Annotated in this window: 189 protein-coding genes, 2 tRNA genes and 1 riboswitch (1 of these 192 cut by a window edge); of the genes, 100 read left to right on the top strand and 91 right to left on the bottom strand. The window is 57.3% G+C overall.

Features of this window, described 5'->3' with window-relative positions:
- Positions 1–406 precede the first annotated feature (406 nt).
- The gene (gene katG, locus ACR0MV_RS17155; RefSeq protein ID WP_480702995.1) at positions 407–2,608 is read right to left on the bottom strand and encodes a catalase/peroxidase HPI; all 2,202 of its coding nucleotides are present in this window, start codon (positions 2,606–2,608) and stop codon (positions 407–409) included.
- A gap of 268 nt (positions 2,609–2,876) precedes the next feature.
- The gene (locus ACR0MV_RS17150; protein ID WP_480702994.1) at positions 2,877–3,722 is read right to left on the bottom strand and encodes an SDR family oxidoreductase; all 846 of its coding nucleotides are present in this window, start codon (positions 3,720–3,722) and stop codon (positions 2,877–2,879) included.
- Between the two features lie 91 nt (positions 3,723–3,813).
- On the opposite strand from ACR0MV_RS17150, the gene ACR0MV_RS17145 reads away from it, so the two are divergent.
- Entirely contained in the window at positions 3,814–4,446 is a 633-nt protein-coding gene (locus tag ACR0MV_RS17145) for a class I SAM-dependent DNA methyltransferase (protein WP_480702992.1), read from the top strand.
- A 6-nt stretch (positions 4,447–4,452) separates the two neighbouring features.
- On the opposite strand, the gene ACR0MV_RS17140 is transcribed toward ACR0MV_RS17145, so the two are convergent.
- Genes ACR0MV_RS17140 through ACR0MV_RS17130 form a run of 3 tightly spaced genes read right to left on the bottom strand, consistent with a single transcriptional unit; the run spans position 4,453 to position 8,421 of the window.
- On the bottom strand, positions 4,453–5,232 hold the full coding sequence (locus ACR0MV_RS17140) for a carnitinyl-CoA dehydratase (protein ID WP_480702990.1): 780 nt from the start codon (positions 5,230–5,232) through the stop codon (positions 4,453–4,455).
- Positions 5,229–7,244: an acetate--CoA ligase family protein gene (locus ACR0MV_RS17135; RefSeq protein ID WP_480702989.1), complete on the bottom strand. Its 2,016-nt coding sequence runs from the start codon at positions 7,242–7,244 to the stop codon at positions 5,229–5,231. Before ACR0MV_RS17135 ends, ACR0MV_RS17140 begins: the two co-directional genes overlap by 4 nt.
- A gap of 16 nt (positions 7,245–7,260) precedes the next feature.
- Positions 7,261–8,421 carry an acyl-CoA dehydrogenase family protein gene (locus tag ACR0MV_RS17130; RefSeq protein WP_480702988.1) on the bottom strand — a complete coding sequence of 387 codons (1,161 nt, stop codon included), beginning with the start codon at positions 8,419–8,421 and terminating at the stop codon, positions 7,261–7,263.
- A 77-nt stretch (positions 8,422–8,498) separates the two neighbouring features.
- Here ACR0MV_RS17130 and ACR0MV_RS17125 point away from each other — a divergent pair, with 77 nt between their 5' ends.
- Positions 8,499–9,440, top strand: a complete 942-nt coding sequence (locus ACR0MV_RS17125) for a GlxA family transcriptional regulator (protein ID WP_480702987.1) — start codon at positions 8,499–8,501, stop codon at positions 9,438–9,440.
- Here the strand turns inward: ACR0MV_RS17125 and ACR0MV_RS17120 are convergent.
- Both ACR0MV_RS17120 and ACR0MV_RS17115 read right to left on the bottom strand, forming a co-directional pair.
- Positions 9,437–10,426 (bottom strand): sterol desaturase family protein, encoded by a 990-nt coding sequence (locus ACR0MV_RS17120; RefSeq protein WP_480702986.1) that lies wholly within the window; start codon positions 10,424–10,426, stop codon positions 9,437–9,439. The genes ACR0MV_RS17125 and ACR0MV_RS17120 overlap by 4 nt on opposite strands.
- Positions 10,427–10,448: 22 nt before the next feature.
- A complete protein-coding gene (locus ACR0MV_RS17115; protein ID WP_480702985.1) occupies positions 10,449–11,204 on the bottom strand; it encodes a class II aldolase and adducin N-terminal domain-containing protein in 756 nt (251 codons plus the stop codon).
- 118 nt (positions 11,205–11,322) lie between these two features.
- On the opposite strand from ACR0MV_RS17115, the gene ACR0MV_RS17110 reads away from it, so the two are divergent.
- The 5 genes from ACR0MV_RS17110 (at position 11,323) to ACR0MV_RS17090 (ending at position 16,713) form a co-directional block, all read left to right on the top strand.
- Positions 11,323–12,198, top strand: coding sequence for a LysR family transcriptional regulator (locus ACR0MV_RS17110; RefSeq protein WP_480702983.1), 876 nt, complete (start codon positions 11,323–11,325; stop codon positions 12,196–12,198).
- A 143-nt stretch (positions 12,199–12,341) separates the two neighbouring features.
- Positions 12,342–14,144, top strand: coding sequence for an adenine deaminase (ade, locus tag ACR0MV_RS17105; RefSeq protein WP_170426429.1), 1,803 nt, complete (start codon positions 12,342–12,344; stop codon positions 14,142–14,144).
- Entirely contained in the window at positions 14,141–15,604 is a 1,464-nt protein-coding gene (locus ACR0MV_RS17100; RefSeq protein ID WP_170426428.1) for an AMP nucleosidase, read from the top strand. Before ade ends, ACR0MV_RS17100 begins: the two co-directional genes overlap by 4 nt.
- Before the next feature lie 130 nt (positions 15,605–15,734).
- Positions 15,735–16,022 (top strand): HU family DNA-binding protein, encoded by a 288-nt coding sequence (locus ACR0MV_RS17095; protein ID WP_170349467.1) that lies wholly within the window; start codon positions 15,735–15,737, stop codon positions 16,020–16,022.
- Between the two features lie 169 nt (positions 16,023–16,191).
- Positions 16,192–16,713: a GNAT family N-acetyltransferase gene (locus ACR0MV_RS17090; RefSeq protein ID WP_170426427.1), complete on the top strand. Its 522-nt coding sequence runs from the start codon at positions 16,192–16,194 to the stop codon at positions 16,711–16,713.
- A gap of 48 nt (positions 16,714–16,761) precedes the next feature.
- Here the strand turns inward: ACR0MV_RS17090 and ACR0MV_RS17085 are convergent, their stop codons facing one another.
- On the bottom strand, positions 16,762–17,958 hold the full coding sequence (locus ACR0MV_RS17085) for a BCCT family transporter (protein ID WP_480703003.1): 1,197 nt from the start codon (positions 17,956–17,958) through the stop codon (positions 16,762–16,764).
- Between the two features lie 183 nt (positions 17,959–18,141).
- Between ACR0MV_RS17085 and ACR0MV_RS17080 the strand changes: the two genes are divergently transcribed.
- Positions 18,142–19,029 (top strand): DMT family transporter, encoded by an 888-nt coding sequence (locus tag ACR0MV_RS17080; protein WP_480702981.1) that lies wholly within the window; start codon positions 18,142–18,144, stop codon positions 19,027–19,029.
- Here the strand turns inward: ACR0MV_RS17080 and ACR0MV_RS17075 are convergent.
- Entirely contained in the window at positions 19,005–19,526 is a 522-nt protein-coding gene (locus tag ACR0MV_RS17075; protein WP_480702979.1) for a glutathione peroxidase, read from the bottom strand. The two genes, ACR0MV_RS17080 and ACR0MV_RS17075, sit on opposite strands and share 25 nt — an antisense overlap.
- A 145-nt stretch (positions 19,527–19,671) precedes the next feature.
- On the opposite strand from ACR0MV_RS17075, the gene msrB reads away from it, so the two are divergent.
- The gene (gene msrB / locus ACR0MV_RS17070) at positions 19,672–20,121 is read left to right on the top strand and encodes a peptide-methionine (R)-S-oxide reductase MsrB (protein WP_170426424.1); all 450 of its coding nucleotides are present in this window, start codon (positions 19,672–19,674) and stop codon (positions 20,119–20,121) included.
- Complete coding sequence (gene msrA / locus ACR0MV_RS17065; RefSeq protein WP_170426423.1) at positions 20,118–20,627, top strand: peptide-methionine (S)-S-oxide reductase MsrA; 510 nt, start codon at positions 20,118–20,120, stop codon at positions 20,625–20,627. The genes msrB and msrA (ACR0MV_RS17065) overlap by 4 nt, the downstream gene beginning before the upstream one ends.
- A 30-nt stretch (positions 20,628–20,657) precedes the next feature.
- Here the strand turns inward: msrA (ACR0MV_RS17065) and ACR0MV_RS17060 are convergent, their stop codons facing one another.
- From ACR0MV_RS17060 to ACR0MV_RS17025, 8 genes are all read right to left on the bottom strand, one after another.
- Positions 20,658–22,661, bottom strand: coding sequence for a hydantoinase/oxoprolinase family protein (locus ACR0MV_RS17060; protein WP_480702978.1), 2,004 nt, complete (start codon positions 22,659–22,661; stop codon positions 20,658–20,660).
- 72 nt (positions 22,662–22,733) lie between these two features.
- A complete protein-coding gene (gene queG / locus ACR0MV_RS17055; RefSeq protein WP_480702977.1) occupies positions 22,734–23,771 on the bottom strand; it encodes a tRNA epoxyqueuosine(34) reductase QueG in 1,038 nt (345 codons plus the stop codon).
- Between the two features lie 59 nt (positions 23,772–23,830).
- The gene (fzlA, locus tag ACR0MV_RS17050) at positions 23,831–24,496 is read right to left on the bottom strand and encodes an FtsZ-binding protein FzlA (RefSeq protein ID WP_170426420.1); all 666 of its coding nucleotides are present in this window, start codon (positions 24,494–24,496) and stop codon (positions 23,831–23,833) included.
- 58 nt (positions 24,497–24,554) lie between these two features.
- Positions 24,555–25,289 carry a monofunctional biosynthetic peptidoglycan transglycosylase gene (gene mtgA, locus ACR0MV_RS17045; protein WP_480702975.1) on the bottom strand — a complete coding sequence of 245 codons (735 nt, stop codon included), beginning with the start codon at positions 25,287–25,289 and terminating at the stop codon, positions 24,555–24,557.
- Between the two features lie 39 nt (positions 25,290–25,328).
- Positions 25,329–26,288 (bottom strand): Hint domain-containing protein, encoded by a 960-nt coding sequence (locus tag ACR0MV_RS17040; RefSeq protein ID WP_480702974.1) that lies wholly within the window; start codon positions 26,286–26,288, stop codon positions 25,329–25,331.
- A gap of 187 nt (positions 26,289–26,475) precedes the next feature.
- Entirely contained in the window at positions 26,476–31,008 is a 4,533-nt protein-coding gene (gene gltB, locus ACR0MV_RS17035) for a glutamate synthase large subunit (protein WP_480702973.1), read from the bottom strand.
- On the bottom strand, positions 31,005–31,439 hold the full coding sequence (locus tag ACR0MV_RS17030) for a GFA family protein (RefSeq protein ID WP_480702971.1): 435 nt from the start codon (positions 31,437–31,439) through the stop codon (positions 31,005–31,007). The genes gltB and ACR0MV_RS17030 overlap by 4 nt, the downstream gene beginning before the upstream one ends.
- Positions 31,440–31,466: 27 nt before the next feature.
- Positions 31,467–32,900 carry an NAD(P)-dependent oxidoreductase gene (locus ACR0MV_RS17025; protein WP_480702970.1) on the bottom strand — a complete coding sequence of 478 codons (1,434 nt, stop codon included), beginning with the start codon at positions 32,898–32,900 and terminating at the stop codon, positions 31,467–31,469.
- A gap of 230 nt (positions 32,901–33,130) precedes the next feature.
- On the opposite strand from ACR0MV_RS17025, the gene ACR0MV_RS17020 reads away from it, so the two are divergent.
- Positions 33,131–33,934: an undecaprenyl-diphosphate phosphatase gene (locus tag ACR0MV_RS17020; protein ID WP_480702969.1), complete on the top strand. Its 804-nt coding sequence runs from the start codon at positions 33,131–33,133 to the stop codon at positions 33,932–33,934.
- Here the strand turns inward: ACR0MV_RS17020 and ACR0MV_RS17015 are convergent, their stop codons facing one another.
- Positions 33,935–34,918 carry a complex I NDUFA9 subunit family protein gene (locus tag ACR0MV_RS17015; protein ID WP_480702967.1) on the bottom strand — a complete coding sequence of 328 codons (984 nt, stop codon included), beginning with the start codon at positions 34,916–34,918 and terminating at the stop codon, positions 33,935–33,937. It abuts the gene before it with no gap.
- 197 nt (positions 34,919–35,115) lie between these two features.
- On the opposite strand from ACR0MV_RS17015, the gene ACR0MV_RS17010 reads away from it, so the two are divergent.
- From ACR0MV_RS17010 to ACR0MV_RS17000, 3 genes are all read left to right on the top strand, one after another.
- Positions 35,116–35,202 (top strand) — tRNA-Leu (locus tag ACR0MV_RS17010).
- An 84-nt stretch (positions 35,203–35,286) separates the two neighbouring features.
- Positions 35,287–36,651, top strand: coding sequence for a DUF6538 domain-containing protein (locus ACR0MV_RS17005; protein WP_480702966.1), 1,365 nt, complete (start codon positions 35,287–35,289; stop codon positions 36,649–36,651).
- Between the two features lie 369 nt (positions 36,652–37,020).
- On the top strand, positions 37,021–38,052 hold the full coding sequence (locus tag ACR0MV_RS17000) for a hypothetical protein (protein ID WP_480702964.1): 1,032 nt from the start codon (positions 37,021–37,023) through the stop codon (positions 38,050–38,052).
- 236 nt (positions 38,053–38,288) lie between these two features.
- Here ACR0MV_RS17000 and ACR0MV_RS16995 read toward each other — a convergent pair whose 3' ends face one another.
- From ACR0MV_RS16995 to ACR0MV_RS16970, 6 genes are all read right to left on the bottom strand, one after another.
- Positions 38,289–39,056: a BglII/BstYI family type II restriction endonuclease gene (locus ACR0MV_RS16995; protein ID WP_480702963.1), complete on the bottom strand. Its 768-nt coding sequence runs from the start codon at positions 39,054–39,056 to the stop codon at positions 38,289–38,291.
- Positions 39,057–39,320: 264 nt separating this feature from the next.
- On the bottom strand, positions 39,321–40,949 hold the full coding sequence (locus ACR0MV_RS16990) for a DNA cytosine methyltransferase (RefSeq protein WP_480702962.1): 1,629 nt from the start codon (positions 40,947–40,949) through the stop codon (positions 39,321–39,323).
- 162 nt (positions 40,950–41,111) lie between these two features.
- A complete protein-coding gene (locus ACR0MV_RS16985; protein WP_480702960.1) occupies positions 41,112–41,696 on the bottom strand; it encodes a recombinase family protein in 585 nt (194 codons plus the stop codon).
- Between the two features lie 229 nt (positions 41,697–41,925).
- The gene (locus ACR0MV_RS16980) at positions 41,926–42,867 is read right to left on the bottom strand and encodes a protein NO VEIN domain-containing protein (protein WP_480702959.1); all 942 of its coding nucleotides are present in this window, start codon (positions 42,865–42,867) and stop codon (positions 41,926–41,928) included.
- 10 nt (positions 42,868–42,877) lie between these two features.
- Complete coding sequence (locus ACR0MV_RS16975; RefSeq protein ID WP_480702958.1) at positions 42,878–44,857, bottom strand: DEAD/DEAH box helicase; 1,980 nt, start codon at positions 44,855–44,857, stop codon at positions 42,878–42,880.
- Positions 44,857–46,161 carry a hypothetical protein gene (locus ACR0MV_RS16970; RefSeq protein WP_480702957.1) on the bottom strand — a complete coding sequence of 435 codons (1,305 nt, stop codon included), beginning with the start codon at positions 46,159–46,161 and terminating at the stop codon, positions 44,857–44,859. Before ACR0MV_RS16970 ends, ACR0MV_RS16975 begins: the two co-directional genes overlap by 1 nt.
- A gap of 790 nt (positions 46,162–46,951) precedes the next feature.
- On the opposite strand from ACR0MV_RS16970, the gene ACR0MV_RS16965 reads away from it, so the two are divergent.
- The 3 genes from ACR0MV_RS16965 (at position 46,952) to ACR0MV_RS16955 (ending at position 49,854) form a co-directional block, all read left to right on the top strand.
- Positions 46,952–47,941 (top strand): TRAP transporter substrate-binding protein, encoded by a 990-nt coding sequence (locus ACR0MV_RS16965; protein WP_170426412.1) that lies wholly within the window; start codon positions 46,952–46,954, stop codon positions 47,939–47,941.
- Positions 47,942–48,022: 81 nt separating this feature from the next.
- The gene (locus ACR0MV_RS16960) at positions 48,023–48,535 is read left to right on the top strand and encodes a TRAP transporter small permease subunit (protein WP_480702956.1); all 513 of its coding nucleotides are present in this window, start codon (positions 48,023–48,025) and stop codon (positions 48,533–48,535) included.
- Positions 48,535–49,854, top strand: coding sequence for a TRAP transporter large permease (locus ACR0MV_RS16955; protein WP_480702955.1), 1,320 nt, complete (start codon positions 48,535–48,537; stop codon positions 49,852–49,854). Before ACR0MV_RS16960 ends, ACR0MV_RS16955 begins: the two co-directional genes overlap by 1 nt.
- Before the next feature lie 78 nt (positions 49,855–49,932).
- On the opposite strand, the gene ACR0MV_RS16950 is transcribed toward ACR0MV_RS16955, so the two are convergent.
- From ACR0MV_RS16950 to ACR0MV_RS16900, 11 genes are all read right to left on the bottom strand, one after another.
- The gene (locus ACR0MV_RS16950) at positions 49,933–50,385 is read right to left on the bottom strand and encodes an SRPBCC family protein (protein ID WP_480702954.1); all 453 of its coding nucleotides are present in this window, start codon (positions 50,383–50,385) and stop codon (positions 49,933–49,935) included.
- Positions 50,386–50,491: 106 nt separating this feature from the next.
- On the bottom strand, positions 50,492–51,304 hold the full coding sequence (locus tag ACR0MV_RS16945; protein WP_475200667.1) for an XdhC family protein: 813 nt from the start codon (positions 51,302–51,304) through the stop codon (positions 50,492–50,494).
- 11 nt (positions 51,305–51,315) lie between these two features.
- Positions 51,316–52,503, bottom strand: a complete 1,188-nt coding sequence (locus tag ACR0MV_RS16940; protein WP_480702953.1) for a vWA domain-containing protein — start codon at positions 52,501–52,503, stop codon at positions 51,316–51,318.
- Entirely contained in the window at positions 52,503–53,369 is an 867-nt protein-coding gene (locus tag ACR0MV_RS16935; RefSeq protein WP_480702951.1) for an AAA family ATPase, read from the bottom strand. The genes ACR0MV_RS16940 and ACR0MV_RS16935 overlap by 1 nt, the downstream gene beginning before the upstream one ends.
- Positions 53,370–53,422: 53 nt before the next feature.
- Entirely contained in the window at positions 53,423–55,840 is a 2,418-nt protein-coding gene (locus ACR0MV_RS16930; RefSeq protein ID WP_170426405.1) for an aerobic carbon-monoxide dehydrogenase large subunit, read from the bottom strand.
- The gene (locus ACR0MV_RS16925; protein WP_170426404.1) at positions 55,837–56,331 is read right to left on the bottom strand and encodes a (2Fe-2S)-binding protein; all 495 of its coding nucleotides are present in this window, start codon (positions 56,329–56,331) and stop codon (positions 55,837–55,839) included. Before ACR0MV_RS16925 ends, ACR0MV_RS16930 begins: the two co-directional genes overlap by 4 nt.
- 11 nt (positions 56,332–56,342) lie before the next feature.
- Positions 56,343–57,176, bottom strand: a complete 834-nt coding sequence (locus ACR0MV_RS16920; protein ID WP_170426403.1) for an FAD binding domain-containing protein — start codon at positions 57,174–57,176, stop codon at positions 56,343–56,345.
- A gap of 139 nt (positions 57,177–57,315) precedes the next feature.
- Complete coding sequence (locus tag ACR0MV_RS16915) at positions 57,316–58,401, bottom strand: MHYT domain-containing protein (RefSeq protein WP_480703002.1); 1,086 nt, start codon at positions 58,399–58,401, stop codon at positions 57,316–57,318.
- A gap of 119 nt (positions 58,402–58,520) precedes the next feature.
- Positions 58,521–59,519 carry an ABC transporter substrate-binding protein gene (locus ACR0MV_RS16910; RefSeq protein ID WP_480702950.1) on the bottom strand — a complete coding sequence of 333 codons (999 nt, stop codon included), beginning with the start codon at positions 59,517–59,519 and terminating at the stop codon, positions 58,521–58,523.
- Entirely contained in the window at positions 59,498–60,865 is a 1,368-nt protein-coding gene (locus tag ACR0MV_RS16905; protein WP_480702949.1) for a sensor histidine kinase, read from the bottom strand. The genes ACR0MV_RS16910 and ACR0MV_RS16905 overlap by 22 nt, the downstream gene beginning before the upstream one ends.
- Positions 60,855–61,523 carry a response regulator transcription factor gene (locus tag ACR0MV_RS16900; protein WP_480702948.1) on the bottom strand — a complete coding sequence of 223 codons (669 nt, stop codon included), beginning with the start codon at positions 61,521–61,523 and terminating at the stop codon, positions 60,855–60,857. Before ACR0MV_RS16900 ends, ACR0MV_RS16905 begins: the two co-directional genes overlap by 11 nt.
- A gap of 108 nt (positions 61,524–61,631) precedes the next feature.
- Here ACR0MV_RS16900 and ACR0MV_RS16895 point away from each other — a divergent pair, with 108 nt between their 5' ends.
- The 5 genes from ACR0MV_RS16895 to ACR0MV_RS16875 all read left to right on the top strand — a co-directional run bounded on the left by ACR0MV_RS16895 (position 61,632) and on the right by ACR0MV_RS16875 (position 66,631).
- Complete coding sequence (locus ACR0MV_RS16895) at positions 61,632–62,615, top strand: Bug family tripartite tricarboxylate transporter substrate binding protein (RefSeq protein ID WP_170468149.1); 984 nt, start codon at positions 61,632–61,634, stop codon at positions 62,613–62,615.
- Between the two features lie 67 nt (positions 62,616–62,682).
- Entirely contained in the window at positions 62,683–63,165 is a 483-nt protein-coding gene (locus tag ACR0MV_RS16890) for a tripartite tricarboxylate transporter TctB family protein (protein ID WP_480702946.1), read from the top strand.
- Between the two features lies 1 nt (position 63,166).
- Positions 63,167–64,678 carry a tripartite tricarboxylate transporter permease gene (locus ACR0MV_RS16885; RefSeq protein ID WP_170426396.1) on the top strand — a complete coding sequence of 504 codons (1,512 nt, stop codon included), beginning with the start codon at positions 63,167–63,169 and terminating at the stop codon, positions 64,676–64,678.
- Positions 64,668–65,855, top strand: a complete 1,188-nt coding sequence (locus tag ACR0MV_RS16880) for a CaiB/BaiF CoA transferase family protein (protein ID WP_170426395.1) — start codon at positions 64,668–64,670, stop codon at positions 65,853–65,855. Before ACR0MV_RS16885 ends, ACR0MV_RS16880 begins: the two co-directional genes overlap by 11 nt.
- Positions 65,852–66,631 carry a citryl-CoA lyase gene (locus tag ACR0MV_RS16875; RefSeq protein WP_170426394.1) on the top strand — a complete coding sequence of 260 codons (780 nt, stop codon included), beginning with the start codon at positions 65,852–65,854 and terminating at the stop codon, positions 66,629–66,631. The genes ACR0MV_RS16880 and ACR0MV_RS16875 overlap by 4 nt, the downstream gene beginning before the upstream one ends.
- A gap of 5 nt (positions 66,632–66,636) precedes the next feature.
- On the opposite strand, the gene ACR0MV_RS16870 is transcribed toward ACR0MV_RS16875, so the two are convergent.
- From ACR0MV_RS16870 to ACR0MV_RS16860, 3 genes are read right to left on the bottom strand one after another with little or no spacing between them, the layout of a single operon-like run.
- On the bottom strand, positions 66,637–68,145 hold the full coding sequence (locus ACR0MV_RS16870) for a heme biosynthesis HemY N-terminal domain-containing protein (RefSeq protein WP_480702944.1): 1,509 nt from the start codon (positions 68,143–68,145) through the stop codon (positions 66,637–66,639).
- A gap of 10 nt (positions 68,146–68,155) precedes the next feature.
- Positions 68,156–69,415, bottom strand: a complete 1,260-nt coding sequence (locus ACR0MV_RS16865; protein ID WP_480702943.1) for a COG4223 family protein — start codon at positions 69,413–69,415, stop codon at positions 68,156–68,158.
- A 54-nt stretch (positions 69,416–69,469) separates the two neighbouring features.
- A complete protein-coding gene (locus ACR0MV_RS16860) occupies positions 69,470–70,183 on the bottom strand; it encodes a uroporphyrinogen-III synthase (protein ID WP_480702942.1) in 714 nt (237 codons plus the stop codon).
- A 96-nt stretch (positions 70,184–70,279) separates the two neighbouring features.
- Between ACR0MV_RS16860 and tsaD the strand changes: the two genes are divergently transcribed.
- Genes tsaD through ACR0MV_RS16840 form a run of 4 tightly spaced genes read left to right on the top strand, consistent with a single transcriptional unit; the run spans position 70,280 to position 73,029 of the window.
- Entirely contained in the window at positions 70,280–71,377 is a 1,098-nt protein-coding gene (gene tsaD, locus ACR0MV_RS16855) for a tRNA (adenosine(37)-N6)-threonylcarbamoyltransferase complex transferase subunit TsaD (protein WP_480702940.1), read from the top strand.
- A complete protein-coding gene (locus ACR0MV_RS16850; RefSeq protein WP_480702939.1) occupies positions 71,374–72,336 on the top strand; it encodes an NAD(P)H-dependent glycerol-3-phosphate dehydrogenase in 963 nt (320 codons plus the stop codon). The genes tsaD and ACR0MV_RS16850 overlap by 4 nt, the downstream gene beginning before the upstream one ends.
- A 1-nt stretch (position 72,337) precedes the next feature.
- A complete protein-coding gene (locus tag ACR0MV_RS16845; RefSeq protein WP_480702938.1) occupies positions 72,338–72,607 on the top strand; it encodes a YciI family protein in 270 nt (89 codons plus the stop codon).
- The gene (locus ACR0MV_RS16840; protein ID WP_170426383.1) at positions 72,607–73,029 is read left to right on the top strand and encodes an EVE domain-containing protein; all 423 of its coding nucleotides are present in this window, start codon (positions 72,607–72,609) and stop codon (positions 73,027–73,029) included. The genes ACR0MV_RS16845 and ACR0MV_RS16840 overlap by 1 nt, the downstream gene beginning before the upstream one ends.
- 212 nt (positions 73,030–73,241) lie before the next feature.
- Here the strand turns inward: ACR0MV_RS16840 and ACR0MV_RS16835 are convergent, their stop codons facing one another.
- From ACR0MV_RS16835 to ACR0MV_RS16825, 3 genes are all read right to left on the bottom strand, one after another.
- The gene (locus ACR0MV_RS16835; protein ID WP_170426381.1) at positions 73,242–73,583 is read right to left on the bottom strand and encodes a DUF2853 family protein; all 342 of its coding nucleotides are present in this window, start codon (positions 73,581–73,583) and stop codon (positions 73,242–73,244) included.
- A gap of 170 nt (positions 73,584–73,753) precedes the next feature.
- Positions 73,754–75,142, bottom strand: a complete 1,389-nt coding sequence (gene ahcY, locus ACR0MV_RS16830) for an adenosylhomocysteinase (RefSeq protein ID WP_480702937.1) — start codon at positions 75,140–75,142, stop codon at positions 73,754–73,756.
- A gap of 103 nt (positions 75,143–75,245) precedes the next feature.
- On the bottom strand, positions 75,246–75,560 hold the full coding sequence (locus ACR0MV_RS16825; RefSeq protein WP_170426377.1) for a hypothetical protein: 315 nt from the start codon (positions 75,558–75,560) through the stop codon (positions 75,246–75,248).
- Positions 75,561–75,763: 203 nt separating this feature from the next.
- Here ACR0MV_RS16825 and ACR0MV_RS16820 point away from each other — a divergent pair, with 203 nt between their 5' ends.
- The gene (locus ACR0MV_RS16820; RefSeq protein WP_480702936.1) at positions 75,764–76,357 is read left to right on the top strand and encodes an HD domain-containing protein; all 594 of its coding nucleotides are present in this window, start codon (positions 75,764–75,766) and stop codon (positions 76,355–76,357) included.
- A 20-nt stretch (positions 76,358–76,377) separates the two neighbouring features.
- Here the strand turns inward: ACR0MV_RS16820 and ACR0MV_RS16815 are convergent, their stop codons facing one another.
- From ACR0MV_RS16815 to ACR0MV_RS16805, 3 genes are all read right to left on the bottom strand, one after another.
- Complete coding sequence (locus ACR0MV_RS16815; protein ID WP_480702935.1) at positions 76,378–76,773, bottom strand: DUF805 domain-containing protein; 396 nt, start codon at positions 76,771–76,773, stop codon at positions 76,378–76,380.
- A 108-nt stretch (positions 76,774–76,881) separates the two neighbouring features.
- Entirely contained in the window at positions 76,882–77,436 is a 555-nt protein-coding gene (locus ACR0MV_RS16810) for an ActR/PrrA/RegA family redox response regulator transcription factor (RefSeq protein ID WP_142637470.1), read from the bottom strand.
- Positions 77,437–77,522: 86 nt separating this feature from the next.
- Positions 77,523–78,143 (bottom strand): SCO family protein, encoded by a 621-nt coding sequence (locus ACR0MV_RS16805; RefSeq protein ID WP_170468180.1) that lies wholly within the window; start codon positions 78,141–78,143, stop codon positions 77,523–77,525.
- Between the two features lie 92 nt (positions 78,144–78,235).
- On the opposite strand from ACR0MV_RS16805, the gene regB reads away from it, so the two are divergent.
- The 8 genes from regB (at position 78,236) to trxA (ending at position 90,078) form a co-directional block, all read left to right on the top strand.
- A complete protein-coding gene (gene regB / locus ACR0MV_RS16800; RefSeq protein WP_480702934.1) occupies positions 78,236–79,633 on the top strand; it encodes a sensor histidine kinase RegB in 1,398 nt (465 codons plus the stop codon).
- A gap of 85 nt (positions 79,634–79,718) precedes the next feature.
- On the top strand, positions 79,719–81,227 hold the full coding sequence (locus tag ACR0MV_RS16795; protein ID WP_480702933.1) for a PAS-domain containing protein: 1,509 nt from the start codon (positions 79,719–79,721) through the stop codon (positions 81,225–81,227).
- A gap of 40 nt (positions 81,228–81,267) precedes the next feature.
- On the top strand, positions 81,268–81,741 hold the full coding sequence (gene tsaE, locus ACR0MV_RS16790; protein ID WP_480702932.1) for a tRNA (adenosine(37)-N6)-threonylcarbamoyltransferase complex ATPase subunit type 1 TsaE: 474 nt from the start codon (positions 81,268–81,270) through the stop codon (positions 81,739–81,741).
- Entirely contained in the window at positions 81,738–82,742 is a 1,005-nt protein-coding gene (locus ACR0MV_RS16785; protein ID WP_480702931.1) for an aminoglycoside phosphotransferase family protein, read from the top strand. Before tsaE ends, ACR0MV_RS16785 begins: the two co-directional genes overlap by 4 nt.
- Positions 82,739–83,425, top strand: coding sequence for a nucleotidyltransferase family protein (locus tag ACR0MV_RS16780; RefSeq protein WP_480702930.1), 687 nt, complete (start codon positions 82,739–82,741; stop codon positions 83,423–83,425). The genes ACR0MV_RS16785 and ACR0MV_RS16780 overlap by 4 nt, the downstream gene beginning before the upstream one ends.
- A complete protein-coding gene (gene addB / locus ACR0MV_RS16775) occupies positions 83,418–86,345 on the top strand; it encodes a double-strand break repair protein AddB (protein WP_480702929.1) in 2,928 nt (975 codons plus the stop codon). Before ACR0MV_RS16780 ends, addB begins: the two co-directional genes overlap by 8 nt.
- Entirely contained in the window at positions 86,342–89,698 is a 3,357-nt protein-coding gene (gene addA, locus ACR0MV_RS16770) for a double-strand break repair helicase AddA (protein WP_480702928.1), read from the top strand. The genes addB and addA overlap by 4 nt, the downstream gene beginning before the upstream one ends.
- Before the next feature lie 59 nt (positions 89,699–89,757).
- Positions 89,758–90,078: a thioredoxin gene (gene trxA, locus ACR0MV_RS16765; protein ID WP_170426355.1), complete on the top strand. Its 321-nt coding sequence runs from the start codon at positions 89,758–89,760 to the stop codon at positions 90,076–90,078.
- 91 nt (positions 90,079–90,169) lie between these two features.
- Here the strand turns inward: trxA and ACR0MV_RS16760 are convergent, their stop codons facing one another.
- Positions 90,170–90,526 (bottom strand): hypothetical protein, encoded by a 357-nt coding sequence (locus tag ACR0MV_RS16760; RefSeq protein WP_480702926.1) that lies wholly within the window; start codon positions 90,524–90,526, stop codon positions 90,170–90,172.
- A 172-nt stretch (positions 90,527–90,698) separates the two neighbouring features.
- On the opposite strand from ACR0MV_RS16760, the gene ACR0MV_RS16755 reads away from it, so the two are divergent.
- Together ACR0MV_RS16755 and ACR0MV_RS16750 are read left to right on the top strand one after the other, a co-directional pair.
- The gene (locus tag ACR0MV_RS16755) at positions 90,699–91,049 is read left to right on the top strand and encodes a Lin0512 family protein (protein WP_480702925.1); all 351 of its coding nucleotides are present in this window, start codon (positions 90,699–90,701) and stop codon (positions 91,047–91,049) included.
- Entirely contained in the window at positions 91,046–91,408 is a 363-nt protein-coding gene (locus ACR0MV_RS16750; RefSeq protein ID WP_480702924.1) for a Lin0512 family protein, read from the top strand. The genes ACR0MV_RS16755 and ACR0MV_RS16750 overlap by 4 nt, the downstream gene beginning before the upstream one ends.
- 61 nt (positions 91,409–91,469) lie before the next feature.
- Here the strand turns inward: ACR0MV_RS16750 and ACR0MV_RS16745 are convergent, their stop codons facing one another.
- A complete protein-coding gene (locus tag ACR0MV_RS16745; protein ID WP_170426347.1) occupies positions 91,470–91,664 on the bottom strand; it encodes a DUF1127 domain-containing protein in 195 nt (64 codons plus the stop codon).
- 197 nt (positions 91,665–91,861) lie between these two features.
- On the opposite strand from ACR0MV_RS16745, the gene hslV reads away from it, so the two are divergent.
- A complete protein-coding gene (gene hslV / locus ACR0MV_RS16740; RefSeq protein WP_170426346.1) occupies positions 91,862–92,413 on the top strand; it encodes an ATP-dependent protease subunit HslV in 552 nt (183 codons plus the stop codon).
- On the opposite strand, the gene ACR0MV_RS16735 is transcribed toward hslV, so the two are convergent.
- The gene (locus tag ACR0MV_RS16735; RefSeq protein ID WP_170426344.1) at positions 92,410–93,651 is read right to left on the bottom strand and encodes an MFS transporter; all 1,242 of its coding nucleotides are present in this window, start codon (positions 93,649–93,651) and stop codon (positions 92,410–92,412) included. The two genes, hslV and ACR0MV_RS16735, sit on opposite strands and share 4 nt — an antisense overlap.
- 116 nt (positions 93,652–93,767) lie before the next feature.
- Positions 93,768–94,169 carry a DM13 domain-containing protein gene (locus tag ACR0MV_RS16730; protein WP_170426342.1) on the bottom strand — a complete coding sequence of 134 codons (402 nt, stop codon included), beginning with the start codon at positions 94,167–94,169 and terminating at the stop codon, positions 93,768–93,770.
- Positions 94,170–94,366: 197 nt separating this feature from the next.
- Between ACR0MV_RS16730 and hslU the strand changes: the two genes are divergently transcribed.
- The 3 genes from hslU (at position 94,367) to ACR0MV_RS16715 (ending at position 98,091) form a co-directional block, all read left to right on the top strand.
- A complete protein-coding gene (hslU, locus tag ACR0MV_RS16725) occupies positions 94,367–95,674 on the top strand; it encodes an ATP-dependent protease ATPase subunit HslU (protein ID WP_480702923.1) in 1,308 nt (435 codons plus the stop codon).
- A gap of 99 nt (positions 95,675–95,773) precedes the next feature.
- Positions 95,774–96,874 (top strand): alpha/beta hydrolase, encoded by a 1,101-nt coding sequence (locus ACR0MV_RS16720; RefSeq protein ID WP_480702921.1) that lies wholly within the window; start codon positions 95,774–95,776, stop codon positions 96,872–96,874.
- A complete protein-coding gene (locus ACR0MV_RS16715) occupies positions 96,871–98,091 on the top strand; it encodes an MFS transporter (protein ID WP_480702920.1) in 1,221 nt (406 codons plus the stop codon). Before ACR0MV_RS16720 ends, ACR0MV_RS16715 begins: the two co-directional genes overlap by 4 nt.
- On the opposite strand, the gene ACR0MV_RS16710 is transcribed toward ACR0MV_RS16715, so the two are convergent.
- Genes ACR0MV_RS16710 through ACR0MV_RS16700 form a run of 3 tightly spaced genes read right to left on the bottom strand, consistent with a single transcriptional unit; the run spans position 98,088 to position 100,365 of the window.
- The gene (locus tag ACR0MV_RS16710) at positions 98,088–98,675 is read right to left on the bottom strand and encodes a Smr/MutS family protein (protein WP_480702919.1); all 588 of its coding nucleotides are present in this window, start codon (positions 98,673–98,675) and stop codon (positions 98,088–98,090) included. The genes ACR0MV_RS16715 and ACR0MV_RS16710 overlap by 4 nt on opposite strands.
- Complete coding sequence (gene mltA / locus ACR0MV_RS16705) at positions 98,675–99,709, bottom strand: murein transglycosylase A (protein ID WP_170426332.1); 1,035 nt, start codon at positions 99,707–99,709, stop codon at positions 98,675–98,677. Before mltA ends, ACR0MV_RS16710 begins: the two co-directional genes overlap by 1 nt.
- On the bottom strand, positions 99,706–100,365 hold the full coding sequence (locus ACR0MV_RS16700; RefSeq protein ID WP_170426330.1) for a Tim44/TimA family putative adaptor protein: 660 nt from the start codon (positions 100,363–100,365) through the stop codon (positions 99,706–99,708). Before ACR0MV_RS16700 ends, mltA begins: the two co-directional genes overlap by 4 nt.
- A gap of 107 nt (positions 100,366–100,472) precedes the next feature.
- On the opposite strand from ACR0MV_RS16700, the gene ACR0MV_RS16695 reads away from it, so the two are divergent.
- Together ACR0MV_RS16695 and secB are read left to right on the top strand one after the other, a co-directional pair.
- A complete protein-coding gene (locus tag ACR0MV_RS16695; RefSeq protein ID WP_480702918.1) occupies positions 100,473–100,973 on the top strand; it encodes an FxsA family protein in 501 nt (166 codons plus the stop codon).
- 54 nt (positions 100,974–101,027) lie between these two features.
- Positions 101,028–101,525, top strand: a complete 498-nt coding sequence (gene secB / locus ACR0MV_RS16690; protein WP_475200587.1) for a protein-export chaperone SecB — start codon at positions 101,028–101,030, stop codon at positions 101,523–101,525.
- Positions 101,526–101,552: 27 nt separating this feature from the next.
- On the opposite strand, the gene dnaQ is transcribed toward secB, so the two are convergent.
- From dnaQ to ACR0MV_RS16670, 4 genes are read right to left on the bottom strand one after another with little or no spacing between them, the layout of a single operon-like run.
- On the bottom strand, positions 101,553–102,275 hold the full coding sequence (gene dnaQ / locus ACR0MV_RS16685) for a DNA polymerase III subunit epsilon (protein ID WP_170426324.1): 723 nt from the start codon (positions 102,273–102,275) through the stop codon (positions 101,553–101,555).
- Positions 102,268–102,861: a dephospho-CoA kinase gene (gene coaE, locus ACR0MV_RS16680; RefSeq protein WP_480702916.1), complete on the bottom strand. Its 594-nt coding sequence runs from the start codon at positions 102,859–102,861 to the stop codon at positions 102,268–102,270. The genes dnaQ and coaE overlap by 8 nt, the downstream gene beginning before the upstream one ends.
- Positions 102,858–103,691, bottom strand: coding sequence for a shikimate dehydrogenase (locus tag ACR0MV_RS16675; protein ID WP_480702915.1), 834 nt, complete (start codon positions 103,689–103,691; stop codon positions 102,858–102,860). Before ACR0MV_RS16675 ends, coaE begins: the two co-directional genes overlap by 4 nt.
- Positions 103,688–104,287: a Maf family protein gene (locus tag ACR0MV_RS16670; protein ID WP_480702914.1), complete on the bottom strand. Its 600-nt coding sequence runs from the start codon at positions 104,285–104,287 to the stop codon at positions 103,688–103,690. Before ACR0MV_RS16670 ends, ACR0MV_RS16675 begins: the two co-directional genes overlap by 4 nt.
- Positions 104,288–104,691: 404 nt before the next feature.
- Between ACR0MV_RS16670 and ACR0MV_RS16665 the strand changes: the two genes are divergently transcribed.
- From ACR0MV_RS16665 to ACR0MV_RS16635, 7 genes are all read left to right on the top strand, one after another.
- Entirely contained in the window at positions 104,692–105,141 is a 450-nt protein-coding gene (locus ACR0MV_RS16665) for a CopD family protein (protein ID WP_480702913.1), read from the top strand.
- A gap of 122 nt (positions 105,142–105,263) precedes the next feature.
- Entirely contained in the window at positions 105,264–106,535 is a 1,272-nt protein-coding gene (gene rho, locus ACR0MV_RS16660) for a transcription termination factor Rho (RefSeq protein ID WP_209224474.1), read from the top strand.
- A gap of 30 nt (positions 106,536–106,565) precedes the next feature.
- On the top strand, positions 106,566–107,852 hold the full coding sequence (gene mnmE, locus ACR0MV_RS16655) for a tRNA uridine-5-carboxymethylaminomethyl(34) synthesis GTPase MnmE (protein WP_480702912.1): 1,287 nt from the start codon (positions 106,566–106,568) through the stop codon (positions 107,850–107,852).
- Positions 107,853–107,864: 12 nt separating this feature from the next.
- Positions 107,865–109,733: a tRNA uridine-5-carboxymethylaminomethyl(34) synthesis enzyme MnmG gene (gene mnmG / locus ACR0MV_RS16650; RefSeq protein ID WP_480702911.1), complete on the top strand. Its 1,869-nt coding sequence runs from the start codon at positions 107,865–107,867 to the stop codon at positions 109,731–109,733.
- Positions 109,730–110,344, top strand: coding sequence for a 16S rRNA (guanine(527)-N(7))-methyltransferase RsmG (gene rsmG / locus ACR0MV_RS16645; protein ID WP_480702910.1), 615 nt, complete (start codon positions 109,730–109,732; stop codon positions 110,342–110,344). Before mnmG ends, rsmG begins: the two co-directional genes overlap by 4 nt.
- Entirely contained in the window at positions 110,337–111,137 is an 801-nt protein-coding gene (locus ACR0MV_RS16640) for a ParA family protein (protein ID WP_170426306.1), read from the top strand. Before rsmG ends, ACR0MV_RS16640 begins: the two co-directional genes overlap by 8 nt.
- Positions 111,138–111,157: 20 nt before the next feature.
- Positions 111,158–112,054, top strand: a complete 897-nt coding sequence (locus tag ACR0MV_RS16635; protein WP_480702909.1) for a ParB/RepB/Spo0J family partition protein — start codon at positions 111,158–111,160, stop codon at positions 112,052–112,054.
- Here the strand turns inward: ACR0MV_RS16635 and ACR0MV_RS16630 are convergent.
- Genes ACR0MV_RS16630 through rph form a run of 4 tightly spaced genes read right to left on the bottom strand, consistent with a single transcriptional unit; the run spans position 112,044 to position 114,869 of the window.
- Positions 112,044–112,397, bottom strand: a complete 354-nt coding sequence (locus ACR0MV_RS16630; RefSeq protein WP_480702907.1) for a YbaN family protein — start codon at positions 112,395–112,397, stop codon at positions 112,044–112,046. The two genes, ACR0MV_RS16635 and ACR0MV_RS16630, sit on opposite strands and share 11 nt — an antisense overlap.
- 3 nt (positions 112,398–112,400) lie before the next feature.
- The gene (gene hemW, locus ACR0MV_RS16625; RefSeq protein WP_480702905.1) at positions 112,401–113,555 is read right to left on the bottom strand and encodes a radical SAM family heme chaperone HemW; all 1,155 of its coding nucleotides are present in this window, start codon (positions 113,553–113,555) and stop codon (positions 112,401–112,403) included.
- Positions 113,545–114,159: an RdgB/HAM1 family non-canonical purine NTP pyrophosphatase gene (rdgB, locus tag ACR0MV_RS16620; RefSeq protein WP_170426298.1), complete on the bottom strand. Its 615-nt coding sequence runs from the start codon at positions 114,157–114,159 to the stop codon at positions 113,545–113,547. Before rdgB ends, hemW begins: the two co-directional genes overlap by 11 nt.
- Complete coding sequence (gene rph / locus ACR0MV_RS16615) at positions 114,156–114,869, bottom strand: ribonuclease PH (RefSeq protein WP_170426296.1); 714 nt, start codon at positions 114,867–114,869, stop codon at positions 114,156–114,158. Before rph ends, rdgB begins: the two co-directional genes overlap by 4 nt.
- A 112-nt stretch (positions 114,870–114,981) precedes the next feature.
- On the opposite strand from rph, the gene hrcA reads away from it, so the two are divergent.
- A complete protein-coding gene (gene hrcA / locus ACR0MV_RS16610) occupies positions 114,982–116,046 on the top strand; it encodes a heat-inducible transcriptional repressor HrcA (RefSeq protein ID WP_170426294.1) in 1,065 nt (354 codons plus the stop codon).
- Positions 116,047–116,056: 10 nt separating this feature from the next.
- Entirely contained in the window at positions 116,057–116,620 is a 564-nt protein-coding gene (locus tag ACR0MV_RS16605; RefSeq protein ID WP_155144165.1) for a nucleotide exchange factor GrpE, read from the top strand.
- Between the two features lie 31 nt (positions 116,621–116,651).
- On the opposite strand, the gene mutS is transcribed toward ACR0MV_RS16605, so the two are convergent.
- Positions 116,652–119,267, bottom strand: a complete 2,616-nt coding sequence (gene mutS, locus ACR0MV_RS16600; RefSeq protein WP_480703001.1) for a DNA mismatch repair protein MutS — start codon at positions 119,265–119,267, stop codon at positions 116,652–116,654.
- 163 nt (positions 119,268–119,430) lie between these two features.
- Here mutS and ACR0MV_RS16595 point away from each other — a divergent pair, with 163 nt between their 5' ends.
- Both ACR0MV_RS16595 and ACR0MV_RS16590 read left to right on the top strand, forming a co-directional pair.
- Positions 119,431–121,686 (top strand): NADP-dependent malic enzyme, encoded by a 2,256-nt coding sequence (locus tag ACR0MV_RS16595; protein ID WP_480702904.1) that lies wholly within the window; start codon positions 119,431–119,433, stop codon positions 121,684–121,686.
- A gap of 3 nt (positions 121,687–121,689) precedes the next feature.
- Positions 121,690–122,562 (top strand): ribokinase, encoded by an 873-nt coding sequence (locus ACR0MV_RS16590; RefSeq protein WP_480702902.1) that lies wholly within the window; start codon positions 121,690–121,692, stop codon positions 122,560–122,562.
- Here the strand turns inward: ACR0MV_RS16590 and msrA (ACR0MV_RS16585) are convergent.
- The 3 genes from msrA (ACR0MV_RS16585) to ACR0MV_RS16575 all read right to left on the bottom strand — a co-directional run bounded on the left by msrA (ACR0MV_RS16585) (position 122,559) and on the right by ACR0MV_RS16575 (position 124,986).
- A complete protein-coding gene (msrA, locus tag ACR0MV_RS16585; protein WP_170426288.1) occupies positions 122,559–123,230 on the bottom strand; it encodes a peptide-methionine (S)-S-oxide reductase MsrA in 672 nt (223 codons plus the stop codon). The two genes, ACR0MV_RS16590 and msrA (ACR0MV_RS16585), sit on opposite strands and share 4 nt — an antisense overlap.
- Before the next feature lie 97 nt (positions 123,231–123,327).
- Positions 123,328–123,609 (bottom strand): SCP2 sterol-binding domain-containing protein, encoded by a 282-nt coding sequence (locus tag ACR0MV_RS16580; RefSeq protein ID WP_480702900.1) that lies wholly within the window; start codon positions 123,607–123,609, stop codon positions 123,328–123,330.
- Positions 123,610–123,759: 150 nt separating this feature from the next.
- On the bottom strand, positions 123,760–124,986 hold the full coding sequence (locus ACR0MV_RS16575) for an argininosuccinate synthase (protein ID WP_480702898.1): 1,227 nt from the start codon (positions 124,984–124,986) through the stop codon (positions 123,760–123,762).
- A gap of 142 nt (positions 124,987–125,128) precedes the next feature.
- Here ACR0MV_RS16575 and ACR0MV_RS16570 point away from each other — a divergent pair, with 142 nt between their 5' ends.
- On the top strand, positions 125,129–125,896 hold the full coding sequence (locus ACR0MV_RS16570) for a hypothetical protein (RefSeq protein WP_480702896.1): 768 nt from the start codon (positions 125,129–125,131) through the stop codon (positions 125,894–125,896).
- Between the two features lie 58 nt (positions 125,897–125,954).
- Positions 125,955–127,181, top strand: coding sequence for a threonine ammonia-lyase IlvA (gene ilvA / locus ACR0MV_RS16565; protein ID WP_480702895.1), 1,227 nt, complete (start codon positions 125,955–125,957; stop codon positions 127,179–127,181).
- A 169-nt stretch (positions 127,182–127,350) separates the two neighbouring features.
- Here ilvA and ACR0MV_RS16560 read toward each other — a convergent pair whose 3' ends face one another.
- Positions 127,351–127,674: an Hpt domain-containing protein gene (locus tag ACR0MV_RS16560; protein ID WP_480702893.1), complete on the bottom strand. Its 324-nt coding sequence runs from the start codon at positions 127,672–127,674 to the stop codon at positions 127,351–127,353.
- 151 nt (positions 127,675–127,825) lie between these two features.
- Here ACR0MV_RS16560 and ACR0MV_RS16555 point away from each other — a divergent pair, with 151 nt between their 5' ends.
- Positions 127,826–129,094, top strand: coding sequence for a PP2C family protein-serine/threonine phosphatase (locus ACR0MV_RS16555; RefSeq protein ID WP_480702891.1), 1,269 nt, complete (start codon positions 127,826–127,828; stop codon positions 129,092–129,094).
- On the opposite strand, the gene ACR0MV_RS16550 is transcribed toward ACR0MV_RS16555, so the two are convergent.
- Positions 129,091–129,534 (bottom strand): NUDIX hydrolase, encoded by a 444-nt coding sequence (locus tag ACR0MV_RS16550; RefSeq protein ID WP_170426274.1) that lies wholly within the window; start codon positions 129,532–129,534, stop codon positions 129,091–129,093. The genes ACR0MV_RS16555 and ACR0MV_RS16550 overlap by 4 nt on opposite strands.
- Before the next feature lie 76 nt (positions 129,535–129,610).
- On the opposite strand from ACR0MV_RS16550, the gene hslO reads away from it, so the two are divergent.
- From hslO to ACR0MV_RS16510, 8 genes are all read left to right on the top strand, one after another.
- Complete coding sequence (hslO, locus tag ACR0MV_RS16545; RefSeq protein WP_170426272.1) at positions 129,611–130,588, top strand: Hsp33 family molecular chaperone HslO; 978 nt, start codon at positions 129,611–129,613, stop codon at positions 130,586–130,588.
- Positions 130,572–131,177, top strand: coding sequence for a CoA pyrophosphatase (locus ACR0MV_RS16540; RefSeq protein WP_170426270.1), 606 nt, complete (start codon positions 130,572–130,574; stop codon positions 131,175–131,177). The genes hslO and ACR0MV_RS16540 overlap by 17 nt, the downstream gene beginning before the upstream one ends.
- On the top strand, positions 131,174–132,358 hold the full coding sequence (locus tag ACR0MV_RS16535) for a CCA tRNA nucleotidyltransferase (protein ID WP_170426268.1): 1,185 nt from the start codon (positions 131,174–131,176) through the stop codon (positions 132,356–132,358). The genes ACR0MV_RS16540 and ACR0MV_RS16535 overlap by 4 nt, the downstream gene beginning before the upstream one ends.
- Positions 132,359–132,519: 161 nt before the next feature.
- Positions 132,520–134,358, top strand: a complete 1,839-nt coding sequence (locus ACR0MV_RS16530) for an ABC transporter ATP-binding protein (protein WP_480702889.1) — start codon at positions 132,520–132,522, stop codon at positions 134,356–134,358.
- Entirely contained in the window at positions 134,355–136,187 is a 1,833-nt protein-coding gene (locus ACR0MV_RS16525) for an ABC transporter ATP-binding protein (protein ID WP_480702888.1), read from the top strand. Before ACR0MV_RS16530 ends, ACR0MV_RS16525 begins: the two co-directional genes overlap by 4 nt.
- A gap of 39 nt (positions 136,188–136,226) precedes the next feature.
- The gene (locus tag ACR0MV_RS16520) at positions 136,227–137,456 is read left to right on the top strand and encodes a class I SAM-dependent RNA methyltransferase (protein WP_480702886.1); all 1,230 of its coding nucleotides are present in this window, start codon (positions 136,227–136,229) and stop codon (positions 137,454–137,456) included.
- A gap of 15 nt (positions 137,457–137,471) precedes the next feature.
- Positions 137,472–138,257, top strand: a complete 786-nt coding sequence (locus ACR0MV_RS16515; protein WP_480702884.1) for an ion transporter — start codon at positions 137,472–137,474, stop codon at positions 138,255–138,257.
- A gap of 57 nt (positions 138,258–138,314) precedes the next feature.
- Entirely contained in the window at positions 138,315–138,833 is a 519-nt protein-coding gene (locus tag ACR0MV_RS16510) for a L,D-transpeptidase family protein (protein WP_170468274.1), read from the top strand.
- Here the strand turns inward: ACR0MV_RS16510 and ACR0MV_RS16505 are convergent.
- From ACR0MV_RS16505 to ACR0MV_RS16470, 8 genes are all read right to left on the bottom strand, one after another.
- Entirely contained in the window at positions 138,817–140,262 is a 1,446-nt protein-coding gene (locus ACR0MV_RS16505) for a nodulation protein NodH (RefSeq protein WP_480702883.1), read from the bottom strand. The genes ACR0MV_RS16510 and ACR0MV_RS16505 overlap by 17 nt on opposite strands.
- 6 nt (positions 140,263–140,268) lie before the next feature.
- Positions 140,269–141,969, bottom strand: coding sequence for a DUF5927 domain-containing protein (locus tag ACR0MV_RS16500; RefSeq protein WP_480702882.1), 1,701 nt, complete (start codon positions 141,967–141,969; stop codon positions 140,269–140,271).
- Positions 141,966–142,952 (bottom strand): glycosyltransferase family 2 protein, encoded by a 987-nt coding sequence (locus tag ACR0MV_RS16495; protein ID WP_480702880.1) that lies wholly within the window; start codon positions 142,950–142,952, stop codon positions 141,966–141,968. Before ACR0MV_RS16495 ends, ACR0MV_RS16500 begins: the two co-directional genes overlap by 4 nt.
- Positions 142,953–143,098: 146 nt before the next feature.
- Complete coding sequence (locus ACR0MV_RS16490) at positions 143,099–144,157, bottom strand: glycosyltransferase family 2 protein (RefSeq protein WP_480702878.1); 1,059 nt, start codon at positions 144,155–144,157, stop codon at positions 143,099–143,101.
- A 7-nt stretch (positions 144,158–144,164) separates the two neighbouring features.
- Positions 144,165–145,148: a UDP-glucose 4-epimerase GalE gene (gene galE, locus ACR0MV_RS16485; RefSeq protein ID WP_170426250.1), complete on the bottom strand. Its 984-nt coding sequence runs from the start codon at positions 145,146–145,148 to the stop codon at positions 144,165–144,167.
- A 69-nt stretch (positions 145,149–145,217) separates the two neighbouring features.
- A complete protein-coding gene (locus tag ACR0MV_RS16480; protein WP_170426248.1) occupies positions 145,218–146,018 on the bottom strand; it encodes a 3-deoxy-manno-octulosonate cytidylyltransferase in 801 nt (266 codons plus the stop codon).
- Positions 146,018–146,815 (bottom strand): 3'(2'),5'-bisphosphate nucleotidase CysQ, encoded by a 798-nt coding sequence (cysQ, locus tag ACR0MV_RS16475; RefSeq protein ID WP_170426246.1) that lies wholly within the window; start codon positions 146,813–146,815, stop codon positions 146,018–146,020. Before cysQ ends, ACR0MV_RS16480 begins: the two co-directional genes overlap by 1 nt.
- 101 nt (positions 146,816–146,916) lie before the next feature.
- Positions 146,917–147,201 carry a hypothetical protein gene (locus tag ACR0MV_RS16470; protein ID WP_367647677.1) on the bottom strand — a complete coding sequence of 95 codons (285 nt, stop codon included), beginning with the start codon at positions 147,199–147,201 and terminating at the stop codon, positions 146,917–146,919.
- An 18-nt stretch (positions 147,202–147,219) separates the two neighbouring features.
- On the opposite strand from ACR0MV_RS16470, the gene ACR0MV_RS16465 reads away from it, so the two are divergent.
- Entirely contained in the window at positions 147,220–147,765 is a 546-nt protein-coding gene (locus ACR0MV_RS16465) for an ABC transporter permease (RefSeq protein ID WP_480702877.1), read from the top strand.
- Here the strand turns inward: ACR0MV_RS16465 and ACR0MV_RS16460 are convergent.
- Positions 147,762–148,364 carry an alpha-ketoglutarate-dependent dioxygenase AlkB family protein gene (locus tag ACR0MV_RS16460; RefSeq protein WP_170426242.1) on the bottom strand — a complete coding sequence of 201 codons (603 nt, stop codon included), beginning with the start codon at positions 148,362–148,364 and terminating at the stop codon, positions 147,762–147,764. The two genes, ACR0MV_RS16465 and ACR0MV_RS16460, sit on opposite strands and share 4 nt — an antisense overlap.
- Before the next feature lie 213 nt (positions 148,365–148,577).
- Here ACR0MV_RS16460 and dnaK point away from each other — a divergent pair, with 213 nt between their 5' ends.
- The 13 genes from dnaK (at position 148,578) to radC (ending at position 160,150) form a co-directional block, all read left to right on the top strand.
- Complete coding sequence (dnaK, locus tag ACR0MV_RS16455; protein WP_480702875.1) at positions 148,578–150,488, top strand: molecular chaperone DnaK; 1,911 nt, start codon at positions 148,578–148,580, stop codon at positions 150,486–150,488.
- A 74-nt stretch (positions 150,489–150,562) separates the two neighbouring features.
- Positions 150,563–151,717 carry a molecular chaperone DnaJ gene (dnaJ, locus tag ACR0MV_RS16450; protein ID WP_170426237.1) on the top strand — a complete coding sequence of 385 codons (1,155 nt, stop codon included), beginning with the start codon at positions 150,563–150,565 and terminating at the stop codon, positions 151,715–151,717.
- Positions 151,718–151,848: 131 nt separating this feature from the next.
- Positions 151,849–151,955: riboswitch (TPP riboswitch) on the top strand.
- 46 nt (positions 151,956–152,001) lie between these two features.
- Positions 152,002–152,805, top strand: coding sequence for a bifunctional hydroxymethylpyrimidine kinase/phosphomethylpyrimidine kinase (gene thiD, locus ACR0MV_RS16445; protein WP_480702874.1), 804 nt, complete (start codon positions 152,002–152,004; stop codon positions 152,803–152,805).
- The gene (locus ACR0MV_RS16440) at positions 152,802–153,779 is read left to right on the top strand and encodes an FAD-dependent oxidoreductase (protein WP_480702872.1); all 978 of its coding nucleotides are present in this window, start codon (positions 152,802–152,804) and stop codon (positions 153,777–153,779) included. The genes thiD and ACR0MV_RS16440 overlap by 4 nt, the downstream gene beginning before the upstream one ends.
- Positions 153,763–153,957: a sulfur carrier protein ThiS gene (gene thiS / locus ACR0MV_RS16435; protein WP_480702871.1), complete on the top strand. Its 195-nt coding sequence runs from the start codon at positions 153,763–153,765 to the stop codon at positions 153,955–153,957. Before ACR0MV_RS16440 ends, thiS begins: the two co-directional genes overlap by 17 nt.
- A 3-nt stretch (positions 153,958–153,960) precedes the next feature.
- On the top strand, positions 153,961–154,725 hold the full coding sequence (locus tag ACR0MV_RS16430; protein ID WP_480702870.1) for a thiazole synthase: 765 nt from the start codon (positions 153,961–153,963) through the stop codon (positions 154,723–154,725).
- Positions 154,722–155,318, top strand: a complete 597-nt coding sequence (locus ACR0MV_RS16425) for a thiamine phosphate synthase (protein ID WP_480702868.1) — start codon at positions 154,722–154,724, stop codon at positions 155,316–155,318. The genes ACR0MV_RS16430 and ACR0MV_RS16425 overlap by 4 nt, the downstream gene beginning before the upstream one ends.
- Complete coding sequence (locus ACR0MV_RS16420) at positions 155,315–156,277, top strand: HesA/MoeB/ThiF family protein (RefSeq protein WP_480702866.1); 963 nt, start codon at positions 155,315–155,317, stop codon at positions 156,275–156,277. The genes ACR0MV_RS16425 and ACR0MV_RS16420 overlap by 4 nt, the downstream gene beginning before the upstream one ends.
- 19 nt (positions 156,278–156,296) lie before the next feature.
- A complete protein-coding gene (locus ACR0MV_RS16415; RefSeq protein ID WP_170468307.1) occupies positions 156,297–157,232 on the top strand; it encodes an ABC transporter substrate-binding protein in 936 nt (311 codons plus the stop codon).
- On the top strand, positions 157,229–157,903 hold the full coding sequence (tenA, locus tag ACR0MV_RS16410; protein WP_480702864.1) for a thiaminase II: 675 nt from the start codon (positions 157,229–157,231) through the stop codon (positions 157,901–157,903). The genes ACR0MV_RS16415 and tenA overlap by 4 nt, the downstream gene beginning before the upstream one ends.
- Complete coding sequence (locus ACR0MV_RS16405; RefSeq protein WP_480702863.1) at positions 157,900–158,628, top strand: ABC transporter ATP-binding protein; 729 nt, start codon at positions 157,900–157,902, stop codon at positions 158,626–158,628. The genes tenA and ACR0MV_RS16405 overlap by 4 nt, the downstream gene beginning before the upstream one ends.
- A complete protein-coding gene (locus tag ACR0MV_RS16400) occupies positions 158,625–159,359 on the top strand; it encodes an ABC transporter permease (RefSeq protein ID WP_480702861.1) in 735 nt (244 codons plus the stop codon). The genes ACR0MV_RS16405 and ACR0MV_RS16400 overlap by 4 nt, the downstream gene beginning before the upstream one ends.
- Before the next feature lie 35 nt (positions 159,360–159,394).
- The gene (gene radC / locus ACR0MV_RS16395; RefSeq protein WP_170426215.1) at positions 159,395–160,150 is read left to right on the top strand and encodes a RadC family protein; all 756 of its coding nucleotides are present in this window, start codon (positions 159,395–159,397) and stop codon (positions 160,148–160,150) included.
- Positions 160,151–160,153: 3 nt separating this feature from the next.
- Here the strand turns inward: radC and ACR0MV_RS16390 are convergent, their stop codons facing one another.
- The 3 genes from ACR0MV_RS16390 to secA form a co-directional block, all read right to left on the bottom strand.
- Entirely contained in the window at positions 160,154–161,710 is a 1,557-nt protein-coding gene (locus ACR0MV_RS16390) for a phosphate ABC transporter substrate-binding/OmpA family protein (protein ID WP_480702859.1), read from the bottom strand.
- Between the two features lie 24 nt (positions 161,711–161,734).
- Positions 161,735–162,658: a hypothetical protein gene (locus ACR0MV_RS16385; RefSeq protein WP_480702858.1), complete on the bottom strand. Its 924-nt coding sequence runs from the start codon at positions 162,656–162,658 to the stop codon at positions 161,735–161,737.
- A gap of 99 nt (positions 162,659–162,757) precedes the next feature.
- Positions 162,758–165,475, bottom strand: coding sequence for a preprotein translocase subunit SecA (secA, locus tag ACR0MV_RS16380; protein WP_480702857.1), 2,718 nt, complete (start codon positions 165,473–165,475; stop codon positions 162,758–162,760).
- Between the two features lie 176 nt (positions 165,476–165,651).
- On the opposite strand from secA, the gene ACR0MV_RS16375 reads away from it, so the two are divergent.
- The 13 genes from ACR0MV_RS16375 (at position 165,652) to ACR0MV_RS16315 (ending at position 179,887) form a co-directional block, all read left to right on the top strand.
- Positions 165,652–166,500, top strand: a complete 849-nt coding sequence (locus ACR0MV_RS16375; protein ID WP_480702856.1) for a peptidylprolyl isomerase — start codon at positions 165,652–165,654, stop codon at positions 166,498–166,500.
- A gap of 5 nt (positions 166,501–166,505) precedes the next feature.
- Positions 166,506–167,732, top strand: coding sequence for a bifunctional glutamate N-acetyltransferase/amino-acid acetyltransferase ArgJ (argJ, locus tag ACR0MV_RS16370; protein WP_480702855.1), 1,227 nt, complete (start codon positions 166,506–166,508; stop codon positions 167,730–167,732).
- Positions 167,729–168,127, top strand: a complete 399-nt coding sequence (mutT, locus tag ACR0MV_RS16365) for an 8-oxo-dGTP diphosphatase MutT (RefSeq protein ID WP_170412541.1) — start codon at positions 167,729–167,731, stop codon at positions 168,125–168,127. Before argJ ends, mutT begins: the two co-directional genes overlap by 4 nt.
- Positions 168,128–168,948: 821 nt before the next feature.
- Positions 168,949–170,922 carry an AMP-binding protein gene (locus ACR0MV_RS16360; RefSeq protein WP_480702854.1) on the top strand — a complete coding sequence of 658 codons (1,974 nt, stop codon included), beginning with the start codon at positions 168,949–168,951 and terminating at the stop codon, positions 170,920–170,922.
- Between the two features lie 78 nt (positions 170,923–171,000).
- Positions 171,001–171,819, top strand: a complete 819-nt coding sequence (locus ACR0MV_RS16355) for an ABC transporter ATP-binding protein (RefSeq protein ID WP_170426199.1) — start codon at positions 171,001–171,003, stop codon at positions 171,817–171,819.
- Positions 171,820–171,848: 29 nt separating this feature from the next.
- A complete protein-coding gene (locus ACR0MV_RS16350; protein ID WP_480702852.1) occupies positions 171,849–172,835 on the top strand; it encodes a branched-chain amino acid ABC transporter permease in 987 nt (328 codons plus the stop codon).
- A gap of 2 nt (positions 172,836–172,837) precedes the next feature.
- Positions 172,838–173,095, top strand: coding sequence for a hypothetical protein (locus ACR0MV_RS16345; RefSeq protein ID WP_170426195.1), 258 nt, complete (start codon positions 172,838–172,840; stop codon positions 173,093–173,095).
- A 3-nt stretch (positions 173,096–173,098) separates the two neighbouring features.
- Positions 173,099–174,175 (top strand): branched-chain amino acid ABC transporter permease, encoded by a 1,077-nt coding sequence (locus tag ACR0MV_RS16340; protein WP_170426193.1) that lies wholly within the window; start codon positions 173,099–173,101, stop codon positions 174,173–174,175.
- A 74-nt stretch (positions 174,176–174,249) separates the two neighbouring features.
- Entirely contained in the window at positions 174,250–175,533 is a 1,284-nt protein-coding gene (locus ACR0MV_RS16335) for an ABC transporter substrate-binding protein (RefSeq protein ID WP_480702850.1), read from the top strand.
- A 70-nt stretch (positions 175,534–175,603) separates the two neighbouring features.
- Entirely contained in the window at positions 175,604–176,437 is an 834-nt protein-coding gene (locus ACR0MV_RS16330) for an ABC transporter ATP-binding protein (protein WP_170426189.1), read from the top strand.
- Between the two features lie 19 nt (positions 176,438–176,456).
- Positions 176,457–177,674 (top strand): phenylacetate--CoA ligase family protein, encoded by a 1,218-nt coding sequence (locus tag ACR0MV_RS16325; protein ID WP_170426187.1) that lies wholly within the window; start codon positions 176,457–176,459, stop codon positions 177,672–177,674.
- Positions 177,675–177,794: 120 nt separating this feature from the next.
- Entirely contained in the window at positions 177,795–179,459 is a 1,665-nt protein-coding gene (locus ACR0MV_RS16320; RefSeq protein ID WP_170426186.1) for an ABC transporter permease, read from the top strand.
- Between the two features lie 77 nt (positions 179,460–179,536).
- Positions 179,537–179,887 carry a DUF2794 domain-containing protein gene (locus ACR0MV_RS16315; RefSeq protein WP_170426184.1) on the top strand — a complete coding sequence of 117 codons (351 nt, stop codon included), beginning with the start codon at positions 179,537–179,539 and terminating at the stop codon, positions 179,885–179,887.
- Here ACR0MV_RS16315 and ACR0MV_RS16310 read toward each other — a convergent pair.
- The 3 genes from ACR0MV_RS16310 to ACR0MV_RS16300 all read right to left on the bottom strand — a co-directional run bounded on the left by ACR0MV_RS16310 (position 179,884) and on the right by ACR0MV_RS16300 (position 182,453).
- The gene (locus tag ACR0MV_RS16310; protein ID WP_170426182.1) at positions 179,884–180,621 is read right to left on the bottom strand and encodes a C40 family peptidase; all 738 of its coding nucleotides are present in this window, start codon (positions 180,619–180,621) and stop codon (positions 179,884–179,886) included. The genes ACR0MV_RS16315 and ACR0MV_RS16310 overlap by 4 nt on opposite strands.
- Entirely contained in the window at positions 180,618–182,000 is a 1,383-nt protein-coding gene (locus tag ACR0MV_RS16305; RefSeq protein WP_170426180.1) for a leucyl aminopeptidase family protein, read from the bottom strand. Before ACR0MV_RS16305 ends, ACR0MV_RS16310 begins: the two co-directional genes overlap by 4 nt.
- A 63-nt stretch (positions 182,001–182,063) precedes the next feature.
- Positions 182,064–182,453, bottom strand: a complete 390-nt coding sequence (locus tag ACR0MV_RS16300; RefSeq protein ID WP_170426178.1) for a hypothetical protein — start codon at positions 182,451–182,453, stop codon at positions 182,064–182,066.
- Positions 182,454–182,597: 144 nt separating this feature from the next.
- On the opposite strand from ACR0MV_RS16300, the gene ACR0MV_RS16295 reads away from it, so the two are divergent.
- Together ACR0MV_RS16295 and ACR0MV_RS16290 are read left to right on the top strand one after the other, a co-directional pair.
- On the top strand, positions 182,598–183,248 hold the full coding sequence (locus ACR0MV_RS16295) for a carbonic anhydrase (protein ID WP_170426176.1): 651 nt from the start codon (positions 182,598–182,600) through the stop codon (positions 183,246–183,248).
- A gap of 103 nt (positions 183,249–183,351) precedes the next feature.
- Positions 183,352–183,888 (top strand): SRPBCC family protein, encoded by a 537-nt coding sequence (locus ACR0MV_RS16290; RefSeq protein WP_170426174.1) that lies wholly within the window; start codon positions 183,352–183,354, stop codon positions 183,886–183,888.
- 35 nt (positions 183,889–183,923) lie between these two features.
- Here the strand turns inward: ACR0MV_RS16290 and ACR0MV_RS16285 are convergent, their stop codons facing one another.
- The 4 genes from ACR0MV_RS16285 to ACR0MV_RS16270 all read right to left on the bottom strand — a co-directional run bounded on the left by ACR0MV_RS16285 (position 183,924) and on the right by ACR0MV_RS16270 (position 189,623).
- The gene (locus ACR0MV_RS16285; protein ID WP_170426172.1) at positions 183,924–185,885 is read right to left on the bottom strand and encodes a sterol desaturase family protein; all 1,962 of its coding nucleotides are present in this window, start codon (positions 185,883–185,885) and stop codon (positions 183,924–183,926) included.
- A 371-nt stretch (positions 185,886–186,256) separates the two neighbouring features.
- Positions 186,257–187,279, bottom strand: a complete 1,023-nt coding sequence (locus ACR0MV_RS16280) for an aspartate-semialdehyde dehydrogenase (RefSeq protein WP_170426170.1) — start codon at positions 187,277–187,279, stop codon at positions 186,257–186,259.
- Between the two features lie 111 nt (positions 187,280–187,390).
- The gene (locus ACR0MV_RS16275; RefSeq protein ID WP_480703000.1) at positions 187,391–188,431 is read right to left on the bottom strand and encodes a glycosyltransferase family 4 protein; all 1,041 of its coding nucleotides are present in this window, start codon (positions 188,429–188,431) and stop codon (positions 187,391–187,393) included.
- A 19-nt stretch (positions 188,432–188,450) separates the two neighbouring features.
- The gene (locus tag ACR0MV_RS16270) at positions 188,451–189,623 is read right to left on the bottom strand and encodes an MFS transporter (protein WP_480702849.1); all 1,173 of its coding nucleotides are present in this window, start codon (positions 189,621–189,623) and stop codon (positions 188,451–188,453) included.
- A 141-nt stretch (positions 189,624–189,764) separates the two neighbouring features.
- Here ACR0MV_RS16270 and ACR0MV_RS16265 point away from each other — a divergent pair, with 141 nt between their 5' ends.
- The gene (locus ACR0MV_RS16265; RefSeq protein ID WP_480702848.1) at positions 189,765–190,907 is read left to right on the top strand and encodes a DUF3095 domain-containing protein; all 1,143 of its coding nucleotides are present in this window, start codon (positions 189,765–189,767) and stop codon (positions 190,905–190,907) included.
- A 4-nt stretch (positions 190,908–190,911) separates the two neighbouring features.
- Here the strand turns inward: ACR0MV_RS16265 and ACR0MV_RS16260 are convergent, their stop codons facing one another.
- Complete coding sequence (locus ACR0MV_RS16260; protein WP_480702847.1) at positions 190,912–191,682, bottom strand: HpcH/HpaI aldolase family protein; 771 nt, start codon at positions 191,680–191,682, stop codon at positions 190,912–190,914.
- Between the two features lie 196 nt (positions 191,683–191,878).
- Here ACR0MV_RS16260 and hpaR point away from each other — a divergent pair, with 196 nt between their 5' ends.
- Positions 191,879–192,313 (top strand): homoprotocatechuate degradation operon regulator HpaR, encoded by a 435-nt coding sequence (gene hpaR / locus ACR0MV_RS16255; protein WP_480702846.1) that lies wholly within the window; start codon positions 191,879–191,881, stop codon positions 192,311–192,313.
- A gap of 431 nt (positions 192,314–192,744) precedes the next feature.
- Positions 192,745–193,437, top strand: coding sequence for a fumarylacetoacetate hydrolase family protein (locus ACR0MV_RS16250; RefSeq protein WP_480702844.1), 693 nt, complete (start codon positions 192,745–192,747; stop codon positions 193,435–193,437).
- Between the two features lie 7 nt (positions 193,438–193,444).
- Here the strand turns inward: ACR0MV_RS16250 and ACR0MV_RS16245 are convergent, their stop codons facing one another.
- Together ACR0MV_RS16245 and ACR0MV_RS16240 are read right to left on the bottom strand one after the other, a co-directional pair.
- Entirely contained in the window at positions 193,445–194,659 is a 1,215-nt protein-coding gene (locus ACR0MV_RS16245; protein WP_480702842.1) for a winged helix-turn-helix domain-containing protein, read from the bottom strand.
- Between the two features lie 4 nt (positions 194,660–194,663).
- A complete protein-coding gene (locus ACR0MV_RS16240) occupies positions 194,664–195,689 on the bottom strand; it encodes a LacI family DNA-binding transcriptional regulator (protein ID WP_170468362.1) in 1,026 nt (341 codons plus the stop codon).
- Between the two features lie 520 nt (positions 195,690–196,209).
- Here ACR0MV_RS16240 and ACR0MV_RS16235 point away from each other — a divergent pair.
- The 3 genes from ACR0MV_RS16235 (at position 196,210) to ACR0MV_RS16225 (ending at position 201,769) form a co-directional block, all read left to right on the top strand.
- Positions 196,210–199,461 carry a M10 family metallopeptidase C-terminal domain-containing protein gene (locus tag ACR0MV_RS16235; RefSeq protein ID WP_480702841.1) on the top strand — a complete coding sequence of 1,084 codons (3,252 nt, stop codon included), beginning with the start codon at positions 196,210–196,212 and terminating at the stop codon, positions 199,459–199,461.
- Positions 199,462–200,576: 1,115 nt separating this feature from the next.
- Positions 200,577–200,653: transfer RNA gene (locus ACR0MV_RS16230), tRNA-Arg, on the top strand.
- Positions 200,654–200,758: 105 nt separating this feature from the next.
- Positions 200,759–201,769: a glycosyltransferase family 8 protein gene (locus ACR0MV_RS16225; protein WP_480702839.1), complete on the top strand. Its 1,011-nt coding sequence runs from the start codon at positions 200,759–200,761 to the stop codon at positions 201,767–201,769.
- Positions 201,770–201,844: 75 nt separating this feature from the next.
- Here the strand turns inward: ACR0MV_RS16225 and rfbA are convergent, their stop codons facing one another.
- The 4 genes from rfbA to ACR0MV_RS16205 all read right to left on the bottom strand — a co-directional run.
- A complete protein-coding gene (gene rfbA / locus ACR0MV_RS16220) occupies positions 201,845–202,738 on the bottom strand; it encodes a glucose-1-phosphate thymidylyltransferase RfbA (protein ID WP_480702837.1) in 894 nt (297 codons plus the stop codon).
- A 61-nt stretch (positions 202,739–202,799) separates the two neighbouring features.
- Entirely contained in the window at positions 202,800–203,840 is a 1,041-nt protein-coding gene (rfbB, locus tag ACR0MV_RS16215; RefSeq protein WP_480702835.1) for a dTDP-glucose 4,6-dehydratase, read from the bottom strand.
- A 467-nt stretch (positions 203,841–204,307) separates the two neighbouring features.
- Entirely contained in the window at positions 204,308–205,717 is a 1,410-nt protein-coding gene (locus ACR0MV_RS16210) for a glycosyltransferase family protein (protein ID WP_480702834.1), read from the bottom strand.
- Positions 205,701–206,196, bottom strand: the end of a protein-coding gene (locus tag ACR0MV_RS16205) for a DegT/DnrJ/EryC1/StrS family aminotransferase (RefSeq protein ID WP_480702832.1). It continues 599 nt past the right edge of the window; only the last 496 of its 1,095 coding nucleotides appear in the window; its start codon lies beyond the right edge, outside the window; the stop codon is at positions 205,701–205,703. The genes ACR0MV_RS16210 and ACR0MV_RS16205 overlap by 17 nt, the downstream gene beginning before the upstream one ends.

Here is a 206,196-nt window from a genome sequence, read left to right as displayed (position 1 = left end):
ACCCAGAGCCAAAAACCAGACCGTTGCGCCAAAAAATCAGCGCGCCCGCCTAACTCATTCCCCAAGATGCCCCCAGTCTCTCCTGAGCGTCCCCGCCGCTTCCGCCGCGTCCCGTGCGCCTCAGCAGCGCCGGTGAAGGGGTATTTACGGATTAGGTCTGGGACCTGCAACCCCCATTTTGAAAAAACTTCAAATTTCCCTGCGGATTCTTAACGAAGTTAATAAAAACAATAGGTTAGCTTAATAATTCCCGCGTCATTGCGGCACTCACGCTGCTCAGAGTGATACAGAAACCAGCCATTCGGCGGAATCGTACCCAATGCTTGGTATGCCCGCGAGAGATGGGCCAAATAAAACGCCGCCCGAGTCTCCTCGGGCGGCGCAATTAATTGCGGTGGTCGGCGAATTACTTCAGATCGAAGCGGTCCGCGTTCATCACCTTGTTCCAGGCCGAGACAAAGTCACAGACGAACTTGCCCTCTGCACCGGCCTGACCATAGGCCTCGGCCAATGCCCGCAGTTGCGAGTTGGAGCCAAAGACCAGGTCGACACGGGTGCCGGTCCACTTGACCTCACCGCTTGCACGGTCACGGCCTTCATAGACGCCTTTGCCCGCGGGCTTCCATTCGGTGCTCATGTCCAGCAGGTTGGTGAAGAAGTCGTTGCTGAGCACACCGACCCGATCTGTCAGTACGCCATGCTTGCTGTCGCCGAAGTTCGCACCCAGCACGCGCAGACCGCCTACAAGGACCGTCATCTCAGGCGCGGACAGGGTCAGCAACTGCGCACGGTCCACAAGCAGCTCTTCGGGTGAAACCGTGTAGTCCGCTTTTTGATAGTTGCGGAACCCATCTGCAGCGGGTTCGAGCATACCCACGCTTTCGACGTCGGTCTGGTCCTGTGTCGCATCAGTACGACCCGGAGCAAAAGGAACCTCGACATCCTGACCGCCGGCTTTGGCCGCCTGCTCGATGCCAACGGCACCGGCCAGAACGATCACATCTGCCAAGGACACTTTCTTGTTGCCCGACTGCGCGTCGTTGAACGCTTTCTGAACGCCTTCCAGTGCATCCAGCGCCTTGGACAGTTTCAGCGGCTCGTTCACGTCCCAGTCTTTCTGCGGCGCAAGACGGATACGGGCACCATTGGCACCGCCACGCTTATCCGACCCACGGAAGGTCGAGGCTGAGGCCCAAGCGGTCGAGACCAGTTCAGACACAGACAGACCACTTGCCGCGATCTTGGCTTTCAGGTCCGCCACATTCGCGTCGTCGACCAGATCGTGATCCACCGCCGGGACGTTATCCTGCCAGATCAGATCTTCGGTCGGGGCTTCCGGCCCGATATAGCTGGAACGCGGGCCCATGTCGCGGTGGGTCAGTTTGAACCAGGCGCGGGCGAAGGCGTCGGCGAATTCTTCCGGGTTCTCGTGGAAACGCTTCGAGATCGGTCCATAGATCGGGTCCATGCGCATCGCCATATCAGCGGTGGTCATCATGGTCTTGACCTTCTTGGACGGATCATGCGCCGCCGGAGCCATGTCCTCTTCCTTGACGCCGATCGGTTCCCAGATCCACGCGCCCGAGGGGCTCTTGGTCAGGTTCCACTCATATCCGAACAGCAGGTCGAAATAGCCGTTGTCCCATTTGATTGGGTTCGCGGTCCATGCGCCTTCGATGCCCGAGGTCGTGGTGTCATCACCCTTGCCCGAGCCGAACTTGTTGATCCAGCCAAAGCCCATCTCCTCAATCGGGGCCGCTTCGGGATCGGGGCCCACCAAATCGGGGTCGCCTGCACCATGGGCTTTACCGAATGTGTGACCACCGGCGACCAGAGCAACGGTTTCCTCATCGTTCATCGCCATCCGGCCAAACGTGTCACGGATGTCGCGGCCCGAGGCCAATACGTTCGGCTCGCCATCTGGGCCTTCGGGGTTCACATAGATCAGACCCATTTGCACGGCGGCCAGCGGGTTTTCCAGATCGCGTTCGCCCGAGTAGCGGCTGTGCGGGTTATCCGTCGGGGCCAGCCATTCGGTTTCCGAACCCCAATAGATATCTTCCTCTGGTGCCCAGATGTCTTCACGACCACCGGCGAAACCGAAGGTCTTGCCGCCCATCGACTCGATGGCGCAGTTCCCGGCCAAGATCATCAGGTCGGCCCAGGAAATCTGGTTGCCATATTTCTGTTTGATCGGCCACAGCAGACGGCGCGCTTTGTCCAAGTTGCCGTTGTCTGGCCAACTGTTCAATGGCGCAAAACGCTGGTTGCCGGTCGAAGCACCGCCACGGCCATCCGCGGTCCTATACGTCCCGGCGCTGTGCCACGCCATGCGGATGAACAGACCACCATAGTGACCATAATCCGCCGGCCACCAGTCCTGTGAGTCTGTCATCAGTGCAAAGAGGTCATCCTTCAGCGCCTGATAGTCCAGCTTCTGGAATTCTTCGGCATAGTTGAAATCCGGGTCCATCGGGCTCGACGCCGGCGCATGTTGATGCAGAATCGACAGGTTCAGCTGGTTCGGCCACCAATCCCGGTTCGACCGGGTTCCTGCGCCATGCATTACAGGGCAACCGCCTGCTTTGGGGTTATCACTTCCGTCCATGTCGATCTCCAATCCTGGCTAAATTCCGGCTCCGTCGCGCGGTGAAAAACTCGGTCGATCAAGAACATATATAGATGACACTTTTGCCTCTTTTAGATGCGCGACCTATATTGCGCGCATTCCAGCAGAGGTATCGGCGACTCTTGTCTTGTCGCCGCCAGAACTAGCAGATTCAAACCATGCAAATAAGTTTTGTTTATGGATGAATTCTATAACTAAAAACTATCAAACTTGGCGCCGTGCCGCGCCAACGAAAACCGCCCGTGTGTTAACTTTCGATCATTAAGGACTTCAGACCGACCCTGTAGTTTGGATAAAGCAGAGAGACGCCCAACTCATCTTTGATCCGATCGTTCCTAACGCGCTTGTTCTCGTTGTAAAAACTGCGGGCCATGGGGGTCATATCTGCCTCGTCAAAAGATACTTCGGGCGGTAGCGGCAAACCCTGCAACTCGGCCGCATAAGCGATGACATCCTGAGGGGGGACCGGTTCGTCATCACACACGTTGTAGACCGCACCCGGATTCGGCGCATTCATGGACGCGTTCAGGACTTGGGCAATGTCTGCCACGTGAATGCGCGAAAAGACTTGCCCAGGCTTTATGATCCGACGCACGCCGACTCGCTTAAGCTTGGAAAACGGACCGCGACCGGGACCGTAGATACCGGCAAGGCGGAATATATGCGTCGGTAGACCCGGAATGCTCTGCCACTGTTCTTCGGCCTGCACCCGCCACTTGCCCCGTTCTGCAGTTGGAGTGGCTGGGGTGGATTCGTCCACCCAGGCACCCTGGTGGTCCCCATAGACAGCAGTGGTCGACAGATAGCCGACCCATTCAAACTGCGCTGCCCGTTCGGCGATCTCATCTCGCAGGGCAGCTAGGACCGGATCGCCTTTCGCATTTGGTGCCGTGGATATCAGCAGATGCGTCACCCCGTCCAACTGCGGTTGCTGCCCCGGCCAGATCACCGGTTCCGCGCCCGAGGCCCGAATAACCGGCGCCTGCGCCGGGTCACGCGTGGTGCCCAGAATGCGCCAGTCTTGGGGTTGCAACTGACGGGACAAGGCCTGCGCCGAATACCCGTGACCGAAAGAAAAGAGAGTGCCTGTCATACGTTCTTAGATGATCGGCAATTTCAACAGATGCAAGAACTCTGCGCTGCGACACTTGATTCGAATCCCCCATTGCGCCTTTCTTTTAGGCATGAGTGAAAAAACACCCGATCTTCACGCGGCATACGCGCTAAAGTCGCCGGACGACCACAAACGCCTCTATGCCGAATGGGCCGGGGATTACGACGAAGGGTTTGCCACGTTCGAGGATTATCAGCTGCACATCCACACCGCCCGCGCATTTGTTACAGCCGGCGGACAGGGGCCTGTTCTGGACGTTGGTGCGGGAACTGGTCTGTGCGGCGCAGTTTTGGCCGGGCTGGGCGTGGGGCCGATTGATGCCACCGATATCAGCCCAGAGATGCTGGATCAGGCCATGCGCAAGGACATCTATCGCGACGCGATCGAGGCCGATCTGAATCAGGGCATCCCTGTGCCGCGCGACAGCTACTCTGGTATTGTCTCATCCGGCACTTTCACTCACGGCCATCTGGGTCCCGAGGCTTTGTCAGCACTCTTGCGCGTCGCAAGACCCGGAGCGCAATTCGCCCTGTCCATCAACGCCCAGCACTATGAGAAACGCGGTTTCGCCGAAGCCCTGCACCGGCTGGCGCAGGATAGGATCCGCAATCTGGCATTGCCCGAGGTCCGTATTTTTGGCGATTTGGCGACAGGCCCGAACAAGGACGACACAGCCCTGATTGCGCTTTTTGAACGCTGTTGATCCGGTCTACCGGCCTTTCCACACTGGATCACGCTTTTCAGCAAAGGCGCGCGCGCCTTCCAGATTGTCTTCGGACCCGTAAAGGACATCGACCGTCGGTAGTTGCCTTTGCGTAATCCGGTTCATGGCATCCTGAAACTTGGAATCCTCGGCATCGCGCACGATCTCTTTTATCGCGGCGTAAACCAAGGGTGGACCGCTGGCCAAAAGACGCGCCAACTCCCACGCGCGGTCCATCAGCTGATCCCCCGGAACGACCTCATTCACCAGACCCCAGCCCTTGGCTTCATGCGGATCGAACCAGCGCCCGGTCAGCAATAGCTCCATCGCGACGTGATAAGGAATGCGTTTGGGCAGTTTGACGCTGGCCGCGTCGGCCACCGTGCCCGAGCGGATTTCCGGCAGCGCGAAACTGGCATGGTCGGCAGCCAGGATCATGTCCGCGCTCAGTGCCAACTCCAACCCGCCGCCGCAAGCAATCCCGTTGACCGCCGCGATCACCGGCTTGTTCATATCCCGCAATTCCTGCAGCCCACCAAAACCGCCGACACCATAGTCGCCGTCCACCGCATCACCATCCGCCGCCGCCTTCAGATCCCAGCCGGGGCAAAAGAACTTTTCGCCGCCCCCAGTCAAAATGGCGACGCGCAGGTCAGGATCATCACGAAACTCGCGAAACACCTCGCCCATGACACGGCTGGTCGCCAGATCAATGGCGTTTGCCTTTGGCCGATCCAGAGTGACTTCTAAAATTGCGCCATCGCGTTTGGTTTTGATCGGGTTCATGAACTTGCCTTTCGGATCAGAGCGTCCACCGCTACCGCACGGTCCGGCGTGCAGATCAGTGGGTTGATTTCAACTTCGCTGACATGGGATGCGTTGGCAATCACATAGGCTTGCACCGCTTCGACCGTGTCCAATATGGCCTCCATCTGCGCCGCAGGTTTGCCACGATAACCCTCTAGCAGAGGCGCGCATTTCAACCTGCCCAGCGCGTCTTGCACTACGTCCCGAGAGGATGGGATCAGCAGCGAGACGGTGTCGCGCAGAATCTCTGTCAGCACCCCGCCTGCCCCAAGCGTCAGGACAACCCCATGGGCCGCGTCGCGGGTCACGCCAACCAGCAGTTCGGCAACGCCGCCTTCGGCCATTTCTTCGATCAGAACCTCATCTGTCCCGATGTCCGCCGCGACTTTGGCAACCGCGTCCGCGTGAACGTCCAGACGGACGGCCGCATGTTCCGACTTATGCGCCAGACCGACGCCTTTGACGGCAAAAGGGCCCGTCAGGTTGGCAGAGGCGCCGTCGGCCATAGCCGCCGATGCAACGACACTTTGGGGAACACGAACGCCAAAGTCGGCCAGCGCCTGTTTTGCTTCTGCTTCGGTCAGCACCTCGTCTGCATCAGTGTCCGACGGCAACAGAACCGGTTCAGCCTCGGGCACTTTTGGGCGTGATGCCGCCTCAATCGACGCGAGGGCTTCGTGCAGTCCAGCAAAGGGAACAACGCCCCCGCCCATGAGGCGCAACGCAACATCCTCGGGCAAAAGTTCGGGTAAGGTGGCCGTGACTGCAAATGGGCGACCGGTCAGGGCAACACAGTTCAGTGCGGCTTGTGTGGCGCAGCCCCAGTCCGTCGCGTCGGTGTGTGGATAGTCAACTATGGCCATTGTTAGAGCCTGCTCGGGGCTCATCATGGCGCTCCATGCCCAGGTCATCGCCTCTGTGTCACGCCAAATGTAGGTGTGATAATCGAGCGGGTTCGCCAAAGCGACCATGGGCCCGAGCGCCTCGCGCAGATTGTCTTTTTGCTTTTGCGACAGCGGCGGAAAGTGCACGTCACGTTCTTCGGCCATATCGGCGGCCAGACTGGCCTCTCCCCCCGAACAACTGATCGAGCCCAACCCGTTGCCGTCCAATCGACCAGTCACATGCAAAAGTTTGAGGCATTCCAAAAAGCTGGGAATGTCATCCAGCCGCGCGATTCCGAGCCGGTCCAGAAATGCCTGCGCACCCGCGTCTCCGCCTGCCAGTGACGCCGTATGGGAGATTGTCGCTGCCTGCGCGTGGGCCGAGCGGCCCATCTTGAGCGCAATAATCGGAACGTCCCGGTCCCGCGCCTTTTTGGCCAAGGCTTCCCATTTGCGCAGATCGCCGAACCCTTCGATATGGACCCCAATCGCCGTAATCCGGTCATCATCCAACAGCGCTGAGGCTATATCCGCTTGATGAGTTTGCGCCTGATTGCCGCTGGTCAGCATAAAGGCCAGCGGCAAAGCCCGGCGCTGCATCGTCATGTTGATCGCGATGTTCGAGCTTTGGGTCAGAATCGCCACGCCGCGATCCACCGGTCGCATCCCATGCTGATCCGGCCAAACAGCCGCGCGCGCCAACCCGTTGACGAAGCCATAGCAGTTTGGCCCCAGAATCGGCATATCCCCAGCGGCCTGCACCAAACGCGCTTGCAGATCGGCGCCCTCTCCGTCTTCGGCGCGCGCTTCGGTGAAGCCTGATGCGAAACATACGGCGCCACCGGCACCCATGGCGGACAGGACGGCAACCGCATCGATCGTCGCATGGCGGTTGATGCCCACAAAGGCAACGTCGGGTGCTGCGGGCAGGTCTTCGAGGCTCGCAAAAGCGGTCTCGCCTGCAATTGAGCCCGCCTTGGGATGGACGGGCCAGATATCGCCCTGAAACCCAAATTTGCGGGCCTGTTCAATCACAGAGATACACCAAGCCCCGCCACCGATCACAGCAATGGACGTGGGGTGCAGGACGCGGGACAGAGAAGACATCAGCCGTCCCCCGCCGTCACGCACCGAGCGCCCTCAACAGATCGCGGCTGATGATGTGGCGCTGAATTTCGCTGGTCCCGTCCCAAATCCGTTCGACCCGCGCGTCGCGCCAGAACCGTTCCAGCGGATAGTCGTCCATCAGGCCCATACCGCCGTGAATTTGAATGGCAGCATCGGTCACACGCGCCAGCATCTCGGACGCGTAGAGTTTGGCCGAAGCGATCTCACGGTTGGCGGGCAAGCCCTTGTCCAGCCGATCCGCAGCCGCCAGCGTCAACAGATCCGCCGCGTCGATCTCGGTGATCATGTCCGCGATCTGGAACGACACGCCCTGGAACTTACCGATCTTCTGGCCGAACTGTTCACGCGTGGCCGAGTAATCCAAGGCATAGTCAAACGCGCGACGCGCACGGCCCACGGACATCGCAGCGACGGTGATACGCGTCGCATAGAGCCACGTGTTCATAACGTCGAACCCGCCGTCGACCTCTCCCAGCACTTGGGCATCAGGCAGACGACAATCGTCGAAATCCAGCACCATGTTCTTGTAGCCGCGATGGCTGACGGATTTGTATCCATCCCGGATGGTGAATCCCGGCGTTCCGCGATCAACCAAAAATGCTGTGATCCGTTTTTTGGGGCCTTTTGGCGTCTGATCCTCGCCGGTTGCGATGAACACGATGATAAAATCCGCATGTTCCGCGCCCGAGATGAAATGCTTGGTGCCGTTGACCACCCAGTCTCCGCCGTCCCGAACAGCCGCGCATTTCATGCCGCGCACATCCGACCCTGCACCGGGTTCCGTCATGGCCAGCGCGTCCATCTTTTCGCCACGCACAGCCGGCATCAAGTAACGCTCTACTTGGTCGCCCTCACACGCCATCAGGATGTTTTGCGGGCGTCCGAAGAAATGGTTCAGCGCCATGGAACCACGACCCAACTCACGCTCGACCAGAGCAAATTCCAAATGGTTCAGCCCAGCGCAGCCGACGCTTTCAGGAAAGTTGCAGGCGTAAAAACCCAGCTCGATCGTCTTGCGCTTAATCTCGTCCGCGACGTCCTGCGGCACTTCACCAGTGCGCTCGACCAGCTCCTCATGCAGGTAGATCTCGTTTTCAACAAAGCTGCGAACGGTTGAGACGATCATCTCCTGTTCGTCGGACAATCCATATTGCATCGGGCGTCTCCAAATCCGGTGTTGCGCGTATCCTGACGTGGCTTGCCATTCGAAGCGTGCAGAAATAGACGTTTACCATGCAAGATTGGACTAAATCGCCCTCTGCACCGCAGCAAATCGGGGTTCTTCTGTTCGACGGATTCTCGAACCATTGCCTTGCCAACACGGTCGAGCCACTGCGCGCCGCAAATACGCTGGCCGGTCGCAAATTGTACGACTGGCGGTTTCTGTCGCTCGAGGATGGGCCTGTCACATCCTCATCCGGTCTGCAGGTCGCGCCGCACGGGGCGTTGCAGACGGCCAGCGGGGACATGCTGATGGTCATGCCATCATACGGGTTTCGTGCGCACGGCGGCTGGAAGACCCTATCGGGGCTGCGGTCGGCGGATCAGCGGTTCAAGCTGTTGGCGGGTCTGGACACCGGCAGTTGGCTTTTGGCGCAGGCGGGCCTGCTAGACGGGCATCGCGCCACGATTCACTGGGAAGAACTGACTGGCTTCACCGAGCGTTTTCCCGAGGTTGATGCCCAACGCGAGCGTTTCGTCATAGACCGTGACCGCATCACCTGTTCCGGGGCGATGGCGGCCTTTGATCTGGTGCTGCATCTGATCGGGCGGGATCAGGGTCAGGCATTGGCGCTGGAAGTGTCCCAATTGTTCATGACCCGCGATTCCGCGCGATCACATGCGGGCGGCGCGGGTGCCACCAGCGGCTACGTGAACAAGGCCTTGGCCCTGATGCAGGAGAACCTGGAATCCCCGCTACCCATTTCGGAAATCGCCGGGCTGGTCGGTCGATCTCAGAAAGCGTTGTCCGTAAGGATGCAGGCCGAGTTGGGTGCCGGCCCGGCCCAAGTATACCGTCGTTTGCGCCTGAATCTTGCGCGCAAACTGGTTTCTGAGACGGATCTGAGTATTGGTGAGGTCGCCCTGCGCGCGGGCTATGACGACCCCAGCGCCCTGACCCGCGCTTTCAAGGCCGAGTTCGGGATCACGCCCCGCGCGCTTCGGGCTGATTAGGTATACATCTGTTTCTTGTAAGCCCGCGTCCGAGTTGTCGCCTCGGCCGATCCGTCGTGATAGGTGCCGAACCACTTGTCGAACGGGATTTCCGAAGTGCCGTAGTTGCACTCGAAATACCGGTGGTGCAGCTGGTGAAAGAAGTCACCGGCCCGGGCGGCATCCGTGTCCCCTGCCTTCAACTTTTCAAAACCGGAGTGGGACAGGACAGGGCTGATCTGCTGAAAGTAGGTGTGGAACAGCACATGCAGCGGGTGCGACGGCACGATCAGGTGGATGAAATAAGTCGTGAAGTACAACAGGTTCTCGTACCAATGGTTCGAGATTCCCGACCAAGGCCCGATGTTCACGTTTCGATGGTGGACGGCGTGTACGTATTTATAAAGCTTCGGGTGATGCTCGAGCCTGTGAACCCAATAGAAATGCAGACCCGACCACATCGGGATGAACACCATCCAGACCACGAACCATACCGGCGCACCGGACCATGTCACCGTGGGGACATATCCATTGGCCATCGCCCAATAGATGATCCACTGGTACACGGTCGCCACGGTCATCGCGCTGCCCAACGTCCACCAGATGTTGTCCAGAACCTGATTTCGGAAAGTGAATGTACCATTGTTACGGGTCAGATCGCGGCGGTCGAACTTTTTGTACATCCCCTGCCCTTTGCGCATGTAGAGCCACCAGTGCAGCCCGCCCGCAATCAGAATTTGAGGCACCATGTTCAGCAGCCAGATGCGGAACATCCATCCGGGCGCAAAGCTCTGCATGGTTTCCAGTGAAGGGAAGAAGAACGCATAGGCAAGGACTGCCAGTGTCAGACACAGGGTCAGGGACGTGATCTGCAGCCAAGCGCCACTGTACCATTTCAACACAGCAGACGGGCGCGGTGGCCAATTGAAAAGCGGGTTCAATCCAACCGGACCTTCGGGGTGATAGTGCCAACGGGCGGTTTCGGGATCCTGTGCTGTATCAGACATGGCAATTACCCTGTTGAGGTTGTCACGTGGCGTAGTCAGAACCGTCTGCATCCAGCAAAGCCTTGACCTCTCGCAGATGTGCGGCGGCCTGGTCCGGATAGTCATCAAGCTCTTGCGCGGTCTTCTCGGCGATCTCATCGGATAGCACGCGCAAAGGTTGACCGGTTTGCAGCGCGCGGATGTATGTTTCTGCCGCACGCTCAAAATAATAGAGCCTGTTAAAGGTATCCGCAGGGTCACTGCCAATCACGAGCACACCGTGGTTCCCCATGATCATGACCTTCTTTTTAGGGTCCGACAGCATGGATGCACAGCGTTCGCCTTCGCTTTCGAAAGCAAGCCCGCCGAACTCGTCATCAATGACGCAGCGGTTGTAGAAGGTGGCCGTGTTCTGATCGATCGGCGGCAAAGTGCTGTCCGCCAATGAGGCGAGCACAGTCGCAAAGATCGAGTGCACATGCATCACACAGCGCGCGTGGGGGCAATGACGATGGATTGATCCATGCAAACCCCAAGCTGTCGGATCGGGGGCGCCGGGTTGGCTCATGACGTCCGGGTCATTGGCATCCAGTAGTAGCAGATTTGACGCTTTGATACGCGCAAAGTGCATCTGGTTCGGATTCATCAGAAACTGCGTGCCGTCCGGGTTCACGGCCAGACTAAAATGGTTGGCCACGCCCTCATGCATGTTCAAACGCTCAACCCAGCGAAAGGTTGCGGCCAGGTCCACGCGTTCTGCCCAGTGGTCAATATTGGCGCGTAGGTTGGTGACTGTCATTCCGAACTCCTTTGCCGATGGCTGAGGGCTTTTGGAAATCGTGCCTGCGACCGCAAAAATTGACCAACGAAAAAAACGCAACTATCCCATTAGTGAAACTAATGACAAGGTTATGCACATGCAGAAACCGCTTCCACCACTAGGCTGGCTGCGCACGTTCGAGGCTGCGGCGCGGCACCTGTCTTTTACCGGTGCCGCACGGGATCTGAACATGACGCAAAGCGCGGTCAGCCAGCAGATCAAATCGTTGGAGGGGTATATTGGCCAGCCGCTGTTCTTGCGTCGACCACGCGCCCTGGAACTGACCGAGGCGGGGCTGACTTATCTGCCTGTTGTCCGCGAGGCGTTTCGGACGCTTGAACGAGGGACCCGGGCCGTGACAGGAGCCCAACAGAACGCAGTTCAGGTGCAAAGCAACATCACCTTCGCAGTGAACTGGCTGGGACCCAGGCTGCCGAGGTTCCGCGAGGCGCATCCCGACGTGCAGCTGAACATCTTTACCGAACTGTGGGAGCCGCGGGAAATGGCCGAGGGCGCCGCCGTCGAAATCCGCTATTCGTTGCGCCCATCCGATACCGTCCGAACCGAGCTGCTGCGAACCGATCATTACTATCCCGTTTGTGAGCCGGGGTACGAAGTGACGCTGGAGAATTTGCAGCAAAAGCCCTTGTTCGATTGTTCGAACCTGTTGTCGAACTGGCAAAACTGGATCGAAGATCAGAGTCTAACCTGGCAAAATCCCGCTGTGACCTATTCCACGACTTATCTTGTCAGCCTCTCAGCTGCGATCGCGGGCGGCGGGTTATGCCTGACCCATGACACCATCGCAAAGGATCTGATCGCGCAAGGTCGCCTGATTGCGCCATTCACCTACAGGGCTCCAATGCCCGAAGCCTATTATTTGCTGCTGTCACCAATTGCCGAGCAAAGTCCCGGAGCGGTGGCCTTTGCCGATTGGGTTCGCTGCGAGATTGAGGCTGATCAAAAAAGCTGAACGGGGCCGCTCCCGCCCATCATCAATGCCCTGACGGGCATTTCTTCTGGTTGGGCCGGGCAGCGCTGACGCGCTGCGTGACGGTTTGATGATACCTGTTCACAAGGGGTTGAACCTTCCATCGCATTCGGGAAAGTTGGGCCATGGAATACACACCCTTCCCAAGTTGGCCCGATGTCGCCCCCCGTTTGATTGCTGTCGCCGCAGGCCGTGAAGCAGCGGATTTGGTTATTCGCGGTGGTATCTGGGTGAATGTGCACAGCCGCGAAACGCTAGCAGACCACGACATTGCTATCGCGGATGGTCGCGTGGCCTTTGTCGGACGAGACGCATCCCATTGCACCGGCCCGGACACGCAGATCATCGAAGCGAACGGACGCTATATGGTCCCGGGATTGTGCGATGCGCATATGCATATCGAGTCCGGCATGCTGACCCCGGCCGAGTTCGCCCGCGCCGTAGTCCCGCATGGAACGACCAGCATGTTCACCGACCCGCATGAAATTGCCAACGTGCTGGGCCTCGAAGGCGTGCGCATGATGCATGACGAGGCGATGATGCAGCCGGTGAATATCTTCACCCAGATGCCGTCTTGCGCGCCATCCGCTCCGGGGCTGGAAACGACTGGTTATGAGATCACAGCTGAGGATGTGGCCGAGGCAATGAGCTGGCCGGGAATTATTGGCCTGGGTGAGATGATGAATTTTCCGGGCGTCGTCCATGGCGACCCAAAGATGTTGGCCGAAATTGCCGCCACTCAGCGTGCTGGTAAGACTGTGGGCGGACATTACGCTTCGCCTGATTTAGGGCCTGACTTTGCAGCCTATGTCGCCGGGGGGCCTGCGGACGATCATGAAGGAACCTGCGAAGCGGATGCCATTGCACGTGTGCGTCAGGGTATGCGGTCGATGATGCGGCTGGGCTCGGCCTGGTATGATGTGGAAAGCCAAATCACAGCAGTGACCGAGAAAGGACTGGACCCGAGGAATTTCATCCTGTGCACCGACGACTGCCATTCCGGAACGCTGGTCAATGACGGGCATATGAACCGTGTCGTCCGGCACGCCATTGCCTGCGGATGCGATCCACTGATCGCGCTGCAAATGGCAACGATCAACACCGCGACCCATTTCGGGCTGGAGCGAGAGATTGGCTCAATCACCCCCGGTCGGCGCGCGGATATCATCCTCAGCTCGGATTTGACGGAATTACCCATCGAAACGGTTATCGCGCGTGGTCAGGTCGTGGCCGAAAGCGGCGAAATTACTGTAGACTGCCCGCATTTCAACTGGCCTGATACCGCGCGCAACACCGTCCATCTGGGGCATACGCTGACCGCGACGGACTTTGAGATCGAAGCGCCCGCTGGGGCAAACCGAGTACAGGCCAACGTGATCGGCGTGGTGGAAAATCAGGCCCCGACCAAAGCCCTGAAAGCGGAACTGCCCATAATCGGCGGTCTGGTCGAGGGCGAAGGTGATGTCTGCCAAATCGCGCTGGTCGAGCGCCACCGCGCGACGGGCGGCGTGACCAACGCCTTTGTCTCGGGCTTTGGGTATAAGGGCAAAATGGCCATGGCTTCCACCGTGGCGCATGACAGCCATCATATGATCGTCGTCGGCACCGACCGCGATCAGATGGCATTGGCTGCGAACCGACTGGCCGAGGTGGGCGGCGGCATCACCATCTTCCGCGATGGGGAAGAGCTGGCGCTGGTCGAGCTACCCATTGCTGGCCTGATGTCCGACAGCCCGGCCGAAACCGTCGCCGCCAAAGCCGAGGATATGGTCGCCGCAATGGAGGCCTGCGGCTGTACCCTCAACAACGCATATATGCAGCACTCTCTTCTGGCGCTGGTCGTGATTCCCGAATTGCGGATTTCCGACCTCGGCCTGGTGGATGTGCGCACGTTTGAAAAAATAGACCTTCTGGAACCACTTGCATGACAATAATAAAAACACCCGACGCGCCGAAGCCCGAGCAATTCACCGACCCCAAGGCCGCTGTCGCCCGTTTAGAAGAACTGTACGAACAGGCGACCCGCTTTCTCTGCGACAGCTTTTCTGCGGCAATGGAGCAAGAAGCACCGACCGCACGTTACAGAGCCTATTACCCGGAAATTCGCATCAAAACGTCGTCCTACGCGCATGTAGACAGCCGCCTGAGTTTCGGCCACGTCTCAGAACCCGGTGTTCATGCGACGACCGTCACGCGCCCTGATCTGTTCCGGTCCTACCTGACCCAGCAGATTGCGTTGCTGATCAAAAACCACGACCAACCGGTCACAATCGGCGCGTCCGATACGCCGATCCCGGTGCATTTTGCAGTGGCCAACAATCCCGACCTGCATGTCCCGCAGCAAGGGGCCGCCGGGTTCACTTTGCGCGATATTTTTGACGTACCCGACCTGACGACCACCAATGATGACATCGTAAACGGGGTGCACGACATCGAGGACGGGGTTGGGCCGCTGGCTCTGTTCACCGCCCAAAGGGTGGACTATTCGCTGGCGCGGCTTGCGCACTATACCGCGACAGACCCAAGCCATTTCCAGAACCACGTTCTGTTCACCAACTACCAGTTCTATGTTTCCGAGTTCGAGAACTATGCCCGCGAACAGTTGGCGGATCCCGCCAGCGGGTATACCAGCTTTGTTTCGACCGGAAATGTTGAGATTACCAAGGCCGATGCCGAACTGACCCAACCGCTGAAGCTGCCGCAGATGCCTACCTATCATTTGAAGCGTGAAGACGGATCGGGGATTACCCTGGTGAATATCGGTGTCGGACCTTCGAACGCCAAAACGGCCACTGACCACATTGCGGTTCTAAGGCCGCATGCGTGGCTGATGGTCGGCCACTGCGCCGGGCTGCGAAACACGCAGGCGCTGGGGGACTTTGTGCTGGCCCACGCCTATCTGCGTGAGGACAAGGTGCTGGACGATGACCTGCCGGTTTGGGTGCCGATCCCGCCATTAGCCGAGATTCAAGTGGCGCTGGAACTGGCGGTGGCCGAGGTCACCAAGCTGGAAGGCTACGAACTCAAGCGGATCATGCGCACAGGCACGGTCGCATCCGTCGACAATCGAAACTGGGAGCTGCGCGATCAGTCCGGCCCGGTGCAACGGCTTAGCCAATCCCGGGCCATCGCGCTGGATATGGAAAGCGCCACCATCGCCGCCAACGGCTATCGATTCCGGGTGCCCTACGGCACTTTGCTGTGCGTTTCGGACAAACCTTTGCACGGCGAATTGAAGTTGCCAGGTATGGCCTCGGCCTTTTATACCACACAGGTCAGCCGCCATCTGGCCATCGGAATACGGGCGATGGAACACCTGCGCGGCATGCCGCTAGAGCGTCTGCACAGCCGGAAATTGCGTTCTTTCGACGAAACGGCCTTTCTCTGACGCAAAAAAGCAACGTTTTCCCCATATTTTTAGGGTTTTCGGCGCTACTATTCGTTGTGTTAGCCCACAATATCCCGTTACAGTTACGCGGTGAGGCCCTATGTATCGGGCACGTTAAGGAGACCAAGAAATGGCAAAGCCTATGACTAAAACTCAGCTGGTGGCTGCTCTCGCTGAGGAAATGGGAACCGACAAGAAAGCTGCAAACGCAGCGTTGGAGGCTGTGACCGGCCTGATCACCCGTGAAGTTTCTGCCGGTGGCGCAGTGACCCTACCCGGCGTCGGCAAAATCTACTGCCGCGAGCGCCCCGAGCGCATGGTGCGCAACCCCGCCACAGGCGAGCAGTTCAAGAAAGAAGCGGACAAAGTGGTCAAAATGACCATCGCGAAAGCTCTGAAGGACAGCGTGAACGGCTAATCCCGCCTTTCACTCGATATGATCAAGGGCCGCCGGTTGGGGGCCCTTTTTCTTTGGGACGAGAAACTTCAACAAACTGGCCCGACCGAAACTTGGTATGTTTCAATTGCGGGGCTTCACATATTGTGGGTTGCCGAGACTACAAAGATTGAAATGTGCAGCTGCATCCATGTTTGAGACTGACAGACTTACCGTTGAGGTTTGGAAACAACCTCTTTCGCCTTCAGTTGACAGGCGGCAAATCTACGCAGAGTTTTCGCCTTTGCTTTCACCAGCGGTGCTAAATCACTTGCCCGAAGCCTTACAACTCTCGGATACCAAGGACGCGATTGAGAACTGGTTGAAAGAGCGGGTGGAAGAAAGTGAATTGCTCACTATCCGCGACGGCGATGGAACCCTGATCGGCCTTCTAATCTTGGCACATACTTCTGAGCAAGAAACCTTGACGACTGTTCATGTCGGGTATCTTTTTTCTGAAGCGGCTTGGGGACTGGGTTACGCAACCGAACTCATTGCAGGTTTGATTACTTGCTTCCGTAACAAAAGACGCCCGGTCGAGCTTGTTGGTGGTGTAGAAACAGGAAACACTGCTTCGGCCAAAGTGCTGAAAAAGAACGGCTTTGAAAGAAACGCAAACCATTCCGACCCGGACACTGAGATGTTCAGAAAGCTAATTCTGCCATCCCAATAGCAAAACGGGCACCAATTTTGGCGCCCGCTCGCAGTATTTTTTGCACCCTTAGTGAACTGTCTCAACCTTGTGGAAGTCCAGATCGCGGCCCTCTGGCATCGAGTCGATGCTCAGTACCTCGCGGCGTTTAGCGATCAGAATATAGACCACGCAGGCCAGATACAGACCGATAACAACTGCGCCAATCCACTGGATCTGCAGCCACTGGCTTTGGAACAGCAGGGTCAGCACGAACAGCAGCACGACGTTACCGGCGACATAGACCGCTTTGCCGAACCGTTCGACCGTCAGGTTCAGGTTGTCGGTGTACAGACGGATCAGCGAGTCCAGCGAGTTGATCACAAAGGTCACGCCCACGATCACCATCGCGATGTTTGTCAGACCTGCGGTGCTGATCTCGTTCAGGTGATAGTAATACAAAACCGAGAACCAGATCGCGAGCGGGATCGACGGGAAGACCAGCAGTGCCGCCAGCAATTGCCAGGTGGTCAACCCTCCAACAAAGCGCGAGGTGAACTGGCCGATCATGATCGACCATGCGAACCACCAGAACAGGTAGAAGGCGTGGTAGTCGGTCAACGGCAGGACAAATTTCTGGATGTTGGCAAAGTAAGCGCCAATGTTGCTGCTGGTCTCAAGCAGACCGTTCATACCCATGCCCGCTGCGGCCCACATGCCAATGATCAGAGCGAGGAACAGGAAGGTCGAGCCGACCGACAGAATGCGAACATACTTCAGGTCAGTTGATGAGTAGGCTGCGGCCAGAATCACCACAAATACAATGATGTAGAAGGTGGTGACTACGGATTCACCGTCTCCGACGTCGGGCAGGTAACCTGGCAGGTAGATGAGGAACAGGCTGGCTGTGAAGGCACAGGTTCCGATGATGACTACGTTGTTTATCAGTTTGACCAGCGGGATCTCAAAGAACTTCACGCGCGGTTCGATGACGCAGAAATAGAACGCCGTCAGGAAGTAGAACCCCCAGATCAGAAAACCCCAGAACCCGAACTCGATCGCCAGTGGGTTCGCAAAGGCATAGGCCGACTCTTCGGCATAGCCGCCAAATTCGGTCAGAGGGAACATGATCAGACCCACGTCCAGACCCGAAGTGAACAGGATCGCGATGAACGTGAACAGGTGCACGGGGGTTACACCCACACAACGCAGGTTCCACCACTTCACGACGATAAAGGCGACCAGGCCCAAGGCCAGCAAGACGCCAAATGACAGAATGTACTCCAGAAGCACCAACATACCTCCCATGGATTAGTCAGAGTACGGCTGCCATAGCTTTAATTGACCAATCAATCAACAAACGCGAACTTGCGGTTAACCGAAGAGGCGACCTGTGATTTTTTTGACGCGGATCGCTTGTGTGTTGACCGAAATTCGGAAACAGTCTCAGCGGTTTCAAAAGGGGTCACCATGGATCTGCGCGCCATAGCCATGGGGCTGGTCTTTGCCTTCATCTGGTCATCAGCCTTCACCTCGGCGCGGATCATCGTGGCCGATGCCTCGCCCCTCTTTTCGTTGGCGCTCCGCTTTTTGATCTCGGGTCTGCTGGGAGTCGCGATCGCGCGGGCCATAGGCCAAAGCTGGCGACTGACCCGCACCCAGTGGTACGCGACGATACTGTTCGGAATTTGCCAAAATGCCCTTTATTTGGGTCTGAACTTTTTTGCGATGCAAACAGTTGAGGCGTCAGTTGCCGCGATCATCGCCTCGACCATGCCTTTGATCGTGGCCTTGGCCAGTTGGGTGCTATTTCAGGAAAGACTGCAACCTTTAGGCGTGATCGGGCTGCTGGCCGGTTTTGCCGGTGTCGCGCTGATCATGAGCAGCCGGATAGGCGCCGGGGCCGACCTGTTTGGCGTCATGCTGTGCGGGTTGGGCGCTCTGGCCCTCAGCTTTGCGACGCTGGCCGTACGCGGGGCCACATCGGGCGGGAACTTCATGATGATTGTGGGATTGCAGATGCTTGTCGGGTCGGGCGTCCTGTTCGTTGCTGCCCCAATGTTCGAGACCATCTATATTCATCCCAACGGGCCGTGGCTGCTGGCTTTTGTGTACACCACGCTGTTCCCGGGCCTTTTGGCGACCTTCATATGGGTTCTGCTGCTGAACAGGATCGGCGCGATCCGGGCGGCCACATTCCACTTTCTGAACCCGGTCTTCGGTGTGGCGGTGGCGGCAGTGCTGCTGGGCGAGAAGCTTGGCCCGCTGGATTTGGCGGGTGTTGGCATCACGACGCTGGGTATTCTAGCGGTACAGCTCTCGCGACAAACCGATCAGCGCAGCAAGGCCTCGACCTGACGCAGCAACTTGGGTGAATCCGGTTTGACGTTCGAACCATAGGTGGCAACGACGTCACCCGCAGGGTCGATCAGTATCTTGTTGAAATTCCACTTAGGGACAAAACCCGTCTGTTGGGCAACCGACCGATAAAACGGATGCGCACCTGCGCCTTTCACCGGTGTAATGTCGGTCATGGGCAGGGTCAGGTCATAATTCACCTCGCAGAACTGCTTTACCTCTTCAGCCGAGGCCAGTTCCTGATTGAACGAATCCGACGGCACGGCCAGAACCACCAGACCGCGATCTGCGTAGGTATCGTGAACTTTTTGCAGGCCCTCATACTGTCCGGTGAATCCACATTGCGACGCTGTATTCACAACCAGAACCGGCTGACCCCTCCAATCCTCGATGGATAGTGTTCCCCCGTCGATCGAGTCGAACTCACCCGTCAGAGGCGCGGCTTGTACGGCGCGGGCGACCAGCAACAGAGCGGATAAAAGAAGCAGTCTGAACATGGCGTGACCTCCTTTACCTAGAAATACGCGCTATAGCGGCAGTCGGATCACCCGCACGAGCGCGCGAGTTCGTTGAAATATGATTTTGATTTCTGCCTGAGTATGCCCAAATAAAGGCCCAAGCCGCATCAAATCCGGAGGAGCCATGACCCGCTACACCAAAGACCCTGAGGCCATCGCCGCTCTGTCACCCGAAGAATACCACGTCACCCAGCGCAGTGGTACCGAACGGCCTGGCACTGGTAAACTGTTGTACAATAAAGAACCGGGGATCTACGTCGATATCGTCTCGGGCGAACCGCTGTTTGCCTCGACCAACAAATACGAGTCCGGCTGTGGCTGGCCAAGTTTTACCAAGCCGATTGTGCACGAGCATGTCGAAGAGTTTCGCGACGCATCGCTGGGTATGATCCGGACCGAGGTTCGCTCGAAACACGGGGACAGCCATCTGGGCCACGTGTTCCCAGACGGCCCACGCGAACATGGCGGGCTGCGCTATTGCATCAACTCTGCCGCCTTGCGGTTTGTCCATCGCGATGAGATGGAGGCCGAAGGCTATGGCGAATACCTAATCCATGTGGAGGACATCCAATGACCGAACAACGCGCTGTTCTTGCCGGAGGCTGCTTTTGGGGCATGCAGGACCTAATCCGCAAACTGCCCGGCGTGTCCCGCACCCGAGTCGGCTATACCGGCGGCGACGTCCCAAATGCCACCTATCGCAACCACGGCACTCATGCAGAAGGGATCGAGATCTTTTTCGACCCTGCCAAGATCACTTATCGCGAGCTGCTGGAGTTCTTCTTCCAGATCCACGACCCGACAACCGTGAACCGCCAGGGCAATGATATCGGGATGAGCTATCGCTCGGCCATCTATTTCGTGGATGACGCGCAAAAACAGGTGGCCGAGGACACAATTGCCGATGTGAATGCCAGCGGCATCTGGCCCGGCAAGGTCGTGACCGAGGTCGAACCCGTCGGCGATTTCTGGGAAGCCGAGCCCGAGCATCAAGATTATCTGGAGCGGATCCCCAACGGCTATACCTGCCACTTCCCGCGCCCCGATTGGGTTCTGCCCAAACGCAGCGCGGCTGAATAACGGCTTTGGCCTCCTTCGGATGAGGGGGGCTTAGCCCGACGCCACCCGGGGGCGTCCGCTGGCTTCAACTGTGATCAACGCCTCGACAAAGACATCCTGCGCTTCAATGCGCGCGGTTCGGATGTCACGATCAACGACCACCCGAATATCCGCCGCACCGGCCTGTCGCACGGCCCCTTCGGCCTGATCCCGCAAGACCGTCTCAAGCAGCGCCAGCGCCTTGTCGGATTCGGTGAAATCCTGCGGACCATCCTCCAAATGCACTCTGAATCGGCCCTCGGACGGCGAAGTCACGGTACCCGACCTGCGCAATGTCAACCGGCCAACAACAGCGCCAATCGCATTGGCCACACCTGCATGTTCAGGCAGGACGATGTTGCAGTGCAGCCGATCCCCGACCGCCGGATAGTAGCTTGGAGCCGAAGCGCCAAGGCCCACCACATCCACGTTCAGCGCCGCGTCCAGTGCCAGCAACCCGCGGTGGTTTGCCAACCCTCTTTGGGTCAGAACATGCCTAGCCAGATCGACTGATGGAACGCCAAAACCCTCAGCCTCTTCCGAGAAAGCAGTCTCTAACAAAGTCAAAGAGGTCTGTTCCGTCAATTGGTCAACGATCATTTGCGCCAACTGCTCAGGGGTGTTGGCCAACCTGTCGCCTGTTCCAACGCGTTTGCGCGCCACCAATTCCAGGGCCTTATGCGCCGCCTCCGCATCCCAGGCATCCAACCGGCCCAGAACATGACTGGCATCTGACGGTGTCACACCCGACACCTGCACAATCCCGCGATCCACCAGCCGCGACAGCGCCCCGTTTTCCATCCGGGTGCGCAACAACTCACTCAACGGTACGACATCCTCGCCTAACCGCTCCAGCAAGGTCTCTTCCCGTGCGCCCAGCCCATCCGCGTTGATGCCAGGAACACGGCGGGCAAACCGCGTGTCATGTTCCCCAACGGTTGTGGCCCGCAACTGAGTGTCCAGAACGGCGTGCACAGTTTCAGGCGCTTCAGCAGCGATCAGGGACACTGGCAGCACCCGCCGCGGGCCAAGAAACACACCACCGCCCAGCCCTTCGGTGACCACATGAACCTGGCTGTCGCCACCCAAACCGTGCGTCCGCATGGCCACGGCCTCGACCATGGTCCGGAATCCTCCGACCTGCGCGCCCGCCGGGTCAATCGCTGGCTTGCCATCCCGGATCAGCGCGACATCGGTCGTGGTCCCTCCAATATCGGACACCAGCGCGTTATCGACCCCCGTCAGCCAGCTTGCGCCAACGATCGAGGCCGCCGGCCCGCTGAGGATGGTTTCAATCGGACGTTCCCGCGCCTGTTCCGCGCTCATCAAGGCACCGTCACCGCGCACAACCATCATTGGCGCAGTGATACCCAGATCAATCAACTGATCCTGCGCGCGCCCGATCAAACGGTCGATCATCCCGATCAACCGCGCGTTCAAAACCGCTGTTACTGCCCGTTTCGGACCATTCAACTTGGCTGACAACTGATGCGAGCATGTCACCGGAGCGCCTGTTTTCTCCGCAATGATCCGCGCCGCCTGCAATTCATGCGCCGGGTTTCGCGTGGCAAACTGCGCGGCAACCGCAAAGCCTGAGACATCTTTGTGCGACGCCAAAAATGCCTCCAACCCATCGACGTCCAAGGGCTTAGCCTCGCCACCCGCATGGGTATGTCCGCCGCCGATCACCAGCGCCGGATCGCCCTTCAGCGCATCTCGCAACCCGTGCTTTTCAAGATCCGCCTCCTTGAACCCGATGTAGATCAGCGCAACACGACCACCCTGCCCTTCGACCAGGGCATTTGTGGCCAACGTTGTCGACAAAGACGCCATCGAGATCTGATCCGGACCGACCTGTGCCTGCTCCAACACGGCCGAGATCGCCTTGCCGACGCCAATGGCCAGGTCGGCGCGCGTCGTCAAAGACTTGGCCGAGGCGATTACCTCGGTTTCGTCCCGGATCATCACCGCATCCGTATAAGTTCCGCCCGTATCCACCCCCAAAGCCAACGCCATCGGGATCTCCTTCCTGTTCGCTGTCGATGGGTGTAGCGGTTTGGACCGACACGTCCAGCCTGTTTGCGGCACTTATGACAATCGTTTCACCGCCCAGCGCGCAGCGTCGGCCACCGTCGGGTCAGGATCGTCGGTCAACGACCGGGCGACAACCGCCAGATCAGGACGCTGCGAGTTGCCAATCGCGTACAACACATTCCGCACGAACCGATCCCGCCCGATCCGCTTGATGGGCGAGCCCGAGAACTTTGCCCGAAACGCCGCATCGTCCAGCACAGCAAGCTCAGCCAAAGGCGGTGCCTTCAGATCATCGCGCGCAGCATATCGAACATCGCTCGCCGCGACGGCAAACTTGTTCCATGGACAGGCGGCCAGGCAATCGTCACACCCGTAAATCCGGTTTCCCAGCTTGGGCCGCAGTTCCTCTTCCACTGGGCCCTTATGCTCAATTGTCAGATAAGAAATGCAGCGTCTTGCATCCAATTGATAAGGGGCGGGAAAAGCATCGGTTGGGCATACATCCAAACAAGCTCGGCAGCGTCCACAATGATCCGTCTCAGCCATGTCCACAGGCAGGTCCAACGTCGTGAAAACAGACCCTATAAAGGCCCAGTTTCCCCAATCCCGACTGACCAGATTGGTATGCTTCCCCTGCCACCCCAAACCAGCAGCCTGCCCCAAAGCCTTCTCTGGAACCGGCGCCGTATCCACAAAAACCTTCACCTCACCACCCGCCTCGGCAATCAACCAACGCGCCAGACGCTTCAGGCGTTTCTTGACCAGATCGTGGTAGTCCTTGTTCTGCGCATAGACGGAAATCGCAGCCTTGTCCGCGTGATCCAAAACCTCAGTTGGATCATGCTCGGGCGTATAGCTTTCGGCCAGCATGATCACCGACTGTGCCTCGGGCCACAGCGCGGCCGGGTCACCGCGCCAATGGGTCCGTTCAGCCATCCAGCCCATCTGCCCATGGTACCCGGCCTCCAGAAACGCCTCCAAACGCGCGGGCACTTCGGGCACATCCCAAGGACGACAGATTCGACAGGATACAAAACCCTCGCTCAGGGCCTGCGCCACCAGCCGTTCCTTCAAATACGATCCGCTCTTCATCTGGCTAAAAATACCTTCGAGGGTCCGGGGGCAGACAGCCCCCGATCCTACCCTGAGTATCAGAAATCCAGATCGGCGTAATGGGGCGGCGGCCGGAATCCCGGAACCTGATCCGCCAGAATAGACCGGAAAGCAGGCCGAGATTTGATCTTCGCGTACCAATCCTTAACCGCCTGCGAGCGGTTCCAGTCCACATCCGAGATATAATCCAGCGCCGACAGATGTGCAGCTGCAGCGAAATCCGCAAGGGTCATCTGATCGCCCGCCAGCCAACGGCGGTGATCCAGCAACCACGCCATGTAATCCAGATGATACTTGATCGCCTTTGCGCCAGCCTTGACGTTCTTACTGTCCGGGTAACCCTGGCCGGTCACTTTCTTGTTCACCCGTTCATACAGCAGTTTCGACGTGACCTCGTGATGAAATTTGTCATCAAACCACCCCACCAGGCGCCGCACTTCGTATCGGGCTTCGGGGGTTTTCGGCATCAGAGAGGGCTCTGGCCGCGTCTCTTCGATATATTCACAGATAGCCGCGCTTTCGGCCATCACCTGCCCATCCAAACGTAGAACTGGCACTTTTCCAGCAGGGTTGCGGCGCAGGAAATCTGGATCTTGTTCCCAGTATCGTTCTTCAACCAGTTCGACTTCGATCTTCTTTTCCGCCAACGACAGGCGGACCTTGCGGCAATACGGGGACAGGGGAACGTGAAACAGACGCGCCATGGGCTTCCAATCGAACCAGTGAATACCCCCCAGCTTTAGCCTTGAGGGGCCTAGAGTTTCAATCCTCGAAACAATCCGCGCGACCATCTGCGCGGATGGTGGCCGCCCCGTCGAGGATGGCAGCAGCCCGCCTGCGGGTCCGCACCGAGGGATCGGTAACCGACCGATTGCGCGGTGACGGCAGAATTGCAGCCAGACGCGCCGCCTGTACCGGCGACATCTGATCGGCGCTTACGCCGTAATACCGCTGCGCGGCCGCTTCGACCCCGAATACGCCATGACCGGTTTCAGCCACGTTCAGATAGACCTCGAGGATTCGCTGTTTGCTCCAGAAGATTTCGACCACCGGCGTGATCGATGTTTCAAGCGCCTTGCGCACCCAGCTGCGACCCTGCCACAGGAATACGTTCTTCACGACTTGCTGCGTGATGGTCGAGGCCCCTCGGCTGCCGCCATCCTCCAGCGCGTCGCGGATGGCCTCAACGTCAAAGCCCCAATGCAGGCAGAAATTCGCATCCTCCGCCGCGACGGCGGATCGGGCCATGATCGGGGCAATCTGCTCCATGGGCACCCAGTCGCGCTCGACCTTGCCCAGCCTGCGCCATTCCGACCAGATCGTATGAGTCACCGGCGGGTTGACCACCGAATAGAGAAGAACCAACCCCAACATAAGCGCCACGGCGCCCAAAGCGGCCCGTGTCACCCAACGGCGAATCCGCGGGATCACTTGCGATTTTGTTTTTGACGCTCTGCCTTTTTTTCTGCTCGGCTTGCGCGCTGCTTGTCTTGCCATTCTGTTGCTATACGACGCGGCGAACGGGTTTGGAACGGTTTATGTCACGATGGCGCGCCCTTCGCGCGGAAGAACCACCGGACGCGCGGTTTTCGGCAAGGGCGGGTTTCGCCGGGAAAGCTCAGGGAACAGCCGCAGAACCTCGGTGCGCACGTCCCTATCCGACTGCGAGATCGCGTGCCCAGGATAATAGCTTTCGCTTTTGGCCCCGTTTGCGATGACGATCTCATGTTGTGCAAACAGCAGGTGGATATAGTCGACCTGCCCACCCTCGACACGAGTTACGGTCTTGCCGTTCACCAGACAATGCGCTGCGATCAGAACCTCGGGGTGGCCGAACAAATATGGTGCCCGCCAATCTTCGACCAGCATCCTGTGCTGCGGTGAAACGGTCAGAGGCGCATTCAACCCCAGAACGCCTGCGTCGAGCCGGATCGGGGCCAGTTTTCCTTGGGCTTCAACCGTGGTGCGACCGACCCATTGCAGCTCTTGCGGGCCGTGATCGGCAGTAGAAACCAGATCACCCGGCTTTAGGTCTTCGACCAGGCGTGGACCGTCCGGTGTGTCGATCAGGGTTCCGGGTGTAAAGCAGGGTGGCCCAAGATCACCCCCGGCGATATTGACCGAACCAAACCCGTTGGGATCGCCGAAATCGTCGCTGACATCCGTGAAGGACGAGCTGACGAACGTTCCATTCTCGAGGACCTGATTGCCATTGGGCGTAAAGACCCTGCGCCCATCGGCCAGGTAAAAGGTGACGCCTGTATAGGTCACCTGAGTCCCGTCACTCAGTTCGATCGTCACCATGTCGTTGAAGAAGGTCGACGTGATGTCAGATCCATCGACCGAGTCGCCGCTCAACCGGTTGATCAGGCCATTGTCATTCTGATCCACGATATCCAGAGACTGGACTGTCAGAGGCGTTCCAACAACCGTGCCGTTGTTACCGGGGTTCGCCGGATCCAACTCAAAGAACTGATCTTTGTAGGTCGTGGGCATATGCCTGCTCCTGCCTGCTCATATCTCTGGGACGCAGTGTGGCTGCAAATCCCGAGAAATTTATGGCATTAGCTAGGCGTTATTCGCGAAAAAACGCAATCAATACGCGAAAATCGACACAAATTGATAAAACCCGCGTGTTTCTGGTAACACGCGGGTTTCTTTGATCAGGCGTCCTCGGGCTGGCTTATTCTGCCGGGACAGCAGTCGCTTCGGTGGTCAGAGGATGGCTGAGCTTGTTCAGCATCTCTTTCGGGCAAACCTGCAGGAAGTTGGCCTTTTCCACGTCCCAATGCTGCAGAATGTCCGCAGCCTTGCGGCTGTAGGTTTCGGCCTGATGCGCCTCGATCAGCGATTTCAGCTGCTCTTCCCAATGGTCCACAGTCACCGGGCAGGTCACCAGAGTTTCCATGTTCATCAGCGCCTGCGCCTTGCCTTCGGGGTCGTACAGGTAGGCCATACCGCCCGTCATACCCGCACCAAAGTTGGCACCGATGTCGCCAAGGATCACGGCGACCCCGCCGGTCATGTACTCACACCCGTTCGAGCCACAGCCCTCGATCACCACTTTGGCGCCCGAGTTCCGCACGGCAAACCGCTCACCGGCGCGGCCAGCCGCGAACAGGTGACCATCGGTGGCACCGTACAGAACCGTGTTGCCGATGATGGTGTTTTCATCCGCCTTCAGCGGGCTGACCTGCGGCGGGCGCACGACGATGGTGCCGCCCGACAGGCCCTTGCCCACATAGTCATTGGCATCACCCGACACCTCCAGCTTCAATCCCGGAGCAGCAAAGGCCCCCAGGGACTGACCGGCCGAGCCCTGCAGCTTCACATGCAGATGGTCAGGCTGGAACGTGTTCCGCATCCCAAAATTCTGAACGATATGGCTGGAAACGCGGGTGCCGACGGTCCGGTGTGTGTTCTGGATCGCGTAGGACAGCTGCATCTTCTCGCCGTCTTTCAGGAACCGCGCTGCGTCGCGCACGATTTCGGCGTCCAGCGTATCCGGGACCGCGTTCCGATCCTTATCACGGTTGTAGACGATGTCATGAGCCCCATCGACCGTGATCAGCAGCGGGTTGAGGTCCAGATCGTCCAGATGCGCCGATCCACGGCTGACCTGTGCCAGCAGATCGGCCCGGCCGATGATCTCGTCGATCGAACGTGCACCGAGGCTGGCCAACAACTCACGCACTTCCTGTGCGTAGAAGGTGATCAGGTTGACGACCTTGTCCGCGTTGCCGGTGAACTTGGCGCGCAAGGACTCGTCCTGCGTACACACACCGACCGGGCAGGTGTTCGATTGGCACTGACGCACCATGATACAGCCCATCGCGATCAGGGCGGCAGTACCGATGCCGTATTCCTCGGCACCCATCATCGCAGCCATGACGATGTCGCGCCCGGTGCGCAAGCCACCATCGGTCCGCAGCGTCACGCGGTCCCGCAGGTTGTTCATCGCCAGAACCTGATGTGCTTCGGTCAGGCCCATTTCCCACGGCAGACCGGCGTATTTGATGCTGGTCGCAGGGGATGCGCCTGTGCCGCCATTGTGGCCCGAGATCAGGATCACATCCGCCTTGGCCTTGGCCACACCCGCGGCAATCGTGCCAACGCCCGAAGACGCCACCAGTTTCACTGTTACCTTACAACGCGGGTTGATCTGCTTGAGGTCATAGATCAGCTGCGCCAGGTCCTCGATCGAGTAGATGTCATGATGCGGCGGCGGCGAGATCAGGGTCACGCCCTTGGTCGAGTGCCGCAGACGTGCGATCAGGTCGGTGACCTTCATACCCGGCAACTGACCACCCTCACCGGGTTTCGCACCTTGGGCAACCTTGATCTCCAGCTCTTCACACTGGTTCAGGTATTCGGCGGTCACGCCGAAGCGGCCCGAGGCCACCTGTTTGATCTTAGCCGACGGATTGTCACCATTGGGCTCCGGCACGAAATGCGCGGGATCTTCACCACCCTCGCCCGAGTCGGACTTGGCACCGATCCGGTTCATCGCAACGTTCAGCGTCTTGTGCGCCTCAGGGCTCAAAGCACCCAGCGACATGCCCGGCGTCACGAACCGTTTACGGATCGAGGTGATCGATTCAACCTCTTCGATCGGAACCGGCTTACCCATGGGCTTGAAGTCCATCAGGTCGCGCAAATGGATCGGCGGGTTCGACTGCATCTTGGCCGAATACTGTTTCCACAACTCATAAGAGGCGCGGTTACAGGCCATCTGCATCATGTGCATCGAGGTTGCTTCCCACGCGTGGGTCTCACCAGATTTCCGCGCTTTGTAGAAGCCACCAATGGGCAGCACATCCAGACCGCTGGCCCACGCCTTGGCATGGATCTCTTCGGCCTTGGTCTGAATGCCGGTCACGCCGATCCCAGAAATCCGGCTGGTCATGCCCGGGAAATATTCCGCGACCATCGCACGGCTCAGGCCCACGGCCTCAAAGTTCAGGCCGCCGCGATAGGATGAGATCACCGAGATGCCCATCTTGGCCATGATTTTCAGCAGGCCTTGGTCAATCGCCTCGCGATAGCGCGCAACGTTCTCGGTCAGGGTGCCGTCCAGCAGACCGCGATCAATGCGGTCGGCCAGCGAATCCTCGGCCAGATAGGCGTTCACCACGGTCGCACCACAGCCGATCAGAACCGCAAAGTAGTGCGGATCGACACATTCTGCGGACCGTACGTTCAACGAGCAGAAGGTACGCAGCCCCTGACGGGTCAGGTGTGAGTGAACCGCGCTGGTCGCCAGGATCATCGGCATGGCTACACGGCCTTCGCCCGAGTTCATGTCGGACAGCACCAGATGCCCAGCGCCCGAGCGTACGGCCTCTTCTGCTTCGGCTCTAACACGCGCTAAAGCGGCGCTCAGAGCGCCCTGTCCGGGTTCAAAGCTGCAATCAATCTCGGCCAATGGCGCGTCAAAGTTTTCGACTAGTTTGTCCCACTGCGCATTGCCAACAAAGGGGCTTTCCAGCACCACGATCTCGGTCTGGCTGCTGTCTTCGTCCAACACGTTCTTGAGGTTCGCGAACCGCGTCTTCAGCGACATAACCCGATATTCGCGCAAACTGTCGATGGGCGGGTTCGTCACCTGGCTAAAGTTCTGCCGGAAGAAGTGGCTTAGCGGTCGATACTGTTTCGACAGAACGGCTGAAGGCGTGTCGTCGCCCATCGAGGCCAGCGCCTCTTTACCGTCTTCGGCCATAGGGGCGAGAATCTGTTCCAGCTCTTCCACCGAATAGCCCGCCGCGATCTGGCGCTTGCGCAGGTCTTCGCCTGAGAAAATCGGGGTTTCGGTTACTCCGGCCAGCGTGGCGTCCAGATCGTTGATCTTGCCAACCCACTCACCAAAGGGCAGCGCGCGCGCCAGTTTGTTCTTGATCTGTGTGTCGCGATACAATTTGCCCTTTTTCATGTCCACGGCCAGCATCTGACCCGGTCCAAGCGCGCCTTTTTCTGTCACCGACGCCTCGTCAATCGGAACCATCCCGGCCTCGGACCCAGCGATGACCAAGCCATCGCCCGTCACCACATAGCGCATCGGGCGCAGACCGTTCCGGTCAAGACCCGCGCAAACCCAGCGGCCATCGGTCATAGCCAGTGCGGCAGGGCCATCCCACGGCTCCATCACCGAGTTGCAGTAGGAATACATGTCGCGCCAGGCTTGCGGCAGCTCGACCGCCTGCTTGGACCAGCTTTCCGGCACCAGCATAGTTTTCGCCATCGGGGCCGAACGGCCTGCACGCACCAGAACCTCAAAAACCGAGTCTAATGCGGCCGAATCCGACGATCCGCCTGCGATGATCGGCTTGATGTCATCGGCATAGTCGCCAAAAGTGCCGCTAGCCATGCGGATCTCATGGCTTTTCATCCAATTGATGTTGCCCTTCAGCGTGTTGATCTCGCCGTTATGGGCCAACATGCGGAAAGGTTGCGCCAGCCACCACTGCGGGAACGTATTGGTGGAATAGCGCTGGTGATAAATGGCGAAGGCGGATTCAAAGCGCTCGTCCATAAGGTCGGGATAGAATACGGCGACCTGTTCGGCCAGCATCATGCCCTTGTAGATGATCGAGCGGCAGGACAGCGACGCCAGATACAAGCCAGAGATACCCGCAGCCGCAGCCGCCTTTTCGATACGGCGGCGAATCACATAAAGCTCACGCTCGAAAGTTTCTTCGTCGACGCCCTTGGAGTTCGAGATCAGAATCTGCTCGATCTCAGGCCGCGTCGCGTTGGCTTTTTCACCCAGGCAAGTCACATCGACTGGCACATGGCGCCAGCCATAGATGTAGTAGCCCATTCGCAGAACTTCGGTTTCTACGATGGTCCGGCATTGTTCCTGCGCGCCAAAATCGGTGCGGGGTAGAAAGACCTGACCAACCGCAATCAACTCGTCCATTTTGGGTTCGTGACCGGTACGGCGGATCTGGTCATAGAAGAAAGGAACCGGGATCTGCACATGAATACCCGCGCCGTCGCCTGTCTTGCCATCAGCGTCAACAGCACCGCGGTGCCAGATTGCCTTGAGCGCATCGATCCCGGCATCCACGACCTTGCGGGATGCTTTGCCATCCACTGACACCACAAGGCCCACGCCGCACGAAGAATGCTCTTCTTCTTCGGAATAGAGACCGTTTTCCGCCATCCATTTGCGCTTGGCTTCCTCGGCCCGCACCCAATCGGCATCATATTTGGTCATTGGCTGTCTCCTTCTTCCGAGGGGGCGAACATCGCCTCGACCTCGGCTTTGGTCATTTGTTGGCGCTCGCCCGCGAACGCATAGCCGGTTGGCTTTTTGTCGATATAAAGTTCATGAGTCAGCGGGTGGCCTGTGTTTTCGAACAGTCCCGCTGCCATCTGTGTGTGACCGTGCATCTCGCCCGGCAGGGTAATCCGGTACCAAAGGGCCGAGCCACACTCAGAGCAAAAGGCACGTTCCGCCCAGTCGGACGAGGTGTAGGTTTTGACCGGACCCAATGCGGCATAGCCCGGCTCGGCCTGAAACGTCACCAGCATCGAGCTGGTCCAGCGACGGCACTGGTCACAATGGCACGCGCCCAGCGCATCCCGCGCCGGGGTGGCGGTGACTGTGACCGCGCCGCACATGCATTGGCCTTGCAATTCGGGCATCCGACCCTCCTGTCGCTGGGCGTTGAGTTACTCGGCTGCGACGACAGCCTTGGCGTTGAAACGGTCGATGATCGCATCGGCGCAGTCACGACCATCACGGATGGCCCATACCACCAACGAGGCACCGCGTACGATGTCACCGATTGCATAGACACCCTCCATCTCGGTCGCACCGGTCTGGAAGGCTGCCTTGACGGTGCCCCAGCGCGTGACGGGCAGGTCCGGCTGGCCGAACAATGTGGGCAGGTCCTCGGGCTCAAAACCCAGAGCCTTGATGACCAGATCGGCCTCTTCGACGTAATCCGCGCCTTCGATCACCTCGGGTGCCTGGCGACCAGAGGCATCGGGCTGACCCAGACGCATCTTCTGCACCATCACGCCCGAAACTTTGTCGTCGCCGGTAAAGCCCTTGGGCGCGCTCAGCCATTCGAACACCACGCCTTCCTCTTCGGCGTTCTGCGTTTCACGCTGTGAACCGGGCATGTTGGCGCGGTCACGGCGATACAGACATTTGACCGAGGTTGCGCCCTGACGGATCGAAGTCCGTACACAGTCCATCGCGGTGTCACCACCACCGATCACGACGACCTTTTTGCCTTCGGCGTTCAGACGACCGTTGTCGAAGTCTTCGACGGCGTCGCCAAAGCTTTTGCGGTTCGATGCGGTCAGGAAATCGATGGCTTTTTCGATACCGTTCAGACCGCTGCCCGGCATGGACAGGTCGCGGGATTTGTAGACGCCGGTTGCGATGATCACGGCGTCGTGCTTGGCGCGGATTTCGGCAAACTTGGCCGCATCGACATCGCAGTTCAACACGAACTCGACCCCGCCATCGGCCAGCAGGTCATTGCGGCGCTGCACGATGTCTTTTTCCAACTTGAAGCCGGGGATGCCGTACATCAACAGACCACCTGCACGGTCATAGCGGTCATAGACCGTGACCTGAATGCCTGCGCGACGAAGCATATCCGCCGCGGCCAATCCACCGGGTCCACCGCCGATGATTCCGACGCTTTCGCTGCGCTCGGCCCCGGGGATGACAGGTTTGACCCAACCCTTATCCCAAGCGGTGTCCGTGATGTATTTTTCAATGGTGCCGATTGTGACCGTGCCATGACCGGACTGTTCGATCACGCAGTTACCTTCGCACAGGCGGTCCTGCGGGCAGATACGGCCGCAAATTTCAGGGAAGGTGTTTGTTGCCTGACTGGTCTGATAGGCCTCTTCCAAGCGACCTGTAGCCGTCAGGTGAAGCCAATCGGGGATATTATTGTGCAACGGGCAATGCGACTGGCAATACGGAACCCCACACTGGCTGCACCGACTGGCTTGTTCCCTGGCCTTTTCAGCTGCGTATTCGGCGTAGATCTCGTCAAAATCTTCTTTACGGTCTTCTGCAGCACGCTTTTCGGGCATGACACGGTCGATCTGCACAAATTTCAGCATCGGTTGCTTGGCCACGGGTCAAACTCCATGAATTGGCTTGGTCGGGTCTCTTTAAGAGATGTGATGACGGATGAAAAGTCAACTGTGCTGACCTTTTTTGAGAAAAGTGAGGGGAATATGCCGGAATATTGAAAATTAATCCGAATTTTAGTTCCGATTCGGACCTATATGCGCGCTTTCCTTTTCCATGACACACTTATACCCATTGAGCGAAACAAAGACGTGACCATAACGCGGCGGGGCAGATGAGTCTTTTTCAGTTGATTCTTGCGGCAATAATTCAGGGAATAACTGAGTTTTTGCCGATCTCTTCGTCTGGTCATCTGATCCTGCTGCCCAGCCTGACCGGGCTGGATGATCAAGGGCTGGCCATAGATGTGGCCGTGCATGTAGGCACTTTGGGCGCGGTGATCCTGTATTTCTGGTCTGACGTTAAACAGGCCCTTATTGGCCTGCCGCACGCGCTGACCGGCAGAACGGACACTCCGCAGGCTCGGTTGGCCCTTGGCCTGATCGTCGCGACGATTCCTACGGTGATCGTCGGAGCCATCCTGTATAAAACCGGCCTGATTGAGGCGTTCCGGTCGATGGCCGTCATCGGTTGGACAATGCTGGTCTTCGGACTTGTGCTCTACTGGATGGATCAGAAAGGTCCGCAAACCAAGGAAGCCCGCGACTGGGGCCTGCGTGACGCATTGATCATGGGGTTGTGGCAGGTTCTGGCCCTGATCCCCGGCACGTCACGGTCCGGCATAACAATCACCGGCGCACGGCAACTGGGTTACACGCGCGAGGATGGTGCACGGATTGCGATGCTGATGTCGATTCCGACCATTTTGGCGTCAGGTGCTCTGCTCTCGGTCGACGTGATACGACAAGCGGATGCACAACTGGCCCGAGATGGTGCGATCGCTGCCGTCTTTGCCTTTGCATCAGCGCTGCTGGCCCTGAGCCTTATGATGCGCCTGTTGCGCAGCGTTAGCTTCACGCCCTACGTGATCTACCGCGTGATTCTGGGCGTTGTCTTGCTGGTGATCGCCTACAGCTGATCAAGTCCGCAGGTTGTTGGCCGAGTTCTGGATGTCGTCGTACTGTCCCGAGGGGCGGAACTTCCACAAATAGTCCGGAAGAACCGATTCCAGCGTAGCAGGCTCAATCCCAAGATCCGCAAATCCTTTGGCGTGCGCAGAGACGACATTGTCGCGGCGCAGGTTTTTCAGCTGATCTCGGGTCAGGATGTGGTTCGGGAACAGCTGAAAGCTGACGAATTTCAGAATATCCAAAACGCCCGCCATGATGCGCGCCACAAAGAAGGGCATCCCGATGATGACCCGGCGGCGGTGGATCACATCCAACATTTGCTGCATCAGCGCACGGAAGGTTTTCACCTCGGGTCCGCCCAACTCGTAAATTCCTGGTTCCGCCTGCCCCTGGGCTCCCTGCACGGCAGCCTTGGCCACGTCATCCACATAAACAGGCTGAAACTTGGTCTCGGCTCCGACCAAAGGCAGGAACGGCCCCATTCGGGTCATGCCCGCGAAACGGTTAAAGAACTGATCCTCGGTTCCGAAAATCACAGATGGGCGCAGGATGATCGCATCAGGCATATGGGACAGCACCCCCGCTTCGCCTTGCGCCTTGGTCTGCGAATACTGGCTGTCCGACTCCGCATCCGCTCCGATCGCAGAGATATGTACTATGCGTTCGATGCCTTGCTCGGCAGCCAGACGCGCGATCCGTTCCGCGCCGTCCGCCTGCACGGCGTCGAATGCGTTCTTGCCGAGCTCGTTCAACACGCCCACGCAATTGACCACCGCATCAGCGCCGTGCATCGCAGCAGCAACCGAGGCGTCGTCGCGGATATTGCACAGAATGGGTTCAACCTGACCAACGACACCGTAGGTTTTGACAAACATCGCTTCGTTTGGACGCCGGACCGCGACCCGGACACGCCACCCTTCGCTTGCCATGCGCCGCGCAATATACCGGCCGACAAATCCCGATCCGCCATAAATCGTGACCATTTTGGACATGAGAGGGCTCCTGCTTGTGGGTCTTATCCGATCTAGCGCCACAGACCGCTTCAAACAAGGCGCAATAACGCCGCGCGCCCGCGAAAAGACGAGCCAAATCAAGGTAAATTCGGATGGGTCAAAAAAACTTTCAAAAAACTTCCCGAATCTGGTTGACCCTCCCCGCCAGTAGGCTTAAACGCCGCTCCACGACACCTGCCCAGGTGGCGGAATTGGTAGACGCGCTAGCTTCAGGTGCTAGTGTCCGTATGGACGTGGAGGTTCGAGTCCTCTCCTGGGCACCAATCAAACAAGCCTAAAACATTGAAATAAATTGGCTTTTCCGGATTGCTGACCTAATGAGGTCCACAATCAGGTCCACAAAGCCAATGACAAGAACACTCGTGGTAAAACACCTCAGAATCGAAAAGAACGGTACGTATAAATATCGCCGAAGGGTCCCAGACAGGCTTCAAGCAGTCCTCGGAAAGAGCGAAATTGTGAGAGTTTTGGGTAAATCTGAAACTGAGGCAATGCGGAACTACCCTTCTGTCCATGATCATGTCGATCTTCTATTTAAATCAACGAGTTCGACCTCTTCAACTCCTGATACTTGGGCGATCAAATCAGCTATAGAGGCTCAATTTCTTGAAGCTGGTATCGACCCTTATTCTAGAGGGCGTTCGGACGACGAAGAGCTTTCTCGCTCAGAACGAGCTGAGTCAATTCTATCCAAGTATCCAACTAACCCAGAGACCGGACAACCCGACCAAGAAGACCTGTCCGTCAAAGACTCTGCGATGGTCACTGCTCTACTGCACGGTGTTCAAAACATCGATGCAGAGCTTACCATAAGGCAAGCATTCGCCTTCTATCTGGACGAGAGGAAAGAACCGGACGCGTTCAAGCGGAAGAAACAGGTTCAGAGAATCGCTCGTGCCGAACGCAATCTCCTCAGCGTAACCAAGCAGGATATTGCTCTGAAGCACGTCACTCGTGCGCATGCTAGAGCGCTTAGAGACAACCTTCTTAAGAAAATGTCACCAGCTTCCGTGAAACGGAACATCAATGACGTTAAGGCGGTTTTCTCACTGGCAATTGAAGAACATGACCTCAACATCAACAACCCCTTCAACAAGCTGAAGTACCCCAAACCAGATGATGCATCAGTAGATTTGAGGCATCCTTTACCAGCCGCCGTGATCCAAGACATGTATCGAGAGTTGGAAAGCAACCAGACACTGCAGGATATCTGGACCCTGATACATCATTCAGGTGCGCAAAACGCCGAGGTATTGGGTCTAACTAACGATGATTTGTTCCTGGATGGACCCATACCGTACTTCGAAATAAAGCCACATGGTTTGAGGTCCGTAAAAGAGCGGTCTCGTATCAGGAAAGTCCCTCTGGTCGGTAAGGCGCTTCAGGTAGCGCGTCGTTTGAAAGCAAACACACCTACCTCGGGCGCTCTTTTTCCTGGCTATGCAGATAGCAGAAGCCACGATAATTTCAGCCAAGTCACTCGAAGACGACTGAGGAAGTTCACAGATAATCCGAAGCACGTTGTCTACAGCCTGCGCCACAACATGAAGGACGCGCTGAGAGCGGCCAAGGTTGGTGAGAGGGTCGAACTTGCTCTCCTCGGGCACTCCAGTGAGAAGTCTTCTTCTTCCCAATATGGCCGTGGGGTTGGCCTTGACGAACTGAGAGATGCGCTTCTCAGGATCAACTTCGATGTTCCCGATGTGATCTGACACTGTTCGCTTCATCGACACGAACTTCAACTGTAATATGGAGCCACCGAGCGAATGGCTGACTACGACCGGGACATACTAAACAATGCGAAAATGGCGACCTTCGATCGCTCCCCTCGTTCGGACGCTGCGAAGGCATAGGTAGACGTTATTCAGGCTCTAACTCTAACTCATGAGGCAGAGAAGCATCCGAGGAAACGCGCTCGAAGGCGGGCTGACCATCTCTCTTTTAGTGAAGCCGTTGGTGCTTTTGCGGCAGACCTTCTTCGACACAGTGCAAACGAGGAATCTCGTGGCTTCATGCACAGGTCAGCTGACCGAGAGGAACTGACTTCAACCCTTGTCAGCAGCGACAACTTCGAGAAACTGGTGAAGTATTGGACCGAACTCAGTTTGATGGAAATGACTGGCTATATCGATGCTCGTGATGATTTCGAAGGAGCAAGAGTTCCATTCTATCGTAGGGCACGCCGCTTCAGAGCGACCCGTTTCTTTCTCGATTTAGCGTCCAATCATGGCGTTGAGCCAAAGAAGGTCAAAGACCACTTCGAAGTCAGTCATCGTCACAGCAACGTTGTTCAGGTTCGAGCTGCCAAAGGAGCAGATCAATCAAATGTCGGTAGGGGCAAGCTCATAAAGCAGAATGGAGAACGATATAGAGTCGAATGTGATCGGATAAGCCGCCTCAACCAACTGATGGCCAGACACCAATACAATCTATCTGATACCCCGCTGGTCAGACGCGTATTCAATTGTGGTGATCGCAAAGGCTTCGACTTCAATCTTGGCGGTAGGTTTTATGGTGCCTCAGACGACAACTGGATGGAGATGCCAAAAGAGGAGCGAGCACGTATCAGAATTGATGGAGAAGAAACGGCCGAGATTGATGTACGCGCTAGCCATCTTTCGATCCTGTACTCAATATTGGGAGAAGTTCCTGACCGAAGGACTGATCCCTATTCGATTGAGGGCATCCATAGAGAAGTTGTCAAAAAGGTAATCGTGACAGCTATAGGTAGCGGCAAGTTACCATCCCGATGGCCTAAAGGCTTTAAGGAAGAGTTCGAAGTAGAGCACGGCTGGGCACCGCAGAAGCAACATAAAATGAAGGATATCACCGAAGCGATCTCAAAGAAGCACCCTGTCTTGTTGAAGTTAAGAAAGGGTAAGTTGGACTGGGCCAATCTTCAGTTCCAAGAGGCTGAATGCTTCTTTACAGCAATGATGAGGCTTCACAATGAGAAGGAAGCACCCTCTCTACCTGTCCACGATAGCTTGATCGTCCGTGTGCGCGACGCTGGGTACGCCGCCAATTGTCTCAGAGATGCCTATGAGGAGCGTCTTGGGTTTAGACCTCACGTTGATATACCGGGCGTGGAATTTGCCTATTTGGTAGCTTAGTATGTCAGGGTCTAACTTTAGGTGATCTTATTAGCTGTATTGATGATTCTACTTCTAAGAAGTTGGCCCAATAATCACCGAGACACGTTAAGAGATCGATATGCATTACCATGAGGCGTAAGAGTTGTTCACGTAGGCATAGAGTGAAAGCTCCAAGTTCGATAACCACGTCGGACAAGTGTGTCACACCTAACAATCACCCCTAAAGCTGCTGGTGTGGCTATAAGAGCGGAGATCTAGTCTAGGGTGTCAGTGTCTTGGAAGTCGATGATTGAACCTGGCAAACCAATAAGCAAGAGAGGGCACGGGTTTCCGACTCCTCTTTGGACTCTGTCTTCAAGTTTTTTCCAATGAGTTGTGGCTTCTCCAAACTTGTCTGACACAAACTTATTGGTGAAGGCTTCCCTAAAGCTCAATGGAGATTTGTTTCTTTCCATCGTTGCCAGAATAGCTCGTTTCTGCCTTGCAGTCGGCATATATTCCCAAGGCTCCAAGTCTGCAAAAGTATCAATGGAGTGATCATCAAGAAATCGACTGACGAAACCTCGCATTCCTTCGTGCAATGACCTTCCACGTGTGATTATCGCTCCAACTGAGATGGCACCATCTGCGTGAAGCCTCTTATAGTTCTCGAGATCACGATCAAAGAAGGGGTCTTTATTGTTCCACTCGATCTCTAATGCAACTCGGTGTCCGTTTTCAAAAGAACGAACATGGTCAACTTCATGCGATTGGCTTTCCGAAGTAACTCCATTGATTTTACGTTCCACAATGAAGTTTGTCTTCGGCCAACCTTTTTTTGTTAGATCGTTCCTGATTCTTTGGGTGCCTCTTGCTTCACCTCCACCTCCAGCAATGACTTCTTGGATCGGAATACTGAATCTGAGAAGAACATCCGTTAGCTCGGCTTCCACTTCAGGGAAGTCAACTTGAATAATCGCCTCTGCATGAGAGCAGTATTCTATTTGAAAACCGCGACTTAGAAGCTCAGAGAACATCGGCATTTTGGAAGAATCACTCCGTCTATTCAGCTACCTTCCTGTCTACGTGCAGGGAAGCACCTGATGAAGTCCGAAAGCGAGAACCAGAGTGAGAATCTACGGGCCACTTAGTCCAATGAAGAACGAAAAAGGCTCCAAATGAACCAAACCGAAGCGCTAACGCTTGAGTATTTTACCGACTCTTAGGTTTACATATTTCAGTAGCAATAGGCGAATAGGATGCCGATTTTCCGTATCACCCAGTACCACTTTTGGTTGGCGACGCTCCTACGCTGCCTCAGCTAGTGAAGCCGTTTTTAGATAGTTATTGAACCAAATTCCAACGAGGATGCCCGAAGCTATTCTAGATGCATTCGCCTTTATTTTGGCCTCGTTACCCTTCTTATCTGAGTTAGAAGCCTGTCCTAGAAATTTGAATACAACCGAGCCTAACTCCTCCTCCTCGAAGTGGTGCAAGAGCATCGAGTGTGTTTGATCTGCCAACTCACCAATTCTATCAACCCAAACAAAAGGCCCTTTTCCAGACGACCTTCTAGTCCAAATTGCTTGGAGCTCTTCCTGGGAGGTTGTATCAACAAGAAGCTTCAGGTTTTCGCTATATACATCAATGCTCTTTAGCACTTTGGAGAGTTTCGGACAGGCAAGCGCAACATCACGATGACTTTGATCAAGAAGATGAGTTTGAATGTTTTTTGAGTCTCCTGAGTAAAAACGCAGGTCCCAGTCTACCCCATTTTCTGAAAAGCGATTGGCCAATTCGACACGCATACCGCTTTTAAACCTAAGGTTTGGAATTGCAGCCCGGAACCTACGCTTAAGTGGGTAGGAGCGACCAACACTATCCGGCTTAGTAACCTCACTTTTTTTCGTTGGAAGAACGAGCTGGTCACCAAAGGCGAAGTGAGGCCGAATATCAGCTGGATCGACCCCCATTATTGAGCTGGCCAAAACATAAGTGAAGGTCGGCGGAATGGCATTTCCGATCATCTTCGCTTTTTCCGCGAATGATCTGCCATAGAACTGATATGTTAATGGAAAACCCTGAAGTGTCGCACGTTCACGAATTGTTAACCGTCGGAAGTGCCCTGGCTGCTTTTGATCTTCAACAACGATGCTCTCACGAGACACTCTAGTACAAGTTGCTGTAACCGTTCGTGAAGGGAAATCTAACCTGTCTGGGAACGACATGTTGTTGTAAACAGGATGAAAGACTTTAGAGTCCCTATTTAAGCGGAGCTCCTCATCGCTCAGACAAGCCTCTTTTTCAGTTTCCGTAACTTCACTAGATTTTAGGGTTACGCCCCAAATGGGGTCGATCGTTTTGCCGCCTTCTGCCAAGGCTGTAATCACGTCTCCGAGCGTTCTTCGCTGGAGGGAGTCAGTGTAGTTTGAAATACTGTCAATGCGAATGTTGGTAGCAATGCAACGACGTCTGGCTTGGGGACAACCAAAATCAGAAAGGTCAATGACGCCCACATTTGGGTTCAAGTCTTTGAAACGGTAGAGAACGTGACTTGGGTCTGAAAACCCTTGTTGAAGTACTTTCGCCACTCGCGGAACATTCTCCATTGCCCAAAATTTTGGCTTCAAGTGACTTACAATGCTGAAGAACTTGACCAGATCGACGAGACCATCTTCTACGTCACCGCTACCGCCTCTGTTGGAATAGGAAAACTGGGTGCATGGGGGACTTCCAACAACAACGTCAATGTCCTTAGGTAGATCGGAAAGCTCCAACTTTCGGACATCAATCGCTTTGAGGCTGGTGTTGTGGTTATTGTTATGGGTGTCTAACGCGGGCTGCCACCATTCGTATGAACGAACGACGTCAATGCCAGCCAACTTTAGACCGAGAGTCCAACCACCGATGCCTGAGTATAAGTCGATTGCCCGCATGTTCCTCACACCTTTTTTGTTATGAATCGCATATGTCCCTTTAGATTTCAAGATCTGATGCAGGAAAAAGTCCGCGATTTGCGATCACAATTTAAGGCATCCATTTTGATGGTGCTGATGCATAAGCTGTCTAGCTATTTCAGCACCACCTTTCCACAGTATTTAGGCGTTTGACAGGTGTGATGTACTAAATATCGGTCTTTTCTCTGAAGCGATTCTGTAGACTGTTCGCTCAGAGATGCCGCATCGGGCAGCAATTCTTGTCTTAGTCTCCCCTTCTGAGAGTAACTTGGTGACTTCCGCCTTTTTAGCTTTGGCAATCGGCTTCCTGCCTTTGTACCTACCCATTTCACGAGCCTTAGCTATGCCTTCTTTTTGTCTTTCCAGCATTATCTCCCTCTCGAATTGAGCCACTGACCCAAGCACGTTGAGCATCAGCTTTCCTGTCGCATTCGAAGTATCGAGCCCAAGGTCGAGTACTCGAAGACCAACGCCTTTGGCTTCTAGCTTCTCAACGATCTCGCCCAAATGCCTAACCGATCGGGCCAAGCGATCTAGTTTTGTAACGATCAAAGTGTCCCCTTCACGTGCATAGTCCATAGCGGCCTTGAGCGCTTCTCTAAAAGCCACAGAGCTGGTTTGCTCCTCATACAGACGTTCGCAGCCAATGGCCTCAAGTGACTCTCTTTGTGCCTCTAAGCCAGCATTCTGCTCCAGGGTCGATGTCCTGGCGTATCCTATCAACATGGTGGTAACCTCCTTGTCTGCCATTAGGTTATAAGGAGTCGAGGCAGAGTGCCTGCCAAAAGTGAAAACCGACTCCATGGACAGACAAATCCGCCACCCTGAGGAGCTGACACTGAGGCAAGCTCTATCGGCAGCAAAATTAAGGGGTGTAGGGGTCGTTGCGTCGCTTTCAAAAAAGAGGGGGGTTTATTGCTTATTATTGTCCCGCCGCAAAGTAGGGGTTTCAAGCTCAAGAGCCGTCAAGACTCTTGGTAAACTTGAACGAAGTTGGTGAACTCGACCAACCGACCGGTTTTCGTCGAAAAAAGTAGCTCCAAGGATCGCAAATTTGGATCGGTTTGTAGTTGGCATCACCCAATTCCGATCTATCGACCAAGTATATCCAGTAACTTGTGCCGAGCCTTTTTGCGGCGTCTATTTCATTCTCCGACCAATGAAACTCCAATTCTCCGTGGTAGCTCTTCACTTCTATGTGCCTGGAGGGGACAGCGCTTTCCAAAGAATCAAATGACCTGATGTCGAAACCAGCAGCCACATCAGTGTCTGAAATCTTCTCGATCAGCTCGCCCAGAGGATGACCATCCAACCTGGATTTTTCATACTCTACCACCCATTCTTCCGCGATTTGGCCAACCACTTCCTGTTGCAAAAGTTTCTTCTTAAGGCCCTCTAAAGTAAGCATTTTCTTACTATTATGGCGACTTTGGGATCGCAGAAGCTCTTGAAATCTCCTCTCTGAGTCACTGGAAATCCTCCAGTGTTTATCCTCTGTCGTTACTCGCTCAAAAATTCGAAACTCAAGAAGAGCGTAAGGATAATCCATGTCCCTTCCGGGCACTAAAAGACGATTTATCAGCAGTCTTTTGTCTGTAGGGTCAAACTTGAAGGAAGTCGGTTTTATTTCTGCCTCAAACAATTTTAGAAAACTGTTCAGCACCAAATCTCTGAGAGAATCCTCGATCTGATAAGTTTCTTTGACAGTCTCTTTGGCGTAGTAGTTGTCTTTTTCATCGTAAGCCAGAAACCCGATCTCAGTTAAGAAAAGTACAGTATTTTTGCAGACAACAGATGAGCAGTTGAGCTGGAAAGACGCGACGCCCACTAAATTATCAATGCGCCATAGCTGGCTTCCGCACAATTGAACAAGCTTTGTTACGTCATCTCGGGCCAATAGGCCTCTACTACGACTTACGCTGTTCATAGTCTTCTATTATTGCTGCAATGTCTTGAGCTCTTGCGCTATCGCCATCTATCAAACTGAAAAGTGGGATTGCTTCACTGTCAACTAGACTGGCCAGCCGTTGCTCTTTCTCGAAAAGGCGTCTAGCTATTGTGGCGTCAATCGTACCAGGCGACTGCAGAAAGAAGTGATCAACTTCACCAATTGGGTTTGGATTGTAACGGTGAATTCTGTCCTTAGACTGGATGAACTTTCCGGCGTTAAAGTCGCGATCAAAGTATATTGAAGTTCTGCAAGCCTTGTGTAGCGAGATAGATTCCCCAACTGCTTGAGGGTTAGCGATCAATATTGAAGATTCTCCAGCCCTATGAAATCTATCAATTATTTTCTCACGTGTTTCAGCCGAGTCGATATCTTCATCATCCCAATCATCACCATTGGTTGGTGTGGCCCCGGTAATAACTTCGACAAACTCTGCGGCTAGAGACAACTCCGATTTCAAAAGATCGAGATTTCCGAGGAAGTAGGACCAAATGAGTACCTTTCCGCGTTCGCCAACTAAGTCTTGAACCAGTTGCTTGACTGCATTCAACCTGTTCAAATCCGTATGAGGCCTAAAGTCTTTTACCAGTCTTGCAATCTCCAATTCAGAAATTGTGAAATTTCCGTCGCTGAATAGGTCTAGCATCCCTTCATCGGTTAAAGGCCGCAAAAGTAGCGAGGGGTTCACTGCCGCTTGTCTCAATCTCATCATTCGAGCCCGGACCAGACTCGATGTACCTATGCTACCGGTGTGGTCTTGTTCGAGTAGCGGCACAATTACGTTTTCGATCGCCCTATAGATTCGCTCATGGTTGGCGCTCATTTCGATCTCAACCAAATGATCTTCGGCAGCTGGAAGACCTAAGTCTGACTTTCTTATCCTCGTATAAAACGGCTTTATTTTGCGAGTTAGAGTTTCCACTCCACCAGGATTTGCTCCCTCTGTCATGTTTTTTAGTGCAGCAACTGGGAAGCCAACCAAGTCTCTATTTGGGTAAATGAATCGGAAAAGGTTTTTCAAATCCTCGTATCCGTTTGGTGCAGGTGTACCTGTAAGCGCCACCCGTGAAACGCTTAACGGTGCTAACTGGAGTGCCGCGTTGCTCCAAACACCATCGGTGCGTTTGATGTAGTGTGCCTCATCAAGCACCAACATCACTTTCCTCTGAGAAGACCCAACAAAACCAACAAACTCACCTAAGTTAGAAGCTAGACTGGAGTAGGTGGTAAGAGACACTTCTGTATCTAGTTCCGTGTATTCGAGACTCCGTAAATAGGCTGCCTTGTCAAATTGACTGATTGCGCCGGATATCCTCTTAGATTTCGGTGCATGAAGAAACAACGACTGAAATTCGTCTTCCCATGCCTTAAACGAAGATAGGGGCCCCACCACCATCAAGTGGTCCACCTTTCTAACGTCGTCGGATGGAAGTGATTTCAAATAAGCATAGGCCGCTAGTACCACAGTCGTCTTTCCGGCGCCTGGCACAGAAAAGTTACAAGCGTTTTGAGAGAAGGCCAGGTGGAACGCAGACAATAACTGTCTCGGGTAAAGAGTTCGTCCAGGACATAGGGACTTCACAGCCTCAGCAAATTCTTGCAACTTTTTCGGATCGAACTGATCGTTCCATATTGCTTCAGCTTCTGCGGCGAACTCCTCAAATGCTCTCCTCTCTTGATGTACACGCCCCAAAAGACCCTCGGACTCAATCCCAGAGATTTCAAACTTGGTGCGTTTAGCAAGTTTTTGTATGTTTTCTAGTCGCTTAGGCAGCTCATCTTTTGTGGCGTGAAAAGTTACTTGATCCGAACCTCGTGTCGCATCCACGCTTCGAAGGTAAGCAGCAAATACGGGGTGGCCATAGAGCTCATCTGGGTCAGCCGCGATCGCCAGAACCTCGTTTTGCTCATCAAAGTGAATTTCAATAACACGCGGCATTAGTGGGATTCGGATTTCTTCAGGCGTTTTTGCATCTCATACGTCAAACTATTGATTTCTCGTACCATATCAAAGTTGCTGGAATCCTCGAGAAAACTGGCCTCTGTGTAGTCCACCCTTCTCAATGCACTAAGGGCGCGGTAGAGCAATTCACGGGGTTCATCAGCGCTAATTTCAGCAGCCAGGGAGTTGTTGGATCGATTGAAGTTGCCAAGCATTTGGCCCCGAGCTTTGCTTTTCCATTCACTGTCTCTGCGCTGGGCTGCTTGCGCTCGGCTTACCAGATCAGGGTTTTCTGAGATATAGTCCTCGACACTGCCAATCTCGTCGTTAATTGGATGGACGTTTTCGTAATGCCTATCGCGGAAATCGTTCCAAATTTCCTCTTTGGCGAAGAAGCTCTTTTCTCCTTTGCCATCATGAGAAATCTTTCTGTAGTCCTTACCTGAATTGAACAATCCTGTTCCATACCTCAAGTAGTCGAACTGGATCGTTTTGAGATCAATCAAATCGACGTCGTCCGGGGTCCAAGTTAAGCCAGCACGACCATCAGAAATCCGTTTCAGGTCTGAATATAGGTCCACCAACATACCCTCTTTAGTTCCGTCTCTTTCCTTCAAGAGATTATACAGACCTGGGCATTGGATGTGCTCTAGATAATCGTCCATCAGCTTCATTGTTCCAACGCGACGAGCCAACTCACCTTTTGTAATCCCACCCATCATCTGACGGATTTCATCGTCTGTGTAGTTGTGTTGCTTTAAACGTTTGACCTTCAAATACTTTTCTAGAGGACCGTATTCGACCTTCGAATCTTCACCTATTTGGTATTCTGTTTCGAGCTTGATTATCTCTTTTTCGTTCGCGTAGTACCTGTCTTTCAAGACCACCGCATCAAACTTCAGGCCTCCGCCAATGCGGCCAAGAAGCATCGCTCGTCGGTTTCCGTCTATGATTACTCCGTCGAGGCTGACAATCCCCGGCCTGAGCTGTCCCTTACGCTGGATATCTAGCTTTGTGTGTTCATTTCTTTCTCGGCTAGAAGTCCAAAGGAAATTCTCAATTAGTTCATGAATTTCGTCGTTGTATTCATTAGGGCCGAGATCGTGTTCGTGCTGCCAGGTGAGCATCTCACTCTCAATACGACCGTTATGACGGTTGAAAATCAAACAATCTAACGGCAGTTCGTAGATCGGAAGACGCCGAGCCTTACCATGGTAGAATAACTTCTCGTGTCCGATTGGGTCTTCGTTTTCAATAATTTCTTTAATCTTTTCGAGTCTATCGTCTGCCTGAAATACCATGTTTCCTCGCCTAAATTTCTCCTTGTCAGCGAAGCAGGTCTCAGAAGTGCGTTCAACCCAGAAATGTTAGGATGTGTTTAGGATGCAACTCCGCCAATTCTCCTCCAACTCGCAGTTCCAGACGCTTCGTTCTGTTCCCACATCAACTTCGACGCTCGTAGGTCCACAAAAAAGTCCACAATTGAAATTGTTATCCCCCTAAGTACTTGATAAAGTTTGATAGTTAAGTCATGAACGATCCTCTCCTGGGCACCATATCCCCGAAAAGTATCAGTCTTGGTTCAGCACTTTTAGCTGCCACTTGTGCCGATCTGGAAATGGCAAAAGTGCGCTTGCAGCGCATAGAGCAGGCGAAGCAGACTGCAAAAACTCCCGGAGGCTCTGCATATAGAGCTTCCGGGACAGGTACGTGTTTCAGCAAAAGAAATCGCCCACCCTTTTGCTTCCGCGCCATCCTCGACGGGATGTTTCCCTTCTAAATCCAACCTGTAACTTCAACATGCTTGCCGCTCTTTTTTTGAGCAGAAGGCGCATGTTTTAACTCAAATTTGCGTGTGGAAATAAAAAATATTGATTTTCAGATCAGCTGCGTTTTACAAGGTGAGTTAACGATCACTAAATTTGTTTCTGAAGGTCGCAGCCCTGCTGACCCAAGGAAACCGGGCTTGCCTGAAATACAGATGCGCACGCGCGGAGACAGACAAGATCAAAAGGGGAAGCAACGTTTTGTGATCGGGAAAATGTCGGGACGAACGCACGCCTGCAAAGCCAACTCACAGGAGGAAACACCATGCGCATTCTCACAACCCTGGCCTTGGCAACAGGGCTGGTTGCCGGCACCGAAGCTTTTGCACAGTCCATCAAATGGGACATGGCCAACGAATACAGTGACAAGTCGATCCACGCAGAAGGCGACCGTCTGTTTGCAGAACTGGTCAACGAAAAGACTGATGGCGAGATCGAGATCACGCTGCACTTTGGTGCCTCGCTGGGCTTCCGGTCCAAGGACCAGCTGGACGCCGTTGCTGATGGCGCTGTGCCGCTGGCCGACACCTTCACCGGGCCAATCGCAGGCATCCACCCGATTTTCCAACTGTCCGGCCTTCCCTTCGTGACCGAGGATTTCTCGCAAGCACGCGCCCTGTTCGAAGTTGCACGCCCGCAGTACGAAGCCGTTCTGGCCGACAACAACCAGACCCTGCTGTGGGCATCGCCCTGGCCGCCCGCTGGCATCTGGGCCAACAAGGCTGTGGTTGACGACGCATCCTTGGCCGACCTGAAAATCCGTACATACGACCAATTGGGAACGGTCACCCTGACCACTGCTGGTGCCGCTCCGGTTCAACTGTCTTGGGCCGACGTGGTTCCTCAGCTTTCGACCGGCGGCATTGATGCTGTTTTGACCTCGGCTGAGGCGGGTCTTTCAGTGCAATTCCCCGATCTGCTGGACCACTATATGCCGATCGCAATCGGCACTCCTCTGAACATCGCCACAATCAACAATGACGTTCTGAACGCACTGACAGACGAACAGCGCGCCGCAGTCATGGAAGCCGCGGCCGAGGTCATGGAAAACCAGTGGAAGATTGTTGAACCGCGGGTGGCTTCCAACTTTGAACGCGCCCGCAGCCAGGGCGTGACTGTTATCGAGGATCTGGACCCTGCCTTCCTTGAAAAGCTGCGCACCGCTGGTCAGGCAGGCGTTGAAGTCTGGCTGGAACGCTATGGCGACGAAGGCGCCGCCATTCTGGAAGCGTACAACGCAAAGGTCGGCGGCTAATCCGACAGACGACAAAGCCTTCAGCGCCCTGTCCCATCCGGCCGGGTGGGGCGGGGCTTTGTGTGTTGACCGGAGATAATGATGCTCAACAAAATTAGGGCGACCAATGCCTTTATCGCCAATATGGCTGCAGGTGCCGCGGCGCTGGTGATGGTGGTGATCACCCTTCACATCCTGCTTGAAATCACTTTGCGGGCGCTTTTCAGCACATCCACCCATGTTCTGGATGAGTTTGCGGCGTATGGGATTGCTGCGATGACCTTTTTGGCATTGGCACAGGCGCTGTCCAGCGGGTCGATCATCCGGGTCAGCCTGCTGTTCAGCAAAGCCCCGAAACAAGTGCAACGCTTGCTTGAACTGTTCGCAATCCTCACAACGCTTACCGTGTCCTGCGGGATCGCCTGGTTGGTTCTGCGCAGCATCACACGCAACATCAAACGCGGCGCGGTCAGTGAAACCGTGGCCCAGGTTCCGCTCTGGATCCCCGAGGCCGTCGTGTTGCTGGGCCTCAGCGTATTCATCCTGACGCTGCTGGTCCGTCTGCTCGATGTGCTCTTCGATTTCGACCGCTTGCAACTGGGAGGAGGTCACTGATGGATCCGTTGCTGATCGGACTGGTTGTCTTGCTTCTGCTTTTCTTTTTTCTGGGCGCCGGCGTCTGGATTTTCTCGGCCTTGATCGCGGTCGCATCGCTGAGCCTGATCTTCATCCTCGATTTCCCAGTAATGCGGGTTGGATCGATCGCCTCGAAGGTCATTCTGACCAGCGCCATGAAATGGGAATTGGTAGCCATACCTTTGTTCATATTCATGGGTGAGATCATATTCCGCTCTGACATTTCGGCGCGTATCTTCAGCGGTCTTCGTCCGGTTCTGGGCCGTGTGCCTGGCGGCTTGCTGCATTCGAACGTTCTGGGCTGCACGCTGTTTGCCGCCGTGTCCGGGTCCAGCTCGGCCACCACCGCGACCGTCGGGCGCATCACTCTGCCGACCCTGCAGGAACAGGGCTTTGACCGGTCGCTGGCGATCGGATCGCTGGCTGCGTCGGGCAGTCTGGGCCTGTTGATCCCACCCTCGATTATGTTGATCATCTATGGCGTTCTGGCGGAACAGTCGATCGTCAAACTGTTTGCCGCTGGGATTCTGCCCGGCTTGCTGATCAGCCTGCTGTTTTCCAGCTATATCGCGTTCCGGTACTTCCGTGATCCGTCGGTCGCGCCTTCGGTTCGCATCGGTAGCAGCCTGAAAGAGACCTTCTCGCACCTGCTGGATCTGGCTCCTATCCTGTTCCTTATGGTTTTGGTGCTGGGCGGCATTTATTCCGGTCTTGCCACACCATCCGAGGCAGCTGCCGTCGGTGTTGCAGGGGCCGTACTGGTTGTTGCGTTTCTAGGTCAGCTGAGGTGGAAACTGCTGGTAGAAAGCGCAAAAAGCGCGACCCTGACATCCTGCATGATCTGTTCGATATTGATCGCGGCCAGCTTTCTCAGCTCGGCCATGGGGTACCTGCACCTGCCGCAGAACGTCGCGGAGGCCATTGGCGCGCTGGGAACCAACCCGATCCTTCTGATCACCCTGTTGGCGCTGTTCTACATAGTGCTGGGGTTCTTTCTGGACGGAATTTCGATTGCGGTCATGACTCTGCCAATCACGCTGCCCATCGTCGTGCAGGCCGGGTTCGACCCGATCTGGTACGGCATCTTTCTGGTCATCATGGTCGAGACCGGCCTCGTCACGCCACCCTTGGGTTTTAACCTGTTTGTGCTTCAGGGGCTGACGGGCGAACGGATGGGGGATATTGCAAAAGCTGCGCTGCCCTTCTTCCTGCTCATGCTGCTGGCGGTCGCGATTCTGGTTGTCTTTCCCCAAATCGTTTTGTGGTTGCCAGAGTATCTGGACAGCTTGCGGTCTTAGACCAGTTCTTGAACCAAAAGCGCCTCCGTTCGACCCGGAACGGAGGCGCTTTTTTGGTCGGCACAAAACGTACTGGTGTCAGCTTACCGATTGCTCGGACACAACCTCGCCAAAGCGGGTAAAGAACTTGCCCGAAAGCTTTTTGGCGGTGCCCGCGATCAGGCGGCTGCCCAGCTGGGCGATCTTGCCGCCCACTTCGACTTTGGCGGTATAGGTCAGGATAGTCTCGTCCCCATCTTCGGCCAGCGTCACATCGGCACCGCCCTTTGCGAAACCGGCTGCGCCGCCTTTGCCCTCACCCGTCAGCGAAAACCCATCCGGCGCGTTGGTGTTGTCCAATGTCACAGCACCGGCAAACCGCGCTTTGACCGGCCCGATCTTGAGAACCACCTTGGCCTCAAGGTCTTCGGGTGAGTTCTGGATCAACTCTTCACAGCCCGGAATACACTCCTGCAGGATTTCCGGATCGTTCAGGGCCTTGTACACCACATCCCGCGGCGCAGCGATGCGGACTTCGTCACTCAGTTCCATTTGTCTTTCCTTTGCTCAACAGCATCTTGGGTAAACCAGAAGCGCCGTTTCTGTCGCCTCTTCCAGGGTTTGTTCGGGACGCGCGGGCCACAGGGACCGCAAACGCTTAAGCACATTCCTCATCATGGGACTCCGTTTTGGATTTGTCACTGTTTCGCCACAACACAAGCTCGGCCAGGATGGACACGGCAATCTCATGCGGATCGATGGCGTTAATATTCAGCCCCGCAGGTGATTTCAGACGTGCAGCGCGGATCGGGTCTATGCCGTGCGTTATCAACTTGGCGGTCAGCGTCTCGGCTTTGCGGCGACTGGCGACCATCGACACGCGGTCTGCATCAGTCTTAAGGGCGGCAGTCAAGGCCGCGGCGTCGCCCTTGCCTTGAGACGCGACGACAACGAAGTCGCGTGGTTCGATCCCTAAATCTGCAGTGTCTTCGATCTTGAAACGCTGAAGGTCACCGTCCGCCTCGGCCGCGTCGCTCAGAAGTACCCGGAAGCCGGCCAGTGCCCCATGTGCCGCCAGCGCGGTCGCAATCGGCGACTCGCCAAAAATCACTAGACGCGGCGCGTGTTGATATGGCTCGACCAACAGATCGACCGTACCACCGGACGGGCATCCGCTTTTGAATGTCTGAACACCGTCAGGATCGGTCATATTCACCACCTTTTCCGAAGGTTTGACCCGGATCATCTGCGGGGTGCCGCTGGCGAGCGCCTGCTGGGCAGAGGCGCGCACCGCACGTTGAACGCAAGCACCGCCCAGATGGCCAAGTATCCGCCCATCCCTGGCGATTGCAGCCTTGCCCCCAGCCTTGGCCGAGGTCGCGTCCGCTGTGCGCAGTACTGTGGCGACACAGAAGGCTTCGTCGGTTTTGCGCAGCTGCTCAATTGTATCGAATATGTCGAAACTAGCCATGCGGGCTCCTTTCACAGCTTACCGAATTGCGGTTCCAGCGCCGCCAACGCCTCAAGCGTGTTGGCGGGCAGGTGCGCATCCAGATGCGGTTCCGCGGCCTGCATTGCGGCGGCAATGGGTTGGTAGTCGCGCCAGCCTTTCAGCGGGTTCAGCCATACGATCCGGCGCGCCTTACGCTGGATACGCGCCAGCACATCGCCCAGCGCCTGCGGGTCGGAACTGCAATATCCATCTGACAAGATCAGCACGATAGTACGACCGTTCAGCGCGCGCGCGCCGTATCCGTTCAGAAAGCTCTCAAGGCTGCCCGAGATATCCGTACCACCGCCGAACCCTTCGGCCATCAGCGAAAGCCGCCCCGCCGCACGCAATGAATCATGGTCACGCAGCGCATCCGTGACGCGCATTAGGCGCGTGTGGAACAAATAGGCGTCCGCCTCTGTTCCACTGCCGATCAGACCTTTGAGGAAGGCCAAAAAGACACGCGAATAGACCGTCATGGACCCACTCACGTCACACAAGGCCACGATCCGCATAGGGCGCGGTGGGCGCGCACGGCGGTACAGGTCCATCGGTTCTCCGCCCCGCGCAAGACTGGCGCGCTGAATGCGACGCATATCCAATGCAGGCCCTCGCAGCGCCTGTTTACGTCTGCGCGAGCGTCGATCGCGAATAGCGCGCGCGATGGCTGTCGCGGCTTGCTCGGCCTGCCGCAGGGCGTCTTCGTCCATCAACTCGCGCAAATCCCGGCGCGACAGGTTGGCCGTACGGGTTGCGATCAGCTTCCCGTCTCTCCCCACGGCCTCCCCGTCGCCGGAATCAGGTGTGGCGGCCTGATCCGTACCGGTCTCGGATTCCTGAGTATCCTGGCTTTCCTGCTGCCAGATCATCGGCTTGGCGGATTGAACCCGCACATGCGCCGTTTGGGCGGTTCCCGTGCGTTGCTTGCCGGTGTTGAACCAATAGGCTTCGAACAGTTCATCGAACCGCCGCCAATCGTCGGCGTCGCCCGCCAGCAACACGCAAAGTGCCTGCTGGGCCTGTCTGACATCCGTCGCCTCAATCGCCGCCAAAGCAGCCAATGCATCCCCGGTTTCAGCCGGCCCGACGCGCAGTCCGTTCATACGCAAATGCGCGATGAAGCCGGAAATGCGATCCGCCAAACCAGACGCGCGAGAGGGGAATCGAGTGACTTGCATCACGCCACCTTTCCAATCAGGCGATCCATCACTTCGGGCGGGGCAGCATCATAGTCGGCTGCGGTTTTCAGAAGGCAGACAAGCGTCGCCTGAACCTCGTCGCGGGATTGCGCCATGTCGTTGACACCCAATCCCGAAAGGGCCGCCGCCCAGTCGAGCATCTCGGCAATGCCGGGCGTCTTCTCCAAATCCTCTTTTCGCAATGCCTGCACAACGCCAATAATTTGACGCGCCAACAGCCCTTCGACTTCGGGCATTCGGGCTTTCAGGATCGCCATTTCCGTTTCACGCGACGGGTAGTCGAGGAAACTATACAGGCACCGACGCCGCAGCGCGTCCGACAGGTCCCGTGTCCCGTTTGCCGTCAGGATCACAATGGGCCGCGACCGCGCTTTGATGGTGCCGAGTTCCGGAATGGTGATCTGAAAGTCAGATAGGATCTCAAGCAGGTAAGCCTCAAACTCCTCATCCGCGCGGTCGATTTCATCTATCAGCAGAACAGGCGGCTCTTCTTCGCTGATTGCCTCCAGCAAAGGTCGCTTGAGCAGGTAATCATCGGTGAAAAGCTGCGCCTCGCTGGTGCCGCCCTGCGCCTCGCTTGCACGGATGGCCAATAACTGGCGCTGGTAGTTCCACTCATAAATCGCATGGCTGGCGTCCAGCCCTTCATAACATTGCAACCGGATTAACCGCGCGGCGCGCTGGGCGGCCAACGCCTTTGCGACCTCGGTTTTGCCGACCCCTGCCGGGCCTTCCAGCAGCAGCGGACGCCCCAGTGTCTGGGCCAGATGCAACGCCATCGCCAAACGGTCGTCGGCAACATAGCCCACCTCGGCGAGGCCCTGCTGAGTGTCCTGCAAGCTCATGCCATTCTCCCGGATTGCCGCCGCGCCGTATTCCAGCGCGGCGGCTTTTCCTGTTAGCCGTGCATTCCCAGACCGTTGGCGATCTTCCAGATGCGCCAGTGGTCATGCGGCATGTGGCTCTGAACCAAGCCAAATGGGCGGAAGGCATCATGCACCGCGTTCGAGAACGCGGGCACACCGCCGACATTTGGGCTTTCACCAACGCCTTTGGCACCGATCGGGTGATGCGGGGACGGCGTCACCGTGTGGTCGGTGGTGTAGTTGGGCGTCTCCCATGCCGTGGGCAGGAAGAAATCCATCAAGGTGCCGGTCTTCACATTGCCCATCTCATCATAGGCGATTTCCTGACCCATCGCGATGGCCAGCGCTTCGGTCACGCCACCATGGACCTGCCCTTCGATGATCATCGGGTTGATCCGGGTGCCGCAATCGTCCAACGCATAGAACTGCCGAACGTCCCATTCGCCGGTATCCACGTCGATCTCCATAACGCAGATATAAGCTCCGAACGGATAAGTCATGTTCGGCGGGTCATAGTAGCTGACAGCCTCAAGGCCGGGTTCTAGCCCTGGAATGGCCTGGTTATAGGCGGCGAAGGCGATTTCCTTCATAGTCTTGAAGCGCTCAGGCGCACCTTTGACCGAGAACCGATCCACGTCCCATTCGACATCATCGTCATGAACCTCGAGCAGGTAGGCCGCGATCATCTGCGCCTTGGCGCGGATTTTGCGGGCGGCCATCGCTGTCGCGGCACCCGCAACAGGCGTAGACCGAGACCCATAGGTGCCAAGCCCATATGGCGCGGTATCAGTGTCGCCTTCTTCCAGCGTGATGTCATCGGCAGGCAGGCCGATCTCGCTGGCGATGATCTGGGCAAAGGTCGTGGCGTGACCCTGACCCTGGCTGATCGTCCCCAGTCGCGCGATTGCGGAACCCGTCGGGTGGATGCGAATCTCGCAGCTATCGAACATCCCCAGCCCGAGTATATCGCAATTCTTCACGGGTCCTGCGCCGACGATTTCCGTGAAATGCGTCAGACCGATCCCCAGAAGTTTGCGGGTCTTTCCGGCCTTGAAATCCTCGATCCGCTGCGCCTGTTCCGCCCGCAGACCGTCATAATCTACGGCTTTCAGGGCCTTGTCCCAAGCGGTGTGATAGTCGCCCGAGTCATATTCCCAACCCAGCGCGGACTGATACGGGAACTGATCGGCCTTGATGAAGTTGATTTGGCGCAGCTCTGCCGCGTCCATGTTCAGCTTGATGGCCAGAACCTCGATCATCCGTTCGATAAAATAGGCAGCCTCAGTCACACGGAACGAGCAGCGATAAGCCACACCACCCGGCGCTTTGTTGGTGTAGACGCCGTCCACAGCCAGATAGGCGGTCGGGATGTCATACGATCCTGTGCAGATGTTCATGAAACCGGCTGGAAACTTGGTGGGGTCAGCACAGGCGTCAAATCCACCATGATCCGCCGTTGTATGACACCAAAGACCAGTGATCTTGCCATCCTTGGTCGCGGCGATCTTGCCCTGCATCCAGTAGTCGCGGGCAAATGCGGTGGACATCAGGTTTTCCATCCGGTTTTCGACCCATTTCACCGGCTTGCCGGTGACAATCGAGGCGACAACCGAGCAGACGTAGCCCGCATAGGCTCCAACCTTATTGCCGAAACCGCCACCAATATCGGGGCTGATCACCCGGATGTTGTGCTCGGCCAAACCCGAAATCAGCGACACAACGGTCCGGATCGCGTGCGGGGCCTGAAAAGTACCATAAAGCGTCAGCTTGCCGGTCACCTTGTCCATAGACGCAACACAGCCGCATGTCTCCAACGGACATGGGTGGGTGCGGTGGTAATAAACCATCTCTTCAGCCACGACATCAGCCTCGCCCAGAACGGCTTCGGTGGCGTCTTTGTCGCCCTGCTCCCAGGTGAAGATGTGATTGTGATGCTTGCGCGGCCCATGGGCTCCTTCGGTCTGACCTGCAAGGTCTTCACGCAGGACAATATCCGATTTCAGCGCCTCGAACGGGTCGGTCAGGACGGGCAGTTCTTCGTACTCAACCTCGACCAACTCTGCTGCATCCGCTGCGATGTAGCGGTTTTCGGCGACGACATAGGCGACTTCCTGGCCCTGGAACAGAACCTTGCCATCGGCGAGCACCATTTGCTTGTCGCCCGCTAGCGTCGGCATCCAATGCAGACCCAGCGGCGCCAGATCCTCGGCCGTCAACACGGCAATTACACCGGGCACAGCCAGCGCGGCGTCTTTGTTCACGCTGACAACGCGAGCGTGAGCATAAGGCGAACGGACAAATGCGCCGAACAGCATTCCGTCCAGTTTGATGTCATCGACATAGTTGCCTTTGCCTTGGGTAAAGCGCACGTCCTCGACACGTTTACGGGCGCAACCCATCCCCTTGAGGTTAGCGGCGCGTTCTTCGGGGGTCAGAGTCTGATCGTTCATTCCGCAGCCTCCTTCTGTGCATTCAACATCTCAGCCGAGGCCGAGATCGCCTTGACGATGTTCTGATACCCGGTGCAACGGCAGAGGTTGCCGGCCATACCAAAGCGGATTTCTTCCTCGGTCGGGTTCGGGTTTTCCTGCAACAGTCGATGCGCTCGGGTGATCATCCCTGGTGTGCAGAAGCCGCACTGCAGCCCGTGATGTTCGCGGAACATCTCTTGCAGAACGCCAAGGCTGCCATCGTCATTGGTCAGCCCTTCGACGGTGGTGATATCGGCCCCGTTCACCTGCGCCACGAAGGTGGTGCAGGATTTGACGGATTTGCCGTCGATATCCACAGTGCAGGCCCCGCAATGGCTGGTTTCACAACCAATATGAGGACCGGTGATTTTCAGATCTTCCCGCAGGAAGTGGATCAACAGCGTGCGCGGCTCGGCCAGTCCTTCGACCTCGCGACCGTTCACGGTGAGTTTGACTTGCATTTTTGACATGATTTCCTCCCTCAACCCGCGCGGCTTTGCGCACGGTCGATGGCGCGGCGCAGCATCACGGCGGCGACGTGTTTCTTGAACTCGACGGGGCCGCGATTGTCGGCGACCGGGTCGATGGCGCTCAGCATCGCGGTGACGCAGCCGCTGATATCACCATCGGCCAGCGCGTTGCTGGCGCTTTCGGACCAGATCGGCGTATCTGCCAGATTGGTCATCGCGACCGAGGCCTGACCGTTGCCAACCATCACCGCCGCAGCGGCGGTGGCGTAGTCGCCGATCTTGCGTTTCTGCTTTTCATAGGCCTGACCCACGCCCGCACCGGGAACAGGGATCGAAATCCGGGTCAGGATTTCTTCGTCCTCGCGCGCGGTGAAGTACGCGGCCTCATAGAAGTCCCGTGCCGCCACACTGCGGGTGCCGTCTGGGCCCGATAGCTCAAACGTGGCGTTCAGGCATTGCATCAACCCCGGCATGTCATTGCCCGGATCGCCGTTCGCGACATTGCCGCCGACGGTGCCCATGTAGCGCACTTGCGGGTCTGCGATCTGAAGCGCGGCTTCGCGGATCAACGGTATCGCCTCTGCCAAACCGTCATGGGTGATCAATTCGTGCTGCGTCACCATCGCGCCCAATGTCACGGTGTCGGTTCCGACCTCAATGCCCTTGAGTTCGTCAATGGCCTGCAAATCGACCAGATGGCCCATCTCGGCCATGCGCAGTTTCATCATCGGGATAAGGCTGTGCCCGCCCGCGATCACGCGCGCTTCATCCCCGTGTTCCTGCAAAATGCCAATGGCCGAGGCGATGTCGCCTGGCCGGTGATACTCAAAACCGGCTGGTATCATGTTTTTCCTCCCTGGGTCCGAGCGGTATGCCTTGGGGGACCTAGCGTAAGGAAAGAGTGGTCCGGTCAGCCAATCCAGCCAACGGGAACGGGGGGCGCAGCTTGTTTCACGAAATGCGAATGAGCTGCACGAACTGCGATCAGAGGCCCAGCGCCTCGCGAATGTCCGTCAGACGGGATCGGCTGACCGGTACCTTGGTCAGGGCATCCACCCCGTCGAAATAACAGGTGCCATTGTCCTTGTGCCGCTCAAAGCTTGAAACGTGTTTGGGGTTCACAAGGTAACTGCGATGCGCCCTCAGAAACCCGTCTTGCTTCAGTCGTGTTTCCGCCTCGGTGATGGACCAGGGACAGAACAGCTTTTCGCTGCCCATATAGAGGACGGTATAGTGCCCCTCGGCACGTATCGCCGCTAGACGTGCGGGTTCGGCAAAGAATGTCTGGCCTTCACGCTCAAACGGGACGCCTGCGCGCAAGACGGTGGGTTCCGGCTCGGGCGCGGGCGTGACAGTGGCCGGCGCGGGTTCGATGAAGGTGATACCGGTCAACAGGAACGCACCGCAGATCAGAAAAACCGCCACGGTGACGCCCATCGCCAAAACCTGATTGTTCAGGGCCGGACCGGCCCCTCCGGCACTGTCTGTGGCTACAAAATCAGTCAGGCCGGTGGCCACGAAATGCATCGTGAAAACCGCCAAACCAAAACACACCGTCCCCAGCAGGATGTTGCGTTGGGTGCGATTGTCGTAAGCCACCCAGATCGCCAGAACCGACAAGACCACAGAGGCCACCGTCGAGATCGTTACATCCCATACGTTGTAGACGGGGCGACACAGCTCCATCCCGGCCATGCCGACATAGTGCATCACAACAATACCAAGGCCTACGATCACACCCGCCGCGACCAGAGTCCCCATGGTACGGGGCCGGAAATGCAGTATCAGCAAGGCCAGACCCACCATCAGGATCGCAACAAGCGCAGAGATCAGCGTGATTAAAGCGTCATAGTAGAACAGGATCGGAAGCTGCAGGCCCAGCATCGCCACAAAATGCATCGACCAGATGCCGCCGCCCAGAATGATCGCAGCCAGCGCTACCACCAATTTGCGCCTCTGGTCGTCCAGTTTCGAAGCGCCGTGCGTCAGGTAAAGCCCGGTGAACCCGGCCATCATTGCAACGGCGAGAGACGCCGCCACAAGCCAGGCGTTATGTGAGTAATCCAACATATGGGTTTGCACGCCCTCCCCGACGCGAGAGTGACGTTAGCAAACGGAATTGATTGGGACAATTGGATGTTCGCACGGAAATCCCGCCAACATATAGGCGTGCACCTTGGCGGCGGGTTCTATTGGATCACCGCATCCTCCCAAGCAGACAGGAATTTTGTACGCTTCAACCCGTCCAGAAAGGTTAGCAGCGCAGGGTTCAGTCCGATCGTCTCGCGCCCATTTGCTCCACCTGACTGCAGTAACGGCAGCGGGCTAGTGTCTTCGGTCGCGGGCCGCTCGGCCACAATGTAACGTAACAGCATTTCGGCCGCGTTCGGTTCAGCCGTCGCACGGGATACCATCGCGGTGCGCATCATGATTGTCTGAAAGTCGGTTGGCAAAACGACCTCAAGCGCATCCTTGCCTTCGGTCCGAACGGCCGCATAGCTGCCCAGAACGTTGTACGCGACCAGGATCGTTCCATCTGCAAGGTCGTTGATCATATCGCCCGAACAACAATAGAGCCGAACGTCCAAGCTCCCCATCACTTCCATCAGTCGCCAATAGGTCTCGGATGCCCGGGCGTCCTGCGTTGCGAACAGGTATCCAAGACCGGACTGGCGCACGTCATAGGTGCCGACCTTGCCCCGAAACGCCTCGGGGCGTTTGCGCAAGGCTTCGATCAAGCCCTGCCGGGTCTGCGGGACCGGCTGCCCTTCAAACGCAGTACGGTTGATCACGATTGTTGCGGGTTCCGAGGTAAAGGCAAAAAGGCTGTGGTGCCACTGCGCCCAGCTTGGCACCGGGACGTCATCTATCGGCAAGGCAAACCCGTCATTGGCCAGTTTCAGCTGCAAATCCATCGCGCTAGAGATGATCACATCGAACGCCTCGGGCGTCTCCCGGACGCGCCGGTTGATGTCAGCCGTGCCAGATACAAGATACTCGACACTAATCAGGGGGTTTTCGGCCACAAACCCTTCGATCACCGGGGCAAACAGAACCGTATCCGTGCTTGAGATTACGCGAAGGCGCGGGCCCTCGGCCCCTTCATTAAAGACAAGCCGGTCCTCCCAGTCGTCGGCCCATCCGATCAGCGGACAGAACAAGAGCACTAAAGCGATAAGGTAACGCATGCGCCCCCCTTTTTGCGGTTTCGCAGGATCAGAGAGCCGCCATGCGCCGTTGCCACATCCAGCGCAATGGTCAATCCCAGACCGGACCCGATGGTACCAGTCGCATTCTGCCCGCGTTCGAAGCGGCGTGTGAGTGTATCGATCTCGTCCGGGGGAAACCCGGGCCCTGCATCCCGCACCTGAATCTGAGGCGTCGGATGCAAAAGAAGGCTGATTTCGACCTTGCTGTCCGAGGGCGCGTATTTCATCGCGTTATCAATCAGATTGCGAACCGCATTCTGGATCAGGATCGGATCGCCCGAATAAGGAACCGAAGGCTCTCCGGTCAGAGACAGCGTCAGTTCCTTCATCTCGGCAATGGGGATCAAGCGTTGCACCAGGTCGCGGCACAGAATGACCAAATCAATCTCTTCCCGCTCCAGATGATCCGCGCGAAAAGTGATCATCGCATGATCCAGCAACTGCCCCGCCGCGCGAGAGCTTTCATCGATGGCCCGGACCATGGCTTTGAGGGCCTCGCGGTTCTCCTCACGCTCGACGCGGTGAAGGGTCGTTTCGGCGTAAGACCTGACCGTAGCAAGCGGAGTTCGCACCCGATGCGCGGCCTCGGCGATAAAGTCCTCGGACTGGCTGAGCGATTGATCCAAGCGCCCCATCAGCGAATTCAGCGACATCACCAGCGGCGCCATTTCTTTCGGTACCGGTTTTTTGAATGGGCTCAAGTCCTGTGGCCCTCTGCGCGTGACCGAGTTCGTCAGCTTGTTCAACTGGCCAATCGTTGTGGACGTAACCCAAAACGACAGGGCAGCGGTCAGCAGAAAGAAACCGATCCCCAGATACGCCGCATTGCGCGAGATCTGATCCAGCGTGTCGGACAACGCGTCCTGCGTCTGGCCCAGCGCAACCTCGATCTCGGTCTGGCGACCCAATCCGACCAGAGTTCGTCTGGCGCTGACCTGACGGACACGCTCCCCCCGCACCTCACCGGTTTCGAATGCCAGCCTGCCGCCAACCGGACCTGCTGCAAGGCCCAGATCTTCGTACCCGGACAGGAATGCCCCATCCTGATAGATCGCATAAAACACCCGGTCATCCGACGGCGTGCTGAGCATGGAGAATGCGGCATAGGGAATATCCACCTCAAGCTGACCATCCCTGAGCGCAGCGGCATCAAGGATCGAGGTAACAGACGCCCTCAGTATGTCATCCTGACCCTGCTGCGCGACTTTCGCGGCATAGCTGCGAACCGTCAAAAACAACAGGATCGCCAGAACAGCCGCCCCGCCGATCAGGGTCAGCACAAGGCGATTCCGCAGTGACCCTGAAACGGTTGGGCTAGTCGTCATGGTCCAGCCTGTATCCCAATCCGCGCAGCGTGGTGATCTTCATATCGGATCGTTCAAGGTGTTTGCGCAGGCGGCCCACATAGACCTCAATCGCATTGTCCGAAACGGTGTCGTCATAGGAAAACAACCGATCTGCCAGTTTCTGCTTGGAAAACACCTGACCCGGTGCGTTGATGAACAACTCGATCATCCGCAACTCGCGATTGCGGAGTGACACCGTGTCACCAGCCACCGTCAAATGGCCCGCAACGGGGTCAAAGACGATGCCACCGATCTCGATCGTAGATTTTGCGCTGCCGGATTTGCGCCGCAGAACCGCGCGGCAGCGGGCTTCAAGTTCTGCGTGATCAAAGGGTTTGGTCACATAGTCGTCCGCCCCAAGATCAAGTGAACCGATTCGATCCGAAACCTGACTGCGCGCGGTCAGAACGATGACCGGAGTGTCCAGATGGCTGGCGCGGTGCTGCCTGAGGAACTCGCGACCATCCCCATCCGGCAGCATGATATCCAACAGGATCAGGTCGTACTCCTCGGTCGCCACAAAGGCCCGTGCATCCTCTAAATCTGCTGCATGATCAACAACATGACCGTCCAATCGCATGCGGGAGCTGATCGCATTCGCGAGGTCCAGATTGTCTTCGACGAGCAGAAATTTCATGGGCTGCAGGCAGTTTCTTTTTACATGACAGGTTGATGTCAGGTTGGCGTGTTTAGTTGCGGGATAATCTGTGCCGCTGAGCGGCCTGTTGTCAAATGGGAGGACATAATGACAACTTTCAAACTGGGCCGTCGGGCCCTGATCGCAGCTGTTGCCGCAATCGGTCTGGTTGGGCCTGCTGCAGCTGACGGCCACAAGGTCGTTGACAGCATCCACTTTCTGATCCCCGGCGGTGCTGGCGGTGGCTGGGACGGTACCGCGCGCGGCACCGGCGAAGCGCTGACCAACGCAGGCCTTGTTGGAACCGCATCCTACGAGAACATGTCGGGCGGCGGCGGCGGTAAGGCCATCGGTTACCTGATCGAAAACGCCGACAGCAACCACGGAACGCTGATGGTCAACTCGACCCCCATCGTGATCCGCTCGCTGACCGGTGTATTCCCGCATAACTTCCGCGACCTGACACTGGTATCGGGAACAATCGGCGACTACGCCGCAATCGTTGTAGGCAAAGACAGCCCCATCAACTCGATGGCCGATCTGCTGGCCGCCTATGATGCTGATCCGGGTGCCACCGCGATTGGCGGCGGCTCGGTTCCGGGCGGCATGGATCACCTGGTTGCAGCGATGGTCATGGAGGCGGCCGGCAAGGACGCGCTGGGCGTGAAATACATTCCGTATGACGCGGGCGGTAAAGCCATGGCAGCCTTGCTGTCGGGTGAGATCGCCGCCCTGTCGACCGGTTTCTCGGAAGCCGTCGATCTGGCCAATGCGGGTGAGGTCAAAATCATCGGTGTGACCGCTGAAGAACGCGTAGACGCCGCGCCTGATGCACAGACCATGAAAGAGCAGGGCATCGACACCACCTTCGTGAACTGGCGCGGGTTCTTTGCAGCCCCCGGCCTGCCCGAGGACAAGCTGGTCGCCTATCAGGAAGCCATCACCAAGATGTACGACACGCCAGAGTGGGAAGAAGTTCGCGCCCGCAACGGTTGGGTCAACATCCACAACTCGGGTTCTGATTTCGAAGCATTCCTGGAAGATCAGGAACAGCAGATCAGCGACCTGATGAAGAAGCTGGGCTTCCTCTAAAGCAATCTACGGCAGAGCGTTTGGTCGCTCTGCCGTCCCCAATAAGTGAAAAAAGGGAGGGGACGCTATGGCGCTGGATCGCTGGATCGCGCTTGTTTTACTGGGTGTTTGCCTGACATACGGGTACGCCGCCTGGTTCACGATGGATGGAAGTCTTCCTCCTTTCATGCAGAGAAACCCGATCTGGCCCAGCACATTCCCCAAAGTGCTGTCGGTTCTGGGTGTGGTGGCCTGCACAATCATCCTGCTCGGCTTCGAAAAGAGCGAAGTCAAAGAGGCCGACATCGATTATCGGCGGTTGGGTGAATATCATCTAGGTCAGGCGATCTCGCTTCTGGTTCTGATGGTCGTCTACGCCCTGTGTCTGCGCCCTGTAGGCTTTTTGATCGCGACCTCCTCATTCCTGATCCTCGGATCCTTCACCCTTGGTGAACGCAAGTGGCACATCATGCTGCCGGTGGCGTTCATCGCGACCGGAGCCGTCTGGTATCTGGTTCAGGAAGTTCTTGGAATTTACATGCGCCCGCTGCCGGGCCTGTTCGGAGGCTGACATGCTTGAAGGACTTCTGATCGGCCTGCAAACGGCATTCTCAATTCAAAACCTTCTGATGGTCATCGCTGGCTGCCTGATCGGCACGTTCATCGGTATGCTGCCGGGGCTGGGCCCGATGTCGATCATCGCGATCATGATCCCGGTCGCGATTTCGATGGGCGATCCATCTGCCGCGCTGATCCTGTTGGCCGGTGTCTACTATGGTGCGATCTTTGGCGGATCGACCTCATCCATCTTGCTGAACGCGCCGGGGGTCGCGGGTACCGTGGCCTCGAGCTTTGACGGCTATCCGATGGCCCGACAAGGCAAGGCAGGCAAGGCGCTGACCATCGCCGCGATCGCCAGTTTCGCAGGCGGTACGCTGGGCGCCGTGTTGCTGATGATCTTTGCACCGGCTTTGTCATCCGTCGCGCTCTTGTTCCACTCCGCCGAATACTTCGCCCTGATGGTGGTCGGTCTTTCGGCCATCGCCGCCTTTGCCGGATCGGGGCAAGTGGCGAAAGCCATCATCATGACCACCCTTGGGCTGATCATGGCGACGGTCGGTGAAGGTGCGTTGTTCAACCTGCCGCGCTTCACAATGGGCATCATGGACCTGCAATCCGGGTTTGGCTTCATTACTTTGGCCATGGCGATGTTCGCCCTGCCTGAAGCCCTGTTCCTGGTTCTGAAGCCCAAAGACCTGAAAGGCGACGACGGAGAAATCAAAGACCTGCGCGTGACCAAGGACGAGGCCAAGGCAATCGCTCCGGTCATCGGTCGCCAATCCGTGCAGGGCTTCTTTATCGGCGTCCTGCCTGGTGCGGGTGCGACCATCGCAAGCTTCCTTGGCTACGCGGTCGAACGGAACATTGCCCCTAAGGAAGAGCAGGAACAGTTCGGCAAGGGCTCGATCAAAGGTCTTGCGGCACCGGAGTCTGCAAACAACGCGGCCTGTACCGGGTCGTTTGTTCCTTTGCTGACGCTGGGTATTCCCGGGTCCGGGACGACGGCGATCTTGCTGGGTGCCCTGATTGCGCTGAACGTGACACCCGGTCCCCGACTTATGATTGACGAGCCTCAGATCTTCTGGGCGGTGATCATGTCGATGTTCATCGGCAATCTGGTGCTGCTGATCCTGAACCTGCCGCTGATCCCCTACATCGCCAAAGTGCTGGCCGTTCCGCGCAACTACCTGATCCCGTTCATTTTGTTCTTCACCCTGATGGGGGCCTATATCGGGCAGAACAACGCGACGGAGTTGCTGATCCTTGTGGGTTTTGGTGTCTGCGCAACAGCATTGAAGTTCGCAGACTATCCTCTAGCCCCCTTGCTGATCGGATTCATCCTCGGCGGTATGATGGAGGATAACTTTGCCCGCTCGATGCAGCTCTATGACGGCATCTCCTTCATCTGGCAACGTCCCATGACTCTGGGCCTGCTGACAATTGCTGTCCTGCTGGTGCTGCTGCCCAGCTACCGCGCACGTCGGGCGCGGGCGCGGGCCGCTGGTGTGGCCGATGGCGACTGAACCGCTCAGGGGCGTTCGGGTTCTTGATCTGACAAACGTGCTGGCAGGCCCGTATTGTTGTTACCAACTGGCCCTTATGGGGGCCGAGGTGATCAAGGTCGAACGCCCCGGCAGCGGGGATCTGGCCCGCGTGCTTGGCGCTGATCCCGACCGGAACAAGGCCGGTATGGGGGTCAGTTTTCTGGCGCAGAACGCTCAGAAGAAGTCGATCACGCTGGATATGAAATCCAGCCGGGGTAAGGCTCTGCTGAAACAATTGGTGAAAACGGCGGATGTTCTGGTCGAAAACTTCCGGCCCGGCGTCATGGACCGGCTGGGATTGGGATATGAGGTTCTGCGCGCCGAAAACCCCGCATTGATCTACTGCGCAATCAGCGGCTTTGGGCAGGACGGTCCACGTCGGGATGACCCGGCCTATGACCAGATTGTGCAAGGGATCAGTGGCGTCATGTCGATCACCGGCGCACCGGACACTGCGCCTTATCGTGTCGGCTACCCGCTGGCCGACACCGTTGGCGGGCTAACCGCCGCCTTCGCGGTGAGCGCCGCGTTGAACGCAAACCCCCGCGGCGCATTTCTGGATATCGCCATGTCCGAGGCCGTGATCTCGACCATGGGGTGGGTCGTCTCCAACTACCTCGTCGGAGGCGTGATGCCAGGCGCACATGGCAACGAGAACACGACCTCAGCCCCCTCTGGCACATTCGCCACATCCGACAGTCCGATCAACATCGCCGCCAATCGGGATGAGCAATGGCAGGCCCTTGCCCGGCACCTTGACCGAGAGGAGTTGCTAGATAACCCGGATTACGCAACGCGCGAGGATCGTAAACGAAACCGTCACGCGCTGAGGGGCGAGTTGGAGAAATCCTTGAAATCGCGCCCGGCGAACGAATGGGTTGCTGAATTGAACGGCCTGGGTGTGCCAACCGGGCAGGTTCAAACGGTTCCCGAGGCTTTGGCGGACGAACAACTGGCCGGGCGCGGATTGGTTGGCACGTTGCCGGTCCATGGCGAGGATATGCAACTGGCCGGTAGCCCGGTGATGATGGACGGACAAAGAAACATGCCGCAGACCCCGCCGCCCAAACTGGGCGCGGATAACGCGGCAATCTGGTCGGAACTCGGCCTGACCACCGACGAGATCGCCGAATTGGCAAAGGAAGGCGTGATATGAGCGACGTTTCCGACTGGTGGCGCACATCCATCATCGACATGGAACCCGGTCGCATCGCATTGCGCGGCGAACCCATCCAAGACCTGATCGGCAATCTGAGCTTTGCGGAGATGATTTGGTTTCTGGTCCGTGGCGATCGGCCCTCACCCGCGCAAGCCCATCTGTTCGAAGCGGCCTTGGTTGCAGCGGTGGATCATGGACCGCAGGCACCGTCCATCGCGACGGCTCGGATGGCGGTGACATGCGGGTTGCCATTAAACAACGCGATGGCCAGCGCCGTGAACATGCTGGGGGACATTCACGGCGGAGCAGGCGAACAAGCGGTTGAGCTCTATCACTTCGTTGAAACGCATCCGGGCGAAATGGGCACGGCGCTGGATGACTGGATCGCAGAACGCGGAAAAATCCTGCCCGGCTTTGGCCACAGGTTTCACACGCCAACCGACCCGCGCGCCCCGCGGTTGATGGCGCTGGTGTCCGAGGCCGTTGAGAATGGCGCGTGCGATGGGCGCTTCAGGCAAATCGCGCTGGATATCGAAGCCGAACTCGCGCGGCGCAAAGGTAAACCCGTTCCGATGAATATCGACGGAGCTACCGCAGTGATCTACGCAGAGCTTGGGTTTGAACCGCCCCTTGCGCGCGGTCTGTTCTGCCTGTCGCGTTCCGTGGGCATACTTGCGCATGCGTGGGAGCAGACACAGCAAGGCGGGCGCAATAAGGGCCCAACCCCGCCCAAGTATCGTTGGACTTACGTTGAACCCTCGTCAGAGGACTAAGTTCGTCAGGCTTGTTTCTCGACCTCAGGTTCCACATCCGGGCGGACGGGTTCGGCATCCATTTCGATGACATCCGGTTCGGCGGGTTCCTCGGCCTCATCCACTTCGACCTCAGCATCCGCTTCGCTCTTGTCCTGTAGCGCGCCCACAATCAGAGGCAGCATGTGAACACCTGTCGCAGAGGCGATTTCGGGTGTCTGCGGTGTCTGCCAGCTGAGCGTGTCAAAGCTGCCGCAGTTCTGACAGACCGGAGCCCACTCGGGCTGAATGTCGTGGCAATTGTCGCAAACCCATTGCGGCCCGCGCGGCGCGTTCAGCGCCTTGGCCAGCCAACCCTGCACCACCGCGTCCGAGGCGCCCTCGCCCCGTTCGATCGCAGCCATCAGGGTATAGCCGCGCGCATCCGCGTTCTTTTCGACCACATCGCCCAGTGCACGCCGCGCTTCGGGGAAGTCTTCGGCGACGATGTTCAACTCGGCCAGAATAAGACGGGTTTCCATGTTTTCAGGATGAATACGGGTCAGCGCGGCAAAGCGTTTGATCCGTTGATCAGGTGTTTCATCCGGTACAATCTCGGCAAACGCATGGGCCAGATCCGGGTGCGGCTGCACCTCCCAAGCCTTTTTCAGGATCTTCGTTGCAGAACGCGGCTTGCCCTTTTCGATATAGGCCCGAGCGGCCATCGCTGCTGCGGGCACCAGATCAGGCGACAGACGGTTCGCTTCAATCGCGCGCTCCTGTTGCTCGACTGTGGCATCCTCATCCAGAATTCCTTTAGCCTCAGACAGGGCCAGGACGGCGTCGCGGCGTTTGAACACGTCGCGCGGAAGGTGGCCCGATTTCAGCTTGGCAGTCAGGGTCGAGCGCGCGCCCGCCCAATCCTGCGCCTTGGTCTGAAGGCCCAGCAGAATGTCCTGCGTTTCCTGATGGCGCGGCTTAATGGCCAAAGCTTTCTCAGCCAGTTTGCGCGCGGTGTCATCATCACCTTCGGCCAGCTTCTGTTTCATGATGCCGCGCACACCAACAAAGCGGGTCGCGTTATTCGTCACCAGCTTCTTATACGTGTCCGACGCCTTTTTCGTATCGCCGTTCATCTCGGCCGCCTGCGCGACCAGCAGGTTAGTGAGCTCGGGCTTGTTCAATAGCCGTTCTGCCTTGGTGGCCTTGTTCAGCGCCACGCGCCCTTCGCCGGAGGCCAGCGCCATCAGCCCATCAGACAGAGCCTGATACCCGCGCTGTTCACGGCTGCGGTCGAAGTACCGCGACAGGGCGGTCTCATCCCCGTTGAGGAATTTCAACGTCGCGATCAAAAGGGTCAGCAGCTTGAAGAACACCCAGATGGCAAAAACAAGAATGCCCAGCGCGATCACCGACTGCAGCGGCCCAAGTGTATATTCTGTTCCACCAGCCGTGATCTGAACCCCACCGCTGGTTTCCATCAGCAGCCCAGCGCCTACAGCCAACAGGCCAATAATCGCAACAAAGACTAAAATCTTAAACAGTGACCACAGCATGGCAGGTCCTTCAGTTCGAGTTCACGCTAGGCTGAAGCGCATTGGCCGCATCCACCGCGGACACCCGCGTCTGTGCGGCCTGCTCCCAATCAGCCATCGCTGCCTGCGCCGCTTCGGGCAGGGATTTCAATTCGGTCAGAGCGGTTGCGACATCGCCACTGGACAGGGCGGCCTCGGCTCGCGACAGGATCGCATCCGGATTGTCCCCCTCTTGCGGCGTGACTGAACGTGCACCAGTCTGCCGCTGCAGGAAGGCCACCAACCCGGTGGTCTTATTTGCATCGCGCGCATCCGCCAGCGCTGTCCGCGCCGCAGGCGAGAAGGAACTGCGCAACGCCGCCAGGGTCGCAACACCCTTATCCGCCGGGCCAGACAGCGCGTCGGGCACGTCAACACCGCCTGCTTGCAGCTCGGCAACCAGATCAGAATAGGGCCGTCCGGCATCCAACTGTCCGGTCAAACGGGACAGGGTGGCCGCGTTCGCCGCGGCCTGCGCTTCGGCCGAGGCTTTCGCTTCGAGCGCTTGCGCATCCGCAACCATTTTTTCCACTTCGGCGCGCTGCGCCGCCAGAGAATCCTGCAACTTCTTCAATTCGGCTTCAAACGCAGCCGAAACCTCGGGCGAGGCACCCTGAGTCAACGCCCCGCTTTCCAGTGCGGTCAAACGACTGGCCAGAGGATCAATCTTACCTGTCAGCCCATCGAGGCTGGTTTTCAAGCTACTCAACTCGTCGCCCAGCGGTGTGACCTGATCGGTCAGAGCCGCGAGTTTTCCGTCAACATCCGACGTATCGGACAGGGATTTCGTCAGCGCCTCAATCTGGCTAGATTGATCGTTCAGCTTCGCCTCAAGCGCCGTGAGCGCATCTGAATCGGACGATCCGAACAATCCCGCGCTGCCTGCCACAAATCCGATCCCTGCCGCCAGAGCACCGCCAAGCAAAGCGGGTACGAAACTACCGCGGCTTTCTTCTTTTTGCGGCTCTTGCTGAGGTGCTTCTTCCGTCTGGGCCGCAGGTTCTTCCTGAACCGGCTCCTCAACGCTCGCTTCGGCTTCGGCTTCGGCTTCGGCTTCGGCTTCGGCTTCGGCTTCGGCTTCGGCTTCGGCTTCGGCTTCGGCTTCGGCTTCGGCTTCGGCTTCGGAAAGGGGTTCTTCTACCGGCTCGTCCGCGTCAACAGAGGTTCCTTCACGCTGCGAAGTGAATTCAACCGCTTCGTCCGACTTGGGGTCTTCCACCGGCTTTTGATCGGTTTTTTTCTTACGAGCCACCGCGATGTTCCCCTTATCGAATCCAATTTCATATGAATAACAGGCCACTCTAAGTTAATCAGTGGTCTCTATACCCTCAACCCGCATCACGTGTTTCACAAGCTTTTTAACGGCTTTCCGCATTTTCTTTGGCGTCGGCTCTTTGGCAATCTTCAGGCGCTGATAGTCCAAAGAATAAAGGGGCTCGGCGGTCGCTTCGCTGATTGCGGCCAACCACAAGGGTGCCGGGCCGGTCCAGATTTCGGCAAATTGTCGCGCCGTGCGCGGTGAAAACAAGGGCGCGATTACGGGCCTGTCGCCGACAACAACGGCAGTAGCTTCGGATGTCAGCGGTAACAGACGCTGCTGGTAAACGACCTGCTCATGAACCGTCAGACCTGATTCGGTCAGACGGCCAGCGACATTGCCGCGGGTATGTTCACCGCGCAGATGCATCAAAGGGCTTTCGGGCCTGTGTTTCAGCAAATAGGCCACCAGTTCTTCGGCGGTTTGGCCCACCATCACGGCGTCCCATCCCGCGCCCTTTGCGGTTCCGGTGGTTGCCGGACCGACGCAATAGGCGGGCAACTCGCGCGAAACCCCAAGCGAGGCTGCTGCATTGACAGAGTTGGCTGAGGTAAAGATCAACCCCCGAATGCCGTCGGTTTGAACCGTGACCCGGACAGGACGAATGTCCAGAATGGGGGAATATATGACCTCAACCCGTGACCTGACGCGGGTCGGCAGTTGCGCGACGAACCTCTCAGAGGCGGCGCGAGGGCGGGTCATCAACAAATACAATAGCGGGGCCTTCGGCCTTGGGATTGTTTGCGTCCGCGCAGGGTGATACCCCGCTTGGGTGTCATGATGCAACGGATCAGGCCTATGGTGCAAACACTTACCGTACTTGGATTGGAAAGCAGCTGTGATGACACGGCCGCCGCGGTCGTGCGCCAGTCCGACGGTGCAGGGGCCGAGATTTTGTCGTCGGTCGTTCACGGCCAGACCGAGCTGCACAGCGCATTTGGCGGTGTCGTGCCCGAAATCGCCGCGCGGGCACATGCAGAGAAGCTGGACACCTGTGTCATACAGGCGCTGGAGGCTGCTGGTCTGTCCCTTTCCGACATGGACGCAATCGCCGTCACCGCGGGTCCAGGTCTGATTGGCGGAGTCATGTCCGGCGTCATGTGCGCCAAGGGCCTGAGCGCCGCGACCGGCCTGCCCTTGATCGGCGTGAACCACCTGGCCGGTCACGCCCTGACGCCTCGCCTGACGGATGGCATCGCGTTTCCCTACCTGATGCTGTTGGTCTCGGGCGGGCATTGCCAATACCTGATCGCGCATGGACCCGAACAATTCACCCGCCTGGGCGGCACCATCGATGACGCGCCTGGCGAAGCCTTCGATAAGACTGCGCGACTGCTGGGCCTGCCCCAACCCGGCGGCCCGTCGGTCGAGGTCGAGGCGCGGGCAGGTGATTCCAAGCGGTTCCGCTTTCCCCGGCCGCTTCTGGATCGACCGGGGTGCGATCTATCATTCTCAGGGTTAAAGACAGCTTTGATGCGGATGCGGGACCAGATCGTCGCAGAAAAAGGCGGTCTGACCCGTCAGGACCGCGCCGATCTTTGTGCAGGGTTCCAACAAGCGATTGTCGACACACTGGCCGAGAAAACCCGCCGCGCCGTCGACCGCTATCTGGAAGAAAATCCCGCCGAGCCGGTTATCGCCGTTGCCGGAGGGGTGGCGGCCAACTCGGCAATTCGTGCCGCGTTAGAGACTGTTTGCGCTGAAAAAGGTGCCCGGTTCACCGCCCCGCCATTGGCTTTATGCACCGACAACGCCGCGATGATCGCCTATGCCGGGATGGAACGCTTTCGCGCAGGTGCGCGTGACGGATTGGACCTGACTGCACGTCCACGCTGGCCGCTGGATAAAACCAGCCCCGCCATGCTGGGCAGCGGAAAGAAGGGCGCTAAGGCATGAGTGTTTCCGTCCTGGGATCTGGCGCTTTCGGCACAAGCTTGGCCATTTCTCTGGCTGGGAACGGGCCGGTGACGCTGTGGTCTCGGGACGCGGAACAGGCACGGAAGATGCAGCAGGCGCGCGAGAATGCCCAGCGCCTGCCCGGCGTAACCTTACCTGCCGGAATCACGGTGACGTCGGACATCGATCAGGCCGCAAATGCTGATGTCCTGCTTGTGTCCGTGCCAATGCAGAAGCTAAGCGGCGCTTTGACTGAACACGCCGAGGCACTGGCCGAAAAAACTCTGGTGGCTTGCTGCAAAGGGATCGAGCTGTCATCAGGGCTGGGGCCTATTTCGGTGATAAGGCAAGTGATCCCGGACGCCCACCCTGCCCTGCTGACAGGCCCCAGTTTTGCCGACGACATCGCGCGGGGGCTTCCTACGGCGCTGACCCTGGCCTGCGCCGATGATGCGCTGGGAACAAAGCTGCAGAATGAACTGACCACCGCAAATCTGCGCCTTTACCGAACCACAGACGTGATCGGTGCCGAGCTTGGGGGCGCGTTAAAGAACGTCATGGCCATTGGATGCGGCGCTGCCATCGGGGCCGGTCTAGGCGACAGCGCCCGCGCCGCCCTAATGACGCGCGGGTTTGCCGAGATGCAGCGCTTTGCCCTGATGCGCGGCGCGCAGCCGGACACTCTGATGGGACTGTCAGGCCTTGGGGATCTCGTTCTGACCTGTTCGTCTGAACTGTCGCGCAACTATCGTTTTGGCCTGTCTTTGGGTCAGAAAAAGACGTTTGACTCAGAAACAACCGTCGAGGGCGTTGCCACTGCACGCGCCATGACAGACATCGCCGCCGCCGAAGGGCGGGACATGCCCATCAGTACCACGGTGGCCGACCTGAGCCACGGCGCTTATAGCGTCACGCAGGCCATTCAAACCCTGCTCAACCGACCCCTGAAGGAGGAATAACATGCTGATCGCCCTTATCGCCCGTGACAAGGACGGCGCGCTGCAGACCCGGCTGGATAATCGCGCAGCCCACCTGGCGTATATCGAGGAAACCGGCGTCGTCGCGCAGGCCGGTCCACTGCTGGACGGAGACGCGATGATCGGATCATTGATCATTCTCGAAGTCGAAGACATGGCCGCCGCACAAAACTGGGCGGATAACGATCCCTACGCAAAAGTGGGCCTGTTCCAGTCGGTTGACCTGATCGCGTGGAAGAAGGTCATAGGCTGATGGCGTACTGGCTGTTCAAATCCGAGCCATCGACCTGGAGCTGGGACCAACAGGTTGCCAAAGGGGATGCAGGCGAAGAGTGGGACGGCGTGCGCAACTATCAGGCGCGCAATTTCATGCGTCAGATGGGGTTAGGCGACCGGGGGTTCTTTTACCATTCGCAAAAAGACAAGGCGATCGTCGGCATTGTCGAGGTTTGCGCCGAGGCGCATCCCGACAGCACCACAGATGATGAGCGATGGGAATGCGTGGATATCAAAGCTGTGCGTCCCTTTGGATCCCATGTCACGCTGGACCAGATCAAAGCGGATGAACGTCTGGCTGAGATGGTCTTGGTGAAAAACTCACGGCTGTCCGTTCAACCCGTTACTGAAGCAGAATGGCGGGTGATCTGTGCGCTGGGAGAAACTCAAGCGGACTGACTGCGAAAAAAGGGAAGGCCCTGACGTATGCAGAACCTTCCCTACCCCCGCGTGCTCCCTACTCACCACACGCGTATGGAAATTATGGCTCTGACCGTCCTGGTCGCTTTCTGAAACTAACCGATCCTACCGGCACAGTTCAAACGGCAAGTACCTAAAATTGAATACGCCCGCCAGAGGTCTGACGGGCGCGACAAGTGAGTTTGACGGGCTTAGCCGTAGACCGACTCTTTGCCGAAATGCTTGGTCAGCATGTAGTAAACAACGGCGCGGTATTTGTTGCGCTCGGACATGCCATAGGTTTCCAGAACCTTGTTGATGCCTTCCATCAGCTCAGGACCATCCGCCAGGCCAAGCTTTTTGATGAGAAAGTTGTTTTTCACCGTTTCCAGCTCACCTTCCTGGCTGGCCGCGACGGTCGATGCGTCCGCGTCATAGATGGCCGGTCCGCAGCCGATCGTGACTTTGGTCAGCAAGTCCATATCTGCATCCATACCGCATTTGGATTTCAGATCCTCGGCATACTTTGCGATCAGTTCGTCGCGCTTTCCCATGGTTAACTCCCGATTGAAAATCATTTCTGGCCACTCTGGCGCCGACGATACGGTAACGGGCACACCAAATTGCACAAAGGGAAAAATTTGCAGCATTCCCCGTAACCCAACGTAGAAACGAAAAACGGCGACCCAAAGGGCCGCCGTTTCTGTTCCGTCCCTATCTGGGATCAGTAACGGTAGTGTTCGGGCTTATACGGGCCTTCAGGCTTCACACCGATATAAGCAGCCTGCTCGTTGTCCATCTGGGTCAGCTTGACGCCTATTCGATCCAGATGCAGGCGGGCAACCTTCTCATCCAGATGCTTGGGCAGGATGTAGACTTCGTTATTGTACTGGTCACCCTTGGTGAACAGCTCGATCTGCGCCAGAACCTGGTTGGTGAACGACGCCGACATCACGAAGGACGGGTGCCCGGTGGCGTTGCCGAGGTTCAACAAACGGCCCTCGGACAGCAGGATGATGCGGTTGCCCGAAGGCATCTCGATCATGTCCACCTGTTCCTTGATGTTGGTCCACTTGTGGTTTTTTAGGCTGGCCACCTGAATTTCGTTGTCGAAGTGACCGATGTTACCAACGATGGCCATGTCCTTCATCTCGCGCATATGCTCGATGCGGATCACGTCCTTGTTGCCCGTGGTGGTGATGAAGATATCCGCGCTGGCGACCTCGTCCTCCAGCAGGGTAACTTCGAACCCGTCCATTGCGGCCTGCAGCGCGCAGATCGGGTCAACTTCGGTCACTTTCACACGGGCACCAGCACCGCGCAGCGACGCGGCCGAGCCTTTGCCCACGTCACCGTATCCGCAAACAACAGCAACCTTACCGGCCATCATCGTGTCGGTGGCGCGGCGGATACCGTCAACCAGCGATTCCTTACAGCCGTATTTGTTGTCGAATTTCGACTTGGTGACTGAGTCGTTCACATTAATCGCCGGAAACGGCAGGTGACCGTCTTTGACCAGCTGATACAGGCGGTTGACGCCGGTGGTGGTTTCTTCGGACACGCCTTGAATCTGATCGCGCATCTTGGTGAACCAGCCCGGGCTTGCTGCCATACGCTTGGCGATCTGCTTCTTGATCACCTCTTCTTCTTCCGAAGACGGCACGGGGATGATGTCCTCGCCTGCCTCAGCGCGCGCACCCAGTAGGATGTACAGCGTTGCATCGCCGCCATCGTCCAGGATCATGTTCGGGCCTTCTTCGAACAGGAACGATTTATCGAGGTAATCCCAGTGCTCTTCCAGTGTCTGGCCTTTGATCGCGAAGACCGGAATACCGGCTTCGGCAATCGCGGCAGCCGCGTGATCCTGGGTCGAGAAGATGTTGCACGACGCCCAGCGCACATCCGCACCCAGTGCGACCAGTGTCTCGATCAATACGGCAGTCTGGATAGTCATGTGCAACGAACCCACGATCCGCGCGCCTGTCAAAGGCTTGCTTTCACCGTATTCCGCACGCAAAGCCATCAGGCCCGGCATCTCGGTTTCAGCGATATCCAGTTCCTTGCGGCCAAACCCGGCCAATGAGATGTCTTTGACGATATAGTCCCCGGCCATCAGGTGCTCCATTCCGGTAAATCACAGTCCGGGCAGCCCCTAGCATTCCTTGGGGCAGGTGGCAACGCGAATGGCCGGAAACCGGGTGAACCGTCCGGTTAAATCAACTTGGTTCACCCTTGAGCTCAATCTTTGGTATCGCTTCAAAAAAATCTGTGCCAACGGCGACAATACAACTAATGCCGTTCGCCTGAGTCACCAGAACAGTATAACTTCCGGTTTTTTTCGAGGTCCAAACCTCCATCACAGCCTGCGCACCGCGGGTTTTCTGCAAACCGCCAAACACCAACTCTTCCGAGTAGCTGTCCTGCAGCTTGGCGATCACATGATCGCGCTGCGCACAGTTTTTGGCGAAGGCGGGCGGCGCAGTGGCGGCCATTCCAAAGGTCAGGGCGATTGCGAACAAACGTTTGAACATAACATGCTCCTTTCGATCCGTGTTTCGTTTCGAGAGGGCATAACTGAAAGGAGTATGCCCCCCTCAGTCCTAATGTCGGGATCAGATCGTGTAGGTTCAAAGCACGATAGCTCAAGAAAATGTTGGCAGCATGTGATCCTGACAGGTACATCATAGCACAAAAACGCGAACTCAACGTGTCCAACTTCACAAGGCATGGCATAATGGCAACACAACCCCGAGCGTGGCAGCGGATGCTCTCTGGTCGCAGGCTGGATCTGCTGGACCCGACCCCGGTGGACATCGAGATCGAAGATATCGCGCATGGTCTTGCCTTTGTGGCGCGCTGGAACGGCCAGACTGCGGGCGATTTTGCCTATTCCGTGGCTGAACACTCTTTGCTGGTCGAAGAGCTTTTTGGCCGGATCGCGCCCAATGCACCGGTAAAGTGGCGGCTTGCGGCCCTGTTACACGACGCGCCGGAATATGTGATCGGAGACATGATCTCACCCGTCAAATCCGCCGTCGGCCCCGATTACGGTGCGCTCGATGATCGTCTGGCGGCGGCGATCCACATCCGCTTTGGGTTACCTGCTGAGGTTCCGAAAACGGTGAAACGCCAGATCAAAAAGGCCGACAAAATCAGCGCCTGGATGGAGGCCACCCAGATCGCCGGGTTTTCCGAAACTGAGGCGACCAAGTTCTTCGGCCGCCCGGATAAGGCGGTGATGGAGGGGCTGGAGATCAGGCTGAGGCCGCCAATTGAAGTGCGGCGGGCCTACACTGACCGTCACAGTGAACTTCTGCGGCACCTGTAGCCGAAAAATATTTTTGAAGATCAGGGGAAAACGTCGGGTTCTCCGAACTGATTTGCGCCACTCTCACTTGGTTGAATGTAGAAGTATATCAGTACCAATGTTCCGATTAACGGAACCAAGCCAATCAGTAGCCACCAACCGGTTCGTCCGATATCGTGCAAACGTCTGGCCCCGACAGCCAAGTTTGGCAGTAAGAGGCCAAGCGACACCAGAACAGACAACGGCTGACCAGCGTTCGGCTCGAACGCTTCAAATCCAAGTACGGGCGCAATCAGGGCACCATCAATAATTCGCGTCACCAAAAGAACGAGAATTACGGCCAGGACCCACCACCAAAACGCCGAGCGAGAGGCACGCCCGTTGAAATTGGCGTAATTTGAAAGTGCCCGCTGAAACGCCGTCGAGAGATTGTTCATGCCACCCTCCGTTATGGGACGGCATTCACATATCACTATTTTTCGTTTTTTGATACGGGGGCAACTTTTGAGCGGCTCACTCAGAAATCGGAAACCGTGCTAAGACGCCTACCGAGGACTGCGTTTCGCCAAGATCCGCTGCAATGTACGCCGGTGCATGTTCAGACGACGCGCGGTCTCCGACACGTTCCGATCACACAGCTCATAGACCCGCTGGATATGTTCCCAGCGTACACGGTCCGCGCTCATGGGGTTTTCCGGTGGCGGGGGCAGTTCGTCGCCTTTGGCCAGCAGAGCATTGGTGATGTCGGTGGCGTCGGCGGGTTTTGACAGGTAGTCGGTTGCACCGATCTTGACGGCGGCGACGGCGGTGGCGATGGCTCCGTAGCCGGTCAAAACCACAACCCGGCTGTCTGGGCGCTTTTCGCGCAGCACTTCGACCACGTCCAGACCGTTGCCGTCCTCAAGCCGCAGGTCGACCACAGCATAGGCAGGTGGGCGAGCGGTGGAAATCGCACGGCCTGCGGCAACAGAGCCCGCAGTTTCAACTTCGAACCCGCGCTTTTCCATGGCCTTTGCCAGACGTCTCAGAAACGGTTCGTCATCGTCCACCAAAAGCAGGGATTTGTCGGGGCCGATGTCGAGGTCAGAGCTGTCCGCCATATTCTGTTCTTTCCGCTATTTCACGCCTTTGGCTTAACCATGAGTAATAGCAGCGCCATCCCAAAGGTCAAACAAGGTGTCGCCCTCTAGATCTTGTCCAGAAAGCAACCGACTTTATCCGCCATCTGTTCTGCGGTGTCATCACGATTGAAAAACTCGATGAAACCGTCCTGAGGCGTGACCAGATAGGTAAAGGTCGAATGGTCGACCAAATAGTACTCATCGCTTTTGTCATGCGCCCGGTAGTAGGTCTTGTAGGCTTGGCTTGCAGCCTTGACCTGCTCGGGCGAGCCGGTCAGCGCAATGGTTTTGCCGCCCAGGTTGAACGCGTAGTCCGCCACGACTTCGGGTGTATCGCGATCAGGGTCGATCGAGATGAATAAGGGCGTCACCGACTGGCCCCGCTCTGCCAGAATATCCACGGCTTCGGCATTGCGGGACATGTCAAATGGGCAGACATCAGGGCAGAAAGTGTAACCGAAATAAACCAGCGTCGGCTCGGTGATGACATCCTTGTCGGTAACTGTTGCACCCTGACCGTCGATTAGTTCGAACGGCCCGCCGATGGCTGCCGTGCCACCCGCAATCTGGCTGGTGCGGCACTGGGCAAACTTGTCATCCGATCCGGTACCCCGGGTCAGCAGCCACATGGCGCCCAGACCCACGGCCAGCACGACGGTTGCAAGGATGGCATAAAGACGGACCATGACTTCAATCCTGACAAAATAGGGGTTGTTGATCGTTTCGGCCGGGACACCTATCAAGAAGCTCAGCCGATGCAACAGGACATAATGGACCGATGGCAAATTCCAACATCACATTATGGCGCGGTCAGGAACGCAGCAGTTGGATCCGTCTGCGTACACTGATCCTGCTGCGCTGGGTGGCGATTATCGGCCAGATCACCGCAATCACCGTGGCTCAGCACACCTATGAAATCCAGCTGGATGCTACCTTGTGCTATCTGGCGATCGGTATTTCGGTCATGGGGAACTTGACCGCGATCCTGCTGTTTCCCCGCAACAAACGCCTGTCCGAGTTCGAAAACTTTCTGATGGTGCTGTTTGACCTGCTGCAACTGACTGTCCTGTTGTACCTCACCGGCGGTTTGAACAACCCCTTTGCGCTGTTGCTGGTGGGGCCTGTCACCATCTCGGCCAGTGTGATGAGCACGCGGTCAACGCTGATCATCGGGGGCGTTGCGATTGTTCTGACCACCTTGCTGGCCGAATTCCACCAGCCCTTGCGCACGGCTTTAGGAGCCGAGCTGGATATTCCCGACATTCTGCTGTTCGGAAACTGGGCCGCCATCGTGATCGCCATCGTCTTTCTGGGCGCGTATTCCCACCGCGTCAGTTCCGAGGTGCAGTCCATGTCCGAAGCCCTGGCCGCAACGCATATGGCACTGGCCCGTGAACAGAAGCTGACCGATCTGGGTGGCGTCGTGGCCGCCGCGGCGCACGAACTGGGGACCCCGCTCGCCACGATCAAACTGGCCAGTTCCGAATTGATCGAGGAGTTGGAAGATCGGCCCGATCTGATCGAAGACGCTGCCCTGATCCGGGAACAGGCGAACCGTTGTCGGGATATCCTGCGCGATATGGGCCGCGCGGGCAAAGACGATCTGCATCTGCGACAGGCCCCCCTGTCCACCGTCGTGCACGAAGCGGCCGAACCGCATATCAACCGGGGTAAGACCGTATTCTTCACCGAAGGCCCGGCCGAAGATGGAGATGTCCAACAACCCTCGATCCTGCGCAAACCCGAGATCATTCATGGTCTGCGCAACCTGATTCAGAATGCGGTAGATTTTTCCCGCGACAACGTCTGGGTCGAGGCGGAATGGTCCACCAAAGAGATCACCGTCAGCATCATGGATGACGGCCGCGGCTACCCGTCTCAGATGATCGGTCGGATCGGTGATCCGTTCATGCGCCGCCGCCGCAGCGAGACTGATAAGAAGACCCGTCCGGAATACGAAGGCATGGGTTTGGGTCTGTTTATTGCCAAAACGCTGTTGGAACGTAGCGGTGCCGAGCTGGACTTTGCAAACGGTTCGGATCCCTATCAAACCCTGTCCGACCACCCGGAAAGACGGGGTGCGATCGTAAAGGTGACTTGGCCCAGAAACCTTGTGGACGCGCAGACCGGCGATACCCCTGTACCATCAGGCGTCAACCAGCGCTTTCAGACCTGAGTACCGCCTGAATCTCCGGAGTTAAGACACCGTTAACCAATATGGCGCATAGTCTTAACGCTTTGTTTTGCATACCGGAGATCGCATGATCGACTGGATCTTTCTGGCCATCATCAGCCTTGTATCCGCAAGTCTTGCCGTTCAGTGGCTTTTGCCACGTCGGCGGCAAGGAGGTGACAATTTTGGCCTTTCTGCGCCCGCATCGCTGTTCGACGCGGTGTTTTTGTTCGACGGGAACAAGTTGATCAGCCATTCGGACATCGCGCTGGAAGGGTTCGAACAGGTGCGTGACTGGGCGGACTTGCGACGCCTGCTGCAGCGAGATTTTCCGACCTTTCCCGAAACGCCCGACCGGATTCGCCTTGATGGCAACATGGTCATTCCGGCCATCGACTGCACGGTCGAACGCGATGTTATGTGTGAATGGATCGATGGAATTGTACGGGTGCAATTGCGCAACCAAAGCGAGTGCCCGTCCTCAACCCACCGCGCACCCAACGATCCCAATCGCCTTGCGATGGAAAAGGCGCCCTACCCGGTCTGGCTTTTGGATCATCAAGGTACCGTGCGCTGGTGCAATGCGGCCTATGTTTCGCTGGTGCGCAAGGTACGGGGGCAGGATACGGACCTGACCGCCCCCTTGTTTCCGGTGCCCGACGACGACCAAAGGCTGAGCGCAAAGACGCGCGTCTCGATTTCCTCCGCGTTCAGCGACAACAAACTGTGGTTCGATCTTACGCTGGTCGATCATCCGGAAGGTCACCTGTCTTATGCTGTGGACATCAACGCGATTGTCGAGGCTGAGACCGCGCAACGCAAATTCGTTCAGACGATGACCAAGACCTTTGCCCAACTGTCGATTGGACTGGCGATTTTCGACCGCAACCGGCAGTTGGCGTTGTTCAACCCTGCCCTGATTGACCTGACCACCCTGCCCCCGGATTTCCTGAGCTGCCGCCCAAGCCTGTCCAGCTTTTTCGACCGCCTGCGCGACCAGCACATGATGCCTGAGCCCAAGAATTATCGCAGTTGGCGCAGGCAGATGAACGACCTGCTCGAGGCGGCAGAAGACGGTAATTATCAAGAAACATGGTCCCTGCCCTCGGGCTCGGTCTATTCGGTCAGCGGTCGCCCGCATCCGGACGGCGCGGTCGCTTTTCTGTTCGAGGATATTACGGCTGAAATCACTCTGACGCGGCGATTCCGGTCGGAAATGGATCTGATGCAATCCATTCTGGACAAGCTGGCCGACGCGGTGGCGGTTTTCAGCGATGATGGCACTCTGGCGTTTACAAACTATGCCTATCAGAAACTTTGGGGCGACACCGGGGATTCCGGGTTTGATGCGGATACTGTTCTGGACGTCACCAAAACCTGGCAGGAACACTGCACCGCGACCCCGATCCTGGGCGAAATTCGGGACTTTGTGGAAATGCGCGAAAACCGGGCCGAATGGTCAGGCGTAATTTATCTGCGCAACGGAACACCGCTAACCTGCATCGTTTGCCCGATGCAGAACGGGGCGACCATTGTTCGTTTCAACATGGACCCGCCAGAGGCGATGCGGCAAGAGGTGCAGCAAATCAGCGCCTAACCGGGTTGCAGGCAACCGGGCTCGGGGCCATTGTGGCGCCATGACCAAATCGCCCTGCACAATGACTATGAACTCACCCGAGGACACCGCCGAATTCGCAGCCCGCGTCGGCGCATCACTTGTGCCCGGCGACATCCTGTTGCTGGAAGGCGAAATTGGCAGCGGCAAAACGCATTTCGCACGCAGCCTGATACAGTCACTGATGGCCGAGCCAGAGGATGTTCCCTCACCCACCTTCACGTTGGTTCAGGCCTATGACACGCCTCAGGCAGAAATCTGGCATTGTGACCTTTATCGCCTGAGCGCCGTCGAAGAGATCGAAGAACTGGGCCTGACCGAGGCTTTTGACACCGCGATCTGCCTGATTGAGTGGCCTGGCAAGCTGGGCCCGCTGACGCCGGCCTCAGCTGCCACTCTGACCTTCAAAACAGACCCTAACACGACGGGTATCCGCCATTTGACCTTGTCATGGTCGGATCCGAAATGGCCTCAGAAACTAAGGATTGATGAATGACGAACCGAGCGGTTCTGGCCGAAGCGCTGATCGCGCAGACACCATGGGCCAACGCACAGCACGCGCCACTGGCTGGCGATGCCTCGAACCGAAAGTACGAACGGCTGACCGATCCTGACACCGGTAAAACGGCGGTTCTGATGGACTCTCCTCCGGACAAGATGGGCAATGTCGATGATTTCGTGCGCGTCGCTCAATACCTGCTATCCCTTGGCCTGAGTGCTCCGGAAATATACGCAGAGGACTCTCACTACGGGTTCCTCCTGCTTGAGGACCTTGGCGACGATCTGTTCGCCCGCGTGCTGGAACAGACCCCCGAAAAAGAGCGCGAACTTTATGCTGCCGCGACAGATGTTCTGATCGACCTGCACAATGCAGCCAGCCTGTCCCTGCCCTCATATGACCCGTCACTCATGACTGAGCTGGCCGCGCTGTCATTCACAAAATACGCGCAGGCGGTTCTGGGCACTCATGACGCCGATGCGCGAAATCGGTTTGAAAACCGGTTTTCAGACATCCTGCATCGCGAAACCTCGGGCAGCAAAACCGTCGTGCTGCGGGATTATCACGCCGAGAACCTGATCTGGTTGCCCGATCGCACCGGCGTAAAGCGCGTTGGTTTGCTGGATTTTCAATCTGCCATGCTGGGCCATCCGGCCTATGATCTGGTTTCATTGCTGCAGGATGTGCGCCGGGATGTTTCACCCGGAACCGAGATGCAGATGGTCAACCGCTACATTGCGGCGACCGGGATGAGCGACCACGACTTCCGAACAGCCTATGCCGTCTTGGGCGCGCAAAGAAATATGCGGATTCTGGGCGTCTTTGCCCGGCTGGCCACCGAGTATGGTAAACCCGGATACATCGACCTGATCCCGGCGACCTGGGCGCATCTGATGCGGGATCTGGAACATCCTGCGCTGGTCTCGGTCGCTGATCTGGTGCGCAGCGCCCTGCCCGCACCCACTCCTGAAAATCTGGACAGGCTCAGACAGAAATGACCCAAACACCCGAAGCCGTCATGCTGTTTGCCGCCGGGTTTGGCACCCGTATGGGTGCTTTGACGAAGGACCGACCCAAACCCCTGATCGAGGTCGCGGGACAGCCGTTGATCGACCACGCGCTGGGTCTTGTGGACGAGCTGCGCCCCAAGCGCGTGGTGGCCAATCTGCACTATCTGCCCGAACAACTGGAAGCACATCTGGCCCCCAAAGGCGTTCTATTGTCCAATGAAACCGGGCAGATACTGGAAACAGGCGGCGGGTTGCGCGCTGCGCTGCCCTTGCTGGGACCTCAACCCGTTTTCACACTTAACCCCGATGCCATTTGGTCCGGGCCAAACCCGCTGACCCTGTTGCAAAAGGCGTGGGACCCGGATCGCATGGACGCCTTGTTGATGTGCGTCCCGGTCGACCAGACGGTCGGGCACGCCGGCAAAGGTGATTTCACCGCAGATGAAACCGGTAGGATCACCCGTGGCGGCACGCTGATCTATGGCGGTGCCCAGATCATGAAAACCGAAGGGTTGTTGGATATCCCCGAGACATCATTTTCGCTGAACCTGCTGTGGGACAAAATGCACCAGAACAACCGCCTGTTTGCCTGTATCTATCCCGGGCGTTGGTGCGATGTCGGCCATCCGGAAGGGATTGCATTGGCCGAGGATCTTATCGCCAATGTTTGAGCCCAGCCCCGCGCCGCGCGTTTTTGCTGTTCCACCTGGAGCGGACTTTCCGAAAATGCTGGTTCAGGGCCTTCGGAATCGCAGCGCCGCGCATCCGCCGGACGCTCTGGCGCGGGTTCAGTTGGTGGTCAACACACGGCGCATGGCCCGGCGGGTCCGAGACCTGTTCGATCAGGGTCCGGCTTGCCTTTTGCCACGCCTGTCACTTGTCACCGATCTGGGGGAAAGTGTCGATCTGGCGCAGATCCCCCCGGCTGTTCCTCCGCTGCGCCGCAGACTGGAGCTGACCCAGTTGATCGCCAAGCTGTTGGAACAACAGCCTGATCTGGCCGCGCGGTCGTCGTTGTTTGATCTGTCTGACAGCTTGGCCGCGCTGATTGACGAGATGCAGGGCGAAGGGGTTTCGCCTGATGCGATCCGCCAATTGGACGTCAGCGATATGTCCGGGCACTGGGCCCGCGCCCAGACATTTGTCGGGATCGCGGATCACTTTATCGACTCCGGTCCGAATGCTTTGGACGTACAGGCGCGGCAACGGCTAGTGGTGGAGAACCTGATCGCACGCTGGCAGGACGCACCCCCGCAACATCCTGTTATCCTTGCGGGTTCGACCGGATCGCGCGGGACCACGCTGATGCTGATGGAAGCCGTCGCCCGCTTGCCCCAGGGTGCCCTGATCCTGCCTGGGTATGATTTCGATCAGCCGGGGGATGTCTGGCATGGGTTGGACGATGCGCTGACATCCGAAGATCATCCTCAGTACCGGTTCCGTAAACTGATGACCCAACTTGGACTAGAGCCGGGTCAGGTTCGTCCGTGGACCGATAATCCGGCGCCCTCGCTCTCTCGTAACCGTTTGGTATCGCTGGCTTTACGCCCAGCGCCGATCACTGACGCATGGATGTCCGAAGGCCCAAAGCTGACCGATCTGGATGGTGCCACCAAAGACCTCACGCTGGTCGAGGCGCAATCACCCCGGTCAGAGGCGCTGGCCATCGCGCTGCGCTTGCGCGAAGCCGCTGAGTCCGGCCAAATCGCTGCGCTGATCACACCCAACCGGATGCTGACCCGTCAGGTCAGCGCCGCGCTGGATCGCTGGAATATCCTGCCCGATGACAGCGCCGGTTTGCCGCTGCAGTTGTCGCCGCCGGGCCGATTCCTGCGCCATGTCGCGGGTTTGTTTGCCCGGCGTCTGGATGGTGAGGCGCTGCTGACCCTGTTGAAACACCCATTGTGCCACGATGGTGGCGAGCGTGGGGCGCATTTGCTTCACACCCGCGATCTTGAACTGGATTTGCGCCGCCATGGCCCACCGTTCCCTGACAGCGCCAGCCTGACTGCTTTTGCTATTCGCAAAGAAGTGCCCGAGGGTTGGGTTCAGTGGGTGGTAACGCATTTCTGCGATCAACAAGTTCTTGGTCAGCGTCCCTTGTCCGACTGGGTGTTCGCTCTGCGCAAACTGGCCGAAGCGATTTCCGCCGGAAGTAAGGGGGAAACCGGCACATTATGGGATAAGAACGCAGGCCAAAAGGCACTGGCCGTACTGACCGGGCTGGAAGAAGAGGCGCAGCACGGCGGCCCCATGACCGCCCATGATTTTGCCGACCTTTTGGGTGCGCTTTTGGCAGGCGGAGAGGTCCGCGACCGCGACGCCCCGCATCCGCACATCATGATTTGGGGCACGCTTGAGGCGCGCGTACAGGGGGCTGATCTGCTGATCCTTGGCGGGCTGAACGAAGGCAGCTGGCCAGAAGCCGCCGCTCCCGACCCGTGGCTGAACCGTCAAATGCGCGACAAGGCCGGGCTTTTGTTACCCGAACGTCGGATCGGATTGTCTGCTCATGACTTCCAACAGGCCATCGGCGCGCCTGAGGTCTGGCTGACCCGCGCGACTCGTTCTGATGATGCTGAAACCGTTCCGTCGCGCTGGCTGAACCGGTTAACGAACCTGTTGCAGGGCCTGCCAGGGCAGGGTGGGCCGGACGCCCTGTCGGCGATGCGCGCACGTGGGCGGCAATGGCTGCGATGGTCTGAACAGTTGGAGGCAGCGCCCCACATTGAACCCGCACCGCGCCCGTCACCACGGCCTCCGGTGACATCGCGTCCCAACCGGCTGAGCGTGACCGAGATCAAAAAGCTGATCCGAGATCCGTATGCGATTTACGCCAAACACGTTCTGCGACTGAAACCGCTGGACCCGCTGGTTCAAGCTCCGGACGCGTTGCTGCGCGGAATCGTGATCCACGAAGTCCTGGAACACTTCATCAAGGACAGCGTTCTGGACAGCGCTTTGCTGACCCGAGAGAACTTTTTGAAACGCGCGGAAACCTTGCTGGATCAGCACGTGGCGTGGCCGACGGCGCGCAAACTTTGGCTGGCCCGGTTGGAGCGCATAGCAGACGATTTTCTGTCCGCCGAAACCGCGCGGCGCGGTGACGGTGGTCCCGTGGCCTTCGAAGCCGCAATGAAGCTGGTGCTGTCGCCGTTGGATTTTACCATTGCCGGGCGCGCGGATCGGATCGACCGCAACAGCCGCGGCGCGCTGCGGATTGTGGACTACAAGACCGGCACCCCTCCGACCGAAAGCCAGCAATCCAAGTTCGATAAACAATTGCTGATCGAGGCGATGATGGCCGAGCAGGGCGGTATCGAAGGGTTTGATCCGTTTCCGGTGGCCGAGGCGGTCTTTATCGGCATGGGCGGCAGCTACAAAGAAGTGCCGGCACCACTGGCAAAAGAACCCCCCGACAAGGTTTTGGCCGAGCTCAAAGAGCTGATTTCAGCCTATTTAGAGCCTGATCAGGGATTTTCATCCCGCCGAATGCTGCACAAGGACACGGATATTGGCGACTATGACCATCTGGCCCGGTTCGGTGAGTGGGATCGCACCGATGACACAACGCCCGAGGATCTGACATGAGCGCCCGCAATGACGCGACCGAGCGGCAGGTGCAGGCCGCACGTCCCGACGCTTCGACCTGGCTGGCGGCAAATGCGGGGTCCGGCAAGACTCGGGTTCTGACCGACCGGGTGGCGCGTTTGTTGTTGGGTGGCGTGCAGCCGCAGCACATCCTGTGCCTGACCTACACCAAGGCCGCCGCCAGCGAGATGCAAAACCGGTTGTTCAAACGCTTGGGTGAATGGGCCATGCTTGGCGACGAGCCGCTGCTGGCGCAATTGACCGATCTGGGTGTGCCGGGGATCATCGACCCGGATCGGCTGGCGCAGGCGCGCACGCTGTTCGCTCGGGCAATTGAAACGCCTGGCGGATTGAAAATCCAGACGATCCACTCGTTCTGCGCCTCTTTGCTGCGACGCTTCCCGCTAGAAGCCGGGGTCAGCCCGCAATTCTCGGAAATGGAGGACCGCGCGGCAGCCCTTTTGCGGGAAGAGATTGTCGAGGATTTCGCCGAAGGACCTCAGGCCACACTCATCGAAGATGTCGCCCGATTTGTCACCGATACTGGGTTCGACAATCTCACGGCTGCGATCACCCACAAACGCAACTTGTTTGCGCAGCAACTGGACTGGTCCGGCATCCTCCAGCGATTTGAACTGCCTGATGGGTTTGACGAAGATACCCTTCTGGATCGCGTGTTTCTGGGCGGAGAGGTAGAGCTGATCCGCACCATCCTGCCCGCGTTGTCTGATAGCGGCGGCAATAATGCCAAGGCGGCAGCAAAACTGTCAGCCTTTTCAGAGGCACGGATCACCAGCCTGCCTATGTTGGAAAGCGTGTTTTTGACCGGCAAAAGCGCGAAAGAACCGTTCACGGCCAAAATCAACAGCTTCCCAACCAAAGCCCTGCGTGAAGGGGTTCTAGCGGGCCAGATGCCACAGCTTGCGGCGTTCATGCTGCGGGTTGAGGCCGCACGGGAACACCGGCTTGCCCTGATCGCAGCGCGCAAAACTCATGTCCTGCACCGGTTCGCTACCGCTTTCCTGCCGGAATACGAACGGCGCAAACAGCTGCGGGGATGGCTGGATTTTGACGACCTGATCCTGCGTGCGCGGCAAGTCCTGAACGATCCCGCAGTGGCTGAGTGGGTGCTGTACCGTCTGGACGGCGGCATCGACCACATTCTAGTGGACGAGGCGCAGGACACCAGCCCGGATCAATGGGACGTGGTCGAAAAACTGGCGCAGGAATTCACCAGCGGGGAAGGGGCCCGGTCCGGGGTCGAGCGCACGATTTTCGTGGTCGGCGACAAGAAGCAGTCGATCTATTCCTTTCAGGGCGCCGACCCTCAGGCCTTTGATCGGATGCAGGCCGAGTTTGGGCGAAAACTATCGGAATCAGGCTCTAAACTATGGGATTCGACGTTGGAGTATTCCTTCCGATCCTCCAGCGCGATCTTGTCATTGGTGGATATCCTGTTCGAAAACAGAGCTGAGGCCGGGTTTCACAAGGACAGCCAGCACCGCGCCTTCAAAGCAGATTTGCCGGGCAGGGTCGATCTGTGGCCCGTCGTGGAAAAGGTCGAAGACGATGACGACAGCGACTGGACCGATCCTGTGGATCGGCCCGGAGCGCGGCATCACAATGTCATTCTGGCCGAGAAGGTCGCCAAATCGATCAAGGACATGATCGACAGCGGCGAGACGATTCCCGAAGATGGCGAGCCCGGCACATTTGTCCGGCGCAAAGTGCAGCCCGGGGATTTCCTGATCCTGGTCCAACGCCGCTCGGACCTGTTTGCTGAGATCATTCGCGCCTGCAAGGCGCAGGGGTTGCCCATTGCCGGGGCAGACCGTCTGAAAGTTGGCGCAGAGCTTGCTGTCAAAGATCTGGCCGCTCTGCTGAGCTTTCTGGCTACGCCCGAGGACAGCCTGTCACTGGCCACCGTGCTTAAATCGCCTCTGTTTGGTTGGAGCGAGCAGCAACTGTTCGATCTGGCGCACCGCCGGAAAGAACAATTCCTGTGGGCTGCATTGCGCCAGCGAGCCGACGAGTTCCCGGAAACGCTGGCCGTTCTGAATGATCTGCGTGGCCAAATCGACTTTTTGCGCCCTTATGACCTGATCGAACGTATCCTGACCCGACATGACGGCCGCCGCAAATTGCTTGGTCGCCTTGGGGCCGAGGCCGAAGATGGTATCAACGCCCTGCTCTCCCAAGCGCTGGCTTACGAGCGCACCGACATCCCCAGCCTGACAGGTTTCCTTGTCTGGATGCAGACAGATGATCTGGAAATCAAACGTCAGATGAGCGGTGTGGGCAATATGATCCGGGTGATGACGGTGCATGGCTCCAAGGGTCTGGAGGCACCGATTGTAATCCTGCCGGATACCGGAAAACGGCAAGCCCCGCGCGACGCCGAGATTATGGTTGCGGATGGAACACCGCTGTGGAAGGTGCCAGCCGATGCCTCTCCGGCGCTGATTGCACAGGCCCGCAATGAGGCCCGCGCCCGGGAAGAAAATGAGCGGCTTCGATTGCTCTATGTGGCTCTAACACGGGCAGAAAAGTGGCTGATTGTCGCGGCTGCAGGCGATGTCGGTAAAGATGGCAACAGCTGGTATCTGATGGTACAGGCCGCGATGGAACGGGCAGGGGCTGTGCAATTGCCCGGCACCGAAACCCTGCGCCTTTCGCACGGGGATTGGGATGCCTTGCCCTTGATCGCGACGCATGAGCCCACCGTGGCTGACCGGGATATGCCGCCGTCATTCCTGACATCGGCAAAAACACCGGATGCGGAACCTGAAACCATCAGCCCGTCGGACCTAGGGGGTGCCAAGGCCCTGCCTGGCGATGCGGGGCAGGATGAAGAGGCTGCGAAACTTCGCGGTACGCGCCTGCACTTGTTGTTGGAACATTTGCCCTCGGTTGCGCAGGATAGCTGGCCAGAGCTATGCGCCCGGCTTCTACCCGAAATGCAAGACACGGACCGGCAAGAACTGCTGGCCGAGGCCTGCGACGTTTTGGCCGCACCGCATCTGCAGGCAGTCTTTGCCGACAACGCTCTGGCAGAGGTGCCGGTGACGGCCGATCTGAACGGACGTCGAATGCACGGCATTATCGACCGGCTGATTGTCTCGGATACCGAGGTTCAGGTCATTGATTTCAAATCAAATGCGACCGTGCCAAGCGACGCGCAATCCTGCCCCGAGGGCGTGTTGCGGCAAATGGGTGCCTATGCTCAGGCCATGTCGAAGATCTATCCAAGCCATGAAATCCGAACCGCAATCCTGTGGACCCGGACAGCCACGCTCATGTGGTTGCCACACGATCTTGTGACGGATGCGTTGGACCGCACCCAGATATCTTGACCTTACCCAGCACGACCCCTACGTTCTGTTCCCGAGTTACCCCATTCAGGAGACAGAATATGTCGACCGTAGCCGTTACCGACGATACCTTTGACGCCGAAGTCAAAAACTCCGATGTCCCCGTTGTGGTGGATTTCTGGGCCGAGTGGTGCGGCCCCTGTAAGCAGATTGGCCCCGCTCTGGAAGAGCTGGCAGCCGAGTATGGCGGCAAGGTGAAAATCGCCAAGGTGGATGTGGACAGCAACCCGAACTCGGCCGCCGCAATGGGCGTACGCGGTATTCCGGCGCTGTTCATCTTCAAGGATGGTCAGGTTGTATCGAACCGCGCAGGCGCAGCACCCAAGGCCGCGCTGCAAAGCTGGATTGACGAATCCATCTAAGGATTTGCCGATTTACTGATCCAAAGGGCGTCCCAAATGGGGCGCCTTTTTTGTCACATCTCAGAGGCTTCGTGCACGTTTTCAAAAGGCCTCATTCGATCGTCCAGCGGACCGAAACGCCGATCCCTTCCTTGTGCGTGAACGTCACCTTGTCCTGATCAATCGTTACAACCTGACAGTCCGGCGGCATAGCAACCTCTTCGATGGTGATGTTCCTACAGTAGTACTGACCCTTCCACTCCCAAGTGCCGCTGATATCACCTGCCTTTGGGCCTTTGCCCTCGACCTTCCCGTCTTTGAGGATTTTTACCCAGGTCTCACCCTGCACAAGCTTTTTGCCGACGACCAGATCGATGAATTTTTGCTGGTCTTCTATCTCCTCCGCAGCCACTGATGTTGCCGCAAGTCCAAGTACCAACGCCGCTAATGTGAGTTGAAATGACTTCATCGAACCAAATCCTTCTCCGACAACGCTAAAATTCTCGCGATTTTACTCGATATCGTCGGCACGGGCCAATTTCCCAGCCAATCGACCTTGGCCGGATACATTTCGGTGTTCTGGCTCTTTTCGTCCCGGCCGACTCGTGCAGAGTACCGCTGTAGAAGAAACAGGAGGCGACATGCCCAAAACACGGGTTCTGGTAGAGTTCGGGATGGGCACATCCCTCAGGCGCGAGGATTATACCGAAGCCGCCTTGCGCGCGATCAAAGATGCGCTGTGGCACAACTCGGTCAACATGGCCGAACTGTTCGGCTTTCCCAAAGAAGCGATGATCATTGATGCCGAGGTCGGTGTGCAGCGGCCCGACAAGGTGGATACCGAGGCCCTGAAGGCGATCTTTCCCTACGGACAGCCTAACATCACCGTCACACAGGGCGGTCTGGATATTGAAAAGCCGCATACCGATGGCAGCACCGTGATCGCCAATGCTGCCGTTATCGTTTCATTCGATATGGAGCCCGCCCCATGACCGAGAAACGTATCATTCTGGAAATGGGCACCGGCAATGACCTCTATGGTCAGGACTACACCAAGGCGGCCCGTCGCGCGGTGCAGGACGCGCTGCATCATTCCTCGATCACGCTGTTTTCCAAATTGGGAATTGGCCATACGGAGATGCGGGTTCAGGTGACGATTGCGGTGCAAAACCCCGATTCGGTTGATTGCGATCAGGTCGCCGCCGATCTGCCACGGGGCCGGGCCGAGGTACGGGCCGTCAAAGGCGGGCTGGATGTTGTGGATGATGCCGCCGGGACACGCCATGTCATCGCCACCGCCGCGATTGAAGCGTTTCTGCCCGACCAGGCTGGCAACTACGTGCAAAGCTGAAAAAGAAAAAGCCGCTCGGGTGTCCGGGCGGCTGTTCCAAAAGCTGGTTCTGAGTGCGGGATCAGATCTTTGCGATATCCGCGCGCACCAGACCTACGTCTTCCAACTGGGCGTCGGTCAGTGCCGACAGAAGCTTGCGCGTTACGCGGCGCTCGTTCCACTCGACTGTCGAGCGATAGAAGCCTTTGATCGCGTCCGCTACGTGCAGGATGGTAGCTGCTCCGAGCGGCGCATGGATGTTTGCTGTGGTTGCCATGTGTCCGGTCCTAATTTGTGAAACAGCCGACCCGTTGTCGGTTGTGAGCCTCATGTAGTCTCACGCTGTCGGACTCACAATTGCTGGTCTGGTAACCCCGAATTGCATTCTGTGCATATCTTTTAGACAGTTTTGCAACGGGTTGCGCCGATCCCGCGCCCGGCCCATATATAGCCCCTGAGAACACGGAGGCTTTCATGGCGGACAGCGATTTTCCCGGATGGCACGGGACCACGATCATTGGTGTCAAAAAGGGCGGTCAGGTCGTCATCGCTGGTGACGGGCAGGTCAGTTTGGGACAGACCGTGATCAAGGGGACCGCACGCAAGGTACGCCGCTTGTCACCCGGCGGGTTCGAAGTTGTCGCGGGATTCGCCGGATCGACCGCGGATGCCTTTACGCTGCTGGAACGGTTGGAAGCCAAGCTTGAGGCAACGCCCGGCCAACTGGCCCGCGCCTCGGTCGAGCTGGCCAAGGACTGGCGGACTGACAAGTACCTGCAAAAGCTCGAGGCGATGCTGATCGTCACCGACGGAACCGATCTGCTTGTCATTACCGGGGCAGGGGACGTGCTGGAGCCTGAACACAACGTCGCCGCCATCGGATCGGGTGGGAACTTTGCCCTTGCCGCAGCGCGCGCGATGATGGATAGCGACAAAACGGCCGAACAGGTCGCGCGCGAGGCGATGGCGATTGCCGCCGACATCTGCGTTTATACCAACGGCAATCTGACGGTTGAGACGATCTAGGCTAGCAACGCCGAAATCTCTTTGCCTTTCCAGCGACGATACATGCCGACCAGTCCCAGCAGGGCGGTCGCAATGACGATGTAGTAGGGCACACGGATGTCGATACTCATCAATCCGCCGCCGATCAGGGACATCACACCGCCTGCTAGGCAGAAGACGGCTGTCGTGACACCCATGACCCAACCTTGGTCCGCCTCGCTGACGCTGGAAGAAAAGAGGCCGAGCAGGGTTGGGTAAGACACACCGAAGAAGAAATAGAAAAAGAAGATAGGAACATAGCTGAGCACAGCGCTTGGGCTGAAGACAAAAGCAAAGCCGCAAATCACCATTACGATCAGCGAGGTCTGGATGATCTTGTGCTTGCTGAACCTCTCTTGCGCCGGTTTCACTAGGAACGTGCTGGAAAACGCCAGTGCGAAGCCGATCACCACCATTGCCATGCTGCCACCGATCACACCGTATCCCCAAGCACTGGTCAGGTAGTTGTCGACGAAGACATAGAACGTGACGTTCGCAACCATGAACAACGCATAGACCGGCAGAATCTTCAGAACCATCGGGTGATCACGCACCGCGATCAGGCTGTCTGTTATGTCGCGGGGGCGGAAGACGAATGCCGCCCGTTCGGTGCGGGTATCTTTGAAGAAGAACGTCACCAGGAAAATCGCGATCAGCACCAAAACAAAAGCGCCGTAGAACGGCATCTTCAGCGTCGCGTAACTGCCCAGAATGGCGGCATCAGACAGAACGGCTCCGATAATCGGGCCGCCGACCAGACCAAAGCTGACCCCGGTGATGATGTAGCCCATATTGCGGTCCCGGTCGGCAGCATCCGTGCTGCCGTCGATCATCGCCGCCTGTGCGATGGGTTGGTTACCGGCGGTGAATCCGGTGATGGACCTGCCCAGGATCAGCAGCACCAAGCTGTTGAGATACAGCGCAGCGATCGTGATGGCGTACCCGGCCAGTGCCCCGCCCAGACAGACCAACAAGGCATTCTTGCGCCCGATCGAATCCGAAACCTTCGAGACATAGACTACACCTAGAAACCAGGACAGAAAGAAACATCCAATCACGAGGCCATAGTAGAAATGACGTCGCCCCATCGGGGTGTTCTCTGGCAGAAACCCGGATTTCGTTTCCATGATGAGCGAGTTGATGATGGGAAAGACCAGACCTTGCCCGATCAAGTCTACAAACACCACGAACAGCAGTGTGATCTTGGCAATCTTGGTCATGACACGCACCCCGGAACTTGTTCCTGAGTGTGAGTGTAGCAGATAGGCGCTTTGCCACCTAACGCCTTGTCAGAGGCCGGAATTTTCCCGGCCTCTGGGCGCAAGTCGTCGTTGGGTTACGAAAGCGCCGCAACACCCAGCGGTACGCCGGCAACTTCGCACCAGATGTAAACTTCGTTATAGCCCGAAATATCCATTGTCGGCGGAACAGCGTATTTCTGTTTGCCCTTCAGGTTCAGCAACGCGCCCAGTTTCGAGTTCGGGTCATAGGTGCCGTCCTTACCAAAGGCCACGCGCGGGTCGGGGCCATTGTCCAACGAGAAGTCTTCACCCAACTCGACGATATAGCGATCGCCATCCTTGACCACTTTGACCGATCCGGTGGTGATGTGTTTCGAACGGCCCTCGAAAGTGCCCTTTTTCTTTGCACCTCCGGCGACAGCACCGCTTGCACTGGCAAGCGTCAGGGCGGCACCGGTTGCAGCGGCATTCAAAAAGAGCGAACGACGAGTCATCATGATGTGGGTCTCCATTTCAAAACGCAGGCGAACTTGCCCGTCGCCCGCGACTATGCGCAGCCGACATCCATCTGGCGATTCACATCACCACGAATTTCCGTGTGCATCCCGTGTGTTGGCGTGAGATTTTCGTGATCAGCTTGTGTTTTCGTGGCGTATGATTAGGTTCCGGTGCGAAACAATTGGATTGAAAACTCATGACAGACCTGACCCCGCGCGAGATCGTCTCGGAACTGGACCGTTTCATCATCGGGCAAAAGGATGCCAAACGGGCCGTGGCCGTCGCGTTGCGCAATCGCTGGCGGCGCAAGCAACTGGCCGACGATATTCGGGACGAGGTCTATCCGAAAAACATCCTCATGATCGGTCCCACTGGCGTCGGCAAGACCGAGATCAGCCGCCGTCTGGCCAAGTTGGCCCGCGCACCATTTATCAAGGTTGAGGCAACCAAGTTCACCGAGGTCGGCTATGTCGGTCGGGACGTGGAACAGATCGTGCGCGATCTGGCGGATGCTGCAATCATCCAAACCCGCGAGTACATGCGCGAGGACGTCAAAGCCCGCGCCTACCAGGCCGCCGAAGATCGCGTGATCGAGGCCATTGCCGGGACGGATGCCCGCGAGGCCACGCGCGAGATGTTCCGCAAGAAACTGAAAGCGGGTGAGCTTGACGATACCGAGATCGAGCTGGAGCTGTCCGACACCTCGAGCTCGATGCCGATGTTCGACATACCCGGTCAGCCCGGCAGCCAGATGGGCATGATGAACCTGGGTGATATCTTTGGCAAAGCCTTCGGCGGTCGGACCGTCAAACGCAAGATGACCGTTGCCGAAAGCTATGACGCTCTGATCGGCGAAGAGGCTGACAAGCTTCTGGACGATGAAACCGTCAATCGCGCGGCGCTGGAATCAGTCGAGCAGAACGGCATCGTATTCCTGGATGAGATCGACAAGGTCTGCGCCCGCACGGACGCGCGCGGCGGCGATGTCAGCCGGGAAGGGGTCCAACGCGATCTGCTGCCCCTGATCGAAGGCACAACTGTCAGCACAAAGCATGGACCGGTCAAAACCGATCATATCCTCTTCATTGCCAGCGGCGCGTTCCACATCGCAAAACCCTCGGACCTGTTACCGGAACTTCAGGGCCGACTGCCGATCCGGGTAGAACTGCGTGCGCTGACCGAAGAAGACTTTGTGCGCATCCTGACCGAAACCGACAATGCCCTGACCCGACAGTACACTGCACTGATGGGCACCGAAGAAGTCACGGTCAGCTTCACCGATGACGGCATCGCAGCCTTGGCGCGCATTGCGGCAGATGTGAACCAGAGTGTCGAGAACATCGGCGCGCGGCGTCTGTACACGGTGATGGAGCGGGTGTTCGAAGACCTGTCCTTTGCGGCTCCCGACAAGGCTGGCACCGCGATCACAGTCGACGCGCAGTTCGTGAACGACAATTTGGGCGAATTGACCAAGTCCACGGACCTCAGCCGTTACGTTTTGTAACGCCTCAAGCCGGATTTCGCCGCTTAATCCACATTCATCTGCTGGACGTGTCGCGAGAATGCGATAGCGTATGCACGACTCACCCCCGAGGGCTGACCCGTGCTGCGCTATTTCATTATTCTATTCATATCCATTTCGCTGAGCGCCTGCGTCGACCGGACTGTGTCCGAGGTCGTGCCATCGGCCGCGACGATCGGTACGCCTGAGACCATCTTTGTCAGCACCAGCCGGGCGCGCGAAGCGAACGGGTATTATGGCTTTCGACGGGGCGAGACGATCAAGTTTCTGGACACCACAGTCTCGATCCCGCCCAACCACACGCCCGGAACGCTCAAATTTTCCTACGCAAACCCTAATCCCAAGAAAGAATTCGTCCTGGCAAACGTTACCGAGCTGAGTGGACCAAGCGGATTGCGCGAGCATCTGCGCGGCGAGGACGACGTTACGATCTTTGTGCATGGCTACAACTCGACACAAACCGAAACGATTTTTCGCGCGGCCCAATTGACCCATGACATTGGTTTGCCGGGATCGACGCTGGTCTATTCCTGGCCCAGTCGCGCGACGGGTTACGGATACGCCTACGATCTGGACAGCATGTTGTTCGCCCGTGATGGCCTCGAACAAACCATTCGCGAATTGAAGTCCTTGGGTGTCAAACGCGTTACACTCGTCGCGCATTCCATGGGTGGCGCTTTGTCGATGGAAATGATGCGGCAAGCTGAATTGCAGGAGCCCGGTTGGGCAAATCGAAACATCGAAGGCGTCGTATTGATTTCACCTGATCTGGATCTTGATCTGTTTCGATCTCAGATGAAACGTATCGACAACCCGCCCGATCCATTCATCGTAATGGTCTCGCAAAAGGACAAAATCCTGAACATCTCGGGCCGCCTGCGCGGCACGGATGAGGGTCAGAGATTGGGAAACATCAGCTCAGTTGCGTCGCTCGAAGAGTTCCCAATCAGTATCGTCGATACAACTGCGTTCAACCGCGATGCCCAATCCTCGCATTTCGTCACTGCAACCTCTCCGGCACTGTTGTCGATCATCAGCTCGTTGCGCCTTGTCAACAACACGTTTGGGCGTGAAGATCGACCTGTTATTGATATTCTAGTCCCACCCAGCGAGCGGAATGCGGATGGTGCCACGGAAATTGTTCTGACTGAAACAGGACAGGCGCAGGTCACCACCCCGTGACGCAGTTCAGACTGCGGCAATACCTGCGGGACAATGCGACCTGGCTGGGCGCGGGCGTTCTTTTGACCTTTTTGTCCAGCTTTGGGCAGACCTTCTTTATCTCGGTCTTTGCCGGAAACATCCGGGCAGATTTTGGCCTAAGCCACGGAGCGTGGGGAGGACTGTATTCGCTGGGCACGACTGTGTCCGCAGTGGTAATGATCTGGGCCGGAGGATTGACGGATATCTTTCGTGTCCGCGTTCTGGGTCCAGCGGTTCTGGCCGGTCTGGCCGTGGCAGCGCTGGCAATGGCGGTAAACAGCTGGCTGATCCTGTTGCCTCTGGTGGTGTTTCTGCTGCGCTTGTTCGGGCAGGGAATGAGCACCCATTTGGCACAGGTCGCGATGGCGCGCTGGTTCACTGTTTCACGCGGCAAGGCCTTGTCGATCGCTTCGGTCGGCTATGCAATCGGTGAAGCGCTGTTGCCGCTGGCTTTTGTCGCCGCCATGACGGTTCTAGATTGGCGCTGGCTGTGGGTGATCTCTGCGGCGATCGTCCTAATGGGTATCCCGGTTCTTACGCGTCTCTTGCGGCAAGAAAGAACCCCACAAAGCCTGGCCACAGAATACGCGGCAACCGGGATGATGGGGCGGCACTGGACGCGGAAAGAGACGCTGTTTCACCCGCTTTTCTGGTTCATGGCACCGGCGGTGTTGGGCCCGTCCGCCTTTATCACCGCGTTTTTCTTTCATCAGGTTCATCTGGCCGAGGTGAAGGGTTGGCAGCATATCGATCTGGTCGCCCTGTTTCCGGTTTTTACGGGTGTTTCGTTGATCTCAATGTTCGCGGCCGGATGGGCGCTGGACAAATGGGGCACCGCCCGGCTGATGCCGTTTTACCAAATCCCCATCGCGATTGGATTCGTGGTCGCGGGCACGACAAGTTCAATTTTCGGGGCCATGATCGCGATGGGGTTTCTGGGCCTGACCGTCGGCGCCAACAACACCCTGCCCAGCGCGTTCTGGGCCGAGTTCTATGGCACACGACATATCGGCGCGATCAAGGCAATGGCGACCGCGGTGATGGTGCTTGGGTCTGCCATCGGCCCCGGCCTGACCGGCGTTCTTTTGGACAAGGGATTCTCACTGGACGATCAATTCTTGTGGATCGGAGGGTTCTTTATCCTCGTATGCCTGTCAGTCAGGATCGGGATTTCACGCGCCGTGCGAACGTTCTAACGCGCGCGGCGCAGATAGACATAGTAAGCTCCATCACCGCCGTGGCTGATATGTGCAGGCGCAACCTGCAGCACGGCCTGAGCCAAGGGCGGCAGGGCCAGCCATTGTGGCACCTGATTGCGCAGAACACCGCGCGGTGTGGGAATGGGGCCGGGTTCATCCCGATCCTTGCCTTTGCCGGTGACAACAAGAACAAGCCGTTTGCCTGACGCCTGTGCCGTCAGTACGAACCGGATCAACGCCGGATGAGCCGTGTCCACGCGCATCCCGTGAAGATCCAGCTTGCCTTCGGGCTGGATTTTGCCGCGCTTCATGCGGCCAAACGCCTTGGTGTCCATTTGCACCGGGCTCGCCCTCAGGCTTTCGCCAATAGATGGCTTCAACGCGTTACGCGCTGGTTTGCCGGTCGCATTTTGCCCGACCTCGAAGGCCTCAAATCTGGGCTTTGGTGTTTTGGTCGGTTTCGGTTTGGGCAAGGTAACCGGATGAACCGATTGTGGCAGTTCGGGATGCAGACGCTCCGCCTGTTTTGTCACCTTGCGCCAAAGCTCGACCTCTTCTGCCGTCAATTTGCGTCGGGACATCAGAACTCATCCGGTAACAAGGCATAGGCCCGCTGGATCGGCAGCAACAGGACCATACGCCCCGGATCCTTGAGACGCCCTGCGGCCTTTCCGGCCTCATCGCCTGTGCCAAAGAAGATGTCCGCGCGTTGTGCGCCTTTGATGGCAGCCCCGGTATCTTGCGCAATCATCAAACGGCGTAGAGGAGACTTACCATCTTTCTCAACCCAAACCGGCGCGCCCAGCGGCGTATAGGCCGGATCGGCCGCGATGCTGCGCATGGTCGTGACGGATCGATTCATTGCGCCCAATGGCCCAAGTTCGGGCGCCACACGCGAAACTTCACGGAAGAAGACGTATGAGGGATTGTGAAACAGCAACTCAGCACCGGCCTCGGGGTTCTTGCGCACCCAGGCGCGGATCATCTGGGCACTGACCTCATGTGCACCCAAGGCACCCTGTCGGATCAGCTCGGCCCCGATCGAGCGATAGGGATGCCCATTCGCCCCGCCATAACCCACACGCAGGGCACCACCGTCGGGCAAACGGACCCGTCCTGAGCCTTGGATTTGCAGAAAGAACAACTCGACCGGATCATCCACCCAGGCAATTTCAAGCCCGCGTCCCTGCATCGCGTCTCCGGTCAGGATTTCACGACGGCTGAGCCATTTGTCAGCGGCGCGTGCCTCGGGCGGCATTTTGTAGATCGGGTATCTGAAGCGATCCGTCCGTGTTTTTGAGCCGTCCAATTCAGGTTCAAAATAGCCGGTGAACAGCGCGTCTTCCCCGTCCTCAACCAGAACCGGCCGGAAAAACAATTCAAAGAACGACCGCGCAGCATCCGCCTCATAGGTTTGGGCTACGCCACATAGCGCTTGCCAGTCTGGGTCATCCAGATCGCCGCAAGTGTTCAGAAAAACCGAAAGGGCCGCCCCGTGATCATCGGCAGCCCAGCCATCAAGGTCGTCAAACGACAGGATGGATCGCGTAGGTTCAGCGCTGGCGGCAGTGGTCATCGCCGCCGCCAGTATAAGCGACCGGAGCGCGCCAATCATGCGTCCGTGGCAACAAGCAGCCAGTTCGGATCGTCCGAGCCCATGACACGGGCAAAGGTCCAGCTGTCCTTTTGGCGTTTAACTGTGTTCGGGTTGCCTTCGATGATGTCACCGCCGCGATCACGCACGACCGAGGTCAGCTCACCCACAAACCGCATGGTGATTTCTGCATGGTTTGTGTCTTTGTCAAAGCTCACATCGGCCAGCGTGGTTTCGCGGACGCCGATGAACTCGGCCTCGATGGTCAAACCCTGATCTTCGCGTGATGCCACGACCGAGACGAAAGTATCGAACACTTCTTCGGACAGGAACGGCTGGATTTCGTCCAGATTGCCCTTTTCGAACCCCATGACGATCATCTCATAGGCACCGCGCGCTCCCTGCACGAACTCACTGACAGAGAAGCTGGGCTCAACCCGCTTCATCGCAGCCAGCGTTTGGGCTTGCTCGCTGTCTTCGGCAACATGGTCGGTGATGTCATGATCCGGACCGCCTTCGATCACCTCGAACCCGCGACGCGACGCGTTTGTATCGGGCTGTTGCTGGACTGGGGGCTTTTCAAAACCCTCACGAGTGCCCAGCACGCTTTTGAGGCGCAGGATCAGGAAAACGGCAATTCCGGCCAGGACCAGCAACTGGATCATCGGTTCGTTCATTTCATCCTCTTTTCAGACCGCGACTTTGTATACGCAGCCTCATGCCACTATGTAGGTGACAGTTGGTGGCAAGTCCACAGCCCGGCCTATGGGAAAGGATAACGCAAATGTACTTGTTCTTGGCATTTTTATTGGTGCCCATCATCGAGATCGCGCTGTTCATACAGATTGGCGGCCTGATTGGCCTGTGGCCGACGCTTGCCATCGTTGTTTTGACGGCCGTGATGGGCACCGCTTTGGTCAGGACACAAGGTCGCATGGCTTTGGCTAATTTGCAGCGTTCTTTTGCCGAACTGGATGACCCGACCGAGCCGCTGGCACATGGCGCGATGATCCTCTTGTCCGGCGTATTGCTGCTGACGCCTGGGTTCTTCACCGATGCCGTTGGCTTTGCGCTGCTCATCCCCGGTATTCGGGTGGCCGTGTTCCGCTATCTGAAATCAAAAGTCACCATCACGCAGTTCCAGATGGGCAGCAACGCGCAGTTCCGCACAGGATCAACTCCGTTTGACCAGGATGACGTGATCGACGGCGAATTTACCGAGGTTCGCCCGCGTCAGAACCCGTCAAAACCTTCCAAATGGGTTGAAGGGCCGCCTCAGCATTGAGGTGTCGCGCCCAACTTGCTAAGCAGTGGCGAATTTCATTTTCGGAGTAGATCCATGGCTGACGAAAGCCCTGCAGAAAACACCGCGGCGCAGGCCGCCCCGCAAATTCAGATGCGCGTTCTGGGACAATTCATTCGGGATATGTCTTTTGAAAACGTAATGGCACAAAAGGGCGTGTCCGGCGACGTTCAGCCCGAGATCGCCGTGCAGGTGAACCTGGACGCCAAAAAGCGCCCGACCGAGCATCAGTACGAAGTTGCGGTCAAGCTGAACCTGACCTCCAAAGCCAAAGGCATGGAAGACGTCCTTTTCCTGTGCGAGCTGGATTACTGCGGTCTGTTCCACATTGAAGGCGTGGCCGACGATCAGCTGCACCCGTTCCTGATGATCGAGTGCCCGCGTATGCTGTTCCCGTTCCTGCGCCGTATTGTCAGCGACATCACCCGCGACGGTGGCTTCCCGCCGGTCAACCTGGACAATATCGACTTTGTTGCGCTGTACCGCAATGAGCTGATGCGCCGTCAGGCCGAAGCTCAGAAAACCGAAGCCTGATCGGTTACACCCGCGCCGGGCAAGGGCCTAGGCGCGGGTCCACAGGGCGTTTTCGCCCAGCTTTTCGACAAAAGCATCATGTGCCGCGCGTTCTTCCGCGGTGATCTTCGATGGCAAGGCCGTCGGACGCGCTGTCGGACGCCAATCATCGCCCCCACCCGCAGCAGACGCCGCGCTTGTCGACAAGCCGAAATCCGGCTGTCGTCCACCGATCAGCTCAAGATAGACCTCTGCCAGAATTTCCGAGTCCAGCAACGCCCCGTGCAGCACACGGTTGGTGTTGTCGATGTTAAACCGGCGACACAACGCATCCAGCGAGGCAGGCGAGCCCGGGAACCGTTTGCGCGCAATCGCCAGTGTATCCAGTGCCTGATCCATCGGAAGGGTCGGCAAACCCATCCAACGCAACTCGGCATTCAGAAACTTCATGTCGAAGGACGCGTTGTGGATGACCAGCTTGGAATCCCGAACAAAGTCCAGAAACCCCTGACCGACCTTGGCAAACACCGGCTTGTCCTTCAGGGTGACCTCACCTTTTTCCGGCGGACGAGGGTTTTCTAACAGGTCAGGGCCAATACCATGCACGCCGAAGGCCTCATCCGGCATAGAACGTTCGGGGTTGATATATACGTGATAGGTCTCGCCTGTGGCGACGTGGTTCCACAGCTCGACCGCGCCGATCTCTACGATCCGGTCGCCGCTTTCGGGATCAAACCCCGTGGTTTCGGTATCGAGTACAATCTCACGCATCAGTCATCCCAGCCCGTATTTGCCTGACCACATCTTGCACCTGCGCGCGGGCATGGTCCAGCGTGTCCGTCACGATAACGAAATCCGACCGGGCGCATTTTTCGTCATTCGGCATCTGTTTGGCGCGGATCTGTTCGAATTGCGGCTCAGTCATCGTTCCGCGTTCCATCACGCGACGTTTTTGTTCTTCGGCCGGGATCGAAACACAGGCAACGGCATCCATCGCCGCGTCGCCACCGGTTTCAAACAGCAGCGGTACATCGAACACCAGAACATCCGCCGTAGCATTTTCACGAAACGCGGCCCGGTCTGCGGCCACCAAGGGGTGCACGATTCCTTCGATCACTTTCAAAGCCGCCGGATCGGCCGAGATAACCTGTTTCAACGCTTCCCGGCTGACCGCACCCTTGATCACAGCGTCGGGAAAAGCCGCGCGCATCGGTTCAACCGCGGCCCCTCCGACCGAATACAGCCTGTGCACCGCCGCATCCGCATCCCAAAGTGCGCAGCCTTCTTCCACGAACATCTGCGCCGTCGTGCTTTTTCCCATACCGATCGAGCCCGTCAGGCCAAGCGCAAAGCTCATCCCAACACCGTGGCGCGCAGTTCATCCGTTACTTCGGGGCTCTGGCCAAACCAGCGTTCAAACCCCGGGACGGCCTGATGCAGCAACATGCCAAGACCATCCACCGTGGTACACCCGGCGTCTTCGGCGGTTTGCAGCAGCCGGGTCTTGAGAGGCGCGTATACCAGGTCAGTGACAACGGCGCCGGGCTGCAATCCATCCAAGGGCACCCGCAACTCTGGCTGGCCCTGCATGCCCAGTGAGGTTGTGTTCACCACCAGCTCGGCATTTTCGACGACATTGCCGGCCTGCAGCCAATCCACCACGGTGATCTGCGACCCAAACTCATCTTTCAACTGATCTGCCCGCGCACGCGTGCGGTTGGTCAATAAAATCTCGGGCACACCCGCATCGATCAGCGCCTGCAGAACCGCGCGCGCTGCTCCTCCTGCGCCAAATACAACTACGGGCCCATCCTGCGGGTTCCAGTGCGGCGCACCAGCGCGCAGGTTCTCCATGAACCCGTAGCCGTCTGTATTGTCCGCATGGATCGCCCCGTCATCTTGAAAAACAAGCGTATTCGCCGCGCCGATCTTTCTTGCCCTATCCGAGACGTGATCAGCCAGACGCAAAACAGCCTCTTTATGCGGGACGGTGACGTTGGCCCCAACAAACCCTGCCTTGGGGAGGGTCCGCAGAACAGTTTCCAAATCCTCGGGCGCAACATCCATCGGGACATAGTGTCCAGCGAGGCCATAGGTTTTGAGCCAATGCCCGTGCAGCTTGGGGGACTTCGAATGCGCAACCGGGTGCCCAATCACTCCGGCCAGAGGAATTCCGGTTTCACTCATTGATCAATCACCCCTTTAACGGCCAGAAAATTCAGCAACTCCAACAGGGGCATACCCAAGACGTTAAAATAGTCCCCGTCAATGCTGGCGAACAGGCGCACGCCTTCTTCTTCTAACTTGTAAGCACCAACCGCAAATCGAATGCTGTCCCAGTTGCGATCGACATAGTCGCGCAGATAAGCGTCCGAGCTCATCCGCATCCGCAGACGGACCTGCCCTACGTGCCGCCAAATCGGTTCACCATTCTGATAGATCACCGCTGCGGACAACAGCATGTGTCGCTTGCCACGCATCACCTTCAATTGCGCCAGCGCATCCTCGGGCGTTTCTGGTTTCGACAGAAGCTGACCGTCAAAATCCAACACCTGATCACAGCCCAGAACCATCGCTCCGGGGTTTTTATCGCTGACCTTGCGGGCTTTCATCTCGGCCAGGGTATCCGCGATATCGCGCGGCGGCGCGCCTTCGGCCAGCAAGGCGCGCTTGGCGGTGTCTTCGTCCACCCGCGCAGTCTGCACCGTAAACGGCACAGCTGCATTGCGAAGCAGCTGTGCACGAATGGATGACCCCGAGGCAAGGACGATGGGGACAGACATGTGGAAAACCCCCTGAGCAAATCGTTGAGCGTTCTGGGATGGTTTGTATGGTTTTCCGGTTGACACGCAACCCCGGGATTTTCGCGCAAATCTTACCCGAGTCGCCCGAAACCCATCCTTTCGGGACAAGGATAACTTTGTCGCACGGGAAAACCGGAATGTCCCATCTTACCCAATGAGTTATCCCCAGTTTCCTTTTCCAAGATGTTGTTCAAATATTTGATATTTATACATTAATTTCAAAATCAACAGAATCACCTGTTCGCGAAGAAATTCTGTCCACCTGGGGAAAAAGCTTGAGTAAAAAAGTAATCCACGGAAATTACTCACCCTACAAAACCATCTTCCTTTTTCTTTTCTTATTTTTTTATTAGGGAGAGTTCCGAGCAACGTCCGGAGCCAGAATGACTGATCTTCTTTTCACGATTTACCCGTGGGTGAAGTCACTCCATATCATGGCCGTGATCTCGTGGATGGCCGGGTTGTTCTATTTGCCCCGAATTTACGTCTATCACGTAGAAAAGGCGCAAGCCGTCGACGGAGCGCAGGAAATCTTCTTTGAAATGGAAGAGAAACTTTTGCGCGTTATCATGCGACCAGCGATGATCGTGGCATGGGTCTGTGGCCTTATCATGGTGTTCACGCCGGGCATTGTCGGATGGGATTGGTCCTGGCCCTGGATCAAAGGTGCAGCCGTAATCGCCATGACCTGGTTCCATCACTGGCTGATGGCAAGGCGCAAGGATTTCTTAGAAGGCCGGAACAAGCTCACTGGACGGCAGTTTCGCATGATGAATGAGGTCCCGACCGTTTTAATGGTAATCATCGTTCTGGCGGTCGTTCTGAAGTTCTGAGGGCCCGTTTGACTCGGGCCGCTGTCGCGCTTATGTAGGGATCAACACGCCCGTCCGGGCGGCGTATCTTCCGTACTGAAATTCCACTTCGTGCCGCGCTGATTGCGGTGAAGGTATATATCATGACAACTGAAGCCCTGAATCTGGCCGACCTGAAGGCCAAAAGCCCCAAAGACCTTCTGGCGATGGCCGAAGAGCTGGAGATCGAAAACGCCTCGACCATGCGCAAGGGCGAGATGATGTTCCAGATCCTGCGCGAACGCGCGGATGAGGGCTGGACCGTTGGCGGCGATGGCGTGCTCGAAGTCCTGCAGGATGGTTTCGGCTTTCTGCGCTCGCCTGAGGCGAACTATCTGCCGGGTCCCGACGACATCTATGTCTCGCCCGACATGATCCGTCAGCACTCGCTGCGGACAGGTGACACGGTCGAAGGCGAAATCAAAGCGCCTGATGATAACGAACGTTACTTTGCGCTGACCAAGGTCACCAAGATCAACTTTGAAGATCCTGAGAAGGCCAAGCACAAGATCCTGTTCGACAACCTGACGCCGCTCTATCCGGATGAGCGTCTGAAGATGGAAATCGAAGATCCCACCATCAAGGATAAGTCGGCCCGTGTGATCGACCTGGTTGCACCCATCGGTAAAGGTCAGCGTTCGCTGATCGTGGCGCCTCCGCGGACCGGTAAAACGGTGATCCTGCAGAACATCGCGCACTCGATCGAACAGAACCACCCAGAGTGCTACCTGATCGTTCTGCTGATCGACGAACGCCCCGAAGAAGTGACCGACATGCAGCGCTCGGTGAAGGGTGAGGTTGTGTCCTCGACCTTTGACGAACCGGCGACCCGCCACGTGGCTGTGTCTGAGATGGTTATCGAAAAAGCCAAGCGTTTGGTCGAACATAAACGAGATGTTGTTATTCTTCTCGATTCAATCACTAGACTTGGTAGGGCGTTCAATACTGTGGTCCCATCCTCGGGTAAAGTTCTGACCGGTGGTGTGGACGCGAACGCTCTGCAACGGCCCAAGCGTTTCTTTGGTGCGGCGCGGAACATCGAAGAGGGTGGTTCACTGACCATTATCGCTACCGCGCTGATCGACACCGGCAGCCGGATGGACGAAGTCATCTTTGAAGAATTCAAAGGCACTGGTAACTCGGAAATCGTTCTGGATCGTAAGATCGCAGATAAACGCGTGTTCCCGGCGATCGACATCCTCAAGTCCGGTACCCGGAAAGAGGACCTGCTGGTCGACAAGGGTGATCTGGCCAAGACCTTCGTCCTGCGCCGCATCCTCAACCCGATGGGCACCACCGATGCGATCGAGTTCCTGTTGTCCAAGTTGAAACAGACGAAGACGAATGGTGAGTTCTTCGATTCGATGAACACCTGACACAGGTCTTAACCAACGCGAGGCCTTCGAATGGATACGATATTCGCCTTGGCCAGCGCGCAAGGCAAAGCCGGGGTGGCGGTCATCCGCCTCTCGGGCCCTTTGGCGCACTCCGCTGCGGCTGATTTGACAGGAAGCCCGCTGCCATCCCGAGGCATGCGGGTTCGGTCCTTGCATGCCGGTGACGGGTCACGGCTGGACGATGGGTTGGTTCTGACCTTTCAGGCTCCGGCCAGCTTTACCGGCGAAGACGTGGCTGAATTACAAATCCACGGAAGCACGGCATCCGTGAATGCAGTTATGCGGTGCCTGTCGGATACGTCAGGACTGCGGATGGCTGAACCGGGAGAGTTCACTCGGCGCGCGCTGGAAAATGGTAAGATGGACCTGACCCAGGTCGAAGGACTTGCCGACCTGATCGATGCAGAAACCGAAGCGCAGCGAAAACAAGCTCAGACCATTCTGGCCGGAGGATTGGGAACACTGGCTGAACGCTGGCGCCGCGATCTGATCCGCGCGGCGTCTTTGTTGGAAGCAGTTATAGATTTCGCTGATGAGGAAGTTCCGACCGACGTGACACCGGAAGTAAATACGCTCGTGTCCGGTGTGATGGCTGATCTGCAGCGTGAGGCGGATGGTGTAAAGATCGCAGAGCGCATTCGAACCGGGTTCGAGGTCGCGATTGTTGGGCTGCCGAATGCTGGGAAATCCACCCTGCTGAACGCATTGGCGGGGAGAGAGGCGGCGATCACCTCGGAATACGCCGGAACAACGCGCGATGTGATCGAAGTTCGGATGGATTTAGCTGGACTGCCCGTCACCTTGCTGGACACCGCAGGATTGCGCGAGACCAAAGATCATGTTGAGAATCTTGGGATCGAGCTGGCCAAAAAACGCGCCGAGGCGGCCGATCTGCGTGTATTCTTGTCCGATGATCCGGAAGAGTTGGGCGTAGGAATTCTGGAAGGTGATATTCAGGTCTTGCCCAAATCCGACCTTCGAGATGCTTCAGAAAACGGGGTATCTGGGAAAACAGGGCAAGGCATAGATCGATTGATATCCCAGATATCGGGTGTTCTTAGTAACAGAACTACAAGCAGTGGTATCGCGACACGGGAACGGCATCGGGTTGCATTGCTCAAAGCGATAGGCGCATTGCAGGCCGCGACAACGGTTCTGGAATCAGGCCCGGATTTGTATGATATCGCTGCAGAAGAATTGCGCACGGCTATCCGTGCCCTTGAAACCTTGGTTGGCAGAATAGGGGTAGAGGATCTTTTGGACGAGATCTTCTCGAGCTTCTGCCTGGGTAAGTAAGGAGTGTTTCACGTGAAACATTCAGATTTCGATGTAGTCGTTATTGGCGCTGGTCATGCGGGAACCGAGGCGGCACATGCTGCGGCCAGAATGGGAGTGGCTACGGCGTTGGTGACTTTGTCGGCGTCGGACATCGGTGTGATGTCCTGCAACCCCGCAATCGGTGGTTTGGGTAAAGGCCATCTGGTCCGGGAAATTGACGCAATGGATGGTGTGATGGGCCGGGTCGCTGACCAGGCCGGTATCCAGTTTCGATTGCTCAATCGTCGCAAAGGTCCAGCCGTTCAGGGCCCCAGAACACAAGCTGACCGGGCTTTGTACCGGGCGGCAATGCAAAAGGAGACAGACAACCAACCTAATTTGACCGTCGTTACTGGCGAGGTGACTGATTTCCTGATGGAGGGAAATCGCGTTTCCGGCGTCAGACTATCGGATGACGCTGAAATCAAGGCGAAAACGGTCATTCTGACCTCGGGAACGTTCTTGCGTGGAGTCATCCATATCGGTGATGTGTCGCGCCCGGGTGGCCGCATGGGAGATCGTCCGTCAGTGAAACTGGCTGAACGGTTGGACAGTTTTGAGTTGCCTTTAGGACGGTTAAAGACAGGAACTCCACCTCGTGTGGATGGGCGAACCATTGATTGGAGTGAGCTTGAACGTCAGGACGGAGACGACGAGCCGACACTGTTCTCGTTCCTCTCGACTAAGGTTGTAGCGCCGCAGATTTCCTGCGGAATCACGCATACGAACGCGCGGACGCACGAAATTATCGAAAAGAACCTGTCTCGTTCGGCAATGTATGGTGGCCATATTGATGGGGTAGGGCCGCGTTACTGCCCTTCGATCGAGGATAAGATCGTTCGCTTCGCGGATAAGGACTCCCACCAGATCTTTCTGGAACCCGAAGGTGTAAACGACCACACGATCTACCCAAACGGGATTTCGACGTCTCTGCCTCAGGACGTGCAGGTAGATTATGTGCGATCAATAAAAGGCTTGGAAGCGGCAGAAATCCTGCAGCCCGGTTATGCGATTGAATATGACTATGTCGACCCACGCGTTTTGACGTCGTCCCTCGCGTTGCCGGACGTTGACGGGCTATATCTTGCGGGGCAGATCAATGGAACCACAGGATATGAAGAGGCTGCAGCTCAGGGTCTCGTCGCTGGTTTGAATGCAGCCTTGAAAGCGAAGGGGCAGGACCCTGTTCATTTCACGCGGGCAGACAGTTACATCGGCGTGATGATTGACGATCTGACAACGCGCGGAGTTGCAGAACCCTACCGCATGTTCACGTCTCGCGCGGAATTTCGACTTTCATTGCGTGCGGACAACGCCGATCAGCGCCTGACCCCGATTGGGGTAGATATTGGCTGCGTTGGAGGAGAGCGGCAGGCTAAGTTCTCACAAAAGATGGAAAAACTGACTGCTGCCAAATCGAAACTGACAGAACAGACGTATACGCCAAAGGAAGTCCGGGCCGCCGGAATCAACGTCAATCAGGACGGAAATCGAAGAGATGGGATGGCGATCTTGGCATTTCCGGATGTCCAATTCGACCACCTGATCCCGCTGGTACCTGAAATCACAAGCGTTGACCAAGAAATACGTAAGCAGGTTGAACGAGACGCTCTGTATGCGAACTACATTGCTCGACAGCAAAAAGACGTTGAGGCGATGAAACGCGATGAATCGTATGAGATTCCCCGAAACTTCGATTATTTCGCGCTGGAAGGGTTATCGTCAGAGATGAAGCAAAAACTCTCCAACGCAAAGCCAGAGAATATAGCGCAAGCTGGTCGGGTAGAGGGTGTTACCCCGGCGGCTTTGACGCTGGTGTTGGCCAAACTTCGCCGCGACCAAAAGGTGCGGAGGGCATGAGCGAGGCAGTTTTTGACGAACTGGATGTTTCACGTGAAACATTCGAGCGCCTGACCACCTATGTGAAACTTGTGAAACAGTGGAATCCAAAGATAAATTTGGTTTCCCGCAAAAGTCTGGATGACATCTGGGTCCGTCATATCAAGGATTCGGTTCAGGTGTATCGATGTGCGCAGCCCTACGCATCCTGGGTGGATCTAGGCAGCGGAGGGGGCTTCCCCGGAATGGTCTGCGCCATCATGGCGATCGAAGATGCGCCGGATGCCCAGTTTACATTTGTCGAGAGTGATCAACGCAAATCTGCATTTCTGCGTAACGTTGCCCGGGAATGTGGGGCGAAATGCCGTGTTATTTCCAAGAGAATCGAAGCAGTTGAACCCTTAAACGCCGATATACTGTCTGCGCGGGCCTTGGCAGATCTTTCCAAACTTTTGTTATTTTGCGACCGACATCTAAGCAGTTCAGGGCTCGCGTTGCTGCCCAAAGGCGAAAGGTGGAAAAAAGAGCTGGAAGAGGCGCAGAGGGAATGGAATTTCGACGTTGACCCGATTACAAGTTTAACTGAGCCTCAGGCCGTTATCCTTAAGATCAAAGGAGTCACACGTGGTTGATTTATCTCGTCCCTCAGGGCCCCGGATCATAGCGGTAGCCAATCAGAAGGGCGGGGTCGGAAAGACCACAACGGCGATCAACCTTGCGGCTGGACTGGCCGAAGCTGGTTGTAGAGTACTGGTCGTAGATCTGGATCCTCAGGGGAATGCCTCAACCGGTTTGGGTGTCGAAGATCGGGACTGGACGACCTATGATCTGATTTTGGACGACGCACCGCTAGAGGCTGTTGTTCAGGAAACTGAGATCGAAGGCCTGTTTGTGGTCCCGGCTACGGTCGATCTGAGCTCGGCTGATATCGAACTCATTTCGAATGAAAAGCGCAGTTACCTTCTGCATGACGCTTTACGCCAGACAGCAATCGACAAGTTTGATTTAGATTTTGTTCTGATCGACTGCCCGCCTTCGCTTAATCTACTCACGGTCAACGCGATGGTCGCGGCGCATTCCGTTCTGGTTCCGCTCCAAAGTGAGTTCTTCGCCCTAGAGGGCTTATCGCAACTTATGCTGACCATTCGCGAGGTCCGGCAGACCGCGAATCCGGACCTCAGAATCGAAGGTGTTGTGTTGACCATGTATGACAACCGCAACAACTTGTCCCGTCAGGTTGAAAAAGACGCGCGTGACAATCTGGGTGAGATGGTATTTAAAACCAAGATACCCAGAAATGTGCGGGTCAGTGAGGCTCCGTCTTATGCTTTGCCCGTGCTCCAGTATGACTCGGGGTCTTTGGGTGCGATGGCCTATCGGCATTTGGCCCGCGAAGTCATGCACAAGAACAAAAAAGCCGCTTAAGCGGCATTGAGGAGGGCGCCATGGCCGCTAAAAAAACAAAACCCAGAGGTTTGGGCCGGGGATTGTCGGCATTGATGGCGGATGTGACGCAGGATTCAGAAGGTTTGATGCCGACAGAACCACGTCGCCCGGATATGAAAGTCCCAATCGAAAAGCTGCGTGCGAACCCAAATCAGCCCCGCAGGACGTTTTCGCCCGACCAATTGGATGAGCTTGCCGCGTCGGTCAAAGAAAAAGGGATCATTCAGCCTCTGATCGTCCGGGAAATCAGTGGTGGCGAATATGAGATCGTCGCGGGTGAACGCCGGTGGCGCGCCGCTCAGATGGCGCAGTTGCACGATATTCCGGTCATCGTGCGTGAGTTCGATGACACAGAAGTTCTGGAAGTCGCCATCATCGAAAATATCCAGCGCGCGGATCTGAACGCGGTGGAGGAGGCCGCGGGCTATAAGCAGTTGATGGATCGCTTTGGCCATACGCAGGAAAAACTGGCCGAGGCTTTGGGCAAAAGCCGCAGTCATATTGCAAACCTTTTGCGCCTGCTGTCGCTGCCGATGGACGTTCAAACACTGGTGATCGAAGGCAAACTGTCCGCCGGGCACGCCCGGGCGTTGATCACTGCAGAAAACCCGTCTGAATTGGCGAAAATTGTGGTGAAAGACGGCCTGTCGGTACGTGCGACCGAAGCGCTGGTTAAGAAACAGCAGCAGGGGGATGCACCGCAAGCGGCACCAAGGTCCAGAAACCTGAATGCAGGCAAGGACGCGGATACGCGCGCGCTGGAAAAGGATCTTTCGGCGATCCTGGCGATGAAAGTGGTAATCAACCACAAGGCCGGATCGGAAACCGGGCAGGTGGTTTTGACCTACGAAAACCTGGACCAGCTCGACGATCTTTGCGCCAAGCTCAGCCGTTAGGGCGGGTCCAGATAAAGATCATCACGGCGCTAAGAACGACTGCCTGGATGATCAGAACGTGGGACGGCAGCGCCAAAAGAACAGACAAACCAAAGACGGCGGCTACGGATACTGTGGCCGCCTTTTTTGCAGAGGGACGAATGGCCCTTGATCTCTGCCAGTCCAGGATCATCGGACCAAAGGTCCTATGCGTGATCAGCCATGTGTGCAGGCGCGAGGATGACCGGGCAAAGAAGAACGCAGCCAAAAGCAGGAATGGAACGGTCGGAAGCAAGGGTAGAACAACCCCGATGACGGCCAGTCCGACGCAAAGCAATCCCAACGCGGCCCAGAGATACTGCATCTTTTATCCCAACAACTCGCGAATAACCGCGTTCAGAACGGCGCGCCCGTCTTTGGTGGCAATCAAACGACCGTTTAACCGGTCTACCATGCCAATCTCTTGCAGGTCGGTCAGCTTACTCTCTGATATGGGTTCTGAAGAAAGAGTGTTGAATCTATCAATATCTAGTCCTTCAGTGATTCTTAGACCCATCATAAGGTATTCATTTGCCTGATCTTGGGTTGGAAGGGGCGTTCTTTCCTTCTCCCCGGTCCCATTTGACACAGCGTCCAACCACACGGCAGGCGCCAGATAGGTTTCGGTCGCCAGTTTCCGCCCGTCCAGCGTCACGCGTCCATGTGCGCCAGGGCCGATGCCGACATAGTCGCCATAGCGCCAGTAGATCAGGTTGTGGAGCGACTCTGCACCCGGGCGGGCATGGTTCGAGACTTCGTAGGCGGGCAATCCGTGGGCCTCGCAGATCTCTTGCGTGGCAAGGTACATATCCGCAGCGCTGTCATCCTCGGGCAGGCCGCGCAGCTTGCCAACGGCATAACGGTCACCGAAGGCTGTGCCTTCCTCAATTGTCAGCTGGTACAGCGACAGGTGATCGACGGCCATCGACAGCGCTTCGGTCAATTCGGCCCGCCACGCGTCTAATGTTTGATGCTGGCGGGCATAGATCAAATCGAAACTGACGCGGTCAAAGCAGTTGCGCGCGATGTCAAAGGCCGCGCGGGCCTCGACCACAGTGTGGATGCGGCCCAGACGGCGCAAATCCTCGTCGTTCAGCGCCTGAACACCCATCGAGATTCTGTTGACGCCCGCGTCGCGATAGGCGGCGAACCGTCCTGCCTCGACTGATCCAGGGTTCGCTTCGAGCGTGATTTCCATGTCGTTGGCAGGGCGCCAGAGTGAGCGGGATTCCTCGATGATCGCAGCGACCGTTTCAGGCGCCATCAGAGACGGCGTGCCGCCACCAAAGAAGATCGTATTCAGAACGCGGTCTGGTGTTTCGGCTGCGGATCGCTGCAGTTCGCTTAGATACGATTTAAGCCATTGTTTTTGATTGATATTTTTGGAAACATGGCTGTTGAAATCGCAATAAGGGCATTTGGCCTCGCAAAAAGGCCAATGCACATACAGGCCAAAGCCCCCGTTGCGCCAATCATCCGCCAAAGCAGCCTTTCACGAACATCTCAACCGCGCGGCCGCGATGGCTGATCTTGTTCTTTTCCCAGCGATCCATCTCGGCAAAGGTAATGTCGTATCCCTCGGGAACAAACATCGGGTCATAGCCGAAACCACCCTCGCCACGGATGGGCCATACCAGATGGCCTGGGGCCACACCCTCGAACACTTCGTCATGGCCATCCGGCCAGGCCAGAACCAACGTGCTGCGAAACTGAGCCAGGCGCGGATACGGTGCGTTCTTCGCCTCAAGCTCATTGTGGGCGCGGGTCATGGCCATCAAGAAGTCGCGACCATTTCCGGTCTCGGCCCAATCGGCGGTGTAAACGCCCGGCGCGCCGTCCAGCGCGTCGATGGTAATCCCGGAATCGTCCGACAGGGCAGGCAGGCCAGTAGCCTTGGCAGCGGCATGAGCCTTGATCCGGGCATTGCCGACGAATGTATCTTCGGTTTCCTCGGGTTCGGGCAGGTCCATCTCGGCCGCGCCAACGACCGTCACGCCAAAGGGTTCGAGGAGATGCGCCATCTCCTCGAGCTTGCCTTTGTTGTGGGTGGCCACCAGCAGCCTGTCGCTGTCGAACTTGCGGGTCATGCGGTGGCGGCCTTTTGTGCAGCGGCCAGTTCACCAACGCCTTTTTCGGCAAGGTCCATCAATTGATCCATTTGGGCGCGGCTAAAGACCGAGCCTTCGGCGCTCATCTGCACTTCGATCAGCTTGCCCGAACCGGTCATGATGAAGTTGCCGTCGACACCAGCTTCGCTGTCTTCGGGATAGTCCAGATCCAGCACCGGCTGACCGGCGTAGATACCGCAAGACACCGCGGCCACGGGGTCGACCAGCGGATCAGTGATTACATCGCCTGCTTTCATCAGTTTGTTCACCGCCAGACGCAGCGCAACCCAGCCACCCGTGATTGAGGCACAGCGCGTTCCGCCATCTGCCTGGATCACATCACAGTCTACGGTGATCTGACGCTCACCCAGGGCAACGCGATCGACACCGGCGCGAAGGGCGCGACCGATCAGGCGCTGGATTTCGACGGTCCGACCGCCTTGCTTGCCCGAGGCCGCCTCGCGCCGCATCCGGGTGTTGGTCGCGCGGGGCAGCATACCGTATTCGGCAGTCACCCATCCAAGGCCCGAACCTTTGATGAAAGGCGGCACGCGATCCTCAATCGTGGCGGTGCACAGCACATGGGTGTCGCCCATTTTGATCAGGCAGGAACCTTCGGCATGTTTGGTAAAGCCCGTCTCGATTGAAACGGCGCGCATTTCGTTTAGATCACGTCCTGAGGGTCGCATGGAAAATCCTTTGTTTGCTGGCTTGGGGATAACGTCACGGTGCCTTAGGATGCAACCCCGATTGACCTTTCATATGCCTGCGATTTAATGCCAATCCAGCAGGGGATTGCCGATGAGCAAAGCGACAAGAGTTCTGGACGAAATGAATGACCGGTCACGTGAAGTGTTCCGGCTGATCGTTGAGAGCTATTTGGACAGTGGGGAGCCGGTCGGAAGCCGCACGCTGACCCGTACCTTGTCGGAAAAGGTCAGCGCCGCGACCGTGCGCAATGTCATGCAGGACCTGGAATTTCTAGGTCTGCTCGACAGCCCGCATGTCAGTGCTGGCAGGGTTCCCACGCAAATGGGTCTGCGGATGTTTGTCGATGGGTTATTAGAAGTTGGTGATCTGGGGGCGGACGATCGGCAGAAGCTGGATGAGACATTAGGCTCTAACGCGGGCGATGTGGGCGGAATGCTGGACCGCGTCGGCTCGGCCCTGTCACACGTGACACATGGTGCATCGCTGGTCCTGACCCCGAAGCATGAATCCGAGATCAAGCATATCGAGTTCGTATCGCTGGCCCATGACCGCGCTTTGGTGGTTTTGGTTTTTGCTGACGGGCACGTCGAAAACCGCCTGTTCACGCCACCTCCAGGGCAGACGCCAAGTTCGATGCGCGAAGCGGCAAACTTCCTGAATTCGCTGATCGAAGGACGTACGCTGAGTGAAGTGCGCCGTCAGATGCAGACACAGATCACGGCGCGTCGGCAGGAGATCGATGTGCTGGCGCGTGAGATGGTCGAAAGTGGCATGGCCGCCTGGGATGGAGATGGGACCGACTCAGCCCGTTTGATCGTGCGTGGGCGGGCGAATCTGCTGGGGGAACCCGGCGAAGCCGAAGAGCTGGACCGAATCCGAACCTTGTTTGATGACCTCGAGCGCAAGCAGGACATCGCTGAATTCCTCGAATTGACCGAGGAAGGCGAGGGTGTGCGCATTTTTATCGGGTCTGAGAACAAACTTTTCTCACTTTCGGGTTCCTCTTTGGTGGTGTCTCCATATATGAACGCTGATCGAAAGATAATCGGTGCGGTTGGGGTCATCGGACCCACGCGACTAAATTATGGACGGATCGTGCCGATCGTGGATTATACGGCGCAACTGGTCGGCAAACTGATTTCCGACCGGAGCTAGAGGGTAAGAGATGGCAGAGCCCAAGAACGAAGATTTTCTGGACGATATCGCAACCGCCGAAGCGGAAGAGCTGGCCGAAGAATTTGCCGAGATCAGCGAAGAAGCGCTGGAAATTGATGCGCTGCGTGCTGAGCGGGACGATTTCAAGGACAAGTTCATGCGTGCGTTGGCGGATGCCGAAAACGCGCGCAAGCGTGGCGACAAGGCGCGCCGCGACGCCGAACAATATGGTGGATCGAAGCTGGCTCGCGACATGCTGCCGGTTTACGACAACATGAAACGCGCGCTCGAGGCGGCAACCGACGAGCAGAAAGAAGTGGCAGGACCCCTTCTGGAAGGCGTCGAGCTGACCATGCGCGCGTTGAAGGACGTATTCCAAAAGCATGGGATCGAAGTGATTACACCCGAAGTTGGTGACCGGTTTGATCCGAATGTGCACGAGGCAATGTTTGAGGCACCTGTTCCGGGCACCCGTGCTGGCGACATCATTCAGGTTTCGGCTGAAGGCTTCATGCTGCACGACCGTCTGCTGCGCCCGGCGCAGGTCGGGGTGTCTTCGACACCGGCAAGCTGAGCGATTTCCGTTCAAACGAATTTTGAGGCGGTCAGGTTCTGGCCGCCTCTTTCAATTTGTAGATCAGGTCGAGCGCCTCACGCGGTGTCAGCTCGTCTGGCAAAACGTCATCAAGTATATCGGTGACAGGCGACGCTTTGGGGGCGGTTGGTGGCGGAGGTGGTGCGGCAGAAAACAAAGGCAGATCGTCAATCAAAGTCTTTTGTTTGCCGCCTTCGCGTTCGGTTTTTTCCAGTTGGTCAAGGACGACGCGGGCCCGTTCGACCACCGATGCGGGCAACCCGGCAAGCTGAGCGACCTGCACACCATAAGACCGGTCGGCTGCGCCCTTGTGAACCTCGTGCAGGAAAATGACTTCGCCTTCCCACTCCTTGACCGCGACGGTGGCGTTGTCGACGCCTTCAAGCTTTCCGGCCAACGCAGTCAGTTCGTGGTAATGGGTGGCAAACAATGCGCGGCATTTGTTGGATGCGTGCAGGTGCTCCAGCGTGGCCCAAGCGATAGACAGGCCGTCATAGGTAGCTGTTCCACGACCGATTTCGTCAAGGATCACCAGCGCGCGGTCATCAGCCTGATTAAGGATGGCGGCGGTTTCGACCATCTCGACCATGAAGGTCGAGCGGCCCCGTGCCAGATCGTCCGAGGCGCCAACGCGGCTGAACAACTGGCTGACAAGGCCAATATGCGCCTGTTCGGCCGGAACATAGCTGCCCATTTGGGCCAGCAATGCGATCAACGCGTTCTGCCGAAGAAAGGTCGATTTACCGGCCATGTTGGGACCGGTCAGCAGCCAGATCGCCGCGCCTTGATCTGCGCTCAGATCACAGTCATTGGCGATGAAGGCGTCCCCGTTTTGCTGGCGTAGCGCGTGTTCTACAACAGGATGACGCCCACCCTGCACGTCAAAAGCGCGGGATGCATCGACCTGAGGACGGCACCAGTTCTCGCCGCGTGCCAAATCGGCCAAGGCGGTGGTGAGATCAAGCTCGGCCAACCCACGGGCGGCCTGGTTGAGGCGCGCGGCTTGGTCCAGAATCTCGTCAGAAAGCCTTTTATAGAGCCGCTTTTCAATCTCCAGTGCCAAGTTTCCGGCATTCAGGATGCGGGTTTCGATTTCGGACAGTTCGACGGTCGTGAACCGAACTTGGTTGGCTGTGGTTTGACGATGGATATAGGTTTCGCTGAACGGAGGATTCAGCATTTTCTCAGCATGGGTGGCTGTGGTTTCAATGAAGTAACCCAGCACGTTGTTATGCTTGATCTTCAGCGATGTGATGCCGGTGTGTACCGCGTATTTCTGCTGAAACCCAGCGATCACGGATCGGCCTTCGTCTCGCAGGGTGCGGGCCTCGTCGAGTTCACCATCATAGCCCGGGGCGATGAACCCACCGTCGCGCGCCAGCAGCGGGGGCTCGGCCACAAGCGCCTCGTCCAGCAGGTTCAGCAGGTCATCAAAGCCGATAAGGTTTTGCAGCGCGGTCGCCAAAAGGACAGGCAGGTCCTGACCGTCACAGAGTTCGGCGATAGTTGCCGCCTGTGTCAGACCGTTGCGAATGGCCGCCAGATCGCGGGGTCCACCTCGGTCCAGAGACAAACGCGACAGGGCCCGGTCCAGATCGGGAGTTTTGCGCAGAGCCTCGCGCAGGTCCGATGCGATCAGGCTGTCTTCGGCGGCAAAACTGACCGCGTCCAGCCGTCCGTGAATAACATCGAGGTTACGCGAAGGGCTGGACAGGCGCTGTTCCAACAACCGTGCGCCGCCGGGCGTGACCGTACGATCCACCACTGATAGCAGCGACCCGGCCCGCCCGCCGGACAGGGATCGGGTCAGTTCCAGATTGCGACGCGTGGCGGCGTCGATCTGAACGACACGGTCCTCGGATTCCTTAAGCGGCGTTTGCAGCAGGGGCAATTTGCCTTTTTGCGTAATCTCCAGATAGTCAATCAACGCACCCATAGCGGAAACTTCTGCGCGTCCGAAGGACCCGAACGCGTCCAGAGCATTCACGTGAAACAATCCGCAGATGCGTTTTTCCGCCGCAGTGCTGTCAAAGCTGGCGCGTCCAATTGGTGTCAGCGAAATTCCCAGATCTCGTACCGTTTCCTGCAAAGGCTGTTCCATCCCGTCGGCCACGATCAACTCGGACGGGGCAAGCCGTGCCAGTTCAGGGCTCAGCCGGACCGAGGTCAATGGCATCACATGAAATGCACCGGTTGAGATATCGGCCCAAGCCAGCGCGGCCTCATCACGCACCTCGGAATAGGTAGCCAGAAAATTGTGGCGGCGAGCTTCCAGCAGGGCATCCTCAGTCAGCGTACCGGGGGTTACCAGACGCACGACATCGCGCTTTACGACTGATTTAGAGCCTCTTTTCTTCGCTTCAGCGGGGCTTTCCATCTGTTCGCAGACGGCGACGCGGAACCCTTTGCGGATCAGTGTCAGCAAATACCCTTCGGCGGCGTGAACAGGGACGCCGCACATCGGGATATCGGTGCCATTGTGCTTGCCGCGCTTGGTCAGCGCGATATCCAGCGCCTCGGCGGCGTTGACGGCGTCCTCGAAAAACATCTCGTAGAAATCGCCCATGCGGTAAAACAACAGGGCGTCGGCATGGGCCTCTTTGATCTCGAGATATTGCGCCATCATTGGCGTGACTGTGGACAAAACCGGCCCCCTTCTGGCGTATTCCGGTCGCGACCTTACAAATCCCCCCTCTGCTGCGAAAGGCGAAAACGTATTCTCGTTGAGACGCGCGCGCGCCTGCGCTATGAGGCGAAAGTCCCGCAGATGTAAAGAAACGACCCATTCCATGCCCAAAGCGAAGATCACCAAAGAAGAGGCGCTGGCCTTTCACCTCGACCCGACCCCCGGCAAGTGGGAGGTGCAGGCCACCGTTCCCATGACCACGCAGCGCGATCTGTCGCTGGCCTACAGCCCCGGCGTCGCTGTTCCATGTGAAGCCATCGCCGAAGCGCCCGAGACTGCCTATGACTATACCAACAAGGGGAACCTTGTCGCGGTGATCTCGAACGGGACGGCCGTTCTGGGTCTTGGCAATCTTGGTGCGCTGGGATCGAAACCGGTGATGGAGGGGAAATCCGTCCTGTTCAAACGGTTCGCGGATGTGAACTCGATCGATATCGAATTGGACACCGAAGACCCCGACGAGTTCTGCCGCGCCGTGCGTTTGATGGGGCCGACTTTTGGCGGGATCAATCTGGAAGACATCAAGGCGCCCGAGTGTTTCATCATCGAACAGCGCCTCAAGGAAGAAATGGACATTCCGGTCTTCCACGATGACCAGCATGGTACGGCGGTGATCTGTGCGGCAGGTCTGCTGAACGCGCTGCGCATTTCGGGCAAGAAGATCGAGGACGTGAAGATCGTCCTGAACGGAGCCGGTGCGGCGGGTATTGCGTGCATCGAACTGCTCAAGGCGATGGGCGCGCGGCATGAGAACTGCATCGTCTGCGACACCAAGGGCGTGATCTATCAGGGCCGGACTGAGGGCATGAACCAGTGGAAATCGGCCCACGCGATCACCACGGATCTGCGGACCCTGGAAGATGCCATGAAGGGCGCGGATGTGTTCCTGGGTGTTTCGGTCAAAGGGGCTGTGACGCAGGACATGGTTGCCAGTATGGCCGATAACCCGGTGATCTTCGCGATGGCGAACCCGGACCCAGAGATCACACCGGAAGAGGCGCATGAGGTACGTGTCGATGCCATCGTCGCCACCGGGCGCAGCGACTATCCGAACCAAGTGAACAACGTGTTGGGGTTCCCTTACCTGTTCCGCGGTGCATTGGACATTCACGCGCGCGCCATCAATGACGAGATGAAGATCGCCTGCGCCCACGCGTTGGCCAATCTCGCGCGCGAAGATGTGCCGGATGAGGTTGCCATGGCCTATGGCAAGTCGCTGACCTTTGGTCGGGATTACATCATTCCAACGCCGTTTGACCCGCGTCTGATCCACCGCATTCCACCTGCCGTTGCCAAGGCGGGGATGGACACCGGTGCGGCGCGGCGTCCGATCATCGACATGGACGCGTACGAGTTGAGCCTGAAATCCCGCATGGACCCGACCGCCAGCATTCTGCGCGGCCTGAACGCCCGCGCCCGCGCTGCGCAAAGTCGGATGATTTTCGCCGAGGGCGACGATCCCCGAGTGCTGCGCGCAGCGGTCATGTATCAGCGCTCGGGCTTCGGCAAAGCGTTGGTTGTCGGCCGTCCGGATGACGTCAAAGAAAAGCTCGAGGCCGCAGGTCTGGGCGATGCTGTGCGCGAACTTGAGGTCGTGAACGCTGGCACCACCACCCATCTCGATACCTACAAGGACTTCCTTTACAAACGCCTGCAGCGCCGAGGGTTCGACCGTAAGGACATTCACCGCCTCGCCGCGACCGATCGCCATGTCTTTTCGGCGCTGATGCTGGCGCATGGCCACGGGGATGGTCTCGTGTCTGGTGCGACGCGCAAATCGGCGCATGTGTTGGACCGGATCAACCACGTCTTCGATGCAGACGCGGAACATGGTGCGGTAGGTGTAACCGCGTTGCTGCACAAGGGCCGTATCGTTCTGATCGGAGACACTCTGGTGCACGAATGGCCGGATGAAAACGATCTGGCCAACATCGCCGAACGTTCCGCCGCTGTGGCCCGCCACATGGGCTTGGAACCGCGTGTGGCCTTTGTCAGTTTCTCGACCTTTGGTTATCCTGTCTCCGAGCGGGCCGAGAAGATGCACGTCGCGCCCGAGGTACTGGACCAGCGCGGTGTGGATTTCGAATACGAAGGCGAAATGACCGTGGACGTCGCGCTGAACGTCGATCAGCAAGAGGCCTATCCGTTCTCGCGCCTGACCGGACCTGCGAACATCCTGATCGTACCTGCGCGCCACTCGGCGTCGATCTCGACCAAGCTGATGCAAGAGATGGGTGAGGCCACCGTCATCGGCCCGATCCTTTCGGGCATCGACAAGCCGATCCAGATCTGCTCGACCGTGTCGACCGCGAATGACATCCTGAACATGGCCATCCTGGCCGCTTGCGATATTGGATAAGCCGTGACGATCTGGAACCTAGGCTCGATCAACGCGGATATGGTCTATGGCCTGCCGCATCTGCCCAGTGCCGGCGAAACCCTGGCTGCCCTGACCCTTGAGCGGTTTCTGGGCGGCAAAGGCGCGAATATGTCTGTCGCCGCGGCGCGGGCGGGTTCGCGGGTGGCGCATATCGGAGGCATCGGGTCTGACGGGCGGTGGGCGCTGGATCGCATGACCGAATATGGCGTCGATACGCGGTTCATCGCGCAGGTCGACGTGCCAACCGGTCACGCGATCATCGCGGTGGACGCTGAGGGCGAGAACCAGATCATTCTGTATCCCGGTGCCAACCATGCAATCGCGCAGGACCAATTGGGGCAGGCGCTGTCGCAGGCTGTTCCGGGCGATTTGCTGGTCATGCAGAACGAAACCAACGCGCAGGTCGAAGCGGCCCGCATGGGGCGCGATTTGGGTCTGACCGTCTGCTACGCCGCTGCACCGTTTCAGGCCGATGCGGTACAGGCCGTCTTGCCCTATCTCGACTTTCTGATCCTGAATGAGGTTGAGGCCGAACAACTGCGCGAAAGCACTGGCCTGTCAGTATCCGATTTGCCGGTACAGCATGTTTTAGTGACGCTGGGGTCGAAAGGTGCGCGTTATCTTCCCAAAGATGGCGAGGTGCTTGAGATTCCAGCCCACAAGGTCAAGGCCGTGGATACTACAGGCGCGGGGGATACGTTCACTGGGTATGTGCTGGCCGGTATGGATCGGGGCTTGCCGATGCCTCAGGCCATTTCTCAGGCAAATCGTGCCGCGGCCCTGATGGTCACGCGGCACGGAACGGCGGATGTGATTCCGGACCTCAAAGAGGTACTTGAGGCCCGGTTCACTTAGGATCCAACGAAAGGTGCGTTGCTGCCCCACAATTGCTTGACGCGCGCGTCGCGACCGCAGGCCTTGCGGTAGGCTTTGTACGCGTTCTTCTGACGTTTGGGCCCAAAGCGCGTCAGCACCAGCTTGTCACCTTTGTAGTAGTCCTGGTGGTAAGCCTCAGCCGGATAAAAAGCGCCCGCGTCCAGAATTGGGGTGACAACGGTCTCACCCAATGCCTGCTGTGCATTGGTCTTGGCCTTTTGCGCCAGCGACTTTTCCCCGGCGTTAGAGACGAAAATCGCAGTACGATAGCTGTCGCCCCGATCGCAGAACTGACCGCCTGCATCCGTCGGGTCGACCGAGCGGAAGAACATGTTCAGCAGCGTTTCACGGGAAACGCGGGCCGGATCGAACGTGATCTGAACGGCCTCGTAATGGCCGGTGCCGCCTTTTGACACCTGATCATATGTCGGGTTGGCTGATTTACCGCCGGTATAGCCCGATACGGCCCCAATCACGCCCGGTACGGATTCAAAATCGGATTCGACACACCAGAAACATCCTCCGGCAACGGTCAGGGTTTCCGTGCCTGCGGCAGGCGCGGGCAGGGCGCGTAGCATCGCGGCCAACGTAATGAGGACAAACAGAAGCGTCGGTTTAAAGAAATCGAGGTAAGCAGTCCGGTTCATGGCAGATCTCCTTCTGGGATCAGGCTGCCCGGACTTTCCCGTCGTTGCAATCCGCTGACATCGTTTGTCACGCGCTGGTGAGACGAGTTTATCGGATTTAGCCCAGCAACTGCCCCAGTTTCATCGCCACGCCCATATTGCCCGAAATCTTGAGCTTACCCAGCGCCACGCCAGTCATCGGGTTCAGCTTGCCGGTCAGCAGCTTGGTCAGGTTTTCCTGAGAGATCCGGATCGTACAATCGGTATCCTGATCTTGGGTAGTGGCCTTATTGTCCATCAGAACGATCACCCCATCGTCACCACAATCGAACTTGAGCGAACCGTCAAAAGTTTTGCCGTTCAGACCCTTTTGGATTCCGTCAGCGATGTCCTGAAGCATTGAGTACCCTTTCCCTGTTGACCTTTGCGTAAAGAAAAACAGCCGAAACAGGCAAGGGTGACGCTACTGGAACTGACAGGCGCGTGAAGGCAAAGAAAAACCCGGCATCCATAAAGAACGCCGGGTTGCTCAACTTAGCGATGACCTGAATTACTTGGACAGACGCTTTTCGCGTGAGGCCAGAAGTTTCAGGCGCAGGGCGTTCAATTGGATGAAGCCCGCCGCGTCTTTCTGATCATACGCACCGGCATCGTCTTCAAAGGTCACATGCTCTTCGGAGTACAGCGAGTGATCGGACCAGCGGCCAACGGTTGAGGCCAGGCCTTTGTACAGCTTCACGCGAACCGTGCCGGTCACGTGCTCTTGGCTTTTGTCGATGGCGGCCTGCAGCATCTCGCGCTCGGGCGAGTACCAGAAGCCATTGTAAATCAACTCGGCATATTGCGGCATCAGCTGGTCCTTTAGGTGCATCGCGCCGCGGTCCATGGTGATGGACTCGATACCGCGGTGCGCTTCCAGCAGGATGGTACCGCCCGGAGTTTCGTAGATACCGCGTGATTTCATGCCGACGAAACGGCCTTCGACCAGATCAAGACGGCCGATGCCGTGTTTGCCGCCATATTCGTTCAGCTTGGTCAGGATGGTCGCCGGGCTCATCGCTTCGCCATTGATGCTGACTGCGTCACCTTTTTCAAAGCCGATCTCGATGAATTCGGGTTCGTTCGGTGCGTCTTCGGGGTGAACGGTGCGCTGATAGACGTAATCGGGCGCCATATCGGCGGGATCTTCCAGAACCTTGCCCTCGGATGAGGTGTGCAGCAGGTTGGCGTCGACTGAGAAGGGTGCTTCACCACGTTTGTCCTTGGCGATCGGAATCTGATGGGCTTCGGCCCATTCCAACAGACGCGTCCGGCTGGTCAGGTCCCACTCACGCCACGGCGCGATCACCTTGATGTCTGGGTTCAGCGCATAGGCCGCCAGTTCAAAGCGAACCTGGTCGTTGCCCTTGCCGGTTGCGCCATGCGCGACGGCGTCGGCACCGGTTTCTTCGGCGATCTCGACCAGACGTTTGGAAATCAGCGGGCGCGCGATCGAGGTGCCCAGCAGGTACAGGCCTTCGTACTGCGCGTTGGCGCGGAACATCGGGAAGACAAAGTCACGAACGAACTCTTCGCGGATGTCCTCGATATAGATGTTCTCGGGCTTGATCCCCAGCATCTCGGCCTTTTGGCGGGCGGGTTCCAGTTCCTCACCCTGACCCAGATCGGCGGTGAAGGTGACAACCTCACAGCCATACTCGGTCTGCAGCCATTTCAGAATGATCGAGGTATCAAGGCCACCGGAATAGGCCAGAACAACTTTCTTGGGCGCGGACATCTGACTTCCCTTTATGCGTAGAACGACTGGCCCCTAGCGGGTTTTGAACGCGGGGGCAAGTTATCAGCGTTGACGCAGGGGGCTAGTTGCGCTGAAACATTCGTATACAAAACAACAATTGGTTGAGAAGGGCAGTTTTCGGATGTTGGGTTGGCAGATTTTCGTACATTCCGTTCGCATGGTATTCGGGAACCTCAAACAGGTGCTTCAGATCACCGTGGGCCCTGCTTTGATCGCCACGGTTTTGATCGTCGCGCTGTTTATGGTGACGGGAATTCCGCTGGAGGCTTTTGATGAAAGCGCTGACTCATTGCCGGATGGGATATCAGCTGCCTCGGTTACTTTTTTCCTGTTCGGTCTGTTCGCTGTAATCGCCGCTGTCGTATTTTGGATAGCCGTATCGTGGCACCGTTTCATCCTGCTGGAAGAGTATCCGGGCGGGATTTTTCCTGCATTTCGATTCGACAGGATTTTGGCGTATTTCGGCCGTATCTTGTTGCTGGGTATTCTGATGATGATTGCCTGGATCCCGGTAGGAGTGGTTATCGCTGTGCTGGGCGAAACCCTTTTGCCGCTGTCTATCATCCTGACGCTGGCATACGGGGTCTTTTTGATCGTTTGTTTCTACCGGCTGTCGATCATCCTGCCTGCCGCAGCGATTGGCGAACCGATTACGCTTGGCGAGGCGTGGAACAGCACAACAGGTGTCGCCGGGTCGATACTGGTTCTTCTGGTTGTAGCGTTCTTGTTTCAGATGCTTGTTCAGCTTGTCTTCTCGGTGCTGGTGTTCATTCCCGTGTTGGGCATTTTGCTGACCGTGTTCTTTGGAACGCTCATTCTGCCGATGATCAGCGTCAGTATCTTCACAACGATGTACGGCGTCTTCATCGAAAAGCGTCAACTTTCCTGAGCCGCGTACACATATGTATTCCTTGCCCTCTTCGCGATGATGCGGCAGTGAATTCGGCATGACTGATTTCAAAACCCGCGCCCGCGCTGCCGAAGAGGCGATGCGATCTGTGTTTCCGGCAACGCCGTTGCAGCGGAACGCCCATCTGTCTGACCGTTATGGGGCTGATATCTGGCTGAAGCGCGAAGACCTCAGCCCGGTGCGGTCGTACAAGATCCGTGGTGCTTTCAACGCAATGCGCAAGCAGCAGGGACAAAAGCTGTTCGTTTGCGCAAGCGCGGGCAATCATGCACAGGGCGTGGCCTATATGTGCAAGCACCTTGATGTACGCGGTGTGATTTTCATGCCGGTGACGACGCCGCAGCAAAAGATCCAGAAAACCCGCATTTTTGGTGGGGAAAACATCGAAATCCATCTGACCGGGGACTATTTCGACGACACCCTGGCAGCTGCGCAGAAGTGGTGTGCGCAGCAGGGCGGGCACTTTCTGTCTCCGTTCGACGATGAGGACGTGATCGAAGGACAGGCATCTTTGGCGGTCGAAATCGAAGAACAACTGGGTCAGGTGCCCGACCATGTCCTCTTGCCGGTTGGCGGTGGTGGCATGTCTTCCGGTGTTGCAACATGGTTTGGGGATCGCACTCATTGCCTGTTTGTCGAGCCCAAAGGCGGGGCCTGCTTGCGCGCGGCGCTGGCGGCCGGGCATCCGGTGTCGTTGGATCATGTCGACAATTTCGTCGATGGCGCGGCAGTTGGTCGGATCGGGGCAAAGCCTTTCGAGTTGCTGAAATCCCGTCACCTGTCAGACGCGTTGGTCCTGTCCGAAGACCGGATTTGTACCACGATGATCGAAATGCTGAATGTCGAAGGCATCGTGCTGGAACCGGCGGGGGCTTTGGCAATTGAGGCACTGGGCGATATTCAAAGCTTTATCCGCGGCAAGACTGTTGTGTGCGTCACTTCAGGAGGGAATTTTGATTTCGAACGCCTGCCCGAGGTCAAGGAACGTGCTCAGCGCTATTCGGGGGTAAAAAAGTACTTCATCCTGCGCCTGCCGCAGCGGCCCGGCGCCTTGAAAGAGTTTCTGGGCATTCTGGGCCCCGAGGACGACATTGCCCGGTTCGAATACATGAAGAAATCGGCGCGCAATTTCGGCTCGGTCCTGATCGGGATCGAAACGCGAAAGCCCGAGAACTTCGTGCGCCTGTTCGCGCATCTGGACGATGCGGGATTTACGTATACTGATATCACCGAGGACGAAACACTGGCCCAGTTCGTAATCTGACACAGTCGGGTGCAGGACTTGAACCTAAAAAAGTTGACGACTGGACCAGAATGCTCTGACAGTGACGGCCCAAAGTGGCAAGCGACCTTTGCATAGCTTTTTCCAAAGGAGAAAGCTGTTCGTCCAGTTTGCCTGTGTTGCGGCGTGAAGTTTCGCCCACATCATGACTTTACATGTCGTCCAGACCGGATTTGAATGCCGCAGTCGAGTCTTTGAACGTACTAAGAATGATTGACAGATCGACCGTTTGGCTTTGCCCCTGCGCCGATTGCCGCTCGCCGTCCTGACACAGCTTTGCAAGCGTTTCAAAACCCAGGCTCAGGGCACTGCCTTTGACAAAATGCAGGTTCTGTTCGAACTCGGCGCGTGCGGCGTCGTTTCGAAGCCGGGTCAGGGCCTCTTGGACCTCATCAAGAAAGATCTCGACCACCTCGTCGAACTCGCTGGCGCCAACTTCGTCCCTTAGTTGCCTGACCCTGGACCAGTTGATCATGCCATCCTCGCTTTGCCTGCCATGCTTCTTCCTAGTTCGAAGCCGGTAAAGGGCAGGTTAAGCGAAATCATTTCCGGCCTTCATTCTATGTTAAACAGCCCCACGATAGGGTCACCGCATTCCAATATGCGTTGCTGTGCAGAGGGTTAAGGTGGCAGAGGTCAGTCAGGCAGACACCAGATCGGAACAGGATTTTGGTGTAATTCAGAAGGTGCTTGTCGTTGACGACAGCCGCCTTCAGCGCCGCATTCTGGTCGCATCGCTAAAAAAATGGGGATTCGAGGTTCTCGAGGCTGACAGCGGGGACGCCGCCATCGAATTGTGCGCCACCGATCCGCCCGACCTTGTACTGAGCGATTGGGTCATGCCGGGGATGAGTGGGCTGGATTTCTGCAAAGCGTTTCGTGCGCTGGACAGCAAGCAATACAGCTATTTCATCCTTTTGACGTCAAAAAGCGAAAAACAAGAAGTAGCGCGAGGTCTGGATGCCGGTGCGGACGATTTTCTGATCAAACCGCTTGAGGCAGACGAGCTGCGCGCACGTATTTCGGCCGGTGCGCGTATCTTGGGCATGCAGCGCGAGCTATCGCGCAAAAACCAGATGATCGAAAACGCGCTGGAAGAGCTGCGAGTGGCACATGACGCGATCGACAAAGATCTGATTCAGGCACGCAAGATCCAGGAATCTCTGGTGCCCGAGTTGACGCGCCAATTCGGTAAGTCCCAGGTCAGTATGTTGTTGAAACCCTGCGGGCATATCGGTGGTGACCTGGTGGGCATGTTCTCGCCGGGCGTTAACCGGTTGGGCTTCTACAGTATCGACGTGTCCGGCCACGGTATCACCTCGGCCATGATGACAGCGCGTTTGGGCAGTTACCTTTCCAGCAGCCATTTTGAACAAAACGTCGCGATGGAGCGGCGCTTTGACAAATTCTACGCGCTGTTGCCGCCAGAGCAGGTGGCCGAAACTCTGAACTCGCGGCTGATGGCAGATACTGGGATCGAAGAGTATTTCACGATGGTTTACGCCATCGTCGATTTGCGCAACGGGCATGTGAAAATGGTGCAGGCCGGGCATCCACACCCGTTGCTGTTGTGCCAAGACGGCAGAACTGAGTTTCTGGGTGAGGGCGGATTGCCTATTGGACTACTGCCCGATATCAGTTTTCAGCGGACCGAATTCTATATGCAGTCCGGCGATCGGCTTTTATTGTATTCAGACGGGTTCACGGAATGCGGTCTGGAAGATGGTAGCTTGCTGGAAGAAGAAGGTTTGCGTCAGATGGCGCTGGATTGCGGACCCGGGCGCGGCACAGAGTTCTTGGATGACATGTTCTGGCGGCTGACCCAGGCGATGGCCCCAGGCAGTGGAATGGATGATGACGTCTCGGCCGTTTTTTTCGAGTACAACAGCCCTTAAAGCCGTTGTTCGTGCAGCGCGGCAAAATGGCGATCGCCCGCATTCCCCAACATCTGTGCTGCGTCGGCGGTGTCCATCCACAGGGCGTCGTGAAATGGCTCGGTCGGCGGGCCCACAGGCCGAACCGGGCGGGCGCGATAGATCTGGCAGACCTTTTCGGCCCAGAGATCGTATTCGGGCATGAAGGTGAACCGGCGAAAAGCCCCAATGCGACGTGGAGAGGCGATCAGCCAGCCCGTTTCCTCAAACACTTCGCGGTGCAGCGCGGTGATTGGTGATTCGCCGGGATCAATGCCGCCACCGGGCAGTTGCAGGTCGGGGCCGGGCTGTGTCTGGCAGGTCAGCAGCAGGCTTCTGCCGCGGGGCAATAGTGCATAAACTCCGACCCGGCGCGTGTATTTTCGCCCTGCCTGAGGGGTTTCACCAAACCGTCTGATCATGTATGGCCCCTTACAACCCGAATAGTTCGACCTATATGCTGGCGGTATGCCAACCTGTGGCGTGTAAGGAAACCCCATGTCTCTTGGAACAAAAATCGCGTGGGACGATACCGTCCTGCCCTTTCAACTCGATGTCTCGGACATGCGCGGCCGTGTGGCCCGTCTGGATGGCGTGCTTGACGGCATCCTGAAGCAGCATGACTACCCCGAAAAGGTCGAAGCCCTTGTGGCCGAGATGGCCCTGCTGACTGCATTGATCGGCCAGACTGTATCGCTGCGCTGGAAGCTGTCGTTGCAGGTTCAGTCCAAAGGGGCGGTGCGCATGATTGCGACCGACTACTTTGCCCCCAAGACCGAGGGCGAACCGGCCCGTATCCGCGCCTACGCCAGTTTCGACCGGGATCGTCTGACTGACAGTGCGCCCTTCGACCAGGTCGGTGAAGGGTACTTTGCGATCATGATCGATCAGGGCGAAGGCACGCAGCCCTACCAAGGGATTACCCCGCTGGCCGGCGGGTCGCTGAGCGCTTGTGCTGAGGCGTACTTTGCCCAGTCCGAACAGTTGCCGACGCGGTTCTCGCTGAGCTTCGGCAAATCGACTGAACCCGGTGTCGGCGAACACTGGCGTGCGGGCGGAGTGATGCTGCAACACATGCCCAAAGCTTCGCCTTTCGTGGCGTCCGGCGAGGGCGACGGGAACATCCTGTCGGCCAACGATCTGGTCGATGGTGATGAGGGTGAAAACTGGGGTCGCGTGAACATCCTGCTGGACACGGTCGAGGATCTGGAACTGATCGGCCCGTCTGTCGCGCCGACCGATCTCTTGGTCCGCCTGTTTCACGAGGAACAGCCTCGGGTCTATGACGCACAACCGGTACAGTTTGGCTGTACCTGTTCCGAAGACCGCGTGCGGCAAAGCCTGTCGATCTATTCGGCCAAGGACATCGAAAAGATGACCACGCCCGAAGGCAACGTAACCGCTGATTGTCAGTTTTGCGGTGCACACTATGTGTTGGATCCCGCCACGGTCGGCTTTGATGCTGACGGCGCTTGATCCAACCGATCAGCTGCGGGCAGCCCTGCGCCGCCCCGGCCACGGGTCGAGCGATTTCGACCTGAATCCCGATTTTGTTCTGCCCGAAGGGCGCAAACTACGACCTGCCGGAGTGCTGGTCCCGATCTCGGTCGCGGATGGCGCTCCGCGTTTGATCCTGACAAAACGCTCTTCGGCTTTGAAACATCATCCGGGGCAGATCGCCTTTCCCGGAGGCAAACAGGACGAGGGCGACGCGGATGTGACCGCAACGGCCCTGCGAGAAGCGCGCGAAGAGATTGGTCTGCCGCCCGAAATGCCCGAGGTTCTTGGCCACCTGCCGACGCACGAGACGGTGACGTCTTTCACCGTCACGCCGGTCATAGCGATCCTGCGCGAACCTTTCCAATCCGTGCCCGAACCGGGCGAAGTGGCCGAGGTGTTTTCGGTACCACTTGAACATGTGCTCAACCCCGCGAATTATATCGTTGAATCGCGTCGGTGGCGGGGACAAAGGCGGTACTACTTCACGGTACCTTTCGGCCCCTACTACATATGGGGCGCAACGGCACGCATCCTGCGGGGATTGGCAGCACGGATCAACGAATGACGCAGATCACAGAAAGCTGGGTGTCCAAACCTGCAACGCAACGAGTGTGCAACGCGCTTACGGACGCTGGTTTCCAGGCCCTGTTTGTGGGCGGGTGCGTGCGAAATGCGCTTTTGGGCGCGCCTGTTTCGGATATCGACATCGCCACCGACGCGCGACCGGAAAAGGTGGTCGAGCTGGCCGAAAAGGCTGGGCTCAAGGCGATTCCAACCGGGATCGAACACGGCACGATCACCGTGGTCAGCGATGGCATCCCGCATGAGATCACGACCTTCCGCCGCGACGTGGAAACCGATGGCCGCCGCGCCGTAGTCGCGTTCTCGGATAGGGTTGAAGAGGATGCTGCACGTCGCGATTTTACAATGAACGCAATCTATGCGCAGCCTGATGGAACGGTTTTGGACCCTCTGACCGGTTTGCCGGATCTGCAGGCACGCCGCGTCCGGTTCATCGGAACCGCAGCACACCGCATTCGCGAGGACTACCTGCGCTCTCTTCGGTACTTCCGGTTTCATGCCTGGTACGGGGATGCCGAGGCCGGGTTTGACCCTGACGCCCTGGATGCAATTGCGTCGAACCTTGAGGGGTTGGCGGGCCTTTCCCGCGAACGCGTCGGCGCAGAGCTTTTGAAGCTGCTGTGTGCACCGGACCCCGCGCCGTCCGTGGCCGCAATGCGCAGTGCCGGGGTTCTGGTGCAGCTTTTGCCGGGGGCTGATGATCGCGCTCTCGCCCCTTTGATCGCGCTGGAACAGCAAGCGGGCGCCGAACCGGAACCGATACGGCGGCTAGCAGCGATCGCGCCACCTGAGGTTGCCGAGACCCTGCGGCTTAGCCGAGCACAGCTTCAACGGCTGACCCGCATGCGGGATGAGGCAGCAGGTGTCGTGGGGTTTGCCGAGTTAGGGTTTCGCTATGGTGAATCGAGTGGGTTGAACGAGGCGCTTTTGCGCTGTGCAATTCTGGAACAACCTTGGTTAGACTCTATTTTTCACGAGCTGCGCTTGGGGGCGGCTGCGACTTTCCCGATCAAAGCCACTGACCTGATGCCTGATTTCACAGGCCCTGCGTTGGGCAAAAAACTGGCTGAACTAGAGGCGCAATGGATCGCGTCAGGGTTCACACTGGACCGCGATGATCTGCTATCAGGCGAGGGTGACATCTCAAAAAGGGATGACAAGTAAAAAAGATTGTGGTTACTTGCCCCTGTCTCATGAATGGAGGGATGCGAATGTATTACGGGATCTGGGACAGCTAAGGCTGGAACACTTCGACCCGTAGGGGTGGTGTTCTGGCGCCATCTTTCTTCGCATGACTTATTTTCTGCTCAATCGGAGCACTCTCCATGTTTCGCTATTTCGAAAACCTCGTTGACCCTTTTGTTGACTACAAGGAAACCGACACGCCGCCGACGCGGTTGTGGCCGTTCATGTTGGACTACTCGCAACCGTTTATGCGGGTATTCTTCTGGGCAGGGCTGATCTCGATCATCGTCGCGGCGGTCGAGGTCGGTCTGATCTATTACATGGGTCGCGTTGTAGACCTGTTGTCTGGCCCCCCCGCCGAGGTTTGGCAGGCCCATGGCACCGAACTGATCCTGATGGCGGTGTTTGTGTTGCTGCTGCGTCCGATGTTGCATGTCGTGGATGTGCTGCTGCTGAACAACACGATCCTGCCGAACTTTGGTACGTTGATCCGCTGGCGGGCGCATAAGCACGTGCTGCGCCAATCGGTTGGGTGGTTCGAGAACGATTTTGCCGGGCGCATCGCGAACCGGATCATGCAAACGCCGCCTGCCGCGGGTGAGGCCGTGTTTCAGGTGTTTGACGCCATCTCGTTCTCGATCGCCTATCTGATCGGCGCAGCGGTGTTGCTCATGGCGGCGGATCCGCGCCTGTTGCTGCCGCTGCTGATCTGGTTGGTGCTTTATGGGCTGCTGGTGCGCTGGACGGTTGCGCGGGTGGGTCCCGCGTCACAGGCCGCCTCGGACGCGCGTTCGGCTGTGACGGGTCGGGTGGTCGACAGTTATACCAACATTCATTCGGTCAAGATGTTCGCGCATGACGAGCAAGAGCTGGATTATGCCCGCGAAGCCATCGAGGAAACCCGCCGCACATTCCAGGTTGAGATGCGGATCTTCACCATCATGGACGCGGTTCTGGTCACCTTGAACGGTTTGCTGATTGTCGGCGTGGTCGGCTGGGCGATTGCCCTGTGGATGCAGGGCAGTGCGTCTGTCGGTGTGGTTGCGGCCGCGACCGCTCTGACATTGCGGCTGAACGCGATGACCGGTTGGATCATGTGGGCGTTGACCAGTTTCTTCCGCCAGCTTGGTGTTGTTGCCGAGGGGATGGAGACGATTGCCCAGCCCATCGACCTGCTGGACGCCCCGGATGCGAAGCCTCTGCAGTTAACCAATGGTCAGATCGACATTCAGGACCTCTCGCATCATTACGGGCGCAAAACCGGTGGATTGGATCACATCAATCTGACCATTCATTCCGGTGAGAAGATCGGTCTGATCGGGCGGTCCGGTGCCGGGAAATCGACGCTGGTTAAGCTGCTTTTGCGGTTTTACGACGTGGAACAGGGCGCGATCCTGATCGACGATCAGAACATCGCCAAGGTGACGCAGGACAGCCTGCGCAGCCATATCGGCATGGTTCAGCAGGACAGTGCCCTGCTGCATCGGTCGGTGCGTGACAACATCCTGTATGGTCGTCCGGATGCGACAGAGGAACAGATGATCGCCGCCGCCAAACAGGCCGAGGCGCATGAGTTCATACTCGATCTGCAAGACCCGCAGGGGCGCACCGGTTATGACGCGCATGTGGGTGAGCGCGGCGTGAAACTGTCCGGCGGGCAGCGGCAGCGGGTGACACTGGCGCGGGTGATCTTGAAAGACGCGCCGATCTTGTTGTTGGACGAGGCGACTTCTGCCCTAGATTCCGAGGTCGAAGCGTCAATTCAGGAAACTCTCTACGGCATGATGCAAGGTAAAACCGTGATCGCCATCGCCCACCGGCTAAGCACCATTGCGCAGATGGACCGCATTCTGGTCATGGATGGGGGTCGGATCGTGGAACAGGGCGGGCATTCCGAACTGTTGGCGCATGGCGGTCTTTACGCCCAATTCTGGGCGCGGCAATCTGGGGGCTTCCTGAACCCGGAGGCCGCGGAATGAAGCTCGGCAACCTCATAGACCCATTTAAGAACATCGAAACGCCCCCGCCGCAAACGCTGGGGGCGTTCATTCGCTGGAGCCTGTCCGGCGCCTGGCCGATGATCTTTGTCGCGGCCTTCTTTTCGGCCATGGCCGGCGCAATGGAGGCGGGCACGGCCTGGGTGTTGGGTTTGGTGATCGACCTTGCGACCACCAGTGGTCCCGAGGGCTTTTGGACCGCTGGCAATATCTGGATGATGTTGGCGGTGGTCGCGTTTTTCATGCTGCTGCGTCCGGCGTTGTTTGGCCTGTCAGCGTTCTCGAACGCTTATGTGGTCATGCCCAACATCACACCTCTGGTTCTGGCCAAGTTGAACCGATGGACGCTGGGCCAGTCCGTCACCTACTTCGATGATGATTTCGCGGGCCGGATCGCGCAAAAGCAGATGCAGACATCCAACGCGATGGCCTCGGTCGTGTCCGAAACGATCAGCGCGATTGTGTTCGCTTTGGCCTCACTTGTGGGCTCTTTGCTTTTGTTAGGGTCGATTCACCCCTTGGTCATGCTGCCATTCACTGCATGGCTTGTGGTCTATTTCCTGTTGATCCGCTGGTATCTTCCGCGCATCCGCCAACGCTCGGCGGCGCGGGCCGGGGCGCGGGCGATGGTGTCGGGGCAGGTGGTTGACACGATCACCAACATCAAGACCGTCAAGCTGTTCGCCCATTCCCAGTTTGAAGATCAGGCCGCGCGGAACTCGATGGTTGATCTTCGGGAAAAGATGCTGGCTTTTGGTAGCTTATCCGCCAGTTTCCGCTTTATCCTGATGGTTCTGGCCGGGGTTTTGCCAGTTCTTCTGATCGGTGCCACCTTGGGGCTGTGGCAGGCTGGCGCGGCCACTGCCGGGGATATTGTGGCGGCGGGGGCCGTGTCGATCCGGATCGCTCAGATGACGGGTTGGGTCAGTTTCACTCTGATGGGTCTTTATGCGAACGTGGGCGAGATCGAGAACGGCATGAAAACGCTGGCCAAGCGTGAACGGGTGGAAGATCAGGCCGGTGCGACGGACTTGTCCGTACCCGAAGGCCAGATCGATTTTGATCATGTCAGCTTTTCTTACGGACGAGATGTCGGCGGCGTTTCGGATGTGAAAATCACGGTCCACCCCGGCGAAAAGCTGGGCATTGTCGGGGCGTCGGGCGCTGGTAAATCTACCTTGGTGTCGCTGCTACTGCGCCTGTATGACGGCGAAAAGGGCGCAATCCTGATTGACGGGCAGGACGTCTCTGGGGTGACTCAGGACAGTTTGCGCCGCCAGATCGGCATGGTCACGCAGGAAACGGCTATGTTCAACCGCTCGGCCCGCGAGAACATTCTGTATGGTCGCCCCGACGCATCTGAAGACGAAATGATCGAGGCCGCCAAGAAAGCCGAAGCGCATGAGTTCATCCTCAGCCTTGAGGATGCACAAGGGCGCAAGGGATATGACGCGCATCTGGGCGAGCGTGGTGTGAAGTTGAGCGGTGGTCAGCGTCAGCGGATCGCTTTGGCACGTGCCATTCTCAAGGACGCGCCCATTTTGGTGCTGGACGAGGCAACCTCGGCATTGGATTCCGAGGTTGAGGCGTCGATCCAGACAGCCTTGCATCGGGTGATGCAGGGCAAGACCGTACTAGCAATTGCGCACCGCCTGTCCACGCTCAGCGAGATGGACCGGATCATCGTTCTGGATCAGGGCCGTATCGTCGAGGTCGGCACTCATGACGCCTTGCTGGATCAGGGTGGGATGTATGCACGGTTCTGGCATCGCCAGTCGGGTGGGTTCATTCAGGCAGAAGCTGCGGAATAAGGGTTTTGTTGTGGGGCAAGCCCCGCTATCAGGCCCCTCATGACGCAGACCTTTACCATTACCCGCCTCGGCCATCAGGGCGACGGTATCGCTGATGGCCCTATTTACGCTCCTCGCACTTTGCCGAGTGAAGTGGTCACGGGCACGTTAGTGGGTCAGGTTCTCAGCGATATTCGTGTCGAAACGCCCTCGGACCAGCGGGTCAAGGCACCGTGTCGGCACTATAAATCCTGCGGCGGATGCCAGTTGCAGCACGCCGCAGATGCGTTTGTAGCCGATTGGAAGGTAGAAGTGGTTCGAACCGCGCTGGCGGCGCAAGGGATTGAGGCTGAGATGCGCCCGATCCACACCTCCCCGGAACGGTCCCGCCGTAGGGCAACGATTGCAGTAAGGCGGACGAAAAAGGGTACGCTGGCCGGGTTCCATGGCCGCGCCTCGGACACGATCACCGAGATCCCCGACTGCCATCTGTTGGACCCCGCTCTGATCGATGCCATTCCTGTGGCCGAAGCGCTGGCCGTTCTGGGCGGCAGCCGCAAGGGTGTGCTGGCCGTTACGATGACCCTGTCCGAAAGCGGGCTGGATGTCGCAGTCAAGGGCGGTAAGCCCTTGGATGGTCCGCTGGAACTGGCCCTGGCGCAAGCGACAGAAAAGCATGGGCTGGCGCGGCTCAGCTGGGATGGGGAAGTCATTGCCATGCGTGAACCACCGGTTCAACGCTTTGGTCAGGCCGGTGTTGTCCCACCACCCGGCGCGTTTCTGCAGGCCACTAAAGATGGAGAACAGGCTCTGTTAAAGGCGGTTTGCGGCGCAGTGGGTTCGTCCAAACGCATCGTTGACCTGTTCGCGGGCAGCGGGACTTTCTCACTCCCCTTGGCCGAGAATGCCGAGGTTCATGCGGTCGAAGGTGAGGCCGCTATGACGCAGGCGTTGGATCAGGGGTGGCGCAGAGCGCAGGGCCTCAAGCGGGTGACGACCGAGGCGCGCGATCTGTTCCGGCGTCCGCTGATGCCGGACGAGCTGAAGTCCTTTGACGCGGTGGTGATCGACCCGCCGCGCGCAGGCGCCGAGGCACAGGTGGCCGAGTTGGCGCAGGCCTTGCGCCCGGTGATTGCCTATGTGTCCTGTAATCCGGTGACATTTGCTCGCGACGCAAAAAACCTGGTTAACGCCGGGTACACCCTTGAATGGGTACAAGTCGTTGACCAATTTCGATGGTCGTCACACACCGAACTTGCCGCTCGGTTCACCCTGAACCCAAAAACCTGACAGGAGACCACCCGAATGGGGATCGCCCAACGCTTGCTACCCATTATCGAAGCGCCGATTTTCGGGAAATTCATCACCGGTGTGATCATGTTCAATGCGGTCCTGTTGGGGATGGAGACATCGCCAACACTGATGGAGATCGCTGGTCCGGCTATCGTTTTGCTCGACAAACTGTGCCTTGCCATCTTCGCCGCAGAAATCGCCATGAAGCTGGTTGCCACCGGGCGAAGGTTCTTCACCAGCGGTTGGAATGTCTTTGATTTCGTGATTGTGGGTGTGGCCCTTGTACCCAGCGCGGGCGCGCTATCCGTTCTGCGGGCGTTGCGGATTCTGCGGGTTTTGCGGGTGATTTCGGTCGCGCCACGCCTGCGTCGCGTGGTCGAAGGATTCATCTCGGCCCTGCCTGGCATGGCAAGCGTGTTCCTTCTGATGGCGATCCTGTTCTACATCGGCGCGGTAATCTCGACCAAACTGTTCTCGCAATCCTTCCCGGATTGGTTCGGCGATCTGGGTCTTTCGGCCTATACGCTGTTCCAGATCATGACGCTGGAAAGCTGGTCCATGGGTATCGTGCGTCCGGTGATGGAGGTCTACCCCTACGCCTGGCTGTTCTTTGTCCCGTTCATCATGGTCACCACTTTTGCCGTGGTGAACCTGTTGGTTGGTTTGATCGTGAATTCGATGCAGGATGCCCACCACGCCGAGGACGAAGTTAAAACCGATGCCTATCGTGATGAGGTCCTGGAGCGGCTGGAAAGCATCGAGCGCCGCCTGACCGAGCAGCAATACATCAAAAAGTGATTTCAGTTTTTCCGTTTTCTGGCATAATACCCAAAAAAAGAGCAGCAGGCAGTGAACATGGATCGTCGAGCATTTGGATTGGGCGCAATGGCAACGCTGAGCCTCTCAGCTTGCGCCTCGGCTAGCCCCAGATTTCTGACTTATGATGGACCCGAGGTGACCTCATTGGTCATCAATAAGAGTGCGCGGAAGCTATATCTTTTGCACCACGAGAAAATCCTGAAGGAATACAGGGTCGATCTTGGCTTTGCGCCCAACGGAACCAAAACCAAAAAGGGTGATGGTCGTACGCCGGAAGGCACATACCTGATCGACCGCCGCAACCCGAACAGCCGCTATCACCTGTCGCTGGGAATTTCGTATCCGAATTCGGAAGATATTGCACAAGCCAAGGCCGCCGGGGTTCATCCGGGCGGAGATATCTTTATCCACGGACAGCCGAACCGTCGAAAAGAGCGCAAGCGCGCCAAAAAGACGCCGGATTGGACCGCAGGCTGCATCGCCGTCAAGAATGACGAGATGGAAGAAATCTATTCGATGGTCAGCCGGGGCACACTGATCACTCTGCGCCCTTAAGCGGTTTCCAAGCGTCAAATCCGAATTGCACATAGTCTTGCTGGTATGCCTCAGCGGCCAGCGCTTCGAGCTTGTCGTCATAGATGTCGGAGAGGGTGAACGGAGTATCACGCGCGGCCGATTCCGGTTTGGGCGGGTTGGTGTGCCCCATTCGCCGTGCAAGATCAGGCAGAGCCGTGATGAGTTCATCCTCACGCAGGATCAGGTCTGGATGGGCAAAGCCCGCAAACGCTTCCAACGCGCGCGACTGGCTGCACCAGGACCCATCCACGCGCACGGACGTTTGCAGGGCCAGGTTCTGGCGTAGAAACGTCAGGAACGCAGAAAACGCTTCGTAATGCTGCTCGACAGGATAGTTTCCTTCGCGCAGTTGACCCGGGATCGGGACTTTAAGTCGGTTGCGCAGAAAGTGTCGGATTTTCAGATAAGCGCCGGGTCCGGTGTTCAGGATATGGCGGCAAAACGCATGGTGGGCACGTGCCAATGGATGCTGCAATACGGTGAACTTCCGATGCCCGGGATGGGTTTGAAGCCAGCGACGCGTCTGCCTTCTGTTCTGGTTTGTCAGCAAACCGTCAACGCTTACGGCATCCAGCGCAGCCATCCAGTTTGTGACCGGTCCCTCAGTTCCACCGCGAATTGGCATGAACATAAGTGGCGTCTTTGGAGTCGCGATGTAATTCGCAACGATGGGACGCCTGCGCGGTTCAAAATTCGGCGCAGCGTGCAAGTTGAAGCTGTCGATCTGTGAAAGGGCCTGCTCCATCTCGTCCGGGTTTGTCACCTTGGCCAGTGCCCGATCAGGGTTCTGCGGTTTGAGTGTATCGTCAATCGCCGACAACCTGCCCGAGACGCCCAGCCACGCAGCCAACCCGTTCAGAATATCGATCTGATTCAAGTCGTCATAGGTGACGTGAAAAGGCACCTGGCCGCTTTTCTGCAAGTGGTGCGTAAGGGACAGATGAAACTCCTGCTGGCGGTTCAGGTATTTGACAAAAGCCTCGGCATCGAAATCGACCTGCGCTTCGCGCCGACGTTTGATGTTCTTGAGCTGCCACTGCTTGGTCTCACGCGCAATTTTCAACGAGATATAGCTGTCCACCGGATTGCGCGTCAGAATGATCTTGGCGCAGCGGGGATCATTCAAAACAGGCTCTAACACGCGTTGATCGTGGCCTTGAAAAAAGCGAAACCCGTTCATTTCGCCCGGGGCCTGACGGATCGCCTGCAGCAGTGCCGCAGGATCGTCATCGCGTTGTTCCAGCGTGATGCCCAACAGCTCTTCGGATTTTAGTCGACCGATGAAATGGGGATTGAACGCTTCACCATGGCTTGTAACGCCTTCAATCGCATTCAGGTTGGCCTCAAGCAGGTTTGACCCAGTCCGCATGGCCGCAATGATGATGAAATAGTCGAATTGGGGCGTCATACCGATCTATTGCACCAGATAGGGTTTTTGGTACGGCCGAACTCGGTTGGCAAAAACATCATCCGGTGGGAAATCGCCCATCAGATAGGGATGCATGCCTTGGTTCTTGAGGTTCTGCAGGAATTGGCCAAACCCCGTCAAATCGACCATCTTCGGCGCTTCGGTCAAGTGGCTTGTGGGTGTCAAACCGGTCTCTTCAACCACCGTCTGCAGTGGCTCGCCCGGCGCTTCGACAAAGTCTGCCAGCGACCAGGTGTGTACACGAGCCTTGGTCCAGACAGAGGATAGGACTTCCAACTGCTTGGTCTCGATCTGTTGCAGGCGGGCGGCCTCGGCCCGGATATCGGCAAAATTCCTGTTCGACCGGAACAGCGGGATGGCCCAGGCCCCCGTAATGACCGAGATCTGGGCGTTCTTATCCCGAGCCAGGAACCAGTTGATCTTTTGCGTGTCCGCCGGCCCGAACTGAAAACACTGTTTTTCGCCGCGCGTGTTCCAGATCAGATTCGAAATGAACGCCGTTGCGTTATAGTCCCGCAACGTTGCGCAATCGCTGAGACCGCCGTTGATGATGGATTCGCCTCCGGCGAATTCGGCGCGATCCGGGGCGAAAAGATGACCGTGAACCCGAGTACCGGTGACGTTGGCAAGCCAGGGCTCAAAATCCTCAAACAGTTCGGTAAAGCCCTGAAAGACTGCATAAGGCGACGATGTCAGCCCGTTTTCGTTGCCATGCCGGGGAAAGCGGCTTTGCATATACAAGCCGTCGCGCCCACGTGTCCGCCGTTCAACCGCTTTGGAAAAGACCCGGTCGATCTTGCTTGGGTTAGGTTCTGTAGGTCTCATTGCCCCGGCCTGATCGGTCAGAAATGCCTGATACAGACGATCCGCGCTGGGCCAGACTTTGCGAGCCACAAAACAGTCCGACCTGCGCAGCAACTGCAAATGGTCGTCGTAGAAAATATGCGGGCGGCCCTGATAGTCGAACTTGGACAAAGTCAGGGACCGGCTTTCGATATGGGTGGAATACAGCCGGGCCAGTGTCTGGAAATAGCTTTCATCCGGGATCCAGACGTGCCGGAAGTACCGATCATAAGCTTTTCGGTTTGGGTCCTGCAGGATTGCCGAAAGGGTTTGGCGGGTCAGGCACCACCACTGGCTGCCCATATGCGGGACGAGACCTTCGGGGATGCGGCGGCGGATACCAAGCGCGCGCTGCAGCTTCACATAGCCATCAAACAGTTTACGCTGCTTGCGCCAAGAAAAGGGGAAACGCAGGGTAAATCGTTCCTGATCCAACCCTCCGATCGTCCAGCTGACATCCGCGGTCGTTGCGCTTTCGATGAAATCCACCCGCGGCCGGGCAGCCAGATAGTTCACCAGCTCATCCACCGGTCGCAGCGGCAGGCAGGCCCCGGAAGACAAGTAGACGTGGTGCACATCTGGGAAGGTCTCAAGCATCAGCGCCGCAGCAGATTGCGAGGCGGCAACGATGCCCCATCCCCCCCAGTTACAGACGTGGCGGTCCGAAAACCTTATCAGTGGATCATCGGCACAAGCAGCGACAAACTCATTGTAGGTCTTATTCGACACCTTCCGATCCACGTGGATCACCACGGGACACCCTGACGCCGTCCAATGCCGCGCGACCTGTCCGGCCCGGTTCAGCGCGGTGTGGACCAGCATGATGACGCCAAGGCCGCTCATGCCCAGTTTCCTTTCGACATGAGGCCCAGGATCTCAAGCTGCCGCCAGTTGATGTAGGTTTCGGATGTGTCGCACCAGAACACCGGTTTGTCCTGCAGTTGCTCGGCATAGGCGCGGTACTCGCCCGAGCCGCGGTAGTGTTGGCCGCGCTCCATCTCTTCGCGGGCCTTGTCGCTGAGCGTGCTGATCAGTTTGGCATGCAGCAAGCCGCCGCTGGTCTTTTCGCCGCCCCACTCGTCATATACCTGGTTCAAACCACGCGGCAGCAGCGAATGGGTCGAGCTGACATAGACATAGCGCCTGTCCCACTTCACCAGCGGGATCTTGTTCAGCGCAGGGGCTTTCTTGGGAGTCTCTTTAAAGAACACCCGCGCCCGCGGTCCGCCCTGAATCCAGAGATTTCCGTAAGTTGGATTCTTGGTGATCGTATAGTTTCCGGTATCAAACCACTTGGCGATTTCGAACGGGTTTTGCCCTTCGGTATAGATCGCGTCCTCGACCGGTCCTTCGGGGTACATATCGATCAGCATCGCGCTGAAACTGCGCACGGCGCATCCATCCAGCCAGTCTGTCAGCGCTCGGATAGGACGAGTGTCGCAGAAGGGGTAGATAAAGAATTCGTCCGGATCGACCGTCAGCACCCAGTGGCGATGGGCAAATTTGCGCAGCAAGTAATTCGACCAGTCGACACCAAAGCTTGCGCGCTTATAGCTTGCGTCCGCCCGCCAGACCGACACGTCGGGTTGAGCCGCCAGATACTCGCCCGAGCCGTCGTCGCTGTTGTTGTCCACGAACAGAAAGTGATTGATGCCCAGCTTGCGGTAGTAATCCAGAAAATACGGCAGGCGAATTTTCTCGTTCCGTATCACGCTGACCAAAAGAATGTCTTTGCGCCTTATCTGGTCTGTCCTGACGGATACCGGTGCCAGGTCGCGCCGTCTTAGAAGGCAGCGCATGATACGGCGCTTGCGCCGCAGTCTCATCCGGTATGAATCCAATAGGCCCACGCGACTGCCCAACCTTTTCCCTAACGCGAGCGTGCCCGGGGTCTGAACAAGCCAGAGTGGTGCCGGACAATTGCCGTTTTATGCCATTTATACATCTTTCGAAGCAACGACTTTAAAAACCGTTAGTCCGAGCTGTGACTTTCCCAGTTGATTGTGCCCATCAGACCCTCGCGCTGCAGATCTCTCCAACCGGTGTAAGGTTTCGAGTCTGCAGTCCACATCACTGGCTGCTGGCTTATTTTTTCGTAGTAGTCCGCAAACTGATCCGGGTCGTGAAAGTGCTGACGGCGCCGTTTCTCGATCTTTGACTTTTCCACGACCTCGGGCAGGAATTTGGTGTGCAGCAAAACGCCGGACGGGGATACGTCGTTTGGGCCTGCGTAAGCGGCGTTCAGGTGGCGCGGCAGGGCGGAATGGCACGAGTTCACATACGCATAGCGCCGAGACCAGCGGATCAAGGGAATCTTGTTCAGGGTCGGTGACTGGCGTGGGGCATCGGCAAAGAACATGCGTTCACGTGCTCCGCCTTGGACCCAAAGGTTGCCCAGCGGGCATTGCCGGGTGGTCCTGTAGGGGCCTGCATCAAACCACCCGACTACCCGGGTCGGGTCGGTCTGCGGATCGTAGCTGTCTGTGCCCAGCGGACCCTTGGGGTACAGGTCCAGCATGAGAGCACCAAATGCCGCGCGCCCCTGTCCGTCCAACCAATGCGTCAGATCGCGCAGGGGCCGTGCCTCGTGATCGGGGTAGATCAGCAACTCATCTGCATCGACCATCAAGCACCAATGGTCATTGCCGTAGCGCATCTGCAGCCATGTCAGCCAATCCAACCCATAGCGCGACGCACGATAGCTGTCTTGGGTCTGCCATAGCGACACGTCTGGTTGATCGTTCAGATAGGCGACCGAACCGTCGTCGCTGCCATTGTCGACGACTAGAAAGTGGTCGACACCAAGTGCACGGTAGTGGTGCAGGAACCAGGGTAGTCGGGTGACCTCATTGCGCAGAGTGGTAAAGGCGAGAATGTCATTTGGCCCGATATTCTGCGTGCGATCCACCAGACACGACAGTTGATGGCGGCTGCGAAAGGACCGCCACAACAGACGCCGTCGTTTCAGTCGCAACCGGTACATTTGCACCCATGAGATGGGCGGAAGCGTATCTTCCTTTGTACCGGTCACGGTTGCCTCATTTGTCGTAGTGGCCGTTCTGGTGCCAGCGCCACGCGTCGGCAATCATTGTCTCTAACGTCGACTTTTTCGGTGTCCAGCCCAGCTCTTGTCCGGCTCGGACCGATCCTGAGACCAGCTTGGTGCAATCCCCAGCCCGCCGTGGTCCAACGGTGTAAGGGACGTCGCGATTGGTGACCGCTTTGGAGTGGCTGATCACTTCCATTACTGAAAAGCCCGACCCGGTTCCAAGGTTGAACACGCGGCTTCCTTTGCCCTGTTCCAGCCAATTCAGCCCAAGGACGTGGGCGTCAACCAGATCACATACATGTACATAGTCTCGGATGCAGGTGCCGTCGGGCGTGTCGTAATCCGTTCCAAACACTGTCAGCCCATCGCGCTTGCCGTCGATGGCGTCCAGCATCAGCGGCACCAGATGAGTTTCGGGGCGGTGGAACTCGCCCACCTCTCCGTCCGGGTCTGCGCCAGCTACGTTAAAATAGCGGAAGATTACGTGGTTCAGCCCATGCGCGGCCCCGAAATCGCGCAGGATGTCTTCGATCGCTCGTTTCGAAGCACCATAAGCGTTCAGTGGCAGTTGCGGCGTATCCTCATCCAGCACCACATTGTCGTGCTCGCCATAAGTGGCGCAGGTGGAAGAGAAAACAAAGTTCAGGCATCCCGCCGCCACCGCTGCTTCGATCAGAGTCAAAGAGCCGGTCACGTTGTTCGACCAGTATTTTCCGGGCTCTGACATCGCCTCGCCGACTTGGCTGAGGGCGGCAAAATGCATCACGGCCACGGGTTCATATTTGGCGAATACGTCATCCAGCCGGGCACGGTCCAAAAGATCGCCCTGCTCGAACGGGCCAAACTTCACCGCGTCCTCCCAACCGGTGATGAGATTGTCGAAGGTCACGGGCGTGTATCCGGCCTGCGACAATGCCTTGCAGGCGTGGGATCCGATGTATCCGGCACCGCCGGTGACCAGAATATTCTTCATTCTTTGTTCCAGACTGTAGCTCAACGTCCCATTAGACGTTCTTGTTGTGGCTTGCAGGGGGAAAAACGGTCAGTCCAACCCCATGGCGGCCATCATTTCTTCCAGTTTTGGCACGTCCTGAGGATTGTTGAGCTCCCAGAACTGACGCCCTTTCGCCTCGACTTCGACGCAAAGAACTTTGCGGCCGTTTTCCATGAAACGAAGCTGTTCCAGACCTTCCAGTTGCTCCAGCGGTCCCACAGGCCACGTTGGGTACGCGGCCAGTGCATCGGGGCGATAGGCATAGACACCAACATGGTGGAACACGGGCGTGGACGCATCGCCCGCGAATGTCTCTGCGGTGAATGGCACAACTTCTTTTGAAAAATACATCGCGCTGTGGTCCGCGGCAAAGACCGCCGTGGTTCCTCCGACGCGCCCATGTTTGCGGTCATTCAGCAAACTGTTCAGCGCATCGCCGTCACAACGTAGAACAGGCGTTGCGACCCCAGCTTCGGGCGCGGCGCGCAGCCCGGTGATCAAGTCTTCAACGAACCAGTGCGGTGTCAATGGCGCATCGCCCTGCAAGTTCACAACGATGTCAAAGCCCGAGCCGAGCGCCTCATGCGCTTCGGCGCAGCGTTCGGTACCGTTTCCGCAGGATTCCGAGGTCATCACAACTTCGGCCCCGAAGCCTTCGGCGACGTCGCGGATGCGGTCGTCGTCGGTGGCAACGACCACCTTATCTACACCAGATACGGAACAGGCGGCGCGCCAGGATCGTTCAATCAGCGTCATGGCGTTGCCATTTGCGCCTGTTAGAGGAACGAGAGGTTTTCCGGGATAGCGGGTCGAAGCATAGCGCGCGGGGATGGCAATAAGTACGGACATCAGGCTTCCTTCAATTCAACACCCGGAGCGTAGGCGATAAAGAACGGGTTTGCATAGCCGTCCTTGCCATAGGTCAGCGGCGTGTGGTCGTCGAAGCGAACAACCTTACCGCCGGCACCAGCCAAGACAGCGTGGCCTGCGGCGGTGTCCCATTCCATTGTGCGGCCCACACGGGGATACAGGTCGGCCTCACCTGTCGCCACCAGACAGAACTTCAGCGACGAGCCCGCGCTTTTGCTGTCCTGAACCTGGTATTTGTTGATGTAATCCTCGGTCGCCTGATCGCGATGGGATTTCGAAGCCACGATCAAAAGCGCTGAATTGTCCGGTTTAGACACCGAAATCGGAGTGACTTCGCCAACGGTTTCTTTGTCCAACGCACCGGTTTCTTCGACTGCCTGACCATTGGCCTGAGTATAGAACATCCGGCCCCGTGCGGGCGCATAGACGACGCCGCGCGTCGGAACCCCGTTTTCGACCAGCGCGATGTTGACCGTGAAATCGCCACGCCGGTTTATGAATTCTTTGGTGCCGTCCAACGGGTCAACGATCAGGAACGTCTCACCCTTCTCGGAATGCGAAGCGGCCTGTTCCTCGGTCACCAGCAAAATATCCGGGAAGGCGGCGCGCAGACCGGCCGAGATCAATGCATCCGCTGCCTCGTCCGCCTCGGTCACGGGGCTGGCATCGGATTTGACTTTGACGTCGAAGTCATCTGCCTCATAAATCTGCATGATCGTGCCCCCGGCTTCCAGCGCCAGACGTCTGATTACGGGGATAAGGGCGTCATAGGTCACAAAAATGCTCCGTTCCTGAGGTTTATTGATTGAAATCCCTGACGGCCTTATGATGCGGCGGTTACGGAACGGCAAGAAATTCGTGGCAAGTTGCAGGCAATTCAGCGGGAAAGAGTGCTTACGTGTTTTACTTTGAGCGAAATAAGTCGCTGGCCGGCGGTGCCTTTACGACCTCCGAGCTCATCTACCACGCCGTTGTGCGCAGTATTCGCGCGCAACGCTCGAATGCTGTCCTTGCCGTGATGATAAACATTGTTCAGGTCGTTGCACTGGTAACGGTTTTCTACCTGATTATGACCTTGATCGGGAAGTTGACCGGTGTTGCAAAGATCCGCGGCAATCCAATCCTGTTTTTGTTGTCCGGTGTTTTTCTTTTTTTGACGCATGTTAAATCCGTAAACTCCGTGACCGGGGTCGCGACCGGCAACAACCCAATGATGCTGCATTCGCCGATGAACATGATGGTAGCCCTTTTAGCGACAGCTTTCGGGGTGTTCTACACCCAGTTGGTTTCGATACTGGTTATTCTCTTTGTGTACCACGTTTTGGTTGATCCGCTGGAAATCCAAGACCCCGGTGGCGCGTTTTACATGCTGGTACTGGCATGGTTCACAGGATGCTCAATTGGCGTTGTTTTTATGGCGCTGAAGCCATGGCTTCCAACATTCGTCGCCATCACATCCACTGTGTATCGGCGACTTCAAATGATCTTCTCAGGCAAGATGTTTGTTGCAAATAGCCTCGGAGGCCTCACGTTGACCATGTTCATTTGGAACCCTCTGTTTCACATCGTTGACCAGTGTCGCGGCTTCGTGTTTCGAAACTACTATCCGCGCAACACGAATTGGGAATACCCGCTTTGGGTTGGTCTCGTGCTGCTGTTGATCGGGTTGCTGGGGATTTTCTTCACCCGTCAACACGTATCCAAAAGCTGGGGTGCGCGCAGTTAATTTGCGACGCGCAATGTCAGGTTGATCCGTCCGCCTTTGGGTAACAGCTTGGATGATCCGAACCGGATCCGGTCCACCCCGTGATAAGTCAGGCGAGCTGGTCCGCCCATAATCACCACGTCGCCCGAGCTCAGCCAGATGGACTCGGTCTTGCCGCCGCGTGTTTCGTTACCGATGCGAAACAGTGCGTCGTCGCCCAGCGATATCGACAGGACCGGCCAGGAAAAATCAGCCTCATCCTTGTCCTGATGCAGACCCATGCGAGCGCCTTCCGCATAATAGTTGATCAGACAACAGTCAGGGTCGCGGTCCGGGCTGGCCAAATTGCGCCAGATGTTCAGAATTGTGTCCGGAATCTCGGGCCATTCCATTCCTTTGGGGTGTTGGGCCTGATAGCGATAGCCGCCTTTGTCGGTGACCCAGCCAAGTGCGCCGGCCGAGGTCATGCGCACCGACATCTCTTTGCCTGAGGGCGTGACTGGGCGGAATAGCGGTGCGGATTTCAGAATCGGGCGCAGATCCTCGATCAACCGGGTCTGTGCGGCCCCATCCAGATAGGCTTTTCTGATATCAAATCCGCGCAAGAGCAGCCGCGCCATCCAAGATTCCCCAATCCTTGCCAAAACCTTGCCCAAAAAGGCCACAGATTCCCGAAAACCTGCGATTTACACCGCTTGCAGGCTTTTGGTCTCGCCCTTATATACGCCGGGACGCGCAATGGTGTAGGGCTGTTGCGCAAAACAGATCGGGGCCAGATGCCATAACGGGTCCGGACCTCGGGACATCGCCTTGAAGAGAAAGGGATTGAACATATGGGAAAAGTAATCGGGATTGACCTCGGCACCACAAACTCGTGTGTGGCCATCATGGACGGCTCGCAGCCGAAGGTCATCGAAAACGCCGAAGGGGCGCGGACCACGCCCTCGATCGTCGCCTTCACCGAAGATGAGCGACTGGTCGGTCAGCCTGCAAAGCGTCAGGCGGTCACTAACCCCGACAACACGATCTTTGGCGTCAAGCGTCTGATCGGTCGTCGTGTGGATGATGCAGAAGTCGAAAAAGACAAGAAAATGGTGCCCTATGCCATCGTCGATGGCGGCAATGGCGATGCGTGGGTCGAAGCCCGCGGCGAAAAATACTCCCCAAGCCAGATCTCGGCCTTCACTCTGGGCAAGATGAAGGAAACCGCCGAGAGCTATCTGGGTGAGGACGTCACACAGGCGGTCATCACCGTTCCGGCCTATTTCAACGACGCTCAGCGTCAGGCCACCAAAGACGCCGGTAAAATCGCCGGTCTCGAAGTGCTGCGGATCATCAACGAACCGACAGCGGCTGCTCTGGCCTATGGTCTGGACAAGGAAGAAACCCAAACCATCGCGGTTTATGACCTTGGTGGTGGTACCTTCGACGTGACCATTCTGGAAATCGACGATGGCCTGTTCGAGGTCAAATCGACCAACGGCGACACCTTCCTGGGTGGTGAAGACTTTGACATGCGCATCGTCAACTACCTGGCGGATGAGTTCAAAAAGGAACACGGTGTCGACCTGTCGCAAGACAAGATGGCTCTGCAGCGTCTGAAAGAAGCTGCTGAAAAAGCCAAGATCGAGCTGTCTTCGACCTCGCAGACCGAAATCAACCAGCCGTTCATCTCGATGGGTTCGAACGGTCAGCCGCTGCACATGGTCATGAAGCTGACGCGTGCCAAGCTGGAATCGCTGGTCTCGGATCTGATCAAGAAGTCGATGAAGCCCTGCGCGGCTGCTCTGAAAGACGCCGGTCTGTCGGCTGCTGACGTGGACGAAGTTGTTCTGGTCGGTGGTATGACCCGGATGCCGAAAGTGATCGAAGAGGTCACCAAATTCTTCGGTAAAGAGCCGCACAAAGGTGTGAACCCTGACGAAGTGGTTGCCATGGGCGCCGCCATTCAGGCCGGTGTTCTGCAAGGCGACGTCAAAGACGTTGTTCTGCTGGACGTGACCCCGCTGTCGCTGGGTATCGAGACGCTGGGTGGCGTGTTCACCCGCCTGATCGACCGCAACACCACGATCCCGACCAAAAAGTCTCAGGTCTTCTCGACCGCCGAAGACAACCAGAACGCCGTGACCATCCGCGTGTTCCAGGGTGAGCGTGAAATGGCTGCGGACAACAAGATCCTGGGTCAATTCAACCTTGAAGACATCCCGCCGGCACCGCGCGGTATGCCGCAGATCGAGGTGACTTTTGACATCGACGCCAACGGCATTGTCTCGGTTTCGGCCAAGGACAAAGGCACCGGCAAAGAGCAGAAGATCACCATCCAGGCCTCTGGCGGTTTGTCGGATGACGACATCGAAAAGATGGTCAAGGACGCCGAAGAGAACGCGGAAGCCGACAAGGAACGCCGCGAGCTGGTCGACGCCAAGAACCAGGCGGAAAGCCTCATCCACTCGACCGAGAAGTCGATGGAAGAGCATGCCGATAAGGTTGATCCGACCACCATCGAAGCCATCGAGCTGGCGATTGCCGCGCTGAAGGACGAGCTGGAAACCGAAAATGCCGACAAGATCAAGTCGGGCATCCAGAACGTGACCGAAGCTGCCATGAAGCTGGGTGAGGCCATCTACAAGGCGCAGTCCGAAGAAGCCGAAGATGAGCCTGCAGCCGCTGATGCTGCTCCGGCCGGTGATGATGACATTGTCGACGCCGAGTTCGAAGATCTGGACGACGACAAGCGTAAATAACGGGTAACCGGGCCAATGTGGGCCGGTCCGCTCGCCGGGCCGGCCTATTTACGTTGAGGCAGAAGGAAGAACTGATGTCAAAACGCGACTACTACGAGGTGCTCGGAGTATCCAAGGGCGCTTCGGCGGACGAGATCAAGAAAGGCTTTCGCAAGAAGGCCAAGGAATTGCATCCCGACCGCAACAAAGACAACCCGGATGCCGAGGCGCAGTTCAAAGAAGCGAACGAAGCCTATGATGTGCTGCGCGATGCAGACAAAAAGGCCGCCTATGACCGCTTTGGTCATGCCGCCTTTGAAAACGGCATGGGCGGCGGTGGCCGTCCTGGTGGCGGATTTGGCGGTCAAGGCGATTTCTCCAGTGCGTTTTCGGACGTTTTTGACGACCTGTTCGGCGATTTCATGGGCGGGCAACGCGGTGGGGCCGGTGGCGGACGCCGGGCCGCGCGCGGGTCGGACCTGCGCTACAACCTGCGCGTGACGTTGGAAGACGCCTATGCCGGATTGCAAAAAACAATCAATGTCCCGACTGCAGTCGCCTGTTCGTCCTGTGACGGCACCGGTGCCGAAGGCGGCGTCGAGCCCACAACCTGCCCGACCTGTTCTGGCATGGGCAAAGTGCGCGCGCAGCAGGGCTTCTTTACCGTCGAACGCACCTGTCCGACCTGTTCGGGTCTAGGCCAGATCATCAAGAATCCCTGCAAATCCTGTAACGGTGCAGGCCGCGTTGAAAAAGAGCGCGCGCTGTCCGTCAACATCCCCGCAGGCGTCGAAACCGGCACCCGCATCCGTCTTGCGGGCGAGGGTGAAGCCGGGATGCGCGGTGGCCCTCCGGGCGATTTGTACATCTTCGTCGAAGTCTCGGAACACCGGCTGTTCGAACGTGATAGCGTGAACCTCTACTGCCGCGTGCCGGTCAGTATGGCCAAGGCGGCGCTGGGCGGTTCGATCGAAGTGCCCACCATCGATGGCGGCCGTGGTCGCGTGCAAATCCCGGCTGGCAGCCAGTCGGGACGTCAGATGCGCCTGCGCGGCAAAGGTATGCCTGCCCTGCGCGGTGGCGGCGTTGGCGATATGTTCATCGAGCTGGCCGTGGAAACTCCGGTCAACCTGACCAGCCGCCAGAAAGAGCTGCTGCGTGAGTTCGACGATCTGGGTGAAGACAACCACCCGGAATCAAAAAGCTTTTTCTCATCCGTCAAATCCTTTTGGGACGGCATGAAGGGCTGAATCGGCCTCATTCGAACGTCATTCAAGAGCCGGTCCCAAGGGATCGGCTCTTTGCTTTTCATAAGTCCAGTTTCACCATCACCTGCGCCAAAATTGGCCCTTGATTCCGTACTCAACCCCTGAGATTATCCGCCCAACCGTTGGGGTGCCCTGTCTGAAGGGCTGAGAGGCGCAGCTGCGCTAACCCATCGAACCTGATCCGGGCAATACCGGCGTAGGGAACGGTCTCGCAGTGCACAGACGTTTTTTATGCCTCGTTGCCCCTTTTGAACTGGAGCAACGACTTGGCACCCATTGCCTTAACAATTGCAGGATCCGACAGCGGGGGAGGGGCCGGAATACAGGCCGACCTCAAGGCCATGTCCGCGCTGGGCGTCTATGGTGCCAGCGTGATCACCGCGGTGACGGCGCAAAATACGCGGGCGGTCACCTCTGTCCACGGTATTCCACTTGATGTCATTGCCGCGCAGATCGAGGCCGTTTTGTCTGATCTCAACGTGAGCGCGATCAAGATCGGCATGTTGGCAACGCCTGAGATCATTCACTGCGTGGCCGACAGCATCGCAACGTTTCAGGGGCCAGTGGTTCTGGACCCGGTCATGATCGCCAAATCCGGCGATGCGCTTTTGGCCGAAGAGGCCGTACAGACCTTGCGCGACGTTCTTTTGCCAAGGGCTACTGCGTTGACCCCGAACCTGCCCGAAGCCGCCTGTTTGTTGGAAGTTGGGCCTGCAGTTGGTCGGGATCAGATGGTCGCACAAGGCCTTAATCTGTGCGCCATGGGTGCCAAATCGGTCTTGATGAAAGGCGGGCATGGAAGAGGTGACATTTGTCACGATATTCTGGTGTCAGCAGATGGCGTCATCGGTGAGTTTCAGGCCCCGCGTCAACAGACGCGCAACACCCACGGAACCGGCTGCACCTTGTCCTCGTCCATTGCGGCCGGGCTTGCCAAAGGCTTGCCGCTAGACCGCGCAGTTGCCGAGGCGCATGGCTATCTTCAGGGTGCGATCACCAAGGCTGACGCTTTGAATATCGGTCAGGGCCACGGTCCGGTGCATCACTTCCATCAGGTTTGGCCTGCATGACCGTCTGGTCGGTCATAGGCGCAGGCGTGGCTGGTCTGGCCGTCGCATCCGAGCTGGTGGCGCGCGGAGCGAGAGTGCAGATGTTCGATCCCGGCGGCCCGCCCGGCCCGCATGGCTGTTCCTGGTGGGCGGGTGGAATGCTGGCCCCTTGGTGTGAGTATGAGAATGCCGAGGAGCCGGTGCTGCGCCTTGGGCAGACGGCAATCGACTGGTGGTCGTCGCGCACTCAGGTGCACAGACGCGGTACGCTGGTGGTTGCCAACCCGCGGGACCTGCCAGACCTGCGCCGTTTTGCACGCCGAACTGAGGGCTTTTCCGAAACAGACCGTGACAAAATATTATATTTAGAGCCTGATCTGCATGGTTTCGCCAATGGTCTCTACTTTGGTGACGAAGCTCATTTGGACCCCCGTCAGGCGTTGCGGGATCTGGCCCGACAGCTTCGGGACCACGGGGTCGCGTTTCACCAAAGAATGGCACCAACGCAGTTGGACAACGCGATTGATTGTCGGGGTCTGCATGCGCGTGAATACTTGCCCGACCTGCGCGGCGTGAAGGGCGAGATGCTGGTGATCCGCTGCCCGGACATGACCTTGACCCGGCCTGTGCGCCTGCTGCATCCACGGATGCCACTTTACATCGTGCCGCGCGGTGATGGCGTCTACATGCTGGGCGCGACGATGATCGAATCCGAGGACAGCAGCCGGATCACGGCGCGCTCAATGCTGGAATTGCTCAGCGCGGCTTATGCGTTGAACCCGGCGTTTGGTGAGGCCGAAGTGCTGGAGATCGGTGTCGATCTGCGCCCAGCCTTCCCCGACAACCTGCCGCGTATTCGGCGGCTGGGGCGGACAATCTATGCAAATGGCCTCTATCGCCACGGCTACCTTCTTGCCCCGGCGCTGGCACAGGGCGTGGCCGATTTGGCCTTGGACAACAAACATTCGGAGATGGTCGATGAAGATCGTGCTTAACGGTGAATCGCGCGCGGTGCGTGCCGAAACTCTTGCGGAACTTCTGCAGGAATGCGGGTTCTCCGGTCGTGTTGCCACGGCGGTGAACGAGGACTTTGTCCCCTCTAGCCTGCGCATTTCCCACAAGATCAAAGACGGTGATCGGGTCGAAGTCGTCGCTCCGATGCAGGGGGGCTGAGCGATGAATGAGTTCTATGGCACGCGGTTGCCGAACCCCCTGATGTTGGGGACGGCGCAATATCCCAGCCCGGCGATCCTGGAGCAGGCCTTTCGCAATAGTTGTGCTGGGGTGGCAACCGTATCACTGCGGCGTGAATCCGGGGCGGGGCAGACATTCTGGCAAATGATCCGCGACCTGGGCGTTCTGGTTTTGCCAAACACCGCCGGCTGCCACACGGTCAAGGAGGCGGTGACCACAGCCCACATGGCGCGAGAGGTCTTTGACACCAAATGGATCAAGCTGGAGCTGATCGGTCACACAGACAGCCTGCAGCCCGACGTTTTCCAACTGGTCGAAGCGGCGCGCATCCTCACGGAGGATGGGTTCCAGGTCTTTCCCTACACCACCGACGATCTGATCGTGGGTGAACGTCTGCTGGCGGCAGGCTGTGAGGTTCTCATGCCTTGGGGCGCGCCTATCGGGTCAGGTCGGGGGCTGAACAACGAATACGCCCTACGTGCGATGCGCGCGGAATTCCCGGACGTCCCGCTGGTGATCGACGCTGGGATTGGCCTACCCAGCCATGCTGCGCGCGCGATGGAACTGGGCTTTGATGCAGTGTTGCTGAACACCGCAGTGGCCCGCGCCGGGGATCCGGCGATGATGGCCAAAGCGATGAAGCTGGCGATTGAGGCCGGGCAATTGGCTCATCATGCCGATCCGATCGAGGCCCGCGATATGGCTGAGCCCTCGACCCCTGTGATCGGAAAGGCGTTTCTGTCATGAGGCTCGACCGGTTCTACCCGATCTTCGACCACTCCGACTGGCTGCGCCGTATGCTGCCTTTGGGTGTGAAGCTGGTGCAACTGCGCATCAAGGACCAGCCTGATGCGGTGGTGCACGAGCAGATCGCGGTGTCTCGTGACCTATGCCGCGAACATTGCGCGGTTCTGGTGGTGAACGACTATTGGCAGGCGGCCATCGACGCGGGGTGCGACTGGATTCATCTGGGGCAGGAAGATCTGGACGATGCCGATCTAAAGGCCATTCGGCGCGCGGGCCTGAAACTGGGCGTTTCGACCCATGACGATGATGAGCTTGAGCGCGTGCTGGCCATGGACCCCGATTACATCGCCTTGGGACCGGTTTACCCCACGATCCTGAAAAAGATGAAATGGGAACAGCAAGGCTTGCCCCGTGTGACAGATTGGAAGGCGCGCGTGGGGGAAATTCCGCTGGTCGGTATCGGCGGCATGAGCGTCGAGCGCGCGCCGGGTGTGTTGACGGCGGGGGCGGACATTGTCTCGGTCGTGACCGACATTACGCTGAATGCAGACCCCGAGGCTCGGGTGCGGGCGTGGATCGAGGCCACTAGATGAGCCGCTACAGCCGTCAAATGATCCTGCCCGAGGTCGGTGCAGACGGTCAGGCTCACCTGTCCGCAGCGCGCGTTCTGGTGGTGGGCGCAGGTGGATTGGCAGCGCCGGCGCTGCCTCTGCTGGCCGGTGCCGGAGTCGGCGAACTTACCATCATGGACCGCGATGAGGTCGCGCTGTCGAACCTGCACAGACAGACTTTGTTTACCGAACAAGACTGCGGCCGCCCCAAGGCCGAAGTCGCCGCCGAACGATGCATTGCTTTGAACGGCGAAATCTCGATAGCAGCCGAGAAACAGGCTCTAACAAGTAAAAACGCTATCGAATTCGTTGGGCAGGCCGACATCGTGCTTGATTGCGCCGATAGTTATGCGGCCAGCTACACCCTGTCCGATACCTGCCACGCCCTGAGCAAGCCGCTCATCAGCGCCTCGGTTCTGGGGTTGTCGGGCTACGTTGGTGGCTTCTGCGGTGGCGCGCCGTCTTTGCGGGCCGTGTTCCCGGATGCGCCGGAAAGCGGAACCAGCTGTGCCAGTGCTGGGGTGCTGGGACCTGTCGTTGGAATGATCGGCGCGATGCAGGCCCAGATGGCGCTGAGTGTGATACTCGGCCTGGCCCCCTCTCCACTGGGTTTAATGGTGCAGTTGGATGCCCGCACCCTGCGCAGCAGTTCGTTTCGCTTCGACGACGCGTCAGAGCCCGCAGATCATTTCTCTTTCATCTCAGCGAGCCAGCTGACCGCGAATGATCTGATCATAGAACTGCGCAGCCCAGATGAAGCCCCTCATCCCATTCACCCTAAAGCCCGCCGCCAGTCAGCGGATTCGATCAAGATAGAGCCTAACACAAGTCAAAGACTGGCACTTTGCTGTGCTAGCGGGCTGCGAGCCTGGCGGGCCGCGGAACAATTGAAACCGAATTGGCCGGGCGAGATCGTCCTCGTCGCGGCTTCAACCGCGTGAAGAAAAGGAAACGCGAGACATGAAAAAGCTGATCACAGCGATTGCCCTTCTGGCCGCCGCGCCAGCCTGGGCCGAGGACAAGATGACCGTCCTGTTGGACTGGTTCGTCAATCCCGACCACGGTCCCATCATCGTGGCGCAGGAAAAGGGTTACTTCGCCGATGAAGGGCTTGAGATCGAAATCGTGCCCCCTGCCGATCCATCGGCCCCGCCGCGTCTGGTCGCCGCCGGGCAGGCCGATCTGGCGGTATCCTACCAGCCGCAATTGCACCTGCAGATTCACGAAGGTTTGCCGCTCAAGCGCGTTGGCACCCTGGTCGCCACCCCGTTGAACTGTCTGCTGGTCCTCAAAGATGGTCCGATCGAAACGCTGGGCGATTTGAAGGGCAAGAAAGTCGGCTTCTCGGTCGCCGGTGTGGAAGAGGCCGTGCTGGGCGCCATGCTGAACGCCCATGGCGTGGCACTGGACGATATCGAGATGATCAATGTCAACTTCTCGCTGTCTCCGTCGCTGATGACAGGTCAGGTCGATGCCGTGATCGGCGCGTTCCGTAACTTTGAACTGAATCAGATGGATATCGAAGGCGTCGCGGGCCGCTGCTTCTATATCGAGGAAGAAGGCGTACCGCCCTATGATGAGCTGATCTATGTCGCCAACCCCGATACGATGGACGCCGACAAAGTCGCCCGCTTTCTGGCCGCGACCGAGAAGGCGACACAGTTCATCGTCAACAACCCCGAAGAAAGCTGGGAAATCTTCGCCGCCACCTCACCCGAGCTACAGGATGAACTGAACGCGCGCGCCTGGGTCGACACTCTGCCCCGTTTTGCGCTGCGCCCGGCGGGTTTTGACGCGGGTCGTTATGCCCGGTTCGAAGCCTTCCTGAAAGACAGCGGCATGATCGACAGCATCAACCCGGTCAGCGCCATCTCGGTCGATGTGACCGCACCATGAGCGACTATGGCAAAGCCTTCACGCTGTTGCGTGGTGCCGCGCAGGGGCCGTGGCGGGACTATACCCGCCACGCCTTTGTCGAGGGCATGAAAGACGGCACCCTGCCGCGCGCCGCGTTTCTGCACTATCTGCGGCAGGATTACGTTTTCCTGATCCACTTTTCCCGCGCCTGGGCGCTGGCGGTTGTGAAATCCGAGACCCACGAAGAGATGCAGGCCGCGGCGCGCACCGTGAACGGCTTGATCAGCGAAGAGATGAAACTGCATATCGGGATTTGCGAGGCCGAAGGCATCCCGGAGGACCAGTTGTTCGCCACCCCGGAACGCGCAGAAAACCTGGCCTATACCCGCTTTGTGCTTGAGGCCGGGTATAGCGGTGATCTGCTGGACCTTCTGGCCGCCCTTGCGCCCTGTGTGATGGGGTATGGTGAGATCGGCGCGCGATTGGAGTCCGAGGCGATCTCAGACACTTACCTTGATTGGATCAACACTTATGCGGGTCCGGACTACCAAGAGGCATGCAAAGCGGTTGGTGAATTGCTGGAACAGTCTCTAACACGGCGTATTGGTCCGGAATATGCGAACTCTCCGCGTTGGCAACGTCTGTGCCAAACCTTCCGAACAGCCACCGAGCTAGAGGTCAACTTCTGGCAAATGGGCCTGACGCCGTGACCCCAGCGCCCGATCTGACCATCAACGGGTCTGCCACCATCAATGGCGCGCCTCTGTTCGTGCCGCTCAGCCTGACCCTTGCGGCAGGGCAGTGGACCTGTCTGTTGGGCGGGTCGGGCGTTGGCAAAACAACCATTCTGCGCCTGATTGCCGGTCTGGAAACCGGCGCGGATTTTGACGGAGAAATCTCCGCCAGTGACGGGAAATCGGTTCAGGATCGGGTTGCCTATATGGCACAGGACGATTTGCTGCTGCCCTGGGCCACGGTCGCGCAAAATGTCTGCCTAGGTGCACGGCTGCGTCGGCAAAAGCCCGATCTTGCCCGCAGGGATCGACTGATCAAACGGATGCTATTGGAAGATCATATGGGCAAGAAACCAGCCGAGCTCTCCGGTGGACAACGTCAGCGGGTTGCCCTGGCCCGGACATTGATGGAGGACCGTCCGATCGTATTGCTGGATGAACCTTTTTCGGCACTGGATGCCCGCACGCGGGCGGATATGCAGGACCTCGCGGCGGAGGCACTGCAGGACCGCACTGTGCTGTTGGTAACCCATGACCCGTCCGAGGCTGCCCGGCTGGGCCAATCTATCGTGGTCATGACTCAATTGGGCGTTACATCCTGCCAGCCCCCGCACGCGCCAGCCCCGCGCAAAGTTGACGACGTTGAAACGCTGGAAACGCAGGGCGCGCTGCTGCGTCTGTTGCGCGAGGAAGCGGCATGAAGTTGCTCTCTGCCCTTGCCGCAACGGTCTTTGCTCTGGTTATCTGGCAGGGGATCGTGTCCCTCACTGGCCTGCCAAAGTTCATCCTGCCGGGGCCGGCGCTGGTGGCTGAAACCTGGTGGCAGAACCGCTGGCTGATCGCGGAACACACATGGGTCACTGCGGTCGAGGTCATCATTGGCCTTGCCTGCGGCACCATTTTGGGGGTGGTCACTGCATTGCAACTGGCGAATTCCCGCGCCGCACGGGTGCTGGTGCAGCCGATGCTCGTTTTCACTCAGGCCCTGCCGGTGTTTGCGCTGGCCCCCTTGCTGACCTTGTGGCTGGGGTATGGCCTGTGGTCCAAGGTCGCGATGGCCGTTCTGATCATCTATTTCCCAATCACCTCATCCTTTTTTGACGGGCTGATGCGGACGCCGCCAGGCTATCTGGACCTTGCGCGCACCATGCAGGCCAGTCCGCGCGCAGTGTTGTGGCATATTCGCATTCCCGCAGCCTTGCCCTCGCTGGCGTCCGGAATGCGGCTGGCCGCCGTTTATGCGCCGATCGGGGCGGTGATTGGTGAGTGGGTGGGGTCTTCGCAAGGGTTGGGATACCTGATGTTGCTTGCCAATGGGCGGGCCAAGACGGATCTGATGTTTGCGGCGATGCTGACGCTGGGGGTGTTTTCGATCCTACTGCACCTGATCGTCCGCCGTGCCACGGCGCGCATGGCGGGTGAGGCGCGTTAACTATTCGGAAACCGATTCTGCGGCAGGATGGCCTCATGACACAGGACGCCTTTGCCGAAGCCCCGATGCTGTTTGAAACGGACGAAGCCCCGGTGCAGCCACTGCCCAAGGGCCGGTTGCCGTCCTACATCAAAGACCACAGAAAACGTCTGCGCGAACGGTTCATGTCGGGTGGATCAGCAGCTATGCCGGATTATGAACTGTTGGAACTGGTCTTGTTCCGGTCGATTCCGCGGCAGGACGTGAAGCCTTTGGCCCGGGCATTGATGGATACGTTTGGCGATTTCAATCGCGTCCTCACCGCGCCCGAGGAACGGTTGCGGCAGATCAAAGGGGTCGGGGACACGGTCATCACCGATCTGAAAATCCTTGAGGCCTGTGCCCACCGCATGGCCCGCGCGCGGGTGATGCAGAGGCATGTGATTTCGGGTTGGGACGCGCTGCTCGACTATTGCCATACAACCATGGCGCATCGCGAGACCGAACAGTTCCGAGTGTTTTACCTAGACCGGAAAAACGTGCTGATCGCTGATGAAGAACAGGCCAAAGGCACCGTTGATCACGTGCCGGTCTACCCACGTGAGGTCGCCAAACGCGCGTTGGAACTAAACGCTTCGGCCTTAATTCTGGTGCACAACCACCCGTCGGGTGATCCCACGCCCTCGCAATCGGACATCGACATGACCAACCGGATACAGGATGCCTGCGTCGCGCTGGGCTTGACGCTGCATGATCACCTGATCATCGGCAAATCGAACGAGCTGAGTTTTCAATCCGAGGGGTATCTGTAGGGGTTACTGCACCCAGACCTCGACCCGACGATTGACCTTTCGGCCCCATTCGGTGTCATCACAAGCCATGGGCATCGCCTCGCCGAAAGCGTCCACCGCGATCTCGATACTGTCTGGAATGGCTGTTTCAACCGCTGCAATGACCGCGTTGCGTACCGTTCTGGCCCGCAACATCGCGATCCGCGCATTTGCTGACGCCGCGCCGTCCCCATCGCTAAAGCCGACAAAGGTCAGTTTGCGGGCGTCGACAGCTCCGGTTTCCAGCGCATGCGCCAGCGCCCGAATATTCGAGCGTGACTGGGCGTCGGGGCGGGATGATCCGGCCTCGAACCGGAAGGACAGCGATAGACGGGATTGGGGGCGCAGCGTCTTGATCATGCGCTGCAACTCGTCCAACCCAACCTCGGCACCACCTGAAACCACCGCATTGGCCAAACGGTCGCCCTGCAGCCCGATCTGCATCATTTCCGGAGTCTGATCGACAAAACCCGCCTTACGGATCGCCATCTGAGCCTCGGCGCTTTGGGTATAGGCCAGGAACTGCCGTGCGATGCGGGGCAGACGGATTTCCGGCAGGTACAGGAACATTGGTGAGGTTAGCGGGTAGTCCTCGGTTTTAATCGATTGCCGCGTGGCCGCCAATGCGTGACCACATCCGCCGGTCAAAGGCAGGGCGCGGGCAGCCCCAATCTCGGCATGGCTGGCTATGCCGATTGCAAATGGATCATCAGCGACCGCACGAACCAGATCACTATTGCGGGTATAGCGCGAAACACCCTCGGCAAGGGTTGCATTCGCGGGTGCCAGCAGCCGATCCTCGACCCCTTGTGCCAGGCCCGAGCCCGCGTCGGGTAGATGCAGCGACATTGGCGCGTCGGGTCCGCCCAGATCAGACCAATTTGCGATTTCGCCAGAAAAAACGCGAACCAACTCAGCTGGGGAGATCTGCCGAACCGGATTGTCGCGTGCTACGATCGGGACAAGCGCATCCAGCGCAATGACCCTTGATCGGCGCGCCCCGGCAAGATCGCCCAGCCCGGCCGTTTGTGCGGCCTCTTGTTCTGAAGGGCGGATCTCACGCAGCGCCATGACGATATCGGCCTCATCAGCGACCAAATCCCTAAATCCACCACCGGTGTTACCGGGATCAAAGAAAAACCGGCCCAACGGAGCATTGCGCCCCGCCTTGTGCAGTTCATATGCGAAAGCGCCGGCACCCAAAGGCTGCGGTGTTGCTGACAGCCCCTCTTGCCGGGCAAAGCCGACAATGAGTGCTGGCAGAACCTTTTCTGCCATGACCGACGAGCCGGAAAACCGAACTTCGGCTACATAGTCGGTGAGACTGGGGCAGGCGGGGCCTTCGCAGGTAACGCCAGACCCATCGACGGTCAGCTCACCGAATTGCGTCTCTACACGATAAAACTCGCCATCAAAGCTCAGTAGGTTGCCGGTGATCTCGACCTTGCCGTCCTGCGAGGTCAGGGTAATGTCCTGCGCAAGGACCTGTGACGCCAGAATTGCCGAAATCAGTGTAGCCGTTGCCACACGAAAAAATGTCATACGAAAGCCGAGCCTGCCTGCGGTTTAGTTTGCCGCGATTGTCAGGTCTTGGAGCAAATTATTCAACACCAGAAACTCACCGGTTTGTGCGCAATCCGGCATGGTCAGCGTCAAATCGCGTGATCGCAAGCGGCGATCCCCGCGCAGTTCCAGTGATTGCAGGGCGAGATCATGGCCACAATTGGCGTCGTTCACCTCGGCTTCGATGGTCAGCTCGATCGAACCAGTCTGATCGGTCTGGGAGACCGGGAAGGAGTAAACCTCGATATTCTGCGCGTCTCCAAACCCGGATTGGCCCAAATGCACGACGGTGCCCGCCCCACCTGTGTCCGTATTGGCCGAGACGTGACCTGTGCCGCCATAGCTGGCCCCAAATTCCAGCGCATGGATTTGCAGGTCTGTGTCCCCCTGCCACTGCAGGGCGATGCGGGTGAAATCTGCCATGTCCGGGATGTGAGTGGTGGCAACGGTCCCGGTCTGATCGTCGACTGAGATCAGAAAGATGGCATATTCCGACAGGGCTGGGATCGTCAGATCCAGACGGCCGTTCTTGTCCGTTTTTTGAGTGACTTTCAGCCCGCTGTGATGCACCTCAATCCGTTCATTGCTGTGGCAGGGGGCTTTCACGGTCAGGCGGGCGGAGGCGCCGGGCACGGCGTGAGCACGCGCGCTTAGTGCGCATTTCGAAGTGTCAGAGCGGGTTGACCGGCTGGGCTGCAGCGAGCGCTGCGTGGGCTGAGCGCCGCGCGGCGTATTCAAGGCTGGAGTCGACGAGGTCAGCACGACATCCTGCAGCCCGGCGATAACCGAAGACTGATTGGTAACCACGTCCGGTTGCACCTGCGCATCGTCCGATTGCGCGGGCCATCCATTTTGCATCAGGTAACCAATTACCAGGGCACAAGCCACAGTGCCGCCAGTGGTTACGTAATTCTTGATTACGAACAAAACACCCTCCCCAGTTGAAGGAGCGAGTCGCAATGTGATGTCGAATCACGGCCAATATGTGGCCGTGAGGCGGACTCATTGTGTCGAGGGAGGGTGACCTCAGGTCAGCCGACCATGGCAGTGTTTGAACTTTTTGCCGGATCCGCAGGGGCAAAGATCGTTGCGCGACGGGTTACCCCAGGTCGAAGGATCGTCTTCGACAAAACCGGGGCGTGCGTCGCCCGAAGCTTTCGCTTCGGCCACGGCTTCGGCCCGATCTGCGGCCTTGTCGACCGCCTGTTGTGCCTGGGCCTGCTGAGACTGCATTTGGGCCAGCATCTCGCGCTGTTCTTCCTCGGTCAGCGGGCGAACGCGCGACAGTTGCTGCGTCACGGTTTCGCGCAAGGAATCCAGCATGCCTTCGAACAACTGGAAGCTTTCGTTTTTGTATTCGTTCAGCGGATCACGCTGAGCGTAGCCGCGGAATCCAACGACCGACCGCAGATGTTCCAGCGTCAACAGGTGCTCGCGCCATTTGCTGTCGATGGTCTGCAGCAGAACCTGCTTTTCGATGTTGCGCATGTTCTCGGGGCCAAAAGCGGCAGCCTTCTGCGCCATCATCTCGTCTGCGGCGTTTATCAGACGCTCGCGCACTTGCTCGTCATCCACGCCTTCCTCGGCGGCCCAGTCCTGAACCGGCGCGTCGATGGTCAGCTTGTCTTTGACCGCTTCATGCAGACCGTCGGTGTCCCACTGGTCGGCGTAGGATTTTGGCGGCATATATTCGTCGATCAGGTCGTCGATCACCTGTTCGCGCATATCAGCCACGACCTCGGACAGGTCATCCGAGGACATGATCTCGCGCCGCTGGCTAAAGACAACCTTTCGCTGGTCGTTCATCACGTCGTCGAATTTCAGGACGTTTTTTCGCATGTCGAAGTTGCGGCCTTCGACTTTGGACTGCGCGCGTTCCAGCGACTTGTTCACCCAAGGGTGCACGATCGCCTCGCCCTCTTTCATACCCAGTGTAGTCAGGACCTTGTCCAGACGTTCCGAGCCGAAGATACGCATCAGGTCGTCTTCGAGGCTCAGGTAGAACACGGTGCGGCCCGGGTCGCCCTGACGGCCCGAACGACCGCGTAGCTGGTTGTCGATGCGGCGGCTTTCGTGGCGTTCAGACGCCATAACGTACAGACCGCCGGCAGCTAGAACCTTTTCTTTTTCTTCGGCGTGGCGCGCCTCTTCGGCTGCGCGCAGTTGGGCCGGGTCGGCCTCGGGGTTTTCGGCCAGCGCCTGCAGAACCTTCATCTCGACATTGCCGCCCAGCTGAATGTCGGTGCCGCGGCCTGCCATGTTGGTTGCGATGGTCACCGCACCAAGACGCCCTGCATCAGCGACGATCTGTGCTTCCTGCTCGTGCTGGCGGGCGTTCAGAACGTTGTGTTCGATGCCTTCCTTCTGCAGCATCTGGCTCAGCAACTCGGATTTCTCGATGGACGTCGTGCCCAGCAGGACCGGTTGGCCCTTTTCCTGCGCTTCTTTGGTTTCCTTGATCATCGCGCCGTATTTTTCCATGGCGGTGCGATAGACCTGATCGTCCTCGTCCATGCGGGCGATCGGCTTGTTGGTCGGAACTTCGACCACACCCAGACCGTAGATTTCGGCGAATTCCTCGGCCTCGGTCAGGGCTGTACCGGTCATACCGCCCAGTTTGTCATAGAGGCGGAAATAGTTCTGGAAGGTCACGCTGGCCAGCGTCACGTTCTCGGGCTGAATTTGCACGCCTTCCTTGGCCTCGATGGCCTGATGCAGACCTTCGGACAAACGGCGGCCCGGCATCATGCGGCCGGTGAATTCGTCGATCAGAACCACGTTGCCGTCACGAACAATGTAGTCCTTATCGCGATTGAATAGTTTGTGCGCGCGCAGGCCTTGGTTCACGTGGTGTACGACCGTTGTGCTTTCGGGGTCATACAGCGAATGGCCCTCGGGGATCAGACCAGCGGCGATCAGTTGCTGCTCCAGGAACTCGTTGCCTTCATCAGTGAAGGTCACATTCCGGGATTTTTCGTCCAGTGTGAAGTGTTCGTCGCTAAGTGACGGAATCAGGCCATCAATGGCGGTATACAGGTCCGAGCGGTCCTGCGACGGCCCCGAGATGATCAGCGGTGTCCGCGCCTCGTCGATCAGGATCGAGTCCACCTCGTCAACAATCGCGAAATTGTGGTGTTTCTGGTAAACCTGTTCCAGATCCGCCTTCATGTTGTCGCGCAGGTAATCGAAACCCAGCTCATTATTGGTGGCATAGGTGATGTCGCACTTGTAAGCGGCCATCTTTTCGTCGTCGGGTTGACCGGACCAGATCACGCCCGTGGTCATGCCAAGGGCTGCGAAAACCTTGCCCATCCATTCCGAGTCACGCTTAGCTAGGTATTCGTTCACGGTAACGACGTGCACGCCCTTACCGGTCAGCGCGTTCAGATAGGCCGGGAAGGTCGCGACCAGCGTCTTGCCCTCACCCGTTTTCATTTCCGAGATGTTGCCCTGATGCAGGAACGTACCGCCCATCAGCTGGACATCAAAGGCGCGCAGACCCAGCGCGCGTTTAGCGCCTTCGCGGACATTGGCAAAGGCTTCGGGCAGCAGGTCGTCGAGGCTTTCGCCATCCAGCGCGCGTTTGCGCAGTTCTTCGGTCTTTTCCTTCAGACCGTCATCCGACAGTTTCTCGAACTCGGGTTCCAGCGCGTTGATCTTTTCGATCAGGGGGCGGGTCGCCTTGATCTTGCGGTCGTTCGGTGTTCCGAACACCTTTTTGGCGAGCGTTCCGAGTCCCAGCATGTTCACTCCAGCGGATCTGTTCTTGTCTTGGTTGCGACAGGCTTGCCCACCTTGCGCGCAACCCATAGATACGGGGGGTGAAAGGCGGCCCTGTCCAAGGCTTCAAAGCGATGTAAGCGGCAGGTTCCAGAGTGTCAACGCCGCGCCCTGTCGCGGCAAGAAAATAGGATGATTCCATGCCCAAAGGCCTCACTTTTCTGCCATCGCTGGCTCTGGCTGCCGTGATGGCGCTGCCGCTGGCCGCCGAAACCAAGCCAGATGCGGACACTGTTGTCGCCAATGTGAACGGTGACACGATCACGTTGGGTCACGTGATCGCTGCTGTGGCTGCTTTGCCGCCAAATTACGCCGATATCGAAGATGACGTTCTGTATGAATTCATCATCGAGCAGTTGATTCAGCAGCAATTGCTGGCCCAGCAGCAGGAGTCGCTGAGCAAACTGAACCAGTTGGGGCTTGAGAACGAAGGCCGGTCAATGCAGGCGGTGCAGACGGTGAATACGCTGCTTGACGGTGCCTTGACCGATGAGGCGATCCAAGCTGCCTATGACGCAGAGTTCGCTGATTTCCAGGGCGAGGATGAGTACAACGCCAGCCACATTCTGGTTGAGACCGAGGATGCGGCCAAGGACATCAAGGCACAGCTGGAGGATGGTGCCGATTTTGCTGAAATGGCCAAGGAAAAGTCTACTGGCCCGTCCGGTCCCAATGGTGGGTCGCTAGGGTGGTTCGGTAAGGGCCGCATGGTGCCCGAATTCGAAACCGCTGTGGTTGGGCTGGAAAAAGGCCAGATATCGGACCCGGTTCAGACGCAGTTTGGCTGGCACGTGATCATTCTGAATGACACCCGCAAATCCGAAGCTCCGGCGCTGGATGCAGTGCGGGATCAGCTGGCCCAAACCATTCAACAAGAAGCGATTCAGGCCAAAATCGACGAGTTGACCCAGACGGCACAAATCGAACGTTCAGCGCTGGATGGTACCGGTCCCGAGGTCATTCGCCAGATCGACCTGATTCAGGAGTAATCCCCGTGGCCACGATCACCAAGGTTTCGCCGCTCGCGCCAGCGGGTTTTCCCGATCTGCCTGCTATTGACGGTGTGCGTTTTGCCACCGTCGAGGCAGGTGTCCGTTATCAGGGCCGAACAGATGTCATGCTGGCGGTTCTTGATCCCGGCACGTCCGTGGCGGGCGTATTCACGCGCTCGGCGACCCGTGCGGCCCCGGTTTTGGACTGTCAGGAGAAAATCGGTGGGGCCAGTGACGGACCCGCTGCCATTCTTGTGAACTCGGGCAACGCCAACGCCTTTACGGGCCATTACGGTCAAACCTCGGTGGCCGAGGTGACACAGGCGGTCTCGGCCGCAACCGGTGTTCCGGTGGAACGGGTCTTTACCTCGTCCACCGGCGTGATCGGCGAGCCGCTGCCCCACGATCGGATTGTGGCGCAGCTTGAGGCGCTGAAAGCGGGCCTCAGCCGCCATGCGGTCGAAGACGCCGCGCGGGCGATCATGACTACTGACACCTTTCCCAAAGGGGCGTCGGCACAGGTAGAGATTGACGGCAAAACAGTCTCTATTGCAGGGATTGCCAAAGGCTCAGGTATGATCGCGCCGGACATGGCGACGATGCTGGTCTACATCTTCACCGATGCCAAGATCGACCAATCGGCTTTGCAGGCCCTGTTGGGCGCGCAGACAGACCGCACGTTCAACTGCATTACGGTGGACAGCGACACCTCGACCTCGGACAGTCTGCTTCTGTGCGCGACCGGAGCCTCGGGCGTGGACGCCACCGGAAACGCGGTGTTCGAACAGGCGCTTGAAAAGGTGATGCTGGACCTTGCGCAGCAGGTTGTGCGCGACGGGGAAGGAGCCACGAAATTCGTGGAAATCCGCGTGACGGGTGCCGCCTCGGATGCGGATGCCAAGGTGCATGGTTTGGCGATTGCGAATTCCCCGCTGGTCAAAACCGCTATCGCGGGCGAGGACCCGAACTGGGGCCGTGTGGTCATGGCCATCGGCAAATCCGGAGCCGCTGCCGACCGCGATCTTCTGAGCATTTCGTTCGGGGACATTCTGGTGGCCGAGAAGGGCTGGGTCAGCCCTGATTATCGCGAGGAAGACGCCGCCGAGTACATGAAAGGTCAGGATTTGGTGATCGGCGTCGATCTGGGTCTGGGTGAGGGAAAATCCACCGTTTGGACCTGTGACCTGACTCACGGGTATATCGAAATCAACGCGGATTACCGTTCATGAAAACAGTATTGGTCTCTGCTGTGGCGCTGATTGACGTCGAAGGCCGGGTGCTGCTGGCGCAGCGCCCCGAAGGCAAATCCATGGCCGGTTTGTGGGAATTCCCCGGAGGTAAAATCGAACCCGGCGAAACCCCCGAGGTCGCCCTGATCCGTGAATTGCACGAGGAACTGGGCATCGACACCTGGGCCTCGTGCCTTGCCCCACTGACCTTTGCCAGCCACAGCTACGATGATTTCCACCTGCTGATGCCACTGTTTGCCTGCCGAAAGTGGGAGGGGATTCCGCAATCCAAAGAAGGTCAGGCGCTGAAATGGGTGCGGGCAAATGATCTGCGCAACTACCCGATGCCGGCGGCGGATGTTCCGCTGATCCCGATATTGCGGGATTGGTTATAAAGTTAAATCCCGAAGTCGTTCGAGCTGATCGGTCCGGATATCGAGTATGCGGATTAAGCTGTCATTGCTTGCGCTTTGGGAATGGCAAGTTTCATTATCAAGGCGCTTACTACTCGCCTAAGGTGTAATGCCACGAACTGTAGTGTCTTCGGATCGTTGTTGGAATTTCTTTATGGATGCAATCGACTACAGAAATCTAGTGGGTCTTTTTTGGATCATTTTCTTGTTTGTTTTGATGCCGTTGAGCTTTCGTCGCCATACAAAAAAACCGGAATTTAAAGCACTTATGGAGTCCGGCCAACTCATCAATCTCAATTTGCTTACCCTTGTTTCGACATGGTTCCGAAAGAAAGGCGACCCACTAAGAAGACCCCACATAAAGATAGCGAAGATTGGTATTGCGTACTTCTGCGGGCTATTATTCGGAGCGCTCTTCGGTCTTATAGCTATTATTTCGGCGTTTCGTCTCTAGTCACAAGCACAACTTTTTGAGTGGTCACCAAGAGCTCGAAACTGCCTTTTGTCAGGCCACGCACTCATGGCCCTTGTCGCATCCTCTGCAACCTTGTGAAAAAAAGGGTAACGAAAACTTACACCGCTCTTTTTTTTGGAGCGCATTACTTCGCGGTTTGCATACTTCGTACAACTTGGAAGATCGCCCCCCCACCCCTGTTACAATTCGTAAGAATTGAGAAAACATCAGGAAAAAGTTGACGCTGATCGTGCAAGCGTCCCTTAATCGGGGCGTTGGCGTCCGGGGTTGATCCTCGGGTCCGCCGTTTCCGGCCCGGAGGAGGGGCCGGATGGGGAGGAGAAGAAGATTGGTTCAGACGCAGTCGGGCGCCGAAGGGTTGCAGTCCCTTCCGGCGCTTCTACACCGCAATGCGACCCAGTTCGGGGACGTCCCGGCATATCGGGAAAAGGAATTCGGAATCTGGCAATGCTGGACCTGGGCCGAAGCGGCCAAGGAGGTTCGTGCGATTGCGCTGGGATTTCTTGAGCTTGGCGTTGAACGAGGCGACCACATCGCCGTCATAGGCCGCAACCGCCCAGCACATTACTGGTCGATGGTCGCGGCTCAGATGGTAGGGGCGGTTCCTGTGCCTTTGTATCAGGACTCGGTCGCCGAAGAGATGGCCTATGTTCTGGAACACTGCGGCGCGAAATACGTCGTCTGCGGCGATCAGGAGCAGGTCGACAAGGTCATCGAGATTCAGGAGAACCTGCATCAGGTCAAACACATCCTCTACACTGACAAGCGTGGGATGCGGAAATACGACCACAGCCAGATGAACGCGCTTGAGGACATTATGGCTGAGGGCAGCGCCGGTCACGCGCGGTTTGATGCCGAACTGGACAAGCGCATCGCAGCGATCACCTACGACGACACTTGTGTGATGCTCTATACCTCGGGCACCACTGGCAAGCCCAAGGGTGTTGTTCTGTCGAACCGTAATGTGATCGAAAGCGCTAAGAATTCGGCAGAGTTCGACCACCTGACCCGGAACGAGGACATCCTGTCCTACCTGCCGATGGCCTGGGTGGGTGATTTCATCTTTTCCATCGGTCAGGCCTATTGGTGCGGCTTCTGCGTGAATTGCCCCGAGAGCGCTGACACGATGATGACCGACCTGCGTGAGATCGGGCCGACTTACTTTTTCGCCCCTCCGCGCGTGTTCGAGACACAGCTGACCAATGTGATGATCCGGATGGAGGATGCGGGCAAGCTGAAGCAGCGTATGTTCCATCACTTCATGGCGCACGCCAAAAAGGTTGGCGGCTTGCTGCTGGATGGTAAGCCTGTTGGTTTTGGCGACCGGATGAAATACGCGCTGGGCAATATGCTGGTGTACGGACCGCTGAAAGACACGCTCGGCTATGGCCGGTTTCGCGTGGGCTATACGGCGGGCGAGGCGATCGGGCCGGAGATTTTCGATTTCTACCGTTCGCTAGGCATCAACCTGAAACAGCTTTACGGCCAGACCGAAGCGACCGTGTTCATCACCGTGCAGCCTGATGGTGAGGTTCGGGCGGACACCGTGGGCGTCCCGGCACCGGATGTTGAATTGAAAATCGACGACAATGGCGAGATCCATTATCGCTCGCCAGGTGTGTTCGTTGAATACTACAACAATCCGGATTCCACGGCCTCGACCAAGGATGCCGAAGGTTGGGTGGCGACGGGCGATGCCGGGTTCATCGAAGAAGGCTCGGGCCATTTGCGGATCATTGATAGGGCCAAGGACGTCGGCAAAATGGCGGATGGGTCGATGTTCGCGCCCAAGTACGTCGAGAACAAGCTGAAGTTCTATCCAGACATTCTTGAGGTCGTGCTGTTCGGCAATGGCAAGGATCGCTGCGTGGCTTTCATCAATATCGACCTGACCGCGGTTGGTAACTGGGCCGAACGCAACAACGTGGCCTACGCGTCATATCAGGAACTGGCGGGCCATCCCCGCGTGTTGGAGACGATCAAGGCCCATGTGGAAGAGGTGAACAAGTCGGTGGCCGCAGACGAGATGCTGTCGGGGTGCCAGGTCCACCGCTTTGTGGTGCTGCACAAGGAACTGGATGCGGATGATGGCGAGATGACCCGGACCCGGAAGGTTCGCCGTGGGTTTGTCGAGGATAAGTTCCACGACATTATTGCCGCGCTTTATGACGGGTCCTCGAGCGTTTCGACCACCACCGAAGTGACGTATGAGGACGGACGCAAGGGCTCGATCTCGGCCACGCTTGAAATCGTCGATGCGCCGGTTGTGCCAGTCGCGCAGCACAAGGTGGCGGCGGAATGAGGGGTCGCCGAGCGCCGCTCGACCTGCGGTCATCGCCCCGCCCGCCGTCCCGTTTTTCCGCAAGTCAGGGAGTGACTGATGCTGGATAATTCCGAAGGATATGTCACCGAGGACGGCCGCAAGATCGGCGGTGTGGTGATGGAAATGAAGAACATCACCCTGCGCTTTGGCGGTGTTGTGGCGATCAAGGATATCTCGTTCGACATTCGCGAGGGTGAGATTCGCGCCATCATCGGGCCGAACGGGGCCGGTAAATCCTCGATGCTCAACGTAATTTCCGGGTTTTATGTCCCGCAGGAGGGCGAGGTCTGGTTTCATGGGGCAAAACGCCCACCGATGCGCCCCTATGAGGTTGCGCGGCAGGGCATTGCCCGAACATTCCAGAATATCGCCTTGTTCGAAGGCATGAGCGTTCTGGACAACGTGATGACCGGTCGGCTGAACTATATGAAAACAAACATCTTTCAGCAGGCCTTTTGGAAGGGCAAAGCCGAGGCTGAAGAGGTTGAGAACCGCGAGGCGGTCGAGAAGATCATCGACTTCCTAGAAATCCAGCACATCCGCAAGACACCGGTGTCTCGCTTGCCGTATGGCCTGAAGAAACGCGTCGAACTGGCGCGCGCGCTGGCAGCCGAGCCCAAGCTGTTGCTGCTGGATGAACCGATGGCCGGTATGAACGTCGAAGAGAAAGAGGACATGAGCCGCTTTATCCTCGACGTGAATGACGAGTTCGGCACCACGATTGCCCTGATCGAACACGATATGGGCGTTGTGATGGACCTGAGCGACCGCGTGGTCGTGATGGATTATGGCCGCAAGATCGGCGACGGCACCCCGGACGAAGTGCGCAACAATCAGGAAGTCATCGATGCCTATCTGGGGGTGAGCCATGACTGACCATCTGACAGACATGAGAGGGGGCGCACATGCCTGAACAACTCGTATTTGCGATGGAGGTTATCCTCAACGGTCTGATGGCCGGGGTTCTCTATGCGCTGGTGGCTCTGGGCTTTGTGCTGATCTACAAGGCTTCGGGGATTTTCAACTATGCTCAAGGGGTTATGGCGCTGTTCGCGGCGATGACGCTGGTGGGGATCATGAATGGGCAGGTGCCGTTTTCGCATCTGATCAACGCGATCTTTGGGACGCACATTCACTACTTTGGTTGGAATGTTCCGGCTATTGTGGCGATCCTTCTGACGATGGCGGTGATGGTGCTGTTGGCCTGGGCCGTGCAGCGGTTCGTGATGCGCCACTTGGTGGGGCAGGAACCGATCATCCTGTTCATGGCAACCATCGGTCTGGCCTATTTCCTTGAAGGTGTGGCCGACCTGATGTGGGGGTCCGAGATCAAGACGCTGGATGTGGGTCTGCCGCAGGGCATCAACCTGTGGATCGATGAAAGCACGTTCAGCATCTTTGGCTACGGCTTCTTCATCGACAATCTGGACATCGTGGCAACGATCATTGCCGCCCTGCTGGTGGCTGCGCTGGTTGCGTTCAGCCAATATACCAAACAGGGTCGTGCGATGCGCGCGGTGGCTGATGACCATCAGGCGGCGCTGTCGGTTGGTATCTCGCTGAACTTCATCTGGATCATGGTGTGGTCGGTCGCTGGCTTTGTTGCGCTGGTCGCGGGCATCATGTGGGGTACGAAATCGGGCGTGCAGTTTTCACTGTCGCTGATTGCCCTCAAGGCGTTGCCTGTGCTGATGCTGGGTGGGTTCACCTCGATCCCCGGAGCGATCGTCGGCGGGCTGATCATCGGCGTGGGTGAGAAACTGTTTGAATTCGCCATCGGCCCGCTGGTCGGCGGCGCGACCGAGAACTGGTTCGCCTATGTTCTGGCGCTGATCTTCCTCGTCTTCCGGCCGCAAGGCCTGTTCGGTGAGAAGATCATCGAGAGGGTTTAGCGATGCAAAAGCTGATCGCCATCGTAAACGTCATCTCGTGGGCCGGGTTTTGGGCGTTCGGGTATATCGCCCTGACGTCGGATGATCTGAGCCCGAGCCAGCTGACGATCGCCGCGATCCTGGCTTTTGCCGGGCTGGTCATGGGCATCCTGGCCTACCTGAAACTCGTGCGCGCCTCAGAGGCGAGCGGATATGCCAAAGGGTCCAATCAACTGGACGCCGCAGCCCGGAACCGGGCGCAGGAAGAATGGGGAAAGTAAGACATGTTCTATCGTGAGGCCGGAGACTTCAAAGTCTCTTACGTGGATGACAGCCAGACTTTCCCGATCAAATTCGACCGGTATCGCTATTACGTGGTTCTGGCAGTGGCGTTCGGGATTATTCCCTTCATCATCAATGACTACTGGGCCAACGCGCTGCTTTTGCCTTTCCTGATCTACGCGATTGCCGCAATCGGCTTGAACATTCTTGTCGGCTATTGCGGGCAGGTGTCCCTGGGTACAGGGGGGTTCATGGCCGTGGGGGCTTATGCCTGTTACAAGCTGATGACGGCCTTTCCCGATGTCAGCATGTTCATCCATGTCATTCTTGCCGGAGGCATCACCGCGATTGTCGGGGTGCTGTTTGGTCTGCCCAGCTTGCGGATCAAGGGGTTTTACTTGGCCGTGGCCACGCTGGCGGCACAGTTCTTCCTTGTGTGGTTGTTCAACCGGGTGCCTTGGTTCTACAATTACTCGGCCTCGGGACAGATCAACGCGCCCGAGCGTGATGTGTTCGGCATCATCATTACCGGTCCGAACGCCTCGGCCTGGGCCACCTATCTGTTCTGCCTGATCTTCCTGACCATCAGCGCCATCATTGCCCGCAACCTGACACGTGGCACCACCGGGCGCACCTGGATGGCGATCCGCGACATGGATATCGCGGCCGAGATCATCGGGGTGAACCCGCTGAAGGCCAAGATGAGCGCCTTTGCCATTAGCTCGTTCTTTATTGGCATCGCTGGCGCGCTGTTCTTTGCAGTCTACCTTGGCGCGGTCGAAGTTGGCGAAGTCTTCGGAATTCAGAAATCGTTCCTGGTGCTATTCATGATCATTATCGGCGGGCTAGGGTCTATTTTCGGGTCCTTTGCAGGCGCAGCGTTCCTTGTCTTGCTGCCAGTCGTCCTGAAAGTTGTCGGCGTCGATGTTCTGGGCTGGCCCACCGACATCGTGGCGCACCTGCAATTGGTGATCGTCGGCGCACTGATCATCATGTTCCTGATCCTCGAACCACATGGTCTGGCGCAGCTGTGGCGCGTGGCGAAAGAGAAACTCAGACTCTGGCCGTTCCCTCACTAGGGGCAGGCCCAATCATAAGACGGGCGGCACAAGCCCGAACCCAACATCGGACTAACCAAGGGAGGAGACACCCGATGAACAAGACACTGGCAACCATGGCGCTGGGCGCCCTGATGGCCGCAGGGCCGGCGATGGCGGATCTGGTGATCCCGGATCTCAGCTATCGGACCGGACCGTATGCTGCTGGCGGTATCCCGTTCTCGGACGGATACAACGACTATTTCACCCTGCTGAACGAACGTGACGGCGGCGTTGGCGGCGAACCGATCCGCGTTGTGTCCTGCGAAACCGGATACAATACGGAAAAAGGTGTTGAGTGCTATGAGTCCACCAAGGGCGAAGGCGCTCTGGTGTATCAGCCTCTGTCCACCGGTATCACCTATCAGCTGATCCCCAAAGTGACCGCTGACAACATCCCGCTGCACACGATGGGCTATGGCCGCACCTCGGCCGCAAACGGCACTGTGTTCAGCCACGTGTTCAACTACCCGGCCAACTACTGGAACGGTGCCTCGGGCGCGATCAACTATCTGCTCGAGCAGAATGGCGGCGACCTGAGCGGTAAGAAAATTGCGCTAGTTTATCACAACTCTGCCTACGGCAAAGAGCCGATCCGCACCCTGGAAACCTTGGCAGAGAAGTATGGCTATGATCTGGCGTTGCTGCCGGTGGATCACCCGGGTCAGGAACAGAAGTCCCAATGGCTGCAGATCCGCCGCGACAAGCCCGATTATGTTATCATGTGGGGCTGGGGCGTCATGAACCAGGTCGCCGTGCAAGAGGCCGCGAACATCCGGTTCCCGATGGAAAACTTCATCGGTGTCTGGTGGTCCGGTGCCGAATTTGACGTCGAACCGGCTGGTGAAAAGGCCAATGGCTACAAAGCTCTGACCTTCACTGGACTGGGTAAGGACTATCCGGTCTATGGCGATCTGCAGACCTTTGTCGTCGATGCAGGCAAAGCTGCCGGTGCCGGGGATCAATTGGGCACGGTGCAGTACAACCGGGGCCTTTACGCCGCGATGCTGGCTGCTGAGGCCATCAAGACCGCACAAGAGATCCACGGCGTTGCCGACATCACCCCTGCAATGATGCGGGACGGTATGGAAGCTCTGGAAATGACCAACGCAAAAATGGATGCGCTTGGTATGGGCGGCTTTGGCCCCGAGTTCACGGTCACCTGTGAAAATCACGGTGGCCCAGGTTTGGTTGGTGTCGTCCAGTGGGATGCCTCTGCCAAGACCTGGAACACGGTTCAGGACTTCAAGCCGACCGATGCCGAAGTGATTGGCGCCCTGATCGCCGAGGACTCGGCTGCTTATGCGGCAGAGAACAACATTGAAACGCGCTGCAACTAAAGCGCTTTGACTTTCGGGGCGGCGGGTTGCTGCCGCTCCGACCCCAACACACGCACGAGGACATGCCCGGATGCTGGATGCGGCTCAAACCACTGACGTGCAGGCGGAAACCCTGCTTGAAGTCAACAATATCGAGGTGATCTACAACCACGTGATCCTCGTTCTGAAAGGCGTCAGCCTGACCGTACCCAAGGGCGGTATTACGGCCCTGTTGGGTGGTAATGGCGCGGGCAAGACCACAACGCTGAAGGCTGTTTCAAACCTGCTGCATTCGGAACGCGGCGAGGTCACCAAAGGAACCATCACCTATCGCGGCAACAGCGTGCACGAAAGTGATCCGGCCGATCTGGTGGAAAAGGGCGTCATCCAGGTGATGGAAGGTCGCCATTGTTTCGAACACCTGACCGTTGAGGAAAATCTGCTGACCGGGGCCTACACCCGAAAGGATGGCAAAGCGGCCATTCAGCAGGACCTTGAGCTGGTCTACACGTATTTCCCGCGCCTCAAGGAACGCCGCCGGTCGCAGGCAGGCTATACCTCGGGTGGTGAACAACAGATGGTTGCGATGGGCCGGGCGCTGATGTCGCGACCCGAGACGATCCTGCTGGATGAACCCTCGATGGGTCTTGCCCCGCAGCTGGTCGAAGAGATTTTCGGCATCGTGAAGGACCTGAACGAGAAAGAAGGCGTGTCCTTCTTGCTGGCCGAACAGAATACAAATGTGGCTCTAAGGTTCGCGCATTACGGCTATATTCTGGAATCGGGGCGCGTTGTTATGGACGGTCCCGCAGCCGACCTGCGCGAAAACCCGGATGTGAAAGAGTTCTATCTGGGCATGTCCGATGAAGGCCGCAAAAGTTTCCGTGACGTGCGATCTTACCGCCGCCGCAAGAGGTGGCTGTAAGGGAATGGAGGATCTGGCGATGACCTATTACGACGCACTCGAAACCCGATCAGCCGATGAACGTGCCGCCGATCAGGCGCAGGCGCTGCGCACTCAGATCAGCCGTGCCCTGTCCGCTCCCGGGTTTGCGGCGCATCTGGCCGATGCGGATACGGATGCCGTGACCTCTGCCGACGATCTGGTCGGACTTCCGGTTCTGCGTAAGTCAGACCTGGCCAAAGCGCAGACATCGCGCCCGCCCTTTGGCGGGTTCACCGTTAAACCAGCACGACACTTTCATCACGTGTTCCAGTCCCCCGGACCGATATATGAACCGGGCAGCACGGATCACGACTGGTGGCGTATGGGCAGGTTCCTGAATGCGGCAGGCGTAGGTCCGGGCGATATCGTTCAGAATTGTTTCGGCTATCATCTGACACCAGCCGGGATGATCTTTGAAAACGGTGCGCGGGCCGTTGGTGCGGCGGTGCTGCCAGCGGGCACCGGCCAGACAGAGTTGCAGGTGACTGCGGCACGGGACGTCGGCTGTACCGCCTATGCGGGCACGCCGGATTACCTGAAAGTCATTCTGGACAAAGCTGACGAGATGGGCGTGGCCCTCGAATTCTCAAAAGCTGTCGTCGGTGGCGGGGCACTGTTCCCGTCTTTGCGTCAGGACTATGCCGACCGGGGCATTTCCTGCCTGCAGTGTTATGCCACGGCCGATCTGGGCAACATTGCCTATGAAAGCGCCGCGATGGAGGGGATGGTCATTGACGAGCACGTCATCGTCGAGATCGTCACTCCTGGCACCGGAACACCGGTGGCACCCGGAGACGTGGGTGAGGTCGTGGTAACCTCTCTGAATCCTGATTACCCGCTGATCCGCTTTGCCACTGGTGACCTGTCCGCGATCATGCCGGGTGTTTCCCCTTGCGGTCGCACCAACCTGCGGATCAAAGGCTGGATGGGCCGTGCGGACCAGACCACCAAGATCAAAGGCATGTTCGTGCGACCGGAACAGGTCGCGGCCCTTGTCGATAAGCATGACGAGATCGTGAAAGCCCGCGTCATCGCTGCCCGTCAGGGCGAGATGGACACCATGACCGTTCAGATCGAAAGTGCGGGCGGGGACGACATGGCCTACGCCAAGTCCGTCGTCGAGGTCCTGAAGCTGAAAGGCGCGATCGAGGTGGTTGCCCCCGGATCGCTGCCCAAAGACGGTCTGGTGATCGAGGATCAGCGCGTCTACGAATGATCACAAAGCACGTCTGCGGCAGTATGTGCCGCAGATTTGTTCCCCGGCAGACTGGTGTTTCTTAGCATTTTGGTCGATTAAAGGCTGATCAATAGCCAACGCCAGTCACAACCCGGGTCCATGGCCGAAATCGACTATTCAGAACACGGAACGCGCAATCGCGGCGTGCTGGGCACCCGATTGGTGGCCACGGTGGCCTATCTGGTTGCCGCCGCCTGTCTGCTGCCGATGGTTGCCGTTGTTCTGGCTGCTGTGACGGGTGGGACAGATACAGTCTCGCATTTGTTGGAGACGGTTTTGCCGGGCTACGCGCTGACAACCGTCATTCTGGTGGTTCTGGTGGCTGCTGGCACGTTCTCAATCGGTGTGGGCGCCGCTTGGCTGGTGACGATGACCCGGTTCCCGGGCGTACGCTTTCTGGAAATTGCGCTGGTCCTGCCGCTGGCCTTCCCGGCCTATGTGCTGGCCTATGCCTATACGTTCATTCTGGACCATCCGGGAATCGTGCAAACCACGCTCAGGCAGGTCACCGGCTGGGGCCCGCGGGATTATTGGTTCCCCGAGATCCGATCGACTGAGGGCGCAGCGGTGATGCTGATCCTCGTGCTTTACCCTTATGTCTATCTGCTGGCCCGTGCCGCGTTTCTGCAGCAAAGTGCCACCGCCTTTCTGGCCGCCCGGGCGCTGGGCAAAAGCCCGTGGCTGGCGTTTTGGCATGTGTCATTGCCTATGGCCCGCCCGGCCATTGCGGGCGGTGTCCTGCTGGCGATCATGGAAACCATCGCCGATTTTGGCACAGTGGCCTATTTCGGCGTGCAGACCTTTGCCACGGGCATTTACACCAGCTGGTTCTCGATCGGAGACCGCGCCGCCGCTGCGCAGCTGGCCTTGTGCCTGTTGGGGTTCGCTCTGGTAATGGCCGTAGCCGAGCGGATGCAACGCGGCAAAGCGAAATACTATCAGGCGGGCAAAAGCCATGCCTCTCTGCCGTCCGCGCAGTTGAAGGGCTGGCAGTCCGTCGCGGCCTTTTCCCTATGCGCCATCCCGGTGCTGCTTGGGTTCCTGCTGCCGGTTTTCATCCTGATTCAAATGGGCCTGACTTCGGAACAGAACCTGCTGTCGCGGCGTTATATCGGGTTCATCCAGAACTCACTGACACTGGCCGGGGTGGCGGCGGTCGTCACCGTCTGCGCGGCAATCTGTGTGGGGTTCTTCCAACGCTTGCGTCCGGGGCGCGGGTCGTCCAGCGCGGGTTACCTTGCGCGATTGGGCTATGCCGTGCCGGGTGGCGTGATTGCCGTCGGACTGATGGTTCCCTTTGCCAGATTCGATAACGCATTGGATGCGTGGATGCGCGAGACGTTTGATGTTTCAACAGGGCTGCTGGTCACCGGGTCGATCTGGCTGTTGGTGGCGGCTTACATGGTGCGGTTTTTGGCGGCGGCGCTCAGCGCTTATGAGGGCGGGCAAAGCACGGTGCATGCCAACATGGATGCCGCATCCCGGTCTCTGGGCCAATCGCCGCTGGGCACGTTGCGCCGGGTGCACCTGCCGATCCTGACGCCTTCGCTGCTCACGGCTCTGCTGATCGTGTTTGTCGACGTGATGAAAGAGCTGCCCGCGACCCTGATCATGAGGCCTTTCAACTTTGATACATTGGCGGTTCAGGCCTATCGTTTGGCCTCGGATGAGCGGTTAGAGGGCGCCGCTGTGCCGTCTCTGGTGATCCTCGCCGTCGGGCTTTTGCCTGTGATTCTGATCTGTCGACAGGTCGGGCGGCGCTAGCGCGCAGCGATCCAAAAATACCACACCCAAAACGCAGCAGGCTTGATTCAAACGCGATTTCCGGCAAGGCTGAGGGTATGAACATGCAGCCTCCCAGCCGGTTTTCTGCAAACTCGGCCCAGATGCCCGTCGCGTTCGACCGGCGCGAGATGTCCCATATCCTGTCCGTGTACGGCCGGATGGTCGCCGCCGGAGAATGGCGTGATTATGGCATTTCCAACCTGCGCGACATGGCGGTCTTTTCCATTTTTCGACGCACCGCGGAACATCCGATTTACCGGGTAGAGAAACATCCGCGCCTGCGATCAAGGCAGGGGATGTATTCGGTGGTGGGTATGGACGGCCGGATTCTGAAGCGCGGCCATGACCTGCGAACGGTACTGCGCGTGCTGGAGCGCAAACTGATCCGGTCCGTTGACCTTGATTAGAGCCTTTTGTGGGCCGTCACAGGTCCATCACCCTGTTCCAGAATCCGCGTGATTGCCTGATCCATCGGCTCGAACGTCACGTCCATGTGGTAAGCGTTGGCGTGCAGCAGCATGTTGTCGCCATAGACCCAGGCCACGTGGCCCTTCCAGAACAACAGATCGCCGCGTTTTGGCTCGGTCCCTGCGGGCATTGCCTCTCCCAACGTACGCTCCTGGTCGCCGCTGTCTCCGGGGCAGGGAATGCCGCAGGCCAGTAACCCGGCCTGTACCAGACCGGAACAGTCAATGCCGAACCGGCTGTTGCCGCCCCATAGGTAGGGTGTGCCCAAAAACAGTTCGGCCACGGCGACCGGATCGGTCAGGCGCGTTTCGGTCAGTTTGGCGTGTATGGCCGGGATGAAGCCCAACTCGGTTTCAAGAAACCGACCTTGTTCCGACAAAACCTGCGCCCGGCTGCCGAAGCTCAGCGACACCCGGTCCGGGCTTTTCATATCCGGTTTGGCATAGGCATGAGTCGCAGGCGCAGTGATCCAGTGAGTCGCGGGTGCCTCGGGCCCCAACTGATCCGAGGCAACCCATCCGGGATAGCCGTCCTTGTCCGCGATCAGTCGGCTCCAACCGTTGGCTTCTTCGACGACATCAACGGTATCCCCGAACAATAACTGCCGGTCTCGTGGGCCGTCCGGTCTGCGCAGCAGGTCGACGACCGGCTGTATGACGCGTGCGCGGGTCACAGGCCCAAAATCTCGGGCAGGGCGTTCAGCAAGGCGCGCGGCCCCTGGCCGAGGCCACCTTTGCTGCGACCAGGGGCTTTGCCCGGCTGCCAGGAATAGATGTCGAAATGAATATAGCGGGTGTCGCCCGCAAAACGCCGCAGGAACAAGGCAGCCGTGATCGAGCCTGCGAATGCGCCTGCAGGTGCGTTATCCAGATCGGCAATGCCGGGCTCGATCATAGACTCGTAAGGCTCGTGGAACGGCATCCGCCAGACTGGGTCCGCAGCCTGCGCGGCGGCGTTGGCCAGCGCGTTGGCCGCAGTTTCATCGTCGGTGTAGAAGGGGGCAAGATCGGAGCCAACCGCCACCCGTGCGGCACCTGTCAGTGTCGCCATCGAGATGATAAGGTCAGGCTCACCCTCATCCGCCAGCGCCAGGGCGTCTGCCAGCACCAGCCGCCCTTCGGCGTCGGTGTTATTGATCTCGACCGTCAGTCCTTTGCGCGAGGTCAGAATATCCCCCGGGCGGAATGAATTACCGGAGACCGAGTTCTCGACCGCCGGGATCAGAACACGCAGCTGCACGGGCAGTTTCAGGGCCATGATCATACGGGCCAGACCAAGCACATTGGCCGCGCCGCCCATATCCTTCTTCATCAGGGTCATCGAATTCCCCGGTTTCAGGTTCAGCCCGCCGGTGTCAAAGCAAACTCCTTTTCCAACCAGTGTCAGCTTGGGGCCAGAGTTGCCCCATGTCATCTCGATCAGACGCGGAGCTTGCGCCGCGGCGCGTCCGACCGTGTGGATCATCGGAAAGTTCTGTTCCAACAGCGCATCGCCCAGAATGGTGCTGCACGTCGCTCCAAATTCCTGGGCCAAATCCTCAGCAGCGTCCTGTAACTGGCCCGGCCCCATATCTGAGGTTGGAGTGTTGACCAGATCACGGATCAGCGCCTCGGCATTGGCCAGAACCTCGATTCGCGCAGCATCCACGCCGTCGGGCGCGACCAGACGTGCTTTGGCGGGTGATTGGTTGGCATAGCGATCAAAGGCATATCCTGTCAGCAACCAGCCCAGACACTCGGTGCTCAGCACATCTGACGGTACGCCCGACGCAATGTGATAGTGGCCCTTTGGCAAGACCTCGGCGGCGGCGGCCAATGGGAAGCGTTTGCGCGCCCGGCTGCTGTTTTTCCCATAGCCTGCAAGGGCCATCTGCGGTGCGCCGTCTGGTCCTGGAATCAGCAAGACCTTACCCATCGCCCCGGTAAAGCCGCTGGCTTCGACCCATTGCGCGATCTGTTCAGGCTGATCTTTCAGCCAATCGTCCAGATCGGGTTGCGCAATAACGTGCAGCGGCAGCGACGGTTCGGATGGCGGTGCGAAGGACAGGGTCATGGGCATCTCTGCTGGTTCGATTTGCGCCCAGCCTAGCCGCCCACGATCCGTCCGCAAGCCCTGTCAGACCGAAAGATCCTGCTGGTCCCAGATCACGGTCAGCGACTTTTCACCGACCCGGATCAGGCGCGATAGGGTGGCGCCGGTGGCCACCGCGTCCCCGGTATCAACGCATTGCGCCACGTCGCCAGCCACCCGGGCCAGCGCGGTCATGCCAATCTGTTCAGCAATGGCCACCAGCGAGCGCGCGCATTTGCGCAATCCGATCCAGTCGCGCTGGCGCCAGAACCGTTCACAGTTTGACAGGCGCACAGCCAGTTCCTCGACCGTGCGGCACAGAACATCCAGAGCGTTCTTGTCGCCCAGTTGGTTATACAATCCATTCAACCGGTCGGAATCCAGCCGCACAGTTTCTTTGTGTTCAAGCGTGATGATCTTATCCACCTTATTCACCCCAAAATTCTATGCCCCCACGGCATAGGCGGAGAGTGGCAGTAAATCCCTTTGCAAAACCTTGCGCTGTTTCAGGAAAATGGGTCGAATTTTCCGCGAATTCAGGGTACAGCAACCGATAACGATAAGAATTGGGACTTGATAATGGACTTAGCCAAGCCACTGCCGGCCTATCTGGTCAAGCGCTACCACGGTTGGAAAGCCACAACTTACACGGAAAATCAATTCTGGTATCGCCGGTTGGCAACCGAAGGGCAACGTCCCCGCGCGATGGTGATTTCGTGCTGCGACAGCCGGGTCCATGTGACCTCGATCTTCGGCGCGGATCAGGGTGAGTTCTTCATTCACCGCAATATTGCCAATCTGGTTCCGCCTTATGCGCCGGATGGCGATCACCACGGCACCAGCGCGGCTATCGAATATGCCGTCACAGCGCTGAAGGTTGCGCATCTGATCGTTCTGGGCCACTCGCAGTGTGGTGGCGTTCAGGGCTGTATCGACATGTGCAAAGGCCATGCCCCTCATCTGGAAGCCAAAGAGAGCTTTGTGGGTCGCTGGATGGACATTCTAAAGCCGAAATACGAATTGGTTGCCGATGTCGAAGACAGTGTCGAACAAGCGCGTCAGTTCGAACGGCAGGCCGTCGTTGCTTCGCTGGAAAACCTGATGACCTTCCCGTTCGTGTCCTCTGCAGTCGAAAATGGGGCGCTCAGCCTGCACGGTCTGTGGACGGATATCGGTGAAGGTGGGTTGCAGTGCTATGACCCCAACGAAAAGAAATTTGTAGCCGTTTAATCGGTTCACAAACTGAAGACATTCGAATGGCGCGGATCAGGCCTCTGATTTTGCGCCATTTTTTGATATGATCGGCGCATATTCTTCGGATCAGGAGCGTATCATGCGATTCATTAAACGTGTTCTTGTCAGTCTGATTGTTCTTATTCTTGTTTTGGTTGGCGTGTCCTATCTGTTGCCCGGTAAGGCCGAATTGTCACGCAGCATCACGATCAACGCGCCCGCCAGCGCGATCTTTCCCTACGTGAATTCCATGCAAGAGACCGAGCAATGGTCGCCCTGGTTGTCGCGTGATCCGGAAACGCAACTGTCCTATAGCGGGCCGGAAGCGGGTGTTGGCAACACACTCAACTGGGCCTCGGATCACCCGCAGGTCGGCTCGGGCTCGCAGGAGATTGTGGAAAGCATCCCGGACCAGACCGTCAAAACAGCGCTGGATTTTGGTCCGATGGGGACGGCCTCAGCTTCGTTTGACCTGACACCCGAGGGGGATCAAACCCAGGTGACCTGGGGGTTCGAAAGCGATCTGGGTTTGAACCCTATTTCGCGCTGGATGGGTTTGATGATGGATGAGTGGGTCGGCGGTGACTATGAGCGCGGACTGACCAACTTGAAAGTTCTGGTCGAGGGGCAGGGGTAGCTTGAGCGTGATCATAGCCCCCGCATTCACTGTCGCTATCGGTTTTCGACGGATTGAGGCGCGGTTTGCTCGGCTTTGAGCTTAGCTTCGGAGGTGTCTGCAATCAGCCCTCCAATTTTTCTGAGGACTGCTCTGTACTGTTTCAGAGGTCGTTCAAAAAGCGCCGCAAATCCGAAACAAGTTGCCAATGTAAGACCTAGCAAACAGAGATCGTATCCGGGCAAACCTTCCGGCAATACTGCATCAAGAAGATGAAGCGTTGGATAGTGGACAAGATAAAGTGAAAAACTGGCCCCTGCTATCCAACGCACAGTACGAGAAAACAAGGATTCCTCTGGAATCGACATCCCTTGGGTAATGCGGCGGACACCGAGCAAGTGGATAGCAACAAATACCGCAATTATTGTGTTCCAGATTACTTCATCCGAGTAAACTAGTATCAGGTGATGGTTGTGTGGGTGAAAAACCTTTATCGTGAATTGTTCTAATAATCCCGGTAAATTGACCACTTTCATCACGACCAAAATTAGGATGGAACCAAGGGCCATAGACCAAGCTTTGACACGTGCGTGACTGGTGTGGGTGTCCGGCACTGCCTTCCAAACCAAAACACCTACCAACCAGGCTGGGAACATAGCCAGCACTGGAATGCCTACCATCAAGGCGATCAGGGAAAAGATAACGACACGTAAGGGACCCTTCAGGAAGATGAGGCAACCAAAAAGAAGGTAAAACCCGACTTCATAGCTAAGTGACCATATTGGTCCGTTTGTGCCCAGCCGGACCCAATCAGACATGCCCGTCCAAAGGTTGGTGACGGTCAGACCCCGCCACAGAAATTCCCCCAAAGGTAGCGCGGAATAGTAACGATCCGGATAGGCGGACATGTCAACGCGGGTACCAATCGCATCAAAAACAATTGTCAGGATGAGTGCAGGAATGAGGACTGTATAGATCCTTGTTACGCGGTTGAACGCGTAACGCCCAAGCGTCTGGTCCCGGCCCGCCGCGTAAGCAATCACGACGCCAGAAAGAACAAAAAACACTGCTACCGCATCGCTGGCGACGTTCCATTCCCGCAAGAAGTAATAGTCCCCCCGCGTGAACCTGATGTGAGCCATATGGCCAAACAGAACGGTCAACGCGGCGCTCGCACGCACAAAGTCCAACCACAAGGAAAAGCCCGGGCTTATGGATTCTGCATCTGGCGCGACCGTTTGCGTGAAACCTGTGCGTGAACCGGTCGCACTCTTGATTGCATCCCAGCTTTCCTTGAACGGAAGAATGAGTGCCGCGGTCAGTGAAGGGTAAGGCTGATCGACCGGCTTTCCGGTGCCATCCGATACTCCGAATGTGAGCTTTTCTTGTTTGGACGGGATATACAGCGTCCCAAACATCCAGTCCCAGAGCGCGAACATGGAACCATAGTTTTTATCGTGGTGTTTGACGGCCACCGAGTGGTGGATTTGATGCTGCGCGGGTGAAATCAGTATGTGCTCAATGACCCGTCCATAGCTGATCCAGATATGGCTGTGCCGAAAATTCGCGCTAAGCGCATTAAAAAGGAAGTACAGCGCGTTCGCGCCACCGATCGTCAAGATATCGATTTGTCCGACCAATACGTAGAGGCACACACCTTGAACGATGCCAACGACAATTGAGATCAAGATGTTTCGCAGCAAAGGTTCAATGGGGTGCACACGTTGAACGGTAAGGGGAGTAAGGACGTCCGCCGAGTGATGAACTGCGTGAAACGGCCAGAGAAATTTCATCTCATGGTGCGCGCGGTGTGCCCAGTACTTACAAAAGTCAGTTGTGACGACAACTATTACCGTAACCAAAAAGGCCTGTGCCCATGTTGACGGCGCAGGATCATATTTTTCTCCACTCAAAAGATATAGAAGGGCAAAAGCCAAAGTTGTTGGAAAGAACAAAGCCCCAAAAATTCCAAGTGCGCCAACGACCCTGCTCGCAAAAAATAGCTTTATGTCAAGCAAGTTAGACCGATGAGAATATACGTGTTTGGGAACAAGCCAATTCAGGAATCTGTCTTGGACTCGACGGTGCCTCCAGATGAAATAGGCGATAATAACGGTGCAGCTCAGGTAAAAAAGCGAATAGCGCACGTTTAGATCTATCGGCGCGCTTATGACGCTCTCTAGAAATGCGTTTAATGTATCCAAAACCAGAACTCTCTTCGTGTTTTCCAAAGAATAGTTTCACAATACGGCACCAATTTGGCGTTTCGCTGACCTAACACAGCCGTTACAGGTTTTTGTCGCCGGGTAACTAGCAAAACGGCAACAGTACAAAAAAACCCCGCCAACTCTTTGGCAGGGTTGTAAAATTCTTGTTCGAAGAAAGAACTCTAGCCCTTCTTCAACACCTCGCGGCCCAGCAGTTCAGCGATCTGGACGGCGTTCAGGGCGGCACCCTTGCGCAGGTTGTCCGAGACGCACCACAGGTTGATGCCGTTTTCAATAGTCGAGTCCTGACGGATTCGGCTGATGAAGGTGGCAAAGTCGCCTGCGCATTCAACCGGCGAGACGTAGCCGCCCGGTTCGCGCTTGTCGATCACCATGATGCCCGGCGCTTCGCGCAGGATGTCGCGAGCTTCGTCTTCGTCCAGGAATTCCTCGAACTCGATGTTCACGGCCTCAGAGTGGCCGACGAACACTGGAACGCGAACGCAGGTGGCTGTGACCTTGATCGACGGATCGACGATCTTTTTGGTCTCGACAACCATCTTCCACTCTTCTTTGGTCGAGCCGTCTTCCATGAAGACGTCGATCTGCGGAATGACGTTGAAGGCGATCTGTTTCTGGAACTTGTTCGGCGGCACGTCCGTGGTGGGGTTGTAGACCGCTTTGGTCTGATCCCACAGCTCGTCCATGCCGTCCTTACCGGCACCCGAAACCGACTGATAAGTCGACACGACAACGCGCTTGATCTTGGCGCGGTCATGCAGCGGCTTCAGCGCGACGACCATCTGCGCGGTCGAGCAGTTGGGGTTGGCGATTATGTTCTTGTTCTTATAGTCGTGGATCGCCTCGGGGTTACATTCCGGCACGATCAGCGGAATGTCCGGATCATAGCGATAGAGCGACGAGTTGTCGATCACCACGCAGCCGGCGGCCGCCGCCTTGGGGGCGTATACCTTGGTTGCCTCGGAACCCACGGCAAACAGCGCCATGTCCCAGCCGGAGAAGTCGAACGTGTCCAGATCCTTGGTCGTGAGTGTCGTGTCGCCAAAGCTAACCTCGGTGCCCAGCGAACGACGGCTTGCCAGTGCAGCAAGTTCATCGACGGGGAACTGGCGTTCTGCCAGGATGTTCAGCATTTCGCGGCCCACGTTACCCGTGGCGCCGACGACTACGACGCGATAGCCCATTTCATGTCTCCAAAGTTAAGGACGCGCGTTCATAGCCGCGTTGCAGCAAAGAAAAAAGAGTTTTCGGGGCATATTTCGCTCAATGACACCGATTTGAGGCGACAAATCGCGTCAGGTGCCGTTCAGAAGCCGTTCATAGAGCGCGACAAGGGTTTTGGCCTCGGTATTGATGTCGAAATTTTGCTCGACATGGGCACGGGCGGCTGTCCCTGATCGGGCAAGGGAATCGCGGTCAGACAGCATGTCAGCAGCAGCATCGGCCAAAGCGGGGATGTTGCCCGGTTCCACGACACGACCCAGCGATGGGTCAGTGACGATTTCGGAAAACGCGCCAACATCGGTGGCCACCACGGGAACTCCACAGGCCATTGCCTCCAACGGTGTAAGCCCGAAGCCTTCCCAGCGTTGCGGTGCGATGAAGAGGTCCAGAACCTGATACCATTCGGCAATCTGGTCGACGGTCACCTCTGGCATAAACAGGATGCGGTCGGATAGGCCCGCTTTGGCGACCTTGTCCTTCAACTCGGCCAGAAATCCGGTGTGTTTTTCGGTCGCGCGGCCCATGACGACGCCGTGCACGTCATCGAACCGCCCGCACAGATCGATCATCGCATCGACAAAGGCATCCGTGCCTTTCTGGTGGCGGATGCGGCCATAGCACCCCAGCAGCAATCCGTCCGGCAGGCCTAGCCGGGTCCGAACGGCGGCTTTGTCTTCGGGCGGAGTGAAACCCTGCAGGTTGATGCCGTGCATGATGACCTGCGCATCTCGCTCCAGATACCCGGCGGTTTTGCGCGAGGTGGCGACCACCGCGTCCATCTTGCCAATCATCCATTTGGTGTAACCGCTATGGGCCCGCTGCGAGGCGCTGGTGAACAGAAGTTTCAGGCGCAGGCGGAAGATGTTGCGCAGGATCAGGCCCAGCAACATCTCAGTATTGCGGCGCGCGTGCCAGACACGCAGGGTTTTGCGCGACAGAAAGGGCAGGCGGCCCAGCGGGATATGCGGGATATCAGTGGGCAGGCCCGGACCTGTCGCGGCGATATCGATCCACTGCACCTGCAGCGGCACCAATCGCGCAATCGTTGCCGTCACGCCTGAAAGCCTGCGTTTGAGATTGGGGGCAATGACGCGCGGGTCGGACACTGGGATACTCCTGGCTGCTCCAGCGTCAGTCGACGCTGTCTCGACTGAACAGATAGATCACGCATCCGATGGCAAGCGTGACCGCAAAAAAGCCGAATATCGCTGTGTAGGGCGCAGTTGGGCTGATGTCCACCGTGGCGGCATGGATGCGCCCGGTGACGAATTGCGCGAGGCCCACGCCGCCAATGCCAAAGAGGTTCAGCAGGGTCATGCCGCGTCCAACCAGGTGAGGCGCTACGAACGCCCGACCGTGGGCCATGATGACCGGAAAGCTGGCGCCCAGGAACCCGATGACCGCCATCAGAGCCACGGACAGCCAGACGGTATTGTCGATCCACAGGCACATCAGAACCAACCCTGCAGCACCCAGCGCGTTGCCACCGAAAATCACCCATTTCCGAGTTCCCAACAGGCGATCCAACGGCCCGTAGGCGAAAGTGCCCGCAATCATGGCAGTTCCCATGATCAGCGTCGCCGTCCCGATCTGCGTTGTGCTGAGGGCGAAGATATCGCTCAGATACGGGCCCGCCCAAAGGCCGCGCGTCGCCGCCGACGGGGCGTAGGCCACCAGCATCAGCGGCAGGATGGCCCACAGCGCAGGCTCTTTCAGCAGATCCAGCACCGAGCCCTTGTGTTCGGTCTCAACCCGTTTGGGATCATGGACAGTGGCCCAGATACCAAGCGCAATGGCACCCGAGAACAGCGCAAGCACCCACATGGTGGCGCGCCAGCCCATCAGTTCGACCGCCAATGCGGTTGGGTATGATGCGACCAGATTCCCGACGGACCCAACGCCGATCATTATGGCCGCCAGGGTTGCAAACTGAGCCGGGGGGTATTCCCGCGCGAAAATATAGTAAGACGCCATCAAAACCGGAGAGCATCCGATCCCGATCAGTGCCATGGCAATGGCGACGTGCAAAGGCGTGCTGGCCAGGGCAAACAACGCTGCGCCGCCCGCGCCTCCGACCAGCAGCAGGACGGTTGCTGTCACACGTGGCCCGATCTGGTCCAGTGCCCAGCCCACCGGCAGTTGCATTGCGGCAAAGACCAGAAACCAAAGACCCGAGGCAAAGGCCAGATCCTCAGGCGTGGTGCCGATGTCGCGTCCGAGGTCGACACTCAGCACTGCCAGAAAGGCGCGAAAAAACTGGCTGAGCACATAGCCCAGACACAACACCACCAGACCTGCTTTCATGAACCGCGCCTCTTCCCCTTCCGCATGCGGAAATGCTTGGCATGTCCCGGTGCCACACACAAGCGCGTGTGCTATACTGTTTTTGCCGGACAGTGGTCACAATTGAGCTACCGTTATCCGTGTCCAACATCCGAGGTACCCATGAAGGACGCCCAGGCCGCGTTTTATGAAAGCCTTCCCCTGTTGCGGGATTTCACAAGTCTCGTCGAGCCCGCGCGGTTTTCCGCGGTACCGGGCGACTGGGCGCTGGGCGTGGCCGACATCGTTGATTCCACCGGAGAGATCGCGAAAGGCCGTTACAAGACGGTGAACATGGTCGGTGCTGCGGTGATCTCGGCCATGATCAACGCGCTGCGGGGCATGGATTTTCCTTATGTCTTCGGCGGAGACGGAGCAGGTTTTGCGGTGCCCGCAAGCCAGATCGACACAGCCAAAGAGGTCCTGGCCGATCTTCGGCGCTGGGCAGAGGAAGAGTTTTCGATTTCTCTGCGGGCCGCCCTGGTGCCCGTGGCCGAGATCCGCAGGGCGGGCAAAGACCTACGGGTTGCGCGCTATGCGCCTTCGGACGGGGTGGATTACGCGATGTTTTCGGGTGGCGGACTGGCTTGGGCCGAAGCGCAGATGAAAGCGGGCCAATTTACCGTCCCGGCCTCTGACCCCGGCGCGCTGCCCGACCTGACCGGGCTGTCCTGCCGCTGGTCCAATAGCCGGGCGCGCAATGGCCAGATCGTCTCGGTCGTTGTGGAGCCGACGGCAAACGCAACCGAAAGCGATTTCGCCGATCTGGCACGTTCGGTCTTGTCAGCTTCTGAAGGGTTGGAGCGTTCGGGACATCCGGTGCCTGAAAATGGCCCACCAATCAGCTGGCCTCCGCCGGATGTGGGGCTTGATGCGCGCGTGTCGAGGGCGGGGCGCAGCTTGCTGCTGCAGCGTATGAAATTGCTGGGTGAGAACCTATTGATCGCTCTGCTGTTCAAGTCCGGCAAACGGATGGGAGATTTCGAGCCCGAGCACTACAAGCGTATGGTCAGCCGTAATGCCGATTACCGCAAATTCGATGACGGGCTGAAAATGACGCTGGATTGTGATCCGCCCACGCTGGCGCAAATTCAGATGATGCTGGAGCAAGCGCGCGGGCAGGGCAAAATCCGATACGGTCTGCATGCGCAGGATGAGGCGATGATGACCTGTATCGTCCCCTCGGCCACGCGAGACGATCACGTGCATTTTGTCGATGGAGCATCGGGCGGCTATGCTCAAGCAGCAGCCGCGATGCAGGCCTGACGCGTTACTTCTCCTTCCATTTAGCCGCAAGTGCGCGGGACGTCTGCGCCAACAGCATGACATCAATACCAACGGCCAGGAACTGGGCGCCCATGTCGAGATAGGCTTGCGTTGCCTCGTCGTTGGTTCCCAGAATGCCGGGGGCTTTGCCCGCGGCTTTGATACGCGCCATCGCGTCGGCAATGACGGTGCGCACCTCGGGGTCGGCGCTGTTGCCTTGAAGCCCCATATCCGTCGACAGATCAGCCGGGCCGATAAAGACTCCGTCAATCCCATCGACCTGCAAGATGTCATCCAGTGCCGCGATCCCCGCGCGGTTCTCCACCTGGACCAGCAGGCAGATCTGGTCATCGGCGCCTTGGATGTAGTCGGTCACTGTGCCGTACATCGTGGCGCGTGAGGCCATGGCGCCGACGCCGCGTACGCCCGTGGGTGGATAGCGACAGTCCCGCACCAGTTGTCGCGCCTGTTCGGCGCTTTCAACCATCGGCACCAGGACCGTTTGCGCCCCGGCATCCAGCACCATCTTGATCAATGCGGTGTCGCCAACCGGCACGCGTACAACCGGATGCGAGTCACTGGCTGCCAAGGCCATCAGTTGGTCCCGGATCGACCGGATGTCGTTTGGCGCGTGCTCGCCATCAATGACCAGCCAGTCGAACCCGGCTGTGCCCATAATCTCGGCTGTGACGGCTTCAGCAAAGCTCATCCAGCAACCGATCTGACGTTTGCCCTGTTTTAGAGCCTGTTTAAAACCGTTCGTTGGGACTGGCATGGCCGGGCCTCCTGCTTGCATAATCGAGCGGGTAATCACCCCGCAAAACCCCTTGTGCCAGTGATGGCCATCCAATGAGAAAGGTCAATGTCTTTGGGTAAGAGGGCCCGAAGTGCCGGGCCGGGCTATGAAATGCCGGAAAAAGCGGCGTTTCACTCGTAGTTGCAGTTCGCCCGAATTTCGGTCAAAATTTCTTATGACCAATGACTTGCCTAAAACGTCCCGCTCATTGCCGATTGCATTGTTGCGGGCGCGCGAAAGGGTCATGGGGCCCATTCGGAATATGCTGGCCGATGCGGGAGTCACCGAACAGCAATGGCGCGTACTGCGCGTTCTGAAAGAAGACGGTCCGCAAGAGCCGACGCATATTGCTGATCGTGCGTGCCTTTTGCTGCCCAGCCTGACGCGCATTCTTCAAAAACTTGAGGCCAAAGGCCTGATCCGCCGGCGCGCCCATCCCGAGGACAAACGCCGCCAGATCGTGGACATCACCGCCAAGGGCGAGAAAATCATCCAGGACAACATGCAGGTCACATTGCATCTGGCCGAGGACATCAAGACGAAACTTGGCCCTGATCGGCACGAGGCGCTGCTTGATCTGCTCAACGCGCTCAACAATCTCAAAACCTGATCGCGGGTCATAAAGACGGTCCCCGCCAGAGTGATAGGGGGTATCCTCTGGCGGGGTGGCCAGACTATTACTGGACTTCGCGTCTGGCCCGTGGCCGGACGAATGGGGATTTCCCGGTCCATCCAGCTCACGCTTCAGAGACGTGGCCGACCTGAAAATAAGGCGGACATCCGGCGCAAAGATCATGTGGGGGTGGCGATCCTTGGCCGTCGCTCTCTGATACGGTTTCGCCCGATAGCAGTTGCAGCGCCCGGGCGGCGGCAAGTCAACTACAACCAGAAGTAGCCCGACCTGAGCAGGTTCCAAGGCGGGAAACTCAATTGTGAAGAGTTCTCGCAGCATTTCACTCTCGTCAGGGTGCGCGCATACAGGTTGTTTGGGCAGCCCAGCCGCCTTAGAAACAAATTGCTTGTCTCAGTTAGGGGGCCTTTATGCCGGACAACCTGTTCTCTTTGCCTGACCCGATCTCAATCCCGGTTGAGTGTGTCGAGGCGACCTATCCCGTGGGCCGCATTTTTTGCGTCGGGCGCAACTATGCTGCACATGCCGCTGAAATGGGAAATGAGGTCGACCGCGAAGCCCCATTCTATTTCACCAAATCAGCCCCTAACGCGGTATTGTCGGGGGCAACCGTTCCCTATCCCCCGGGAACCGAGAATTTCCACCACGAGATGGAGTTGGCAGTCGCCATAGGTAAATCCGTTTTCCGGGCCAACAGTGCCGAGGCGATGGAGGCCGTGTACGCCTATGGATGCGCATTGGACATGACCCGCCGCGATCTTCAAATCCGCGAGCGGAACAAACAACGCCCTTGGGATCTGGGAAAAGATCTGGAAAACGGCACTGTGTTCGCCCCATTGACCCGTTCGGCAGATTGGGCCCCGAGTGACAGCAAACGCATACATCTGAGCGTGAACGGTGAGGTTCGTCAGGATGCCACTCTGGAAGAACTGATCTGGAAGATTGACGAGATCATCTGCCACTTGTCTGGGTTCTATCACCTGCGGCCCGGAGACCTGATCCTGACCGGAACCCCCGCAGGCGTCGGGCCTGTGCAGGCGGGCGATGTCCTTGAAGGCGGGATAGACGGCTTGCAGCCAATCTCTCTGAGTCTGGCGCCGTAAACCGGCTCTACTTTGGGTTTTTCAGCCAGTCTGGCGCAAAATCGACGCGATCCAGGCTGGCAAAACGGCGAACCCGGTCGAGTTCGGATTCTAACCTTCGGGTTCGCGCCTCGGACCAGCGCACGGATCGTTCAGGCCACAAGGCACTGACGTTCAGAACGCCGTTTTCGCGGTCTGCCTTCATGTCGATCCGCCCGATCATCCGGTCACCCTCGAGCAGCGGGAAAACGTAGTAACCGTAAGTCCTTTTGGGGGCAGGAACGAACACCTCGATCCGATAATGAAATCCGAACAGACGTTCGGCGCGGGCACGGTCGCGCAGCATGGGGTCAAACGGGCTGAGAACGCGGATACGGCCTGACGGGCGCGGCGCGGCTTGGGCCATTTCGGTGATTGAGGGTCGGGCAATCACTTTGCGAAGTTTACCGTCCGTGCAGGTGATCTCGATTTCTTCCAATTCGCCCCTTAACAGCCCCTGTTCGCACCAGGCCTTGGCCTCATGGACCGAAACGGTGTCCCAGAACGCTGCCAACTCGCCAGAGGTTGCAAAGCCCAGCCGATCCAACGCCGCGTTGCACAACCAATCCACCGTTGCCTCGGCATCGCAGGGCATGTTTCCGGGGCACAGATGGGTATCGATCACACGCTCGGTCAGATCATAGCGCTTTTGAAAGCCCTGCCGCCCAACGACGGTCAGTGCACCCGAGCGCCACAGAAACTCCAGCGCCGTCTTGGACGGGTGCCAGTCCCACCAGCCGCCGGACCCTTTCTTTTCGTCTTTGCCGACGTCGGACGAAGACACCGGCCCGTGATCTCGGATGTGCTGCAACACGGTTTCAAATCGTTGCTCGAATCCATCGCGGCGCCAGTTCTTCCACCGAGATGTCAACAAATCCGCGTCACGTTGAAACCGCAAATGCCAGTGGGGATAGAACGCCATTGGTATGACGGCCGCGTCATGGGTCCAGTGCTCAAACAGAGATTTGTCACGTTCGTAAAGGCGCTTGAGGTTATTGGCGCGGTACGATGGCCGCCGCGAGAACAGGATCATGTCATGTGCGCGTGCGACCGTATTGATGCTGTCCAGCTGCACAAAGCCCAGACGTTGGATCAGATCCAGAAGGTCCGCGCCCTTGGCTCCGCCTGACGGCGGTTCAGCCAATGCGTGGCGATCCATGAACAGCGCGCGGGCCGTCCGGTTGTCCAGCCGTTGCAGCGCCACAGTGCTAGCGCCGTTTCAGCGTATCGCCATAGCTGATCTTGGGCGTGAGCGTCACACGAGACTCGATTTCGGCATTGGGATCGGCCAGTTGCCCGGCGATGATTTCCGCGGCTTTCCGTCCAATCTCCAACCGGCAGGCGTCCATCGTGGCCAGTTTGCGCGGCAGACCCTGCAGAAGTTCGACATTGTTGAACCCGGCCAGTCCGATCTGCCCCGGCACATCAATCCCCTGATCCAGCAGGTACAATAACCCGCCGGCCCCAATCATGTCGTTGGAGTAATACAGGAAATCCAGATCGGGTGAGCGTTCCAGCATGGCCTGCGTCATCTCGCGCCCCTTGGCTAAGGCCGATCCACCCGAATAGAACTCGCGATCTTCTATTTCGACCCCATGTTTGCCCAGAACCTCAGTGAAGCCCTCGAAACGCTTACGCGCGCGGTGGTCCAGTGGCATCTTGGTGCCCATGAACCCAATATGCTGGTAACCCGCCTTCAGGATCGCCTGCGCCATCTCACGACCTGCACGACGATGAGAAATTCCGACCATCGCATCAACAGGCTTGCCGTCGGTGTCCATGATCTCGACCACCGGAATGCCAGCCGAGTCCAGCATCGCCCGCGCCGCATCCGTATGTTCCAGACCCGCGATGATAACGCCTGAGGGGCGCCACGAGAGCATCTCGTACAGAACTTTCTCTTCTTTTTCAGGCATATAGTCCGTGACGCCGACAACGGGCTGCAACTCGGTATCTTCGAGAACCTGATTGATGCCGGTCAGAACTTCGGGAAACACCATGTTCGACAGCGACGGGATGATCACGGCCACTAGGTTCACCCGGCTTGAGGCCAGTGCGCCTGCGATCTTGTTCGGCACATAACCCAGCTCTTTTGCGGCGGCCAAAACGCGAGTGCGCGTCGCGTCGGACACATCGCCCCTGTTTCGCAGAACCCGGCTGACCGTCATTTCCGACACTCCGGACGCTTCGGACACGTCACGAAGAGTAAGCGGGCGTTTGGTATCTGTTGTCACTGGGGCACCTGCGATGTTGTTTTGTCCGATGGTAGCGTGAACAGCGCAAGTTTTACAACCACCGCCTAAAGGTGATGGAACCTTGCAGGGGCCGCTTTCGGAACGCAGCCATTACAGAATAACGTGGCTCAGCTAGCAGTGGATCACGCCCTCAGCTAGCTCAGCGAGCAAGATTATCTGGAAAATGGCGCCGACCAAGAGTGGTACCGAATTTCCATTTAACGGCCTTGTTTCAGCAAACGAAAAGCTGAGAATATACGTGCCATCACTGTGATCAGACATTGCTTCTTTAAATGTTACGTCGGGTGCAAAAGTCTTGAACAGTTTTAACCAACATAGGCGCGCAAGCGCACCGCTGAACGTTGAGAAGTGAACATACAGGTGCTTCCTTCCGGTAAACAGAAGGATACGAGTTTTTTTGCAACAATGCTTTCATGCTTCTAGGGGATAACTTGCCTTAATTCAGACAACTTCTTAGTAAATCGTTCCGAAAAAATATCGCTTAAATTGAGATTTCCAAATGACTTCCACTACAACGGTTGCCAGGCCACCTGCATCCTCGCCTCTGAGCGCTATACAAGGAACAGTTGCATACGGAGATGGAAACCCTTTAACCGTAACCACCCTTACATATTATCTTGGGAATTTCTCTGACACACAGACATGGACGTCGGAATACAAAGCTGAGTTTCGAGCGGCGCTTGCGGCGATCGAGGCAGTAGCGAATATCAGATTTGTCGAAACCTCAGTCTTTGGTTCCGCTGACCTTGTGGAAGCTATCGCACCCAGTTCATTTTTCGATACTCCAAATACACTTGGTTTCCATGGAACTCCGATACTTACATCATCAGATCAAAGACTAATTGGTGTTTACAACACAGATTTTTGGAAGGCAGGTCTGAACAGTAATGGCGATCCAGGCGGCTTTTTCTTTACCACATTGATTCATGAACTAGGTCATGCACTCGGGTTGGGTCACCCACATGACGACGGTCTGGGTACCACGGTCATGAACGGTGTTACGGCGCCTTTCGATTCATTCGGCGTAGGAGAGCTGAACCAAGGTGTCTACACGGTCATGTCATACAATGATGGCTGGACCTCGAAAAACGGCGTCCTGCCGGCCAATGCAACCTATGGTGGCTCGACTGGGCTGGGCGCTTTGGACATTGCGGCACTGCAAGCAATGTACGGGGCGAACACATCAACAAACTCTGGAAACGATGTATACATCCTTCCTGCCTCAAATACTGCTGGTGTTGGCTATCAAGCGATCTGGGACACCGGAGGCAGCGATTCTATTTGGTACCAGGGTAGTGCGAATGCCAGAATCGACCTGCGCCCTGCAACTTTGGATTACACAGAAACAGGTGGCGGTGTCATTTCATTTGCTGCTGGAATCAAAGGCGGCTTTTCAATCGCAAATGGTGTGGTGATTGAGAACGCTTACGGCGGTGCAGGCGATGATCTGATTTTTGGCAACAATGCGCAGAACATATTGCGCGGCAACAGTGGCAATGACACTTTCCAATCGCTTTCAGACGGCAGCAACAACTCGATCTACGGCGGCTACGGCAACGACACTATCTACGTCGCCGTAGGAACCGGTGCTGATCTAGTGTTTGGAGAGCAAGGCGACGACGTTGCCGTCATTACAAGCAACGCTGGATCTTTTTCCGGGGGAACTGGTACTGATATTGCAAGATTTGTAAGTGCGCTCAGCAATTACCTGTTTTTGAACAATGGGGCAAACTATCAGTTCTTGAACATTGTTACTAAGGTTGGCTTTTCGATTTCCAGTGATGTGGAGTTGATCCAGTTCTTGAACGGCGCTGTTCAGTATGACCGTTCGAGCATCATATCCGCTACCCAGCTTTCGGACATCGATACTGTTGGTATCACGTTGAAGCATGCCAATCAGGGCATCTATGTAGTGGACGCCGGGAACTCGAATGTCGGCGTTACACTAAATGGTCAAGCAGTCGGGCAAAACTCGATAGCGGGTTGGCAAGCGGTTCAGACGCAAACGTATAGCAACGGCTTCAAATTGCTCTGGAAGCATGAAAGCGGAGCCTTCAGCGAGTGGTTCATCAACAGCGCCGGACAGTTTGTCGCTAGCGCTGGAATTCGCAACGTTGTCGACTTTGAAACGTTTTACAACGTTGACCTGAATGGAGACAGTCGCATCGGGCATTTCTCGACCCTCGTCGAAAACAGCGGATCCACCTCGCTCTATTCCTCAACCCAAGAAGTTTATCTTCTGAACGACAATATTGGTCTGACCTTGAACGGTGGCCTGATCGGCTCCAACAGCCTCAATGGTTGGCAGGCCGTTCAAGCCGAAGCCACCGAAGGCGGCTACAAGGTTTTGTGGAAAAACAATGACGGTTTGTACTCGGAATGGACCGTTAACAGTGCCGGCCAGTTCCAAAGTAGCAATGGCGTTGGAAACGTCATTGATGTCGAAACGTTCTATGACGTTGACCTGAATGGGGACAGTCGGACCGGTCATTTCTCGACCCTCGTCGAAAACAGCGGATCCACGTCTCTCTATTTCTCGACCCGAGAGGTTTATCTGCTGAACGACAATATCGGTCTGACCCTGAACGGCGGCCTAATCGGACCCAACAGCCTAAATGGTTGGCAGGCCGTTCAAGCCGAAGCCATCGAAGGCGGCTACAAGGTTTTGTGGAAAAACAATGACGGTTCGTACTCGGAATGGACCGTTAACAGTGCCGGCCAGTTCCAAAGCAGCAATGGCGTTGGAAACGTCATTGATGTCGAAACGTTCTATGACGTTGACCTGAATGGGGACAGTCGGACCGGTCATTTCTCGACCCTCGTCGAAAACAGCGGATCCACGTCTCTCTATTTCTCGACCCGAGAGGTTTATCTGCTGAACGACAATATCGGTCTGACCCTGAACGGCGGTCTGATCGGCCCCAACAGCCTCAATGGTTGGCAGGCCGTTCAAGCCGAAGCCACCGAAACCGGCTACAAGGTTTTGTGGAAAAACAATGACGGTTCGTACTCGGAATGGACCGTTAACAGTGCCGGCCAGTTCCAAAGCAGCAATGGCGTTGGAAACGTTATTGATGTCGAAACGTTCTATGACGTTGACCTGAATGGGGACACTCGGACCGGTCATTTCACGACGACGATCGAAAGCAACGGCTCAACAACACTCGCGTCATCTTCCCGTGGTATGTACCTGATCAATGACACTATTGGGCTAAAGCTGAACGGCGCGGACGTCGGTCCGGACAGCTTTCCTGGTTGGCAAGCAATCCACGCCGAGGCCTTTGAAGGCGGGTACAGAGTTTTGTGGAAGAACTCGGATGGCGCTTATAGTGAATGGACCGTCAATGGCGCAGGTGAATTTGTCAGCAGCGTAGCAATTGATGAAGTGATCGACGTTGAAAGTTTCTATCGCTACGATCTCGATGGCAGTGGTACAGTCGGATACGAAGAGCCTAAGCTGAGTCCTTTTTTGCTCGGAGATCAACCGACCACCAATGCAAGGGAAACATCGCATGTGTTGGGTTGGGATGAGTCATCCGATGAACTCCAACTTAATTTGGATCTGCTCTCCGCAGATGATGCCGAAGACGAATACGCACTGCTGATGTCCGGCCGGTTCGAAAAAGTCTACGATGACGCGGTAGAGTATCCCGGTGACGCAGGGAACAGGGTTTCACCGGAGTCCGACAAAAATCTGGAAATCGAAAAGCTGCTGACTAACGCTCCGGAAGACGATGCTTTCCTATTGTAAAGTAGATGCGGTGGGAATGAAAAATAGTGGACCGTTCTGTCGACTGTTTTCCACTGAAGGACAGGCTGCCCGCCACGTCTGCGTATAGGAGTGCTTCTTTGTCTTCCAAACGAGGCCGAACTACACTGTTGGCCGAGTTCGTGTGGGGTTTGGGCGGTTCGGTTGCGCATGTTTCGCAGGGGTGATGGATCAACAAAGATCTGGTCCAAATTGGCTTCGAGATCCTTGATTGCGGCGAGGATTAAGCGCTCGTTGTTGAAGACGTCTTACATTCTTCCGAATAAGTCTGATGGGACCAAAGCGGTAACGCCACATACTTATGTTCAGGGTCCAGTCCCAGCGTGGGCTATTGCAGCTTCCGCGCAGTTGTTGGATATCTCGCTTCCCAACCGAGGCATTATTGAGGAAGCTCCACGTACACCATCAGCGGATCTGGCGGTGGTCGCAGGGATGATGTTAGGATTCCGGTGCAGCCGAGCACGCAGTTTTCCGGTTTGTTAGCACACAGGTTGATGGCATCGAGAACGGTCCAGTTAGGGAGGCTGCCAATCTACTCAGCCCATTTTCCCTTCATGCAATCGGATGGAACATCCGGCTCTCAACGCACTCCCAGACTCAGCGAAAGCACCTGTGCACGACTGTAAGTTAGAAACATCAAGGCCCTGGAAACGGTCTACGCAAGTGCTTTTGTTAGTGAGATTTTGCGAATGAGACGTCCTAACCGAAAGAAACCCTAAAATGATGATGGGCAGGTAGTCTCTGTCCCATTTCTGAATCAGTGCAATGATCGTCTGTTGCGCCAGATGTTTTGGCCTGAAAGGCAGAGGTACAGCGCGACAGGGAAATATTGTCTTGGCGAACTCTTTTGTTCCTAAACTGTATAGTCCCGCTGTCCTCGTCTTGACCCTTCATTGCGCCCGACAGAGCGGAGGTAGTACAGGATAATCAAGCTGCCAACGCCGACGGGACAATTGTGAAGTTGAGCAAAGTCGGAGAACCGCAAGGTTGATCCTCTTGGAATGACAGCAATGATGGAATAAGCAGTGCTCTAGAACTGTTTCCTTTTTGGTGTTTGATCAATTGCTATGCAAAGAAGCGAAGTTCGTTCAAAAAATGGCCCCGTGGCTCAACTGGATAGAGCAGCCCCCTCCTAAGGGGCAGGTTGCAGGTTCGAATCCTGCCGGGGTCGCCATTATCGGGCTCTCGATATGTTTGCCTAAAGAACCTGGAGATTATGGTTGGGCGGCCTAGAGAAACGGGGTGATTGTTTTCCAATCTCTAGTATCCGTTAAGACAAATGAACGATCAGTTAGGCAGAAAAATGAGTGCGCAATCTCTGATGAGCAAAAGGGGCCAAATCATACAGAACATTAACAAGCAACTCGCCAATGGATTTTGCGAAGTGCCGGTTGAAGAAATTGATGTGTGCCTGACATTCGATCGGAAGTTTGTTCCCCATGCAGCGGTTACGCTGTTGTCGGCGATGCGTTCTGTTGGAGATACCTGCAAACTGAACGTACATGTTTTGTCCACGGATGAACTGGGCGAAAACGCGAGAAGCTTGTTTGAAGGCCTGTCGCGCAACGCAGAAATCTTTTGGTACCAAGTTGATGGAAACAGGCTAAGTGACTTTCCGGATAACCGCGAACATATCTCTCGGGCGACATACATCCGCCTCCTGATACCGGAAGTCCTTTGCGCCGTTACCAACCGTGTAATCTATCTTGACTGCGATACGATTGTAACTGACCGGTTGCAGAAGCTTTGGGCGACCGATCTCCAGGCTGCTCAGATAGCCGCAGCCCCGGATGAAGGTGGGGTAACGCAAGCCGAGCGGCTTAACTTGACCCGAAGTGCGTTCTATTTCAATGCTGGGGTGCTGATATTCAATTTAGAAGCGATCGACCCTGTAACCTTTGCAGGTCAAGTCGCGGAGACAGCAGCGCGAAAAGATGTTGAGATCGAACTACAAGACCAGGATATTCTTAACCTGATGTTTGAAGACCGTGCTCTCAAACTCGACCTACGTTGGAACGCAAACACCAGACTGTATACGCCAAACGACCTGAAGCCTGCCTACACGCAGGCAGATGCTGAATCTGCCATGATCCAACCTGGTATCTTGCATTTTACTGATCGACGAAAGCCTTGGAAAACCGATTGCAACCATCCATTGCGCGAACTCTACTGGGACCTTCGAAACCAGACACCTTGGCGCGAAACGCACGGCGAACAGGCAAGAAGAAAAATCATAGACTTCGCGCGCAACAGGTTCAGCAAGTCGCGTCGGATAGTGAATGCCTGTTAGTGAGGGTCTGAGGATAACGCGGAAAGCCGAGGAACCCAGGCTCATAGCCACGCAAGACCAACTGACAGAGTGGAATCAATGGACCTTAGGGTGCATCATCTTATCTTCCAGCAACATCTTCAAATAGTCAGCATATCGCGTTTTCTTGAAGATTTCGGCTCGTTCTGCCAAAACAGAACTATCTATCCACCCATGCAACCAAGCGATCTCGTCGGGGCTTCCAGCTTGCATACCCTGGCGTTCGGTAAGTGTGCGTACAAAGTTGCCCGCATCCAGGAGTGATGCATGCGTACCAGTGTCGAACCAAGCGAAACCACGCCCGAGCGTTTGCACGTTCAATAGATCGTCGGCCAGGTACGTTTCCAACAATGTGGTGATCTCTAGCTCTCCTCGTTCAGACGGCTGGATGCTGCGGGCTCGTTTCGGGGCATCTCCGTCTAGGAAATACAAGCCAGTTACAGCGTATCGCGATGGAGGGTTTTTGGGCTTCTCAACAATGTGACGCACCTTATCGCCGTCAAAATCGACAACACCGTAACGTTCGGGATCAGCTACCCGGTATGCAAAGACGGTTCCGCCCTCAGTATGATTGTTTGCCGCTGCCAATAGCTCTGGCAAAGCGTGACCAAAGAAAATGTTGTCGCCTAGGATCATGGTCGACGGTGCTCCATCCAAGAAGTCCTCGGCAAGCAGATAAGCCTGTGCCAGACCGTCTGGAGACTCCTGCACGATCCAAGTGAGTTCGAGACCATATTGACTTCCATCGCCTAAAAGCCGTTGAAATTGGGCTTGATCCTGCGGAGTTGTAATAATGGCGATTTCACGGATACCTGCCAACATCAGGACGCTGAGGGGGTAATAGATCATTGGTTTGTCGTAGATCGGCAGTAGCTGTTTGGAAACGGCCATAGTGATCGGATACAGGCGGGTGCCTGACCCGCCAGCCAAAATAATGCCCTTGCGTTTCATTTTGATCCCTTTTCAATCTCTGTTAAACGCAACTGTCGCCACGTTGCTGTTTGAATTAACACTAGTCGGAGTTCCCTAGCCGAACGCCTACACCCGATCGGGATTTCAATTTTCCTAACCAGTCAGAGTTATCAAGGTACCATTGAACTGTTTGCTCCAGGCCAGAGTCCGGCGTGTGGGACGGCCTCCAGTTCAATTCTTCTCTGAGGCGAGCAGCATCGATCGCGTAACGTTTGTCATGTCCAGGGCGGTCTTTTACAAATGTAATCTGATCGGAATATGGGGCTGCACCGGGTCTCAGACGATCCAGAATTCCGCATAGTTTTTTTACAAGCTCAAGATTAGTCATCTCGTTTTCGCCGCCGATATTGTAGCTTCGGCCGAGTGCACCCTTATCTAGCACTAAAAGCAGAGCTTCGGCATGATCTTCAACGTGAAGCCAATCTCGTATATTGTCGCCCTTTCCGTAAATTGGAATAGCCTCGCCTGCCAAAGCCTTTAGGATAACCACGGGGATCAATTTCTCCGGGAACTGATAAGGGCCGTAGTTGTTAGAACAATTGGTCATCACGATCGGTAGGCCGTAAGTTTCGTGCCATGCGCGTACCAAGTGATCCGATCCGGCCTTGGATGCCGAATAGGGTGAATTGGGTTGGTAGGGGCTGTCTTCAACAAAGAACCCTGTAGACCCCAGCGAACCGAACACCTCATCTGTCGAGATGTGATGGAATCTGAATCCTTCGGGGCGACCCCGTGAAACCCACCAATGACGAGCTGCCTCAAGAAGGCGGTATGTCCCGACAATATTGGTTTCGACAAATGCGCCTGGCCCATCAATCGAGCGGTCTACATGGCTTTCGGCAGCAAGATGCATGATTGCATCAGGTTTGTGCTGCTCTAACAACTCCAACATTTTTTTGCCGTCACGGATGTCGGCTTTCTCAAAGACATGTTTTGGGTCGTCTGCTACGGCTGCGACATTATCGGTGCATGCCGCGTAGGTCAGTGAATCTACGTTGACAACAGAATGGCCGTTGGAAACTGCGAGACGAACCACTGCTGAGCCAATAAAACCCATTCCGCCCGTTACCAAAATTTTCACGTCACTACCTCATTTATCTAAAGTCTGCAGAATTCTTCGTTTCGAAAGTGCTCTACCCCAGCCAAAAGAGAATTCCAATTTTTTGGTGCGCGCTGGAGTCCGTGATTCACATCAGCTCCATGTCCGGATAGATCGGAATAAATCAAAATTCAGATGTAGATGCGCTGTCGTGGAATTGAGAACTCTATCAACGCTGTCAACCCTCTCGTTGAGTTCATGATGCGAGTTCCTCGCATATCGCTATTGGTGCTGTGTTACCAGCAGTTCCGTGATCTGTAGGGTGCTTCATAGCGGTTGACAATAGCGTGCGTGATTTGGCTTCCGATACAAAGAGCACTTGCTTTTTGATGCCTCCGTTCGGAGTTTCTGTGTTCCAACGAACGACAAAAAAGCTCGTGCCTATGGAAATATCCAGCGCCACTACTGAAGTTTTTCGGAGAAAACTTGGCCAGAATTGCAGTCTTATTCTAGATGAATGTGGTTCGGTCCGTGTGAAACAAGTCTAAATCAGAAAAGCCATTAAAGAGGTGATCGTTAGGCAAACCAACGGGCTTTCGCTCGCCAGCTGAAGCGTATAGCTTATCGAGTCTTGCCATAAACACCTCGTTGCTACAATCATCGTACAGGCTGGCAAACTGCCTCTTGGCGGCTTCTACGCAACTCTGGTTGTTGTCCAGTAAGCTCAAGCTTCTTTCAACAAATTCATTGTCAGTTGAGACATATTCCTGTTGATTCAAAATGTAGTCCATTTGACCAATAAATGTCTTTCTGGATACAACCGGAACGCCGATGTCGATGTAATCCATAACAGCAGTGCAGCCGTTTTCGGGTAGAGTATCAAGCGCCACATTTGCAGCGCTCAGGTAGAACCTAAAATCTGTTTCGTCGCATGCAGGGATTGAGATTACCCGTTGAAGGTCTAATTCGTTGCAGCCGACGTTTAGCAACTGTTTTCTGGAAAACTCCTCGGTAACTCCAACAAGAAGGAGCCAGGTGCGGCGATCCTTCCGTAAGATTTCCTTCAGCGTTGCAAAAAAGTTTAGATCCACAAAAGGTTTGAACTTGTATTGGGATGCAGAAGCAAAGGCTAGTTTTGCTTCTTTCGGAAGCGAGAGTTTTTGGCGGATGGTACTAGAATCTGTGCGCGTTGTTATAGCTTTTGTGGACAGTGGGATTCCCAGCCTTTGGCTGTTCAAAATACCCCGTCTCAACCTGGTCAGATCCTGCCCCCAACTGCGCGTCTCGGCAACAGCGTGAGCGACCTCCATCCCAACTGAGAAGCGGTGATCCGCATGATTATAAAATATCACGGGTACGGGAAAAGAAGGCAGGCCAAAAGCAAGTGATGGCACGACGTCATGCATGTGTATGTGTAGTATAACGAAGTCAAACCCAAGCGCGATGGACCTGAGCTCTCGAGCACGCTTTTGGATAGAGCCTTTGTTCCGTAATTTACTGACTGATCCGCCGCAATTCCTTGTGGCTTCGAACAAAAGGTCTGGAATTGATTGATTGCCCTGTTCTGTGAGAACCACAGATTGAGAGCGCCAATTTCCATCGAGTTCTATCCACCGTTCCACGACCCGCGTGTGGCCTCCCCAGGGAAAGGCTTTGCTCATTACGTGAAGTACACCCGAACGGATGTTTTGTCCCGAACTACTGTGGCCCGGTATCGCTGTTGCCAACTCGGAAAGTGCGGATTCGAGTACAGATGATCGATAGACGCCTGCACCAGTTCCATTTGCAAAATGAGCCGCTGCCTCAATAGCCTTCATCTTTTTTGAAGGGTTTTTTTCTGCGGCAAGTTCAAAGCATAGTCGTTCGAAACGTTGGGCGTTTGCAATCGTCCTCGATAGCAATTCACGCCGTGAATGCATTCAACGCCTCGCAAACATTCCGAACATCATCATCTGACATTGTCGGGTCGATGGGCAATGATAGAACTTCGTTGTGGATAGCTTCCGTTATCGGGAACGACAGATCCGACAGTTCCGCATACGCAGCTTGCTGATGAGGCGGTATTGGATAGTGAACCAAGGTTTGCACGCCCTTGTCATTTAAGTGCTTCTCCAACAAGTCTCGGCTCTTTGTCCGAACCACAAACAAATGCCAGACACTAGTCAGCGCATCATTGGGAAATTCAGGCAGCGTAACATGGTTGCTTTTGATACCATCGCAGTATGCGCGAGCAATTTCCCGACGGCGGGCGTTCTCGTTATCCAAGTACTTTAGTTTGACCCGCAGAATGGCAGCTTGCAATTCGTCCAATCTCGAGTTTCGGCCTTTGGCTTCGTTCACGTATTTTTGTCGCGACCCATAGTTGGAAAGCATGTCTACTTTGGCCGCCAGCTTGGCG

The sequence above is a fragment of the Ruegeria sp. BC3 genome, from assembly GCF_056539265.1.
Note: the sequence above shows the minus strand (reverse complement) of the source record. Positions and strands in the feature narration are given on the sequence as shown.

Bases quoted from the DNA above. Each gene is read 5' to 3' on its own strand.
- hpaR (WP_480702846.1), top strand. From the start codon at position 191,879: ATGACCAATGACTTGCCTAAAACGTCCCGCTCATTGCCGATTGCATTG.
- ACR0MV_RS16460 (WP_170426242.1), bottom strand. From the start codon at position 148,364: ATGGCGCGGCTGCTCTTGCGCGGATTTGATATCAGAAAAGCCTATCTG.
- ACR0MV_RS17135 (WP_480702989.1), bottom strand. From the start codon at position 7,244: ATGTCTTCTCTGTCCCGCGTCCTGCACCCCACGTCCATTGCTGTGATC.
- fzlA (WP_170426420.1), bottom strand. From the start codon at position 24,496: ATGGCGCGTCTGTTTCACGTTCCCCTGTCCCCGTATTGCCGCAAGGTC.
- ACR0MV_RS16845 (WP_480702938.1), top strand. From the start codon at position 72,338: ATGCTGATCGCCCTTATCGCCCGTGACAAGGACGGCGCGCTGCAGACC.
- ACR0MV_RS16975 (WP_480702958.1), bottom strand. From the start codon at position 44,857: ATGCCGCGTGTTATTGAAATTCACTTTGATGAGCAAAACGAGGTTCTG.
- ACR0MV_RS16415 (WP_170468307.1), top strand. From the start codon at position 156,297: ATGAAAAAGCTGATCACAGCGATTGCCCTTCTGGCCGCCGCGCCAGCC.
- ACR0MV_RS16750 (WP_480702924.1), top strand. From the start codon at position 91,046: ATGACCGAGAAACGTATCATTCTGGAAATGGGCACCGGCAATGACCTC.
- ACR0MV_RS16295 (WP_170426176.1), top strand. From the start codon at position 182,598: ATGGACTTAGCCAAGCCACTGCCGGCCTATCTGGTCAAGCGCTACCAC.
- ACR0MV_RS16440 (WP_480702872.1), top strand. From the start codon at position 152,802: ATGACCGTCTGGTCGGTCATAGGCGCAGGCGTGGCTGGTCTGGCCGTC.
- ACR0MV_RS16320 (WP_170426186.1), top strand. From the start codon at position 177,795: ATGGCCGAAATCGACTATTCAGAACACGGAACGCGCAATCGCGGCGTG.
- mutS (WP_480703001.1), bottom strand. From the start codon at position 119,267: ATGATGGCGCAATATCTCGAGATCAAAGAGGCCCATGCCGACGCCCTG.
- ACR0MV_RS16805 (WP_170468180.1), bottom strand. From the start codon at position 78,143: ATGGTCCGTCTTTATGCCATCCTTGCAACCGTCGTGCTGGCCGTGGGT.
- ACR0MV_RS16260 (WP_480702847.1), bottom strand. From the start codon at position 191,682: ATGCCAGTCCCAACGAACGGTTTTAAACAGGCTCTAAAACAGGGCAAA.
- rdgB (WP_170426298.1), bottom strand. From the start codon at position 114,159: ATGACCCGCAAGTTCGACAGCGACAGGCTGCTGGTGGCCACCCACAAC.
- ACR0MV_RS16710 (WP_480702919.1), bottom strand. From the start codon at position 98,675: ATGTCCCGACGCAAATTGACGGCAGAAGAGGTCGAGCTTTGGCGCAAG.
- ACR0MV_RS16670 (WP_480702914.1), bottom strand. From the start codon at position 104,287: ATGTCTGTCCCCATCGTCCTTGCCTCGGGGTCATCCATTCGTGCACAG.
- ACR0MV_RS17030 (WP_480702971.1), bottom strand. From the start codon at position 31,439: ATGCCCGAATTGCAAGGCCAATGCATGTGCGGCGCGGTCACAGTCACC.
- ACR0MV_RS16430 (WP_480702870.1), top strand. From the start codon at position 153,961: ATGAATGAGTTCTATGGCACGCGGTTGCCGAACCCCCTGATGTTGGGG.
- ACR0MV_RS16825 (WP_170426377.1), bottom strand. From the start codon at position 75,560: ATGTTCAAACGTTTGTTCGCAATCGCCCTGACCTTTGGAATGGCCGCC.
- ACR0MV_RS16390 (WP_480702859.1), bottom strand. From the start codon at position 161,710: ATGACATTTTTTCGTGTGGCAACGGCTACACTGATTTCGGCAATTCTG.
- ACR0MV_RS17110 (WP_480702983.1), top strand. From the start codon at position 11,323: ATGCAGAAACCGCTTCCACCACTAGGCTGGCTGCGCACGTTCGAGGCT.
- rho (WP_209224474.1), top strand. From the start codon at position 105,264: ATGACAACTGAAGCCCTGAATCTGGCCGACCTGAAGGCCAAAAGCCCC.
- hslU (WP_480702923.1), top strand. From the start codon at position 94,367: ATGACAGACCTGACCCCGCGCGAGATCGTCTCGGAACTGGACCGTTTC.
- ACR0MV_RS16895 (WP_170468149.1), top strand. From the start codon at position 61,632: ATGACAACTTTCAAACTGGGCCGTCGGGCCCTGATCGCAGCTGTTGCC.
- ACR0MV_RS16235 (WP_480702841.1), top strand. From the start codon at position 196,210: ATGACTTCCACTACAACGGTTGCCAGGCCACCTGCATCCTCGCCTCTG.
- ACR0MV_RS16675 (WP_480702915.1), bottom strand. From the start codon at position 103,691: ATGAGTGAAACCGGAATTCCTCTGGCCGGAGTGATTGGGCACCCGGTT.
- ACR0MV_RS16290 (WP_170426174.1), top strand. From the start codon at position 183,352: ATGCGATTCATTAAACGTGTTCTTGTCAGTCTGATTGTTCTTATTCTT.
- ACR0MV_RS17150 (WP_480702994.1), bottom strand. From the start codon at position 3,722: ATGACAGGCACTCTCTTTTCTTTCGGTCACGGGTATTCGGCGCAGGCC.
- ACR0MV_RS16665 (WP_480702913.1), top strand. From the start codon at position 104,692: ATGACTGATCTTCTTTTCACGATTTACCCGTGGGTGAAGTCACTCCAT.
- dnaQ (WP_170426324.1), bottom strand. From the start codon at position 102,275: ATGCGTGAGATTGTACTCGATACCGAAACCACGGGGTTTGATCCCGAA.
- ACR0MV_RS16860 (WP_480702942.1), bottom strand. From the start codon at position 70,183: ATGACCCGCCCTCGCGCCGCCTCTGAGAGGTTCGTCGCGCAACTGCCG.
- ACR0MV_RS16985 (WP_480702960.1), bottom strand. From the start codon at position 41,696: ATGTTGATAGGATACGCCAGGACATCGACCCTGGAGCAGAATGCTGGC.
- tsaD (WP_480702940.1), top strand. From the start codon at position 70,280: ATGGTGCAAACACTTACCGTACTTGGATTGGAAAGCAGCTGTGATGAC.
- ACR0MV_RS16570 (WP_480702896.1), top strand. From the start codon at position 125,129: ATGTTGGGTTGGCAGATTTTCGTACATTCCGTTCGCATGGTATTCGGG.
- ACR0MV_RS16520 (WP_480702886.1), top strand. From the start codon at position 136,227: ATGACGCAGACCTTTACCATTACCCGCCTCGGCCATCAGGGCGACGGT.
- mltA (WP_170426332.1), bottom strand. From the start codon at position 99,709: ATGATTGGCGCGCTCCGGTCGCTTATACTGGCGGCGGCGATGACCACT.
- dnaJ (WP_170426237.1), top strand. From the start codon at position 150,563: ATGTCAAAACGCGACTACTACGAGGTGCTCGGAGTATCCAAGGGCGCT.
- ACR0MV_RS16760 (WP_480702926.1), bottom strand. From the start codon at position 90,526: ATGAAGTCATTTCAACTCACATTAGCGGCGTTGGTACTTGGACTTGCG.
- ACR0MV_RS17130 (WP_480702988.1), bottom strand. From the start codon at position 8,421: ATGCAATATGGATTGTCCGACGAACAGGAGATGATCGTCTCAACCGTT.
- ACR0MV_RS16400 (WP_480702861.1), top strand. From the start codon at position 158,625: ATGAAGTTGCTCTCTGCCCTTGCCGCAACGGTCTTTGCTCTGGTTATC.
- ACR0MV_RS16510 (WP_170468274.1), top strand. From the start codon at position 138,315: ATGGATCGTCGAGCATTTGGATTGGGCGCAATGGCAACGCTGAGCCTC.
- ACR0MV_RS16745 (WP_170426347.1), bottom strand. From the start codon at position 91,664: ATGGCAACCACAGCAAACATCCATGCGCCGCTCGGAGCAGCTACCATC.
- ACR0MV_RS16315 (WP_170426184.1), top strand. From the start codon at position 179,537: ATGAACATGCAGCCTCCCAGCCGGTTTTCTGCAAACTCGGCCCAGATG.
- ACR0MV_RS17020 (WP_480702969.1), top strand. From the start codon at position 33,131: ATGAGTCTTTTTCAGTTGATTCTTGCGGCAATAATTCAGGGAATAACT.
- regB (WP_480702934.1), top strand. From the start codon at position 78,236: ATGGCAAATTCCAACATCACATTATGGCGCGGTCAGGAACGCAGCAGT.
- ACR0MV_RS16820 (WP_480702936.1), top strand. From the start codon at position 75,764: ATGGCAACACAACCCCGAGCGTGGCAGCGGATGCTCTCTGGTCGCAGG.
- ACR0MV_RS16940 (WP_480702953.1), bottom strand. From the start codon at position 52,503: ATGCAAGTCACTCGATTCCCCTCTCGCGCGTCTGGTTTGGCGGATCGC.
- ACR0MV_RS16815 (WP_480702935.1), bottom strand. From the start codon at position 76,773: ATGAACAATCTCTCGACGGCGTTTCAGCGGGCACTTTCAAATTACGCC.
- ACR0MV_RS16470 (WP_367647677.1), bottom strand. From the start codon at position 147,201: ATGCGTCAAAAAAAGAAAAACACCGGACAACAAAAACAGGATTGGATT.
- ACR0MV_RS16700 (WP_170426330.1), bottom strand. From the start codon at position 100,365: ATGAACGAACCGATGATCCAGTTGCTGGTCCTGGCCGGAATTGCCGTT.
- ACR0MV_RS16515 (WP_480702884.1), top strand. From the start codon at position 137,472: ATGGGGATCGCCCAACGCTTGCTACCCATTATCGAAGCGCCGATTTTC.
- ACR0MV_RS17015 (WP_480702967.1), bottom strand. From the start codon at position 34,918: ATGTCCAAAATGGTCACGATTTATGGCGGATCGGGATTTGTCGGCCGG.
- ACR0MV_RS16425 (WP_480702868.1), top strand. From the start codon at position 154,722: ATGAGGCTCGACCGGTTCTACCCGATCTTCGACCACTCCGACTGGCTG.
- rph (WP_170426296.1), bottom strand. From the start codon at position 114,869: ATGCGACCCTCAGGACGTGATCTAAACGAAATGCGCGCCGTTTCAATC.
- ACR0MV_RS16340 (WP_170426193.1), top strand. From the start codon at position 173,099: ATGTTCTATCGTGAGGCCGGAGACTTCAAAGTCTCTTACGTGGATGAC.
- ACR0MV_RS16935 (WP_480702951.1), bottom strand. From the start codon at position 53,369: ATGAGCTTGCAGGACACTCAGCAGGGCCTCGCCGAGGTGGGCTATGTT.
- ACR0MV_RS17075 (WP_480702979.1), bottom strand. From the start codon at position 19,526: ATGTTCAGACTGCTTCTTTTATCCGCTCTGTTGCTGGTCGCCCGCGCC.
- coaE (WP_480702916.1), bottom strand. From the start codon at position 102,861: ATGAGCTTTGCGCTTGGCCTGACGGGCTCGATCGGTATGGGAAAAAGC.
- ACR0MV_RS16970 (WP_480702957.1), bottom strand. From the start codon at position 46,161: ATGGTATTTCAGGCAGACGATAGACTCGAAAAGATTAAAGAAATTATT.
- ACR0MV_RS16910 (WP_480702950.1), bottom strand. From the start codon at position 59,519: ATGCGTTACCTTATCGCTTTAGTGCTCTTGTTCTGTCCGCTGATCGGA.
- ACR0MV_RS17080 (WP_480702981.1), top strand. From the start codon at position 18,142: ATGGATCTGCGCGCCATAGCCATGGGGCTGGTCTTTGCCTTCATCTGG.
- ACR0MV_RS16530 (WP_480702889.1), top strand. From the start codon at position 132,520: ATGTTTCGCTATTTCGAAAACCTCGTTGACCCTTTTGTTGACTACAAG.
- ACR0MV_RS16350 (WP_480702852.1), top strand. From the start codon at position 171,849: ATGCCTGAACAACTCGTATTTGCGATGGAGGTTATCCTCAACGGTCTG.
- ACR0MV_RS16835 (WP_170426381.1), bottom strand. From the start codon at position 73,583: ATGGGAAAGCGCGACGAACTGATCGCAAAGTATGCCGAGGATCTGAAA.
- ACR0MV_RS17005 (WP_480702966.1), top strand. From the start codon at position 35,287: ATGACAAGAACACTCGTGGTAAAACACCTCAGAATCGAAAAGAACGGT.
- ACR0MV_RS16780 (WP_480702930.1), top strand. From the start codon at position 82,739: ATGACCCAAACACCCGAAGCCGTCATGCTGTTTGCCGCCGGGTTTGGC.
- ACR0MV_RS16535 (WP_170426268.1), top strand. From the start codon at position 131,174: ATGACGCAGATCACAGAAAGCTGGGTGTCCAAACCTGCAACGCAACGA.
- msrB (WP_170426424.1), top strand. From the start codon at position 19,672: ATGACCCGCTACACCAAAGACCCTGAGGCCATCGCCGCTCTGTCACCC.
- ACR0MV_RS16265 (WP_480702848.1), top strand. From the start codon at position 189,765: ATGAAGGACGCCCAGGCCGCGTTTTATGAAAGCCTTCCCCTGTTGCGG.
- rfbA (WP_480702837.1), bottom strand. From the start codon at position 202,738: ATGAAACGCAAGGGCATTATTTTGGCTGGCGGGTCAGGCACCCGCCTG.
- ACR0MV_RS16885 (WP_170426396.1), top strand. From the start codon at position 63,167: ATGCTTGAAGGACTTCTGATCGGCCTGCAAACGGCATTCTCAATTCAA.
- ACR0MV_RS16280 (WP_170426170.1), bottom strand. From the start codon at position 187,279: ATGGGCTATCGCGTCGTAGTCGTCGGCGCCACGGGTAACGTGGGCCGC.
- ACR0MV_RS16930 (WP_170426405.1), bottom strand. From the start codon at position 55,840: ATGAACGATCAGACTCTGACCCCCGAAGAACGCGCCGCTAACCTCAAG.
- ACR0MV_RS16355 (WP_170426199.1), top strand. From the start codon at position 171,001: ATGCTGGATAATTCCGAAGGATATGTCACCGAGGACGGCCGCAAGATC.
- ACR0MV_RS16915 (WP_480703002.1), bottom strand. From the start codon at position 58,401: ATGTTGGATTACTCACATAACGCCTGGCTTGTGGCGGCGTCTCTCGCC.
- ACR0MV_RS16575 (WP_480702898.1), bottom strand. From the start codon at position 124,986: ATGTCCGCGCCCAAGAAAGTTGTTCTGGCCTATTCCGGTGGCCTTGAT.
- dnaK (WP_480702875.1), top strand. From the start codon at position 148,578: ATGGGAAAAGTAATCGGGATTGACCTCGGCACCACAAACTCGTGTGTG.
- ACR0MV_RS16305 (WP_170426180.1), bottom strand. From the start codon at position 182,000: ATGACCCTGTCCTTCGCACCGCCATCCGAACCGTCGCTGCCGCTGCAC.
- ilvA (WP_480702895.1), top strand. From the start codon at position 125,955: ATGACTGATTTCAAAACCCGCGCCCGCGCTGCCGAAGAGGCGATGCGA.
- ACR0MV_RS16270 (WP_480702849.1), bottom strand. From the start codon at position 189,623: ATGAAAGCAGGTCTGGTGGTGTTGTGTCTGGGCTATGTGCTCAGCCAG.
- ACR0MV_RS16900 (WP_480702948.1), bottom strand. From the start codon at position 61,523: ATGAAATTTCTGCTCGTCGAAGACAATCTGGACCTCGCGAATGCGATC.
- ACR0MV_RS16880 (WP_170426395.1), top strand. From the start codon at position 64,668: ATGGCGACTGAACCGCTCAGGGGCGTTCGGGTTCTTGATCTGACAAAC.
- mnmE (WP_480702912.1), top strand. From the start codon at position 106,566: ATGGATACGATATTCGCCTTGGCCAGCGCGCAAGGCAAAGCCGGGGTG.
- ACR0MV_RS16890 (WP_480702946.1), top strand. From the start codon at position 62,683: ATGGCGCTGGATCGCTGGATCGCGCTTGTTTTACTGGGTGTTTGCCTG.
- ACR0MV_RS16945 (WP_475200667.1), bottom strand. From the start codon at position 51,304: ATGGCTAGTTTCGACATATTCGATACAATTGAGCAGCTGCGCAAAACC.
- ACR0MV_RS16525 (WP_480702888.1), top strand. From the start codon at position 134,355: ATGAAGCTCGGCAACCTCATAGACCCATTTAAGAACATCGAAACGCCC.
- addA (WP_480702928.1), top strand. From the start codon at position 86,342: ATGAGCGCCCGCAATGACGCGACCGAGCGGCAGGTGCAGGCCGCACGT.
- ACR0MV_RS16580 (WP_480702900.1), bottom strand. From the start codon at position 123,609: ATGCTTCAGGACATCGCTGACGGAATCCAAAAGGGTCTGAACGGCAAA.
- ACR0MV_RS16965 (WP_170426412.1), top strand. From the start codon at position 46,952: ATGCGCATTCTCACAACCCTGGCCTTGGCAACAGGGCTGGTTGCCGGC.
- tsaE (WP_480702932.1), top strand. From the start codon at position 81,268: ATGACCAAATCGCCCTGCACAATGACTATGAACTCACCCGAGGACACC.
- ACR0MV_RS16635 (WP_480702909.1), top strand. From the start codon at position 111,158: ATGGCCGCTAAAAAAACAAAACCCAGAGGTTTGGGCCGGGGATTGTCG.
- ACR0MV_RS16925 (WP_170426404.1), bottom strand. From the start codon at position 56,331: ATGTCAAAAATGCAAGTCAAACTCACCGTGAACGGTCGCGAGGTCGAA.
- ACR0MV_RS16420 (WP_480702866.1), top strand. From the start codon at position 155,315: ATGAGCCGCTACAGCCGTCAAATGATCCTGCCCGAGGTCGGTGCAGAC.
- ACR0MV_RS17095 (WP_170349467.1), top strand. From the start codon at position 15,735: ATGGCAAAGCCTATGACTAAAACTCAGCTGGTGGCTGCTCTCGCTGAG.
- msrA (WP_170426288.1), bottom strand. From the start codon at position 123,230: ATGAACCGGACTGCTTACCTCGATTTCTTTAAACCGACGCTTCTGTTT.
- ACR0MV_RS16560 (WP_480702893.1), bottom strand. From the start codon at position 127,674: ATGATCAACTGGTCCAGGGTCAGGCAACTAAGGGACGAAGTTGGCGCC.
- secA (WP_480702857.1), bottom strand. From the start codon at position 165,475: ATGCTGGGACTCGGAACGCTCGCCAAAAAGGTGTTCGGAACACCGAAC.
- ACR0MV_RS16795 (WP_480702933.1), top strand. From the start codon at position 79,719: ATGATCGACTGGATCTTTCTGGCCATCATCAGCCTTGTATCCGCAAGT.
- ACR0MV_RS17120 (WP_480702986.1), bottom strand. From the start codon at position 10,426: ATGTCTGATACAGCACAGGATCCCGAAACCGCCCGTTGGCACTATCAC.
- mutT (WP_170412541.1), top strand. From the start codon at position 167,729: ATGAAAACAGTATTGGTCTCTGCTGTGGCGCTGATTGACGTCGAAGGC.
- ahcY (WP_480702937.1), bottom strand. From the start codon at position 75,142: ATGGCCGGGGACTATATCGTCAAAGACATCTCATTGGCCGGGTTTGGC.
- ACR0MV_RS16785 (WP_480702931.1), top strand. From the start codon at position 81,738: ATGACGAACCGAGCGGTTCTGGCCGAAGCGCTGATCGCGCAGACACCA.
- ACR0MV_RS17145 (WP_480702992.1), top strand. From the start codon at position 3,814: ATGAGTGAAAAAACACCCGATCTTCACGCGGCATACGCGCTAAAGTCG.
- ACR0MV_RS17140 (WP_480702990.1), bottom strand. From the start codon at position 5,232: ATGAACCCGATCAAAACCAAACGCGATGGCGCAATTTTAGAAGTCACT.
- ACR0MV_RS16480 (WP_170426248.1), bottom strand. From the start codon at position 146,018: ATGTCCGTACTTATTGCCATCCCCGCGCGCTATGCTTCGACCCGCTAT.
- ACR0MV_RS16695 (WP_480702918.1), top strand. From the start codon at position 100,473: ATGTACTTGTTCTTGGCATTTTTATTGGTGCCCATCATCGAGATCGCG.
- ACR0MV_RS16375 (WP_480702856.1), top strand. From the start codon at position 165,652: ATGCCCAAAGGCCTCACTTTTCTGCCATCGCTGGCTCTGGCTGCCGTG.
- tenA (WP_480702864.1), top strand. From the start codon at position 157,229: ATGAGCGACTATGGCAAAGCCTTCACGCTGTTGCGTGGTGCCGCGCAG.
- ACR0MV_RS16505 (WP_480702883.1), bottom strand. From the start codon at position 140,262: ATGACGCCCCAATTCGACTATTTCATCATCATTGCGGCCATGCGGACT.
- msrA (WP_170426423.1), top strand. From the start codon at position 20,118: ATGACCGAACAACGCGCTGTTCTTGCCGGAGGCTGCTTTTGGGGCATG.
- mtgA (WP_480702975.1), bottom strand. From the start codon at position 25,289: ATGGCAAGACAAGCAGCGCGCAAGCCGAGCAGAAAAAAAGGCAGAGCG.
- ACR0MV_RS16495 (WP_480702880.1), bottom strand. From the start codon at position 142,952: ATGAGACTGCGGCGCAAGCGCCGTATCATGCGCTGCCTTCTAAGACGG.
- ACR0MV_RS16210 (WP_480702834.1), bottom strand. From the start codon at position 205,717: ATGCATTCACGGCGTGAATTGCTATCGAGGACGATTGCAAACGCCCAA.
- radC (WP_170426215.1), top strand. From the start codon at position 159,395: ATGACACAGGACGCCTTTGCCGAAGCCCCGATGCTGTTTGAAACGGAC.
- ACR0MV_RS17115 (WP_480702985.1), bottom strand. From the start codon at position 11,204: ATGACAGTCACCAACCTACGCGCCAATATTGACCACTGGGCAGAACGC.
- galE (WP_170426250.1), bottom strand. From the start codon at position 145,148: ATGAAGAATATTCTGGTCACCGGCGGTGCCGGATACATCGGATCCCAC.
- ACR0MV_RS16990 (WP_480702962.1), bottom strand. From the start codon at position 40,949: ATGCGGGCAATCGACTTATACTCAGGCATCGGTGGTTGGACTCTCGGT.
- ACR0MV_RS16735 (WP_170426344.1), bottom strand. From the start codon at position 93,651: ATGACCAAGATTGCCAAGATCACACTGCTGTTCGTGGTGTTTGTAGAC.
- ACR0MV_RS16730 (WP_170426342.1), bottom strand. From the start codon at position 94,169: ATGATGACTCGTCGTTCGCTCTTTTTGAATGCCGCTGCAACCGGTGCC.
- hslO (WP_170426272.1), top strand. From the start codon at position 129,611: ATGTCTCTTGGAACAAAAATCGCGTGGGACGATACCGTCCTGCCCTTT.
- ACR0MV_RS16955 (WP_480702955.1), top strand. From the start codon at position 48,535: ATGGATCCGTTGCTGATCGGACTGGTTGTCTTGCTTCTGCTTTTCTTT.
- hslV (WP_170426346.1), top strand. From the start codon at position 91,862: ATGGCGGACAGCGATTTTCCCGGATGGCACGGGACCACGATCATTGGT.
- ACR0MV_RS16330 (WP_170426189.1), top strand. From the start codon at position 175,604: ATGCTGGATGCGGCTCAAACCACTGACGTGCAGGCGGAAACCCTGCTT.
- ACR0MV_RS16810 (WP_142637470.1), bottom strand. From the start codon at position 77,436: ATGGCGGACAGCTCTGACCTCGACATCGGCCCCGACAAATCCCTGCTT.
- ACR0MV_RS16870 (WP_480702944.1), bottom strand. From the start codon at position 68,145: ATGCTGTGGTCACTGTTTAAGATTTTAGTCTTTGTTGCGATTATTGGC.
- ACR0MV_RS16345 (WP_170426195.1), top strand. From the start codon at position 172,838: ATGCAAAAGCTGATCGCCATCGTAAACGTCATCTCGTGGGCCGGGTTT.
- ACR0MV_RS16995 (WP_480702963.1), bottom strand. From the start codon at position 39,056: ATGCCGATGTTCTCTGAGCTTCTAAGTCGCGGTTTTCAAATAGAATAC.
- ACR0MV_RS16595 (WP_480702904.1), top strand. From the start codon at position 119,431: ATGCCCAAAGCGAAGATCACCAAAGAAGAGGCGCTGGCCTTTCACCTC.
- gltB (WP_480702973.1), bottom strand. From the start codon at position 31,008: ATGACCAAATATGATGCCGATTGGGTGCGGGCCGAGGAAGCCAAGCGC.
- ACR0MV_RS17100 (WP_170426428.1), top strand. From the start codon at position 14,141: ATGACAATAATAAAAACACCCGACGCGCCGAAGCCCGAGCAATTCACC.
- queG (WP_480702977.1), bottom strand. From the start codon at position 23,771: ATGAAGAGCGGATCGTATTTGAAGGAACGGCTGGTGGCGCAGGCCCTG.
- ACR0MV_RS16325 (WP_170426187.1), top strand. From the start codon at position 176,457: ATGACCTATTACGACGCACTCGAAACCCGATCAGCCGATGAACGTGCC.
- secB (WP_475200587.1), top strand. From the start codon at position 101,028: ATGGCTGACGAAAGCCCTGCAGAAAACACCGCGGCGCAGGCCGCCCCG.
- addB (WP_480702929.1), top strand. From the start codon at position 83,418: ATGTTTGAGCCCAGCCCCGCGCCGCGCGTTTTTGCTGTTCCACCTGGA.
- ACR0MV_RS16500 (WP_480702882.1), bottom strand. From the start codon at position 141,969: ATGAGCGGCCTTGGCGTCATCATGCTGGTCCACACCGCGCTGAACCGG.
- ACR0MV_RS17090 (WP_170426427.1), top strand. From the start codon at position 16,192: ATGTTTGAGACTGACAGACTTACCGTTGAGGTTTGGAAACAACCTCTT.
- ACR0MV_RS16840 (WP_170426383.1), top strand. From the start codon at position 72,607: ATGGCGTACTGGCTGTTCAAATCCGAGCCATCGACCTGGAGCTGGGAC.
- ACR0MV_RS16875 (WP_170426394.1), top strand. From the start codon at position 65,852: ATGAGCGACGTTTCCGACTGGTGGCGCACATCCATCATCGACATGGAA.
- ACR0MV_RS17060 (WP_480702978.1), bottom strand. From the start codon at position 22,661: ATGGCGTTGGCTTTGGGGGTGGATACGGGCGGAACTTATACGGATGCG.
- ACR0MV_RS17125 (WP_480702987.1), top strand. From the start codon at position 8,499: ATGCAAGATTGGACTAAATCGCCCTCTGCACCGCAGCAAATCGGGGTT.
- trxA (WP_170426355.1), top strand. From the start codon at position 89,758: ATGTCGACCGTAGCCGTTACCGACGATACCTTTGACGCCGAAGTCAAA.
- rsmG (WP_480702910.1), top strand. From the start codon at position 109,730: ATGAGCGAGGCAGTTTTTGACGAACTGGATGTTTCACGTGAAACATTC.
- hrcA (WP_170426294.1), top strand. From the start codon at position 114,982: ATGAGCAAAGCGACAAGAGTTCTGGACGAAATGAATGACCGGTCACGT.
- katG (WP_480702995.1), bottom strand. From the start codon at position 2,608: ATGGACGGAAGTGATAACCCCAAAGCAGGCGGTTGCCCTGTAATGCAT.
- ACR0MV_RS17040 (WP_480702974.1), bottom strand. From the start codon at position 26,288: ATGCCCACGACCTACAAAGATCAGTTCTTTGAGTTGGATCCGGCGAAC.
- ade (WP_170426429.1), top strand. From the start codon at position 12,342: ATGGAATACACACCCTTCCCAAGTTGGCCCGATGTCGCCCCCCGTTTG.
- ACR0MV_RS16225 (WP_480702839.1), top strand. From the start codon at position 200,759: ATGAACGATCAGTTAGGCAGAAAAATGAGTGCGCAATCTCTGATGAGC.
- ACR0MV_RS16950 (WP_480702954.1), bottom strand. From the start codon at position 50,385: ATGGAACTGAGTGACGAAGTCCGCATCGCTGCGCCGCGGGATGTGGTG.
- ACR0MV_RS16755 (WP_480702925.1), top strand. From the start codon at position 90,699: ATGCCCAAAACACGGGTTCTGGTAGAGTTCGGGATGGGCACATCCCTC.
- ACR0MV_RS16540 (WP_170426270.1), top strand. From the start codon at position 130,572: ATGCTGACGGCGCTTGATCCAACCGATCAGCTGCGGGCAGCCCTGCGC.
- ACR0MV_RS16605 (WP_155144165.1), top strand. From the start codon at position 116,057: ATGGCAGAGCCCAAGAACGAAGATTTTCTGGACGATATCGCAACCGCC.
- ACR0MV_RS16250 (WP_480702844.1), top strand. From the start codon at position 192,745: ATGCCGGACAACCTGTTCTCTTTGCCTGACCCGATCTCAATCCCGGTT.
- ACR0MV_RS16920 (WP_170426403.1), bottom strand. From the start codon at position 57,176: ATGATACCAGCCGGTTTTGAGTATCACCGGCCAGGCGACATCGCCTCG.
- thiS (WP_480702871.1), top strand. From the start codon at position 153,763: ATGAAGATCGTGCTTAACGGTGAATCGCGCGCGGTGCGTGCCGAAACT.
- ACR0MV_RS16630 (WP_480702907.1), bottom strand. From the start codon at position 112,397: ATGCAGTATCTCTGGGCCGCGTTGGGATTGCTTTGCGTCGGACTGGCC.
- ACR0MV_RS16850 (WP_480702939.1), top strand. From the start codon at position 71,374: ATGAGTGTTTCCGTCCTGGGATCTGGCGCTTTCGGCACAAGCTTGGCC.
- ACR0MV_RS16905 (WP_480702949.1), bottom strand. From the start codon at position 60,865: ATGACGACTAGCCCAACCGTTTCAGGGTCACTGCGGAATCGCCTTGTG.
- ACR0MV_RS16960 (WP_480702956.1), top strand. From the start codon at position 48,023: ATGCTCAACAAAATTAGGGCGACCAATGCCTTTATCGCCAATATGGCT.
- ACR0MV_RS16550 (WP_170426274.1), bottom strand. From the start codon at position 129,534: ATGATCAGACGGTTTGGTGAAACCCCTCAGGCAGGGCGAAAATACACG.
- ACR0MV_RS16335 (WP_480702850.1), top strand. From the start codon at position 174,250: ATGAACAAGACACTGGCAACCATGGCGCTGGGCGCCCTGATGGCCGCA.